This window comes from Haloarcula ordinaria (assembly GCF_029338275.1).
Taxonomy (GTDB): domain Archaea; phylum Halobacteriota; class Halobacteria; order Halobacteriales; family Haloarculaceae; genus Haloarcula; species Haloarcula ordinaria.
Genome location: NZ_CP119789.1, coordinates 1,227,020 through 1,449,209, shown reverse-complemented (window position 1 = coordinate 1,449,209; position 222,190 = coordinate 1,227,020). Strand labels below are relative to the sequence as shown.

The following is a 222,190-nucleotide window of genomic DNA, read 5'->3' as shown; positions in this document are numbered from 1 at the left end:
CGTGGTCGAGACGGAGACCGGCGCGGCCGAGCGCTGGACGGCCGCCTCGACGGCCGGCATCCCACAGGAGACGTTCGTCGAACCCGAGGTGGTCCGCTTCGAGTCGTTCGACGGCCGCGAGATTCCCGCGCTGTTCTCGCTCCCGAGCGACGTCCCCGAGGACGGGGACACGCCGGTCATCGTCGACATCCACGGCGGTCCCGAGAGCCAGCGCCGGCCCTCCTTCGCGGGACTGACTCAGTACTTCCTCTCGCGTGGCTACGCCGTCTTCGAGCCGAACGTCCGCGGGTCGACCGGCTACGGGAAGGCCTACACCCACCTGGACGACGTCGAGAAGCGGATGGACTCGGTGAAGGACCTCCGGGCCGGCGTCGACTGGTTGCACGCTCACCCGGCGGTCGACGACGACCGAATCGTCGCAATGGGCGGGTCCTACGGCGGGTTCATGGTCCTCGCGGCGCTCACCGAGTACCCGGACCTGTGGGCGGCCGGCGTCGACGTCGTCGGCATCGCGAACTTCGTCACCTTCCTCGAGAACACCGGCGAGTGGCGCCGGGAACTCCGCGAGGCCGAGTACGGGTCGCTCGACGAGGACCGCGAGTTCCTCGAGTCCATCTCGCCGCTCAACAACGCCGACCGCATCACGGCACCCCTATTCGTCCTCCACGGCGCGAACGACCCCCGCGTTCCGGTCGGCGAAGCCGAACAGATCGCCGCGGAAGCCGAGTCGCACGGCGTCCCGGTCGAGAGACTCATCTTCGAGAACGAGGGACACGGTATCAGCAAGCGCGAGAACCGCATCGAAGCCTACTCGCGCGTCGTGGCGTTCCTGGACGAGCACGTCTGAGCGGTGGCCGTAACCAGCGGGAGTTATACGGAGTACCCGACCCGGCCGTGTAAACCGCACGACACAATCGGGATGATGACTACGTAACGCGCAGTCGACGGGTGTCTCCGAGTAACAGATATGAAAATAATGAACGACTTTATACAAGCGGCCGCCGACCACTGTGTATGACAAGCGTTGGGGGGACGCGAGAGGACATCCAGGACCGGTTGGCACGCCTGGAACAGGACTACGGCTCTGTCACGGTGAACCAGACCACCTACGAGGTCGAGGACGACCGCTATCGGCGCGTGGCCGGTGGAACGGATGGTGAGGACGCAGCCGTCCACGTCCTGGTCAGCAACGAGGCCGACGACGTGCTCGTCCGCGAGGGACAGCGCGGGTGGACGATTCCACAGGGTCTGATCGAGAGCACCGAGACGCCGGAGGCCGCGGCGGAACGAATCGTCCAGGAGAACGCCGGCGTCGACTGTACCATCGAGGACGTCGACAGCGCGACCATCACTGGGTACCGCAACAGCGACGACCCGTCGGCGGAGACGGTCTACCAGCTGCGTATCGTGTTCACCGCAGATATCGACGACCCATCGCCCGCCGACACCGAGCAGGTCCGGTGGGACGACGAACCGTCGCTGGCCGAGATCGAGTCGGTCAGATAACGCCGGTCACCGTCGCCGCCTCCATCGCCGCCTCCTCGCTCATCCCGTCGCCGAGAATCGTGTAGCGGTCCCGAATCTCGTGGGCCGTCGTCAGTGCCTCGATGACGGTCTCGTCGTCGATACCCAGCTCTGACGCCGTCGTCGGGGCGCCGATTGCGGCGAGCGCGTCGCGGACGTCGCGCCACCGGCCACGTGGTCCGGTGTGGAGGTACTCGGTCATGACAGCGCCGACGCCGACCTGGTGGCCGTGCAGGGCAGACCCCGGCGCGATGCGGTCCAGCTGGTGTGAGAAGAGGTGTTCGGCTCCGCTCGCGGGCCGGGACGAGCCCGCGATGGACATCGCGACGCCGGAGGAGACCAGCGCCTTCACCACGATCCAGGACGACTCTTCGAGGCCTTTCTTGATGGAGTCCGCGCTCTCGACGAGCATCTCGGCGGTCATCTGTGCGAGCGCGCCGGCGTACTCGGAGTAGGGGACGTTCTTCAGCCGGTGGGCCAGCTCGTAGTCCCGGACGGCGGTGAAGTTCGAGATGATGTCGGCACACCCCGCCGTCGTGAGGCGCCACGGGGCCTGCGAGAGAATCTCCGTATCCGCGACCACGGCGAGCGGGGGTTCGGCGGCGACGCTGTGGCGGGTATCGCCCTCCGGGACCGACCCCCGGCCGGAGACGATACCGTCGTGGCTGGCCGCCGTCGGCACCGAGACGAAGCCCAGGCCCAGGTCGTCGGCGGCCATCTTCGTGATGTCGATGGCCTTCCCGCCGCCGACACCGATCATGAAGCCCGCATCGACCGCCTCGGCGTGGCTGATGACCTGCTGGACGGCGGCGAACGTGGCTTCGTCGATAACCATCTCGGCGGGGTCGTAGCCCGCGTCGCGGAACTGTGCGACGACCCGCTCGCCGGCCACCTCGTAGGGAGTGGGCGAGGAGACGACCAGCGGCGTTCCGCTGAGGTGGAGTTCGGTGACGGCGTCGATGGTCTGGTCCAGGACGCCGTGGCCCACCACGACGTTTCGCGGCAGGCGAATCCAGGTGGTCTTGTCGAACATACACCCTCTCGTCCCTGGGGGTGCAAAATGGTTTGTCCTGGCCGCGTGCTGGGGTAGCAGGTATTGATTCAGAGAGCCAGAAAGCCCCACTATGCCGGCTGACCGTTCGGCTTCAGGTGGGACTGAAAGGGGCCGGTCTCTCAGCGAGCCGCGGGAGCTGAGAGGCTGGGGGCATTCTGGCTCTGCATGGTACCCGTTGCTAAAGGAAACACGGCCGCCCTCGCATGCCTCACTCGGCGAGGGCGTCCAGCACGTCGCGCTCGATGGCTCGGTCCGGGCCGTACTCCCGTCCGGTACGGTCGTTCTCGCGATGTTCCGCGACGGTGCGGTCGAGCGCCGTCTCGTGGTCGGTGGAAGACCATCCCAGGTCGCGCAGTTTCGCGACCGACAGCAGGTGGGGCGGGTCGCGGTAGACGGGGAAGTCCTCGGGGGCGAGTCCAGCGCGGGCGAGGTCGCGTTCGCTGGCGCCGACGGTCTCGACGCTCGTCCCGCAGGTCGCCGCGAGCAGGTCGACCCACTGGCCGAGCGTCGGGGCGTGCTCGTCGCCCACGTTGTACGCCTCGCCGGCCGTCCCCGACTCGGCGACGACGCGCAGGGCGCTGGCGACGTCCTCGACGTAGGCCATCTGCCAGAGGCTCAGGCCGTCGCCGGGGACGACGACGCGGTCGAACGACTGCACCCGGTCGACCCAGTAGGCGAAGCGCTCGGTGTAGTCGTACGGCCCGTAGACGACGGTCGGACGGACGCTCATCGCCCGCACGCCGTCGGCCGCGGCCGCAAAGACCGCCCTGTCGCCCTCGGCTTTGCGGGGACCGTAGGTCTCGCGGCTGTCGGTCGTCGCCTGCTCGTCGGTACAGGACGCGAGCGCCGTGTCGCCCTCGCGTTTAGGTACCCGTTCTGCGCCGTACGCTGCGCCACTGGAGACATAGACGTAGGCGTCGACGTCGGCGAAGACGTCGGTGGCGACCCGCACGTCCTTCGGAAAGTACGCCACGCAGTCGACGACGACGTCGGGGTCGACTCGACGACGGGCGGCTTCGAGCGTCTCACGGTCGCGACGGTCGCCCTCCACGTGGTCGACAGCGGGGTCGTCAGCGAACGGGTTCTCGTGGCGGCCGCGATTGAGTATCGTCACGTCGTAGTCTGCGTCCAGGAACTCCGCGACGGTGTGCCGGCCGATGAACCGGGTCCCGCCGACGACGAGGGCACGCTCCATACCCGTATCTGGGACGGGGCGGACAAAACGGTCGGGGACCTCAGTCGAGGTACTCGCGGCTGCCGAGTCGCCACCGGACCTGTCGGAGGGCGATACCGAGGAGCTTGCCCGGCCCCTTCGGGAAGTTGTCGAGCTGTTCGACGATACCGAGCGCGTCGGCGAGTATCCACGCCTCGGCGATGCGGCCGTCCTCGATGCGGTAGTGGCCGAACTGGGGAACCTCGAAGGGCCGCCCGGTCGGGGCAATCTCGCGGCCTTTCATCCGAACCGGGCCGACGTTCCGCCCGCTGGCCGTGACGTACGCCGCGATTTCGCCGTCGGCGCTCACCGACCGTTCGACCCGGATGTCGAGGTCGGTGAACGTCCCCTCGTTGTCTCCGGTCGCGTCGACGATTGCCGACCGGCCCGTCCGCGTTATTGGCCACCGTGGCTCGTGGAGGACACAGTCCTCGGTCACGAGGTCGGCGACCGCTTCGGCGTCACCGCCGACGAACGCCGTCAGGAACGCCTCGACGAGCGCTTCGTCGGACTGTCCGGTCGCTGACCCACTGTCTACTGCTGCCATGAGTCGTCACCAACGAGAAACTACGGTGTGTGTTAGCATAACACTTACTCAGGAGTGGACACTGAAGCGGGCCGAACCCACACGACGTCGCTGCCGTCAAAAAACGGGGTCCGCGCCTCAGTCGTCGCTCGAAGCGGCGAACTCCGCCTCAGTCGCCTCGGCGACCTTCGAGGCGGCCTTGGGCGGTTCGTTGCGGACGTCGTCGCGCTCGCGGTCGGAGATGACCTCGGCGTAGGCGTCGGGCATCACCTTCGTGAAGTTCTCGAGCTCGGCGTCCCAGTTCTCGAGCATCCCGGCGGCCAGCGCCGAGTCGGTGTAGGCCGCGTGGTTCTCGACGAGTCGGGTGACCATCTGCCGGTCCTTGCCCTCGAGGGATGCTTCCAGTGAGACCATCCCAGTGTTGCACTTCTCGGCGAAGGTGCCGTCGGGGTCGTAGACGTAGGCGACGCCGCCGGACATCCCGGCCGCGAAGTTCTTGCCCGTGTCCCCGAGGACGACGATAGCCCCGCCGGTCATGTACTCACAGCCGTGGTCGCCGACGCCCTCGACGACGCCCTTGACGCCGGAGTTGCGCACCGCGAAGCGCTCGCCGGCCATCCCGTTGACGTAGATCTCGCCCTGGGTCGCGCCGTAGAGCGCGACGTTGCCGATGACGATGTTCTCGCTGGGGTCGTAGGGGGCGGCTTTGGGCGTCTTCAACAGGAGCTTCCCGCCGGAGAGGCCCTTGCCGACGTAGTCGTTGGCGGTGCCGGTGAGGTCCATCGTCACGCCGCTGGCGAGGAACGCGCCGAACGACTGGCCGGCCGTCCCGTCGAAGTCGATGTGGACGGTGTCGTCGGGCAGTCCCTGGCCGCCGAATTTTCGGCTGATGCGGTTCGAGAGGGTGGCACCCACCGCACGGTCGACGCTGTTGATGTCGGCGTCGACGACGACCGGTTCCTTGTTCTCCATGGCCGGTTGTGCGGCCTCGAGCAGGTCCCAGTCGAGCTGTTCGTCGACGTCGTGGTCCTGTTCCTGTTGCTTGTAGCGGCCGTCGTTGTCGGCCGGTTCGGCGATGACCGCCGAGAGGTCGAGCTTCTTCGCCTTCGGCTGGGTGACGTCGTCGCGCTGTTCGAGCACGCCGACGCGGCCGATCATCTCCTCAACCGTCTCGAAGCCGAGTTCGGCCATTATCTCGCGCAGTTCCTGGGCGACGAACGTCATGTAGTTGATGACGTGCTGCGGTTCGCCCGGGAAGCGGCTGCGGAGGTTCTCGTTCTGGGTCGCGACGCCGACCGGACAGGTGTTCTCGTGGCACTGTCGGGCCATCACACAGCCGGAGGTGACCATCGAGGCGGTCCCGAAGGTGTAGCCCTCGGCGCCGAACAGCGCGGCGACGGCCACGTCGCGGCCGGTCTTCATCCCGCCGTCGGTGGTAATCTTGATGCGCGAGCGCAGGCCCGTCGCGCGGAGCATCTGGTTGGCTTCCGCGACGCCCAGCTCCCACGGGAGGCCCGCGTTCTTGATGGATGTCTTGGGCGAGGCTCCGGTACCGCCGTCGTGGCCCGAGATGTGGACCACGTCGGCGTTGGCCTTCGCGACGCCGGCCGCGATGGTGCCGATGCCGTCCTCGGCGACCAGTTTGACGTTGATGTCGGCCTCCGGATTACTGGCCTTGAGGTCGTGGATGAGCTGTTTCAGGTCCTCGATGGAGTAGATGTCGTGCAGTGGTGGCGGGGAGATGAGACCGACGCCGGGCGTCGCGTAGCGGACGTGGGCGATCATCTCGTTGACCTTCTTGCCGGGGAGGTGGCCGCCTTCGCCGGGCTTGGAGCCCTGGGCCATCTTGATCTGGAGCTCGTCGGCGGCCGCGAGGTAATCGGAGGTGACCCCGAACCGACCGGAGGCGACCTGCTTGGTCGTACACTCCTTCTCGGTGTGGAACCGCTCGGGCGGTTCGCCGCCCTCGCCGGTGTTGGCGTTGCCGCCCAGCCGGTTCATCGCGATGGCGTTGTTCTCGTGCATCTCCGGCGACAGCGAGCCGAGCGACATCGCCGCCGTCTCGAAGCGTTGGACGATATCCTCGACCGGCTCGACGTCCTCGATCGGAATCGACTCGCGGTCGGAGTCGAGTTCGAGCAGGCCACGCAGGGTCTGGAGCTGCTCGTTCTGGTCGTTGACCAGCTCGGCGAACTCCTTGTAGATGTCGTAGTCGCCCATGCGGACGGCCTGCTGTATCTTGCCGACCGTGTTGGGGTTCCACTGGTGGTGGATGCCGTTCGAGCGGAACTCGTACTCGCCCTGGCGGGGGATGTCGGGTTCCTCCTCGCTCCAGGCGATCTCGTGGCGCTGCAGCAGGTCCTCCTCGATGTCCTCGATACCGATACCCTCCGTTCGGCAGGTCGTGCCCTCGAAGTACTCGGCGATGAAATCGGAGGAGAGGCCGACGGCCTCGAAGATCTGTGCGCCCTGGTAGGATTCGACGGTCGAGATGCCCATCTTGGCCATCGTCTTCAGCAGGCCGTCCTCGACGGCCGTGATGTAGGCGTCGATGGCGTCGGGCAGGTCCGCGCCGTCCGGGCCGGCGACGAGGTCCTCGATGGTCTGGTAGGAGAGGTAGGGGTTGACCGCACCGGCGCCGTAGCCGATGAGCGTCGCGAAGTGGTGGACTGCACGCGGGTCCGCGGACTCGATCACGAGGCCGACGTGGTTTCGAAGGCCGTTGCGGACGAGGTGGTGGTGGATGCCACCGACCGCGAGCAGCGACGGGATGGGGACGCGGTCGTCGCCGGCAGCGCGGTCCGAGAGGACGATGATGTCGTGTTCTTTGGCGGCCGCGTCGGCCTCGGCACGGGCGTCCTCGACGGCTTCGCGCAGGTCACCGCCCTTCTCGTAGGTGATGTCGACGACCTTCGTCGACATGCCGTTCTCGTCGATGCCCTTGATGGCGTCCAGTTCCTCGTCGGTGAGGATGGGCGAGTCGAGCACGAGCTGTCGAGCGTGGGCCTGACTCTCGTCGAGCAGGTTGCGCTGGTAGCCCAGTCGGGACTCCAGCGAGGTGACCAGTTCCTCACGGATGTAGTCCAGCGGCGGGTTCGTGACCTGGGCGAACAGCTGCTTGAAGTAGGTAAAGAGCGGCCGGTTGAACTGCGAGAGCACCGACAGCGGCGTGTCGTCGCCCATCGACCCGACGGGGTCTTTCCCCTTCTCGGCCATGGGCTCAATGAGGTGGTCGACCTCGTCGTAGGTGTAGCCGTACATCGCCTGGTAGCTGCGCAGGCGGTCGACGGAGTGCTGTGGGGAGTTGTCCTTCCGGTCCGTGATGTCGGCGATGTCGACCTGCTCCTGGGCGACCCACTCGCCGTACTTCTCGTCGGAAATGTCCTCGAACACTTCGGCGTCCGGAATGACGCGGCCCTCCTCGGGGTCGGCCAGGAAACACTGACCGGGCTGGAGGCGGCCGCGTTCGGTGATCTCGCTGGCGTCGTGGTCCAGCGCGCCGGCCTCGGAGGACATCACGAGCGTGTTGTCTTCGAGGATGTCGTAGCGACACGGGCGCAGGCCGTTACGGTCCAGCACGGCGCCGATGCGTTCGCCGTCCGTCGCCGCGACGAGCGCGGGGCCGTCCCACGGTTCGACGAGCGAGGCGTGGTAGTCGTAGAAGTCCTGGCGGTCGCCCGTGACCTCGTTCATCTCACCGCGCCACGCCTCGGGGATGAGCATCCGGAGCGCGTGCGGGAGGTCACGACCGCCCTGCAGGAGGAGTTCGAGCGCGTTGTCGACGCTCGCAGTGTCTGACTGTTCGGGGTCGTCGATGATGGGTTTGACCGCGTCGATGTCACCCTCGAAGGTATCGCTCGCGATGTCCGTCTCGCGGGCGCGCATCCAGTTGATGTTCCCTTGGATGGTGTTGAACTCGCCGTTGTGGATGATGCGACGGTAGGGGTGTGCGAGGTGCCACGCGCCGAGCGTGTTCGTCGAGAAGCGGGCGTGGACCATCGCGAACGAGGACTGCATCCGCTCGTCGTTCAGCTCGGGGTAGTACTCCGGGAGCTGCTCGGCCAGCAGCAGACCCTTGTAGACGACGATGTCGGTGGCCAGCGAGACGACGTAGAACCGCTCGTGGCCCTCAGGCTGCTCGGCTTCGACTGTGTTCTCAAGGACACGACGGCCGACGTAGAGCTGGTTCTCGAAGGCGTCGCCGGTCTTGCCGGTCGCAGAGGTGACGAAACACTGGACGACGGCGGGCTCCGAATCGAGCGCTGTCTGTCCGAGGTCCGAGTTGTCAGTCGGGACGTCGCGCCAGGCGACGACCTCGAGGCCCTCGGCGGCGAGTTCCGACTCCACGAGGTCCCGGAGGTCCGCTGCCGCGTCCGCATCCTGTGGCAGAAAGAGCGTCCCGACGGCGTAGTCGCCCCGAGCGGGCAGGTCGGCGTCGACTTCGTCGACGAAGAAATCGTGGGGCATCTGCAGCATGATTCCGGCCCCGTCGCCGGTGTTCTTCTCTGCACCGGTCGTCCCTCTGTGTTCCAGGTTCTCGAGCAGCTCGAGCCCGTCCGATACTACCCAGTGGTCGCTGTCGCCGTCGAGGTCCATTACCACCCCGACACCGCAGTTCGACCGCGCGTCAGTTGGGTCCGCGAGCCCGGCCTCACTCGCAGACTCGCCAGTATATCGCTCAACCATGTAGCGATTTCTTTCGACTACTGGTATAAGAGACTGTCCCTCAAAGGCTAAGGGCCTGTTTATGCCAAACTAGGATGTTTAAGGTGTATTGAGAGATATATAATGTCTATGATGATTGTTCCTGAAGAGTATCGCCGACCGGATAACAGTCCCTCGTGGGAATCTGAACGATTGTCGAGACAACATGAAACCGCCTACAGTCTGCCGGTTGTATGACCGGAGTCTGACGGCCATTTATATACACCGGTGTCCGAGTCCATCACGGGGGCACGGAGAAAACGTCACACGCTCCCTCCCCAAAGCTTTTCAGACCGTTCGATACCGCCGGGGGCCGTAACATCTAACATCGGGACGGCGGTGGGATACCGTATGCTCGCGGACCGAACGACCGTCGCACGGTTCAGCCTTCCAACGGAGGCGTTTCCACCCGGTGCGGTGTTCGAGACGTGGCCCGACGCACGGATCGAGCTCGACCGGTTCGTACCGAGCAGCGGGTCGACGATGCCGTACTTCTGGGTGTACGGGGTTGACGCGGCGTCGGTCCAGTCGCTCCTGGCGGCGCGGCCGGAGTTCGAGTCGGTCACGGTGGCCGACGACCTCGACGACAGGGCGCTGTTCCGGGCCGAGTGGAGCCCGCGGTCGCTCGGACTGTTCCACTCTATCCTGGAATCCAACGTCACGATAATCTCGGGCGTGGGGACGGCCGACGGCTGGACGTTCGAACTCCGTGGGACCGGTCGAGCGGCGATTGCCGGGTTCATGGAGCGCTGCCACGAGTACGACGTCCCCGCCTCGCTGACCCGTATCGGCGACATCTCCGAGGAACCGACCAGTCCCGACGGGGTCCTGACCGAGGAACAGCAGGAAGCGCTCCTGTTGGCGTTCGCCGAGGGGTACTACGAGGAGCCGCGTGAGACCGACCTGAAGTCGCTCTCCGCCGCCGTCGGTATCTCCCGGCAGGCGTTCTCGTCCCGCCTCAGACGGGCCTACAGGAACTTCATCGAGGCCACGCTCGTCGAGAGTAGCGACACGAGTATATAAACGACTTACACAGGTAAGAGCGAGTCTGAACAGGGATAGCGGCGTAGAGTACTCTGACGATGGAACGATTTTCGAGGGATGAAACGGCAGCAACGTGGTACGAGCTCACTGACGGCCAGACGCGCAGCGACGGTGTCGTCAGGGCAGTCTCTGCCGTCACGGGACTCCTTCCAGCCGTCCCGCTAGACGGCGACGCTGGGAGCGACGACGTCATGGACCCGCTGGCGAGCGTCATCGACCCCGACGCACTCGACAATCTCTTCGAGCGCAGTGACGACGGAGCGGTCACGAGCATCACGTTCAGCTATCACGGCCTGTCCGTGACAGTCGACGCTTCGGGCATAATCCGGGTCTCACCGGACGAGGCGACCGCGGAGTCGCCGACCCGGACCCGGGTTCCCGCGCCCGAGTGCCTGCGAGAGACAGCCGGTCAGTAGCTCTTCGCGAAGTACGCCGTCTCTTCTGCGTCCTCGCCACAGATGGCACACTCGTCGTGGATGGGCTCTTCGTCACGGTCCAGCGGAACCATCACGATTTCGGCAGCGATGGCCTCCTTGATGGGGTCCTCACAGGCCTCGTCGCCGCACCAGCCGGCTTTCACGTAGCCGCCGTGCTGGCCGATGGTGCCCAGAATCTCCTCGCGGGACTCCGCCTCTCGAATCTCTCCTTCGAGGGTATCTTCCGCACTCGCGTACAGTTTGGCGTGGACGGTGTCGAGGTGGTCGGCGACGGTGTCGGCGATAGCCTCGCGGTCGACGGTGGCGTTCTCGCCGTCGGGTCGGTGGACCAGTGTGGCCTCCCCATCCTCGACCTCGTGGGGGCCGACCTCGATGCGCAGCGGAATCCCGTTGAGCTCGTGTTCGTTGTACTTGAAGCCGGGATTGCGGTGCTCGCGGTCGTCGAGTTCGACGCGGATACCGGCTTCCTCCAGTTCCGCAGCGAGGTCCGCCGAGTACTCGAGAATCTCGTCTTTGGTGTCCTCCTGCCAGATGGGGACGACGACGACCTGCGTCTCGGCGAGCGCCGGGGGTAAGACGAGCCCCTGGTCGTCGGAGTGGGTCATGATGAGCGCACCCATCGCCCGCCAGGAGAGCCCCCAGGAGGTCGTGTGCGCGACCGTCTCGTCCTCGTCCTCGTCGACGTAGGTGATGTCGAACGCCTCGGCGAAGGAGGTCCCCAGGTAGTGCGACGTCGCCCCCTGGACGGTCTTGCCGTCGGGCATCAGCGCCTCGACGGTCGTCGTCGTGTGTGCGCCGGGGAACTTGTCGTGGGGGGGCTTGCGACCCTCCATAACCGGCATCGCCAGGACGTCCTCGTAGAGTCGCCGGTACTGGCCCAGGCGGGTCATCGTCTCGTCCCACGCCCCGTCCATGTCCGCGTGGGCGGTGTGGCCCTCCTGCCAGAGGAACTCCTTCGTGCGGAAGAACGGCTTGGTCTCTGTGGCCTCCCACCGGACGACCGAACACCACTGGTTCAGTCGCAGCGGCAGGTCGCGGTGCGAACGGGTCCACTGCGCCATGAACGGTGCGATGATGGACTCGCTGGTGGGGCGGACCGCCAGCCGCTCTTCGAGTTCCTCGTGGCCGCCGTGAGTGACCCACGCCACCTCGGGGTCGAACCCCTCGACGATGTCCTTCTCCCGTTCGAGGTACGACTCGGGGATGAACATCGGGAAGTAGGCGTTCGTGACGCCGGTGTCCTTGAACCAGCCGTCGAGGTGGTCCTGCAGCCGCTCCCAGATGGCGTAGCCCCGAGGGCGCGTGACGATGAACCCGCCCATGGGGGCGTAGTCCGCCAGGCCGGCCTTCTGGACGACCTCGGCGTACCACTCGCCGGGTGAATGCTCCTTGCTCTCCGTGATACCGAGTTCCTGCTCGCCGCTCATTGTCGGAGTCTGGCCGGTGCCGGTAATAAACTCCCCGGAGGGACGTCAGGCGCCGATGGTCGTCAGCGACGCCACGGCGTCGGCGACGTGCTGGTCCATGTGGGCCCCGAGGAACGCCGGGGTCGGGTCGACGTCCACGGCGTAGCAGTCGTCCCCGTCGGCGACGAAGTCGACAGCGAGCGCCCGCGCGCCGACACGGTCGAGCAGCTCGCGGACCCGCGTCGCCAACCCGACGTCGACGTCGGCGTCGGCGACCACGTCGTCGAACCCCGTGAGCGCCGAGCGGACGGTCACGGTCCGGACGTGCGTCTCGCGGCCGTCGTCGACCGCGTAGTATCGGTGGCAGACCGGGTCGGCGTCGACCCGACGCTGGAAGAAGGTCTCGGCAGTGTCCCACCGGTATCGCGCCCGCTTGATGTACGCTGCGGGCCGGGACGGCGCGTCGGTCCGGACCTCCGGCACCGGACAGCCGACGCGTTCGAGGGCGCCGAGCGCGACCAGCCGACAGGCGAGGGCCGTCGTCGGGACGAAGCCGTTCAGCGTCTCGACGCCGACCCGGTCTGCGTACCGCAGCGCGTCGAACGCCGTCCGCCCGAGACGGGCCCCGGCCAGGGCTGCACAGGCGTCGATGGCGTCGCGTGGAATCGGGTCCGTGGGGTCGAGGAACCGGACCTCGAAGCCGCGCGCTGCGAGCCGTTCGGCGACGGGCCAGAACACGGGGTGAGTCGGCTCACAGACGAACCCGATGCGGTCCATAGCTGGGGGACGAAGGGCATCCTCAAAAAGGCCAGCCAGAACCGAACGAGTGAGGTGTGTCGAGCCCCGAACGTCGGTATGGATTGGCCGCTTCACCTCGGCGTCCACGTCGGCGGCCTGCACGCGGACTTCGCCGTCGTGCTCGCCCTGTCGGCCGTGGCGACGGTGACGCTGTGCGCCCTGGGCGTGGCTGCCTACCGGCGGCGGCAGTCGCGGGCGTATCTGCTCGTCGTCCTCGCGCTCGCTGCGCTCGTGGCGCGACCGTTGGTCGGGGTTCTGTCGGCGGCCGCCGTCGTCTCGCCCGAGACGCATCACCTGCTCGAACACGCCATCGACGCCGTCGTCGTCGTCCTCGTGCTCGGCGCCGTCTACTACGCTCGCAGCGTCGAGCGGCGCCTGGAGGGGGACGCGTGACCCGCACTCGCGCCCGCATCGACCGGTACATCGAGGCGAACCCCGGCGTCCACTTCCGGGAGCTGACTCGGGCGCTCGACCTCGCGACCGGGCAGGTCCAGTACCACCTGAAGCGGCTCGACTCGGTCACCGAACAGCGGTGCAACGGCCGCACCCACTACTATCCGGCGGGATACGGCCCGTGGGAGCGGCGGGCGCTAGCGTATCTCAGACGCGAGACGGCACGGGACGTCGTCGTCCACCTGCTCGCGGCGGAGACGGCGTCGCCGGCCGCGGTGGCCGACGAGCTGGGCATCGCCCGGAGCACGCTCGAACATCACCTCGACGGGCTCGTGGCGGCCGGCGTCGTCGCGAAGCGACGGGACGGCAACCGGGTCCGACTCTCGCTGCGTCGGCCGGCGGCGACGGCGGCGTTGCTCCGGACCGTCGAGCCGTCGCTCCCCGAGCGGCTCACCGACCGCTTCGAGCGCCTGCTCGACCACTTCCTCGAGGGCCCCTGACGCACGGATTTCGAGGGGTGTACCACAACCACCATGGAGGGCCAGTCCCTAGCGACGGCGATGACTGGACGCGGGATCTCTCGACGCGAGTTCGCGAAGAGCGCCGTCGCCATCGGCGGTGTGTCGGCGCTCGCCGCCTGTCTCGACCGGAGCAGCGGCGGGACGGTGCCAGCGGGCATCGACGACCCGGCGAACCTCCCCGACCGACAGCACGCCTGGGACGACGCGCTTGCGACCGACGACGCCGGCAACCCCCAGATGCCGAACCACCACGTGTTGCTCCTGCTCGACTACACGGGCGACGGAGCGCCGACCGAGGCCCACCGGACGCAGGTCGAAGCGGCCCTGCGCTCGCTCGAACGCGCCTACGAGTGGAGCAACGAGGGGCTGCTGTTCACCCTGGCGTACGGCCCGGCGTACTTCGACCGCTTCGACAGTGGCCCGGCCGGCGTCGACCTTCCCACCCCCGAAGCGCTGGCTCCGTTCGAGGACCCCGAGCCGGACACACCCGACGCGCTGCTCCACCTCGCGAGCGACGACGAACGCGTCGTCCTCGAGGCCGAGGAGGCGCTGAAGGGGACCACCGACACCGCGAACGACCACGAGATGGACGGGTCGTTCGACGGCGTCTTCGAGACGGCGGCGCGCCGGACGGGCTTCATCGGTGCGGGACTCCCGGCCGAGAACCAGGACGTCGACGGCATCCCGGACTCCGAACCGGTGCCGGAGGACGCTCCGCTGTTCATGGGCTTCAAATCCGGGTTCAAGCGGAACCAGGCCTCGGAGGACCGCGTGACCATCGAAGCGGGTCCCTTCGCGGGCGGGTCGACCGCACACCTCTCGTTCATCCGGTTGCAGCTCCAGCAGTGGTACGAACAGGACTCACGCGACCAGCGCGTCTCGAAGATGTTCTGTCCGGCCCACGCCGCCGAGGGGAAGGTCGAGGGCGTCGGCGAGAACCTCGGCACCGACAGCGGTATCGACGAGTGCCCCGAGGACGTCGTCGAGAGCAGCCGCCGCGAGGGCGTCGTCGGTCACGCACAGAAGCTCTCCGGCGCAAGAGAGGAGAACAGCCCTCGCATCCTCCGTCGGGACTTCGACTCGACCGACGGCGGCGAGGCGGGCGTACACTTCCTCTCGCTCCAGCAGTCCATCGCCGACTTCGTCGAGACGCGCCGGGCGATGAACGGCACCGACGTCTCGGAGAACTCCGCGGTCGGCCAGCGCGTCAACAACGGCATCCTCCAGTACATGCGCGTCGAGCGCCGCGGGAACTACCTGCTGCCGCCCCGGTCGCTGCGGGCGCTGCCACCGGCTGACCCGACGCAGTGACCGACGCCGGAACCCGCTACAGTCGGCCGTTTTCGCCCGCTGTACCAGAACCGTCTTTCACGGGAGACTGTTAGGGACGCGCATGAACCGACGACAGTTCCTCGCCGGTGCCGGCGTCACCGGCGCGTCGCTGCTGGCGGGCTGTGGGGCACTGAGCACGCAGTCGACACGGGCCCCGCCGCTCGTCGAAGACCGCCCCGACGCCACCTACCGCCCCACGCACAGAGAAGGGATGGGGATGGCCGGAATGGCCCAGGCCGGCGACTACATGGTCGGCCTGACCTACTCGTACCCACACCGCTTCTGGACGGTGACCGGCACCACCGCCGAGCAGGTCGACATCCGCGAGGCGGACAGCCTCCACCTGATGGCGAGCGTCTGGGACCCCGAGAGCGGGATGGTGCTGCCCGTCTCAGCCGGCGTCTCCATCGCGGTCGAACGGGACGGCGAGACGGTCGCCGACAAGCAGCCGTGGCCGATGGTCTCGCAGAACATGGGCTTTCACTACGGCGACAACTACGCGCTGGACGGCGAGGGCGTCTACCAGATCTCGGTCCGTGTCGAGGGCATGAACGAACGTCGCCTGGGGGCGTTCGAGGGCCGCTTCGGGGACGCCGGCGAGGCGACCGTCGAGTTCGACTTCGCGGAGTCGGCGCTGCAGAGCCTCGCCTACGAAGAGTTCCCCGAGACCCAGGGTGAGCGGGCCGCGCTCGACCTGATGCAGATGGACATGATACCGACCTCGCGGGCCCCGGAGGCGTCGGCGCTGCCCGGAACGCTGCTCGGAACCAGCGCGGGCGCCGACGAGACTTACGCCGCGAGTTGGCTGCGGGACGCCCCATTCCTCGGCGACGGCGAGTCCTACCTCGCCGTATCGGTCCGCACGCCCTACAATCGCGTGCCGCTCCCGATGATGTCGCTCGGCGGCGCCGTCGAGGCGGACGGCGAGACGGTCTTCGATGACGCGCTGACCGCGGCGATTCACCCCGACATCGGCTATCACTACGGTGCCGTGGTGGCCTCGACGGCGGCCGAGCCGTCGGTCACCGTCGACGTCATCGCCCCGCCGCAGGTCTCCAGACACGAGGGCTACGAGACGGCGTTCCTCGGGACGCCCTCACTCTCCTTCTAGACGGAAGGGACTCTCCTGCTCCTGCCACGGCCAGCCTGGGAGTCTGGTCTGGGCGCCCGCCGCCAGCGCCGCGTCGAGGTCGTCGGCGCCGGCCGCGTCGTCGGCATCGCCGTGCGTTCGGACGTCTGCGACGTGGAAGGTGGCCTCCGCCAGCAGCCGTAGCGGTTGGTCGCCGGCGACCATCCCGGCGAGTTCCCGGCCAAGCAGCTCGTCGACGACGAACCCCGGATAGTCGCCCTCGACATCCAGGTCGCGGAGCAATCGCGAGAGCGTGGCGACGTTGACCGCCCGGTCGCCGTCCGCGAACACCGCCGCGACGGTCTCGTCGTACTGGGTGTCTGAGATGTGAGCGACGTCCACGTCGAACTGCTCGCCCAGGTGGTCGCGGGTGTCGTTGACCAGCGGAACGACGACCGAGCGCCGCTCGCGAATCCACTCGTACTCCTCGCGGACGACGGCGGGTGTGACGCGCATGACGGGAACTCCGTAGTGCGAAGTCTTTTATATTGTGAAGGGAATACCTGGATTAGAGGCCGGTTTTCCGGACGTGTTTCCCTGTCCGGAGACAACTCGATATACAACTGTATGACATCCGTAGACAGCGTTCATCCCGCAGGTTTCGGGCCCAGCGACGGCGACGGTGGGGCCCGCCTGTCGACGACAGCGACCCGTTCTGACTCATGAGTACGGTAGACCAGCAGCTCGAAGAGGTGAAGGCAACGATAGACGACGTCGTCCCACGGCGAATCTCCGTGTCGGACGTGACCTACGAGGGGCCCGAACTCGTCATCTACACACAGGACCCCAAGGAGTTCGCCGCGGACGCCGAGCTCGTCCGCCAGCTCGCGTCGAAGCTCCGGAAGCGCATCACGGTCCGCCCGGACCCCGGCGTCCTGACACCGCCGGAGACCGCCGAGGCGGCCATCCGGGACATCGTCTCGGACGACGCCGGCGTGACCGACATCGACTTCGACAGGGAGACCGGCGAGGTCCGCATCGAGGCCCGGAACCCGGGCGTCGTCATCGGCCGCGGCGGCGAGACGCGCCGGGAGATTACCGCCGAGGTCGGGTGGACGCCGGACGTCGTCCGGAGCGCCCCCATCGAGTCGGCGACGGTCGACAACGTCCGGAGCTTCCTCGGGCAGGAACGCGAGGAACGCCGGACCATCCTGGAGCGCGTCGGCCGCCAGATCCACCGCGAGCCGATGTCCGACGACGAGTGGGTCCGCATCACCTCGCTTGGCTGCTGTCGCGAGGTCGGCCGCGCCGCCTTCGTCATCTCGACGCCCAACACGCGAATCCTGGTCGATTGCGGCGAGAAACCGGGCGCGAGCGGCGAGACGCCGTACCTCGACGTGCCCGAAGCGCTCGGGTCCGGCGCGTCGACCATCGACGCCGTCGTCCTGACCCACGCTCACTTAGACCACTCCGCGCTGGTGCCTCTGCTGTACGAACGGGGGTACGACGGCCCCATCTACTGTACCGAACCGACCCGTGACCTGCTGGGGCTGTTGACGCTGGAGTACATCGACAGCGCGAACGCGGACGGGCGGACGCCGCCGTACGGGTCGGAGATGGTCCGCGAGGCCATCAAGCACACCATCACGCTGGACTACGGCGACGTGACCGACATCGCGCCGGACGTCAAGCTGACGCTGCACAACGCGGGCCACGTCCTGGGCAGCTCCGTCGTCCACTTCCACGTCGGCGAGGGGCTGTACAACGTCGCGTTCTCCGGCGACATCCACTACAGCGACACCCGACTGCTCGACGGGGCGGTCAACCAGTTCCCGCGCGTCGAGACGCTCGTCCTGGAGTCGACGTACGGCGGCCGCAACGACTACCAGACCGACCAGGGCGACTCGGAGCGGAAATTCAAACAGGTCGTGCGCGACACCGCCGAGCGCGGCGGGACCGTCCTCGTGCCGACGAACCCCGTGGGCCGGGCACAGGAGGTCATGCTGGTCCTGGCGGAGGCGATGCGGGAGGGCGACATCCCCGAGCTCCCCATCTACCTCGACGGGATGGTGTGGGAGGCGACGGCCGTCCACACGACCTATCCCGACTTCCTTCGCGACAACCTGGAGGACCGTATCTTCGACGTGGAGTCGAACCCCTTCCTGGCCGACCAGTTCCAGCCGTTCGACGGCGACGACGACGAACGGAAATCGATAGCGGACGGCGAGGCAGCTGTCGTCATCGCCCCGTCGGGGATGCTCGACCGCGGCCCGGTGCTGTCGTGGCTCGAACACGTCGGCCCGGACCCGGACTCGGCGTTGACCTTCCTCGACTACCAGGCGAAGGGGACGGCCGGGCGCCGCGTCCAGAACGGGCAGTCGGAGGTCCCGACGCGCGACGGGAGCCGCGAGCGCATCGACGTCCAGCTGCGCGTCGAGACCATCGACGGGTTCTCGGGCCACGCCGACCGGCAGGGCCTCGAGAACTTCGTCAACACGATGAGCCCGCAGCCGGAGAAGGTGCTCTGCGTCCACGGCGACGAGTCCGCGATTCAGGACCTCTCGTCGGGACTGTACCACGAGTACAACCTGCGGACCTTCGCGCCGGAGAACCTAGAGACGTTCCGCTTCCGGTAGTCGACGGCAGACTTTTGCTGTCGTCGGTAGTGGAGAGACCATGCGCCTCTCGACCGGTATCGACACCATCGACCGGACACTGGGTGGCGGCCTCCAGCCCGGGAGCATCGTCGCGCTCCTCGCACCGCCGGAGGCCCAGTCCCTGCCCGTCCTCTGTGCCCACACGGGACTGCGACCGACACACTACTTCACGACGCTTCGGACCGTCGACAGCGTCCAGCGCCAGCTCGCCCAGCAGGACCTCGACCCGAAGCTCAGGCGGGTCGAGCACGTCGACCTGGACGACGCGCTCGCGACCATCGACGCCGGGCTCGAACAGCTCGAGGACGGTGACGACGTCGTCGTCGACGTAGTCGACCCGCTCGAACGGACGGCGTCGATGGCGGCGTACCTCGACCTGCTCAACGCGCTCTCGCGCCGACTGGCGGAGACGGGTGGCGTCGGGATGCTCCACTGTCTGGAGTCCGGTCGTGAAGCCGAGTCGCCGAACCGCGAGCTCACGCTGTCCGTGGCCGACCACGTCTGGCGCCTCGAACCGCGACGGGAGGGGGCGCGGTCGCTGACGTACTACCTGGAGATTCCGAAAGCCAACGGACTCCCGCTGGACGAGAACGACCGGGTGCAGGAACTGGACGTCGGCTCGTCGGTCCAGGTCGACCGGACGCGGGACTACTGACCATCGCCAGCGGGGTCGTGCCATAGAGGTTTTCACGCGGCCGCCCGTGCGCGCCGGTATGGAGTACACACGACTCGGCAACACGGGGACGCGCGTCTCGCAACTCTGTTTCGGCACGTGGCGGTTCGGCCGCGAAGCCGGCGACATCGTCGAGACGGACCGGCAAGAGGCCCACGAACTGCTGGACGCCGCCTGGGAGCGGGGCATCAACTTCATCGACACGGCCAACGTCTACGGGACGCCCAACGGCACCAGCGAGGCGTACATCGGCGAGTGGCTCGAAGAGTACGACCGCGAGGACTTCGTCCTCGCCTCGAAGGTGTACTTCCCCTTCGACGGCCGGGGCGAACCCGGCCCGAACGACCACGGCCTCGGGCGCAAGCACATCCGCGCCCAGATCGAGGGGACGCTGGAACGCCTCGGTACCGACTACCTCGACCTCTACTACATCCACCGCTGGGACGACGAGAGCGACATCGTCGAGACGATGCGGACGCTGAACGACCTGGTCCGGGAGGGGAAAGTCCACTATCTGGGCGCGTCGACGATGGCCGCCTGGCAACTCACGAAGGCGCTCTGGACGAGCGACGTCGAGGGCCTCGAGCGCTTCGACGTGACACAGCCCCTGTTCCACGCGGGCTATCGCGACGACGTCAAGGACTACCTCGACGTCTGTGCCGACCAGGACATCGCGGTCTGTCCCTACTCGCCGCTTGCCGGCGGGTTCCTCACCGGGAAGTACGAGCGCGCAGACCCCGACGACCCCAAGGCCTTCGAGGGGCCGGAGGGGGCCCGTGGCGACATCTACGACTCCTTCCAGGACTACTACCTCTCGGAGCGCGGGTGGCACGTACTGGCGGAGATCGAGGCCATCGCCGAGGACCTCGACGCGACGCCGGCACAGGTGGCGCTGCGCTGGCTCATCGAGCAACCGGACCTCACCTGCGTGCCCATCGTCGGCGCCCGGACCGTCGACCAGCTGGACGAGAACGTCGGGGCCGTCGACCTCTCGCTGTCGGACGACCAGTTCAACCGCATCGTCAGTGCCCGGTACGCCGACGACGGCGAGCGATGGGGCCACCGGCAGTAAGCCGACCGTACCGGGTATACAGTCAGTGACCTTTTACCAATAGCCGAGGGACTACGGACAATGGCGACGCTCGCGGAGTTCACCATCGACTACGGGGCGTTCCCATTCGACGCCGTCTTCGAGTCGTTCCAGGACGCGACCATCGAGATAGAGCGGCTGATTCCAACGGGGGACGCTATCTTGCCGTACATCTGGGTCAGCGGACCGGAGGGCGAGCAGGCCCGCGAGAGCCTCACGGCGGCGGCCGCCCTGGCGGACGTCGACGTCATCGACCAGGTCGGCGACCGCTCGCTGCTCCGGTGTGAGTACGTCACGACCTACGAGGGCGTCCTGGGGGCCATCATCGAGACGGGCGTCTCCTTGCTCTCGGCGAACGGGACGATTCAGGGCTGGACGGTCCAGGTCCGCGGCATCGAACCGGGCGCCATCGCCAAGTTCGACAGGGCGTGTCGGGACCTGGGTATCGACCTCACGCTGACGGAACTGCACGAGCTGTCCGCCAGCGGCGACTACGAACCAGCCGAACTGACCGCGGCCCAGCGAGAGGCCCTGCTGCTGGCCTACGAGCTGGGGTTCTTCGACGAGCCGCGGACCGCAACGCTGGAGGACGTCGCGGCCGAACTCGGCATCTCGCGACAGGCCGTCGCGAACCGACTGCGGCGTGGCCACCGGGCTCTCATCCGCGAGATGTTGTCCGAAACCGGATGACTCGCCCGGGTTCCGTATTTAAACGAGTTACATAGTCAACCGCATCTGGCATTCTCGTAGACATATTCCGTACGTGCATGGACGAGTTATCTGAACGAGAGACAGGTCCGGGAGCGTTAGTCAGCGACGGGATGTTCCCGTTCACGAGCCTCACGACGGACGAGGCCACCGGCACGACGGCCGCGGCGTTCGACCCCGCAGACAGCGTGCCGAGCATGGCGGTCACGGCGCTGGTCGCCGACCGGAAGGGCGTTGACCCGCGCGACCTGTCGGTGGTCTACGACATCATCGACCCCGACGCGCTGGACATGCTCTTTAGCGACCACCGGGCCGACCTGGCGAACGCCTCCGTCTCCTTCCAGTACGAGGGGTTCGACGTCCGCATCGACCACGGCACCATCTCCATCACCGAGAGCGACTGAGAACGGATTTTAGTCTCCCTCGCTCGGGTCGACCACCTCGCCCGAGGCCGGGTAGACCCCCACCTGGTCACAGAGCCCCGCCAGCGGACACGCGTCAGGGTCGTCCAGACACGCCGGCTGTCTCGCGGTACAGTACTCGCGTCCGAACTGAATCATCGCCGTGTGGCCGAAACCGCACTTCTCTCCCGGCACTGCTCGTTCCAGGTGCTCGCGAACCGTCTCGTGGTCGGCGTCAGCGGGTGCCAGCCCCATCCGGCGCGCGATGCGGTGGACGTGCGTATCGACGGGAAAGACGCCGTCGCGGCCGCCCGAGAAGAGGAGGACACAGTCGGCCGTCTTCGGCCCGACACCGTTCATCGCCAGCAGTCGGTCCCGGACCTCCCCGGGGTCGCCGGTCGTGACGAACGCGTCGAAGCCGTCCGCGCCGCCGTACTCGTCACACACCAGTTGGGCCAGGGCGACGATGCGTTCGGACTTCTGGTTGTACAGGCCGGCCGACGAGATGGTCTCGGCCAGCGTCCCCTGGTCTGCGTCGGCGAGCGAGGCGGCCAGGTCCGCCCCGCCGTAGGCGTCCATCAGGGCCTCGTGCGCCGGCTGACTGGCTTTGTCCGAGGTGTTCTGGCTGAGAATCGTCCGGACCAGGCACTCGAAGGCCGCCTGGCCGCCGTAGGTCTTCTGCCAGTACAGGTCGCCCAGGCGGTCGACGACGGCTTCGGCGCGCGTCTCGCCGGTCCCCGGGTCGAACGCCGTCGGCTCGCCACCGCCCGCCTCGCCGCCGCTGATGTTCCGGTCGGGTTCGGGGTCGTCCATGGCTCGACGGTGGGTCGCGAGCCCCAAAGAGCCGTCTATCGTGCCGACGCCGGCTCAGTCGACAGTGACTCGCAGAGTCATGGTCACGTCGGCCCCATCGGCCAGTGCGGCGACCAGGTCGCGGTCGACGTCGCCGGCGGCGGCGTCGGCCTCGACCATCACCGTCCGGTCGTCGACGTAGTCACTCGTCCGCAGGACGTGGCTCCGGTCGCTCTCGAAGGTCAGGTCCGGGTGGCCTGACCCCGTGACCGTGGCGGTGTGGCCGGCCGCTCGGATGGTCGCTGAGATGGTCGCGTCGGCGTCCCGGCAGGCCGCGACGAATTCCTCGTCGAACTCACAGGGGACCGGATAGGCATCGATACCGAGGATGCAGTCCCCGGCCGGCGTCAGGAAGTCGTCGCTCGTCAGTTCCAGCGTGCTCGCGTGTTCGGCGCTGACGTGTTCGTGCCCCGTCGCGTGGACGGTCGCCTCGAGGTTCATACGCCCCCTCGACGGTCGGGGTACTTCAGCGAGACGACTCGGGGCGACAGACGGTCACCGTCACCGCACCGCACGCACACTCGTAGGCCGCGCGGCGGCCGGCGTCCGTCTCGAACACCAGCGCCGGCTCCGCGAGCGACCGGTCGCAGTCGTGGCCGTCACAGGTCAGCGCCGCGTCGTCGAGTAGCTCCTCGAACATACTCGACCCAAGCGGCCCATGGAATGTGAACCCGAGCCATCCCCGGAGTGAAAGTGAAAGTGGAAAGCGACAGCGGAGTAACTGATATGTCGCCAGCGGACGCCCCACCGAGTATGTCGCTTTCGTGGCGCGCCGCGGCGGTCACCCCCGACGGAGGCCGACCCACGCCCGACGAGTGGGAACCGGTGACGGTCCCAGGTCGGCCGACGCAGTTCGAGGGGGCCGACGCGGTCGCCTACGAGACGACGTTCGACGACCCACGAGGCCCCGACGAGGAGCACGTCCGGCTCGTCCTCCAGGGCACCTACGCACACGCACGCGTCTGGTGTAACGGGGACCAAATCGCGACCCACGACACCTACTTCGCACCACTTCAGATCAGACTCCCCGACGCCGAGCGGTACCGAATCGTCGTCGAGTGTCGCGCCCCCGAGGACCGCTTTGGCGGGTTGCACGCCACCGGCGCGCTCCCGGCGGCGCGCTGTGTCCCCGGTATCTGGTGGCGCGCCGCCGTCGAGACTCGACCGGACCCGTACGTCGCGGACCTGCGCGTCGAGCCACATCTGACCGACGACGGCGCGACGGTCGACGTCGCCGCCGACGTGGTGACGACCGACGCCGTCGACGACCGCATGACGATATCCCTGCGGCCGGAGGGCGCGAGTCGCGGCGGCGGAACGATGTCCCGGTCGCGCGTCACCGCCGAGGGCGGCCGGACGACCGTCTCGCACGCCATCGACCTCCGCGACCCGGCGCTGTGGTGGCCACACGACCGGGGCGAGCAGGCCCGCTACGTGGTCCGGGCCAAGATAGGCGACGACGCACAGTCGGTGACCACGGGCCTGCGGACCGTCGAAGCGGCCGACGGAGGCCTCCGGGTCAACGGCGACCCGGTCCCAGCCCGCGGGGTGACGCTACTGGACCCGACGCCCGAGGACGTCGAGCGCGCCGCGGCGGCGAACGCGAACCTGGTCCGCGTCCGGGCGCAGGGAACGCCGCCGGCGGTCGCGGCGGCCTGTGACCGCCACGGTGTCCTCCTCTGGCAGGACCTCCCGCTGACCGGTCCGGGCTCGTTCGACGCCGAGCGCGGGGCAGACCTCGCGACGTCGCTCGTCGACACCTACGACCACCACCCGTGTCTCGCCGCCGTCGCCGTCCACGACTCGCCCGTCGACCCGTACGCAGCGGGGCTGGGCTCGGGCTTCCTCGACCGACTGCGCTTTCGCTGGCGCGCCTGGCGGGCGGCCTACGACGCGACGGCGGCGACCCGGGTTGCAGCGGCCGTGGAGAGCGTGCCCACGTATCCGGTCGTCGGCCCACCTGGTATCGACCCGGACGCCGTAACCCTGTTCCCCGGCTGGACGTACGGGCAGGCCGGGGACCTCTCGCGGCTCTGTGACCGCTACGGCGTCGGCGACGTCGTCGGCGGGTTCGGGGCCGGGTCGCTCGGTGTTGCGGACCCGGCCGACGAGACGGGGTTCGACCGCGCCGCACACGACCGGCACGTCGACGACGGCCTCGACGCCTCGCAGGCGTACCAGGCCCACGTCGTCCGGGCCGTCGCCGACGGGCTTCGTCGCCGGGGGTCGGATGTCGTCGTCCTCGAAGCGCTGCGTGACGTGGCCGACGCCGGAATGGGCGTCCTGGCCGCCGACGGGACGGCGAAACCGGCGTACGACGCACTCGCCGACGCCTACGAGCCGACGCGGGTCGTCCTCACGGCCCCGACGCCCGGCCCGAGCGACGTGGTCCTCGTCCACGACGGGGCGGCGACCGAGACGGTCACCGTCGAGTGGGACCACGAGGGGAGGCGCGAACAGGCCGAACACACCGTCGGGCCGGGCGGGCGCGTGACCGTCGGGTCGCTCGACCTGTCGGCGGGCGACGAGGTGACGGTGGCCGTCGCTGTCGGGGACGGCGTGGTGAAAGCGGAGTATCAGATACCGAGTGGTATATAGGCGACCACAGTTCTGTGGTAACCCTTCACGCGGTCGCACAGCGGCATGAGAGCCGTTGTCGCGGTATCCTGTGTACCGCAATATTTAAACACAATCCCCCGATAGTATTAGTTACCAGAACGCTTCCGCGTTCAGGCAGTATCGCCTTCCGCCCAACATGAGAGGGAATCCTTATTATTGGCGTCAGCCCCTCATTAGCGGATTCGCTGTCTGTGCAGAAGCGGTGATGGCATAGAGGTTTCAACAATGGCAGACTCGATAGACGAATCAAAGAACGTTGCAGTAACAGAAGAGGACCTTGAGAACAAATCCAAAGGCGAGCTCATCAAGCTCGCCGGCCAGCTCCGCGACCGGCGCAACGAGCTGAACCAGATGGCGTCCGAGCGGGCGTCCGGCCGCGACGACCTGAACGCGAAGACGCGCGAGAAGGTCGACGAGGCCCAGGAACACCGCGAGAAGCGCGACGAGCTCAACGAGCAGGTCCAGGAGCACAAGGACAAGCGAAACGAGCTCAACGCCAAGGCCAACGAGCTGTTCGACAAGGTCGACAAGCTCAAGAACGACCTCGAACTCGACGAGGGCACGTCCGTCGAGGAACTCAAAGAGGAGATCGAGGACCTCGAGTTCAAACAGCAGACCGAGGTGCTCTCCTCCGAGGACGAAAAAGAGCTCATCGAGAAGATCGAGGACAAGCGCGAGAAACTCGCCGAGAAGACGGAGAAGCTCGACCAGAGCGGTGACTTAGAGGAGCTCAAGGCCGAGGCCGAGGAGGTCCGTTCCGAGGCGTCCAAGCACCACAAGAAGGTCACGGAGCTCGCAGACGAGGCACAGAAGCACCACAACCAGATGATCGAGGCCTACCGCGAGGCCGACGAGATCCGCGACGACGCCGACGAGAAACACGAGGAGTTCGTCGAGGCCCAGGAAGCGGCCGACCAGCACCACGAAGACTTCGTCCGCGTCCAGAAGCGCCTGCGCGAACTCGACAAGAAAGAGGAGCAGGAAGAGCGCTCCCAGCGCGAGGAAAAGCAGGAGGCCGCTCGCGAGGAGGCCGAGGAGATCTACCAGAAGTTCAAGGAAGGCGAGACCCTCGACACCGAGGACCTGATGAAGCTGCAGAAGGCCGGCAAGCTGTAACGCCGACGTTTTCTTCTCCCCGTTCTCCACTCCGATAGATGCTTCACTGGCTCTCGCAGTCCGGCCCGCTCGCCCTCCTCCCGACGGCTGTCGGTGGTGTCGTCTTCGGGCTCGCACTCGCGGCGCCCCCGGGGCCGATGAACGCCGTCATCGCCGAGGAGAGCGCGCTCCGTGGGTGGCGCTCGGGGTTCGCCGCCGGCCTCGGCGCGATGGTGGCCGACGCCTGTTTCTTCGTGCTGGCGCTGGCGGGCGTGGCGACGGTGGTCCGGTCGACGCCGGGACTGCAGCGCGCGATGGTCGCCGTCGGCGGCCTCCTGATGCTTTGGTTCGCCTACGGCGCGGTCCGGGACGCGAACGCGCTCTCGTCGGTCGAACCGGCCGACGGCGAGAGTCGCGGGTTCCGGAAGGCGTTCGTGCTGGCGCTGACGAACCCCTATCAGGTCGTCTTCTGGCTCACCGTCGGGGTCGGCCTGCTCGAACCTGGGCAGGTGGACGTCCTTGCCTATCTGCCGGTGGTCGGCGCGGACCTCGCGAACGCACTGGTGGTCCAGACCGGGCACCCGCTGCTGGTCGCTGGGCTGTTCGGGGGAATCGTCCTCTGGATAACGGGGTTCCCGGCGACTATCGTTGCCGCACGGAGACGCGTCGAACGACTCGCGCCGGTCGTGGCGTGGGCGAGCGCGGCCGTGCTGGCCGGCACCGGCGTCCTCTTTCTGGCCCGGGCGCTGGGCCTATGACTCGCCCATGCCGGTCGCGACGTCGTCCAGCGGGTCCTCCTCGGCGGCCATCTCCGCGACCTCGATCTCGAGCCACTCCTGGAACCAGCGGGTGCGCTTCAGCCGCTGGTGGATGAGCGAGTCGGCCGTGTCGCTGACGACGCGCTCGCGGGCGTCCTCCCCGCGTTCGATGACGCGCTCGACCATCTCGGCGGTGTCCATGTGCGTGCGGGCCTCGTAGCCCATCCGCAACAGCATGAGCGCGGTGCCGTTGGCACCGACCTTGTCGAGGATGTCGGCCTCGATGAGACAGCGCGTCTCCAGCGAGAGGTCGTCGAGGTCACCCTGGTAGGAGTGGTCCTCGACGGCGGCACACACCTGGTCGACGAACGAGTCGGGGTAGTCTCCGTGGGCGACGAGGTACTCGCGCGCGATGCGCGCCCCGGCCTCCGCGTGGAGGTCCTGTTCGGCCTCCAGTTTCGCGATGTCGTGGAAGAGGGCCGCGACTCGCGTGACGTCCTCGTTGGCGCCCTCGCGGCGCGCGATCTTCGTCGCGATGTCTACCACGTTGAGGATGTGGTTGAACCGATATTCGGCCGAGTGCCACGGGTACCAGCGCATCCGTCCACCCTCGCCCTCGTTCTCGACGCTCGCGGCGAGGTAGTCGTGGACGAACTCCTGCATCGCCTCGAACTCCTCGTCGGAGATGGGCGACTCTTTAATCTCGATACCCACAACACCACCTCCGTAGAGCGGGTCCAGTAATCATCTTACAGGTAGAAAGGTACGTTCGACTCTTTAGCGTTACGACAATGCGAGTCGGTGACAGACGGGGAGACTCCTCGTCGACCCGTACCCGCGGCGACGAACGGTGGTCTCGGCGGCGGTGAAAAACGGCACTGGGGAAGGCCCCACGAACGCTGGTTGAGCGAGTGAACCGGTATGGTACATACTTGATCACAGACGTGGGAACCACACATGCTCAGACTGACGTCGGCTCGAGACGTCGTACACAGGCGGTCGGAAACTGGCCCTTATTTTTCTTAATTGTCCACCTCCAATCTCGATTACCACTCAAGCGACCACCAATATAAACTTTTTTCTGCAATTCCTGGAAGAGTATCGAGTGTCACCGAGTGTATTAACAGATATAAGGCACCAAGGTTCGACGGGGTGACAGGACTGTACGTTTATGACGGTTGGCGTACAGGAGGGGAATATGAACATCCGAACGGCCGAGCCGGCAGACAGGCCTGCCATCAGAGACGTCGCGCGGCGGTCGCTGCAGGCCTCGTACTCGCTGGGACCACAGGCCATCACCAGCGCCATCGAGGAGTGGTACGACGAGGACCGCCTGGACGAAATCATGGCCGACGAAGACCACACGGTACTGGTCGCCGATCGGGACGGCCAGGTCGTCGCCTTCTCCGAGAGCGTCGTCCCGGGGGACGACACGGGAACGCTGCTGTGGCTGCACGTCGACCCCGCCCACCGCGGGGAGGGTATCGCCTCGGAGCTGTTCGAGGAGACTCGCGACCACCTCACGGACCTCGGTGCCGCGCACCTCGACGGGCGCGTCCTCGCGGACAACGTCGAGGGGAACGCCTTCTACACCGACCGCGGGTTCGACCAGGTCGGGACCGACGAGGTCGAGATCGACGGCCGGACCTACGTCGAGAACATCTACGCGGAGGCCGAACAGTGGGGCCGGGAGCCCATCGAGGCGGACGACGGCCGGACCGTCTACATCGACCACGACAACTCCGAACGCGGGTCTATCGCGCCGTTCAACGTGGTCTTCGTCGACGAGGAGGGGCAGGACCGCTACGGCTACTTCTGTAGCAACTGCAACACCCTCGCCAACTCCATGGACTCGATGGGGCGCATCGAGTGTGACAGCTGCGGGAACGTCCGCAAACCCCTGCGCTGGGACGCTGCCTACCTCTAGTTCCCCGTATCGCGTCTGGACGTCCCTCCGTCGTTGCTGGCGTCACGTGAGCGACCGCGCTTCGCCCGGAGCAGGACCAGCTTGTAGTAGAGGGCGAAGAGGCCCACCGCGACGAGGATGCCGACGACGATGTCCGTGGTGAGGGTTGCCGGTGCTGAGTCGCCGATGACCGATGGGAGCGGTGTCGCATGGAGCATATCTAAAGGTAAGATATCAGTCACTATAACAGACCCCGTGGTTTCTCGCGGACTGGGAATGGGACCCGTTACCATGCGGGTGTGGCGCCCTTACTCGTCGACGGTCGTCGCGGGACCCCCGGCGCCGCCGAAGGCGTCGGCCAGTGAGGCCCGGAACTCGCTGAGTCCCTCGACGTCGGCGCGGAGCGTCTCGACCTCCGCTCGCAGCGTGTCGACGTCGTCGGCGACGTCCGAGACCGACGTCTCGACGGCGTCGATGGTCTCGGCGTTCCCCTCGATCTCCGCCTCGATATCGCTGACGCGGGCCTCGAGCGCCTCGTAATCGGCGCGAAGCGAATCGAGGTCGTCGCCCTGATCGTCGAGACTCGAGTCGAGTCGCGCCACGTCGTCGTCGAGCTGTGTCCGGACGGCGTCGAGGTCGTCCTCGACGGATTGTTGGGCGTCGTCGATGCGGTCCTCGAGTTCGTCGGTCCGGTGCCGGAGCTCCTCACCGAGGTCCTGGTTCGTCTCCCGAATCGTATCGACCTCCTCGGAGACCTCCTCGAGCGCGGTCGCGAGGTCCGCCACCTCCCCGTCGACCCGGTCGATGAACTCCTGGGCCGTGCCTTCCTCGTCCAAGAACGACTCCAGCGCGGTGGTGTACGCCGCGAACTCGTCGACGCGCGCCGAGAGGTAGTCGAGCCGTGTCTCGACACTGCGCGGCGGGGAGTGGGTCTGCCTGGCCTCGCCCGCGCCGTCCGCCGCTCCGGCGTTCCCGGTCCCCTCCTCGTCGGTCTGCCGGATGACGTCTTTCACGGACCCCGACGAGGCGTAGACCCCCTGCTGTCCCGCGCCCGAGGCCCCAGTCGTCGGACCGTCGGCCTGGTCCGGACCGTCGGTGCTGGCAGTGGTCCCGGCTCCGTCCACCTCGGACGGAGGGGCGGTGGCCGTGTCGTCGTCGCCCTCTGTGGCGGGGTTTTCGCCGCCGTCGGTCTGGGCGACCGAGGGCGACGGCGCTGCTGTCTCGACCCGCTCGATTTCCGGCTCGTCGAACGCTACGTCGTCGACGGTATCGGCCAGTTCGATGCCGAAGTCGACGCTGACGGCGTCGTCCTCGACGGGCAGGGCCACCGACACGCGCTGGGGCGTTATCTCCCCGTCGCTCGGCGGGTCGTCCCGCTTGAAGCCGACGCTCTCGACCGGCAGGTCGTCGGGCAACTCCTCGGTGACGTAGACCACGTCCGGCCGCTGACTGATTGACTCGACCTGAATGGTGCCGACGACCCACCCATCCTCTATGGAGAGGGTCCGTTCGACGAGGATTCCGTTCGCAGAGGCGGTTGCCGTTTTGTTGTCAGATATCATAGTTTCGTTGCCAGGTGTATGACACATGTCGCACTATAGTGTTATAAAACTGACTGGAATTATCTATCGCAGGAACGGAGGTCGACACGACCGCGGAACGGGGTAGCAGCGCCGAGAACCAATTATCACCATATACCGGCAGTAGAATGTCTCTGTCCACTATTTTCAAACGGTGAATATGGCCGATTCGATCGATACATATCTGTTTTCGAAAGTGATATTCGCTGGTCTTGACTTGTTTTCTACTTATTTATTACGGATTTTTCTAGAGCGATTCGAACCGGAGAAAGACGGGTCCATTACGCTGCGCGCGACTTCCAGGGTTCGAATCCACCGCCGAGGTGTTTGCCACTCGCGAATTGCTCGGAGCAAAAGTAGTCCCGGGCGGATTCGAACCGCCGTCATAGGCTCCAAAGGCCCATATGATTGGCCACTACACCACGGGACTTCGCTTCGCTCGTCCCGCGTTCACACTGCGGGACAGTATCGAACCCAACCGCCGGAACGCACTTGAACGCTTCGAGACCCGTCAGTCGCTGGTGACCTCGGCCGCGACGTCGAGCAGCCCGCAGACGTCGTCTTCGGCGTCGAAACAGTCCGGACACTGAGGCTCTCGGTCGATGATAGTGTCGAGGCGCTCGGCCACCGTCTCGTCGATGACGCCTTCGAGTTGCTTTGCCTCCATACGGAACTCCTCGACCTCCAGGACTTCGACGAGGAACCGCTCGATGATGCAGTAGTTCTGGAGGGCCTCCCGGGCCTGCTGGATGCCCTCGTCGGTGAGGTCGACCCCCTTGTACTTCTCGTGTTCCAGGAGGCCGCGTGACTCCAGTTTGCCGATCATCTCGTTCGCGCTCGCTGGACTCACGTCGAGGAAGTCGGCGACGGCACCCGTCGAAGCGGGGCCGTCGGCCTGTTGCTGCGCGAGATAGATCGCCTTGAGGTACTGGGCCTGTGTGTTCATCGATAGTCCTCCATGAGTTCGGTGACCGCTTCGACGCCCTCGGCCTCCTCGGCGCGGATGGTCTCGAGGACCGACAGCAGGTGGTCCCGGTCGACGCCGAAGTCGGCGTCGGAGGCCTCGATGGCCCCGATGAGGTCGTCGTAGAACTTGTAGGCGGTCTCCTCGTTGCACAGCTGGTCGTAGAGGATGCCGTCGAAGTCCTGGTCGCTCTCGTACTGGGCCTCGACGAGCGTCTGTATCTCGTCGAACGGGACCGTCTCCGCGTCGAGCTCGTCGATGACGGTCTCCAGCCGTTCGCGGTGCTCGGCGGACTCCGCGACGGCGGCCTCGAGCATCTCGACCACCTCCGCCTCGGCAGTCGCCTCGGCGTGCTTCTCGGCGCGGGCCTCGACGACCTCTTCGAGGACCACGCCGATCTGCAGGAGACGGGCCAGCTGGTGGTCCGACGCGATGGGGGCTCGGAGACTCATCGCGACCACTCCGGCTGGCAGTTACGGGGCGAGACAGTCATGTTCGCTCATCGGGGAGGCGGCGACTTAAGCCGTTCCCTGTCTCTATCGTGACGGATTGTGGCGGCGCGTAGCACACCAGTGCTGGCAGTGGACGCCGGAGAGACGACTGGCCCCGGCTGGGGACACAATCGAAGACAGACCTCGGAGAAATCGCGCCGAGCGACGTTACGCCGTCAGCCGCTCGACGATGAGGTCGTCGAGGTCGTCGCGGAGTTCGTCGACCGCGACCTCCTCTAAGACGGGTACGAAGAAGCCCTCGACGAGCATGTTCTTCGCGCGCTCGGGGTTGACACCGCGAGAGGTCATGTAGAACATGTCCTCCTCGTCGACCTGCCCGACCGTCGCGGAGTGGGAGGCCTCGGTGTCGTGGTTGTTGATGATGAGCTTCGGCGACGCGTCGGCCTCGGACTCCTCGGAGAGCATCAGCGTATTCTCACGCTGATAGGAGGAGGTATCCCAGGCCTCGCGGCCGACGTCCTGGACACCCTCGTACACCGAGCGGGCCTGGTCGTCGAGCACGCCGCGGGTGACGAGGTCGGCGACGGTGTGTTCGGCCTCGTGCCACACTCGGGACGCGATGTCGAAGTGCTGGTCGTTGTGGCCGAAGAACGCGCCGACGATCTGGGACTCTGAGGAGTCACCGAGCAGGCGCGTCTCGACGTTACTCTTCGTCAGGCGCGAGCCGATATTGCCCTCGATCCAGTCGACCGTGGCGTAGGTGCCGGCGTGGCCGCGCTTGACCTGGTAGTTGTAGCTCTCTTCCGAGAGGTTCTGGAGCGTGCCGTACTGGACGTAGGCGTTCTCGCCCGCGACGGCCTCGACGACGCCGGAGTAGTAGCGCGCGCCCTCGACCTCGTCACCGGTGGTCTGGCGTTCCAGGATGGTAACCGAGGAAGACTCCTCGGCGATGACCAGCGTGTAGTTGAACAGCGACTTGCTGTTCATCGTCGTGCGGATCTTCACGTCCTCGGCGTCGACGCCCTCGGGGACGTAGACGACGGTGCCGGCGGAGAACAGCGCGGTCGACAGCGCAGTGAGGTAATCCCGCTGCGGGTCGACGACGCTGCCGAAGTGCTCCTCGATGCGGTCGCCGTGCTCGGCAAGCGCCTCGCTCCACGAGAGCACGTCGACGCCCTCGGCGTCGATGCGGTCTTTCTCCTGGGCGTAGTCGAGCGGGTCGACCAGCGTCTCGTAGTCGAGCGCGTCGAGGTTCGTCCACGTGCGGCCCGGCGTCCGGATGACGTCGGGCATGTCGAGGTCCTCGAGCGCCGCGAGGGCCTCCTTCCGTGTCTCGAGCAGCCAGTCGGGCTCGCCCAAGTCTTCGGAGATCTGTTCGACCTGGCTCTCTGTGAGATTTGCGTGTACCTGCGTACTCATTGTTATCCGAGCGACCCCTCCATCTCCAGTTCGATGAGGCGGTTCAGTTCGACGGCGTACTCGATTGGCAGTTCCTCCGTGATGGGCTCGATGAAGCCGGCGACGATCATCTGCTTGGCGTCGTCGTCGTCCAGGCCGCGGCTCTGGAGGTAGAAGACGTCCTCGTCGCCGATCTTGCCGACGGTCGCCTCGTGGGCGACGTCGACCTTGTTCTCCTGGATCTCCATGTACGGCATCGTGTCCGAGGTTGACTTGTTGTCGAACATCAGCGCGTCACACTCGACGGACGTCGAGGAGTTCTCGGCACCGTCCGAGATGTGGACGAGGCCACGGTAGTTCGTGCGGCCGCCGTCCTTGCTGATGGACTTGGACTCGATGGTGGATTTGGTGTTGGGCGCGTTGTGGTACACCTTCGCGCCGGTGTCGATGTCCTGGCCCTCGCCCGCGAAGGCGATGGTGATGTGGTTGTCCGTCGCGCCCGGCCCCTTGAGGATGGTCGCGGGGTAGAGCATCGTGGCCTTCGAGCCCATGGACCCGGAGACCCACTCCATCGTCCCGTCGGCCTCGACGATAGCGCGCTTGGTGTTGAGGTTGTAGGTGTTCTTCGACCAGTTCTGCACGGTCGAGTACTGGACGTGGGCGTTCTCGCCGACGAACACCTCGACGCCGCCGGAGTGGAGGTTGAACGCGGAGTACTTCGGGGCGGAACAGCCCTCGATGTAGTGGACCTCCGAGTTCTCTTCGGCGATGATGAGCGTGTGCTCGAACTGGCCCATGCCTTCGCTGTTCATGCGGAAGTACGCCTGGACCGGCATCTCGACGGTGGTGTCCTCGGGGATGTAGACAAAGGACCCGCCGGACCACACGGCACCGTGGAGTGCGGCGAACTTGTTGTCGCTCGGGGGGACACACTTCGTCATGAAGTGCTCGCGGACGATATCTTCGTGTTCCTGGACGGCCTTGTCCATGTCACAGAAGATGACGCCCTTCTCCTCCCAGCGCTCCTGCATGTTCTGGTAGACGATCTCCGACTCGTACTGGGCGCCGACGCCCGAAAGGGCGTTCTTCTCGGCTTCCGGGATGCCCAGTTTGTCGAAGGTGTCTTTGATCTCGTCCGGGAGGTCTTCCCAGGACTCCGCGCCGCCACGCGTCTCGATGTCCGGGCGGATGTACGGGACGATCTGTTCGATGTCGACCTCCGAGAGGTCGGGCGCGCCCGGCCAGCCCTCCGGCATCGGCATCTGCTGGAACTGTTCGAGGGCGCGCAGGCGGCGCTCGAGCATCCACTCGGGTTCGTCCTTGTCTTCCGAGATGACCCGGATGGTCTCCTCGGTCAGGCCCTTCTCGGTCTGGAAGGCGGACTTCTCCTCCTTCTTGAATTCGAATCGGGCTTCGGTGTCGGTCTCTTTGAGGTGGTCTTGGTCTGAGCTCATGATTGTGTTTGGTGGTGTGGACTGATGGGCGTTACGCGGCCTCGTAGACTTCGTCGCGGACCCAGTCGTACCCTTCGTCCTCGAGTTGCTCGGCCAGTTCGGCGCCGCCGGACTTGGCGATCTTGCCGTCGAGCATCACGTGGACGTGGTCGGGTTCGACGTAGTCGAGGATGCGCTGGTAGTGGGTGATCTGGAGGATGCCGGCGCCCTGCTCGTCGCGGAGCGCGTTGATGCCGTCGGAGACGTCCTGCAGGCGGTCGATGTCCAGCCCGGAGTCGATCTCGTCGAGCACGGCGATAGAGGGCTCGAGAATGGCGGCCTGGAGGACCTCGTTCTGTTTCTTCTCGCCGCCGGAGAAGCCGGCGTTCAGATAGCGGGAGGCGAACTTCTCGTCCATGTCCAGCTGCTCCATCTTCTCCTGGAGTATCTGCTGGAACTCGGCGACGCCGACCTCGCCCTCTTCGACGTTCCCTTCCATCGGCGAGGTGTCGTAGCCGGCGGCGTCCTCGTTGGTGTCTTCGGCCTCGGCTTCCTCCTCGTCGTCCTCCTCGAAGAGCTCTTCTCGCTCTTCGAGCTTGGCGTTGAGCGCCGTCCGGAGGAAGTTCACCATCGTGACGCCCTCGATTTCCGCGGGGTACTGGAAGCCCAGGAAGACGCCCAGGGCGGCGCGCTCGTTGGGTTCGAGCTCGAGGAGATTCCAGGTCCGCATGTCCTCGGGAATCTCGAAGTCCTCACCGAACTCGTCGTCCTCGAGGTGGATGAGGACCTCACCGTCTGTGACCCGATAGGCGGGGTGCCCGGCGATGACCTTCGCTGTGGTCGACTTACCCGACCCGTTCGGGCCCATCAGGGCGTGGATTTCGCCCGACTGCACTTCGAGGTCGACACCGCGAAGGATCTGCTCACCGTCCTCTTCGGCAACTTCGGCGTGGAGATTGTTGATTTCGAGTACTGCCATGGTTGTCTCTTAGGTCAACCGAAAACAGGGTAGAGACGCTGATAATAGTTTCGGGTTTCACTGGCCTCGTTGCCGATTCGCAAAGAGAATTTTCCGTTTCGGGAATGATAGCCGCGTCCGGCGGTCTCGACCGGTCACATGAACTGCCCGAGACCGGTCTGTTCCTGGCCGCTCTTGACCTCGTCCCAGGAGATGTCCAGCGCCTCCAGGATGCGGGCGATGGGCCCTTTCAGCGTCTTCTCCAGCATCTTGTCCCAGTCGACCTCGAACTCCGGAGGAATCTGGTCGGCGTACTCGAAGCAGATGACGTCGGGGTCCCGGCGGAACTCGCCGTACAGTGGGTCCTGCGCCGGGTCGAGCCCCTCCTCTGCTTCGATACGCTCAAAGAAGTCCGAGTGCACGCGGTCGAGATACAGCCGCTTTGGCTTCGACCCGCGCTGGAAGTTCGTCCCCAGCAGGAGGTTGGCGTACTTCGCGCCCCGGACCTGTGCGGTGTCGGTGTCGTAGTTGTCCAGTTGCTTCCCGATACCGCCCGGGATGCCCACGTCGTCGAAGTCGACGTTCCCGGCCTGGTAGTCCTCGATGACCTCGCCGACGTACGTCTTGATGCTCTCCGCGTCCTCACCGTGGACGATACGGTCGATGACTTCCTTCTGGACGCGCTTGGTGATGGGCGCGATGTCAGAGCGCTGGTACTCGAAGCCCGTGATGTCTATGTCGTCGACGTGCTTGCCCTCCTTCCAGACGATGTGGCCGGCGTACCGTTTCTTCTTGCCCGCCTGAAAGAACCGTCGGTAGAGTTTCTCGAACTCGATCTGGAAGCGGTGGTCGCTCGCGTTCAGCCGTTCGGTCGCGAACTCGTCGTACGAGGCGTTGATGACGTCCTCCAGTTCAAATCCCTTCCCGATGGTCGCCGCGAGCGTCGTCAGTTCCGCGTCGTCCATCTCGGGATGCTTCTCGCGCATCTCGTCGGTGACTGAGACGTCGCCCTCGACGTCCTCTGGCCCGATGTCGCCGAGTTGGAGCATGACGGAGTCAGTATCACCGTAGACGACCTCGTACCCTTCGTTCTCGACGACTTCGTCGGTGTAGTCGATGACCTCCCGGCCAGTCGCGGTGACCGCCGCCCCCATCTCCTTGTCGTAGAGGCGGAAGCGGTCCCATCCCAGGACCCCGTAGAGCGAATTCATTATCACCTTAACTGCCGCTTGCTGGCGGTCTAAGCGCTCATACTCCGGATTCTCTGGGTCGAAACTATTCCGGCGTTCTTTCTTCTCCTCGCGCTCGGTCAACAGTTCGTCGACCATCTCCCGGATGACGCCGTCCGGCTCCTTCCGGAAGTGGGTCCCGTTGGGCGCGACGTAGGTGTCGCCGTCGTAGGCCTCCGGGTCAACTTTCGTCTCGGGACTCGCGTTCGTCGTCACCATGCACATGGGGTAGAGCGACTTCAGGTCCAGCACCGTCACGTTCTCCCGGACCCCGGTAATCGGGTCGAAGACGGCCCCGCCCTCGTAGTCCTCGCTCGCCTGTTGGCCCTTCGAGGGGAGCGCGAACTCGCCGTAGAGTTTGTGCAGGACGTACATGTCGACGGCGTCGCCGGGCGTCGTGGCGTCCTCGAGTTTGCAGCCGACGAACGTCCGGACCTCGTCCCAGAAGTCGATGATGTCCTGTTCGCGGTCGAGTTCGACACACAGCTCGACGTCCCGGAGGTTGTACTCCAGCAGGCGCTCGGGGTCCTGTTCCCAGAGGTCGCCGATGTCGCCCGAGTAGCGTTCCTTCCCCACGCCGAGTTCCTGTTCGCCGACGGCGTCGAGGCGGTAGGACTCGAGTTCGGTGAACTGGGTGCGCTTGTAGGCGTAGAGCAGGTCGAAGACGACCCGGCCCTTGATGTCCGGGCCGCGCCAGTCGCTGCGCCAGACCTCGTCGACCCGGGAGAGGCGGTCAACGTCGAGGTCGTAGTCGTGGTTGTAGTCCTGGAGGGCCTCGAGGCGATCGAGGAAGTACGGCGCGTCGAAGTCGTCGAAGTTCCAGCCCGTCAGGACGTCCGGGTCGGTCTCGACGATATAGTCGACGAACGCTTCGAGCATCGCCTCTTCTTCCTCGAAGATTCGCACGTCGGCATCGAAGTCAACGTCCTCGCGGATGGGCTCGTAGCCCGCCAGCGCCTCGGGACCGTCGATGCCGTCGGGCGACTGGTAGAGCCAGACGACGTACTCGTCGTCGTAGGAGTCGTGAGAGGTGAGACAGAGGACGGGTTCCTCGCCCTCCTCGGGGAAGCCCGAACGGTCGTCGACCTCGATGTCGAACGTGTTGACCCGCGGGTCGGCGCTGGCCTCGACCGGGGTAATCTCGCGGTGATGGACCTTCAGGCTCCCGTCGTCGAGTTCCCGGGCTGGCACGCGGACGCCGCTCGTGATGTCCTTGTCGATGAGCAGGCGGTTGGGAAAGAGGATGTCGGCCTCGTAGTGGTCGAAGTCGTCACGCATCTGGCCGACGTCGCGTGGCGTCTGGCCGAATATCTTGACCAGGCGCTCGCCACGAATCGACTCGTAGGGCTCGCCGTCGGCGTCGGCCTCCTCCCACCCCGTGATACGGTCGTACTGCCGGAGGCGGTCCGGGGTAGCGCTCTCGACGGGTGCGTAGAAGTACGGCTTGAAATCGTAGACGCGGGCGTGGACGGCCTCCCGGTCCTCGGTCCGACCGAAGACGTGGACGACCGGGAACTCGTCGTCGCCGCTGCCCTCGACGGTGTAGTCGACCTGGGTGACGACGAACTCCGTCGTCTCCTCGACGTCCGGGAACTGCTGGTCGTCGATGTCGACGACGTCGGCCCCACCGTCGCCGTTGCCGGCGATGGCCGCCGCCTCGTCGGCGACGGGCCGGTCGTCCCCGTCCGCAGTGCCCCCGGCCCCGAAATCCCCGAGGGCGCGCTGGGTCTCGTCAGTCATTCGTGTGCGCCCTTCGAGATGCCGGATAAAAACACCGGCGGTCGGCGGTGTGTCCCGGTCCGGCCACCGAGCGCGTGCCGGAACACCGCGATTGACAACATCTGACACGGGCAGAAAGTATTTGTGAAGGTGTGCCATACCCATAGGCGACGACCCAATGTCGCACCACGCATCCCCCGACGGCGAGGCGGACAGGTCTGAAGCGCTCCGGTCGGAGCCGGCACTCCCCGAGGCGGTACAGACGACCGAAACCTACGAGACCGACGAGGGGACAGTATTCTACGACGCGGAGAACCCGCTCGCGTGGCTGCAGACCGATACTGCGGTCACGTTGCAAGACGCAGTCTGACAACAAACGCTTTTTCGCCGGCGATACCGTATCCGCTATCAGTGGATATCCCCGGCGACGACGACCCGGACGTGAGCGGGAACGTCTTCACAGAGAAGAGCAAGCACGAACCCGAGGAGTTCGACCCCGACAGCCTCGGCCCGCCGACGCCGACACCGAGTGAGGCCGACTACCAGAGCGACGTCGCCGGCCTGTTCGTCAAGCTCGTCGTCGTGTTCAACGTCGCCCTGCTCGCGCTTGCACTCGGCCCCATGCTGGCGTACTTCCGTGGCCAGGTCGACCTCGGAGCCCGGGTCTTCCTGGTCGGCGTCGTCGCCTTCTCCTATGGCACCTACGAGTACGTCAAGTTCAAGCGACGAGAGACAGACGACGAGCGCGAGGGAGAGAGTCGGGACGACGCCGAGACCGAGAGCGGGAGCGCGGAAGACGACCCGGAGTGTTCCGGCGCCAACAAGGACGGTGCGGACGTCGACGCGAGGGACCAGCGCGACGGGACAGGCGGCCCGCACCACAACGGCTAACCACGCCGGACGGCTAGCCGGGAGCATGCGAACGGTCCGAGACGAGTCCGGGCACCACTATCTCCTGGTGAAGGAGTCGAGCGACGCCAGCCTCGTCCGCGACCCGGAGACAGGAGCCCAGCGACACCTTCCGAACGACGAACTCGAACCGGTAGACGGGGAGTCACCCCTCGTGACCGCGGCGGGGGCCGTGCCCGCGGCGGTCCGGCGCGTGCTGTCGGCGGTCCACGACGACCGGTCGCTGGGGCTGCTCGTCGAACTCGACGCGCGCGGGCCGCTGTCGGTCCACGAGCTGCTCGACGCCTACGACCTCTGTGAGAGCGACCTGCACGGCCTCCTCGCGGAGTTCCGTGCGGCGGGCCTCATCGAGGAAGCCGACGCGGCCGGCCGGCGGGGGTACGACGCGACGGAGACGACCAGCGAAGCACTGGCCGTCCTCGCGCCGTAGTCAGACCAGCTCCGCCACCGACGCCTCGACCCGGTCGACCTGTGAGCGGTTCGAGGTTGCGTCCTTCTCGACGCGGACGAGGTCGTCGGCCGCCCCCACGAGCTCCTCGTCGTGGCTGACGACGAGAATCTGCTCGACGCCCACCTCGTCGCGCATGTACGCCACGAGGTCGAGCAACTGGGTGACGTGGCCCGAGTCGAGGAACACCGTCGGTTCGTCGAGGATGAGCGGCGGCATCGGGGCCGCCCCTTCGATACCCTCCGCGAGCAACCGGTAGATGGCACACCGGAGGCTCAGGTTGAACAGCGCCCGTTCACCGCCCGACAGCTGCCCGGGTTCGAGCGGGTCGCCGTCCTTCTGGTACACCGTCAGCTCGTACTCGCCGTCGAGTTCGATGTGCGAGTAGGAGTCGTTCTGGTAGATGAGCCGGAACGTCTCGTTGAGCATCCGCTCTAAGGTCTCGACGTTCCGCTGGCGCAGTTCCGCGCGCAGGCGACCGTACATCTCCTGGAGGTCCTGTGTCTCGGCGTAGAGGGCCTGGAGGTTCTCGAGCGTCGTCTCCAGTTCGTCCCGGCGGCCTCGGAGCGCCTCGAGTTCCTCGAGTTCGTTTTTCACACCGCCGACGGCGTTCTGCAGGTCGTCGCGTGTCGCTCGCAACTCGTCGAGTTTCTCGTCGGCCTTCTCGATGTACGCCTCGGCGTTCTGCTTCTGCGAGCGGGCCTGTTCGATCCGGTCGTCGTCGAAGTCGGCCTCGAGTTCCTCCTTTCGCGCCCGTTTGTCGGCCAGCCGCTCGCGGCGCTGGTCGTTCAGTTCGGCCTGCTGGTCGCGCTTCTCGCGCAACCGTTCGATCTCGTCCGCGGTGGCCTGGATCTCTTCTAGCAGGTCCTCGACGCGCTCCAGCCGCTGGATGGCCGTCTTGACCGTCTGGCGCTCCTGGTTGCACTCGGCGATGACAGCCCGGCACGCCTCGGCCTGTTCGCGCGTCTCGGCGGCGGCGTCACGCTTGGCTTCGGCCTTCGATTCGAGGTCGTCGGCCTCCGCCTGGAGCGTCTCGATTCGGGCCTGGTCGTCCTCGAGGCCCGTTTCTTTCTCGGCGATGAGCTGGGCGACGTTCTCGCGGTTGGCCTCGAGCGTGGCCAGCTCGTCGGCGGCCTCGACGAGCGCGTCGGCCGCCTCGAGCTTCGATTCGAGCTGCTCGACGGTCTCCCGTGCGTCCGCGAGGTCACCGTCGAGGCGGTCGACGCGCTCCCGGTCCGACTCGATGGAGTCGACGTGGGGCGACCCGTCGACGTCCTGGCCACACTCGGGGCACTTGCCGGCCTCGAGCAGCACCTCGGCCTCGGCGAGCGACTCGCGCTCGTTCTCGAGCGTCGTCTCCAGCTCGGTCACTCGCTGGCGGGCCGTCCGCAGGTTCTCGGCGACCGCCTCACGGTGGTCGTCGGCACCGTCTCTGTCGACCGGTGCGTCCTCGAAGCGCGCCTGGAGGCGGTCACTCTCGTCGTCGATGTCGTCGAGCTTCTCCCGCCGCTGGGCGATGGTCTCGCGTGCGTCCTCGATGTCGGTCGCGAGCGACTCCGCCTCCGACCGCTTGGACTCGGCCCGCGACGCGAGGTCGGCGGCAGTCTCGGCCAGCGAGTCAGCCTCGCCGCTGTGTTTCTGGGCCTCGACGCGCTCGTCCTCGATTCTGGTCCGGAGTTCCTCGTCCCGTTCCTCGAGCGTCTCCAGGCGGGCGGCGACGGCGTCGGGGTCGGCCTCGTCCAGGTCGGTCTCCGCGAGCGTCTCCTCGAGGTCCGTCTGGAGCGACTCGCGGTCCGCTCGTCGCTCGGTGATGCGTTCTTTGAGTTCCCGTCGGTCCGTCTCGGTCTGGGTGATGGTCTCGCGCAGCGACTCGACCTCGCTCTCGAGCTCGTCGAGTTCCGCGCGTCTCTCCTCGTACTCTGCGAGGACGGTGGTCGCCTGGTCCAGAGTCTCGCGGGCCGTCTCTCGCTGCTCGGAGAACTGCTCTATCTTCGAGGCGACCTCGCTCCGGCGCGTCTCCAGCGAGTTCAGGCGCTCGTGGAGGTCCTTGTCCTCCTTCTCGGCAATCTGGTCCTCGAGCTGCGAGAGTGCTCCCTGTTTGTCGTCGCGGACGCGCCCGACGCCCAGGCGAGCATCGCTGGCCCGCTCCCGGTAGGTCTCGAGCTTCCCGAGTTGCAGCAGGTCGTCGAGCATGTCCTGGCGGTCGCTCGGCGACGCGTTGATGAGCTTGTTCACCTCGCCCTGGCGGACGTACGCGCAGTTGACGAACGCCTCGTCGTCCATCCGCAGGAGTTCGGTGATGCGGCCCCGGACGTCGCGGGCCCCCTCGAACGTGCCGTCGGGCGTCTCCAGGACGCACTTGGCGGTCTGAGCCTGCTCGCCCGTGTTCCTGACGCGGCGAGTGAGGTGGTACTCGGCACCCCCGTGCGCGAACCACAGTTCGATGGTACACTCGTCGGCGCCGATGGTGACGACCTCTTCCAGCGTCTCGTCGATGGCCTTCGAGCCGTAGAGCGCGAAGAAACAGGCCTCCAGCAGTGACGACTTGCCGCTCCCGTTGAGGCCGTGGATGACCGTCACGCCCCGGTCGAGTCGCAGGTCGGCGTCGTCGTAGCACTTGAAGTTCTCGAGGCGGACGCGCTGGAACCTCATCGGCGTCGCCCCCTCATAGGAACTCCCCCATGTTGGCTTGCCCGTCCGATTGGGCAGTCGGTTCGTCGTCCGTCGTCGCCGACTCTGCCGCGGACGATGCCGCTGACTCGCCACCGTCGGCCTCGGCCGTGCCCTCTGTCGCGTCCTCGTCGGCCGTACTCTCCGTCGTCTCCTCCGTCTGTTCGGCGCTCGCGGTCAGCGCGTCGGGGTCCGATTCGACCACCTCGCGGACCCGCCGTTCGACGGTGTCGGCGACGTTCGAATCGGCGACCTTCGACGCTCGCACCGTCTCGTCGATGTCCCGTGCTGCACCGCTCAGGCCGAGTTCGCGGACCCGCTCGGTGACGGCGTCGTCCGGGTCGGCGAAGCTCACGCTGGTCTCGCGGTCCTCGGCCGCAAGCTCGCGGTGGTCGGTGACGCGAGCGACGAGCGCGCCCGCGTCGAGCGCGTACTCCTCGATGCTGGCGGGCGCGATGGGGTCGCCGTCGCCGTCGATGCTCACGACCACGACGGCGTCCTCGAGGTCGTGTTGCCCGACGCGGCTGCGGACGCGTTCGGCTCCCTCCTCGCTGTCGAGTTCGACGTCGACGAAGACGAACTCGCGGGTCTCGAGGCCGCGACGCGTGATGCGGACCTCGTCGTCGAAGGCGACGATGTTGTACCCGCGGTCGTCCCGCTCGCTCGCGCTCGCACGCTCGGTGGACCCGCAGTAGGTGACCCACGCCCCCTCGACCTGCTGTTTGCCCGGGGCGTGGTTGTCGCCGAGCAACATGGCGTCGAAAGCGACGGAGGACTCCTGGAGCACCTCACCGGCGTCCCAGTCGCCGTAGTCGAACGGCTGGAACAAGCCGTGCGTGACGAGCGCCGCGTTCGCGGCGTCGGTCGGTTCGAACTCGTACTCCAGGTCGTCGCGCTGCGAGCGCGGAACGAAGTCCAGGCCGTAGAACGCCGTGTCGCCGACGACGGTCGGCTCGGCACTCAGGCGTGTCGCCAACCCCAGCGACGCGTAGAGGTCGAGCCACTGCGCGTCCCGCTTCGCCTCGTGGTTACCCACGACGGCGAGAAACGGGATGCCGGCATCGTCGAGCGTCTCCAGTACCTCGAGCGTCCCCAGGATGTCCGTGAGCGTGGGCCGGCGATCGTGAAACAGGTCGCCTGCGTGTACCACCGCGTCGACGTCGTCCTCGATTGCGTCGTCGACGACCTGCCGGAACGCCGCGAGGAAGTCCCGACGGCGTTCGGGCACGTGGTACTGCTGGTACCCGATGTGGGTGTCGCCGGTGTGTATCACCCGTGTCATTCGTCGTGGCGTACGCCAGCCCCGCCTAAAGAGGTGTCGCGAGCGTGGTGGAAGTGGTCGGCGGCGGCCGCTTCGCGGTATCGCTCGAACGCCGCACGGGCCTCGCGCCCAGCAGCGGCACGGTGGCGGAGTTCGCGCTCCGCGTGTTCGACTGCGCGGTCGAGTCGCGACAGGCCGACTTCTTCCAGGAATATCGCGGCTGCCTCGATGTCGTCTCGCGACGCCACAGCCCGGTCGATGACGCGCTGGGCCACCTCGCTCTGTTGCTCGGAGTCGCCGTCGGTTGCGGTCTCGTCGTCGGCGAGCGCTGCGAGCGCCGTCTTCGCTTGTTCGGTCCCGGACATGGACGGTCTTCGCGCCTCGATTCGATATAAACCCTCGTCGCGGCCTCCGCCCGAGGGTTCAAGTAGGGGAACGGGAGCAGCCCCTGCTATGGCCGACGTCGAAACACTGGCCGAGCGCGTCCGGACCGTCGAACGAGCCGTGACCGACGGCGCGACCGAGCTCCCCGAAGCGACGACGCTCGCCGACGTAGAGACACGAATCGAGTCACTGGAAGATCGGGTCGCCGACCTCGACGACCGGACGACCGAACTCGAAGCGGCGACACAGGCGCTCCGCGGGTACGTCGGGAACGTACGATCAGTCAACGAGGAGGTCGAGCAGCGGGCCGACGCGGCGCTAGCGGCGACCGACCGTCTCGAGCGGCGGCTCGACGAGGAACTGCCAGCCTCGGAGCCGCCCATCCCTGGCCCGACTGGTGCGTCTACGACGAGCGACAGTCCGTCTTCGGGCGGTCGGGCCCGTCGGGAGCCCGACACCACTGGACCGAGAGACGAGTCTCGAAGCCGCGCCGAGCAGTTTCAACTCGAGCGTGACGAGTTCGGTGACCCACCGATGGAAGGCGAGTCGATGCAGGGTGCAGGCGGGAACGCATCGGCCGACGGCGCGGTGTCGAGCAGCGACTCGGACGAGACCAGCGAGCTCGGGCTTCTCGCCCGGATACGGGCCCACCTGTGATTATCCGGCTCCTGCTCGCGGCCGTCGTGACCGCTGCTCTGCTCGCAGTGAGCACCCCCGCAATCTCCGCGGCGGCCGTCGAGCGAAGCGACGCGACGCTCGAACGGCAGGCCGAGGAACTATCGGACCGGCTCGAACGGATGGTCGCCGCTGACGACCCGACCGAGCATGCGAGCGCGCGACTGGTCGCGACACTCCGCCTGCCGGGCCGGTCACTGACCAGTGCCGGCGTCAGCCAGGTGAGATTCCGGCACCGGAGTGGTGTGGGTCTCGTGACCTGGCAGGTCGGTGCCACTCACCGTGGCAGTCGCGTCCTGGTCGACGCCGCGCTCCGCGCCGTCGGCAATCCGCTCGTCCTGCGCCGGGCTGGCCCTCACCGACTTTCGTTCGAACTCGAAGGGTCGGAGCACCACCCCGTCGTGACCGTACAGCGATTGGGCGGACCACAGCCCACGGAGGCGGCTAATGGGTGAGTGGCGACCGGCGTCCGAGACTCGAACCGAGTGTGCCTGTCGCACCGACCGCGACCGGCGCACACTGACCGTCGACGCGGTGGACTGTCCAGAATCTGGAACGCTGGCCACGGCACCGGCGTGCCGCGCCACTGTCGTCGACGCGCTCGGAGCGACTCCCGCCGACAGTGTCGTCGTCGAAGCCCACGGCAGAGCGCGTGCGTACCTGGACGACGCTGCAGCGCTCCTGGTCGCTGCCGGCCAGTTCTCGACCCGCGTCGCACCGGTCGACGAGCGGTTGTCCGGACGAGCGAAACGCGACCCGCTGGCGGCGGCCACCGAGGCGAGCGGCCGGGCGGGGACTGTCGCCGACCTGGCCGCCGAGACCGGACTCGCGCTCCTGTCCGACCGTGCAACAGACTACGAGACGGCTCTGGAGTGCTACACCGGCCCGACGGTGAGCGACGCTCGCGTCGGGACCACCCCACCGGCGGACGCCACACTCGAGGACCGACGAACTATCGAGACGAACGCAGTGGTCAGGCGATACGCGACGCCCTCTGACCGTCTGGACGTCTATCACGTCGAACCACGCGAACAGGGGTTCGACGCGTCGACCACGGCGGCACTCCGACGAGCGCACGAACGGCTCGTCGCCGCCATCGAAGCGGAGCAGACGACGCCCCGGCGCGCGGCCGAGGCAGTCTGTGAGGACGGGACGACGGCGACAGCGGTCGGGTCGGTACTGGCGAAACACACCACCGGTCTCGGCATCCTCGAGGACCTCTTTGCCGACCCGCGCGTCTCGGACGTGTTCGCCACAGCACCCGTCGCGGAGAACGCCCTGCGGGTTCGCGTCGACGGCGAGACGCGACGGACGAACGTCCGACTCACGGAGGACGGCGCGCGAGCGCTGGCCTCCACCTTCCGACGGACGAGCGGCCGGTCGTTCTCACGGGCCAGTCCGACGCTCGACGCGACGGTGACCGTCGCCGACCGGCAGGTCAGGGTCGCCGGTGTCACCGGCCCCGTCAGCGACGGCCTCGCCTTCGCCTTCCGGGCACAGGACGACGATTCGTGGGATCTGCAGGACCTGGTGGAAGTCGGGTCGGTACCGCCCGCCGTCGCCGGGTTGCTCTCTGTCGCCGTCGAACGTGGGAGCGCGTGTCTCGTCGCGGGCCCACGGGGTGCCGGGAAGACGACACTCCTCGGTGCGCTGCTGTGGGAGCTCCCGAAAACGCTTCGGACGCTCGTCATCGAAGACACCCCGGAGCTGCCGATCGACGACCTGCAGGCGGCGGGGTGCGACGTCCAGGCACTCCGAACGACGACCGACAACGGTCCGTCGGTGGCCCCCAGCGAGGCACTCCGGACGGCGCTCCGACTCGGGGAGGGGGCGCTCGTCGTCGGCGAAGTCCGCGGCGAAGAGGCGAGCGTGCTCTACGAGGCGATGCGCGTCGGCGGTGGTGACGGCGCCGTCCTGGGGACCATCCACGGGGACGGGGCCGAGACCGTCCGTGAACGACTCGTCTCCGACCTCGACGTCGCCCCCAGTTCGTTCGCGGCGACCGACCTCGTGGTGACGCTCGCACCGCCGTCGTGTCCCGCCGGCCGAGGTATCGAACGCGTCGAGGAGGTCGTCGGAACCGAGACCGGTGCCCGGTTCGAACCGCTGTACGAGCGTGACGGCGAGACAGCGACAGCGACGGGCCGGCTCTCACGGGGCACGAGCCATCTGGTCGACTCCCTTCGGACAGCGGGAGAGTCCTACGAAGCAGTCCTGGAAGCAATCGCCGAACGGAGCGACACGTTCGAGCAGTGTCGCGCCACCGGTCCCGATACCAGTCCATCCGCGGAGGAGCCGACGACATGACGCCGGGGGTCGTCGAGACGTGTGCGAGGGTCTGGCCGAAACCCGTCGAAGTTCCGGAACCGTACCGACAGGCCTCCCGCCTCCTCGGCCTGTCGAACCGTCCACGAATCGTTCTGGCGGCCGGGTACGCCGCCGGGACGGCCGGCTCGCTGGTCGGCATGGGCGTCGTGGCACTCGCACGGGGGCCGTCGGTGGCCGTCGCTGGACTCGCGATACTGCTGTTTTCGTCGAGCATCGCGCTGGCGGTTCGGTACGGCGTTCCCTTCGTGGCCCGTGCACGACGGCTTCGGATACTAGGTGCAGCCCCGTCGCTGGTGACGATGCTTACGCTTGGCGCGACGCTCTGGGGGAGCACCGAGCGGGCGGTGGAGTTCGCCACGGCCGCCAGTGAGCAGTCGCTCGCGGATTATCTGGGCAGACACGCGCGGCGCTCTGCGGGGACGCCACGGAGCGGACTGAGTACGTTCGTCCAGCAGTGGGGCGACGAGTTCCCTGCACTGGCGACGGCCGTCGAGCGAATCGAGCGGGCGACCATCGCACCGCCAGGCGAACGGCCCTCGATACTCGCGTCCGCCCGCCAGTGCGTTCTCGAGGGGACGCGAGCGGAGATGAGCGAGTTCGCCGCCGACCTCCGGGCACCGGCCACTGGGCTCTACGCCTTCGGCGTTCTGCTCCCACTGGCACTGGTTTCGCTGCTCCCGGCCGCAAACGCAGCGGGTGTCCCGGTACCGACGACGCTGCTGGTCGCGGTGTACGGGGTCGTACTCCCGGCGGCGCTCTGTGTCGCAAGCGGGTGGCTGCTGGGGCAACGCCCCGTCGCGTTTCCACCCGAACCGGTCCCTCGGAGTCACCCCGACGTTCCGGAGGGGCGGTGGAGAGCGGTGGCAGCAGGGCTCGGCGTCGGTGGAGCGGCCGGAGCACTCAGTCACAGTCTCGGACTCGGGTGGGGTATGCCGATAGCCGCGCTCGGGACCGGTGTCGGAGCGGCGCTGGTCGTCCACTTCCGTCCGGCCGTTCAGGTCCGCGAGAACGTGACTGCCGTCGAATCAGGGCTGCCCGACGCGCTGTCGGCGATCGGTACCCGGGTCGAACGCGGCCAGTCGGTCGAGGCGGCACTCGACGACGTCGCCGAGGAGCAGTCGGGGCCGCTGGCGGCGCTCCTGCACCGCGGTGTGCGACGGCAAGCGATACTCGGCGTCGACGTCGAACGGGCGTTTCGAGGCCAGCACGGCGCGCTTGCGGCGGTCCCCAGCCCCCGCACGCGGCAGGCGGCCACGTTGCTCGGTGCGGCAGCCGAAATCGGTCCGCCAGCAGCCGAGTCGGTCTCGGCGATGGGGAAGCACCTCTCGGACCTCCAGCGTATCGAGCAGGAACTGCGTCGCGACCTCGCACAGGTCACCGGGACGCTGTCGAACACGGCCGCCCTGTTCGGTCCGCTCGTCGGCGGCGCGACAGTGGCCCTGGGGGAAACGATGGGGACCGCAGGCCCCCTCGGCGGCCCGGCGCCCGAGCGCGTCGGGCTCGTCGTCGGCTGGTACGTGCTCGTCCTCGCGGTGGTCCTGACGGCCCTCTCGGCGGGACTGCGCGGTGGATTCGACAGGGTTCGCGTCGGCCATCGCGTCGGCGTGGCGCTCATGTCGGCCACTGCGACGTTCTTCACGGCGGTGTTCGCGACCCGGCTGGTCGTCTGAGGGTTTATATCCGAACACGGGACCAGGGCCGCTATGTTCGAAACGCCGATCGATACGTTGTTCCTCTGGGTCGCGCTCGGCGGCGTCGCCGTCGCCGTGCTCGGCGTCGTCGCTGGCCTCCCAACGACAGCGCCGCCGAACGCGGCGGGGACCGCGGCGACCATCGACGAAGTGACCACGAGTCCAGCCGGGTCGGTCAGGCGCAGGTCGACGACCGGAGACGAGTGGCGGCTGGACGGGCGCCGACTCGGGCTCCGGAACGACGGCGGGACGACGCACGCGACGCTCAGTTATCCTGCCGTCCCGGCCCACGGAACAGGGGTCAGGCGCGTGCTCGCTGGACAGAAGCCAGCGCGCGTGTACGCCTCGCCGGCCGGATTTAGGGACGCGATACGACACGCACGAACTGACGGGGATACCTGGCGCTCGACCCCGGACCGACTGACGGTCAGACACGTCGCCTGGGAGGGTGTCGATGTCACGCTCGTCGGATAGAGGAGCAATCGAGCCGACGGCCGCCCTCGTCACAGTCTTCGCCATCTGCGTAGGCGTGACACTGTACGCTGGCGTCCTGGAATCGGCGGTCGCAAGCGCGACGCCCGCACAGAACCGGGCCGCGTCGTCGGCAGACGCCGTCGAGCGACAGCTCTCGACGGCCGGTATCGTCCACCCGAACCGCATCGTGACCGTCCAGAGCGCGCTGCCCCGCGGATACGAGGGTAACGTGACGATAGCGACGGACGACCGGTGGACCAGTGGACCGACGCCACCGCCCGCCGCCGACGGTGAGACGCGACTCGTGAGCGTCCGCGTGGGACCGGGGACCATCCGACGTGGGCGCCTGTCGGTGCGGGTGTGGCGATGACGCGAGCGACGAGCACCGTCGTCGACGTGACGCTGTTCCTCCTGCTGGTGGGTGGGGCGGCCGCGGCACTCGTCGGTGGCGCGGCCGTCGACTCACCACCGGCAGGCAATCCGGCGTCGGAGCGGGCGGAGCTGCTCGCAACGAATACCGCGAGCGTCGAGTACGAACTGGTCGTTCCGGGAACGGAGCCGGACTGGCTCGCGAACGGGTCGGCCAGACGCCAGCGAACCGCTCACGGGACGCTCGCGGAGTTGCTGGGCGGGGCGACGATGAGCCGGGTCCGAATCGACGGGCAGCGAATCTCGCCGGCCGGTCGGGCGTTCGAATCAGCTGTTACGGCGACTACTAAACGGCGTCTCAGGGACCGGCGGCGACAGACCAGCGTCCGCGTAGAGTGGGAACCGTATCCCGGGGCACCGGTGTCGAGTACCCTCACGCTCGGCACGGCACCGCCAGCGTCGGCAGACGTTCGAGCGGCGACGATATCTGTCGCCAGCGGCGTCGAGGATACGACGAACAGCGCGCGCCCGGCCGCCCAATCGCGAGGATACCGTGGCGTCGCGAGCGTCGTCGCACGGGCAATCGTCGACGGTCTGTTCCCGCCGGACAGAACCCGGGTCACGCTGCACGGGGACTACCCAGGTGACGCGATAGTGGCTCAGCGATATCAGCGGACGGGCACGCTCAGCGGTGCCGGTGACTTCGCGGTCGAATCGACACCGGTCACGGAGATGAACCGGGAGTTGACAGTCGCACTGCGGGCGAAACTGACCGACGACATGCGGTCGCAGTTCGCGTCACCGGGGGCCGCTGCAGCGGCCGTCGACACCCAGACGGTCCACATCACTGTCCGGACGTGGTCACCGTGAGAGCCGACACCCGCGGGCGGGTTCCGTTCGCACTGCTCGGCGTGTTACTGCTCGTGAGCAGCCTCTCGCTCGCGCCGACGCTGGTACCGACCACGGCCCCGACCGAAACGGCCGTCGAGCGTGTCCTCGACAGGACGACGGCCGAGACGCAGACAGCAATCCGGGACGGTGCTGCGACGGCTGCGCACCGCGCCGCGACAGACCCGGTGATTACGCCCGCGAACACGACCGTCGGTCGGTCGCTGAACGAGTCAGCCCCGTTCCGCGACGCGCTCCGGTTACGGGTGTACCTGCAAGTCCGGAAGCGACTGACAGAGGTGTCGGAGACGAGCGAGGGCGTCACCGCGACCGCCAGCCTGCCAGCAGTCACAGACGCGAACGACGTCGACCGGGCGATAGACCGCGTCCGTGTCGAGCGGGGCGGCCCGAACCGGACCGCGATGCGCGCGACCGTCGAGAACGTCACGCTCACCGTTCGCCGCGGGAACCGAACCGTCACCACCCGCACCCTCTCACCGACCGTGGTGGTCACGGCGCCCGCTCTCTTGCTCCACGACCGGGTTACGGCCTACGAACAGCGGCTGAACAACGGCCTCGGGAAGCCGGGACTGAGCCAACGGCTGACAGCCCGGCTCTACCCTATCGCGTGGGCTCGCGGCTACGCGCAGTTCGGTGGGGCGCCTATCGAGAACGTCGTCGCCAATCGCCACGTCGCGCTCGCGGCCAACGGAGCAGCACTGGGTGTCCAGCGGTCGACGTTCGGCCGAAGCGACCCCGACGGCCGGCGGGCACTCACCGAGGCCACGGCGGTAACAGGAGTCGAAGACGTCGTCAGAGGATCCGATGGAGGCGCGTTCGCCGGTCGGGTGCTCGACCAGGCCGACTACCGACCGGCAGCGGCGGATATCAGTACGGTCGAGCAGCGGTCGGATTACCCGCGGCCAGGGGATGCAATTCGAATCGGCGTCAACGAGACGGCGACGCGAGCCTTTCGCGAGGTGGCAGCCCCGACGCAGCTCAATCGAACGCTCCGGGCGGCCTACAGCGTCGAAGTCCGACTGACGACGACGAGCGAGCGGTTGCGCGGCGGTCCGCCCGGACAGCCACAGTCGCCGGGACCCGACTGGACACTCGTAGACGGAGACACGACCCGGCAGACGACGGTGGCCGGTGGGGCGAGCGCCGACGCCCCCGCACGGGACGGCTGGCACACACTGGACACGTACGGACGGATCGTCGTGCGTGAGTACACCCGGACGGCGCTCTGGAAGAACGACAACGAGACCCGGACGACTGTGGCGACGAGCACGGAACGCTGGCGGGTCTCGGTCGCCGTCCTCGGTCGCCACGAGGGCGGGTCGTCCGCACCGACCCGCGGCATCCGGACGGCCCACGAGCGCGGGGCGGGACCGCTCTCCGGGCCGAACCTCGCCGACATCGAACCCAGAGCCGAGCGCCACCTGATACGCAAGGCAGGTGGTCGCAACGCCGTCGCGCAGCGCGCGCTACGAGGCGAGGTCGATACAGAGCCCGTCACCGTACGTGGCGCACGACCAGCGGGGCTCCGAAGGTGGGTGTACCGCGACGTCGCCGCGCTCCGCGAGCGACTCCAGTCGATCTCCGTCGCTGTCGAGCGTGAGTCCGTCGGGGCCTTCGAACGGAACCCTGCCCGGAAACTCCGGACGCGAGTTGCCGACCGTCGCCAGGAACTGGCTGCGGTGCCAGCCACGTACGGGAGCACAGCAGAGAAAGCCCGCGTGGCGGCCCGCATCGCGTATCTGGACGCGGTCGAACGACGGCTCGACGAGCGAGTACGCCGGCGAACGGGAGCTCGCGACAGGTTCGCGGACGTGCTCCAGGGGCGAACGGAGGGCTCGCTGACCGACCTCCGACGGGGCTTGACAGCACGAGAGGCGCGGAAGCCGCCGTCGCGGCCCGCGCCGACCGGCCCCGCTGGCCCCGTCAGGTTCCACGTCGACGCCAGCCCACAGTACCTCACGCGCGCCGCCCTCGGCGAAGCGAACTATCCGGCGATGAACGGGAGTGAACACCCGCTGGCCGTTCGCAACGTCAACGTCTTCACCGTGCCGTACGGCGACGCCGCCGCGACCGTGACCGACGGACTCTCGCCGTCGGACGGACACGTGCGACTCGCCACGGCGGCCGCGACGCTCTCGTCGGCCAACCGAACCGCGAGCGTCGCGGCGAACGGGACGGTCACCAACAGACGAGACCGGTTACGACGGGCAGTCGCCAAAAGCAACGACGAGGTTGCGCGCGCCATGGCAGCGACAGTCAGTGAGACGACCGGGGTGGACACTAAGCGTAGTCGAGCCATCGTCGCCGCGTCGATGAGGGACTGGAACAGCACGGCCTCGCGAGCACTCGCCCTCTCGAACGGCTCGGCGTCGACGCGGGTCGCAGCCGTCGCCGCGACGAGACTGGATCTCTCGAAAGTGGAGCGAGACTGGCTTGAAGTCCGTCTCCGCGCAATGGTCGCCGACAGGCTCGAAGAACCCGGAGCCCGACCGCGAGCGTCCCTGGTGAACCGGACCGCAGCGGCGGTACGGTCGGTCGCACACGAAGAAGCGACCAGGGCGCTCGGCGACGCGGGTCGAAAGCGGGTCGAACAACTCGTCGCGCGCCGCACCGGAACCAGTAGACTTCCGGCGGGCATCCCACTCGCGCCGCCGCTGTCGCCGTGGTACGCGACGGCGAACGTCTGGTGGGTGACCGTCGAGGGGGAGTACGCGCGGTTCGAGGTGTCGGCACGGCACGGGTCGCCGACGGTGGCTGACGCCAGCACGTCCTACGTCCGCGACGGCGAGCCAGTGCACCTCGACGTCGACAGTGACGGGGCGGCCGAGCGACTGGGGACCTCGGACCGCGTGACGTTCCGCGCCGAGACCGGTGTCGTAGTCGTCGTCCCGCCGCGGCCACGGGGCGTCGGTGACAAGGACGGCGAGGCCGTCGAGACGTCGGCCGGGTGGCCCGACGCCGGCACGTGACCGGGAGTCAAAGTCACAAATACCCCCCGACCCTACCCCGTGTATGCTCAGAGCCGAGTTCCCGGACGCGGGCGACCAGTCGCCCGAGGCGTTGCTCGCGGCCTACGAAGGAGTGCTAGCCGAGACAGTCGAGACGGTCGGCGTCGAGCAGGTGGTCGAGTCGACCGACCTGGACGCGGCTACAGTCGAGGCAATCCTCGCTGGCGACGCGGGCGACCTCTCGCTGTCTGACGCCGCCGCCGTACTCTCGACGGCCCCCGACCGCCCCGACGCCGACGCCATCCAGGCGGAGGCACAGGACATCCTCCTGATGGGGATGACGACGGCCGTCCTGGACGTCGAATCGCTGGGGTCCGGTATCGACGACGAGATGGAGCCGAAAGAGATTCAACAGAAGATAGAGGGGCGCTATCCGATGACTCTCTCCGAGTACGCCCGCCTCCATCAGTACATCGAGAGCAGGCAGCGGTGACGATGCGGGTCGCGATACTGGGCTGTGGCTACGTCGGGCTCGAACTGGGTCGACAGCTGCAGGCGGCCCACGACGTCGCCGGCGTCCGGCGTTCGGCCGCGGGTGTGCAAGCCGTCGAAGACGCTGGTCTGGAGGGCGTGCAGGCGGACGTGACGGACGACGCGGCGCTGGGCGCGGTGCCCGATGCTGACTGGGTCGTGTTCGCCGCGAGTTCGGGCGGTCGAGGTGCCGAGGCGGCGCGGGACGTGTACGTCGACGGGTTGCGGACGGCAATCGACCACTTCTGGGCACGTGACGACCCGCCCGAGCGACTGGTGTACACGTCGAGTACCGGCGTCTACGGCGACCACGGCGGCGACTGGGTCGACGAGACGACGCCGCTCGACCCACAGACGGAGAAGACAGAGGTGCTCACCGAGGCCGAGCGAATCGCCCGCGAGCGACCGGCTGAGTACGGCGGCCACGGGACCGTCGCCCGGTTCGCAGGGCTCTACGGCCCCGACCGCTACCGCCTCGAACGCTATCTGCAGGGGCCGGTGACGGCAGGCTATCTCAATATGGTCCACCGCGACGACGCCGCGGGCGCCGTCCGGTTCCTCCTCGAGGGTGACCATCGCGACGAGGTGGTGCTGGTGGTCGACGACGAACCGGTCGAGAAGTGGGCCTTCGCCGACTGGCTGGCCGAACAGTGTGGCGTCGACCACCCGCCGAAGCAGACGAAAGCGGAGCGGCTGGCCGACGAGACGCTGTCGTCGACCGCACGCCGTCGGATCCAGACGAGCAAGCGCTGTTCGAACGACCGCCTCCGCGAGCTCGGCTACGAGTTCGCGTATCCGACGTTTCGAGCGGGGTACCGCACCGCAGTCGAGGCCTATCGTGCGGATTGACAGGTCGGGGGAACATTCTTGTCTGTGCCCGGAGCATCCTGAGGTATGGTACTGGTGGCCATGGGACTCCCCGGTTCGATAGTCGGGGCTGTGCTCGGGTTCACCACGTCGGAACCGCTCCTGGTCGCCGGCATCGTCGTCGGGGCGCTGGTCCTCGGCGGCGGGGCCGCGTGGCTGTATCGGTATCTCACACGACCGGCGGTCAAGCGACTGCAGTCCGTGCTCGCAGGGTACGACGAGGTCGCGGTGCTGATGCATCCGAACCCCGACCCGGACGCGATGTCGTGTGCGCTGGCCGTCGACCGGCTGGCCCGGGCCGTCGACACGTCCGCGTCGCTGCTGTACGCGGGCGAGATACGACGCCCGGAGAACCGTGCGTTCGAGACCGTCCTCAACCTGAACTTCGAGTGCATAGAGGCACGGGACGAGATCGACTCGGACGCCGTCGTACTGGTCGATCACAACGAGCCGCGGGGCTTCGCGGGGGCGGGCGACGTCGACCCCGTCGCCGTCGTCGACCACCACCCCGGCAACGGGACGGGCAAGCAGTTCACCGACATCAGAGACGAGAGCGGTGCCTGTGCGACCATCTTCGCCGACTACTTCAGCGACCTCGGCTGGGAGTTCCACGAAGTCGACGTCGGCCCGACCAACGGCGGCCCCAATATGGACGACATCCCGAACGACTGCGTCCCAAGCCACGTCGCGACGGGACTCGTTTACGGCATCCAGTCGGACACACGGTCGCTGACCAACGGCTGTGCGCCCGAGGACTTCTCGGCGGCGGCGTACCTCTACGACGGGATGGACGGCGACCTGCTGAACCGCATCGCGAACCCCCAGATAGACGCCGAAGTACTGGAGATCAAGGCCCGAGCGATAACGAAGCGGGACGTCCGCGCTCCCTACGCCGTCAGCGACGTAGGGTCGGTGTCGAACTCGGACGCGATTCCACAGGCCGCCGACGAGCTGGAGACCCTCGAGGGCGTCTCGGCGGTCGTCGTCGTCGGCGACAAGGACGGCACGATACGCCTGGCGGGGCGGTCACGGGACGACCGAGTCCACATCGGCCGCGCCATCGAGGCGGTCACCGACGACATCCCGATGGCGGAAGGGGGCGGCCACGCGCGGATGGGCGGCGGGAAGATCCCCGTCGAGTACCTGAACGGCCTCGGCCCCAGTGATGGCGTCTCCCGCGACGAGCTGGCAGAGCGGTTGTTCGAGGCGATGGGCGGCGAGCGCTGACGGCCCGGAATCTCGCTCCTTTTGTCCCGTGGGCACGAACCCGAGCGCATGGTGACACGGGAGGCGACCTGGGCGTACCGGGACGACCACGACGAGTTCGCACGCACGTTCTTCCGGCGATTCGGAGCGGGCGTCGTCTCCAGCATCGGCGTCGGCACGTACCTCGGCGACCCCACCGACGAGCGCGACGCGGCGTACCGCGAGGCCATCACGCGCGCACTCGAGTCGGGGGTCAACGTCGTCGATACGGCCATCAACTACCGCCACCAGCGCTCCGAACGGGTGGTGGGTGACGCCGTGGCAGACGCGGCCGTCGACCGGGACGCCGTCCTCGTCGCGACGAAGGGCGGGTTCGTCCCCTTCGACGGCGACCGACCGGAGAATCCGGGGGCGTTCGTCCGTGACGAGTACGTCGACACGGGACTCGTCGACCGGGCCGACCTCGTCGGCGGCCAGCACTGCATCGCGCCGGCGTTCGTCGACGACCAGGTCGACCGCTCGCTGTCGAACCTCGGGCTCGAAACCATCGACCTCTACTACGTCCACAACCCCGAGACGCAGCTGGCCGAGCGCTCCCGCGAGGCTGTCTACGACCAGCTCGAGGCGACCTTCGAGCGCCTCGAACACCGGGCGAGCGACGGGGACATCGCGCACTACGGCGTCGCGACGTGGGACGCCTTCCGCGTCCCGGCCGACCACGAGCGGTATCTCTCGCTGCCGGAGGTCGTCGAGCGCGCTCGGTCGGCCGCGGCGTCGGCGGGCAATTCGGCGACGCACCTGCGAGCGATTCAGTGTCCGTTCAACGTGTTCATGGCCGACGCGTTCACCGTGGCGTCCCACCAGGGTCCCGACGGGCCCCAGTCGGCGCTGTGGTTCGCCCACGAGGCGGGCCTCGACGTGTTCACGAGCGCCTCCATCATGCAGGGACGACTGGCGAGAGAGATGCCGGAGGCCGTCGAGGCGAAACTCGACGGGGAGACGAGGGCGCAGCGAGCCATCAACTTCGCCCGGAGCGCACCCGGGGTGACCTCGTCGCTGGTGGGGATGGGGACGCCGGACCACGTCGCCGAGAACGTCGACGCGGGACGGTACGAACCACTCGGCGCGAACGCGTTCGACGCCGTCTTCGAGTGACTACCCGATCTCCTTCCACTCGGAGCCACACTCGGGACAGACGCGGACCTTCCAGACCTCGTCGGGGCGGCTGTCCGTCGAGAGGTTCTCGCCACACGCCGTACACGAGAGTCGTCCGTAGCTGTCCTTCTCGACATCCCCGGCGCGGAGCGCCTTCCTGACCGAATCCATACTCCGTGCTCCGTCACCATCGGACAAAAAGCCCGCGGCCTTCCGGAAGCCTTCCTACGGTCCCCGGATCAGGGACGGGCGTGTCTCGACGGACGGTCTTTGGCTCGCTGCTCGGGTTGGTGTTCCGCATCAACCTCGCCCGCGTGGTCTTCGCCCCCTCATCGAGCCCATCCGGGCCGCGACGGGCGCGAGCGACGCTACGCTCGGCCTTCTGGCGACGCTTGTCTGGGCCGGGAGCGCGCTCTCACGGCTCCCGACGAGCGCGGAAGGTGAGACGCCACCGCCAACAGTATGAAGCCGCTCGGCCACGGGGAGGCAGGTATGGACCCGACACCCGACGAACTCGCCGGAGTGGTCGACCTCTTCGGGGCGCTGACGCGTGCCGAACTCGGACGGGCCTGTTCGGAACTCGCCTTCAAGCGCGGCGAGCGGGTCGACGCCGACGCGTTCGCGGCCGACATCGAGGACGCTGTCGCCTCCTACCACCTCGTCACTGTCGCGGACCACGGAACCGACGCCGACGACGACCTGCTCGTGGCCGGCCCGACGGCGTTCGCGACGCTCCCCGAGGGGGCCGGCGACCTCCCGCACATCCTGGACGTTCCCGCGCGGGACGTAGACCAGGACGACGTCGCGGCCGCGGTCGAAGCGCGGTTCCGGGAAGACGCGGCGCGGGCACTCGGTGCCGGCGACGAGGTGCGGGTCGCCGAGCTGCTCGACGTCAGTTACGACCTCGACGCGTGGGGCCCCATCTCCCTCGACGGCGTCCGCGAGCGGCTGGACGACGGCTGAGCGGGGTCGAACGACGTACACGAACGATTGTTTACGAACGGAATTAAGAGCATCCGTCTCGTCCTCGCTAGCATGGATTACGACCGGGTGGCCGCGTACGACCCCATCGTCGTCGAAGACGAACAGCGGGAGGCCGCCGTCATCGTACCGGTCGTCGAGCGCACGGAGGGCGAGGCGATTCTGTTCACGAAACGGGCCGAGCACCTGACCGACCACCCCGGGCAGATGTCGTTCCCCGGTGGTGGGCGCGAACCGGAGGACGACGACCTGCTGGCGACGGCGCTGCGCGAGGGCAACGAGGAGATCGGCCTCGACCCGATGGCGGTCAACGTCGTCGGCCGACTCGACGATATCCGGACGATAACGCACTACTCGGTCAGGCCGTTCGTCTCGCGCATCCCCGACCGCGAGTACCGCCCGAACGACGAGGAGGTCGCGGAGGTCGTCACTCTCCCCGTCGCGGCCCTCACCGACCTCGGGAACTACGAGTCGGAACAGCGCGACCACCCCTACTACGGCGAGATTCGCCTCCACTTCTTCTACGTCGACGGCTACACCGTCTGGGGGGCGACCGCGCGGATGCTCGTCCAGTTGCTCGAACTCGCGACCGACTGGCGGATGCCGCCGGAACCCGACCGCTACACCGGACCGGACGACGACCTGCCGCCGAGCGTCCGCGACCAGGTGTGATGCGCGTCGCCGTCGTCGGCGGTGGCGTCGTGGGTCTCGTCGTCGCCGGCGACCTGGCGAAGCGCGACGCGGACGTGGTCTGTTACGACCGCGGCGAGCTCGGGGGCGGGTCGACGGGGCGAGCCGCCGGTATCTGTTACGACGCCTTCGCCGACCCTGTCGACGCCGCCGTCGCCGACCGGGCGCTGGCCCGCTACCGCGAGTGGGGTCTGCTCTCGACGTGTCCGTACGTCTGGGTCGCCCGCGACGACGCCGACGCGCGGGCGGTCCGGGCACAGGTCGACCGGATGCAGGACCTGGACCGTGCCGTGGCCCACGCCGACGGCGAGGCGCTGACCGACCGCTACCCTGCGCTCGAGACCGAGACGATTACAGCGGCGGGTATCGCCCACGACGCCGGCCTCCTCGACCCCGAACGGGTCGTCGAGTTGCTCGCCCGACGCGCACGCGATGCCGGCGCAACGCTCCGGCCCGAGACGCCGGTTTCGCTCGCAACAGGGGAGACACCGACCGTCCGGATCCCTGCCGGACCGGAGCGATTCGACGCCGTCGTCGTCGCCGCCGGCCCGGCGACGAAGCCGCTCCTTGCGGCCGCCGACGTCGACCTGGCGCTGAAGACCTACCGGGCACAGGCACTCGTGACGACTCCGGTCGAGGCCACGCTTCCGTCGCTGTACGACGCCACCCGGGAGTTCTACTGGCGGCCACACGGGGATTCGCTGCTCGTCGGCGACGGCGCCCACGAGGTGTCCCCCGACGAGTGGACCCGCGACGCGGACCCTGCGTTCGTCGAGTCGGCGCTGGAGCGGCTCGGGGATGCGACGACGCTCGCACCGACGACTGCCCGGTCCTGGGCTGGCCTGTGCACGGCGACGCCCGACCGGGACCCGCTGGTCGGCCAGGTCGCCGACGGCCTCTGGGTCGCGACCGGATGGCAGGGCCACGGACTCATGCACGCGCCGGCGATGGGCGAGTACCTGACGTGTGCGCTACTGGGCCTCGACTACCCGGTCGACGCGCCCGTCGAGGCCCGTCTCGACCCGACCCGGTTCGACGGCACCGAGACGTTCGACGCGCTCGGCGACCCCACTCGCGACTGGGAGTAAGTCCCGGAACCCGCGAAGAATAGCGACGCTCAGACGTCGTCTTCGTCCGCCGCGTCGTCGTGGTCGGTGTCGGCGTCGTACTCGTCGGGCGCCGCGTCGTCGGCCTTGGGGATGCGGACCTGCAGCGTCCCGTTGTCCTTCAGCGTGGCCGTCGCCGTCTCGGGGTCCACGACCGCGTCCTCGGGGAGCGTGACCGAGCCGTCCAGCGCCAGTCCGCGGCCCGGATAGCGCATCTCGAACCCCTCGTGGAAGTCGCGGAACCGGTCGATTCGGACCTCGACACGGTCGTCGACGTAGCGCACCTGGACGTCACTCGACACCGCGCCCGGCGCATCGAACACGACGAGGTAGGCGTCGTCGGCCTCCAGCAGGTCGGCCGGCAACGGCTTGTTCTCCTGGACGCGACTCGAGGCGCGGCCGATGTTGTCGAAGATGGCGTTACCGATGGATTCACCGAGGTCCCGGATCATAACTCGATTGCCTCCAGCGAGTCGGTGCCGCCACAGTACGGACACGAGAAGTCCGAGACGTCCACGTCGTCGGGCATGTCGTAGGTGTAGTGCAGTTCGAACATGTCGAGCGTGCAGTCCGCGTCGTTGCAGACGACTTCCAAGGTGGCGGGCATACGATTCTGTTGGTCCGTCCCGGACAAACCGCTTTCGGACCCACACAGGTGCCACTCGAGGCGAATATTCCAAACATTGATAATAGCAGCCAGTAACATCCGGGGTATGGGTTCCGGTGTTCTGGGTGTGGATTTCAGCGGTGCGAGACGGGCCGGCGACGCGCTCTGGGTGACCGTAGCCAGAGAGACGTCGACCGGGCTCGTCGTCGAGGACTGCTATCGAGCGACAGCGAAGTGGGGGCGTGACCGCGAGTCGGCCCACGCGGGCCTGGTCGACCGAATCACCGACGAGGACGTCGCCACGGCGGGCCTGGACTTCCCCTTCAGCCTCCCGCAGAGGCTCCTCGAAGACGTCGGGGACGGGGAGTGGCGGGGGTTCCTGGAGTGGGTCGCCGGGGGCGACGGGCCGACCGACTCGGCGTCGTTCTCGACGGCGTGTCGGGACCGTGCCGAGGGGCTGACCGGGTCGCGCGACGTCCGTCGCGAGACCGACCTCCAGCGGGCGGCCCTCTGCCCGTACACGAACCGCGTCCGGAGCATGACCTACCACGGCGCGCGGAACGTCCTCGGCCGGCTCGCGCCCCGGGAGGACACCGCCGTCGTGCCGATGCAAGCCGACGACGCCGAGACCGTGGTCTGTGAGGTGTACCCGGCCGCGACGTTCGGCTGGCTCGGCTGTTACCGCGAGGGCTACAAGGGCGACGACGGCGCTCGCGACCGCCGTGCGAAGAACATAGAGACCATCGCAGCCTGCAGCGTCGACGTCGGCGAACACCGCGAGACGTACCTCGGGAACCACGACGCGCTGGACTCGCTGGCCGCGGCCGTCTCCGCTGCCCGCGTCTGTGACGGGTCCCGGCCGGAGCCGATGGGGCCCGCTGCCGAGGGACACATCTACGTCTGAGACGACGGCACAGGCTGGCGAGTACCTCCCCCGAACACCGTTCTATCACCCGATGCCTACCAGTCGATGACCGCTCGGTCACGCCAGAACCGCCCGCTGGTGCTCCCCGGTTCGAAGGTCGCCAGCCAGACCGGGGTGTCCGCGCCCTCGGCGGGGCTCCGCGGGGCCGCCAGCGACCCGAGGTCCGTCCTGACCCACCCGGGACACGCCGCGTTCGCAATCAGCCCCTGGGCGTGATACTCGCCGTGGAGATAGGTCGTCAGGCCGTTGAGCCCCGCTTTCGAGACGCGGTACGGCGGCCAGCCGCCGCTCATCCCTTCGCCGAGCGCACCCATCCCCGACGAGACGTTGACGACGCGGCTGCCGTCCCCTTCGAGCAGGAGCGGCAGGGCGAGCTTCGTCAGGACGACCGGTCCGCGCAGGTTCACCTCGAGGGTCGAATCGAGGTCCTCGACGGCAGCTTCGCCGAGCGGTACCTTCGGACCGCCGACGCCGGCGTTGTTGACGAGGACGTCCAGCCGGCCCGTCTCGGCTTCGATTCGGTCGACGGCCGCTCGCATCGTCCCGTCGTCGGTCACGTCGAGTTCGACGGGGCGCTGGTCGGATGCGCCCACGTCGGCTGTGTCTCTGGCACCTGCGTAAACTGTCGCACCGTGCTCGGCCAGCTGTATCGCTATCTGTTCGCCGATACCGCGTGTCGCGCCCGTGACGAGAGCGACCTGGCCCTCCAGGGAGTCGTACCGCTCGACGGAGACCATCGTACCCGCATAGTGGTCCTGCAGTGACATAGTGGTTTCACGGGTCGGCGGCGCCCCCGACCAGACACCGTTTTAGGCGTCGAGCGTCAATCCGCGACCATGACCGACCCCGAGACGCTCGACGTGACCATCGTCGACGGCTACGTCGACGAGCCCGCGCACTTCGGGGTCCCGCCCTACATCTCGACCTACCCGCGCTACGCCGCCGGCGCGTTGGTCGACGCCGGCGTCCCCCGCGAACGCATCACCTACCACACCATCGACGAACTCCGCGACGACCGCCACCTCTGGCGCGACGTCGAGGAGGCCGACCTCATGGTGTACGTCGGCGGCATGACCGTCCCCGGGAAGTACGTCGGCGGGACGCCCGCGGAACCCGACGAGGTGCGCGAACTCGCCTGGACCGCCGACGGCACCTCCATCATCGGCGGCCCCGTCCGCTTCGGCGTCGGCGAGGCCAACGAGGGAGCCAGCGAGACGGCCCGTGACGACCTCGACTTCGACTTCCTGGCGATGGCCGACATCGAGGCGGCCGTCTTCGACCTCGTCGAATCGGGTCTCGAGGGGTTCAACAATCGGTACCGCGACGTCGAGGAGGAGACCCGCTGGGCCCGGGCCGGCGCGTTCGTCGTCGAACAGCACCCCAACCACCCCGAGTACCTCATCTGCGAGATGGAGACCTCCCGGGGCTGTCCGTACCGCTGTTCGTTCTGTACGGAGCCGATGTACGGGAACCCCGACTTCCGCCCGCCCGAGAGCGTCGTCGACGAGGTCGACGCCCTCTCGGACCGCGGCGTGAGGCACTTCCGCCTGGGCCGACAGGCCGACATCCTGGCCTACGGCGGCGACGGCGAGGCCCCCAATCCGGACGCACTCCGTCGGCTCTACGGCGGCATCCGCGAGGTGGCTCCGGACCTGGAGACGCTCCACCTGGACAACATGAACCCCATCACCATCGTGAAGTGGCCCGAGAAAGCGAGGGAGGGGATAGAGATTATCGCCGAGCACAACACGCCCGGCGACACCGCCGCCTTCGGCCTCGAGTCGGCCGACCCGAACGTGATGAGCGACAACAACCTCAACGTCACCGCCGACGAGTGTTTCGAGGCGGTGAAGGTCGTCAACGAGGTGGCCGGGTTCAGGCCGGGCGGCGACCAGGACTCTGCTCCCAACCACGGTGAGGACGCGGCCCCACGTCTGCCAAAACTCCTGCCCGGCATCAACCTCGTCCACGGGCTGAAAGGGGAGACGAAAGAGACCTTCGAACACAACAAGCGCTTCCTCCAGCGGGTCTACGACGAGGGCCTGATGCTCCGCCGAGTGAACATCCGCCAGGTGATGGCCTTCGAGGGGACCGACATGGCCGAGACGGGCGCCGAAATCGCCCACGACCACAAGAAGCTGTTCAAGCAGTACAAGCGCGAGGTCCGCGAGACCATCGACAACCCGATGCTCAAGCGCGTCGCGCCGCCGGGCACCGTCCTGCCGGACGTCCACCTGGAGTACCACCAGGACGGCAAGACGTTCGGTCGACAACTCGGCACCTATCCGCTGCTGGTGGGCATCCCCGGCGAACGCGAACTGGGGACGACGCTGGACATCGCCGTCACCGGCCACGGCTACCGCTCGGTGACCGGCGTGCCCCACCCGCTGGACCTGAACTCGGCGACGATGGGCGAACTCGCGACCATCCCAGGCGTCGGTAAGAGCCGCGCCGGCGACATCGTCGTCGGCCGCCCCTACGAGTCGGTCGCGGAAGTCGGCGAGGACCTCGCGAAGTTCGTCACCGCCGAGACGCTCCCGAAAGCAGAGTGACCAGCCGGCCCGCGTGAGCCAGAGGGCGATTCGGCTCGCAGTTCGCGACCATCGCTGCGACTGCAGTCGAACCGAACAGAAGGTACTTTTGCGCCGCTCGCACATCCCGAGGTAATGAGCGACGGAGTCGAGGTGAGCGTCGTCCTCCCCGCCTACAACGAGGCCGACAGCATCGAGCGGACCGTCAGCGTCACGCTCGAGACGCTCGACTCCTTCCTGCCCGCGGGGACCTACGAGGTCATCGTCGCCGAAGACGGCTGCGACGACGAGACGCCCGCCATCGCGACGCGACTCGCCGACGAGGACACGCGAGTCAGGCACATCCACAGCGACCGGCGCCTGGGCCGTGGCGGCGCGCTGGAGTACGCCTTCGAGCGCGCCGCCGGCGAGACGCTGGTGTACTTCGATACGGACCTCGCGACGGACATGCGACATCTGGAGGAACTGGTCGAGTCGGTCAGGACAGAGGACTACGACGTGGCGACGGGGTCGCGCTGGATGCCCGAGAACCGTGCGGACCGCCCGCCGAAGCGCGGCATCCCGAGTTTCGGGTACAACACGCTTGTCCGACTGGTACTGCGCTCGGAGTTGCGGGACCACCAGTGTGGCTTCAAGGCGTTCGACCGGACGGCCCTGGAGGCGCTGCTGCCCGACGTCGGCGACGAACACTGGTTCTGGGACACCGAGGTCCTGGTGAAAGCCCAGCGCCAGGGCTTCCGGGTCAAGGAGTTCCCCGTCGACTGGACGCCGAAGGGCGACTCGAAAGTCGACATCGTCCGGGACGTGTTCGGGATGGGGAGCCAGATCCTCCGGACGTTCTGGGAACTCTCTGTCAGCCCGCGCATCACCCGACGGGTGTCGCTGGGCGCGGGGACCGCGCTCGTCGTCGTCGCCCTGCTGTTGATGACCCAGTATCTCGACCCACAGGACGTTCTCGAACGGATGGCCGGGGCCGACCCCGCGATCGTGCTGGCGAGCGCGCTCGTCTACGTGCTCTCCTGGCCACTCCGGGGGCTTCGCTACCGGGACATCCTCTCCTCGATGGGCTATCGCGAGCGCTGGGGCTTCCTGACCGGCGCGGTCTTCATCAGCCAGACCGGGAACCTCGTCTTCCCCGCGCGGGCCGGTGACGCGGTCCGCGCCTACGTCGTGAAGGCACGGCGCTCGATTCCGTACCCCACGGGCTTCGCCTCACTGGCCGTCGAGCGCGTCTTCGATCTGCTGACCATCACGCTGCTCGCCGGCGTCGTCCTGATGGGGCTGGCGGCCACCGGGTCGGCCGGCCAGTTGCTCACGGCCCTGACCGGCGGCGCAGTCGGCGGCGAGACGGCCAGCAGCGGACAGACCGCGATCGTCGTTGCGGCCGGCGTGGGACTGGCCGCCATCGCGGCCGTGACGGCCATCGTCGCCAGCGCCCGGACCGACCGGAACTACGTCCGCCGGATCGTCGGCCGCCTGAGCGAGGACTCATACGCCGACTACGTCGCCGGCGTCGTCGAGCAGTTCGTCGGCGACGTCCAGACGGTGGCCGCGGATTCCTCGGCCTTCGGCCGCGTCGGCGTCGGGAGCCTCCTCATCTGGTCGCTCGACGTGGTGACGGCGCTGGTCGTCTTCGCCGCCTTCGAGGTCGAGCTGACCCCGGCACTGGTCGCGGTGGGTTTCTTCGCGGTCAGCGTCGGTAACCTGGCGAAGGTGCTCCCGCTCACGCCCGGCGGGGTCGGGCTCTACGAGGGCGCGTTCACCCTCATCGTCGCCGCACTGACCCCCGTCGGCGTCACCGCCGCGCTCTCGATCGCCATCGTCGACCACGCGGTGAAGAACCTCGTCACCATCGCCGGCGGCGTCACCTCGATGGCGTGGCTCAACGTCTCGCTGACGAAGGCCGTCGAGGAGTCACGGGGTGCCGGAGATGTCGAGGTCGAAGCAGATGATTGACTTCGTCGACCCGACGCGCGTGACCAGCAGCTGACAAAGGCGGGTTTTTTGTCGATTCACAGCCCACTGCGTGGTGTGACCGAGTGGCTGTTCCCGGAACGCGACGTCGACCCGGACGACATCGGCCCGGATGACGTCGACATCCGCCGATTCGACACGCGCGACATCGCCCCCGGGACGAGTATCCTCGTCGCCGGCCCCGTGATGACGGGGAAGCGGCGCTTCGGCGTCGACGTCCTCAGCGGGTCGTCCTCCCGGACAGCCTGCATCGTGACCACGAAGAAGTCGGCCAACCGCGTCAACGACTCGTTCCGGGCGGCCGTCCAGGACGGCGACGGGTGGGACCTCTCCATCATCGACTGCAACGGGGGCATCAACCGGGCGCGCGAAACAGCCGACTACACGTTAGAGCAGGTGTCGTCACCGAGCGACCTGACCGGCATCGGCATCAAGCTGAGCGGCATCCTGCAGCAGTGGCACCACCGGGGGGTCGAAGACCCGCGTGTCCAGCTCCATTCGCTGTCGACACTGTTGATGTACACCGACCTGAAGCGGGTCTACCGGTTCGTCCACGTCGTGCTGTCCCGCCTCCAGCGAGTCGGGGCCGTGAACGTCTTCACGCTGGACACGAGCAAGCGCGACCGACACCAGTTCAACAAGTTCGCCCAGCTGTTCGACGCGGTCATAGAGGTCAGAGAGACCGACGACGGTCGCGAGTTCCGGGTTCGCGGCGAGTCGTTCGGCCCGAAGTCCTGGACGGGGTACTGAGTCAGACCCCGAAGTGCTCGTCTGCCAGGTCGAGCAGCGAGTCGGTGACGCGGTCGAACGTGAACACGAGCCCCGACCACTCTCGAACTGGGAAAGACGCGACCACCACCGAGTCGTACCAGCGGACGGTCGCATCGAGGTGGCCGAAGTCGAACAGCGCGCTCTCCTCGACGGGGTCGCCCAGGCCCTTGAACATCAGCGTCTTGACGCGCTCTGCCATCTCCGCCTCGGAGAACTGCGCTTCGACGTCCTCACGGACGAACAGGAGGTCGTACTCGTCGCCGCTGTACTGGATTGCCATCCGGACCGTGTCGCCCGAACCGTCGAGGATTGCGTCGACCAACTCCTTCGCCTCGTCGTCGAGGTCTTCCGCGTCGCCGGAGACGTCATCAGAGACCTCCTCGAGCGCTTCCTCCGTGGGGTCTGGCATGCGTAGGCGAAGAACCCCCGGAAAGATAAATCCACACAGTGAGCGATTCCGCGACGACCCAAGCGGGCGTCGTCGGAAGTATTTGAATGATAGTGTATGAACAACGCAGACACGTGTTTCGACCGGTGAGACGCCGCTCCACGTCCCGATACCAGAGCGTTTAAATGGCTTTCGAACACAGGGAAGTTTACCGACAGCCGCCGGGTTTCTACGGGAGATTCCAGCCCGGTGAGCACCCGCCCTCGCAACCAATGAGTGACCATACACGAACGCGACAGCGAACCGGTGAACGAACGACGGAGTCGACCGAGTCGACCGAGTCGACAACGACGGCCTGTCCCGAATGCAGCGGCTCACTCGTCATGGACGACGAGCACGGCGAGACGGTCTGTGAGGACTGTGGCCTCGTCGTCGAGTCCGACGAGATCGACCGCGGGCCCGAGTGGCGCGCCTTCGACTCCAGCGAGAAAGACGAGAAGTCCCGCGTCGGCGCCCCGACGACGAACATGATGCACGACAAGGGGCTCTCGACGAACATCGACTGGCGCGACAAGGACGCCTACGGCAACTCCCTGTCGAACAAGCAGCGCCAGAAGATGCAGCGCCTGCGCAAGTGGAACGAGCGGTTCCGGACCCGCGACTCCAAGGAGCGTAACCTCAAGCAGGCCCTGGGCGAGATCGACCGGATGGCCTCCGCACTGGGCCTCCCGGAGAACGTCCGCGAGACGGCCAGCGTCATCTACCGCCGCGCGCTCGACGAGAACCTCCTGCCTGGCCGGTCCATCGAGGGCGTCTCGACGTCCTCGGTGTACGCCGCCGCCCGACAGGCCGGTGTCCCGCGCTCGCTCGACGAGATCACCGAGGTCTCGCGCGTCGAGAAGAGCGAGATCGCGCGCACCTACCGCTACGTCGTCCGCGAGCTCGGCCTGGAGGTCGCGCCGGCCGACCCCGAGAGCTACGTCCCGCGCTTCGCCTCCTCGCTGGAACTGTCCGACGAGGCCGAGCACCGCGCCCGCCAGCTGCTCCAGAACGCGAAGGAACAGGGCGTCCACTCCGGCAAGTCACCGGTCGGCCTCGCCGCCGCGGCCGTCTACGCCGCCGCCCTGCTGACCAACGAGAAGACCACCCAGGCCGCGGTCAGCGAGGTCGCCGACATCTCCGAAGTGACCATCCGCAACCGGTACCACGAACTGCTCGAAGCCGAGCAGGACCTTCCGGTCGCGTGAAGCAGGAAGGAGGTTGCCGCTCGAGGTAGTGTTTAGTCAGTCGATTTCGGTGGTGAACAGCCAGGCAGGCCCGCCGGTAGCCGGCTGACCACCCGGCATGGGTGGGACTGAAAGGGGCCGCGCTCTCAACGAACCCCGGCGTTCGCAAGAGCAGGGCTCTTGCGCAGCCCATCAGAAATCGAAGATTTCTGAGGACGACGTAAGCACCGCAGTGAGTGCAACGAACGAGGAGCGCAACGAGTCGCGGGAGTTGAGAGTGCGGGGGCTTTCTGGCTCTCTGACCCACTAGCTTAACGTAAACACTGCCACGCGCGACAACCGCAAGAACCGAGTCCCGTCCCCGTCTCGGCCGTTGATATGGAGACCACACATCGGATTGTGACGGGGGACGCCCGCGAGATTCCCCTGCCGGACGACAGCGTCGAACTCGTCGTCACGTCCCCGCCGTATCCGATGATCGAGATGTGGGACGACATCTTCGGTGCCCTCGACCCGGCCATCGCCGACGCGCTCGCGGCCGGCGACGGCGACCGGGCCTTCTCGCTGATGCACGACGTCCTCGATGGCGTCTGGGCCGAACTGGAACGCGTCCTCGCCCCCGGCGGCATCGCCTGCATCAACGTCGGCGACGCGACCCGTTCGCTTTCCGACGGCTTTCGCTCGTACCCGAACCACGCCGAGATAACGAACCGGCTGACCGCGCGCGGTCTGCGGGCGCTTCCGGACATCCTCTGGCGGAAACCCACGAACAGCGGCGCGAAGTTCATGGGCTCGGGCATGGTGCCGCCCAACGCCTATCCCACGCTGGAACACGAGCACGTCCTCATCTTCCGCAACGGCGAGCGGCGACGGCTCGAACCGGGGGCCGACCGGCGCTACGAGAGCGCCTACTTCTGGGAGGAGCGCAACGAGTGGTTCTCGGACCTCTGGCAGTTCCCCGGCGAAGTGCAGGACATAGGCGAGGGGTTGCGCGACCGCTCGGGGGCGTTCCCGCTGACGGTTCCCTACCGGCTCGTCTCGATGTTCTCGGTGTACGGCGACACGGTCCTCGACCCGTTCCTGGGGACGGGGACGACGACGCTCGCGGCGATGGTCGCCGGCCGGAACTCCGTCGGTATCGAGCGCGACCCCGAACTGGTGGCCGCGCTCGACGACCGAGTCGCGGGGGTCCCCGAGCGCTCGGCCTCGAAGGGGCGCGAGCGCCTGGCCGCCCACCGCGAGTGGGTCGCGTCCCGCCGCGAAGCCGGGAACGAGCCGGGCTACGAGGCGGAACACTACGACTTCTCGGTCAACACCAAACAGGAGCGACGCATCCGCCTCTACGCCGTCGACGAAGTGGAGTCGACCGACGAGGGGTACCGCGCGCGCCACACACCCATCGAGGCAGGGACGTTTTAGGGCGGCGCGGTGAACGCCGCGTATGGACTTCAACTCGTTCACGCTGCTCGCGGCCGGCGACGACCTGGGCATCGAACCGGCCGCCCGCGAGGACGCCGACGGCGTCGAGCTCCGGATGGACCTGACCGACGACCCGCTGGCCCAGCTCGACGCCTACGACGGCGACCTGCCGGTACTGGTGACCAACCGCGTCGAGTGGGAGGGCGGCGCGACAGCGGACACGGCCGACCGGCTCGACGCGCTGGAGACGGCCGTCGAGTTCGACGCCGTCGAGGCCGTCGACCTGGAACTGGCGTCACTCGAAGGTGACGGTGACCACGACGCAGCCCGGGTGGCTGACCATGCCCGCGAACACGACGCCTCGGTCGTCGTCTCGACGCACGACTTCGAGGCGACGCCCGATCGGGAGACCCTCGTCGGCCGACTGGAGCGCGCCTGTGCAGTCGGTGACGTCGGGAAGGTGGCGACGACGGCTCACACGCCCGACGACGTGCTGGCCATGCTCGTCGCGACGCGCGTGTTGACCACCGCCGGCGAGCGCGTCGCGACGATGTGTATGGGCGAGGCCGGCCGCCACTCGCGGGCGGTCGCACCGCTCTACGGGTCGAAGATCGGGTATGCGCCGGTCGACCCCGGCGCGGCGACGGCGCCGGGCCAGTACGACCTGGCGACGCTCCGGCACTTGGTCGAGCAACTGGAGAGCGAGGCGTAGCGAGAACAGACCCCGTCGTTCGTCCCCTACTCTGCGCTGTAGGCCGGCACGAACCCGCAGTTCTGACACCCGCTGTGTTTCGTCGTCGCGTAGCTCATCGGTTCGCCGCAGTCGGGACAGTCGTAGGCTCGCACTGACATACGTCACTCTATTATTCGACGGTTACTAAAGATTTATACGACAATCGACGAAAGAGCCGTGGCCGAGTACCGGCCTCGTCGAACGGGAACGGGCAGTGACGAGACCAGCGGGGAGCGAGAAAACAGAACCGGGAGCGACGGGCGTCGAAACTACCCGTCGGTGACGCCGCCCGGAGTTACATGTAGCCGAGGTCGCGCAGGCGCTCCATCAGGTCCTCTTTGTCCTGGGCGCGGCCGGCGCGCTCGGTCGTGTTCTCCATGTCCTGCAGCCAGGCGGGTTCGTTGTCGGACTTCTTCGTCGAGACCTCACTACCCAGCGAGCGGAAGCCCTCGAAGTACTTCGGGGAGACGGGGATGTCTTCCTGCTCGATGCCCTCCGGCAGGTCGCCGAAGCCCTGCGGGACGTAGCCCTCCTCCGGGTAGCCCTCGACGGTGTCGGGGACGACGAAGTGCCAGAAGGCCTCCCAGACGTCGGCCTCGGCGAACTGGAGTATCGGCTGAATGCGGTCGTGGGGCGGGTAAATGTCGGGGTTGTGCCGCGGCGAGAAGAACGTCTCGTCGGCGCGGGACTCCTGTTCGTCCCAGCGGATGCCGGAAAGGATACCGTCGACGTCGTACTCCTCGATGGTATCGTTGAGCGCGACGGTCTTCAGCAGGTGGTTGCCGACGTAGGTGTCGAGCAGGAACGGGAACGACTCCTCCTCGTACTCGAGGATGTTGCGCACGTGGTGCTGGTTGTGCTCGGAGAGGGCGTCGATGGGGATGTCGTCGCCCGGCTCCAGCCCGTTCTCGTCGACGTAGTTACCGACGTCCGTGTTGCGGGCCCAGATGACCTCCAGGTCCCACTCGTCGGCCCAGTGCTTGACGAACTCGATGAGCTCGTCGAAGTGCTGGTAGTGGTCGATGAAGACGGCCGGCGGGACTTCGAGGTCGAAGCGCTCGGCGACTTCCTTGACGAAGTACAGCGTCAGGGTCGAGTCCTTGCCGCCGGTCCACATGATGACCGGGTTTCGGTACTGTTCGAGGCCGCGCTTCGTGACCTCGATGGCTTTCTCGATCTTGTGGCTGACTGTCGGATAGTCCTCGGGCAGCTCGTTCTCGCCGTCGGTGTAGTCGACGTCGAGGTAGTCGGGGAATTCGTCGGACATCGTGTAATGAGATATAATTAGGACCTTGTAAGTATTTTATGGGTTCTCGACAGGTGTGAGACGAAAGGCCACGCCTACCAGGTCCCGCCGTTCCCGCCGAACGGCCGTAGTCACCTACTAATCCCCCGTTCTTTTACTCGCCGCCGCCCTTGAGCAGACAGGATGAGCGACCGTCTCTCGTCGGCCGCCGGTATCTATCAGGACTGGGTAGCGCTCTACGTCCCCGTCGCGGCGATGCTGCTGGGGGTGAGCACCGCCGTCGGGTTCGCCCTGGGGAGCGCCGTCCCCGTCGAGACGCTGCCCACGGCCACCGACGGCGGCGCGAACCCCTTCTTCCCGGCCGAGCTGACGACCACGTCCATCGCGCTGAACAACCTCACGGCGATGTTCGTCATGCTCCTGGGCGCCGTCTCGCTGGGCATCGTCTCCGTGTTCGGACTCGTGCTCAACGGCCTGCTCATCGGTGCCGTGGTCGGCATCGCTCTCCAGGAGGTCCCTGCCGTCGTGATTCTCGCCTTGCTCGTCCCGCACGGCGTCCTAGAGATTCCGGCCCTCCTCCTGGTCGCGGCCGTCGGACTACGGTTCGGCCGGTTGACCGTTCGCTACCTGCGCGGCCTGGAAGCCGAACTCGTGACCGAACGGCTCCTCCGGGAGGCCGGGGTGCTCGTCGCCGTCGCGACCGTCCTGATTCTCGTCGCAGCGTACATCGAGGCGAACGTCACGCTGCAGGTGGCCGAGCGGGTGGCCGGCGGACCCATCGGCGTCGAGCCCTGACGCGCTGCCCAGCGCGCAGGCCTGCCAGCGACGGGGGAGCCGGTTCGCGAGAGACCTGTCGGTCTCGTCTCGGATACAGACGGCTGCAGAACGGGCCGGGCGCGATCAGCTGATGAACTCGTTGTCCCGCCAGTTGACACCCTCGTTCTCGTCCTCGTCGGACGGGTCTTCGACGACGTTGATCGAGGCGGGCAGCTCCTCGCCGTCGACGATTCGGACCGCCGTCAGCTCGCCGTCGACGGCGGCGATGGCGGTCAGTGCCCCTTTCTCCGCGATCTTCGCAATCGCACACAGCACTTCGAACATCTCGTACTGGAGGGCGGTGTTCTGGAGGACCGTCTCGCGGTCGCCCTTGAAACAGGCGTACTCGACGAGTTCGGACTCGATCTCCTCCTCTTCCTCCTCCAATGCACCCCACTGTGGGCCGCCACCACTCCCCGTGCTGGCCGCGCCGGGCGGGCCCATCTCGTCGGGGTCCTCCTCGTAGACGCGGTTCTCGGTGACGCTGGCCTTGAGCTGTGCGGTCGGGGTGTACTTGCTCATCGTCTCGTCTTCGGCGACGGCGCTGACGATGAGCGTGTTGTTCCGGCGGGTGATGTCGATGTCCGCGATTTCGGGTGGGAGTTCGGGATCTTCGAAAAAGTCGTAGGCGTCTTCCAGTGGCAGTTCGAGTGTCGAATGAAGTCTGTATACGCGACTGGTCATGGTTGGGGAAGGTGTCAATCGTCGCCGGCCGTCCGCTCGCACTGCGGTCATGTTCAGATAGGAACCACACGCTTATATCATCTGCCCTTTACTCGCCGGATTCGTGTCACCGTAAAATCATCCCGCCGTCGGGCGGGTTCGCCAGCCGTCGACGGTGGACCGAGCGGCCGAACGGCGGTATCGGGTCCGTCAGTCGTCGGCCGTGACTGCGTCACCGGCGTCGGCTTCGATGCTCGGCGGGTAGACGCCGCGGTCGAGTTTCAGGTCCGACTGGGGACGGGCCATGCAGGTCAGCGCGTAGTTCTCGCGCTCCGTCTCCGTGAGCCCGCGCGCGGCCGGCTGGGTCACCTCGCCCTCGACGATGCGGGCCGAACAGGCCAGACACATCCCCACGCGACAGGAGTACTCCTGTGCGATGCCCGCCTCGATGCACCGCGAGAGGATGGTCTGCGTGTCGGCGACCGTGATGGTTTCGTCGGTCCCGACGAATTCGACGGTGTACTCGGTCATATCCCGCCGTTCGGAACCACCGGTCAAAACTCTTGTCTCCGAGGCTGTTCCGGCGAGCGGGACAGTCGGAACGGTTTTCTCTCTCCGGCTAGCAGGCACCACCATGAGCAGTCACGAGTACGACGTCGTCGTCGTCGGGGCCGGCACGTCCGGGTGTTACGCCGCCGCGACGCTCGCCGACGGGGGGTACGACGTCGTCGTCGTCGAACGAAAGGACGCCGAGGAGGCGGGCCACATCGCCTGCGGGGACGCGCTGAAAGGGGCCAGCGACTTCCCGGAGGCCATCCCGAAGTCGCAGCTGGAACCCGCGTTCACCAACACCGACGTGGACCACGGCCGCTTCGAGATTCCCCAGGAAGACGCGGTGCTCGAGATTCCGGTCCCGGGCGAGCTCGCGGTCATCGACCGCTGGGAGTACGGGCGGCGCGTCATCGACGGGGCCGAGTCGAAGGGGACGGACTTCCACTACGACACCGTCGTCCAGGACGTCGAGCAGGACGACGACGGCCAGGTGACCGGTATCACCGCGATGCGGAAGGGACGCGAGGCGACCTACGAGGCCGACCTAGTCGTCGACGCCGCCGGGGCGCTCTCCCTGCTGCAGGACAAGACGGACTTCGAGGGGAGCACCTTCGACACCAACGTCCGGTACTCGCAGTTCTGCTCGGCCTACCGCGAGATAATCGAGGTCGAGGAACCCGTCGAGTGGGACGACGCGCTCGTGTTCAAGCCGACGGAGCGCTCGGCGGGCTACCTCTGGTACTTCCCGCGCACGTCGACGGAGATCAACGCCGGCCTGGGCTTCCAGATGAACGAGGAGCCGATGGAACTCGTCGACGACCTCAAGGCCGACCTGGAGGACAGACCGGAGTTCCGTGGGGCCGAAGTCACCGACAAGCTCGGCGCGGCACTCCCCACGCGGCGACCCTACGACTCGGCGGTCGCGCCGGGGTACATCGCCGTCGGCGACGCGGCGGGCCACGTCAACCCGACGACCGGCGGCGGCATCGCGGGGGCGGCCTACGCCGGGAAGTACGCCGCCGAGCAGGCCATCGAGGCCATCGAGGACGACGCCACCGGCGACGAGGCGGCGCTCTGGGAATACAACGTGAACGTGATGGACCACTTCGGCGCGCGCTACGCCGCGCTGGACGTCTACAACATCTTCACGACCGCCTATGACGTCGACGACCTGATGGCTCTCATGGCCGCGCTCCCCGGCGAGAAGCTCGCCGAGGCGCTGTACGGCGGGTCGACGAATCTGAGCCTGGGCCTGAAACTGAAGACGGCCTTCAAGAGCATCGGGCACTGGGGGACCATCTACGACCTCTACCAGACCAAGCGACTGGCCGACCGGTTGCTCGACCACTACGAGTCGTACCCGAGCGACCCGTCGGGCTTCGACGCCTGGCAGCGCGAGCGCGACGCCATCATGGACGACATCTACGAGCTCACCGGCGCCGACGCGAAGTACTGAGCGGGCAGTACCGTAGTGGGTCGTCAGAACGTCCCGGGCGCGAACACGTAGACGAACAGCAGCGCCAGGATGCCCGTCATCGTGGCGTAGTACACGAGCGGGATGAGCTCGAGCCGGATGACCCGCCCCTCCTCGCCGACGAGGCCGACGACGGCCAGCGCGGCGACGACGTTGTGGACCGCGATGAGGTTCCCGATAGCGCCGCCGACAGCCTGTGCGCCCACGAGGATGGTCCTGGAGACGCCGAGGTCGCTCGCGACGTTGTACTGGAAGGTGCCAAAAAGGATGTCACTGACCGTGTTCGACCCGGCCAGGAACGCCCCGAAGGCCCCGACCAGCGCGGCGAAGAACGGGTAGACGACACCAGCGGTGTCGGCCGTCGCCTCCGAGAGGACCACCAGCATGCTGTCGACGTTGGCCGTCTCACCGGACTGGATCATGATCTGGACCGTCGCGACGGCGAACACCAGCGCGAGTACCGCGGGCGTCACCTTCACCACCGTCTCGCTCCAGGCATCCCGGACCTGCTGGGTGTCCATCCCGTGCAGCGGGATAGTCAGCAGGTGGACCGCGACGAAGATAGCGCCGGGCAGGTACAGCAGCGCGAAGCTGTTGTCCATGCCCGTGCCGAGGATGTTCGCCCACTCGAAGACGAGCGTCGAGGTGAGGAAGTTCGTCACGGGGTCGACGACCCGCGTGAGGACGAGCAGCGCGGCGAGCACGGCGTAGGGCGTCCAGGCACGGACGAGCGACATGGACGAGGCAGCGGTGACCTGCCCGCCGTCGGCGGCGACCCTCGTGTCGCCGCTGGCCGACTCGCCCGGCTGGATGTCGCCGACCCAGTGCTCGGGCCACTGTGCCTCGGGCGCAAACTCCCACTCCTCGTCGGGGTGGAGGAAGCCGGCCTTGAGCGCCCCGACCGTGAGGAGCATCCCGCCCATCGCCCCGAACAGGCCGGGGAACGTCGGGCCCAGGAAGTACGCGGTAAGCCAGTAGGGCACCGAGAAGGAGGCCCACGCGAACAGCGTCAGGGGCAGGACGTTCAGTGCCGGACGGATGGACCGCTCGGGCCCGAAGAACCGGGTCATCATGGCCACGCCGATGAAGGGCAGGAGCACGCCGACGACGACGTGGAAGGTGGCCGCCCAGACGGCGATCTGGGCGACCCACTCGGGGATGGTCAGCCCCTGTTCGGCGACCGTCGACTGGATGGGCTCGGTCGAGGCGAAGATGTCCTCGAGCCCGATGATGAGCGGCGTCCCGACGGCGCCGAACGTGATGGCCATCAGGTTCCCGGTCAGGGCGACGACGACGGCCGCCAGCGGTGGGAAGCCGAGGCCCACCAAGAGCGGGCCGACGACGGCGGCCGGCGTCCCGAACCCGGCGGCGGCCTCGATGAACGACCCCATCAGGAACACGAGCAGGACGACCTGGACGCGCCGGTCGTCGCTGATGGAGGTGAAGCCCTCGTTGATGACGTCGAACGCGCCGGTCTCCTTGAGCGTGTACAGCACGAGGATGGCGCCGAAGACGATGTAGAGGATGTTCACCGCCGTTATCGCCCCGTTGATGGACGCCGCGGCGAGCCACCGCAGGGACATGTTCCACCCGAACAGCCCGACGACGGCGGCGACGAGCCACGCCACCGGCATGGCCTTCGTCGCCGGCCAGTACCGGCCGATCATCAGGAACGCGATGGTCGCCAGCGGCAGTACCGCCAGCCCGATCTGTGCTGCAGTCGCCATCTCAGCAAACCTCCCCGGCGAGCGCGCGGCTCACCGGTCTGTGAGGTCGCGAGCTGTGCACATTGAGCTGTGTTACCACCAGTGAGGACATAGTCGAACCGTCTACCGTCCAACCATTTATAGCTAACAATCGTTCAACACGTGCATCCTGATATGGCAGGTCGCCCCGGGTCATCGGACCGGCGCACCGAGTCGCGTCACTCGAGACACACCCGTCGTGGTGACATCACTCAAGTGGGGCGTCGTTGTGGCGCAGGCCGCCAGCTGCCACCCGTACTATCATCGCTGGTAACCCGCCCCGAACGATTATGTGCACCTCAGTGTTGAGTTTGGGTCATGTCTGCTGCGGTCGGCCGCCCCATCCGAATACTCCACGTAGACGACGACCCCGAGCTCGCGGACCTGGCCGGTACGTTGCTCGAGCGGGAGGACGACCAGTTCCGGGTCGATACCGCCGGGTCCGCCAGCGAGGGGCTCGAACACCTCGAACAGCACCCGGTCGACTGTGTCGTCAGCGACTACGACATGCCCGGTCGCAACGGTATCGACTTCCTCGATGCGGTCAGGGAGCTGGACGCCGATTTACCGTTCATCCTGTTCACCGGGAAGGGAAGCGAAGAGGTGGCGAGCGAAGCTATCTCTGCCGGCGTGACCGACTACCTGCAGAAGGAAAGCGGGACGAGCCAGTACGCCGTTCTCGCGAACAGAATCGGGAACGCGGTCGAACAGTAACGGTCGCAGAACGAACTCGAGTCGAGCAGGGAGCGACTGTCCATGCTCATCGACGAGTCCCCCCTGGGAATCGTCGAGTGGAACGAGGACATGCGGGCGGTCCAGCTGAACGACGCCGCCGAGGAGATTCTGGGGTACAGCGAGGCCGAGTTGCGCGGCGAGCCGTGGACGACCATCGTCCCGGCGTCCGACAGGGAGCATGTCGGCGAGACGATCTCGGCGACCCTCGCGGACGCGACCAGCCGCTACAACGTCAACGAGAACGTCCGCGCCGACGGCGAGCGGATCACCTGCGAGTGGCACAACCGGGTCGTCACCGACGACTCGGGATCGGTCGTCGCGCTGTTCTCCCTGTTTCAGGACATCACTGACCGGGTCCGTCGGGAGGAGGCGGTCGAACAGCTCCACGAGACGGCGCGCTCGCTGATGAGGGCCGAGACGCCCGAGGATGTCGCGACTATCGTCGTAGAGGCCGTCCGCGACATCCTCGACATCCCGGTCAACTCAGTCCACCTCCGGACGTCGTCGGCCGACCGTCTCGAACCGGTCGCATGGACCGACGAAGCCAGGGAGCTCGTCGGCCCGCTCCCGTCGTTCGAACCCGGACGCGGACTGGCCTGGCGGGTCTACGAATCGGGGACCATCGAGACGTTCGACGACGTCTCGACCATCGAGGACCGGTACAACCCCGAGACGAACGTCCAGAGCGAGATAATACTCCCGCTCAGAGAGCACGGCGTCTTGCTCGCCGGGTCAACGGCGGCCGCGGCGTTCGACGAGTCGGACGTCTCGCTGGCGAAGACGCTCACCGCCACGGCGACGGCGGCGCTGGAGCGCATCGAGCGCACGGAGGCGCTCGGACTCGAACGCCACCGGCTGCAGACGCTCTTCGAGATGGTGCCCGAACCGATCGTCCGGATCAGGCTCGAAGACGGGCACCCGGTGTTGGAAGACGGTAACCAGGCGTTCGAGGAGACCTTCGGACACTCGGTCGACGAGGCCGCCGGCGAGTCGATAAACGACCTCATCGTCCCGCCCGACCGACGGAGCGCCGCCGAGCACATCGACGACCAGGTGACGAAAGACCAGCGGATACGGAAGGAAGTGCAGCGCCAGACCGCGGACGGGCTGGGGGACTTCCTCTTCCGGTCGGTCCCGGTCGAGGGGTTCGAGGAGCGCGACGAGTACTTCGGCATCTACATCGACATCAGCGAGCTGAAGACCTACGAGCGGCGGCTCGAGCAGCAAAACGAACGCTTAGAGATGTTCGCCGGCGTCGTGAGCCACGACCTCCGGAACCCGCTGATGGTGGCCCAGTCGGGCCTCGAGATGGTCCGACAGCGACTCGACGACGGCCAGGCCATCGACAGTAGTGCTCTCGACATCGTCGTTCGATCCCACGAACGGATGGACCAGCTCGTCGACGACCTGCTGACGCTCGCTCGCAACAACGAACAGACGCTCGACCCGGAACCCGTCTCGCTCGCCGAGATGAGCCGAGCCTGCTGGGAGACCGTCGCGACGGACGGTGCGACGGTGGAGGTCGAGACGACGGAGCGGATCCGGGCCGACGAGAGCCAGCTCAAACACGCCCTGGAGAACCTCATCCGCAACGCGGTAGAACACGGTGGCGACGACGTGACCGTGACTATCGGCGACACGCCCGACGGATTCTACGTCGAGGACGACGGGGTGGGGATTCCACCCGACGAACGCGAGCAGGTGTTCGAGAAGGGGTACTCGACGACCGAGGGTGGGACGGGGTTCGGACTGGTGATAATCCAGCAGGTCGCCGACGCGCACGGCTGGGAGGTCGAGGTGACCGACACCGCGGACGACGGTGTGCGGTTCGAGTTCTCCGGGGCCGAGACCGGCGACTGAGACTGGGGCTGAAATATGCCCACAATATTGCGATTAAATCAGTCTAAATAGATACTAAAATTTAAGTCCGGTCGGGCGACCAACTGCCCGACATGAGCCGTCGAGCGGACACGACCCAGCGGCCAGTGGTTCCGACACCGGTACCGCCGGACGACCCCACAGCATGGTACAGCCCGGACGTCCGGGAACAGGACGAAGTGTACCCCGGCGTCGTCGTCACCGTCCGTCGGACGGGAACCGAGTTCAGGTACGAGGTCCGCGAGCCGCGACTCTCGGCGCCGGGGTCGGCAGCACTCGCGACCGTCGAATCGCACTTCGAGGGGGCGAACATCCAGCGCCCGCGCACGCGCGAGGGCGCAGTAGAGCGCATGACCGGTGGCTTCGACCCGAAACACCGCCGGGTCATCGACCGGCTCGTCGACTGCTCGCCGGCCGTGCGACGACGCGTGGAGTACCACGCGCTGTGCTCCCTCTCCTGTCTGGGCGACCTGACGCCGTACGCGCTCGACCACCGCATCGACGTCGCGGACGTCACCGACGACGGCGTCGTCGTCCACACCGAGGACTACGCCCCGGCCGAGACGGCCCTCGAAACGGACCCGGCGTACATCGACCGGTTCGCCAGCGAACGCGTCGAGCGCCACACGGTCTCCTTCGAGGGGTTCGAGGTGCCGGTCGTAATCTACCGCGAGCATCTGCTCGGGTCGGACCCCTTCACCACCAAGTACGCCGTCCAGGAACCCGACCTGTTGCCCGGCGACGAGCGACTCATCGAGGCCTGCAAGGAGCGGATCTGGGAGACGAGCGTCGACGGCCTCGTCGAGGACCGCACCGCGTTCGTCCGCGAGCGGGCGCGGGCCCATCTCGCCCGGCAGCTCACCGTCCGCAACACCACCGAGTGGCTCGACGCCGTGCGCTACCGCGTTCGCTCGGCGCTAGCCGAACTCGACCTGGCGGTGCCACCGGTGGACCACCGCTTTGCCGACGACCGACTGGCGGACCTGCTGTACTACGTGATGCGCGACCTGGTCGGCTACGGCAAGCTCACGGTCCCGATTCGCGACCACACGCTGGAGGACATCGAGGCCAACCGGGTGGGCGAACGGGTGAAGGTCCTCCCGCGGGCCGACCTCGGCCACGACGGGCGGGTCCCGACGAACCTCGCCTTCGAGTCCGAGAGCGCCTTCGTCAACGTGGTGATGCAGCTGGCGGCCGACGACGGCACCGAGCTCAACGCCTCGAACCCGAGCGCGAAGGTCAACATCGACCCCGATGGCGACGACGCCCACGACGCCGACGAGACCATCCGGTGTGCGGTGGCGCTGCCGACCATCAGCGAGGACGGCCCGCACATCTCCATCCGCAAGCAGTCGACCGACGCGATGACGCCGATAGACCTCGTCGAGCGGGACTCGCTGCCGACGGAACTGGTCGCGCTGCTGTGGCTGTGCTACGAGTCACACGGCGTCGTGCTGTTCTCGGGGCCGACCGGCGCGGGGAAGACGACGCTGATGAACGCCCACATGCCGTTCGTCCCCTACCGCGACCGCCCCATCAGCATGGACGAGGGGTCACGCGAGGTGCGCATCCCACACGAGACGGGGGTGTCGCTGACCACCCGCGAACACGAGCGCGACCACCGGCGCGTGACGATGGCCGACCTGATGACCCAGTGTAACTACCTGAATCCCGACGTGGAGGTAATCGCCGAGATAAACACGCCCGAATCGTTCGAGACGTTCGCGGAAGTCCTGAACACGGGCCATGGCGTCATCGGGACCACCCACGCCGACGACATCGAGACGCTGGTCAACCGCATCATCGAGAAGGGCGTCCCGACCTACCTGCTCGCGGAGATCGACCTCGTCGTCTTCCCGCGCCACGTCGACGGCGAGCGGTACGTCGGCGAGGTCGTGGAGTTCGTCGACGAACCGCGCCACCGGGGCGACCGCTCGGGGACCGTCGAGAAGGGCGGGACGACCGTCCACTGGAACAGCGTCTGCCGGCGGCGACCGGACGGGCGGTACGACTTCGCCTACGAGCACCCGCAGCTCGGTGACGACGAGAGGAGCGTCGAAACGGGTATCCTCGACCGGCTCGCGACGCTCCGCGACGAACCCGTCGAGGACGTCGAGGCGGCGCTCCACCGCCGCCACCGGTACGTCCAGTACCTGGTTCGCGAAGGCATCACGGACTTCGAGTCGCTGTTCGAGGTGCTCGCGGACCTGGAGACCAACGAGGCCGCGACAGTCGAGCGGCTTCGGCGACGGGCCGGCGAGTCGGGCCCCGACCACCTGGAGGTCCGGAGCGATGACGACTGACGGCGGGACCCTGAGCCTCTTAGACCGGGGGCTGTACGCCCTCTTTGCCCACCACGCGGACGACGACCGACACACCGCGACGCGGAGCCGGTATCGGGCGGCCGACCCCGACACCGGGTTCGGGCTCTACGTCGCGCGGCTCTACGGCCTCTCGTGGCTGGCGCTGGTCGCCGGCATCTCGGTGACGGCGACGCTCGTCGCGCTCGCCCCGCAGAGCGCCGTCGACGGGGTCGTCTCGGTGGCCCGTCGGAGCCTCCCGATTCTCAACCGCGTCTCGCTCCCGGCCGTACCCAGGCTCGGGCTCGTGCTCACCGGCAGCTCGGTGGCCGGGCTCGGGTGCCGAGCGGCGGTGTTCCGCCTCGGCGACCGGTACCTGGGGTGGGTCGCCGCCGGTCGACGGGCCGACATCGCCGCGACGTTACCCGGCGCGGTCCGGTACCTCCGGGTGCTCGCCTCGGGGACACAGGACAGGGAGGCGATACTCCGTGCGGTCGCCCAGCAGGAGGCCTACGGCGAGACGGCGCGCGCGTTCCGACGGGCGCTCAACCGGGGCGCACTGACCGGGAGCCTGGACGAGGGGCTCGAACGGGTGGCGAGCGAGACGCCATCACGGGACCTCCTCGCGCCGTTCCTCCTGAAGTTCAAGGAGCACGCCAACCAGAGCAGCGAGGCGCTTGCGGGCTACCTCGAGATGGAGGGGCGACTCCTCGCACACCAGCAGAGCCGGCGCCACGAGCGGGCGACCGGCTACCTCGAACTCCTCGCGGAGCTGTTCGTCGTCCTGCTGGTGGTGCCGGCGCTGGTCGTGCTCATCGTCACCGTCATGAGCGTCCTCGCGCCGGGGCTGTCGGCGTCGGTGTCGACCCCGGTCGGCGAGACGACGGTCAGGGCGGCCGTCGTCTACGGGAGCGCGGGGTTCGTGCTCGTGACGGGGCTGCTCGCGTCCTGGCTCGTCCACTCGCTGCGACCCACTAACACCGCGGCGCCAAGTTACCGCCGCCCCGAGGGTCCGCTTCCGACGCTCGCGACAGCGCTGTCGAACCCGGCGAGCGCGCTCCTCGTCGTCGCCCCGGTGGGGGTCGTCGCCGCGGTCGCCCTCTGGTCGCTCGGCTACCGGCCGCTGAACGTCGGCTTGCTGTCCTACGTTGCCGTCGGCCTCCCAGTGGGCGCCGTCGCTGTCCGCCGGGCCCGCCGCGACGACGCGAAAGACCGGGAGATACAGGATTTCGTCCACGCGGTCGCGGGCCACGTCGCCCTCGGCCGCCCGTTCCCGGACGCGGTCCGGCGGGTGGCGGCGGAGGTGGAACTCGGGGCGCTGTCCGACGACGTCGACGCACTCGCCTTCGCACTGGGACTGGGCGACACCCCGAGCGGCGACACGGCCAACCGGCGGTCGGCGGCGCTCGAACAGTTCGTCGACCGGGTCGGGACGCCGCTGGCCGAACAGACCATCGGGCTGGTCGTCGGCGCGCTCGACGCCGGGAGCGACAGCGAGGACGTCTTCGAGACGTTACAGACCGAGATCGGGACGCTCTATCACCAGCGCAAGTCGCTGCGTTCGGCCCTGCTGGTGTACGTCGCCGTCGGCTGGACGACGGCGCTGTTGGTGCTGGGCATCACCGTCGCGGTCAACGTCTACGTCTTAGCGGAGTTCGCCCAGCTGTCGGCCGTCGCCGACGGGTCGAGCGTCGCGTTCGACCCGTCCGCGGTCGACCCGCAGCGCGCGCGCTACCGCTTCTACGTCGTCACGCAGGCGACCATGCTCGCCTGTGGCTGGTTCGCCGGGACAGCCAGTCGCGGGGTCTACGAGGCGCTGCTGCACTCGGGCGGGCAGGTACTCATCGCCTACGTCGTCTTCGCGGGGGTGGGCCTGTTGTGAACCGCGCTGGTCGGCGTCGCGGACAGTCCCACGTGGTCGGCGTCGTCCTGCTGCTCGGCATCACGACGCTCGCGCTGGGCGGTCTGACGGCGACGGTCGGGACCATCGTCGACGGACAGACCGCGGCGGCAGACGAGGCGCGGGTCGAGCGCGCGTTCGGGACCCAGCTCCGGCCGGTGGAACACACCGGCCCGAACGAAGCGCGGGTCCGGTTCAGCGAGGGCCGCCTGACGACCGTCGAGCGAGAGGTCAGAATCACGACGCCGACCGGGGTGGTTCGAACCGTCGACGTCGGCGGCCTGGTCTACGACTCCGGCGAGGGCCGCGTCGCGTTCCTGGCTGGAAGCGTCGTCCGCGGCACGGCGGGGAACGCCTGGCTCGAGCACGACCCGCCCGTGACAGTCACGCGGGACGAGACTGCAGTTGTCGTCGGCGCGCCACGAGTCGGAGCGCAGGGACAGAGCGTCGCTGGCGGCGGGACGTCGGTGCGACTCCGCACGAACGTCAGTCACGAGCGGACGACGCTGGGCGAAGCCGAGTACGGTGTCGCTCTGGAGACGGCCACGCCGGCACCGCTGGCCCGGTACTTCCGGGGGCAGAACGCGACGACGCGCACGCGGGACTTCGACGGCGACGGCGTCCCGAGCGTGGTCGCCACCTACCCCGGGGACCGGACGCTGTACCTCGTGGTCCACGACATGCGCCTGGAGGTGGCCCATGGATAGCCGCGCGGTCAGCCCGGTCGTCGAGAAGCTGCTCGCGCTGGGCATCATCGTGCTGTACGTCGGCCTCCTGACGACGACGCTGTACGGGGGTACCCTCCCGGCGTACCGAGCGGCGGTCGGCACCGAGCTCGGTGAACGGACGCTGGCCGAGGCGACGGCGCGCGTCGAACAGGCCGTCCCGCCAGAGGCCAGGGCCGGGTCGGCACGGTATCGAGTCGACTTGCCGTCGACCATCGGCGGGGCGGCCTACGAGATTCGGACGGACGGGCGGACGCTGGTACTGGTGCATCCCGACCCCGCCGTGGGTGGCCGGACCCGGCCGGTGCTGCCCGACCGAGTCGACGCACTCACCGGAACCTGGGAGAGCGGGGCGGAGACGGTAGTGACGGTGACCGGGCCGCCGGGTGAGTTGACCGTCGAACTGGAGGAACGATGAGCGCCGGCGTCCGCCGACCGCCCGTCGTTCGACGAGTGCGGGGACAGACGACCCTGCCGGCGCTGGCGTTGGCCCTCGTCGTCCTGACGGTGGTGACGGGGCTGAGCCTTGGGATGGCCGACGCCGCGATTACCGGGGCGGACCGCTCGCCGGACGAGCGCAGGGCGGCCGTCGGGCTCGCAGCCCACCTGGTCGCTCCGGACGGCCCGCTCGCCGTCCGAGAGAACGTCCTCGGGAAGGGGCGTGTCGATTCGTTCGACGGCGACGACCTCAACCGGGTAGCACCGCCAACCGACGACTATGCCTTGCGCGTGAGGCTCGGCGGACGGACGATAGCCCGCCGAGGGACTCTCGATGGCGGAACGACCGCCCGCCGAATCGTCCTGGTCGAGCGACGGGTCCGCGAGACGGTGACCGCCGACCTGCGCGACACACCGGAACTGACGCTCCCCCGACGGACCGGCGAGGCGACGGTGACACTCACGCCGCCCAATGGGACCACCGTCTGGACGGTCCGGGCCACCGACAGGGTCGTCCTCCACAACAAGAGCGGGCTCGAAGGCCGCTTCGAGCTGTCGCTCGTCCCCTACGAGACGACCACGCTCCGGGTCCGGTTCGCCGGCCCGCTCGACCGGGGCGACGTGACCGTCGCCTACGATGCCCCCCGGACGACCAAGGCCACGCTGGCGGTGACCGTCGATGCGTAGGGCGCAACTCCCCCTCTCGCTCGTCGAGGTGGCGCTCGGGGCCGTGCTGATACTCGGGGTCGCGCTGGGGTTCGCACTCGGGACGCCCGCACCGGACACGCGGACGCCCCAGTTGACGGCGTACGCCGAGGACACGGCGACAGTGCTGGCAAGCGAGTCGCCGCGTCACGGCGGGACGACCCGGCTTCGAGAGGTGGTCCGAAGCGAGTCGGCCTTCGAGCGGGAGCGGGCGGCACTCGACCGTCGCGTCGACCGAATCCTTCCGGAGAACGTGATGTATCGGATGACGACACCCTACGGAACCGTCGGGTTCCCGAAGCCGGGCGGCGTGGCGACCGGGACGGCGACAGTACCGACTGGGTACGGCCGTGTCCACATCGAGGTGTGGTACGCGTGAGACGCGGCCAGCTCGTCCTCGTGGCGGCGGCGCTCGTCGCGGTCGCACTGGCGCCCGTCGTCCTCTCGTATCTCCAGCTGGGCTACCACGGTGACGTCCGAGCGACGGCCGACTACGACGACCCGACGACGGACGCACGGCGCGTGCTCGACCGGGCGGTCGCGACCGCACAGTCTGGGGTGGCCGGGGAGTATTCCTGGTCACGCCGGGCGGACGCTGTGGCCCGCGTCCGCTCGGAACTCGAACCCAGGCTCGACCGACTGCGGACCTCCCGGGTCGTGTCCGGGACGGTACACGCTGTCACCTACAACGGAACCGTCGCCGAGGCGTGGCGTACTGTGCACTGTCCAGGCGGGCCGGACCGGCAGTTCGGCGCCTGTGTCGTCGACCGTGGGGTCGTCGTCCAGGCACGAACGGGGCGGACACACGTCGTCGGCGTCGGCTTCGACCTCACGACGACGACGCCACGGGGCGAGACGAACGTGACCGTTTTCGTCCGTCCGGTCGGTGACCGACACGAACGCTCCTAATCGTGACACTAAACACGGTGGAACGTCCACTTAGTGCCGATGGACCCCGACAAAAACGTGTTTGGGGACGTCCAGTTTCTCACTGGGTCCTCACAGCGGTTCGCCGTGCTGTCCGCACTGTGTGCGTCGCCGGCGCGACCCTGCGAGCTGTGCGAGCAGGTGGACGCGACGCGGACGACGGTCCAGCGCATCCTCGCCGGATTCAGAGAGCGCCAGTGGGTCTACAAACGCGACGGCGAGTACCACCCGACGGTGACGGGCCGCCGGATACTGACGCAGTATCGATCGCTGCTGACGGAGGCCGACCGAGCGCGGGAACTCGCCCCCATCGCGTCGTATCTGAACCCGATAGCCGACCAGTTCCCGGCCGCCCTGTTCACCGAGAGCACGATTACGCGAGGGTCCGAGCAGGACCCCCTCGCGGCGGTGACCCGACTCATCGATCGGTTCCGGTCGGCAGAGGGGCCCGTGAGCGCGCTCTCCCCCATCGTCTCACAGGCGTTCAACGACGTCGGGGCCGACCTGCTCGATTCGGACGTGGAGATGACGCTCGTTATCGACAGAGGCGTCGTCGAACGCTCGGCGTCGAGTTTCCCGACGGCGCTGGAACGAGGGGTCGAAGACGGCGGTATCGACGTTTTCGTCCACGAGACGCCACTCTCCTTTGGCCTGTTACTGGACGATGTGGGGTGTTGTCTGGCCGTCTACGACGACGAGAACAACCTCCGGGCGACGATAGAGACGGCGGACGAGACAGTCTGTGACTGGGCGCGAGAGCAGTTCGAACGACGCCGTGAGCGGGCGAAACCGCTCCCGGTGCTGCTGACGAACTCGGACGACTGAGACGCGGCGTCAGAAGGGGGACCGGGCGACCGGAACGGGGTGTAGAGGGTGGAAGGCCGAGTCGAGTCAGCCCGGGGGACGTTGTCCGTCCACGTCGCCTGTGGGGTGGGGGCGTCCCATCTGTACACGGAAGTGGTGGCCCCCTATACTTACTCGCCGACATTCGTTACATACCCTGCAACCTGTTACAGCACCTGTAACAGCCATGTCGGGGAACGGACCGGAACACGGCCGGAGCGGCCCGCGTTCGGGGCGACCGACAGTATAAATACCAGGCCTCCGTGGAATCTCACATGTCACCCCCCGGACGGGAAGTCAAGTACACTGAATCGGACGTCATCGAGGTGTTCAAAGACCGGGACGACTACGCAGAACCCCTGACGGCGTCGGAAGTTGCCGACCGGCTCGGCTGTTCGCGCCGGACCGCGCTGAACAAGCTCCACAGCCTGGCCGCGGAGACCGACGTCACCAGTAAGAAGGTCGGCGGTCGCTCGCGCGTCTGGTGGATTCCGGTCCGGACGAGCTAGAGGTCCCACGCGTCCGCGCGTTCGCGGGCCTCGGCCCGCGCCTGCTCTTGGATCGCCGTTATCTTCTCCGTGTCGTCGAGGAACGCCTCGACGGCACTCACTCCGTCGGGGTCGCTGTCGTCGGTCTCGCTGTCCGATGCCTGCTCGGGACACGCTGACCGGTCGGGCCCGGCCCGACGTGTGCTCTCGGCGAGCGCCGGGTCGCCGGCCAATCGCTCGGCCGGCATCCCGGGTGGCACGTGGAGCTCGGTCGCGTCGTGCACGTCGGCGAGGTCCGCCGCCGACAGCTCGTAGAGCGAGACGTGATAGGGGCCGGGGATGGCCAGGTCCGCGAGCGCCGGCGGGCCGCCACGGTCCGTGCCGGTGTGGTACGCGACAACCGGGACCCCGTCCTCGAAGGTGATGACGCCGCGACCCTCGGCGTCCAGCAGGAGCGTCTCCTGGGACTCGAAGACCGCGTAGCCCGTCAGTTCGCGGTCCAGCACGTCGGCCAGCGGTTCCCGTGGATCGGCGACGACCCGGGACTTACAGAGACGGCCGGTGGGAACTCTCATGGCGGGTCGGGGATAACCGCGCTCCGGAAGCGGTCGGCGACCGTCTCCGGCTGGCCCCTGTCTATCGACAGCGCGTCGGCCGCGTCGTGGTAGGCGGCCGCCGCTGTCGAGTCCGGTGCGTGTGCGAGTAACGGACGCCCCGCTCGACGCGCCTCGCGTGCGGCCTCGGACTCCGGGACCGCCGCGAGCGTCGGGCCGTCGAAGTACCGCTCGGTCTTCTCGGCGACCTGGTCGATCCGCGCGTCGTCTCTGACCTTGTTGAACAGAAGCCCGGCGACGTCGGTGTCGTAGGAGGCGGCGTACTCCTGTACCTTGAGTCCGTCCGAGATAGCCGGAATCGTCGGTTGGAGGACGACGACGGTCCGGTCGGCCATCACCACCGGGAGGACGGCTGCCCTGCTGTCTAAGGCCGGCGGCGAGTCCAGCAAGATGACCTCCGTGTCGGCCGCGAGCGTCGCTACGACCTCCCTGAGCCGGCCCGGGTCGGCGTCGCGGAACCCGTCGAGGCTCGTGCCACAGGGGACGACGGTCATCCCGAACCGGTCGTAGGCGGCGTCGGCCACGGGGACGTCGTCGGCCAGCACGTCGTGGAGCGTCGTCTCCACGTCCGAGAGCCCGGCGTGAAAGAGCAGGTTCGCCATCCCGGTGTCGGCGTCGACGACGGTCACGTTGTAGCGGTCCGACAGCGCCATCCCCAGGGCGACGGTACTCGTCGTCTTGCCCGTCCCGCCCTTCCCGCTGGCGACGGCGAAGACTTCGACCATGTTCGAGGGGGCGCGCCCGCTCGAACATAAAGTTCGCGGAATTTCGTCGCGAAAAAACCTTATTCGAGCCCCAGCGGGCCGAGGTCCACGTGATCTGCGACCAGCGCCGCCGCGTGCTCGTACGGGTCCGACGCCGTGGCGACGGACTGCGCTGGCGGCTCGATACCGCCAGCATCGAACGCATTTTTCACGAAGGAAACTCTCGCGCAATCGTTCTCGAAGAGGTCGTGGAGGTACGTCCCGAGTACGCGGTCCGTCGCGGTACCGTCCGACGCGAACGGGCGCATCGCATCGGCAGTCTGAGACGTGTCACCGGTGTGTATCTCGTACCCCTCGACGACCCCCTCGGCGCCGTCGAGCGGGCCGACGCCGCGAATCGTCCGGGTGACGTGCTCGACCGTCTTCGACTCAGAGAACGTCGTCTCGACGGGGAGCAAGCCGAGCCCTTCGACCACATTCTCGTTTTCAGTTCCTTCGAGGGCTGCATTCTGCAACCGTTCCCCGAGCATCTGGTAGCCACCACAGAGGCCGATTATCGGACCCTCGAAGGCAGCAATTCGTTCCGCGAACCCGGCATCACGGAGCGCTCTGAGGTCGTCGACCGTGTTCTTGCTCCCCGGCAGGACGACGGCGTCGGCAGCCGCGAGCGAGTCGTCGGGCGGGACGTAGGCGACCCGGACGCCAGGTTCCCTAGCGAGCGGTTCGAGGTCGGTGAAGTTCGAGATGTGAGGGAGGCGCGGCACGGCGACGGTGATGCTCCGGGCCTCGGGAACCCCGTCGTCTGCGCCGAGGACCGCCCGCTGGCCGACCGGTGGGAGCGAGACGCTGTCCTCCTCGGGGAGCCCCGGATCGTCGTACGGGACGACACCCAGCACCGGCACGCCAGTTCGCTCCTCGACGGCTTCGATGCCGGGTTCGAGCAGCGAGCGGTCGCCGCGGAACTTCGTGACGACGACGCCGGCGATGCGGTCGCGGACGTCCTCGGGGACGAGTTCGAGCGTCCCGACGATGGACGCGAAGACGCCGCCGCGTTCAATATCGGCGACGAGCAGGATATCCGCGTCGGCGAAGCGCGCCGTCTCGACGTTCGCGAGGTCACGGTCGTGGAGGTTTATCTCGGCGATGGAGCCGGCACCCTCCGCGACGACGACGTCGTGTTCGTCCGTCAGTCGCCCGTGAGCGGCCTCGGCCGCGGTCAGCGCCGTCTTCCAGTAGTCCTCGTAGTACGCGCCCGCCGGGACGTTGGCGACGGCTTCGCCGTCCACGACCAGCTGTGACTCACCGTCGCCGCGGGGCTTGAGCAGCACGGGGTTGTGGTCGGTCGTCGGCGAGACGCGGGCCGCGCGGGCCTGGACGTACTGCGAGACACCGATTTCTCCGCCCGCCGTGGCCCGAGCGTTGTTGCTCATGTTCTGGGCCTTGAACGGGGCGACGTCGCGGCCGCGGTTCGAGAGGTGGCGACAGAGCCCGGCCGCTATCGTGCTCTTTCCCACGTGGGACGCTGTTCCGGCGACGAGAATCGTCGTCATTCGAGTTGCCTCGCCTTCGTGTCCGGGGCGCTTGAGACTCCCGGTCGAGAGGGAGAACCGAACCGCCTACGTGGCCGAGGGACCAACCACGGATAATGACCGGGGACCGACTCGACAGGCTGGCAGCGCACCTCCGAGCGACCGGCGAGCGACCCGTCGAGCGGTCGGCCGCCCGCTGGCTGGGCGAGGCCGAAGCCATCGCGACGGACCTCGCCGAGAGCGACCTCGAATCCGACGCGCGAGCGAAGCGCCTCGACCAGCTCGACCACTTGCTGTCGAACGTCGAGACGACGGGCGACGAGGACGCCGACGACCACCTCGAATCTGCCCGCGACCTGCTGACCTCGCTCCGCGAGACGTAGTCAGTACTCGGTGCCCTTCCGGGCCGGGTAGCCCGCGTCGAGCGGGTGTTTCTGCTTGCGGACCTCCGTGACGAGGTCGGCGTGGTCGACGACGTAGCCGGGTTCCTCGTGACCGCCCGTGAGGACGAGTTCCAGGTCCTCGGGTTTCGACTCGACGAGTTCGACCACGTCCCCGGGGTCGACCAGGCCGCGGTTGGCGGCGTAGAGAATCTCGTCGACGACGAGCATGTTCACGCCGTCCTCCGGCGGACCGTCGGCCGCAAGCGGTTCCGAGAGGTCGGCCGCGGCGCTGCCCGCGAGTATCTCGTGGGCCCGCTCGAGTGCGCCTTCCGCGCGGGCCTGGTGTTCGTCGTCGTCGCTTCCGTCCATGAACCCGTGCCAGCCGTAGTGGCCGGCATTCTCGTAGGAGAAGCCCGGGAGCGCCGCGATGGCGTTGTACTCCCCGCGGACGTCCTCGACGGTCCCCGTCCCGCCCTTCATGAACTGGAGCAGGTGGACGCGGTAGCCGTGGCCGACAGCGCGGGTCGCCATCCCCAGCGCCGCGGTGGTCTTTCCCTTCCCGTTCCCCCACCACACCTGCACCAGTCCGAACGACTCCGGTGCGCTGGGCGTTATCGGTTCGGCGGTCGGGCCGGCCGCGTTGCGCGCGGGCCCGGTCTCGTCGTCGCTCATGCACCGACGTTCACGGCTGGAACACATCGGTCTGCCGGTCGGTGACGACGCCGTAGGGTGCCTCCTCGACGGTCGGTGGCCCGTCGTCGTAGCGGGCGGCCAGGCTCGCGCGGACCGTGTCGCGCACGCAGGCACGCGTCGCCGCGCCGACATCGGTCGCGCTTCCGGCGAACTCGGCCGGTCGGGTACCCGGAACGCACCCCACGAGCGCGGCATCGGAGGTCGTCCCCGGGACGCCGGCCACGTCCAGCAGCGTCGCGGCCTTCGCCTCGACGGCTGTCGCCAGGAGCGTCGCGAGCGCGCCGTCGTCCAGGGCACGGCACACGCCGACGAGCAGGTTGACCGTCCCGGGCCGCCAGTCGTCACTGGCCGGTCGCTCGCCAGTGGCGTCGCGGTCCCCCATCGGGAGCGCCGCCGGGTTCGACACCCCAGCTGTCACGAGGACGGTCACGGGGCCACTCCGGGCACACCGGGCGTGGGCCATCTCGACGCCGGTCAGGAGCGCGGGGCCGCTCGCGAAGCCGGCCTCGGCGAGTCGCTGCTCGCGATACGCGTCGAGGTCCGTCCGCTCGAACCCCTCCGGGACGGTGACGTTGTACACCGCGTCGGCGCGCCGGTAGCCGCCGTCCCAGGACGTCGAGAGCCAGCGCGCCCCGTCGTGGGCCAGCCGCGCGACGCCGTCGCGCCGGTCGACCTCAAACATCCAGCGCCTCCAGCAAGCGGTCGTTCTCTTCGGCGGTCCTGACGGCGACGCGGACGTGGCTGTCGAGGCCCCGGAACGTCCGCGCGTCGCGCACCGCGACACCCTGCTCGCGGGCGCTCGCCAGTAACCAGTCGACGCTCGTGTCGGTCACCTCGAAGAGGACGAACGGGGCGTCCGACGGATATATCTCGAACCGAGATGTCAGGCGTTCGGCCATCCGCTCGCGCTCGCGGGCGACGCGCTCCCGCGTCTCGGCGACGAAGGCGTTCTGCTGGTAGCAGTGGGCGCCGACGGCGGCCGCGGGGCCGCTCATCGACCACGCGCGCCGCGCAGTGGAAAGTCGGTCGAGCGCGTCGCCCGTCGCGACGGCGTAGCCCATCCTGACGCCCGGCAGGCCGAACAGTTTCGTCAGCGAGCGCGCGACCACCACCCCGTCGCGGCCGGCCAGCGACGGGTCGTCGGTGAAGCCCAGGAACGCCTCGTCGACCAGCAGCGTCGTCCCCGCGTCGCGACAGCGGTCGGCGAACGCCCGGAGCGATGCCGGGTCGTACGTCTCCCCGGTCGGGTTGTTCGGGTTGCAGACGATAGCCAGCGCGTGGGGTTCGGGGTCGGCGTCCAGCACGGCATCGTGCGAGACAAAGGAGGAGTCCGCGCCCTGGAGGCCGACCTCGCGGGCGTACTCCCCGAAACTCGGTCTCGGGACGAGCACCGACTCGCCCGCCCTGACCGTCGTCTGGATGGCGAGTCGAATCGCCTCCAGCCCGCCGGCTGTCGGCACGACCTGTTCGGGGGCACAGCCGACGAAGTCGGCGGCCGCTCCGCAGAACCCCGGGTAGTCGTCGGCGGGGTACGACCGGGCGGCGTCGAACGCCTCGCGGTAGACGGCTTCGACGCCGGACGGGAGTCGCGGGTTCGTGTTCGCGCTGAAGTCGAGCACCTGCGGGTCGTCGTCGCTCCCGTGGGGCACGCGCCCGTCGGGACCGATGGCGTCGTCCCCACTCGCCCGCAGTCGCTCGACCGTGTCGGGGTCCATTTCCGAGTCGTACGGCGAGGGGCCTAGAGAAAGTTTCGCGATTCGAGGAGGCGTTCGGCCACCCTCGCGTCGCCACGGGTGTTGACGTTGACCGCCAGTCGGACGTCGTCGGTGAGCCAGGCGTCGTCGCCCGCGTCGCCGACGACGTTCACGCCCGTCGGCGCGACTGTCTGCCCCTCGCGGTCGAACGTCGTGTCGTCGCTCACCCCCAGGTCGCGTTTCAGGTCCGCAGGGACGAGGACACTCAGCGAGTCGTCGTCGTCGTGGACAGCCAGGACACGGTCGAGCACCTCGCCGTCGAGCAGCGGCAGGTCGGCGGCGACGGTCAGCACCGGCGTCGAGAGTCGGTCGTCGGACAGCGCCGTCTGCAGGTCCGCGACGTACCCCTCGCCGGGCGTCGACACTGTCGGGACGTCGACGTGGGCGCGCGTCTCGGGTGCATCTGGAGACGTCGCGGCGTACACACGCGCGACCTCACTGTCGGCGAGCGCCCCGAGCACCCGGTCGACCATCGGGACGCCGTCGATTTCGAACAGCGGTTTCTCGACAGGGACGTCCAACCGGGTCCCGCGGCCGCCACACATCACGAGAGCGTCCACGCGACCACCCCCCAGTCCGCCAGGGTCCAGACGGCCACCGCTGCGTGGAGCGCGACGACGCGCGCGAGTTCGTTGGCCGCCCCGAAGACGTCCCCGCCGACGCCGCCCAGGGTGCGGTCGGCCCAGCGGGTCAGGCCAACCCCGACGACGAGCCCGGCCACGACGGCGACGGCCGTCGCGGGCACGACCAGGACGGCCGCAGGGAGCGAGACGGCGACGGGGGCCACGAGGTCACGCGGTCGGTTGCCCGCGAGCACCGTCGCGCCGAACCCGTCGTGACTCGGCGACCCGAGGCAGGCGAGGGTGGCCATCGCGAGTTTCGCGCCCACTTCACTGGAGAGCACGAGGACCGCCGCGACCAGCGGCGGAAGCGCGGCCACCGCCAGCGCGCCGAGTGCGAGCGCGACCAGGACCACGCCGAGCGCGAGGACGGCCCCGACGCCGACGGTCGTATCGCGCAGCACCTCGCGGCGCTCCGCTGGGCTCCCGTGGACCACGGCGGCGTCGCCGAGGTCGGCGAGGCCGTCGAAGTGGTTGACGCCGGTGACGAGGACGACAGCCGCGAGGTAACCAGCGGCGACGACGGGCGCGGGAAGGAGTTCAGAGACGAGTAGTGGGAGCGCGACGAGCCCGCCGACGACGTACCCCGCGAGGGGGAAGGCAGCGGGCGTCTCGGTGAAGGCCGCCCACGCCGACTCGCTGTGGCCGACGGGGAGCCGCGAGAGGAAGCCAAGGGCCCCGCGGAGGGCGGTCAGAACCACCCGACCACCCCCGCGACGACGTACGACAACAGGCCGGCGAGGCCGACCCGGCGGATGGCTCGGCGGGCGTCGTCGACCTCGGGGAGGTCGGCCCCGTCGTTCAGCACGTACACGTCGGGCTTCTCCAGCCGAACGTCGAGGGCGGCGGCGACCACGCCCATCGGCCATCCGGAGTTCGGCGACGGGACCCGGTCGAGCCACGCTCGGGCACGGAGGAGCGAGCGCGGGTCACCGAAGGCCACCGCGAGTGCGACCGCACTCACGCGGGCCGGCAGCCACATCACGGCATCGTCGAGCCGCGCCGCAGGCGTCCCGACGCGCTTCTCGCGGTAGCCCAGCATCGAGTCCATCGTGTTGACCGTCTTCACCCACGCGGCCGCACCGGCGGCGACGGGCAGCGCCGGGAGCCCGGCGAACGGGGCGAGGACGCCCCCGAGGACGAACGCCCCCAGCGACGCGACCAGTCCGTCGGCGAGGTTCTCGGCTGCGCTCTCGACGGCCGCACTCCGGAGGTGTCCCGGAGAGAGCGAGTCGGCGTCGCGGCCCGCGAGCGCGAGCAGGCCTTCGCGGGCCGACTCGACGTCGCGCTCGGAATCGGCGACGACCCGCCAGGAGACAGAGACGAGCATCCGGAGACTCGTCGTCAGGAAGAGGATGAGACCCGAAAGCAGCACGCTCCCGAGGAGGGAGACGGTCCCGATGCCCACGACGAGCAGGGCGACCACGACAGCGACTGCGAGCGGCAGGACGAGTGCAGCAATGCCACCGGCGAGGAGCGGATATCTCCACTGCCGGTCGACGGGGGCGACCAGCGACCCGAGCCAGGCGACCGGGTGGAACCGTGTGGGCGGTTCGCCCACGACCACCTCGAGCGTCGCCGCGACGAGTACCGCGAGCGCCGTCAGCACAGCGTCCCCTCCCGGAGTCGCCGGGCAACCGCCGGGAGCCGCACGTCCGAGAGAAGCACGGAGCGTGCGCCGACCCGGCCGGCACCGCCGTCGGTGCGTGCGTCGTCGCCGACGTGCACCAGGTCTTCGAGACTGGCGTCCAGCGCGCGGGCCGTCACGACGAATATCTCCCGGTGGGGTTTGCGCCACCCGCAGTCGACGCTGGTGACGATGGCATCGGGTCCGTCCGGTGCGCCCGGACCCAGTCCAGCGCGTTCGAGCGTCCGCTCGACGAGGGCCGGGACGCTGCAGTTCGAGCAGACAGCGACGGGCCCCCGGTCGGCTGCGGCACGGAGTGCAGCGCGGGCGCCGTCGCGGACGGCCACGGGCGCGTCGAACGCCGCGAGGACTGCCTCGCGCGCCATCGCCTCGCTGACCGCGACGTCACGACTGGCGAGCGCGAGGCTGACGTGCTCGTCGAGCGGTGCCTCCCAGCCGCGGTCGTACTCGCGGTGGGCAGTGCGATAGGCAGCCTCCCAGTCGTCGGGGACGCGGACGTCGCGCTCGGCGAGCGCGTCGGCGACGGCGGTCCAGGGTTCTTCGGGCCGGTCGGCGCCGACGAGGGTCCCGAAGAGGTCGAAGGAGACAGCCACGTCCGTGTGATTCCGGCAAGCACACTTGAACGGTGTGGTCGTTCCCATAGCGATTTACACCGGGCCGGCATCGGTGTGTCCATGACCGACCCATTCCGCTACGGGGGCGAGGTGGCGCCGGGGGAACAGCGACACGTCCGCTACGAGGTGGGCGAGACGTACCTCGGGGACCCGATCGAGATCCCTGTGACGATAATCAACGGCGAGCGCGACGGTCCGACCGTCGGACTCACCGCAGCGCTCCACGGGGACGAGCTCAACGGCGTGAAGGTCATCCAGGAGGTGGCCGACCGCTACGACCCCGCAGACGTCCACGGGACCCTGCTCTGTCTGCACGTCCTCAACGTCCCCGGCTACCTCGCACAGACTCGGGACATCCCCATCTACGACCAGGACCTCAACCGCGCGTTCCCGGGCAAGCCCCGGAGCAACACCGCCGAGCGGATGGCCAACCGAATCTACGAGACGTTCGTCTCCCAGTGTGACCTGGTGCTCGACTTCCACACCTCGACCCGCAACCGGACGACGATGTATCACACGCGAGCGAACATGACCAACCCGGCCGTCGAACGTCTCGCTCGCGCGTTCGGTGCGAACGTCGTCATCTCCGGTGCTGGGGACGTCGGGTCGCTGCGGCGGACCGCGACGGAGAACGACATCCCCGCGGTCACCGTCGAGATGGGCAAGGCCCACCGCTTCCAGCCCACGCTCATCGAGCGCGCGCTCGCTGGCGTCGAGAGCGTCTTCGCCGAATACGGAATCGACCCGACGAAGACGGTCGACTGGCCGGGCTGGTTCCGTGCCGTCCCCGCAGACCAGGGGGACAAAATGTGGCTCCGAGCCGACACCGGCGGCCTCGTCGAGATGAAGTGGGGGCCCTACCCCCTGGTCCGCGAGGGCGAGACCATCTGCACCATCACCGACCACTTCAAGCATCAGGAACGGGTCGTCGAAGCACCGTTCACCGGCATCCTCGTCGGCGTGCTGGAGAACCCCGTCGCCCAGCCGGGTCACCCGCTCTGTCACCTCGTCCGCATCGACGACACGACGCGCGACGAGATAGAGGCCGAGATAGAACGCGGTGAGTTCGACGGCTACCGGCAGCGCGGTCTCCGCTGGCGGGGCGAGCGTGAGGAGCTCGACTGACCGGACACTAGCAAAGATAGTTGATACAAACGGCAGACAGACATACCATATTTCTGATAGTGGTTCGAGCGTATACAGTAAGATTTCTTACCTAAATCAGCAGACTACGTAGTTCAGAACCGTCAGTCAATATATTCGGATGACATGATTCGAGAAGAAATCAGAGTGCTGCTTATCGGTCAGTAAACGAATACTTCTCCATGAATCTCACCAACGATAGTGGACGTCGCCGTAGACGTCCGCAGTGTCGATGGAGTCGATGCCGGCGTCGAGGGCCGCTCGGACCGCGTCGCGCCCTTCGTCGTCGTCGACCTCGCCCCAGTCGCCGCCGATGTTCCAGGTGCCCAAGCCGACTTCTGTCACGTCGAATCCAGTCGAACCGAGTGCACGTCGCTCCAGACGGCCACAATCGACACGAACCACTCGTGTCTACCCGAAACAGTCCGCAGGCGGCGTAAAAATGAGGCGAACGCCCGATAGCAACCGGAGGTGGACGTGCCGGTGGACGTCGAGGGGGCTATTCCACCCACTTGGCCCGGCGGACGTCGTACGCGTCACAGACCGGACAGGAGTGATACAGCACTTCGAACGACTCCTCGCATTCCAGACAGATATACGGCCCCCGCTCTTCGGCCCCGAGGTGGGATACAGTTTTTGCCTTGTCAAATACTCCCATCGACGACCACGTCATACGTACGGCAGACACCGATAAAAAGCGGGCAGATAGTTCACGCCATTTTACCCACCGCAGTCGTGCGGTTTCCCGTATCGGCACTTCGGGCGTCGCCAGCGAGGGCTGCCTGGTAGTCAATGGTCGTGGCCGAGCGTCGGTAGGGCCCGAGCGCGTCGCGGCTGTTCCAGACAGCGTCGTCATACAGGCAAGGTGCGTGTGCACGAGATAGAGCGGACCCGCGTGTCGACGACAACCGATACGCGTCTTCCGGGCCCTCGTTCGCTCGACAGTCGGCGCCGAACCGACTGCAAACAACGTCCACCCTCCCCGATTTGAACAGATGAGAGACGGTCGGCTTCCCTCCGTTCAGCCGCTTCGACTTCCAAGCTCAAATCGTGTCGCGGTTGAGTCGTCACTGCTCACTGTCGTTCGCAGGAAGAGTCCGCCCTCCCCGATTTGAACGGGGGACAAGTCGATCTACAGTCGACTGCTCTACCAGTCTGAGCTAAGGGCGGTCTGCACCCGAACGTAGCCCGCCGTCCGGACTTAAGGATTGTTATTCGGCAGACGTGCGACGGTCGGTACCACGACCGGAGTTGTCGGTCCGGGACAGCCACGAGAGCGCGTTGGCCACACCCAGACTAGTCAAGCATCCAAGGTCTCCGGCAGACGGCTGTCTGACATCGCGGGAAGATTAAAATAGTCGGAAGACATCGTGTCTGACGAGCCGAATGAGTAAGATCACGTTCCGGGCAGACGACGCCCTCATCTCGCAACTCGAGGAGTACGACGCCTCGAAGAGCGAAGTCATGCGTGAGGCGCTCCGTGCGTACCTCGGGGAGCGCGAGGACTCGCGCGCGGAACGTGACGAACCCGTCGCGTCGGTGACGGACACCGAGTCCATCGACGACCTCATCGCCGATCGCGTCGACCGCATCATCGCCGACCGGCTGGACGACGCAGTGCCGCGCCGCGAGGCCCAGGACGTAAACGTAAACATCACCATAGACGGTGATTCGACGGCGGAGACGGCGAATGCGTCTGACGAAGAGGTCGAGGTGTCTAACGGACCCGAGGCGAGCGTATCACACGAGAACGAGGTGCGTAAGACAGACCCTGCAGCGCGCGACCGGGCCGAGCCGACGGAGCGGAAGACGTGTGCGCAGTGCGGCGAGGAAGTCGCGTCGTCGCACGTCTACTGCCCGAATTGCGGGGAGAAGGCATCCCGCCGCGTGTTCTGTGACTGCGGCGACGAACTCCGGTCGGACTGGGGCTTCTGTCCGAGCTGCGGGCGACGAACCCCGGCTGCCGACGTGCTCGACCAAACCTGATTACGCCGTTTACGCGACTGAGAGGGCGTAAGACTGCGTTCCCGGGTGTGTGTATGACACCCACCGTAAGTTTTAATACATAATGGTCTGTTGTATCGTCTGCGTAAGACGGTTGTCTTACACAGCGGGCGTCGCGGGGGTGTGACCCCCGCAGTGGGGCGGTTTCGCTGTGTAAACGAACGGGCGGGGCGAAAATCGGCCCGGTCGACCCGTCTTACCCAAAGGGAACAAAAACTATGGAGCGTGTGACACTACGGATTCCGAAGCAGCAGATCGAAGAGGTCGAACAGATGGTCGAGACTGGGGAGTACCCCAACCGGAGTGAGGCCATCCGTTCGGCGGTTCGGGAGATGCTCGCGGAGCAAGAGGGCTCCGAGCGTGCCTCCGAGAAACGAAAGCGGACCTGGGCGAGGGTGTAACGATGCAGGACATCGTCAACGAGGCCCTCGAACGCGACGAACAGGAACAGAAACAGCTGTCTGACGAGGACGTCGACGGGTTCGGTGACCCGCGAATCGTCATCGTCGGGTGTGGTGGGGCCGGCAACAACACGGTCAACCGGCTGTACAACATCGGCGTCGAAGGCGCCGACACCGTGGCCATCAACACGGACAAGCAGCACCTCAAGATGATCGAAGCCGACACGAAGATTCTGGTCGGCAAGTCCCTCACCAACGGCCTCGGTGCCGGCGGCGACCCCTCGATGGGCGAGCGCGCCACCGAGATGGCCCAGGGGACCATCAAGGAAGTGCTGGGCGACGCCGACCTGGTGTTCGTCACCGCTGGCATGGGTGGCGGGACCGGGACCGGCGCGGCCCCCGTGGTCTCGAAGATCGCCAAGGAACAGGGCGCAATCGTCGTCGGCATGGTGTCGACGCCGTTCAACGTCGAGCGCGCACGGACGGTCAAGGCCGAGGAGGGGCTGGAGAAACTGCGCAACGAGGCAGACTCCATCATCGTCCTCGACAACAACCGCCTGCTCGACTACGTCCCGAACCTGCCCATCGGCAAGGCCTTCTCCGTGATGGACCAGATAATCGCCGAGACGGTCAAGGGCATCTCGGAGACCATCACCCAGCCGAGCCTCATCAACCTCGACTACGCCGACATGACCTCCATCATGAACCAGGGCGGCGTCGCGGTGATGCTGGTCGGCGAGACACAGGACAAAAACAAGACCCAGGAAGTGGTGAAGGACGCGATGAACCACCCGCTGCTGGACGTCGACTACCGCGGCGCGTCGGGTGGCCTCGTCCACATCACCGGCGGCCCCGACCTCACGCTGAAGGAGGCCGAGGGCATCGCCCAGAACATCACCGAGCGCTTAGAGGCCTCGGCGAACGTCATCTGGGGCGCGCGCATCCAGGAGGAGTACAAGGGCAAGGTCCGCGTCATGGCCATCATGACCGGTGTCCAGTCCGCGCAGGTGCTGGGCCCGACGACCCAGAAACAGGCCAACAAGTCCCGTGAGGCGATCCAGGAGGTCGACAGTGACGCCTCCTTCGACGCCTCCGAGAACTTCAACAGCGGCACCGCCGGCGGTTCGAGCGGTGGGCGCAACACCGGCTACGGCGAGACCGACGGCGGGCAGGATCCCGTCGAACAGAACAACGGCCTCGACGTCATCCGGACGAACAAGTAACGACCCCCCCGCTGACGGGAGTCGTCCGCCGTCTTCTGCGTTCGATTCACCGCCGAGCGGTCGCTGTGTGACGGTGTCGACAGTCTGTCGGACAGCGACTCACGCCGCTTCGAGCGCCTCGAGCAGGTTGCACTTCCGACACAGGTCGCGGGCGGTCGGCGCGCCACAGCGGTCACAGTCGCCGAACTCGACGTCGGCGTCGTCGCCGCCGTATGCGTCCGCCGCGAGGGCCGCGAGTTTCTCGTAGCCGGCCATGATGGAGTGGCGCGTCCCGGGGTGGTTCTGTTCGAGGTCGAGCATCAGCGACTGGATCTCGCCGCGATACGCCTCGTCGGCGTGGGGACACTCGGTGATATGCGCCGGCAGGTTCCGGAAGCGCGCGTAGAGGGCGACCTCCTTCTCGGGGACGTCCCGCAGGGGTTTGACCCGCGGGATGTGGTGGTCCTGGTCCTCGCGGGCGCGCTCGGTGGGAGCGTCGCCGCTGGCCTCGAACGGACCGAGCGAGGCGTCGAAGTGCTGAGCCATCTGGGTGACGTCGCCCTCGAGGAAGTTCATCAGTGCTGTCTCGGCCTCGTCGTCGAGATTGTGGCCGGTCAGCAGCTTGTCGGCGTCGAGTTCCTCGGCGTACCGCGACAGCAGGTCCCGGCGGAAGACCCCACAGTACGCGCAAGCGGCCATGTTCTCGGGGTCGTCCTCGACGACGTCGTCCATCTCGACGCCGAACTCCTCGCTGTAGGAGACGACCTCGTGGCGGATGCCCAGGTCGGCGGTCAGTTCCTCGCAGGCCTCGAGACTCTTGTCGCGGTAGCCCTCGATGCCCTCGTGGATCGAGAGCGCGACGAGTTCGATGCGGGGGTCCTGCTCGAAGACGTCGTGGAGAATCTCGGTGAGGACGACGCTGTCCTTGCCCCCCGAGAGCCCGATGACCCACGTCTCGGGGTCCTCGGGCGTCGCGTCGTCGGGGACGAGGCCGTCCTCGCGGATGCGCCGACGCACTCGCTTCTCGACGGCGCGACAGAGGTGGTCCTCACAGAGGTGCAGTCCCGAGTAGGCGGCGTGCATCACCGCGTTCCCGCCGCACTTGTCACAGTCCATTGCCGGGAGATTGCGCGTCGAGGGGGGTGAGCGTTTCGTCTCGAAACGGCCGGTGGGTTGGAAGCCGAGGGAAAGTCGGATGCTCCCGGAACCCGGTCGGGAGGTATATGGGCGAATCGCTGCGGACGCGGCTCTACCGACTCGCGTTCAACCTGTATCCCTCCTACCGGCGCAGCGGCGGGTGGATCACCCACATCGAGGACGACTGGTCGGAACTGCGGCTCAGGCTGCCGCTGAACTGGCGCACCCGGAACGTCGTCGGGACCATCTTCGGCGGGAGCCTCTATGCCGCGGTCGACCCGATGTACATGATGCAGTTGCTGAAGCGACTCCCGGATGACTACGTCGTCTGGGACAAGGCCGCCGAGATTCAGTTCAAGCAGCCCGCGACCGAGACGGTGTACGCCACGTTCGAGATGCCCGACGAGGAGGTCGCGGCGGTGCAGTCGGCGCTCGAATCGACCGACTCGGTCGACCGCGAGTACACCGTCGACCTCGTCGACGACGACGGCGAGGTGTACGCCACCGTCGAGAAGACGGTCCACGTCAGTACCGACGAGGCCAAACGAGTCTGAGCGTCAGACGGCGTCGGGTCCGGATTCGAGCGCCGCGAGCACCGTGTCGATGTGAGCCTCGCGCGCGCTGGAGGAGAACAGTTCGTGGCCGCCGTCGTACAGTCGGACGCGGTCGGCGGGCAGGCGCTCGCCGATAGCCCGCGGGTCGACTATCTTGTCTGTGAGCGTACAGAACGCGACTTCCGCTTCGCGGGCCGGCGGGAGCGTCTCGTGGGCCTGCGCGATGGTCCGGACGAACGCGGGCGAGTACGCGCTCGGGCCGTCCTGCAACTGCGCCTCGGTCGCGAGGTCACCGATGTAGTCTGGCGAACCGAGGTCACCGACCGGGATGACCGGTCGGTCGATCGGCAGGCGCGCGATGGCCAGGAGGACCGGTTCGGGGAGCGGCGGGTCGGTCCCCCACCAGGGGCTCAGATAGACGCGGTTCGTGACGGCCTCGCTCTCGAGGTGGGCAGTGGTCAACCCGCCGGCGCTGTGTGCCAGGACCGAGACCCCGTCCAGTCCGGCGTCCGCGAGGTACCGCTCTACGGGAGCGACCCACTCGCGACGGAAGTCAGTGATGTGGGTCGGCAACTCGACGGCGTGGACGCGGTAGCGCTCGGCGACCCGGTCGACGAGCCACTGGACGTTCTCGTGCCGACAGCGATTGCCCCAGCCCAGCACCAGCAGGCAGTCCTCGTCGGCGCCGTCGTCGAAGATTCGAACCTGCATACCGGAGGGTTGCGGGCCAGCCCGAAAAACACACGGCGCCGGAGAGTCAGCGTTTTGCCCGCGGCGCTACTACGAAGCGGCGATGAGCATGGACCGCGCGGCGGCCGTCGAGCGCGTCGAGGAGATCGTCCGGACCGTCGAGTCGGAGACGATGCCGGTCCCGGTGCGCGAGGTGTGGGTGTACGGCGACGTGGCGCTGGGGCTGGACCCGGTCGAGCGCCTGGACGTCTACGTGACCAAGGACATCCTGTTCCGGGACGCCCCCGAGCGCGCCGAGGAGTTCGAGGCGAGTCACGGCGTCGCCGGCGTCGGCAAGACGGTCCGGGCCGAGTGGGCCGACGAGTTCCCAGAGTACCTGCGGGCGAACGCGAACGGCCACGCTGCACCCGAGAAGTGTCTGGCGGCCCACCTGCTCCCCGACGACGAGCCGATTCACCTGGAGGTGTGTAACGCCTCGTTCGACGACAACGTCACCCAGCGGCTGAAGGGTGCGATGGCCCGTGAGGACTACGAGCAGATTCTGGACCCGCGCGGTGCCTGCCTGTGGGTGGACGGCGAGCGCTCGGCCGACGCCTTCCAGAAGTTGCGCGACGGTGAGTTCGTCCTGCCGACGCTCTCTGGGGCGCTGGAGATGCTGGGGATGGACGCCGAGGAAGCCAGCACGGCCGCCGACGCGGTGCGGGCCTATCGCGAGCGCCAGGAGGGCGCGACGGTGCGTGGCGACGTCGTGTAGGCTGACACTTTTGGGCCGGCGCACGTAGTGGCGAGCGATGGCCCCCCTGTCCCTCGCGATTCGAACCCTCCACGTCCTCACGATGGCGGTGCTGGTCGGCGGGACGCTCGCGGTGTGGTACGGCTACCGGAGCGGAGCGCTCTCTGACCTGACCCTCGCTCGACGGTACGAGTGGGGGTTCTGGGCGGCCCTCGGCGTCGTCGTCGTCACCGGTGTCGGGAACCTCGGCGCGCTCGGCGCGCCCGGGCCGGCGACGGCCTGGGGCCAGACCTTCCTCGTGAAACTGCTGGTCGTCCTCGCCGTCGTCGTCGGGTCGGCCGTGCGAACGCTCGCGGTCGTCCGCGCCGACGACGGCGGTCGCCGTCGGACCGCACAGCTGCAGTCCGTCGGCCGGCTGTACGGCGTGACGACCGTCTCGCTGCTCGCCCTCGTCGTCCTCGCGGAGGTGCTGGCGCATGGCTGACTGGCTGGCCGACGACGGCTGGACGCTGACCGCGTGGGCGCTGGGGACGGTCGACGTGACGCTGTTCGTCCTGGTCGCCGTACTCGCCGCCCACGCGAGCGGTGCCCTCGGTGACCTGCTCGGGGGGCTGAACACGGCCCTCGGCCTCGCCGTCTTCGGCTACCTCTGGCTCCTCGTGAGCCTCGCCGTCCGGTGGGTGCTCTCGGGGGCGACGCTCGCCGAGACGCGACTGCGGACGCTCGCACTCCGGGGGCTCGCTTCGGGGGCCGCCACAGGCATCACGTTCCTGCTCGGCGTCGTGGCCCTCGCGGTGGTCCCACGCGTGTTCACCACCTCCCTCGAACCGCTGTCGGCCGCACTGATAACGGTCTTCGGCATCGTCGTCGCCGCGCCGGTCGGCGCGCTCCTGGGGCTCGCGTTCGGCCTCCTCGACGTGGCGCTCTACCGGCTGGCCGGCTACGCCGTACCGTCGACGGGTCGGGAGGCGACGAAGCGCGCTACACCCGACCGACCGTGACGAAGAAGGGCGTGGTTTCGCGGCGCTCGTACTCGCCGGCCTGCATCTGCGTGACGACGTCGCGCCCCATCTCGCGCCACTGTTCGCGAAGCGCGTCGTATTCAGCGGGCGTCGTCTCGCCTTCGAGGATGGTCTCGCGGTCGGCCGCCAGCCCCTCGCCGGTCGCCTTGCGCTGTGCCGCCCGCACCGACGGTTCGTCGTAGGGCGGTTCGACGATACGGCGCTGGTCGTAGCGGCGCGTCGAGACCACCGCCAGACCGGCGGCTTCGAAGACGTCGGCCGTCGCCGCGCCCAGCGTCACGTCGGTCCGGACGCCGTCGAGGAAGTACTCCCGGGCGCGTCGGGCCAGAATCGGCTCGCTGTCGACGGTCGACTCGACGGTGACGGCTGCGTTGTTCGGCTCGATGGCCGCGACCCGGTCGCTCGCGACGCGGGCGAACTCCCGGACGGCCGCCTCTGGGTCGGGCAGGTTGATGAGCAGCGCCTGGCAGACGACCAGGTCGAACGCGTCGTCGGCGAAAGGCAGACGCGTGGCGTCGCCGCGGACGGTCGGCCCGGGAACCTCGGCCAGGAGCCCCGCGTCGGCGTCGAGTCCGACGACGGTCCCGCCGGTCTCCTCGCGGAGGACGCGCGTGAGTTCGCCGGTTCCACAGCCGACGTCGAGCACCCGCTGACAGTCGGCTAACCGGAGGTCGGACAGCGCCTCGCGGGAGTCGGCCCACATCCCCGTTCGGGTGGTCTCCAGGTAGTCGGCGGAGAATCGGCGCACACTCCCAGGCAGTCGGGTCGAGGGCAAAAGGACAGTGGTCGGCGGCGGGGGCTACTCCCCGCGCAGTTCGCGGACCCGCTCGATGTTCCACTGGAAGCTCTTCCCGTCCTCCGTGGGCGTCTCGAGCACCAGCGGAACGTTGGCGACGGCGTCGTGGTTGACGAACGCACGCATTCCGTCCTCGCCGATCTCGCCCTCGCCCACGTGGGCGTGTTCGTCCTTGTTGGTCCCGCAGGCGTGTTTCGAGTCGTTGAGGTGGACGCAGGCCAGCTGGTCGAGCCCGACCACCTCGTCGAACGCCGCGAGCGTCTCCTCGACACCCTCGGGCGTCGAGAGGTCGTAGCCCGCCGCGAACGCGTGGGCCGTGTCGAGGCAGAACTCGATGTCCTGGTCGGTCCGCGCCTGGACCGTCGCGAGGTGTTCGAAGTCGCCGCCGAGTTTCGTCCCGCTGCCGGCGTCGGACTCGACCAGGACGGTGACGCCGTCCGGCACGTCGAGTTCGTCGAGCGCGCTGGCGGCGTTCGAGAGGCCGCCGTCGACGCCCGCGCCGGTGTGGGCGCCGAGGTGGACGTTGACGTAGTCGATGTCGAGTTTGTCGGCCGCATCGACCTCCTTCTGCATGGAGTCGACGGACTTCTCGCGGAGGTCGTCTTTCGGCGTACAGAGGTTCACGAGGTACGACGAGTGGATGACCCACGGGCCGACGCCGTGTTCCTCGGAGAGCGACCGGAACCGCTCTGCTTCCTCGTCCTCGATGTTGGGGTCCTGCCAGACCTGCGGCGAGTGGGAGAATATCTGCCCGCAGTTGCCGCCGTACTCGACCTGCTCTTCGACGGCGTTGAACGCGCCGCCCGCGATGGAGGTGTGTGCGCCGACTCGTACCATGGTCCGGGGTCAGATTCCGGGCGGCAAAGAGGTTCCGGAGTCGGCGGGCCGGGTCACGGCGAGCGACGGACCCAGTCGTCGGACCGGTACTTCTCGTCGGCAATCTCACGAGCCCGGTCGAGCTCTGCGTCCGTCCAGCCGCCCTCGCTGGCACCGGCCCACTCGGCGAGCGTCGACCGGAGCGTTTCGACGGCCGTAGCCCGTGAGATGTCGGCGTACTCGTCTATCGCGCCGACGCGCTCGCGGAACCGGGCGGGGTCGGGGTCGCCCACGAAACAGCCGCAGTGGCGCTCGGGCCGCAGCGAAAAGGAGAGCGACCCGTGCTGGATGACGGCGTCGCGCTGGCGGTACTGGGCGTTGCCGCTCACCTTCCGGTCGTCGGGGCCGACGATGTCGTGGGCGGGGTGGAGCGCCCGCAGGTAGCACGCCGGATGGTAGATGGCCTCGCGCTCGGCGTCGACGAAGTCGGCGTCGACGCCCATCCCGGCGAACGCCGTCAGGACCGGTTCGCAGAACAGTTCGTAACACTCCATGAGGTCGCTCGGGACCGCCTCGGCGGGGGCGACGATACCGTAGGAGATGTCGCCGACCGCGTCGTGGTAGATTGCGCCCCCGCCCGTCGGCCGCCGGGTGACCTCGATACCCTCGCGGTCGCAGTAGTCCCAGTCGATGGTCTCGGGGTCCTGGTTGTAGCCAAGCGAGAGCGTATCCGGCCACTGGTACACTCTGACAGTGGCCGGGCCGCCGTCGGCCGCGGTCTCGGCGGCGACTTCCTCGAGGGCCATCGTCAGTGGCCCCGGGCGGCGCTCCTCGCCGACGACGCGCCACTCGAGGGCCGAAAGGTCGGTCATCGCCGGTGGTAGGTCGGGCGAGCGGATATGGATTGCGGGCTACGGCTGTCGAGTGTCGGTGTCGACGAGTCGCGCCATGACGCGGGCCTCTGCTTTCCGGAGGTGTTCGGCGGCGGTACTGGGTGTACAGTCCAGTCGGGCAGCCACCGCCTCCGTGGTCCCCTGTCGGGGGTCGTCGTAGTACCCACACTCGACCGCTGCCGAGACGGCTGCGAACTGCCGGTCGGTCAGCGTCGCGGCCGTATCCAGTCGGCGGCTCGCGTACGCGCCGACCTCCCTGACGTCGGCCGTGACCTCGTCGGGCAGCGCGTCCAGCGCGCGCTGGACCGTCCCGCCGGGCCCCACCAGCGTGAGTTCGACCGTCCCGTCGGCCCGGTAGGCGACGGGCGAGACGAGGACGAGGCCGACCTGCAGGAGCGAGTCGACGAGGTCGCGGTCCGTCTCTGAGGGGCGGTCTCTGACGTAGAGGAAGAACGTCTCGTCCGGACACGTCGAGATGGCGTACTCCACGACCGACTCCGCGCGCTCCAGGGCCGCCCGGTAGGGGTCGGGCGGGTAGCCGTCGACGTGAAAGAGCAGCGTCTGGACGTCCGCGCCGACCTCGTTCCCGCGTACGAGGTAGCTCGCCTCGTAGCCGTCGTGCTCCACGACGAACTGATGCATCGGATGGCGGTGGTCGGCGTCCATCGTGAGCGAGAGGCTGACGTACTTCACAGCGGGCGTTCGATCCCCCTCATAAAGAAGCCTCGCCGATGGGGCACCAGACCGAGGGGGTGGGGACGCGAAACGGGAGCAACCGAGATGTCACAGACAGCCCTCTCCGACGCTGCCGAGCCGACGTCGCTGATCGACCCCGTCCGCGAACACGTCGCCCGGGCCGACGACCACGAGAACGCCCCCGCAATCGTCGTTCGGGCCGACGAGGTCCAGGCAGTGCTGTCGACGCTCAAGACCGAGTCCGGCCTCGACCACTGCGCCTCCGTCACAGCACAGGAGTACGACGACCGCTACGAGTCCATCTACCACCTGCGCAAGTATGACGAACCCACGACGGAACTGTCGGTGGTCGTCCCGACCACGAAGGACGACCCGGGAAGCGAGTCCGCCGCGCCCGTCTATCCCACGGCGGCGTGGCACGAACGCGAGGCCTACGACCTCGTCGGTATCGAGTACGAGGGGCATCCGGACCTCCGGCGTATCCTGCTGCCCGAGACCTGGCAGGGCCACCCGCTCTCGCAGGACTACAACCAGGACCAGCCACAGATCGTCACCTACCGCGAGCACGAGCGTATCCTCGAAGACCGGCGGGCGGGACCGGACACCCTACACCTGAACGTTGGGCCCCACCACCCGTCGACCCACGGCGTCCTCCATCTGGAGGTGTCGCTGGACGGGGAACAGGTCGCCGACGTCGAGCCCGACATCGGCTTCATCCACCGCTGCGAGGAGCAGATGTGCCAGTCCAAGACCTACCGCCACCAGATTATGCCCTACCCCGACCGCTGGGACTGGAGCGGGGCCGGCCTCCTGAACGAGTGGGCCTACGCCCGCACCGCGGAATCGCTCGTCGACATCGACGTCCCCGAGTACGCACAGGTCATCCGGACGATGTGCGGGGAGTTCTCGCGCATCCTCGGCCACCTGCTCGCTGCCGCGACCTACGCGCTGGACGTCGTCGGCGAGTTCACACCTGTCTTCCAGTGGGGTGTCCGCGACCGGGAACTGGTCCAGGATATCCTCGAGGACCTCACCGGCCAGCGCCTGATGTTCAACTACTTCCGGCTTGGTGGGGTCGCGTGGGACCTGCCCGAGCCCCGCGAGGAGTTCTTCGAGAACATCCGGACGTTCCTCGATGGCCTCCCCGAGAAACTCCAGGAGTACCACACGATGCTCACCGGGAACGAGGTCCTGCAGGTTCGCACGGTCGACACCGGCCACCTCCCCGCGGAGACGGCCAGGGCCTACGGCTGTACCGGGCCCGTCGCTCGCGGGTCTGGCGTCGACTACGACCTGCGGCGCGACGACCCCTACGGCTACTACGACGAGCTCGACTGGTCGGTGGTCACCGAGGACGAGGGCGACAACTTCGCCCGCCTGCTCGTCCGACTCAGGGAGGTCGAGGAGTCCGCGAAGATAATCGACCAGTGCGTCGACCTGCTGGAAGACTGGCCCGAGGCCGACCGCGAAATCCAGGCGAACGTCCCCCGGACAATCCGCCCGGAGTCCGACCGGGAGATCTACCGCGCCGTCGAGGCTGCGAAAGGCGAACTGGGTATCTACATCCGGACCGACGGCACCGAGACACCCGCCCGCTTCAAGATTCGCGGCCCGTCGTTCTCGCACGTCCAGGTGCTCCCCGAGATGGTCCGCGGGGAGTACGTCCCCGACCTCGTGGCCACGCTCGGCAGCCTCGACCCCATCATGGGCGACGTGGACCGGTGACCACGACAGGGGCCGCCGAGGTTGTTTTCTGTCTCGCGCGCCTATTCACGTCAGATGACCGAACAAGCAACGTTCGCCGGCGGCTGCTTCTGGTGTACGGAATCCGTCTTCAAGCAGGTCAAGGGCGTCACGGACGTCGTCTCGGGCTACAGCGGCGGCCACGTCGCCGACCCGAGCTACGAGGCCGTCTGTCGCGAGGAGACCGGCCACGCCGAGTGCGTCCAGATCACCTACGACCCCGACGTGGTGGGCTACGAGGAACTACTGGCGGTCTTTTTCACCACCCACAACCCGACCACGCTGAACCGGCAGGGCAACGACGTCGGGACACAGTACCGGTCGGCCGTCTTCTACCACGACGACGACCAGCGCGAGACCGTCGAGGCGTTCATCGACGACATCCAGCCGGGCTACGACGACGACATCGTCACCCAGGTCGAGCCCATGGAGACGTTCTACCCCGCCGAGGCGTACCACCAGGACTACTTCGAGAAGAACCCCAATCAGGCGTACTGCCGGATGACGATTCCGCCGAAACTCGAGAAACTCGAGGAGAAACACGCGGAGCTGCTGGCGTGACCTTCGAGTTCACCACCGAGGTGGCGGTGCGGTACAAGGACATCGACAGCTACGGCCACGTCAACAACGTCACCTACGGCACGTACCTCGAAGAGGCCCGTATCGACTACTTAGAGGCCGTCGTCGGTCGGGAGAACAGTTCGAGTCTCCTGTCGACCGGTGCGGACGGTGGCACCGGTATCGTCATCGCCAACCTCGAAATCGACTTCGAGCGGCCGGTGACGATGACCGACAGCGTCACCGTCGGTGTCAGGGTGGCCGGGATGGGCGAGAAGAGCTTCGTCCTCGAGTACGAACTCCGGGACGACGGCGCCGTGGCCGCGACCGGCGAGACGACGGTCGTCACGTACGACCGCGACGAGGAGGCCCCACGGCCGATTCCCGCGAGCTGGCGGGAGGCGATAGCCGAGTTCGAGGCGCTGTAGCCGAATTTTCGTCCGTTTCGAGTGTTCGCACCGTCGCCCACAAGTGACGAGGCCGTCCTGCGAGCGGGCGTTTTGATATAGCAGATGTCGATTTATCGGCCGAATCCCGGCGAACGCGTCGCCCTTTTACGAGTTGGGCGTTAAGAGCCCGCTAATGGTCCAGAACGTCGCTTCCGTGATGGCCGAACTGGAGGCCGAGGACTTCCACCTGCTGTCTGGCGTTGAACAGGGGATGCGGTTCTCCGAGTTCGTCGACCGGGGGAAGCTCACCGACTTCTCCGGCCTGACCGCGGAGAACGTCGACTACCGACTGGACCGCTGTGAGGACCGGGGCCTGATCGAACGCAAGACCATCCAGTACGAGGGGTTCAAACTCACCTTCGAGGGTTACGACGCGCTCGCGTTACACACGTTCGTCGAGCGCGATACCATCGAAGGCATGGGCGCACCCCTGGGAGTGGGCAAGGAGAGCGACGTCTACGAGGTTACCTCGTACAAACCCCTGGCGCTGAAGTTCCACAGGGAGGGCTACACGAACTTCCGGGAGGTGATGCGCGAGCGGGACTACACCTCGGACCGCGACCACGTCTCCTGGCAGTACACCGCCCGAAAAGCCGCCGAACGGGAGTACGAGGCCCTGGAGACGCTGTATCCCGACGTCTCGGTCCCCCAGCCCATCGACGCGAACCGGCACGCCATCGTGATGGAGAAGGTCGACGGCGTGGAGCTCTCCCGGACGGGACTCACCGACGAGCAGGTCGTCCCCATCTTGGAGCTCGTGCTCGAAGAGATGCAGTCGGCCTACCACGAGGGGTTCGTCCACGCGGACATGAGCGAGTACAACGTCTTCGTCACGACCCAGGGCGTCGTCGTCTTCGATTGGCCCCAGGCGGTCCCGACCGACCACGAGAACGCTCGCGAACTACTAACGCGTGACGTGGACAACATCGTGAGCTACTTCGGCCGGAAGTACCCCGCCATCGTGGGCGGTGTCGACGTCGAGGGCGTCGCCGACGCGCTCGCCACAGAGACCTTCGAGGCGCTGGCTCCGTTCCTCGATTGAGCGCAGATTTCGGTGTTTCCTGGGACGACGGTACCTGAGTGACGACTTCAGCGCCGCTCGAGTCGACACTGATAAATCCTATATCGCGATATCAAATCTGATTCGTGAACGAATGCACGCACACAGCAACCCGGCAGTCTGTGGGCGCTTCGCGGTCGAAATCGACGAGAACGGATTACACCGGCCGGTCATAGGCAGGAGCCACTCGCTCGACCGTGCAGTCCGATAGCGGGCAGGGACGACCGGCGGTCCCCACTGCGAAGTCCAGATTGCGTTTCAGTGCCAGACGCTGGGATGGAAAACAGAAATCGTCTGGCCTATCGAAATCGCGCTACCCCTGACTCTGTGCGCGGGCCGCGTCGAGCCAGTCGGGGTCCTCGACCGACGTCGTACCGACGTCCGTCACTGTGTAGCGCCAGCCGGCCGAGACGGTCTCTCCGGCTTCGGTTTCGCCGTTCACCGTCCACTCGGTGGAGCGGGCCAGTCCGTTCTGGTCGACGAGGACGACGACGGTGAAGTCGGTGACGGTGACGTTCTGCTCCGTGCCGAACGTCCCGGTGCCGTACTGCTGCCAGACCGCCGGGTCGGAGTAGACGAAGCGATCGACCGTGTCGCCGTCGAACGACTCGGTGCCGGTGAACTGGGCGTCGTCGAACTCGTCGTAGCCGGTGATTGCCCTGGCGAGTGCGTTCTCGACCAGGTCGGTGTCGTCCGGTCGAACCTGGAAGAACGACTGCTCCCCGTCTCCGAGCTTCGTGTAGGCCATCCCGTCGGCGTAGAACGTCTCGAACTCGACGGCTTCGGCCTCGCCGTCGATGGAGAACGACTCGTGGGAGCGCTCGGTGTCCAGGTCGACGACGTAGGCGCTCGACATCGTGGCCTCCGTTCCGTTGGCGTCGGTCATCGTGAACGTCCAGGTCGCGGTGAAACTGCCGGCATCGCGGAGCGCTTGCTCCGAGTCAGTCACGGCGAACGACTGGTCGGCGCTGTCGTCCCCGCTCCCGCTCGACCCGGCGTCACCGCCCGAGCCGCTCGCGCTGTCGCCGTCTGAGCCGTCACTGCCCCCGGCCGCGCCGTCGCCACCGTCTTCGGAGACAGCAGCGCCGCCACAGCCCGCGAGCAGCACGACCAGTGCCACCAGAACTGTCAGAACGGTACTGGAATTCATCACGCTAGAGACGGGCCCACACCTGATAAGATAGTACGGTTGATACGAAAGGGAAGCGTCCGGCTACGAACTCAGATTTCGGTGTCGATGTCGACGCGCGACCCGCTGTCGGCGGCCTCGTGGACAGCCTCGATGGCACGCATGTCCATCAGACCGTGTTCGCCGTCGAGGGAAACAGGCGTTCCGTGGGCGAAACTGTGGCCGGCGTAGTCGAATATCTCGGTCATCTGGTTCACCTGTGGCGTGTCGAACGCGACCGTCTCCTCGCCGACGGTGACCGAGAGACCGGTCTCCAGATGGAAGGCCGGGTCGAGGCGGAGACTGCCCTCGGTCCCTGTGATCTCGAGGTGGCTGCCTTTGTGGGCGTTTTGACTCGTCGTACAGGCGGCCATGACGTCGTTGTCGAAGGTGAGCGTGAACGACGCGTGCTCGTCGGGGACGTCGTCGAAAGCGGGATGGGTCGAGCGCATCGTGGCCTGAGCGCTGACCGGGTCGGCATCGAGCAGGAACCGGGCGGTGTTGAGCGGGTAGATGCCCAGGTCCATCACCGAGGTGCCGTAGCCGGTCAACGCGCTGTCGAGCCGCCACTGGTCCTCGTTCGGGTTCATCTCGAGGAGTCGCTGGTAGTTCGCCCCGTGAACGTACCGGGGTTCGCCGATGACACCGTCGCGGATGAGTTCTCGCGCGCGTCGGACGGCGGGTTCGGTCTGCATCCGATAGCCAATGGCCAGGTCGACGCCGTGGTCCGCACACGCAGCGACGAGGTCGGCGGCTCGTTCCGTCGTCGCCTCCATCGGCTTCTCACAGAGGACGGCTTTCCCGTATTCGGCGGCGCTGCGGGCGTACTCGAGGTGGAAGGCGTTCGGCGTCGCGATGTACACCGCGTCGTAGGCGTCCGTGGCGGCGCCGTCGTGGAAGTCGTCGTAGGAGATCCCGTGGCTCGCAGTCGGGACGTCGGCGGCGACGCGCTGGGCCTTCTCGGTGGTGCTGCTGACCAGCACCGTCACCTCGCAGTGGTCGCTCGACTCGATGGCGGGGATAGCCTCGTCGATAGTCCACCAGCCGAGCCCGACGAGGGCGAATCTGACCGTGCCCTCGGTGGTCGTCTGCCAGTCACGGTCGTCGAAATCAGCGAGATACGATTCGAGAGACATGCTCCGAGGTTCGCTGACGCCGCGTAAAAGCACCGCGAAAGGCGCTTCGCAACCGGCGGCTCCCTCCAGCTCTAGAGCCAGTCGGTGTCGGGGTCGATGCGGTCCGGCGGCGTCTCGCCGGCCAGCGCGGCGCGGACGTTCTCGGCGACGGTGTCGTTCAGCGCCTCGCGCGCCTCGACCGAGTACCAGCCGGCGTGGGGCGTGATAATGCAGTTGTCCAGCGCGACCAGTGGGTCGTCGTCGGCCGGCGGCTCCTCGCGAAGCACGTCGAGTCCGGCGGCCGCGATATCGCGGCGTTCGAGGGCCGACGCCAGTGCGTCCTCGTCGACGAGGCCGCCGCGGCCGGTGTTGACGAGGACGGCGTGGTCCTGCATCGCCGCGAGCGCGTCGGCGTCGACCATCCCGCGCGTGCCGTCGGTCAGCGGCGCGTGGAGGGAGACGTAGTCTGCCCGCGTGTAGAGGGCCGCGAGGGCCACCTTCTCGACGCCGTCGTCGGCCATCGTCTCGGCGTCGACGTACGGGTCGTACGCGACGACGTCGAGGTCGAAGCCCCGGAGCCGGTCCCGGACCCGCCGTGCGATGGGGCCATACGAGACCAGTCCCAGGGTGCGGCCGGCAACCCGGTGGAGCGGGCGACTGCGTTCCCAGCCCCAGTGTCCGGCTTTCACGTCGCGGTCGTATCCGGTGACGTTTCGGATGCAGTCGAAGAACAGCGCGACGGTGTGGGTCGCGACCTCGTCCGTACAGTAGTCGGGCACGTTCGTGACAGTGACCCCGTTCTCGGCGGCGGCTTTCACGTCGACGTTGTCGACGCCGACGCCAGCCCGCGCCACGACCTCGAGGGCGTCGAGTTCGTCGAGGACCCGGGCGGTGACCGGCGTGTTCACGTCGACCACGAGCCCGGTCGCGCCGCTGGCCGCCGCTACGAGCTCGTCCTCGTCGCGCATCTCCGCGGCGACGACTGCCGCTTCCAGTGCCTCGTCGAGTCGTGCGACGTCTATCATCGGGTCGTCGCTGGCGACCACTCGCGTCATGTGACGTCCCTCGTGTCGCCGTCATATAACGGCTCGGCGGCGTTCTCAGCCGGCTGGAATATTCACGATTGACCGTGAGTGGCCGTCGTCGCCAGAAGTCGATGCGTTCGCCCCGACCCAGAAGCCGTGACGTGGTCTTACCGGCTCGGAGTGTTCAGGATGACAGTCGGCCCATCAGTATAAACCGTATACCGGGATAGGAAATCGCACGTTGTGGGCCCCGAGTGTGAGAGGGCCACATCCCCGGAGCCAGTTCGAACCGTTTAAGCCGCCGAACCCAGAACAATCGGTAACTCGCTGGACGACGGGCACCAGCGGGCACCTGCGTGTGCAGGTCGGGATGTGAGGCCGCGCGGGCGGCCTTGAACCACGCAACGCCCGTGGTGATAGACATGGCACGAAGTGCATACTCGTACATCCGAGACGCCTGGAAGAACCCGGGCGACGGCAAGCTCGCAGAGCTCCAGTGGCAGCGACAGCAGGAATGGCGCAAAGAGGGTGCCGTCGAGCGCATCGAGCGCCCGACCCGCCTCGACAAGGCCCGCTCGCAGGGATACAAGGCCAAGCAGGGTATCGTCGTGGCGCGCGTCTCCGTCCGGAAGGGCGGTGCGCGCAAGCGCCGACACAAGGCCGGCCGGCGCTCGAAGCGACAGGGCGTCACCCGCATCACGCGCCGGAAGGACATCCAGCGCGTCGCCGAGGAACGCGCCGCGCGCGTGTTCACCAACCTCCGGGTCCTCAACAGCTACTCCGTCGGCCAGGACGGCCGACAGAAGTGGCACGAGGTCATCCTCGTGGACCCCGAGCACCCGGCCATCCAGAGCGACGACGACCTCAACTGGATCTGTGAAGACCACCAGGCCGACCGCGTCTTCCGCGGTCTGACCGGTGCCGGCCGCCGCAACCGCGGCCTCGGCAAGAAGGGCAAGGGCGCAGAGAAGACCCGGCCATCCCTGCGCAGCCAGGGCGGCAAGGGCAAGTAACGCCGACCACGCGGTCGTCGATTTTTGCGGAATAGTACGGGACGGAGCGAGCGACGCTAGCGCTGGGAGAGCGGGATATCCGGCTTCAGGTGGTACTCGAACGGGACAGGGGCAATTCGAGTGGTGTTTCGCTACATTCAGGCAGTCGAATTCGAACGTTCACCACCAGTCAGGGGACGTTTCGCAGAATCTGTCTCTCGATTCTGAGCGGAAATAGACCGAAGACTAGTATCGGACAGTATATCTACAGATACGCCACCAGATACGACCACCCGCGGCGAGTGGCGACTTAGTCGAGCGATATCATCCCTTTCACGACGTCGGGTTCCATCGCCCGCTGGAAGGCGTCGTCGATGTCCGCCAGCGGCGACTCGAAGTCGACGATGCCCTCGACGTCGACGACGCCGTCGGCGAGCAGGTCGACGGCCGCGTCGTAGGTGTTCTTGTAGCGGAACGATCCGTGGACGTCGAGCTCGTTGTCGATGATGTCGAGGACGTCGAGGGGAATCGTCGCCTCGGAGGCGAGGCCGACGAGGACGACGGTGCCGCCCCGGCGGACCACGTCGAGCGTGCTCTTGATCGACGGCTCGGCGCCCGAGGCTTCGATGACAACGTCCGCTCCGGCGCCGTCGGTGTAGTCGTCGACGGCCGCCTCGAGGTCCGTCTCGGTGACGTCGACGGTCAGGTCGGCACCGCGTTCCTCGGCGAACGCCAGCTTCTCCGCGACCACGTCGGTGAGGATGACGTCGGTCGCGCCCGCGGCGCGGACGGCCTCCATCACCAGCAGCCCGATGGGGCCCGCACCGGTGACGACGACCGTATCGCCGGTCCCGACGTCGCCGCGCCGGGCGGCGTGGATACCGACCGACAGCGGTTCGCAGAGCGCCCCCTCGGTGGTGGAGACCTCGTCCGGCAGCTTGTATGCGTAGTCGGCCGGCCACGAGACGTACTCGGTGAAGGCGCCGTCGTGTGGCGGCGTCGCCATGAACGTGACCGCCTCACAGAGGTGGTAGTCTCCGCGCTTGCAGTGGCCACAACGGCGACAGGGGACGCCGGGTTCGAGTGCGACGCGGTCACCGGCCGTCAGGTCGGTGACGTCCTCGCCGACGGCGACGACCTCGCCGGCACTCTCGTGGCCGAGGACAAGCGGGTTCTCGACGACGTAGTCACCGATGCGACCGTGCTGGTAGTAGTGGACGTCCGACCCGCAGATGCCGACGTCGCGAACGGCGACGAGGACCTCGTCGGGGTCGGGCGTCGGTCTGGGACGGTCTTCGAGTTGGAACTCCGTGGGTTGGACTAGCACTGCGGTTTGCATATCGAAACGGAGGGTGCAATCCTACTAAAAATCAGGGGTCACCACTCGGCGACGCTCCCGTCGGCGTGGTGCCAGACGGGGTTGTACCAGTTGACCTCCGCCTGGGCCTGCTCCCGGACGGTGTCCTCGTCGACCTCGATGCCCAGGCCCGGGCCGGTCGGGCGCTCGACGTAGCCGTCCTCGAACTCGAAGGTCGCGGGGTCCTCGAGGAGGCCCAAGCGCTTGCTGGTCTCCGGGTCGTGCACGCCGAGGTCCTGTTCCTGCATCACGATTCCCTGGGCGCTGAAGCCGACCTGGAGGTTGGCCGCAAAGGCGATGGGGCCGAGCGGGCAGTGCGGGACGACCGCAACGTCGAAGGCTTCGGCCATGGAAGCGACCTTCTTCAGTTCGCTGATGCCGCCGACGTGCGTGACGCTGGGTTCGATGACCGAGACGGCGTCCTCGACGAACAGCCGCTTGAAGTCGTACCGGGAGTAGAACCGCTCGCCGGTCGCGATGGGGACGGTAGTCTGTTCGCTGAGGCTCGCGAGCAGCTCCGAGTGCTCCGGGAGGACGGGCTGGTCGACGAACATCGGGTTGTAGGGTTCGAGCCGGCAGACGAGTTCGCGGGCCATCGACTTCGAGACGCGGCCATGGAAGTCGACGCCGATGAAGCAGTCGTCGCCAACCGCATCCCGGATAGCGCTGATGCGTTCGAGCGCGTGGTCGACCCCGTCGGCGGTCTCGAGCGGGCGGAACTTCCTGGCGATGTTGAACTTGAACGCGCGGTACCCCCGGTCGTACCCCTGTCGCGCCGACGCGGCGATATCCTCCGGGTCGTCGCCGCCGATCCACTGATAGACGAACATCCGGTCGCGGACGTGTCCACCCAGCAACTCGTGGACCGGGGTGTCGTGGTGTCGCCCCTTGATGTCCCAGAGCGCCTGGTCGATACCCGACAGCGCGCTCATCAGGACCGGGCCGCCGCGGTGGTAGCCCCCCTGGTAGAGCTTGCGCCAGTGGTACTCGGTCCGACGTGGGTCGCGACCGAGGAGGTGGCCCTCGACGAGTTCGACTACCGCCGCCCGCACGGTCTCGAGTCGCCCCGGGAGAATCGGCTCTCCCCACCCGACCAGGCCGGTGTCGGTCTCGAGTTTCAGCAGTAACCACCGGGGCGGGACGGCGAACAGCTCGTAGTCGGTGATTTGCATGCCCCTACTTACGCGAGAGACTACTTGAAAGGACAGGCCCGGTGACGGCGAAGCGAAGAGCGGTCCGACGGCGGAAGACGGACGTCAGTCCGCCGAGAGCGTCCGAAGCCGGGCTTTCGCCTCGGCCCAGTCGTCGCCGGCCGTCGGCTCGTAGGTCGTCGTGGCGAACGTCGATTCGACCAGCTCGCGGCCCGCCGACACGTCGTCGAGCGTGCCGGCGGCGACGCCCTGCACCAGGAGGTTGCCGATGGCCGTCGCCTCCACCGGTCCGGCGACGACCGGGCGGTCGACGGCGTCGGCGAGGAGTTGGCAGAACAGGTCGTTCCGGACGCCGCCACCACCGAGGTTGATGCGCGACGGCGGGTCGTCGATGACCGAGACCAGTTCGTCGAACGCGAGCGCCGTCTTCGCCACCAGGCTGTCGACGAGACAGCGGACAACCGCCCCTGGACTCTCCGGGACGGGCTGGTCGGTGCGGCGGCAGTACGCACGGATCTGGTCGGGCATCGGCTCGTCGATGCTGAACGCGTCGGCGTCGGGGTCGACGAGGGCAGCGCGGGCCGGGGCGTCCTGGGCCGCCGAGAGGAGGGAGTCGTAGTCGGTCGGTTCGCCGGCGTCTGCCCAGGCGTCCCGGCACGCTTCGAGCAGGAAGAACCCGTTGACGTTCTTGAGGAGGCGGACCGTCTCGTCGACACCGAGTTCGTTCGAGAGCTCGGCCTCGAAGGCCGCGTCGGTCCGCAGCGGCTCGGTCCGTTCGACGCCCAGAATGAACCACGACCCCGTGTTCAGGAACGCGCTGTCGTCGTCGAGCGGGAGGCCGGCCACGGCCGCCGCCGTGTCGTGACTCGCCGTCGACACCAGTTCCGGCGTCGCGGACAGCGACGCGGCCACGTCGTCGGCGACGGGGCCGAGCGACTGTCCCGGCTCTTCGAGGTCGGGGAGGAGGGCCGTCGGGAGCGAGAGCGCTTCGAGCAGGTCCGTCGCCCACGCGCGTCGCTCGGGGTCGACCATCTGCGTCGTCGACGCGACGGTCACCTCGCCCGTCTCGCGCCCGCCGAGGAGCGAGGAGAGCAGTTGCGGCATCGGGAGGAGCACCTCGGCCCGTTCGAGCAGGTCCGGCTCCCGGGCCGCGAGCGTGTACAGTTGCCAGAGCGTGTTCGGCGTCGCCCAGTTGGTGATGCCGGTCTCGTCGAACAGGCGGCGCTTGCCGACGGCCTCGAACACCTCGTCGCGCTCCGCCGTCGCCTCCGGGTCGCGGTACGACGTCGGGAGGCGGAGGACCTCGCCGTCCGCGACGAGGCCGAAGTCGAGGCCCCAGGTGTCGATGGCGACCGTGTCGACGCCGCCGGCCTCCCTATCCGCCGCCCGGATACCCTCGACGATGCGGTCCCGGAGCGCGTCGAGGTCCCAGACGTACCGCCCGTCGCGCTCGACGGGGTAGTTGTCGAACGAGTGGACCTCGGCCACGTCGAAGTCGGTGGGTGTCAGGTCGCCGAGGTACACCGTCCCGCCGCTCGCCCCGATGTCGATAGCAACGTGTTTCATGGCCTGATGTTACTGCCCGTAGCCGTCGAGTTTGCCCGCGAGGTGCTCGATCTCGTCGTCCGGGAGAATCTCCGGGTCGCCGATGGCCCGCGCCTGGTGGTGGATGCGCGCGCAGTACTCGACCATCAGCGCGACGGTGTAGGCGTCGTCCAGGGAGTCGTCGGCGGTCAGGACGCCGTGGTTGCGAAGGAGCGTCGCGTTGAACGAGTCACCCAGTGCCTCGACGGCCACCTCGCCGAGCTCCTGGGTCGCGTGAGTCCGGTACTCTGCGACGGGCACCTCCGTCCCGGTAAACGAGATGAGGTAGTGGGAGGCCGGGATGGGCTCGCCGAGCGAGGCGAACGTCGTCGCGTAGGGCGAATGCGTGTGGACGACACCGCCGACCTCCGGGCGTTCCTCGTAGACAGCCAGATGCATCGGGAGCTCCGTCGAGGGGTCGAACTCGCCCTCGACGACGGTGCCGTCGGTCCGGACGATGGGGACGTCCGCCGGGGTGATCTCCTCGTAGGGAATCCCCGAGGGGCTGATTGCGACGTGGTTCTCGTCGATGCGAGCACTCAGGTTCCCGCCCGTGCCCGTCGTCAGGCCGTCTTCGAGCAACTGACGGCCGTAGTCACAGATCGCTTGCTTGACGTCGCTGTCGGATTGCGCCGAATCAGTCATGGTGCGAACCTCTCACGCACCGAGTAAATGTACTTCGGTCTGGAAGCGTTCGGCGGGAGAGACACCCGAGAGCGGTGAGACGAGGCTGCACTAAACTTAAGGTCGACCCATCACCTCATTGAGACAGATGCTATGAGCGTACTCGAGAACCTCTCCCTCGACGGGAAGACTGCTATCGTCACCGGCGCGGCACAGGGCCTCGGCAAGCAGATGGCGACCGGCCTCGCCGAGATGGGCGCCGACGTCGCTATCGCGGACATCAACCACGAGAAAGCGACCGAGACCGCGGCGGAGCTGGACGGCGAGACGGACGTCGTCGCGGTCCAGGTCGACGTGACCGACGAGGCGTCGGTCGAAGCGATGGTCGAATCGGTGACTGACGAGCTGGGACCGATAGACGTGCTCGTCAACAACGCCGGCGTCCCCGGCAACGCCCCGGCCGAAGAGATGAGCTACGAGCTGTGGCGGAAGGTCATCTCGGTGAACTTAGACGGCGTGTTCCTCTGCTCGAAACACGTCGGCCAGCAGATGCTCGACCGAGGCGAGGGGCGAATCGTCAACATCTCGTCGATGTCGGCCATCGACGTCAACGTTCCGCAACCCCAGGCGGGCTACAACGCCTCGAAAGCCGGCGTCTCGCAGTTGACGAAGTCAATGGCCGTCGAGTGGGCCGACCGGGGTGTCCGTGTCAACGCCATCGCGCCGGGGTACATGCGGACGGACCTCGTCGACGAGGTGCTCGCAGAGAACCCGGCGATGGAGGAGACCTGGCTGGAGAACACGCCGATGAGACGGCTCGGCCGTCCCGAAGAACTGCGCGACCTGGTCGTGTATCTGGCCTCGGACGCCTCGTCGTTCATGACCGGGTCGGTCGTGACGATGGACGGCGGCTACACCAGCCGTTGAGACGCGAGGCGCTTCTTCGGCCGTCACTCAATCGGGCAGTCGCGACACCCGTCGCGCCGCCCGGTCGACAGACCGCTGTTACTCTCGAGTCCGAACGGCGTCTGAAGCTGTCTGAGGCCCGGCGTCGAGAAGCCCGCTCGGTCACGGGCAGTCGATGCGGGAGGCTCGGTGGGCAGCAGCCAAGACGGTAGTGAGAAAGGCGAGGGCGCTCAGCTGTTGACGGTCTGCATCCGCTCTTCGAGGGCGACCTCCGCCTGCTCGTCGAGCTGGCGCTGGTGGATGGTCTCGCCGGTCTCCGCGTCGAACAGGTGGACGTCTTCGGACGGGATGTCGACGTAGACCGACTGTTCCTCGGAGATGGGGCGCTGCCCGTCCGTCTCGACGATGAACGTCTGGTCGTGGTCCTGGTTGGTCGGTTGCAGGTAGACGTAGGAGATGCTCCCCATCGGTTCGACGACGTCGACGACGGCCTCGAACTCGGTGCCGACGGTCGGTTCGTCGTGCAGGGTGATGTCCTCCGGCCGGACGCCGAGGACGAGTTCGCTCCGGTCGCCGACGGACGTCTGCATCCGGTCGGTCAGGTCGAAGTCGAACCCGTCGGTACGGAACGTGCCGCCCTCGACGTGCCCGTCGAAGAAGTTCATCGACGGCGAGCCGAGGAAGCCGGCGACGAACTGGTTGGACGGCCGGTAGAAACACTCCAGAGGCGTCCCGACCTGCTGGATCTCCCCGTAGTTGAGGATGACCAGTCGGTCGCCCATCGTCATCGCCTCCGTCTGGTCGTGCGTGACGTAGAGCGTCGTGACGTCGAGGTCGTTCTGGAGCCGGTTGATCTCCGTGCGCATCTCCGCCCGGAGCTTCGCGTCCAGGTTACTGAGCGGTTCGTCCATCAGGAACACGTTCGGGTCCCTGACGATGGCGCGACCGAGCGCCACCCGCTGTTGCTGGCCGCCCGACAGCTCGCCGGGTCGGTTGTCCAGCAGCGGGCCGATGCCCATCATCTCGGCGGCTTCCGTCACCTGTCGCTCGATCTCGTCGTCGGAGAGGTCCGTCGACATCTTCAGCCCGAAGGACATGTTCTCCTCGACGGTCATGTTCGGGTACAGCGCGTAGTTCTGGAACACCATCGCGATGTCCCGGGCGCGCGGTCCCAGCTGATTGACGACGGTGTCACCGATCATGATGTCGCCCTCGGACTGGGACTCGAGCCCAGCGACGATGCGCATGAGCGTCGACTTCCCACTGCCCGACGGGCCGACGAAGACGATGAACTCGCCGTCTTTCATGTTGAGCGAGACGTCGTCGACCGCGACGACCGAGTCCTCGCCCTCTCCGAACCGTTTCGTTACGTCGTCTATCGTGATACGAGCCATTATCGTGCCTCCGTTGTGCAGCTACCTGAATGTACCCCTGCTGCGAGGGTGTGGTTTGCGAGCGAGACCTGCCGTCCGTCTGGAATCGTGCTCATTCTTTGATCACCACACCGAAGCTGAGACCCGCAGCGAGATACTTGTTGACCGCGACCAGGAAGATTGCCACGGGGATAATCATCGACATCGACGCGGCCGCCAGCATCGACCACTCGATGGATCGAGAGCCGATGAAGGAGTAGACGAACAGCGTCACCGGCACTGCCTCGAAACTCGTCAGCACGAGCCCGAACAGCAGCTCGATCCACGCGAAGATGAAGCTGATGATGGCGACCGAGAAGATCCCGGGCTTGGCGGCCGGTAAGACGACCTTGCGGAAGCCCTGGAACTGGGTCGCCCCGTCGACGCGTGCGGCCTCCTCCAGCGTCTCGGGGATGCCGTCGAAGAACGCCTTCATCACCCAGACGACCAGCGAGAGGTTGATGCTGATGTACATCAGCACCATCCCGATGCGCGTGTCGAAGAGGTTGAGCTCCCGGAAGATGATGAAGAAGGGGAGCACGACGGCGATCGGCGGGAGCATCCGCGAGGAGAGGATCCACACGAGCACGTCCCGCTCCATCGGGATGTCGTACCGCGAGAGGACGTACGCGGCGGGCACGCCGATGAGCAAGACGAGGATGACCGACGCCCCGACCATGAGCAGACTGTTGAGGAACGCCCCGACGAAGTCCGACTGCTGGACGAGCTCGAGGTAGTTGTACACCGTCGGCAGGAAGATCCAGTCCGGCGGGAGCGAGTTCGCTTGCCCCGGCGGTTTCAGCGACATGGACGCCAGCCAGTACAGCGGGAACAGCACGACGAACGACCACGTCAGGAGGACGGCGTGCCGAGCGACCTTCACGAGCGTCTCCCGCGTGTCCTTATCGAGTCGCTGTTCCGAGCCGGGTTCGACGTCTGACGTCGCCATCAGTCCCACACCCCCTCGAAGCCGACCTTCGCGATGACGATGTTCGCGATGGCGATGACGAAGACCAGGTAGACGACTGCGATGGCAGCCGCGACGTTAATCTGGTTGTTGATGAACATCTGTTCGTAGATGTTGATACTCACCAGCTGGGTCGCCGTCCCTGGACCGCCCTGGGTCAGGCCGTACACCACGCCGAACGTCCGGAACAGGTCGATCATCCGGATGAGGGTGGCGACGAACACCACCGGCTTGATGTACGGGATGATGACGTGGACGTAGCGCCGCCACAGCGGCGCACCGTCGACCCGCGACGCCTCGACGAGCGTGTCGGGCACCGACGAGAGGCCGGCGTAGAAGATGATGAACATGAACGGCGTCCAGTTCCACGTATCAAGCAGGATGACAGTCAGCAGCGGTAGGTCCGAGAGGAACGCCGGCGCGGCGAACGGCGTCGCCGCGTTGATGACGTACGGGATGATTCCGACCTCGGTGTTCAGCATGAGTCGTCCGATCGTCGCGAGCGAGACGGGCGCGACTGCCATCGGCAGGATGAACAGGACCCGGTAGAACGACTTCAGCCGGTTGGATTCGACGCCGGCGACGAACGCCGCCAGGAAGAATCCGAGGACGCTCTCGAGGAGCAGCGCGCTGATGACCACGGTGACCGTGATGACGAACGAGTGGAACGCGCCCCCGCGGGTGAACGCGGTCCGGAAGTTGTCGAGGCCGGCGAACTCGGCCGCGAAGATGTTCAGCGAGGGCTCCTCGATCAGCGAGAGGTACAGGTCGTAGGCACCGGGGAAGAAGGTGATGCTCACCATCACCAGCACCATCGGTGCGATGAACCAGTACGGGAGATACTCGTTCCACAGGTCGCTGAGTCTGGCGAGCCCTTTTGTGTTGCTTGTTTCTGTTTGTGTTGGTGTGCTCATGGGATTGTGGGAAAAATTGACCGAGCGGTCTGTCGCCTGGCCTTAGCCGCTGTAGATGTCTTCGGCGGCCGCCGCGGCGTCCATCATCGCAGTCTCGGCGTCTTTCTGGCCGGCGATGGCTCGCTGCAGTTCCTCGGAGTAGCGCTGCCCCCATTCGGGGTACTTGCGGTCGAATGGGTCAGGCGCTGAGACCCGGAGCGATTCGAGCGAGACCGTCGCGTAGTCCTCGCCGACCTTCGAGATGTAGTCCTCGTTCTCCCAGGTGGACTCACGCACCGAGAACACACCGCTGCTCTCCGTGTTGATCCAGAGGTCGGTCGGTGGCGAGGTCGCCCACTGCATGAACAGGAACGCCTGCTCGGAGTTGCTGGCGTTCGTCGACGTGGAGATCTGCCAGTTGAACGCGTTCGGTGCCAGCTCGCCGCCCTCCGGCTTAGGCACCTTCGCGATCCGGACGGTGTCCTGGACGGCGGACTCGTCGTTGGTGAGGCCGCCCCAGAACATGTTGGCGTCTGCGACGATGTGACCGGTCTGGCCTTCCGCCATCGCGGCCTGGACGTCGGACCAGGTCTGGGTCGACGCGCCGTCGGGTCCGTAGTCCTGCAGCAGGCTCGAATAGTACTCGGCCGCCTCGATGACGCCCTCGGTGTCGAGCCCGGAGTCGTTCGGGAAGTCGGTCCAGAGGCTGGTCCCCTTCTGGCGGAGGAGCGTGTTCAGGATGTAGATGTTCATCCCGTAGCCCTTCTGCCCACGACCGGACGTCCCGGCGACGTCTTCGTTCTCGTGGAGGACCTGCGCGTTCTGACGGTGCTGTTCCCACGTCTCGGCGACCTCCAGGTCGTGCTTGTCGTAGAGGTCCTGGCGGTAGAACTGGGTCTGGACCTCGACCGTGATGGGGAGGCCAGTCCAGTTGTCGCTGTAGCCACCACCGTGGGCCTGCCAGCGGGACGACTCGAAGAGGTCGTTGGGCTGGTAGAAGTTCTCGTCGTAGAGGCTCTCGTCCTCGAAGTAGGGGTCGAGCGGCTGGAGCCAGCCTTCCTCACGGAACTGGTTGACGACCTGGTCCATGAAGAACACGTCGAACTGTCCCGCACCGGTGCTCGCGTCGGTCTGTCGCTTGGTCCGGAACTGGTTCTCAGGCAGGATGTTCCACTGGACGTCGATGCCGGTCAGTTCCTCGAACACCGGGATGGCCGGCCGAATCGCCGACACCCACGGGTGCTGGACGGCACCGATGTTGATCGTGTCGCCCTCGAACTGGCGCCAGTCGATGTCGGCGCTGTCGTACTCGCTCAGTGGGATGACGAGTTCGTCCTCGGAGCTCCCGTCGCCCGAGCCACCGTCACCGGTCGAGCCACCGTCGCCCGAGCCACCGTCGCCCGAGCCACCGTCGCCCGAGCCGCCACCCGAGCCACCGTCACTGCCACCATCTGAGCCGCCTCGCGTACAGCCAGCGAGGCCGGCCGCGATTCCGACACCTGTCGCTTTCAGAAACTTCCGCCTGTTGGAATTGCTTGGCATGCTTCAGTTGCCTCAATCGTAGCACATTGTTCATAGATAATAAAGGTACTCCCTTCTATCTAGATAGTGGTCACGTTCGCGCCGAGTGCGCCCAAGCGTCGAAACGTACGGTAGAGGCAGTCTAGATGGCCAACACAGGGTGTAGAAGGTGGCGCTATCGGTGCTCCACGCCCGCGGGCAATCGAGTGTTCCAGCGCTTCGAGCCCCACCACTGCCGCCACGGCGGTGGAAAGTTTTTAATAGACCCTCATACAAATCCGGAACGAAGCAGGCCGAGAGACCAGTGGCCACAGACGCGCGGCGACCAGCGAGGAACGGTCACTGGTGGGCCTCCGGTCGCCTCCAGTCGGCCTACCACCAGTCAGAGACAATGACACGGAACGAACTTCAGCCAGACCAGTATCGCACAGCCACTACAATCGGGCGCGCCCGGGGGGGCGCCGACTGATGCGCGTCGCCGCGCTGACGGGCGTCGGGGAGATCGAGGTGCAGGAGCGCGACCGCCCCACGCCCGAGCCCGACGAGGTGCTCGTCGAGGTCGGTGCCTGCAGCGTCTGCATGACCGACTACCACATGTATCACGGCACCTTCCCTGTCGACCCGCCGGTGGTGCCGGGCCACGAGAGTGCGGGGACCGTCGCCGACGTCGGTGCCGACGTCGACAGCGTGGAGGTCGGCGACCGCGTCGCCGTCAACCCGACCGTCCCCTGTAACGTGTGTTCGTACTGCAAGCAGGGGGATACGAACCTCTGTGTGAGCAGTACGAGTATCGGCGGGGCAGCCGAGACGGTCCGCGACGGCGCCTTCGCCGAATACGTCCGGGTCCCGGAGATGTGTGTCGAGGACATCGGCGACCTCCCCTTCGAGCACGCCGCGCTGGCCGAGCCCCTGGCGTGCTGTGTCCACGGCGTCGAGGTGGCCGACCTCACACCGGGTGACAGCGTCGCCATCATCGGTGCGGGTCCCATCGGCCTCCTGCTCCTCCAGTCGTTCCGCAACGCGGGCGCGGGCCCCATCGTGGTCTCGGAACTGGACGACGAACGACGGGCGCTCGCAGCCGAGCTCGGCGCGGACGCGGTCGTCGACCCGAACGAGGTGGACCCGGAGACGGCGATCCCCGAGGCCGCCGGCGGGAAGGTCGACGTCGGCGCCGAGGCCATCGGTCTCGTGCCGACAATCGAGCAGGCAAACGCCGTCACTGCCAACGGGGGAACCACGCTCATCTTCGGCGTCCCCAGCCAGGACGCGACGCTGGAGGTCAGCCCCTTCGACATATTCTTCAACGAGGTCGACTACCGCGGCTCGTTCGCGCTGAACACCGACGACTTCCAGCGGGCCATCGACATGCTGCAGACCGGCCGAATCGACGCCGATAGCGTCATCACCGAGCACATCGACCTGGAGGACCTCCCCAACGCGTTCAAGCGCATGGGAGACGCCGAGGGACTGAAGAAGATCGTCGACCCGAGTCCGAGCTGACCCGAACATCCCGCCGTACGACGCTATCCGCACGGGACGACGCTCGAACGATCGCAACGGATTCTGCATGGTGGACGACGAGTGAGCGACGTGGCCACCCCGGACCCCAACCCAGCCGTTCTCCAGAGAAGAACGATATTATTTCAGTACAGTTCGGTGGGGGAACATACTGTATTGTGCCTGGTTATTAATGATATATGTGAACATGGCACGTGTACACACGGCCAGTTTGTTCTTCTCTAACGAACAGAGTTTTGAGGGTTCGAGCCGTACGTGCTGAAAGCATGCCCGACGACCCGGACTACACCATCGACGCGACGGAAACCTCGCTCGACCTGTTCGAGACGCTCGTCGAGTCACCCGAACCGATGGGCGTGACGGCACTCGCCGACAGCCTGGGTGTCTCGAAGAGCGTGGTCCACAACCATCTCTCGACGCTCCGGGCGCGGAACTACGTCAGCAAGCACGGGGCGAAGTACGCGCCGTCGCTGTGCACGCTGTACCCCGGGGCGAAGACACTCCAGGGGCTGCCCGTGTACACCGCGGCCAAGCGCCATCTCGACAACCTCGCGTCGGCGTCCGGAGAGACGGCGGTGTTGTTCGTCCTCGAAGAATCCGTCGGCGTGCCCGCGTACATCGCCGAGGCGTTGGGCGGGTGGTCACCTCGCTACGTGGCCGGCGAGCGGCTCCCGCTCCACGTGAACGCGCCCGGGAAGGCGATGCTCTCGGCACTCTCGGCGGACCGTCTCGACGAGGTCCTGGACGACCGCGACCTCGTCGCACCGACCAGCGCAACCATCACCGACCCTGCGGAACTGAAACGGACGCTCCGCGGTGTCCGCGACGAGGGAGTTGCGTTCTGCAGAGGAGAACAGTTCGAGAGCATCGTCGGCGTCGCTGCGCCGGTGACGGCCGACGAAGAGGGTCGGATGGCCGCACTGGGCGTCTGTGGTCCGGTAGACAGGCTTCACGGCCGGTATCTGGAGGAGGACATCACCGGACAGGTCCTGAGTACGGCGAAGGCGATACAGGTCGAGCTGACGGGCCAGAACAAATAACAAATGTACACAAGTTAGGATTGTGATTCGCCTGGGAACATAGATACTCGTATCGAAGTATAATTATGGAGGATGTATCAGCCAATCACCGGCAATCCATCCACGTTATAACTTTCTCTCATATATTAGGCATAGTTGGACTTGTTTATCCATTTTAATCTACGTTTTTCGTATTTTTGACTCTAATATTTCGCTATTGGGCCTATATTGCTCTTCACGTGGTTTTGTGGAGCTATTTCGATATGAAATTGGGGCTGAATCAACCACCTTCCGTCCAGATACCCTGTTCGACGTCCATCAGCGAGACCACCGCGACGTGAGGGAGCGTGACAACCGCGATGAACACGAGGTAGAGCCCGACCCACTCCGGGACCGTCTGCGGGGGAGTCGGGACGAGCACGGCGAGGCCGACGAGCAGCGCGAGCGACACGAGGGTGAGCGGGGTGGCGTCGCGGGCAAACGCTACGAGCGCGCGCGTCGGATTCCGGTTACGGAGCGCCGTCCCGGCGCGGTCGTCGACCAGTAACAGGCGCGCGACGTGACGGAGCGAGTGCCAGAGACAGAAGTAGACGCCGATAGCGAGCACCGGCGGCACGAGCGCGAAGTACGCGACGAGTCCCAGCGTCTCGCCCGCGTCGACCAGCCACGGCCCGCGGTCGTCGGCGCGAGCGTAGCCGACCGCCAGCGTCGCGACCAGTACTGTGCCGTACGCGGCGGCGAGGGCCACGCGAGCGTCAGTCCGGAAGGCGACGTCGAGCGCCGCCGTCGCGCCGGGGACGAACAGGCCGACGAGGTCGGTGGCCACCCGCCGGTACCACGCCGGGAAGGCGAGCAACGGGACCAGCATCGGGAGCCCGCCCCGGACGACGACGGTGCCGACGCGCTGCGCGGTCGACCGGATATGGTCGGCGTCGGCGAGCGCGACCAGCGAGAACAGGTCCCCCTGTCCCCAGTGTGCCCAGGTCAGGGCGATGAACAGCACGAAGGCGGCCGCCGGCGCGAGGAACCAGAGCACGGCGTACGCGCCACCCAACACGGCGTAGAGGGCGACGACGCGAGCGATGGCACGCCAGGTCGGGGTCTGTCCGCGGGCGCGCGCGACCGCGAGGTGGTCTACCGCCCCGTGGGGGAGGCCAAAGACGACGACGCTGAGGACGAGCGGGACGTACTGGAGCGACGGCGAGAGCGACGCGCCAGCCAGGAAGAGTCCCGCGAGCACCAGCGAGGCGACCCACGACGGGACCAGGACGACACGGCGAAGCGTCTCGCGGGCGGGCTGTGCGACGAGCGAGCGGTCGGTCATTGCCATCGGTCTAGCACCCAGACGTAGAGGACGAGCCCCTGGACGACGAACAGCGACGTCAAGAGGAAGAAGACGGCCTCTTCGATCGGGAGCCCCAGCAGCGGGATCTCGAGTCCGAGCGTGTGCTGCTTCGAGAGCACCCAGATACCCAGCCAGATGGCGACGGTGTCGGCGACCCAGAGGTATCCCACCGGGACGAGCGTCCCGACGGCGACGGTCCGCCAGTGCGCGACGAGGAAGGGCCACCCGAACGCCCACTGGATGGCGAGGACCGGGGCGCTCCAGGCCAACAGCAGGCCGAGATACAGCCCACCGGGACGGGTCAGGAGCGCGAGCCCCGAGAGTCCAACGAGAGCGGCGACCACCGCACCGACCAGCCGCGTTCGGATCGGGATGGCGAGTGGCCGCGAGGTGTCGACACTGAAGCGGCCGACCCACAGCCCCACGATGAGCGGCTGGAGGACGAAAAAGAGGTACTCGCCGAGCGGAATCGCGGCGAAACGGGTGAAGACGCGCCCCTCGCCGTACCACCAGGCCCCACGGAGGATGAGGTAGCGGTCCCAGGGCGTGGTGTACACTGCGGCCAGGAGCGCCAGGAGGAGGGTCCCTGAGATGACGGCACGGCGGCTCGCGAGCCGATAGCGAGCCGCGACCAACAGTCCCACGAGCACGGGGAGGATGAACACCGCGTGAAACTGGAGGTAGGTGAGTGGATACTGCATCGCCCGTGGGAGCGACGGCGGTCAGCCGCGCCAGGCGGGCTGGCCGTGACCAGTCACCTCGGCCGAGACGGTGCTCGGCCGGCGTTCGGAGACGGCGCTGACGGCGTAGAACGTCGCCTCGGGGTCACCGTTCCGCCGCCAGTGCCACCAGGTGCGGACCAGGAGCCAGAGGCGGCGCCGGCGGGTCAGCTCCGGCGTCTCGGTCAGGACGTCGTAGCCTCGCGAGCGGATGAGCCGGTGGTGTTCGGCGTAGAGCACGGCGGCCAACAGGACGCCGAACTGACAGTCCTCGGGGAGATAGCGGATGCCGACGACGCCCTCGCGGTAGAGGTCGTCGGTCCGGGCGAGCTCCTCCTGCATGACCGCGCGGAACGATTCGTCGACCTCCGCGTCGGCCAGCTGTTCCTCGGTCACGCCGTGGCGGTCCAGCGTCTCCTGAGGGAGGTAGACGCGGCCGTAGTCGTGGATGTCCTCGCGGACGTCGCGGAGGAAGTTCGAGAGCTGGAAGGCCTCGGCGAGTGCGGCGGCGTGCGGGCGCGCCTCCTCGGCCTGGTCCGGGTCCATCACCGTCGTCATCATGTTCCCGACGGCGACGGCCGACCCGCGCATGTACTCCCGGAGGTCCTCGAAAGAGTCGTAGCGGGCCTGGGCGATGTCCATCTCCATGGCGTCGATGAAGACGTTGATCTCGTCGTCGGAGATGTCGTGTTCGGCGGCGAGTTCCTGGAAGGCGGCCATGACCGCGCCGTCGTCCGAGTCCTCCGGTTCGCGGTTCCCGAGCGCCATCTCGCGGAACTCTTCGAGCCGGTCGTGCTGGACCGCCGGGGGCGGCCCGTCGGGCTGGTCGACGATCTCGTCGGCCACGCGGAAGAAGGCGTACATCACGTATGTCGGGTGGCGGATACGCTTCGGCAGGAGCCGCGTGGCGAGGTGGAACGTCCGACCGGTCTGTCGCTGAATCGATTTACTGGTCGTGATGTTGTCAGATTTCATTGAATGTGGGCGGCAAGTCAATCAGAGATGATGCGGGGTGAGTCTGAGTCATAGTCGTGGAGTGTCCCGTTGCAGTCGGGCGACGAGCGGGCCCACGAGCGACACGGCCGTCGTGCGGCGGACGGTCGCCCTTCCGAGGCCACTTGACTCCCGAATCACACGTCATTCGGTCGATACAAGGAGCCCTACGACTTTAACCTGTGTACCCAACCAAGTTAGGCACCGGCTCCGTCATCCCGTTTTTCCACGTACGCCGACCGCTGTGCCCAGTTGTCTGAAGACGGGCGACACCTACGGAAGCCCGGTCGTCTCGGGGGTGGAAAACCCTATAATCCACGCACTGTTACGACCGTATATGTTCGGTTCCCGGACCCGCCGGGAGACGGTGACCTGTATCGCCTGCGGGGATACCGTCTCGCGGTCCGACGCCCGCGAGTACGACAAGTACGGCGACCGGTGGGACCGGACCGACAAGGAGTTCGAGTACGTCTGCAAGGACTGTTTCGGCGACCTCTGTCGCCAGCCCCGGAAGGGACTGGAACGCACGCTCGACGAGGCCGGAGCCGGTGAAGCCGACCGGGAGACGTTTCTGGCGCGGTTCCGGGAACTGTCAGAGGACCGCCGCCTGGAGTGAGTTCGAGCCGCGCGGCCCGACAGTCCTAACTACACCCTGGTCGTAGCCCGCCCCATGACTACCGAGGACGCGCAGGCGGAGGCCGGGACCGCCGAAGGGCAGGGCCCCGTCGAGATCGACGAGGAGATGGCCCGCCACCTGGCCAACAAGCGCGACGAGCTGTTCGAGAAGTTCGGCATCCGCGACGAGTTCCCGCCCGAAGTGCTCGAAGAGGCCGAAGCACGGACCGACGGCGTCCACGCGGAGATTCAAGACGAGATCGACGAGCGGGCGGACCTCCGGGAGATGACCACCTGGACGACCGACCCGATCGACGCCCAGGACTTCGACGACGCCATCTCCGTCGAGGAGCGCGACGACGAGTACGTCCTCTGGGTCCACATCGCCGACGTCACCCACTACGTCAACCCGGACACCGCGATGTGGGCCGAGGCCGTCGAGCGTGGGAACACGGTGTACCTCCCGGCGTACACCATCCACATGCTCCCGCCCGTGCTGGCCGAGACGGTCTGTTCGCTGGTCCCCAACGAGGAGCGACTCGCCCACACCGTCGAGATGCACCTCGACAAGGAGAACCTGAGCTACGAGGAGATAGACATCTACAAGTCGGTCATCGAGAGCGACGCCCGCCTGACCTACTCCCAGGCCGAGACGCTGCTCGAAGACCCCGACAGCGCCGACGACCTGCTAGAGGACCAGAGCGTCGACCTGGCGGAGAAGACCGAGCTCGTCTGGGAGCTGGCCGACCGGATGCACGAACAACGAAAGGAAGACGGCTCGCTCGTCCTCAACCCGGCTCGCGACCGCGCCCACACCATCATCGAGGAGTGCATGCTCAAAGCGAACAAGGCCGTCACCCACGAGCTGATGTGGGACCGCGGGGTCGAGGCGATGTACCGCGTCCACCCGCAACCGAGCCCGGAGGAGTGGGACGAAGCGCTCGTCGAGATTCAGGAGCTCGACGGCGTCTCCATCCCGGGGTCGACCTGGGACGACCCGCGCAAGGCCGTCAACGCCACCCTCGAACAGGCGCCCCAGCGCCAGCTGAACAAGATCCAGTGGGCCGTGATGAAGGTGATGCCGCGCGCGAAGTACATGAACGACCCCTTCGGCGGTCACCACGCGCTGAACTTCGAGATATACGGTCACTTCACCTCACCCATCCGCCGCCTCTCGGACCTCATCAACCACTGGATCGTCTACACCAACGACGTCCCCGAGGACCTCGTGGCACTCTGTGACCGCGCGAGCGACCGGCAGAAAGACGCCGAGCAGTGCGAACGCGAGTACAAGCAGTTCTTAGAGGAGGTCGGCCTCGACCCGTCGGCGGTGAACAACCGCGGCCTCGAGGTCGTCGACGACGAGGAGTGAGCGAAGCTCAGGACCGATCCGGAAGGTCCTCGGAGAGGTGTTCGCGGCTCCACGCCCGGAGGTCCTCGATGACCGATTCGAGGTCCTCGCCGGCGGTCGTCAGCGAGTACTCGACGCGGACCGGCTTGTCGTCGATGACCTCCCGCGTGACCAGGCCGACCGACTGGAGGTCGTCGAGACAGTCCGAGAGCACCTTATCCGAGATACCGTCGAGGGCTCCCTTCAGGTCGTTGAATCCGCGCCGGCCGTCGGCCAACAGGGTGGATATGACGACCGGGTGCCACTTTTTCCCGACGATCTCCGTCGCACGGCGGAGGTCCCGCCGTTCGCCCGAAGCCTGCAACACGTCTGCCTCTGATGCCATATTTCGGTATCGAGAAGCGGGCACATAAGTATCGGTGTAAGATATTCTTCGAGTAATATGATGCTCAGCAGACAGGCCTGGGGTCCAGCCCCATCGACTCGAGCGTCGTGGCGTACTCGTCGTACGCTGCCTCGATAGCGGCGAGCGCGGCCTGACTGGCCTGCTCGCGTTCCTCGGTCGAGAGTGCAGCGAGGGCCTCCCGGGCGTAATCGAGACTCGAAGCGTCGGACCTGACCTCCCGGAAGACGTCGGCACTGGCTTCGTCCGGTTCGTTAACGAAGAAGTTCACCACTTGCAGGTAGAACCGGTCGGCGACCAGCGGGGTGGCGACGAGGCCAGCCCCGACCTGCTGGGCCGTCCCGTCGACGGAGTCGAAGTGGACAGTCAACGCATCCGACTCGCCAGCCGACACCTCGAACCGGTCGGCACGCTCGGCGGCGGCCGTCGCTGCCGCCGCGAACGCGTCGGCGACGGCCCCGTTGGATTCGTCCGCCGCCCACCGTTCGAGTGCACCTGCAACGCCGCTCTCGCGAGCGACCGCTGCACTGCGGACTGCGTCGGGTTCGAGCGTCGCTTCCGTGACGGCGATGAGGAGCTTGTCCGACCCGAGACGGTCGAGTTCAGTCGCAGCGGTCTGGCGTACCGTCTCGATCGTGTCGGCTGGATCCATACCGGATAGAGGGGTGGCACGGATTTCAACCCCGGTGACTCGGAGGGTGATCGCCGGCGAGGCGGGCCAGGCGATTCGAGTGTCGGGCACCGTCCTACCGAGACGCCGGTCACCGTCGATTTATCCAGACCGGGGCCCTACCCTCGATATGACCCAGACGGCACCCGACCCACCGACCGAACCGGCCTCGCTGTCGGCCGCGGAGCTGAAACGACGACTCGACGCCCGCGAGGCGGTCCGGTTGCTCGACGTGCGGAACCGCGACGAGTTCGAGCAGTGGCACATCGACGGTCCGTCGGTGACGGCGACCCAGGTCCCGTTCACGAAGGTGCTGCAGGCGAGCGTCACCGGTGACGTCGAGGGCCTCCTCGAGGCCGTCGACGGCGACGGCCCCATCGTGACGGTCTGTGCCGAGGGGGAGGCCAGCGCCTTCGCGGCCGGCCTGCTCTCTGACCACGGCGTCGACGCGCAGAACCTCAGCGACGGGATGGAGGGGTGGGCTCGACTGTACGAAGCCCACGAAGTCCCGTGCGACGAGGCGACGGTGCTCCAGTACCAGCGCCCGTCGTCAGGATGTCTGAGCTACCTCGTCGTCAGCGACGGCGCGGCCGCCGTCGTAGACCCGCTTCGGGCGTTTAGCGACCGGTACCTCGCCGACGCGGCCGACCACGACGCGACGCTCGAGTGCGCCATCGACACCCACGTCCACGCCGACCACGTCAGCGGGCTCCGACGACTCGCCGACGAGGGCGTCGAACCGGTCATGTCCGCGAGCGCCACCGAACGCGGGCTCACGTACGACGTGACCGAACTCGACGACGGCAAAGCGCTCACGGTGGGAGACGCCACGCTCACGACCGTCGCGCTCCCCGGCCACACCACGGGGATGGTCGGCGTCCGCGTCGGCGGCGTGTTGCTCGCCGGCGACAGTCTCTTCCTCGAGAGCGTCGCTCGCCCGGACCTCGAAGCGGGTGACGAGGGCGCGCAGGCCCTCGCCAGGGACCTCCACCGCACACTGACCGAACGACTCGCCCCGCTACCCGACGAGACGGTGGTCGCGCCTGGCCACTACAGCGAACAAGCCGAACGCGCGGCCGACGGAACGTACACCGCGCCCCTCGGCACCCTCCGGGACCGATTGCGCGCGTTCGAGATGGACACTGAGGCGTTCGTCGAGTACGTCACCGCGGACATCCCACCCCGTCCGGCCAACTTCGAGCGTATCGTCGCGATCAACCTCGGGACGGAGACGGCCGCGGAAGACGAGGCGTTCGAACTCGAACTCGGACCGAACAACTGCGCGGCGACACCACTCGAGAACACCTGACACAGGAGAGTCGAACACAGAACGATCGATAGCGAACGGAATCGTCAACGCCGCCGTCGGACCAGCAGCGTAGCCCCGAGCAGTGCGACCACGGTGACGACCGGGCCGAATCCGGGTTCGGACGCCCCAGCGAGCATCGTCCCTCCACTCAGATACTCGAACTAAAGTGTGTGATCGAGTCTGAACCGTGAGAGTCGAATCGCGTGCACCCGCTCACACCCCTCCGTATCTCTCAGAGGGAGAACCGCCTGCGGAGCTGGTCGAGCAGGGACTCGTCCTCGTCCGGTGGCTCCGTTCCGATGACGTCTTCCTGTGGCAGGATGACCGTCCGCTCACCGTTGTCTTCGACCTCGATGAGGTCGTCCGCTTTGAGAGCGGCCAGGGCGTCTTCGATCTGGTCGATACTCACGTCCGCGCGCGACCGGAGCTCGAACACCGTCATCCCCTCCTGGTGGCGGTCCGCGAGGGCGTCGAGCACCGCAACTTCGGTGTCGTCCCGGTCACGGTACTCCCGCTTCGCTCTCATACGTGCTACTATAGCCGGACGACTCTTGGCTTTGTCCCTCGTTTCGGGGATCAGCGGGAATGCGTCGGAACCCCAACCGGACCGCTCAGGGCGGTGCCCGTTCTGCGCTCCGGTTCATCTCGGGATAGGTCAACCTCGTGGTGGAGTTCTCGCCGCCTTCGACGTAGGACGGCGACGCCGGCCCCTCGACCTCCGTGCCGAGATACATGAACCAGTAGCCCACGATGTCGTCCTCCAGGTCGTACCTGTCGGCCCGCTCCTTGGTGATGTAGGTCGTCCGGTACAGCGTCCCGTTGGGCGTCACTGCGCGGTGATAGATGCGGTCGGGAACCCACGACTCGTCGACCTGTTCGTACTCGGTGCGGTAGTCGTCGAGCATGATAGTGTACGCAAGTAACAGGGCGATATCGATCGAACGGAGTTCTTCGGGACTTGGGTCGCTACTACTCAAGTGGTACGTGACTATAGCGTAGTCCTGCTTTGGATTGACAGCGTCGACTCCTCTCGTTGGGCGGATATCTATCCAGTCGCTGGTATTCGCATTCGACTGGTAATCCGCGACAAACTCACCGTATCGCTCACTCTCGTTCCATTTTGTCGGATCACCCGCGAACCACCCCCGGTCGTTGGGATGGACCCACTCTGAGACGGTCAGCCAGTACTCGAACGTCTCACGGTACTCCGCGGACATGGCTCGGATGGTGTACTGACCGGTCTCGGGGAGTGTGACATTCATCAGTGACGAGTCGTTGTGGCGCCAGTGGTCGTCGCTGGACGCGATGATCGTCCCGTTCGGAGCGACGAGCTCGGTGTACGGGTCGCCGGATTCAGACTTCATTCTGATGACGACTGTCATACCGGCCTCGCCGGAGAAGGTAACTGGTTCGTAGTGACCTCGGTCGGACCGTGGATCTCGCTGGTCAATTTCGCCGCGAGAGGGATGACCTCTCGGGTCTACGGTTTCGAGATCCACCCCGCCAACAGTAGAAGTGGCCGTCGGAGTCGCAGTCGCTGTCGGAGTTCCTGTTTGTTCTACGGTGGGCGTCGGATTAGGACCAGTAACAGGAGATGGGACGACTGCTGAACATCCAGCACTCATGATTAGCAATGCGAGAATTGCGGAAACGATGAATCGTGATTCAGATAGTTGTGTCATTTTTGACTTATAAAAGTACTACCCAGTCCAGTAGCCACCATACGAGACACCTCCACTAGTCCACGAATCATCTGACTCATCTGAGTCAGTCGAGTCATCAGAACTGTCGAAACTACTTGTCGAGGGGGACCCAGCATTACCCGCGTCTATGTTGTACCCGTCCTGTGCGCCGGTATCAACATATCCACTGCTCTCGTCCTCACTTGCGGTGGAATCGTCACTGCCTCCACTGCTATCTCCTTCGCTCATACTGTGGTCGTCACTGTGGTCGTCGTCCCCCGGACTCCCGTCTTGTTCGTTCTCTTGCTGTTCCGTCTTATCCAGCGTCGCCTTGTTGTCGACCACGTCTATCATGTCGGCTTCGAAGCGCGTCGGGCCGTTCTCACCCGTCGAGGTCCGGTACTTACTCACGTCGACGTACTCGTTCGCGTCGACCAGGCCGCGGGCGTCGGTCATCACCTGGATGCCCTGCTCGCCGTTGGCGTTGATGACGGTCTGCTGCCCGGTCTCGGCGTTGGTGAGGACAGCGTCGTTGAGGCAGTTGTTCGACCAGAAGTGGCAGTCGTCGGCTTCCGAACCACCGGCCCCGGAACCGCCGGTACGCGTGAGGACGGTGAGGTCGTGTGTCGCCGTCGCCCGGTGGCCAGCAGCGTCGTAGACGACGGCGCGGACAGACACCGAACCGTTGGTGGTGTAGGGGCGAGACAGCGTGGCCGTCGTGCTCGAACCGGCGAGTACGTCACGCTGGGCGACCGCTCCGTCGACGATCCAGGCCACCGACGAGAGCGACGGCTCGCCGGCAGCGACGTCGGCCGTGACGGTCGCCGACCGGTTCCAGACGACCGTGCTCGGTCCGGAGAGGGTGACCGACGGGCCGGCACCGGCCTCGACGTCGACGAACAGCGTGTCCGAACTGGTCGCCCCGTCGTCGTCGGTGACGGTCAGCGTGACCGCGTAGCGGCCGGTCGTCGTGGGCTGGAACCGCGTCTGCCGGCAGGTCGGACAGTCGGGGCGAGTGGCCGTCCCGGTTGGTGTCTCGACTGTCCAGCTGAAGCGGGCGACGGAACCATCGGGGTCCCGGGAGCCGCTGGCGTCCAGATGGACCGTCGCGTCGGCACCGACCGTCTGGTCGAGGCCCGCGTCTGCGAGCGGCGGTGCGTTGCTCGTGGCCGCCGCCGTGCCGGCGAGCAGGCCAAGCACACAGAGGGCGAGTACCGTACCGATGGCCAGAGACCGGGGCATCGGTCGAGTGTCGGCTCCCCCTCGGTTATAAAATTTCACATCTAGTTTTGTTAATTAAGGCAATTGGTTTTGAGATACGGACCGCCGTGGCAGCTCGGCCCGCTGAGACAGACAGGGTTTAAGTACGTCACGGTGAGAAGAACTGACAATGGGTCTCAAATGCTCCGTCCTCGGGCACAAGTACGGCGAGGCCAGCGTCGAACGCGACCGTGAAGAGCAAGGTAGCGAAGTCGTCATCACCATCCGCGAACAGGAGACGTGCGAGCGGTGTGGTAAGACGCGCATCGTCTCCGAGAACAAGGAGGTGACGTCGGTCGAGACGCCGTCCGACATCGCCGGCGACGTCGTGGAAGCACAGGCTGCAACGAACGACGAGGAATCGGACGCGTCCGACGCGGGCACAGAGCCCGCAACGGGCCAGGCAGACGACGCGGTGACGCCGGTGTTCGAATCGGAGAACGACAGCGCGGACGTCGGCCCGGTCGACCCGGAGACCGACGACGCAGAAATCATGAGCGGGAGCGACGACGACGTCTCGAGTGGTGACGCGGAACTCGACGAACCGACCACAGACGTCGCGGTCCCCGGCGCGGAGGAAGACGTGGTCGCCGAAGCGGAGCCCGAAGAAGACGACGGGGTCATCATCGACAGCGACGACGAGACGCCGGTCGAAGACGAGCGGGCGCCGGGCGAGTGGCCGGAAGAGCCGGGTGACGACGGCGACGACTGGAAGCCCGAGACGGTTCTGGGCGACGACACGGACGAAGCGTCCGAACAGCCGGAGGTCGAACCGGTCGCCGAGAGCACGGTGACGGTCCCCGACGGCGAGTTCTTCTGCGAGGAGTGTGGCTTCTCGACCCCCGTCGAGTCCTCGTCGCTGCGTGCGGGCGATTTCTGTCCGGAGTGTCACAAGGGGTCGCTGGTCCAGAACGCCGACGAGTGAACGCAAAGGGTAAGACGGGCGCTCGCAAAACGTGGCCCATGCGAGAGTACAAAATGCGTCGGGGCGAACATCTCGAAGACCGCGTCCCGGACATGAAGGCGTTCGTCGAGGAGTACTTCGGAGCAGTCACAGACACCGAAGACTACAACGGGAACGACCTCTACGTCGTCGACGAGCCCGAGAACCCTGTCTTCGACCGCGTGGTCGCCGGCACGGTGAGCTACGGGAGCAAGAAGGACAAACTCGCGCTACACATCGACGAGAAGCCCGCCGAAGAGGTCATCGCCGGCGGCCACGTCGACGCCGCCGAGGACGCCGTCGCAGCCAAGAACGACTTCCTCGAGGAAGCGACCGACCGCGACGCCAAGGCCCGCCGGGATTCGCTGAAACGGTCCGTCGAGGACGACCCGGACGCGCCCGACAACGTCTGAAGCCGCGGCATTATTTTCATCTGAGTGTCACGTGAAAGCCCATCAAGTGTAAATACTCCGCGTGGTATAGATTCACATACGCCTGGTCCGGAGGCGCTCAGAAATGTCCGGATCACGAGCACCGCTCGTGGGGACCCTGTCATAGTTTGTCCGCCCGCCGGAGCGGACCCATTCCGGCATTCGGCACGTCCGTCCGTTCTTCCGAACGCCGCTGTCAGTCTACCAGGCCGTAGCCGCGCCTGACCAGTTCGATGTCGATGGCGAGGACGACCACGGTGAGCCCGGTGAGGACGGCGAGCGAGACGTTCGGTTCGACGTCAGTCGTCTGGGGGATGACGCCGTAGCGGACGCCGTTGACCATGTACACCATCGGATTCAGCAGGGTGACCTGCCGCCAGATACCGTCCAGCGCGCTCAGCGGGTAGAACACCGCGCCGAAGAAGACGAGCGGCCGGATGATGAACTGGTTCATCACCGTCAGGTAGTCGAAGTCGTCGGCCCACAGACCACCGATGACGCCGAAGCCGGCGAAGAGCGTCGGAATGACGAGCATGAACGCCACGAGATAGAACGGGTTCGCGACGGTGACGGGCGTGAAAATGAGACCGACTCCCCAGATGATACAGCCGACGATAATTCCTCGAAGGGCCGACGCGCCGACGTACGCCAGCACCATCTCGGTGTGCGAGAGCGGCGAGGTAAGTACCTCGTGGATGTACTCGTTCCATCGCCCGTGGAAGATGGAGAAGGAGGCGTTCTCGAAGGCGTTGGAGATGATGCCCAGGACCACCAGTCCGGGGAGGATAAAGAGGATGTAGCCCGCGCCGCCGAACGCCTGCGGGTCGCTCCCGCTGATACGTTCGCCCAGCACGACGCCGAAGACGGTGAAGTAGAGGACGTTCGTGATCATCGGCGGCAGGAACGTGTTGCGCGGCCGGCGGACGTACCGGAGAATCTCGCGGTGCAGCAGGGTCCAGAGCCCGACCAACCGCGCACGGAGGCCGGTCGGCGCACCGGCGTCGGTCTCGCTGTCGGCGGCGAGCGTCGCAGTGCCCCCGTCGGTACCGACCGGTTCGTCGCCAGCGCGGCTCACGCCGACACCTCCGCATACTCGCGCTCGTCGCGGGTCATGTTGACGAACACCTCTTCCAGCGAGGCCCGGCGGATGTCCAGCGACGTGACGTCGTGGCCCTGGCGCTCGAGGGTCCGCATGAGCTCCGGCGCGGTCTGACTGCCGCCCATCGCCGTCACGCTGAGACCGTCGTCGGTGACGGTCACTTCGGTGACGCCCTCGACGTCGAGTCGCGGTGCTGTCCGAGGCGGGTCCGCCAGTCCGAGTTCGATGGTGTCGGTCCCTCGGGACATCAGTTCGTCGGGGGTGGAGACATCGACCTTCCGGCCGTCGTCGACGATGGCCACGCGGTCACAGAGCCGTTCGGCCTCCTCGATGTAATGGGTCGTCAGCAGGATGGTCGTCCCCGAGTCGTTCATCCGGTTGATGATGTCCCAGAGGTCGTGGCGTAACTGGACGTCGACCCCGGCGGTGGGCTCGTCGAGGATGAGCAGGTCGGGGTTCGAGACGAGCGCGCGGGCGAGGACGAACCGGCGTTTCATCCCGCCCGAGAGCCAGTCGAAACGGGTGTCGCGCTTCTCCCAGATCCCGACGGTCTTCAGCGCATCCTCCGCCCGCTCGCGGGCTTCCGAGCGGCCGATACCGTGGTAGCCCGCCTTGTGTTCGAGGACCTCGATGATGGGAAAGAACCGGTCGACGTTGAACTCCTGTGGGGCCAGGCCGATTCGGTCGCGGGCCTGGCGGTAGTCGTCCTCGACGTCGAAGCCGAAGACCTCGGCCGAACCGCCGTCGCTGTGGGCCAGGCCGACGAGGGTGTTGATGAACGTCGTCTTGCCGGCTCCGTTCGGACCCAGCAGGCCGAAGAACTCGCCTCGCTCGACGGTCAGGTCCAGGCCGTTGAGAGCCGTCACGTCACCGTAGCGTTTCACTAACTCCCGGGCACGGATGGCCGGCGCGGTCATTGTCAGTTGCAGTGGGCCGAGACCGAAAAACACGTTGAAACGGCATTGACGTCGCTAGCACAAGAGAAAGACCGACGACGCCTCTGGCCCCGAGCGTGACCGACCGACTACTGGCCGAGTCGGTCGCGGGCGATGGCGACGCCGGCGGGCGTGATGATGAGCTGGTCGTCGTCCTTCTGGACGATGTCACCGCCCACCTCGTTTGCGACCTGCTTGAGCTCGTCGCTGATGTGTTCCATCGTCCGGTCGGTCGTCGAGTGGCGGACGATGTCGGCGATGACGACGTCGCCGTCGTAGACGGCGTCCTTGATCTCGATGACGTCCTGTTTGTCGCTGATACGGGCGATACGGACCTGTCGCTCGGCCTCGGCGCTCGTGAGGTCGTAGGCGTCGGCGTTCAGTTCGACGTAGTCCTCGGTCTTCCGGGAGGATCCCGATCCGCCGAGGATCTTGCTCATCAGTCCCATGTCACCTACGGCGGCCGCAGGTGGTTTAGGTCTTACGTCAGACTAGGTGGCGAGTACCTGGGACGCAAGGGTCGACTGCGGGGTCACTCCCGGTCGGGCGCGTAGTAGTACTCGCCGGCGTTCTTCTGCTTGCGGTCGAGTTGCGAGCCCGGCTTGTTGATGCGTGGACGGGACGTCCGCTCGTCGCGGCGGAAGGTGATGTCCAGATTTTCGAGGAACTCGTTCATCCCCTCGCGCATCCCCTGTGGCGGGGTGGCCCGGCCGCGTTTCGCCGGTTCGCCCTCGAAGACCAGCAGACGGTCGGCCAGCAGGTCGATCATGTAGATGTCGTGGTCGATGACCAGCGCGGTGGCGTCGTGATTCTCGGCGTAGCGGCGAATCGCGGAGGTGGCGAGCACCCGCTGTTCGACGTCCAGGTGCGCCGAGGGCTCGTCCAGCAGGTAGAGGTCGGCGTCCTTCGACAGACAGGCCGCGATGGCGACGCGCTGGCGCTCCCCACCGGAGAGGTCCGTGAGGTTCTGCTCCATCACGGCGTCCAGCTGGAGCGGCTGGGCGATTTCGGTGTTCCAGTACGAGGAGCCGAAGTCGTCGGTGATGGTAGAGAGGAACGCGTCGACGCGCATCTGCTGGTCGATGTCGATGTACTGCGGTTTGTACGCGATGTCGAGTTCCGCGTCGACCGACCCCGAAGACGGTTCGAGGCGGCCCGCGAGCATCTTCGCGAACGTGGACTTCCCGATACCGTTCGGGCCGACGACGCCCAGCACCTCGCTCTCGCGGATGGTTCCGGCCTCGACGGACAGCGAGAACTCGCCCTCGCCGTAACTCTTCTCTAAGTCGGGGTACTCGATGACCACGTCGCCGGTCGAGGCGCTTCGGGGGGCGTGTTCCTCGAACTCGATCTCCGTCTGGCGGATGCGCATGTTCTCGTTCTCGAGGTATCCCGAGAGGTACTCGTTGATGCCGTTCTTCGTCGACTTGGGCGGGGTGATGATACCGAACGCGCCGGGGCGACCGTAGGCGACGTTGATGTTGTTCGCCAGCAGGTCGAGGATGGCGAGGTCGTGCTCGACGACGAGCATCGAGCGGTCGCCGTCCTCGGCGAGGTCCCGGATGAGGCGGGCGGCGGTCATCCGCTGGCCGATGTCCAGATAGGGGGTTATCTCGTCGAGGAAGTAGAAGTCGGCGTCCCGCGCCAGGGTCGCGACGAGCGCGACGCGCTGGAGTTCCCCGCCCGAGAGGTCGTCGATGTGGTTGTCGACGACCGGCGCGATACCCGTGCGTTCGATAAGGTCGTCGAGCGCGCCGCGTTCGTCGGTCCGTTCGAGCAGTTCGCTGGCCGTCCCGTCGAACTGGTCGGGGATGCGGTCGACGTACTGGGGCTTGCGGGCGACGGTCAGGTCGCCGTCGCGCATCTCCTCGAGGTAGTCCTGGAGTGCGGTCCCACGGTACTGGTCGAGTATCTCTCCCCAGTCGGGCGTCTCGCCGTAGCGCCCCAGGTTCGGGGCCATCTCGTCGGCGAGGATGTGGACGGCGGTGGTCTTCCCGATACCGTTCGGGCCGAGGATGCCCGTGACCTGGCCGTCGGTCGGGGACGGGAGGCCGTACAGCGCGAAGGCGTTCTCGCCGTAGCGGTGGACCGGGTCGTCCTCGAGTTCCTGGGGGAGGTTGATGATCTGAATCGCGTCGAACGGGCACTTGTTGACGCAGATACCGCAGGTCTCGCCCAGGCAGATGTCCTCCGAGATGCGGATCTGGTCGGGCTTCCCCTCGAACTCCTCGTCGTCCTCGTAGGCGTCGCCCCGCTCGACGATGCACTCTTTCCCGCTGCGGTTCGGCGGGCAGTAGTTCATGCACTCGTAGTTACAGCGGTCGGGCTGACACCGATCTAAGTCGACGACTGCGATGCTGTCGTCTGCCATGGTTACACCCCTGTGGTCAGCAGGATGCCCCACGTGACGAACCACAGGGAGAAGGTCATGAAGGCGATGTAGAGGATGTCCTTCGTCGAGAGGTCCTCCTGCCCGATGCCGATGAGTCGCAGAATCGGGAACTGAATCAGGATCGCCGCCGCGAGCACGAGCACCCCCGTCGTGTCGGTCGCACCGCTCGCGAAGGCGTTCGACCCGAACGCCGCGGCGATGCCCGCGACCGCCGTCAGCGTCGTGACAGTGAGCCCGCGCATGTGAGAGCTCATGCCGTCCGCCATGTCCGTAGCCATACTCCACTTTCGTCTACCCTCCACCAAAAGGGGCGCGGTTCGCCGAGACGGGCTCGCGGCCGTCTGTGCGCGGTCCAGCCGAGCCAACTCCTCAATCTTTAAGCATCCCGCGCCTCTGGGTCCACGTGATGACAGAGTCCGATGGGGAAGCGATAGCGGACCTTCCTCCGAGCGCGAAACTCGTGTACAAGGTACTGGAGTACGACGGGCCGCTCACCCAGAAGGGAATCGTCGAGGAGTCGATGCTCTCCGCGCGGACCGTCCGCTACGCGCTCGAACGCCTCGACGAGGTCGGTGTGGTCGAAGAGGACGTCTACTTCGCCGACGCGCGACAGAACCTCTACGAGATCACGGAACAGCCCGCCGAAGCGGACGCACCAGTCTCGGACTGACGCGGATTTTTCTCTCGACGGTCGTCGCGTGCCAGCGACGGCGTGAGCTGTATCGCTGTCCGAGAAAGAGTCCGTCGGCCTTCCCGTCCGAATCCGGGCACACAGTGACCCCGCGGCACGCGGAGGTTTTTGGTCGTCAGGTGCGAATCCCGGACAATGAGCGACGAGGGCCGGCGGACACACGGCTTCAGGCGTCGGACACCGCTCGAGGACGCACGAGAGACACTCCTCGATGCGGTGACACCGCACGAGCGGGCCGAGCGAATCGCGCTCCGTGACGCCGACGAGCGCGTGCTGGCGACGGTCGTCGACGCCGAGCGCGCGGTTCCGGAGTACCGACGAGCGGCGGCGGACGGGTTCGCGGTCCGGGCCGAGGACACCTTCGGCGCGAGTGGCCGCTCGCCTGCGGCGTTGCAGGTCGGCGAGGCGGTCGGTCCGGGGACGGCGACCCGCGTCGAAAGAGGGAGCGAACTCCCCGAAGCGGCCGACGCCGTCGTGACGGTCGACGCGACCGAGCGGCGGGGCGACTCGCTGACGGTGTTCGACGCGGTGGCCGGCGAAGAGAACGTCGCGGCGGTCGGCGAAGACGTCGCAGCCGGCCAGAAGTTGTACGAGACGGGCCACCGGCTCAGACCCTCGGACCTCGGACTGCTCAAGTCGGTCGGCAGAACGACGGTCGAGGTGTACGAACGCCCACGCGTGAGCGTGATTCCGACCGGCGAGGCGCTGGTTGAGTCCGACCCCGACCCGGGCGAGGCCGTCGAGACCGACGGCCAGACCGTCGCACAGTACGTCGAGCGCTGGGGTGGTGACGCGACACATCGCGACGTCGCCGACGACGAGGAGGCCATCCGCGAGGCAATCGAGCGTGACCTGGACCGCGACGTGGTGGTGACGACCGGCGGCACCTCTATGGGGGCGCGCGACCGCGTCCCGGAGGTCGTCGATTCGCTCGGCGAGGTGCTGGGCCACGGCGTCGCCCTCGAACCCGGCGGCTCGGTCGCCCTGGGCGTCGTCGAGGAGACGCCGGTTCTCCTGCTCCCCGGCCCTCCGGTGGCCTGTCTCGTAGCCGCGATGGCGTTCCTCCGCCCCGCACTCCGCGAGCGCGGCCACCTCCCACACGTCGACCCGCCGACGACCGAGGCGGCGCTGACCCGGAAGGTCGTCAGCGACCCCGGCACCCGGACGTTCGCCCGGGTGGAACTGGACGGAACGGGCGACGACGTGACCGCGACGCCGACGCGGGCGAGCGGGGCAGGTGTCCTCTCCAGCGTCGCGCTGGCCGACGGGTGGGTCGTCGTCCCCGAGCGGCTGGAGGGGCTGGACGCCGGACAGCCCGTCGCTGTCGAGGACTGGGAGTGGTCGGCATGACCGACCGCCGCGAGTTCCGCGACCTCGCCCCGCCGGAGGAGGTCCGAGACGTGCTCGCGAGCCTCGACGTGGCCCCGGGGATCGAGTGGGTCCCGTTCGGCGACGCCCGTGGCCGCATCCTCGCGGAGCGTATCGACGCCGAACTGGACGTCCCGGGCTTCGACCGCGCGAGCATGGACGGCTACGCGGTCCGCGCCGAGGACACCTTCGGGGCAGACGAGGCGAGCCCCGTGACGATGCCGCTCGTCGGGACGGTCCACGCGGGCGAGGAGCCGGCCGTGGAGGTCGAACCAGGGACCATCGTCGAAATATCCACCGGCGCGGTGCTGCCACCGGGGGCCGATGCCGTCGTGATGGTCGAGCGGACGACCGAGGTCGAGGACGGCATCGAGGTCCGGACCGCCGTCGCGCCTGGCGACCACGTGATGCCCGCCGGTGCCGACATCGCCGCGGGAGCGCGGGCGCTGGGCCCCGGGACGCGAATCACGCCCCGGGAGATGGGGCTGCTCTCGGCGCTCGGCGTGGACGAGGTCCCGGTCCGGGGCCGGCCCACGGTCGGTATCATCTCGACCGGCGAGGAGCTGGTCCGGCCCGGCGAGCCGCTGGACAGCGCCGCCGGCCAGATATACGACGTGAACAGTTACACGCTCGCGGCCGCCGTCGAGGAGGCCGGCGGCGAGGCCGTGCTCTACCCGCACGTGGGTGACGACTTCGAGGCGATGGAGCGCCTGCTCCACGAGGCCGCCGACGAGTGTGACCTCGTGCTCTCCTCCGGGTCGACCAGCGCCAGCGCCGTCGACGTCATCTACCGCGTCGTCGAGGAGCGCGGTGAACTGCTGTTACACGGCGTGGCGGTCAAGCCCGGCAAGCCGACGCTCGTGGGCACCGTCGGCGACTCGGCGTACGTCGGCCTGCCGGGCTACCCCATCTCGGCGCTGACCATCTTCCGCGAGTTCGTCGCGCCCGTCGTCCGCGACGCGGCGGGGCAGGCGGACCCGGCCACCGCGACGGTCACCGGGACGATGGCCGTCACCGAGCGCTACAGCGAGGGCCGCTATCGGTTGCTACCCGTCGGCCTCGTCAAGGACGGTGACGGCGACCTGCTGGTCTACCCTGTCGACAAGGGGAGCGGTGCGACGACCAGCCTGGTCGACGCGGACGGCACCGTCGCCGTCCCACCCGAGACGGACTACCTGGGCGCGGGCGAGACCGTCGACGTGTCGCTGTTCTCCCCGGACGTGCGACCCCCGACGCTGCTGGGCGTCGGCGAGGACGACCCCACGCTCTCGGAACTACTGGACGACGTCGACCGCCCGCGGTACCTCCCCGTAGGGACCGTCGACGGCCTCCGGCGACTCGAAGACGGGACGCCGGATCTGGCGGTGACAGCGGGACCGGTCGACCCGCCACAGGACGCCGTCGAACTCGGCGGCTGGGAGCGCGAGTGGGGACTGGTGGTCGCAGACGCAGACGCCGTGGACGGGCTGGCGGCGCTCGTCGACGGGTCGGCGCGGTTCGTCAACCGCGGGACCGGGTCCGGTCTCCGGCGAAGTCTCGACGCGGCACTCGACGCGCTCGCCGAGGAACGCGGCGTCGACCGCGGGGACCTCACAGCCGCCATCTCGGGCTACGGGCTGACGACGAACGCACACGAGAGTCCGGCCCGGAAGGTCCTCGCCGGACAGGCGGATGCGGGACTCGGGCTTCAGTCGACCGCCGAAAAACTCGGGCTCGGGTTCGTTTCGCTCGGGACCCAGCGTGTCGGCGTATACGCGGCCCCAGAGAGAGTAGAAAAACCGGGTGTCAGTGCTCTCGAACGGTCGATCGACAGCCTGGAGCCGTAGTCAGAGGGTTCATCGGAGCCGGGCAGACCGAACGAGTCGTTCGACCGGCAGCGGTGTTCGAATCTCTGTCGCTTGCAGACTCGAACTGCTGGAGAGAACACGATACTGACTCCCTGTTCACTGACCTTCACGAGGGTGGGGATGGTGACGCAGTATCGCAGTTCGGCATCGATATCGGTTGCTGTTAAATGGTACCGTCTGTTAGCCTACGGTATGGTCGATCCGATCTCGGCGACGCTCGGGGCACTGACGTTGGGGGTCAACGCCGCGAGTGCCTATCACCAGCGGAAATCCGTCGTCCTGGACGGAGGTGTCGACGAAATCGGCGGTGTCAAGGAGTTCTGGAACGCACACCGTCGGGACACGCTCGATACCGGGACCTACGTTACGGTCGAAGGGACGCTCTCTCTGTACGCTCCGATGATCTTCGGGGATCCGCGGCTCATCAAACAGCGGCACTTCGAGTTCAGAGACGCACTTTCGACGGAGGCTCCAGCCAGTATCGACGCGCTCGTCAGCATCGGCTCGGGACAACCGGTCGTCCGCCTGGAGCCGATGGAAGGCGTCTACTACGCCGGCCTGTACGAAGGGATCGGTCGAAATTCGATCCCCGTCTTCGTAGACGAGACCCGTCTCGACGCCTGGCGCGACGAGCACACGACCGCCAGTACACACGTGTGGGACGTCGCGTTGACCGGTCAGCTCGACGACTTGCCGACCGAGTGGGACGATTTCTTCTCGATCTTCGGTCTCGATCAGGAAGCGCCCGAGTACGCAATCTACGTCAAGGACGATGACGCCTCGAACATCGAATACCGGGGCGAGACGAGATTCTTCGAGGCGGATATATGGGCCGCGTACGAACACGATAACGACCGCGGGTGGATAACCCGGTGCCCCGACTTCGCCGAGCGGACCGAGATCCGGGGAGCGATCGACGCCGTCATCGACAACCTCGAAGCGGTCGAGGGGCCGGTCGAACTGATCTCGCAGTACGACCTCGTGGACCGACCGCTCGGAACGAGCCCGAGTATCGACCAGACGTCGACGCACGTCCAGGAGATGTCGAACCGACGAGTCCGCGAGAACTACATCGACGAGGTCTCGGCACTCGTCGATAGCTACACATAGGCGGCTTTCAGGGTTCAGTGCTGGTGGTTGGGTGGCGTCTCCCGAATTTGAACGGGAGGAGATCTCCTTGGGCACGGATTCCGTTTCGGTCGCTCGCGGATTTGCTCGCGACAGAAATTCCACCTCTCGGGAGCGACTCGCTGAACGACTCCGATACCCCCTCTCAGTCGTCCTTCGAGTACTCGTAGGGCGTCCGGTCGCCCTCGCTGTCCCGGTAGGCCTCGTTGAACGTCCACTCGCCGTCCTCTTCGATCATGTACTCGCCATAGTAGGGGACCCGCTCGGCGACGGTCGTCCGGAAGGCCTCGCGCATCGAGGCCTTCGTCTCGCCGATGGCGACGAGGTCGTCGTTGCGGTTCAGACACCCCTTGAGGTAGCCGTCGTGCGTGAGCCGGACCCGGTGGCAGTTCGCACAGAAGTCGGCGTTCCCGACAGGGTCGACAATCTCGACCATCCCCAGCCCGGCGGCATCGCCACCGCCGTCGGCGGCCGCCACGGTCCCGTTCTCGGCTCGCGCGGCCGCCTCGCTGCTGACGAAGTAGCGCTTCCGGTCGTGCATCGCGCGGGTCTCGACGTGGTCGGCCTGGGCCTCGAGCCAGTCGTGAACCCGCTGGATGTCGACGGCCCACTCCGGGTGGCCCGCGAGCTCCGGCATGTACTCGATGAGCTGCAGCTGGAGCCCGTCGTTCTCGGCGACGTGGTCGACCATCCCCGGGACGTAGCCCGCCGTCGGCTCGAAGACGACCATGTTGAGTTTCACCGGCGCGAGTCCCGCGTCGAGGGCCGCCTCGACGCCTTCGAGGACCCGGTCGTACGCGCCGCTCTGCGTGAGTTCGGCGAACGCCTCGGCGTCCAGCGCGTCCTGCGAGACGTTGACGCGGTCGAGCCCCGCATCGACGAGCCCCTCGGCCCGGCCCGGGAGGAAGGTGCCGTTGGTCGTCATCGACACCGCCATGTCGTCGGGCGTGCGCCGAACGATGGCTTCGAGGTCGTCTCTGAGCATCGGTTCGCCGCCGGTGAACTTCACCGCACCGACGCCAAAGTCGTGGGCGACTTCGAGAAACCGGACGACAGCGTCGGTCCCGAGTTCGTCGTCCTGTGGGTCCATCGGGCCGCGCGTGTCGCCCAGCCCCTCGTTGTGGCAGTAGACGCAGTCGAAGTTACACCGGTCGGTCAGCGAGACGCGGACGCCGGTGACCTCGCGACCGAACTCGTCTTCCAGCATCTGGTTGCTATCTCTAGGCGCCGAAGCAGGTTAAAGGATAGTCCCGGTTTCGTGCGGTGCGCTGGCTCGCGTCTACGACGGGACCACGGTGATGGTGTTCCCACGGTCGATGGCCCGTTCCAACTCCTCGGCGATGCCCGACCCGCGCGAGACCTGTATCTCGCCCCCACGGGAGACGGTCGCCGTAAAGAGGTACTCACCGTCGGCCTGTACCTCGACGGTGTCGCCCGAGTGGCCGTCCAGCGGGACGATGATGTGCCGGGACGTCACCTCGGGCTGGACGATTTCGCCCTGCTTGCCGCCGGCGTCGGTCTGCGGACCGCCCGAGGGGCCGCTGGGCCGTTCCTCGAAGGTCCGGACGTCGATGTCGATACCGAGGCGGTTCTCCACGTCGGTGATGCGGCCGCCGCCCTTGCCGATGACCTGCGAGATGTCGTCGTCCTCGACCCACACCACGGCGGTGTTCGGGCCGCGCAGTTCCACCTCGACGTGGCCGCGCGCGATGGAGCGAATCTCTCGTTCGACCTCCTGCTTGGCGAGGCGGTCGACGCCGGAGTCCTCGCCATCGTCGTCGTCGTCCAGCGGGACGGTGACGACCTGGTTGTTGAACGTGTAGATCTCGAAGGCTGGCGCGTCGGTCGCGAAGTCCTTGACCATGATGACCGGGCGGGCCAGGTCCTCCTCCATGAGGCCCGCGGGGACCTTGACCTCGGTCGTGACGTCGTAGACGGTGTGGACCTGCCCGGCCTCGATGTAGACGACAGTGTCGACGATCTGCGGGATGAGGCCGAGTTCGACCCGGCCGATGAGGCGCTGGAGTGCGTCGATAGCGCGGGTCGCGTGGACGACGCCGACCATCCCGACGCCCGCGAGACGCATGTCGGCGAAGACCTCGAAGTCGTCGGTCTTCCTGACCTCGTCGTAGATGGTGTAGTCGGGCCGGACCATCAACAGGGAGTCGGCGGTCTTCTCCATCGACCCGTCGAGGGCGGTGTACTGGGTGACGTTCGGGCCGACCTGGAGGTCCCGTGGCTTCTCCATCGTCTTGACCGAGTAGTCGGCGTCGACCAGGAACTCCGCGACGGCCTGGGCGAACGTCGACTTCCCCGCGCCGGGCGATCCGGAGATGAGGACGCCGCGCTGGTGTTCGGTGAACCGGTCACGCAGTTCGTCGGCGTACTCGTAGTCGTCGAGTTCGGTCTTGACGATGGGTCGGACGGCCGTGATTTCGAGTGCGTCCGAGAACGGCGGGCGGGCGATGGCGATACGGAGGTCGCGGAACTGGATGATGGTCATCCCCGGCTCGTCGAGTTCGACGAAGCCGTCGGGCGACCCGCGGGTGCTGTCTTCGATGTCGGCGGCGTACTCGCGAAGTTCGGCCTCCGTTGCCTTCTCGTCGCGAATCGGCTGGTAGTGCATGTCGCCGATGTCGCCCTTCTTCGCGAACGGGGCGACGCCCACTTTCAGGTGGACGCTCATCGTCGCCTCGTCGAAGAAGTTCTCGATCTGGAGGTGGTCGACCGAGCGACCCCGCGGTTCGATGTACTCGACCCGGATACCCTTCGCGCGAGCCACCTCGGCCTGGACGTCGTCGCTCGTGACCAGGACCGCGCCGCGGTCGTCGGCCACGTCGCGGATGAGCGCGTCGATTTCACCCTCGCCGGCGTCGCGTTTCTCCACGGCGTCGGGCCGCCGACCGACGTACTCGACCTCGATGAGTCCGTCCTCGGCGAGTTCGACCAGCCGCCGGAGCTCCTCGAGGCCCTCCCAGCCGGTCTGTCGGCCGTCGTTGGCCTGTGCTTCGAGTTCGCCGACGACGGCCTCCGGCATGACCACCGTCGCGCCGGCAAAGCCCTTGCCGCTCTCCGGTGAATCAGGGTCAGCGTCGGCTTCGACCTGTTCGGACACGCGGCCGTCGACGACCACGCTCGTGTCCGGTACGATTTCCATACCACTGATACGATACCGTCGATTGATAAGGGTCCTGATACGGGGGTTTCCGAAGGAATCTACACCGTCGGTGCAAGGTACGGCCTGAACTTCGTGGGCCCGCTTCCGAACGACGACTGACTGACTCGTTTTCGAGCAAGACACAAACCGATGGCCCGAGAGCGTCCGGTATGGACCTCACCGAACTCACGAGAGAACTGGTCGCGACGGGGAGTCACGAGGACGAGACCGCCGCTGGCGACTACGTCGAGGAGTGGCTCCGGACCCACACCGACGCCGCGGTGGCCCGCGACGACCACGGGAACGTCCTGGCGCGGCGCGGCGATGGCGAGACATCGCTCGCGCTGGTCGGCCACCACGACGTCGTCCCGCCGGACGACTCGCAGGTCGACGACGACGGCCACTACCTCGTCGAGGAGCGCGACGGACGCCTGTACGGTCGCGGTACCGCCGACATGAAGGGCTGCGTCGCTGCGGCGATGCTGGCGTTCCGCGACGCCGACCCCCTGGACGGGGCGGAACTGGTCTTCGCCTCCTTCGTCGGCGAGGAGCAGGGGGGCCTGGGTTGTCAGGCGGCCATCGAGGACGGCTTTTCGCCGGACTACGCCGTCGTCGGCGAGGGGTCGACGGGGTACTCCGCGCCGGGAGTCACAGACGTCGCCGTCGCCCACAAGGGCCGGCGCGGGTCGACCATCGTCGCGGAGGGGGCGGCCGCCCACGCCAGCGAGACCGAGGCCGGTGAGAACGCCATCTACCGCGCGACGGATGCCGTCGACGTCGTTCGCGACCTGGCGTTCCCGGAGACAGAGGTACTGGGCCACCACCTCTCCGGGAGCGTCGCAGTCACCGAAATCGACGGCGGGTCGGCGTGGAACGTCATCCCCGAGCGCTGCGAGGCGACGGTGGACGAGCGGACCGTTCCCGGCGAGCGTGCGCCGTTGGACCGAGTCGAAGACATAGCGGGGGTCACCTGGCAAGTCGACCAGGACCTCCCGCCGATGGCGTGCGAGGACACCAACTTCGCCGAGTTCGTGCTGGACGCGGCCACGGACAATCAGGCCGAGCTGCCCGAACACGTCGTCAAGCCTCACGCGACCGACGCGGGGTGGCTCTCGCAGGCCGGCACCCAGTGTGTGGTCCTGGGCGCGGCCGAACCGGGCGAGGCCCACACCGCCGACGAGAGCGTCTCGCTCGCTGTGCTGGAGCGCTGTCGGGCCATCTACGAGCAGGTCGCGAGAGAGTGGCCGGCCGACTGAGGGAATGCGCGCACGCCTTTCCGCCTGCGTCGGCCCTTTAGTGTCGCCGCACTAACGTGGGGGCATGGCAACAACCAGCGAGGACGTCGAATCGACGTACGAGGCGTTCATCGACCACGTCAAGCGGCTCCACTACGTCGGCGACGCCGGCGGCGTCCTGCAGTGGGACCAGCAGGTGATGATGCCGGACGCGGGGACGCCCGCCCGCGCGAAGCAGTCGTCGGCCATCTCGACGCTACACCACGAGCTGCTGACCGACGACCAGCTGGCCGGGTGGCTCGACGAGCTCGGGGACGCGGACCTCGACGCCGAACAGGAAGCCGTCGTCCGCGAGGTACGCCGGGACCACGAGCGCGCGGTTCGAGTCCCGTCGGACCTCGTCGAGCGTCTCTCGGAGGCGTCCTCGAACGCCCTGCCGGTCTGGAAGGAGGCCAAGGCCGACGACGACTTCGACGCCTTCGCCGACACCCTCCGGGAGATGGTCGACCTGCGCCGGGAGTACGCCGAAGCCATCGACCCCGACCGGGACCCCTACGAGGTGCTGTTCGAGGAGTACGAGCCGTATCTGGGCATCGACACCGCCGAGGCGGTGCTGACGACGCTCCGCGAGGAACTCGTCCCGCTTATCGACGACATCGCCGCCAGCGACGTGACCCTCGCAAGTCCCTTCGAGGGAACATACGACGACGACACGCAACACGCGCTTGTCGAAGCGGCCCTCGACACGCTGGGCTACGACTGGGACCGCGGCCGCCTCGACACCGCGCCCCATCCGTTCTCCACGGGGACCCAGTTCGACGCGCGCGTGACGACCCGGTTCACGCCCGACGACCCGCTGGACGCGCTGGGCTCGACCATCCACGAGTTCGGGCACGCGACCTACACGCAGGGCCTCCCCCGCGAGGAGTACGGCACGCCGCTGGGGGACAACCGCGACCTGTCGGTCCACGAGTCCCAGTCGCGCTTCTGGGAGAACCACGTCGGTCGCTCCCGGCCCTTCTGGGACCTCTTTGCCCCCACGGTCAACGACCACCTCGGGACCGACGCCACGCCCCGCGAGTTCTACGAGGCCGCAAACGAGGTGTACGATGACAACCTCATCCGCGTCGAAGCCGACGAACTGACCTACCACATGCACATCGTGCTTCGGTTCGAAATCGAGCGCGACCTCATCCGTGGCGACCTCGAAGTCGAGGAAGTCCCGCAGGTGTGGAACGACAAGATGGAACAGTACCTGGGCGTCCGCCCCGACACCGACGCCGAGGGCTGTCTCCAGGACATCCACTGGACGAACGGCGCCATCGGCTACTTCCCGACCTACTCGCTTGGGTCCGTGCTGGCCGCGCAACTGGCCCACCACGTCGATGCGGACGTCGACGACTTCGACGGAACTGTTCGCGCCGGCGAGTTCGGCCCCATCCACGAGTGGCTGACCGAACACATCCACCGCCACGGCGCTCGGTACACGACCGACGACCTCATCGAGGAAGCGACCGGCGAGGCGTTCAGCGCCGACTACTTCGTCGAGTACGCCGACGAGAAGTACCGCGACCTGTACGACTGCTGACGGGGCCAGTATCAGCGACGATAGCGTTTGGTACACCCTTTTTTAAGTCGCAACGGTCAGATCCGGGCACAATGAGCGATACTGGCCTGGGTACGACGGAGATCGCGACCGACGCAGATATCGACGACGACATCGACGCCGATATCCAGAGCGACGTCGCAGCAGACATCGACCGGCAGGCAGGCTACGACCACGATGCCGCGAGCGAGATACAGACCGGGCTGGCCGAGCTGGAGGACTCCTCGGTCGACATCGCCGAGGAGACCGACGACATCCGCCAGCAGGCGGCCGAACAGTACGAGGGGATGTCCGAGGTGGCGAGCGAGGTGTCGAACCTCTCTGCGTCCGTCGAAGAAATCGCCTCCTCCTCCGAGGAGGTCTCGGCGGCCGCCCGCGAGGCGAAGGAGCTCGCCGAGCGCGGCCAGGGCAACGCCGAGGACGTCCACGAGGCTATGGAGAGCATCCAGACGGCCGCCGACAGCGTCGCCGAGGACGTCAGGACCATCCAGGCGAGCGTCGAGGAGATCGACGCCATCGTCGACGTCATCAACGACATCGCCGACCAGACCAACATGCTCGCGCTGAACGCCTCCATCGAGGCCGCGCGGGCCGGCGAGGCCGGCGAAGGGTTCGCCGTCGTCGCCGACGAGGTCAAGAGCCTCGCCGAGGAGTCCCAGGAGCAGGCGACGACCATCGAGGGGATGATCGACGGCATCCAGGACGACACGAGGAACGCCGTCGAGAGCCTCGAGGCGAGCAACGAGGAGATAGAGGCGGGCATCGACACCGTCGAGGAGTCGACCGAGATTCTGACCGAGATCGGCGACACCGTCAAAGAGGTCAACCACGGTATCGAGGAGGTCGCGACGGCGACCGACCAGCAGGCGGCCTCCACCGAGGAGGTCGCGAGCATGGTCGACCAGGCCACCGACGCTGCCGAGGAGATCGCCGAGAGCACGGCAGAGATCGCCGACGACGCCGTCGCGCAGACCGACCGGGTCGCCGACATCAACCGGCGGATGGACGACATGGTCGCGGACCTCCAGCGCAACAACTGAACCGGCCGAACAGGCCCATCCCGCGATTTATCTTGCTCGACGGTCAACGGGCCGTATGCGCCCGAACCTCGACCCCGAACAGCTCGACCGCTACTCGCGGCACGTCATCATGGACGGGGTGGGGCCCGAGGGACAGGCGGCGCTGTTGGAGTCGTCGGTGCTCGTCGTCGGCGCCGGGGGCCTCGGGTCGCCGGTCCTGCAGTACCTCGCGGCCGCCGGCGTCGGGACGCTGGGTATCGTCGACGACGACGTGGTCGAGCGGTCGAACCTCCAGCGCCAGGTCATCCACGCCGATAGCGACGTGGGCCGGCCGAAAGTCGAGAGCGCCGCAGCGTTCGTCACCGACCTCAACCCGGACGTCACCGTCGAACAGCACCAGACGCGGTTCACGACCGGGAACGCGCCGGACCTCGTCGAGTCCTACGACATCGTCGTCGACGCCTCGGACAACTTCCCTACCAGATTTCTCGTCAACGACGCCTGCACGCTCGCGGGCGTCCCCTTCTCGCACGGCGCCGTCTTCCGCTTCGAGGGGCAGGTGACGACCTTCACCGGCGAGGGACCCTGTTACCGGTGTCTGTTCCCCGAAGCGCCGCCGGAGGGGACCGTCCCGGACTGCGCGACCGCCGGGGTACTGGGCGTCCTCCCGGGGACTATCGGCTGTATGCAGGCGACGGAGGTCATCAAACTCGCGATGGACTACGGCGAGTCGCTCGACGGCCGCCTGCTGGTCTACGACGCCGGCGAGATGCACGTCGACGAGGTGCCGGTAACGAAACGCTCGGAATGCCCGGTCTGCGGGGCGGACCCCGTCATCGAGACGGTCAGCGAGGCCAGCTACGACGGGCAGTGTTCGCTGACGGGCGACTGACAGACGGCCGTCGCCGGCGCGAAGACCGTAGAGAGTTATGCCAGTTCGGTCCGTAGCGGGGGTAGACAGTCCCGCCCCCATGTCACGCCCTCAAGCCGACGTCAGCCGTCCCGCAGCGCTCCTCTCGCGAGTGGTCCGACCGGGGTACGTAGAGCTCGTGTTCGCGGTGGTGCTCGTCTGGGGCTTCGGTGACGCCGTCTCGACGCTGCTGGCGGCCGAGGCCGTCGGCATCAGGCACGAGCAGAACCCGTGGCTCCGGCTCCTGTTCTCGATAGAACCGCTGTTGATTCCGCTGGTGAAGGGAGCCGTCGTCCTGTTCGTCGGCGTGGTCTTACTCGAGTGCCGCGACATCGTCGAGTCGGTGCCCCTGTGGCGGGCCTGGTTCGTCGCCGTCATCGCCGCGGGGACGCTCGTCATCGCGGGCAACGTCTACGTCGCGCTCTCGACGCTCTAGGCGCGCAGCGTCGCCAGGTCACGCACGGCGTCGCCCGGCGGCGCGTCGAACAGGTCCGGATGGAGGAGCGCGGCCAGGTACTCCAGGGTCTCGACCAGCCGTGGCCCCGAGCGGTTGACGAAGTGGTGGCCGTCCATCACGGCGGCGCGCCCCTCGCGGACGGCCCGGAGGTCGTCGAACCCCGGTCGCTCGGTCAAATCGTCGAGGTTCTCGCTGGTCTGGGCGACGTCGAACCCACAGGGCGCGGCGACCAGCACTTCGGGGTCGTACTCGCGAACCTCGGTCCACTCGCGGGGCCGGGAGTGAGCGCCGTGTTCGGCCATCTCGTAGCGACCGCCGGCCAGTTCGACCAGCTCGGGAATCCAGTGGCCGGCGACCATCACCGGGTCGAGCCAGTCGAGGACGGCGACGCTGGGCGTCTCGGTGGCACGGGCCGCGGTCTGTTCGACCGCTGCCACGCGTTCGCGGAGGTCGGCGACGAGGTCGACTGCCCGGTCGGGCCGGTCGATGGCCGCCCCGACGCGGTGGATGGACTCGAAGAGGTCGTCGAGGCTGTGGACGTCGAGCGTCAGCACCTCGCAGTCGAGGCCGAGGTCGGCGACGGCGTCGGCGACCTGGACGTGGTCGACGGCACAGACGTCACAGACGCCCTGGGTGACGACGAGGTCCGGGGCGAGGTCGGCCAGCGTCTCGCGGTCGACGGCATAGACCCCGTCGCCCGCCTCGGCGGCCGCGACCTGCTCGTTGATGTCACTGCTCGAGGCGTCGGGGTCGACCCGCGAGCGGTTGACCGCGGGTTGCTCTCTGGCGGCCGGCGGGTAGTCACACTCGTGGGAGACGCCGACGGGGGAAACACCCAGGGCGTAGACGATTTCTGTCGCCGAGGGCAGCAGGGTGACGACGCGCATACACGGGTTATGGCGCCGCCGAACAAAAGGCTCCGCGGGTTCGTTACGCTTACCCGCCGGCCCCGCACAGACACGGGTATGGAAGTCAAATCCCGCCACCATCTCCGTTCGGACGAGGTCGGCAGCATCACCGACGCGCTCTCGGCCAACCTCGGCGTCGAGCTGGACGCCGACAGTTTCGAGAAGGTCGAGTTCGCGGACAGCGACTGGGACGTCGTCCTCGTGGACGGGGACCCGCTCGTGCTCTACATAGATGAGGAGCCGTTCCTCACCGTCCAGGGCGCGAACGCCCATCCCCCACAGAAACACGTCGTGACCGTCGACGCCGGCGCCATCTCGTTCGTCTCCGACGGCGCGGACATCATGCGACCGGGAATCACCGAGGCCGACGCCGACATCAGCGAGGGCGACCTGGTCGCCATCAACGAGGAGACCCACGGGAAGTTCCTCGCCGTCGGCCGGGCGATGACCGACGGCGACGACATGGTCGGCGAGAGCGGCAAGGTCGTCCAGTCCATCCACCACGTCGGCGACGAACTCTTCGAGTTCAGCATCTGAGCGACACTGGCGGCGCTGGGTCGACGGAAAACAGTAAAACGGTGCCACAGTCCGGTTCTGGAGGGTTGGAGGGTGCGTCGACGGTGGCGCTATTCAGGCCGCAGGGTCGGACGTGTCACCCGTCTCGGCACCGGCAACGGCGTCGTCGAGGCCGTCGGCGACGTCCTCGTCGTCGAACTCGTCGTCCGGTCGCAGTTCGCGGTCGGAGGGCCCGTCGTTCTGCTGTTCGGTGACCGATTCGCCGCCAGTGACCGAGACGAAGATGTCGCCGAGTTCCTTCGCGCGGTCGCGGGATTGACTCTTACTCATCGCAATTACATGTAGCGGATGAGAGAACCTATCCGAGTTACCTAACACGTTAGGTGAATTCCGGCCGGCTCAGAGGACGTCACGCTGACAGGAACCACAGAGCGACGCCTCCTTGACGTCGACCTGTCTGACCGTCGGCGAGAAGTTCATCACGCAGCGCTTGTTGTCACAGTGCTCCAGTCCGATGGTGTGGCCGATCTCGTGGACGATCTCCTTCCGGACGCGGGCCGAGAAGATTTCGCTGGCCGAGCGGTTCGAGAACCCGCCGTCTGAGGAGGTCTGCAGCCGATAGGTCGAGATGACGCTGCCGGAGCCACCGAGGTAGGCGAGCCCGAAGACGTAGTTCCGGCGGCGGTAGAACAGGTCCATCGGCGTGATGCCGATGTTCTTGTCGCCGGCCCCGACCCGGCGGACGAGGTCGATGAGCTCCTCGGCTCGATACTGATCTCGGTCGGCGTCGTACGCACCCTTCGGGATGGGCTGTGGTTCGTGCATGGAGACCTCGCAGTCGTAGACGGACCGCAATCCATCGGAGGCCTCCCGCTTTACCTGGGCGGAGACCTCGCCCACGGGTACGATATCGACGTGCATGCGAACGTATATGCGACGCCGTCTCATAAATATCCCGACGTGAACGACCCCGAGACAGAACTGGTCAGCCGGCTGTTGTCTGTCGATTCTGTCGTCGAGGTCGGGGTGGGGAATCGGCCCGGTGTAGCCGGCAGGCTGGCCGCCGAGGGCGTCGCAGTGACCGCGACCGACATCGACCCGCGGCCGGTTCCCGACGGCGTGCGGTTCGTCGTCGACGACGTGACCGACCCGGACCGCTCCGTGTACGCCGGCGCGGACGTCGTCTTCGCACGGAACCTGCCGCCAGAACTGCACCGTCCCACACGTGCGGTCGCGCGGTCGGTCGACGCAGCCTGCTGGTTCACGACGCTCGGCGGGGACCCGCCAACGGTGCCGGTGGACACGGAGCAGCTCCCCGGTGGGGAGACGCTGTACCGGGCGACCGGCAGAGATGGGAAGGTGCTTGAATGAGCGGCGTGTTCGGCCAGCCATGCACGTAGACGCGGTCGTCCTCGACATCGACGGCGTGCTCGTGGACGTGGCCGACTCCTACCGGCGGGCTATCCTCGAGTCCGTCGACCGGGTGTACGGCGACACCATCGAGCGGGCCGACGTCCAGCAGTTCAAGGACGCGGGCGGGTTCAACAACGACTGGATGCTGACCGACGCGGCGGCGCTGTTCGTCCTCGCCGACCGGGAGGGTGATATCGGCACCATCGCCGAGTTCACCGACGCCATCGCCGAGCACGGTGGGGGACTGGACGCCGCGAAAGCGGTCGTCCGGGACCGACTCGACGACGCGAGCGCCCGAGCGGTGTTCGAGGCGTGGGACAGCGACCGGCTCCGGGACGTGTTCCAGGCCTTCTATCTCGGAGCGGACCTGTATCGGGAGATAGAGGGCGGTGAGCCACCGTTCGATGCGCCGGGCTACATACACGACGAACCGAAGCTGGTCTCGGCCGACACGCTCGAGGCGCTCCAGTCGCGCTACCACGTCGGTGTCGTGACGGGGCGACCGGCCGCCGAGGCCGATATCGCACTGGAACGGGTCGGGCTCGACGTCCCCGACGACCATAGGTTCACGATGGACGACTGGGCGGAGGGGAAACCCCATCCGTACGCCCTCCTGACCCTCGCGGAGCGCTTCGGCGCCGAGCGGGTGGGGTTCGCCGGCGACACGCTCGACGACATCGAGACGGCAGTCAACGCCGACGCCGAGGACGAGGAACGGGTGTACTACGGTATCGGCGTCCTGACCGGCGGCCTCACCGGCGAGGCGGGGCGGGAGAAGTACGCCAGCGCGGGCGCCAGCGCCGTCGTCGACTCCGTCGAGGACCTGCCGGACCTGCTGGAGTGAGCGAAACGGCAGGGATTTCTGCGCCGACGAACAGGTCGAGCTATGGGTCGGTTGTCGCTGGTCGGCTGGTCGCTCCTGGTGAGCGTCTGGGCCGGCATCGTCGGTGGGGTGGCCGTCTACATCCCGAGCCTCGACGTGGCCCAGCTGTACACCGTCGGCTTCCAGCTCGTCGCGTGGCCCGCCGCCTACTGGACGATGCGTGAACACCGGGACATCTTCGACGACGCCCACCGACCGGGTCGGTTGGCCATGTTCATTCTCGTGTTCTTCTTCGCGACGGTGAGCCTGGCGACGGTCGCGAATCTCGCGCTCGGGCACACGAGTCTCGCCGGGATACTCGTCCAGCTTGCCACGTTCGTCGCCGGACTGGCCACCGCCCTCTACGTCGCGTACGGCGGGGGGTTCGACTGGGCCTGGGAGACCTACACGTAATCGAGGTCGGTCGCACAACGCTTATTCGCCGGACACTCCACTCAGTCGACATGGACATCGCATTACTCGGCGGCACCGGCGACATCGGACAGGGCCTCGCGCTGCGCTGGGCGGCGGACTCCAACCACACGGTCATCATCGGGTCTCGGGAGGCCGAGAAGGCCGACCAGATGGCCGAGGAGTACGAGACGGAACTCGACAGCCGCGGCCGAGACGTCACGGTCGAGGGGCTCTCGAACCTCGATGCCACGGCCCGGGCGGACGTCGTCGTCGCGGCCGTCCCCGCGTACCACCTCACGGACACCGTCGAATCGGTCGCCGACGAGCTCGGTGACGCCGTCCTCGTCTCGCCCGCCGTGGGGATGAAACGCGACGAGGACGGGTTCCACTACAACCAGCCTGGCGTCGGCAGCGTCACCGAACTCGCGGCGAACGCCGCGCCCGACGACACCCCCGTCGTCGGCGCGTTCCACAACCTCGCGGCCGGTCGGCTGGCGAACCTCGACGCCGAGCCGACTGGGACACCGTCGTCGTCGGCGACGACGGCGACGCGAAAGACACGGTCAGCGAACTCGCAGAGGCCATCGAGGGCCTCAGGGCCCTCGACGGCGGCCCCCTCTCGAACGCCGCAGAGGTGGAGGCGGTCACGCCGCTGCTCATCAACGTCGCCCGCCACAACGAACGGATGCACGACCTGGGCGTGAAGTTCTGGTAGTCTCAGAGAGAAAGCGTTATTCCCGACGGTCGAAAACGACGTAGTGCGGGTCCGTGGTCTAGTTGGTTATGACGTGGCCTTTACAAGGCCGAGGTCGGTGGTTCGAATCCGCCCGGACCCATAGATTCTGCCACGAACGAGCCGTGAGTGGCGAATCTATCCGACGGGCGGTTCGAACCCTGCGGGACGAACGCAGTGAGTCTCGCTTCGGTTCGAATCCGCCGAGCGAACGGAGTTCGCTCGAGCCCTGTGTGCACGTTGCTCGCACAGGACGCCCGGACCTGCCGAGACGAACCGGACCATTTTTATTTTAGGTCTGCCTAATCGCTCGTAATGGCCGCTGGCACACAGTCCACCACCAGTGATGATGCGAAGGCAGAGACGCCGGAGACGCCCGAGATATCCTTCTGTACGAGCTGTCCGGGGAAATCGGTCTTTCTCGAAGCCGGGAACTCGGACGGGTGGATTTCGAGCGAACTGACCGTCGACGTACGGCGATAACAGAGACGACGGTGTGCCAGGGCGGACGGCGGGCGTGACTCTCCAGAGCAACCGGCGACTCGACGCGGGAAAACGGGTGGGCTGTCAGTCGGTGGTCGCTCAGTTCGTCGCCGAGTCGACGACGAGCGTGTCGTCTTCGAGGTAGTGGTCGATGACGTGGGCGTGTTCTTCGACCTCGATGAGCTGTTCACGGAGCATGTGGGCGGTTCCGTGGTCGCCCAGGCCCGCCGCGAGGTCGATGTGCTCCCGGTAGCTCTCGAGGATGTCGCCGTACATCTCGAGGTCGTTCTGCAGCGAGGTCCGGATGTCGTAGACGTCCTCGTCCTCCGGTTCGACGGTCGCTACGTCCGACAGCGTGGCCATGCTCGCGTGGGGCACCCCGCCGAGCGTCTGGACGCGCTCGGCGATCTCGTCCGCTGCTTCTTCGACTTCCTCGTAGGCCTCCTGGAGGAAGACGTGGATGTCCCGGTGCTCCGCACCTTCCACGTTCCAGTGGTGCTTGTGGAGCTGGTGGTAGAGGACGTACGCGTCGGCGAGGTCCGTGTTCAGCGCGTCGATGACCTGTTCGGCTTTCTCCTCGTCGATACGGAGCGGGTTCTCGCCGACCGTCTGTGCTGCTTTGCGAGCGCTTTTCTGGGAACTCATTGCAGTATATCCGTACGTGCGTCAGGCACTTATACCTACCAGTAGGACAACACTTTTAGGTCGACCAAACTTCGGGTCGGTCCCCATCCTATGATTCCCGGAACACCAGGCCCGGCCGTTTCGACCACGGTCGTCGCCGTCGGTAGTCGACCCCGTACTCGTCAGGGAAGCCACCACAGCAGCGAGAGGTGGCCGGACGAACGCGTCTCAGCCGCACCCCGAATCTCACGGGCCGAGAACCATCGGCGGGTATTTGCTGCCGTGCGACGAAGTCTCATCTGAGGGCAACGATAGTTGCCAACAGCGTCGTACAGCCGTCGACTACAGCGGAAACATGGAAATTCATGGATATCGCAGCAATCGTTTCGGAAGACTACACCGAGTTCAGCCCGGAGACGCGCGTCTCGAAGCTCGTCGGCGCCTTCGACGACCCCACGCTCAAGGGCGTCGTCGTCCACGGTGACGAGTTCGAGGGCATCGTCACCCGCCGGCAGCTGGCCGGGTCCCACCACCCGCCGGACGAGAAGGTCGGCTCGCTCGTCTGGCACGTGCCTCGACTGCGCGCGGACGAGGACATTCGCGCCGTCGCGCAGTTGATGATAGACAGCGACACGCAACTGCTCCCCGTGTTCGAGGGGGAGACGCTGACGGGCATCGTCACCGTCGACGGGATTCTCGAGGCGGTGATGCCGTTCCTCGACGCGGCGACGGTGCGCGAGGCCGCGACGTCGGACCTCGTCACCGTGGCACCGGAGACGACGCTCGGCGAAGCGCTCCACGACTTCCGGGAGCACCGTATCACGCACCTCCCGGTCGTCGAGGACGACGACCCCGTCGGCATCGTGAGCCTCTACGACGTGACCGAGCTCACCGTCCGGGAGGCCAGACAGAGTCAGGGCGGCGACGCGAGCGGGCAGGACTCCTTCGGCGGGTCGCTCGCGGCCAGCGCCAGTCGAAGCCGTGGCGGCGGCTTCGGTGCCCGGGAGGGTGAACTCCAGCGGGTGCTCGACCTGCCAGTCCGTGACGTGATGGTGGCGCCGGTCCGGACCATCGACCCCGACGAGACGCTCGACGTGGCCGTCGAGGCGATGTTCGACCTCGGTGGCTCGTCGCTCGTCGTCACCGACAACGGCCACCCGTACGGCATCGTCACCAAGACGGACGTCCTCGACGCGCTCACCTGGGAGGCCGGCGGCAACCGGAGCGTCCAGGTGTACGGCACCGACCTGCTCGACGACGTGCAGTACGAGGACATCGTCGAGATGGTCGACAAGTTCGACGGGCGCGACCGGGAGATGACGGTCCTCGACGCGAAGATACACCTCCACGAGCACGACGAGAAACTCCGCGGGACGCCGCTGTTGCTGGCTCGCATCCGTCTGCACACCGACCAGGGCCTCTACATGGCATCGGGCGAGGGATACGGCGCGAGTCACGCCCTCAACGAGGCCCGGGACGTCCTCGAACGACGGATTCGCGACCGGAAGACCCGCGGCAAGAGCAAGAAGCCACGGAGCGAGGAGTTCTGGGAGAAACGCTTCGGCTGGCTGCTGGAAGAAGCGGACTGACGGGGCGAGGGGTCAGTCGTCTCGCGTCCCCGGAATCGCGAGGACCGGGACGTCGGACAGTCGGATGACGCGACTGGTGACGCTGCCCAGCAGGTAGCGCTGGACGCCGGTCCGGCCGTGGGTCCCCATCGCGATGCAGTCGATGTCGTGGTCGTCGGCGTACGCTCTGATGGCCCGGTGGGGCGTGCCGGTCGTGACGGTCGTCTCCACCGACGAGAGGCCGGCGTCGCTCGCGACTTCCTCGAGGTCCTCGAGCAGTCCGGCCCCGGCCGCTTCGAGCGAGTCGAGGATTCGAGCCGTGTCGACGTCGCCGTAGATTGCCGCCGGGTTGACGACGTTGAGGAGGTGGAGCGTCGCACCGGTCAGGTCGGCCAGTTCGATAGCGTGGTCCACGGCGGTTCGGGCACAGCGACTGCCGTCCGTCGGGACCAGTATCGAGGAGAAGTCCGGGTCGAGGACCGTCTCGGCGTGGACGGTCAGCACGGGCACCGGGGACTCACGGACCGTCCGCTCGGCGACGCTCCCGAAGACGACTCGGTCGACCCCGCTCCGGCCGTGTGTGCCCATGACCAGGCAGTCGACGTCGTGGCGCTCGACGTAGGCGAGGAGCGCCCCGTGGACGGAACTGCCGGCCTCGACGATGGCCGTCGCCACTTCGAGCCCGGCATCGGCTGCGGCCTCCGCTATCTCGGTCACCGCGGCCTCGGCGCCGCTCGCGAGGGGGCTCGCGTCCGCGTCGTCCGTGCCCGGCGGCAGTTCGCCGAGTTCGCTGACGTGGACGACGTGCAGCGTGGCGTCGAAGCGGCCGGCGAGCGTGATCGCCACCTCGGCCGCGGTGTCGGCGACGTCACCGCCGTCGGTCGGAATCAGAATCTGGTCGTACATCGTCGTGGTCAGGGCTCTGCTGTCACGACGACCACGTCACGGTCGTACGTACTGGCCACCTTCTTGCCGACGCCAGAGAAGTGCTCCTCGTGGTCGCCGTGTTCGCCGACGACGATGACGTCCGCATCGACCTCGTCGGCGTACTCGAGAATCGTCTCGTGGGGGACGCCGTGTCTCGTCTCCCCCTCGACGACGATATCTCGACCGTCGGCCATCTGGGTCACCTCGTTGACAGAGACGACGGCGTGGTCCTCGGCGTAGATGGTCGCCAGTTCCGCGGAGCTGAGCGCCGGGTCGTCGAACTTCTGGCGGTCGACGACACAGATGACGTGCAACGGGCTCTCGTGCTCCTCGGCCAGGTCGATCGCCCTGTCGGCTGCTTTCCGCGCGTACTCGCTCCCGTCGGTGGCAAGGAGGATACTGCCCATACCAGTCGTACAACTCGAAGTGAATTAACTGTTCCCCGAAACGTTTCAGATAGAGAGAGGTCGGTATCCGTCTGCAGCCACTGCTAGCGTGCACCTACCGGTTATTTGTCCATGCGGCATCTATCTACCAGCACCGGGAACAGTGTTCCCGATTGCCATGACATACACGCTCGAAATCAGCGACGACCTGCGAGAACGGCTCGAGACCCACCTGGAGGACGACGAGACCTACGAGGAGTTCATCGTCGAGCTGGTGTCGATGTACGAGACGGAAGGCGCGTTTCTGCAGGAAGGGTACTCGGAGTGAGTCCGTGCCGGGCCGGGGCGGCCCGGTCCGGCCACGAGACAGACGGGCCCGGGGCGCTCAGACGATGGAATCCGGCCGGGTCATGAAGTAGTTGAACACGACGCCGAGGCCGATGCCGTAGACCACGTGGGCAACCAGCGTGAGCAGGGCGTACAGGACCAGCGAGAGGCCGCTCTGTCCCGTGTAGAAGGCGAGGACGAAGCCCGTCCACATCGCGGCCCCGAAGAAGGCCCCGCTGACGGGGTCGCTCCGTCCGGGGAGGTACGCCTTCAACGACGCGAAGAGGAGTGGCCAGGGTAACATCCCGCCGCCGAGGAAGATGAGGTACCCGAACAGCACCTCCGGGACGAGTCCGTCCAGGCCGACCAGCTCCGTCAGGATGGCGAACGCGGAGCGGTCGAAGGCACCGACGGACTCGGCGACCAGGAAGACGACGCTCATCATCGCCGTACCGACGAGCCCACCGGCGGCTCCGACGAGCCCGTCGCCGATGATACCGACCAGGCTGTCGAACTCGTTTTCGTCGGGCACGGCCGGCTCGTCGTTCATTGCCGGGTCGTCGACGCCCGGAGACGGGTCTGCCATGTCATGGTATTACATACCATCAGATAAAAAAGTTCGCTCGTGGAATAGGTTACGCGAGATTACTTATCCACTCGTTGTCCACAATGACTAATACATGGTACCTTGAACGTCACCTTGATGTCGAGTCACACGCTACCACACGTCACGGCGTTTCCGCTCCACGGAGGGGACGTCAGGGCGCCGGCGGACGTGTTCAACAGTATCTTCGAGGTCTTCCTCGTCCTCGGAGCGGTAGTGGGCATCGTCGTGGTCACCTACACGATGTACCACGCCGTCAAGTATCGGGAGTCCGCGAGCGAGGAGGACCCGTACACGGACAAGGTCGAGCGGCCGCAACTGGGCGAGAAACCCACCGGGGGGACCGGCGGACGGAAGGTGTTCTACTCCTTTGGCATCAGCGCCGTCATCGTCATCTCGCTCATCGCGTGGACGTACACGACGCTGCTGTACGTCGAGAACGGGCCGGACGACGACCGTGCGGACATCGACGCCATCGATATCGACGTCGAAGGGTTCCGCTTCGGGTGGGCATTTACCTACCCCAACGGGCACGAGACCAACACGCTGGTCGTGCCACAGGACCGGGTGATCAGATTACAGGTGACGTCCTCGGACGTCTTCCACAACTTCGGCATCCCCGAGCTGCGCGTCAAGACCGACGCTATCCCCGGGCAGACCACCACCGCGTGGTTCACCGCCCCCGAGACGGGCGAGTACGAGGCCAAGTGCTACGAGCTGTGTGGCAGCGGCCACTCCGTGATGGTCGCGCCGGTCGAGGTCGTCACCCAGTCCGAGTACGAGGAGTGGTACAGCGACACGCAGGCGAGTTCGAACGGGACGAGCGGTAACGAGACCGCCGCGCTCGCCCCGAGCGGGACCGCCACAGTCGGAGGTGCGCCGGCATGAGCTACGACCACGGCCTGCCGCCGAAGTCGTCGATCAGCCGGTGGTTCCTCACGACCAACCACAAGGACATCGGCATCCTCTATCTCATCACGTCGATCTTCTTTTTGGTCTTCGGCGGCGTCCTCGCACTCCTGTTCCGCCTGGAACTGCTGTCCCCGGGCGCGGACCTGCTGGGGTCGATGGGCTACAACCAGGCCGTCTCGACGCACGGCCTGCTGATGGTGTTCTGGTTCATCTCCCCCTTCGCCTTCGGCTTCGCCAACTACCTCGTCCCGCTCCAGATCGGGGCCGACGACCTCGCCTTTCCCCGGCTGAACGCGCTATCGTACTGGCTCTACCTGTTCTCGGGCATCCTGGTCGGCGTCTCCTTCTTCCAGGGTGCGACGTTCGCCGGCGGGTGGACGATGTACGCGCCGCTGAACACGCCCGCCTACATCCCCGGCGAGGGACTGGGCGCGACGTCGGTCGTCCTGGCGCTCATCATGTTCACCGCCGCGGTGACGATGGGGTCGGTCAACTTCCTGACCACGATGTACCGCATGCGGGCCGAGGGCCTGCGGATGCGCGACATCCCCATCTTCTCGCTGTCGATCAACCTCACCGTCTGGATGATGCTCTTTGCCTTCGCGGCGCTGCTGGCGGCCCTGATGATACTGGCCTCGGACCACGTCATCGGGACGACGTACTTCCAGTTCGCCAACGACGGGACAACGCTCGGGACGAGCGCGGAGAACCCCGGCGCGTCGCTGCTGTGGGCCCACCTCTTCTGGTTCTTCGGCCATCCGGAGGTGTACATCGTCTTCTTCCCGGCGCTGGGCGCGATGGCAGAGATCTTCCAGACGTTCACCGGCCGTCGCCTGGTCGGGCGCAAGTGGTTCATCATCTCGATGGTGCTGGTCGCCATCCAGTCCTTCATCGTCTGGATGCACCACATGTTCCTGACCGGCATCAACCTGCCAATCAAGACCATCTTCATGGCGACGACCATCGGCATCTCGCTGCCCTTCGACCTGATGGTGTTCTCGCTCATCTACACGATGGCGAAAGGTCGCGTGCGGTTCAAGACGCCGTTCCTCTTCGCGCTCGGGGCCCTGCTCCTGTTCATCCTCGGGGGCATCACCGGTGTCTTCCTCGGGGCCATCGTGCTGGACTACCAGTTCCGGGGGACCTACTGGGTGGTCGCACACTTCCACTACGTGATGTTCGGGGGCGCGACGGCGCTCATCGGGGCGCTGTACTACTGGTACCCGAAGATGACCGGGAAGATGTACAACGAGTTCCTCGGGAAGGTCCACTTCGCGGCGTTCTTCATCGGTTTCAACGTGCTGTACTTCCCGATGTTCATCGCCTGGGAGACCCCGCGGCGGGTCTTCGAGTACCCCGCTGACCTGACCATCTGGCACAACATCTCGACGATCGGCGGGTTCATCCTCGGGGCGAGCATGCTCGTCATGTTCTACAACCTCTTCGTCAGCATCTGGCGCGGCGAGGACGCCGGGGACAGCCCCTGGAAGTACGCCTCGACGGCGGAGTGGGCCGTCCCCTCGCCGCCCGACCTGGAGAACTTCCCCGGCCTGCCGTCGTACGCGAACGGGTCGCTGGAGTTCCTCGACGACGAGGACGTCGCCGAGCGGACCGGCACGTCCACCGGTGGCGCGGGCGTCGCGGCCGACGGGGGGCGGGCCACCGACGGCGGGACGGCCCGGAACATCCGGGCGGTGACCGCCACCGCGACGCCGACGGCAGCGGCCCACGAGACCGGCGGTGGGGAACACGCCAGTCACGCGAGTTTCTGGCCGTTCCTCGTCAGTCTCGGGGGCTTCATCGCGTTCCTGGGCCTCTCGGGCGTCCGGACCGGGAGCGTGGTCTACGTCGGCATGGCGGCGGTCGGCAGCCTGGCCACCTTCGGGTCGCTGGTGGGCATGACCCGCGAGCCGTTCCACGCCCCGGAGATGGCCATCGCAGAACGGTGGCCGTTCGACAGCGTCGAGAAGATGAAACTCGGGATGTGGACGTTCCTCGCGAGCGACGTCGTCCTCTTCGGCGGGTTCATCGGCTCCTATGCCTTCGTCCGGGTGGCCTACGGCTGGTCGGACTGGCACCACGACCTCATCCCCGCCGAGCACGTGACGATGCCGGGGCTCATCAACACCTACCTGTTGCTCACGTCGAGCTTCCTCGTCGTGCTGGCGATGGTCGCGGCCAAGCGCAACCGGCGGAAGTTGACGACCGGTCTTATGGCTGGCACCTTCGCGCTGGGCGTCGGCTTCCTCATCAACAAGGGTATCGAGTGGAACCACCTGTTCCACATCTCCACGGAGGCGTTCCCGAACGGATGGAACCTCTCGACGAACATCGGGTCGTCGACGTTCTACCTGACGACCGGGCTCCACGGGGCCCACGTCGTCATCGGGCTCATCATCTGTGGGTACATGACAATCCGCGCCTGGAACGGGGCGTACCAGGGTGACGACAAGCCCATCGAGTACTTCGGGCTCTACTGGCACTTCGTCGACATCGTCTGGCTGTTCCTGTTCCCGCTGTTCTACATCCTGTGACCATGGACTGGAAAGGCTACACCCTGATATACGTCGTACTGTTCGTCTTCGCGACCGTGCAAGCGGTCGTGGAGTTCGTGGGACTCGTGGACAGCGCCTACTGGCTGGCCTTCGGCGTCATCATGGTGCTGTCGGTCATCAAGGCCGTCGGGGTCGCCGCGTACTACCAGCACCTCATCTCCGAGCCACGCTCGGTCACGTACATGATACTGGCCGGGACGCTGGGCGCAGTGGCGCTGACCGCGGCGGCCGCCTACTCCATCGTCTGAGACGACGGCCCCGTTTTCGAACCGTCCGACGGCAGGTGCTTCGCCCCGTCAGACTTCCCCGGCGAGCGGCGAGTCGTCGAGTTCCGAGACGGCGATGAGCAGGCGGCCGTCGTCCAGTGCGGTCACGAGTTTCGACTCCGTGAACCGCGTGTTGTCCGAGCGAAGCCCCTCGCTCCGACCGGTCCACTTGCCGCCGCGCTCGACGACGGGCAGGACGTGCGTGCGGATGTGCTCTACCTCCTCGTCGGGGTGGAGCTCGGTCCAGTGTTTCCCCGTGAGTTCGTCCGCCGAGTAGCCGTACATCGAGGCGTAGGTGTCGTCGACGTCGTCGAAGTGTTCGTCCCGCCCGACGACGCCGACACCGTCGAGCTCCGTCTCCATCTCGGAGTCGAACGCCCCGTCCGACTCGACGGCGTGAGACACCCGCCGAATCAACATCGTGTACTGGTCGAGTCCGTACCCCTTCCGCAGGTAATCCGTGAGGCCGGCCTCGACTATCTCGGCGGCGATGTCGGCCGTCTCCTCGCCCGAGAAAAGGAGCACAGGGAGCTCGGGGTGTGAGTCGCGAACCGCCCGCAGGAACTCGATACCGTTCATCGCGGGCATGTTGTAGTCGCTGATGACGCAGTCGAACGCGGTCTCCGGATCACGTATCAGGTCGAGTGCCTGCTGCGGGCAGCCCTCGGTGCGGACCGTGCACTCGATGGCGTTCTCCTCCCGTTCGAGCTGGAGTTTGACGAGGTCCCGCAGGTCTGCGTCGTCGTCGACGTGGAGAATCGAGAGCCGACTGGTCCTGTTCATCCCTATCTAGAGGGACGACAGAGAGACATAAATCGACGATACCAACTCTGTTACCCGTTCGGCGTCGGCGGCTCAGGGCAGGACGAGCCTGACGGTTATCGCGACCAGGAAGAGCGTCCCGGCGACCGTCGCCGACTCGGCGGCCGCGAGGGCGCTCGGGTGGCCCCGGCGCTTCGCCGAGATGTAGACGCCGAAGAGGAGGTAGCCCACGAGGAGGAGTCCACCGCCGACGGCGACCGCTGGCCCGGCGAGCCCGCCGCTGCCGGCCGGTGCGGAGATGAACGCGACGACGCCGACGAGGAAGCCGACGACGAGCAGCGCGAACGCGACCAGCCACGCCGACGTGCTGCCAGTCAGTCGGTCGACGGTGCTCTTGGGCGGGACACCCGGCGACCAGCCCTCGCCCGAGGCTGCCGGGGAGTACTGATACCAGCCCCTGACCCGGCCGAGCCAGAGCAGGACACCGACGACGAGCAGGCCCATCAGAGCCGTACTCACCAGATATGCCGTTGCCATGTCATGTGCGTACATGCCACACCATAATAACGGTTTGTGCGACGGGACGGCCCCGGTCCTGAATCGACCGGCAGTTCCCGCTCGCTGCAAATCGTCCCCGGATTAAAAGTGGGAACCTACAGATATGCCGGTTGATGCGCTGGATTCCGACCGGCGGCTGGCGCGCCACGAGACAGCTCCGGGCCGGTCCGTGTCGGCCACAGCCGCGAGACCGAGATACCGCGGGTCACGCACGGAGGCCGGGCCAGTGAGCCAGCAGGACCGCTCGCCGGAGGCCGACCTGGGCCTGCTGGACGCGACGATGATCGGCATGGGCGCGATGATCGGCGCCGGTATCTTCGTCCTGACCGGGCTGGCCGCCGAAATCGCGGGTCCGGCGGCCATCCTGGTGTTCGCGCTCAACGGTGTCGTCACTGCCTTCACCGGCCTCTCGTACGCCGAACTGGCAGCCTCGATTCCCAAGAGCGGCGGCGGCTACGCCTTCGTCCGCGAGGTGTTCGCCGACCTCCCCTCGTATCTGATGGGCTGGATGCTCTGGTTCGCGTACATGATCGCCGGCGCGCTGTACGCGCTCGGGTTCGCGCCCAACTTCCTCGAGCTGCTGCACGTCTACGGTATCGTCCCGCCGCCCGAGGCGGTCGGCGCCATCTCGCTGCCGGTGGTGGACGCGGCCCTGCCGGCCACGTTCCTGCTGGCGTTCCTCGCCGTCCTGGGCCTCGTCTCGCTGAACGCCGTCTCGACGGCCGCGAGCGGGAGCCTGGAGACGGTGTTCACCATCGTGAAGGTGAGCATCCTCGTGGTGTTCGTCGCCTTCGGCGCGACGGCGCCGATGTTCTCGACGGCGGAGTTCCAGCCGCTGTTCCCGGCCGAGGGGGGCGCACTGGCCATCCTCCCCGCGATGGGGCTCACCTTCATCGCCTTCGAGGGGTACGACCTCATTACCACGGTCACCGAGGAGGTCGAGAATCCCCGCGAGAACATCCCGAAAGCCATCTTCGTGAGTCTCGCGGCGACGGTCGTGGTCTACCTCGCCGTGGTCACCGTCGCCGTCGGGACCCTGGGCGCACAGGGACTGGCGGAGGCCGGCGAGGCCGGCATCGCACAGGCGGCGACGTCGTTCATGCCGACGGGGCTACCCATCATCCAGAACGGCGGCGCCATCATCGTCTTCGGCGCGGTGTTCTCGACGTTGACGGCGCTCAACGCGGTGGTCATCGCCTCCTCGCGGGTCGCCTTCTCGATGGGGCGGGAGGGTCAGCTGCTCCCGTCGTTCGGCCAGATTCACCACCGCTACGGGACGCCGTTCGTCGCCATCGTCGCCTCGGCGGTGGTGATGCTCGGGTCGGTCGTCCTGCCCACGCAGAGCGCCGGCAACATGTCGAGCCTCTTCTTCCTGCTCTCCTTTATCGTCGTCAACGGCTCGGTCATCAAGCTGCGCCGGGAGCGACCCGACATGAACCGGCCCTACGAGATGCCGTTCTACCCGGCCCCACCGGTCATCGGCATCGTCCTGAACCTCGTATTGACGCTGGTGCTCGTGGAGTTCCTCGTGCGGACGGACCCGCTGGCGCTGGCGCTCAGCGCCGCCTGGATCGGCCTCGGCGTGGTCACCTACTTCGGACTGAATCGCCTACGAACGGAGCCGGACGCCGCCGAGGGGACGGCGGCCGGCGACGAACAGGTTCCCCTGGAGGACGATTGAATCATGGGAAGTAAACTGGACGTCATCATCGCGGGCGGCGGCCGTGTCGGCTTCGAAACAGCGACCATCTTAGACGACCGGGGCCACGACGTCACCGTCGTCGAGCGCGACCAGGCGAGAGCCGACGCCGTCTCCGACGAGTACGTCGCGACGGTCATCTCCGGCGACGCCTCGAACCCGTCGATACTGGAACAGGCCGGCGTCGAGGACGCCGACGCCATCGCCGGGCTCACCGGGCTGGCGGGACTGAACCTCGCCGTCTGTATGGAGGCAAAGGACATGGCGCCGGACATCCGGACGGTGGCACGCATCGACACCCGCGCCAAGGAGTCGTACACCCGGTTCGTCGACCAGGTCCTGTTCCCGGAACTCGCGGGGGCACGCACCGCCGCGAACGAGATCATCGGCAGCGACGTCGAGACGCTCGCGGACCTCACGGGCACGCTCGACATCATGCAGATCCGCGTCGCCGAGGGCGCGCCGGCCGCCGGCCGGCAGCTCTCCGAGATCCGGTTCCCGGCCGGCACGCTCGTCGTCTCCGACGACGATGGCGACCGAATCGCCCGGCCGGACACGACGCTCGACGCCGGCAAGCGCTACGTCGTCGCCGTCGAACCGGACGTCGCCGACGAGGTGATGAACCTCATGCGCGGGTGACCTCCCTCAGGCCTCGACCCGGCGGCGCTCGGACCGCTCTCGTTTCGACCCCGCCAGCCTGACCGCCTCCCGGAACGGCGTCGTCTCGACGGCGACGTACGAGTCGATGCTGTCGTCGGTGACGACCACGGGGTTCTGGAGGCCGTCGACCAGCGGCTTCGCGACGCTGGTCGGCACGTCCGTCACGAGGCCGAGCCAGCGGGCCGACAGTCCGGGGGAGAGGACCGGAACGGGGACGATGACCGGCCGCCGGCCGAACAGAATCTCGGCGGTCTGGGCCAGGATATCCTCGTAGGTCAGCACGTCCGGCCCACCGATTTCGAAGGTCTGCCCGGCCGTCTCCGGGTCTTCGAGCACCCCGACGAGATACGAAACGACGTCGTCGATGTAGATGGGCTGACAGTCCGTCCGGACCCAGCTCGGGGTGACCATCACCGGGAGGCGCTGTGCGAGCTGGCGGATGACCTGGAAGCTCGCGGACTCGTCGCCGATGATGATAGCCGCCCGGAGCACCGTCAGGTCGGCTTCGCCGGTCGCCAGCAGGCGTTCCACCTCGCGACGGGACCGCAGGTGGTCCGAAAGGTCGTCGTCGTCGCGGCCCAGCCCACCGAGGTAGACGATGCGGTCGATACCCGCCGCGTCGACCGCCTGGAGGAACGTCCGGGCCGCCCGCCGGTCGCGCTCCTCGAAGTTCTCCCCGGAACCCATCGAGTGGACGAGATAGCAGGCGACGTCGACCGACGGGAGCGTGAGGTCCGGGTCGAGCACGTCGCCCTTGACAACCTCGACGCCGCCCGGTGCGTCGTACGTCGCGGGGTCACGGACGAGTGCGACGACCTCGTGGCCCCGGTCGAGCAGCACCGGAACCAGATGACTACCGACGAACCCGGTCGCACCGGTGACGAGGACGCGCATACAGACGTGTACGACTGCAGACGCTTTAATCTCCACCCCGGTTCGGCGGGCGGATGGAAACCGGGCCTTGCGGCCGGTCAGTCGTCCGCGTCGGTCCGCGCGCGCCGTCGAATCGCCCGCTGGACGAAGTCCTCCGGCAGTTCGTCGATCTCGCCCGCCTGAACCGCCCAGAGGTTGGCATAGAGGCCGTGCTCGGAGAGCAGCGCCTCGTGGGTCCCCCGCTCGACGACCCGACCGTCCTCTAAGACGAGGATGACGTCGGCGTCCTTGATGGTCGAGAGGCGGTGGGCGATGGCGAAGGTGGTCCGGTCGGCGGTCAGCTGGTCGAGCGAGCGCTGGATGAGCATCTCCGTCTCGGTGTCGACGTCACTGGTCGCCTCGTCCAGGACGAGGATATCGGGGTCTTTCAGCATCGCGCGGGCGATGGCGATGCGCTGGCGCTGGCCGCCCGAGAGTTTCACGCCGCGCTCGCCGACCATCGTGTCGTAGCCCTCGGGGAGCGTCTCGATGAACTGGTGGGCCTCGGCGGCCTTCGCGGCCTCGCGAATATCGGCGTCGCTGGCGTCGAAAGTACCGTAAGCGATGTTCTCCCGGACCGAGCCGTAGAAGAGGAACGTCTCCTGGCTGACGTAGCCGATGGCCTGCCTGACGCTCGGAATCGTCACGTCCCGGACGTCCTGCCCGTCGATGCGGACGGCGCCGTCGTCGACGTCGTACATCCGCATCAGGAGCTTCAGCAGGGTCGACTTGCCCGCGCCGGTCGGCCCCACCAAGGCGACGGTCTCGCCGCCCTCGACGTCGAAGGAGACGTCCTCGACGACCGGGTCGTCGTCACCGTAGCCGAAGGTGACGTCGTCGTACGTGACGGCGCCGTCCGTGACAGCCAGGGGTTCGGCGTCGGTGGCCTCGTCGAGGCGTCCCGGCGTGTCCATCAGCCCGAAGACCCGCTCGGCCGAAGCGTAAGCCCGCTGGTACATATTGATTATCTGGCCGAACTGCGCCATCGGCCAGACGAACCGCTGGGTGTAGATGATGAACGCGACGAACTGCCCGGGGCTCAGGGTCGAGGTGATAGGGCCCGGTGGCTGGCCGATGACCATCAGCCCGCCGACCACGAAGGTGACGACGAAGCCCAGCCCCGAGACCAGTCGCAGCGCGGGGAAGAAGGTGATGCGCGTCTCGATGGCGTCCCAGTTGGCGTCGAGGTAGTCCTGCGAGCTGTCCTCGACGCGCTCGGACTCGTAGGACTCGGTGTTGGCGGTCTTGATTATCTGGATGCCGCTCAGGTTGTTCTCCAGGCGCGAGTTGAGTTGCCCCACAGAGGAGCGCACGTCGGCGTACTTGGGCTGGATGGTCTCGATGAACCGCTTGGTGAACACGGCGATGATGGGCACCGGCAGGAGCGCCACCAGCGCGAGTTGCCAGTTCATCACGAACAGGTAGGCGGCGATGCCGACCACCATGATGACGAGCCGCGAGGTGGAGTTCAGGCCGTCGTTGAGGAACTTCTCCAGGCGATTGACGTCGTTCGAGAGCACCGACATCATCTCGCCAGTCTGCTTGTCGGCGAAGAAGTCCATGTTCAGCCGCTGCATCGTCTCGTAGGTGTCGGTCCGGACCGCGTGCTGGACGTGCTGGGCGAACTTGTTCCAGCCCCAGTTGCGACTCCAGTGGAACAGCGCCCCGAAGCCGAACGTCGCGGCGATGATACCCGTCGTCAGGAACAGTTGGCCGGCGGGCTCGGTCGGCAGCCACGCGTCGGGGACCACCCACAGCGAGAACGCCGTCTCGTCCTGGATGACGGCGTCGATGGCGACCGCCAGGAGGAGCGGCGGCAGGAGGTCGAGCATCCGGGCGAAGATAGAACTGACGAGACCGACGACGAACGCGCCGCGCTGGCCCTCGCCGTACTGCGTGAACAACCGGAGCATCGGGCGGTCGGCGCGCTCGCGGGCGGCCTCGAACACGTCGTCCTCGGTGCCCGCATCGATATCCATTACCGTGGCGAAGGGCCCGCACGCGCAAAAGCGCGTCGGGGTCGGGGGCTCCCCGTCGCCCGTCTACGTCGCGGCGTCGGGCAGTTCGACCCGGTCACCGACGGTCACGCCGGTGCGGTTGGCCCACCCGCGGTTGACCTCCAGGACGTACAGTCCGCGGCCCTCGTAGCGTTCGAGTTCCTCGTTGCTCGTCCCCTCGGGCGGTAGGGAAGCGTGGTGAATCGTCGTGATGGTGCCGTTCGCGGCGATGAAGATGATGTCGAGCTCGAAGGACATGTTCCGCATGACGTAGGCGTGGCGCTCCTCGTCGTCGTGGACGAACAGCATCCCCTCGTCGGGACCCATCGACGCCGTCTCGCTGAGGCCGACGTAACGCTGCTGGAAGGTGTCGGCGATGCGGACCTCGACGCTCCCGAGCACCTCGCCGGTGGTCGCGTCGTCCTGCACCGAGACCGTGGTCGCGTCGGCATCGGGTGTGGCAGTCGCCGTTTGCGTCGTGGACGCGGTCTCGGTCGCGGTTCCCTCGCGGACGGTCACCGTTCCCTCCTCGTACTGGCCGACGCCGAGCACGGACACCCACAGGCCCGACTGGAGGACGACGACCGCGAGGACGAGCACGGCGACGACCGCGAGGACGGCCGCGAGCGCACGGCGTTCCATGGCCGTCGGAAGGGACGGGCCGTGCCTAACGCTGTCGGTCGAGTGGAAACCGCGGCCAGCGGGCGACCATCGGAGCGGTCACCGCCGGCGCTCTGGACGCGAAAGCCGTTCGAGAAGAACCGATTCAGGCGCTAGCCTGCTGCAGTGCCGCTTCGAGGTCGTCGGCCTGCGTGACCCCGACGAAGCGCTCGACGATGCCGTCGTCGTTCTCGATGATGAGCGTCGGCAGCGACCGGACCTGGTACTCGTTCGCGATATCTTGCTCCTTGTCGACGTCGATCTTCTCGAACTCGACCTCACTCCATTCGGCTTCGAGGTCCTCGAGAATCGGGTCCTGCGTCTTGCACGGACCACACCAGTCGGCGTAGAAGTCCATGAGTTTCACCGTCATTGTACTCTCTACGTCGTTGACCGTGAAATCAGATAAGGGTTATCAATGTGTGGTGGCCTCGCACAATCCCGAAGACCGGAGTGACACCCGACGAGAGGGCCGTACAGTCAGGTTTCGTCCGAGGGTCCGGGGACTATCCGTCTGGTCGTCGACCGCCGTCTTGACGTGGGCAACACACATGGCTGGCGTCGCGTGGCTCGCAGTGGACAGGGGCTGGCCCGAGAAAGGCGAAAGGCTTAGGCCGGGCGCGACGACAGGGTAGTGTATGAGCAGCAACAGCGGCGGACTGATGTCCAGTGCCGGACTCGTCCGGTACTTCGACGCCGAAGACACGAACACCATCCGGGTCGACCCGCGAACCATCGTCGCGTTCGGGCTCCTCTTCGGTATCCTGATGCTCGTGCTGAACGCGATGGCCTGATTCCGCGACGTTTTCCTGCCTCGCCGTCGAACGACGGCTATGCACTTCACACAGCGCGAACAGCAGGCGCTCCGTGAGGCCGGGGTGGCCCAGGAGACCATCGAGACGGCGTCCGCGGCCGTTGTCGAGTCGACCGGTGAGGCGGCCGCCGACCTGGAGGCGTTCTTCGACGGGCGGGAGACGGTCTACTCCGATATAGACCTCGCACACAGTGATAGCGATATCCAGGAACACACCGTCGAGTATCTGGACCTGTTCACGCACGCCGACGACATCCGGGGCTACCTCCGGTTCGACACCTGGGGCGTCCCCGTCGAGGGCGGCCGCGTCCTGAGTGATGGCGCCGTCGAGCTGTCGCTTGGGCCGACGGTCGATTCGCGCGTCCGCTTCGCCGGCCGAGAGGACGCGCTATGACGGTCAGGGTCAGGGGCATCTACGCGACGGCGCTGACCCACCTGCTGACCGAAGCAGACGTCGACGTGGTGCAAGCCTCCGGGCCGATACAGGACCGGTTCGACGCCGACTTCCCCACCGAACACGCGGCCGTCGCCGTCGAGACGACCAGCGACGAGCAGGGCGTGGGCGTCGTCGGTGACCCGGACCAGGTCGGGGCAGTCCTGGACCGCCTGACGGACCTCGGCCGGGACACGCTGTGGTGGGACGCCCCGCTTCCCGAGGGCGCGGTGTACGCGGGCGAAGTGACCGAGACGCTGGGGAGCGGTGCAGTCGTCGACTGCGGCGACGGCGAGGGATTCCTCCCCTACTCGAACGCCACCGACCGGGTCGACACCGGCGACCGCGTGCGCGTCCAGGTCGTCGACAGCAGCGCGCCGTGGACGGACGGGCGGCCGGTGCTTTCGACCACGCTCGCCGTCCGCGGCGAGTTGCTGACGCTCACGCGCGGCCGCTCGAACACGACCGCTGCTGGTGGGCCAGCGATGCTGGACGTCATCGACGCCGACCCCCGCGAAGGCTGGGGCATCTCCTGGGAACCGGCGAGCGACGACGCCGACTTCGGGGCGCTCGCCGACGCACTGACTGCGGCCAACGAACGGGCCGAGGCACTCGATGCGGCGCTGGACGACGCGGCACCGGCCGCGGAGGCGGCACCCACGAAATACGCCGGCGCCGGTCGGACGGTGTGGGTGTGGTTCGGCCGCGAGAGCCGGTTCGCGCTCGACGAGCAGCGCCGCGCGGTCACGGCGACGATGGCAGGCCACCACCGCGTCAAGGCAGGCGACCGGGCCGCCAGCGCGGCCGTCGACTACGTCGAGGCGCTGTGTTCAGACCCCGGGGCCGACGACGAGACGGACTTCCCCTTCGCCGTGACGGCCCGCCAGTTCGGGCCACGGGCGGGCGGGTCGCTGGCGCTGGGCCACGGCAAGCCCGACGGCCGACTCATCACGCTGGGCAAGGGCGACGTCGAGTCCGTCGACTCCGACGGGACGGTGACCATCGAGCGCGAGATGACGGGCGGCGGTACCTACGACGCGCTGGGCACGCCGAAGGAGTCCGGCGACGTCGCCCGGACGACGGTCAAGGAAGGCCGCTGGTGGTACCCGACGACCTACCGGGGCAGCGACGGGACATCGAAAGGCACCTACGTCAACGTCTGTACGCCCGTCGAGATATTCCCGGACGTCGCCCGCTACGTCGACCTGCACGTCGACGTCGTCAAGTACCCCGACGGCACGGTCGAACGCGTCGACGACGACGAACTGGCGGCTGCTGTCGAGGCCGGCGACGTCCCCGAGGACCTCGCCTCGCGAGCACGAGCTGTCGCAAAGGCCGTCGAGAGCGCACTGAACTAGAACTACTCCCCACGCCGTCGCCACGCCCACAACCCGACTGCCGAGAGCGCCGCCGCCACGCCGAACCCGGCACCGCCGGCGCCGGCCGCAGCCGCACCGTCGCCGTTCCGTGACTCGTCGGTCCCCGTCTGTGCGTCGGTCCCTGCCGAGCCCTCGTCGGACGGGTCGGCGAACGTGTAGAGTCCGGGCTGGACCTCGACCCCGCCGAGGGCGTTCGTGCTGGTGGCGACGAACGTCTCCCCCGCTCGCTGGGCGGTCCAGAACGACGCGCGCTGGCTGTCGCGCCAGCGGTACACCGCCCGTGGGTTCGACGGGTCAGTGATATCGTGGACCGTGACGCCGCCGAGGTACCACGACGCGTAACACCGTCCCTCGGTGAGTTCGAAGTTGTGTGCCGTCGTCAGGACGCCGTCCCGCGTCGGGTTCTCCGACGGCGGCGGCTCGATGGTCGCGAGTGACTGGGGCGCCGTCGGGTCGCTGACGTCGAACAGCTCGATACCGCTCGGCCCGCCGGTCCCGTCCTCGAGCGCGAACGTCTCGCTCCCGACGCCGAGCAGCATCGCGTCCTCGTCGACGGTGACGTAGTGGTCGTTGCCGGGCGGGAGACTGCTCTCTCGCCAGGGCTCCGCGACGGCAGCGAGCGTCGTGGGGTCCCGCCCGCGGACCTTCGAGACGAGTTCGGGCGCGGCGGGGTCGGCGACGTCCAGTATCCACGTGCCGGCGTCCCAGTGGGCCAGATATGCCCGGCCGTCCTGGACAGTGACGTCGTGCAGCGAGCGCAGGCCCGGTGAGACGTCCCGCCAGCGCCCGTCGACGTCGAACAGCGACCACGTGCCGACCTCGCGTTCGGTCTCGGTGTCGACGACGACCAGCGGGTTCGACTCGCGGCCGTTCGCGGTTAGAAAGGCGTAGCGGCCGTCGAAGTCGCAGTTGTGGACCGTCGAGTCGAACTCGAACGTGGCGACCTGCCGGGGGGTCTGGCGGTCGCTGACGTCGAACACCACGAGGCCGCGGGCCCCTTCGCTGGGGTGGGCCGGCCCGACGACGAGCAGGCGGGAGCCGTTGACGGCGAGGTCCTGGACGCGCTGCATCGGGCCGTCGGCGCTGTCGGCGAGCAGGTCCGTCCGGGTCGCGAGTAGTTGCGGGTCGGCCGGCGCGGTGATGTCGACCAGCGCGACGCCGTCGCCGACAGCCACGTACGCAGTGTGGCCGTCCGGGCTGACGACGGCTTCGTGGGCAGCGGGCAGGTCCAGCACGCCCAGCAGCCCGTTGCCGGTCGGCGTCCCGGTGGCCCGCCCGGCAGTGCTGTCGTCTGTCGGTGCCGGATGGCCAGCGACGGCCCCGGTCCCGAGACCGAGAGTGAGACCGCCGGCACCGAGGCGCTGGAGGAATCCACGGCGGCGCATACGACCCGTTCGGGTCGGACGCCAGAGAAGGCTTCGGTCGTCAGTCTGCCGGGTGTGAACCGCCGCGTCAGTTGCCCTGGATTGCGTCGATGACCATCGCGGCGGCGATGACCGACTCCTTCGGTACGTCGCTGGCGTCGTCGATGGTTATCTCGTACCGGTCCTTCAGTGAGAACTGGCCGTCGATACGGCCGACGTGGTCGCCCTCCGCGTCGGTAATCTCGTACTTGTGCGGAATCCACCCACCGAAGGGGAGGGTGTTCCGTGCGATGGTCACCAGCGCACCGCGGGAGTCGATGCGAGCGAGTTCCGAGCCCGTTTCGGGGTCACGGACCCGCCAGGTGTCCTGCAACAGGGAGAAGTCGTTGTCCAGCACGACGACCTCCTCGCCGGTCCGGGCGTCCGAGAGGACGTAGTTGCCCGCCACGTCGAGCATGCTCGCGGCCGTCACCGAGAAGACGTCGTCGCCGTTCCCATCGACGAAGGGGAACTCCTCCTTGAGTTTGAACATCTTCTGTTTGCCCCGGAGGACGACGTTCCCGGCGGCGTCCATCGCCTTGTACTTGTTCCGGACGAGGCTCTGTTCGACAGTGTAGGAGTCGTCGGTGAGTTCGATGCCGCTGATGTCGTACGTGGAGGGCGCGCTCATGGTTCGGAGTGCTCCGGTCAGGGCCTTGAACGTGTTGGCACCGCGTCGGGCGGTCGCAACCGACAGGGTTTCCCCGACCCACTCCTTGGGAACGCCATAGATGAGTAAGGACGTCATCGAGGTCACGGGCGCAGCGGAACACAACCTCAAGGACGTCGACGTGGAGATCCCCCGCGAGGAGCTCACCGTCGTCACCGGGCTGTCGGGGTCGGGGAAGTCGTCGCTCGCGTTCGAGACGGTGTACGCGGAGGGCCAGCGGCGCTACATCGAGTCGCTGTCGGCGTACGCCCGGAACTTCCTGGGCCAGATGGACAAGCCACAGGTCGAGAACGTCGAGGGGCTCTCGCCGGCCATCTCCATCGACCAGAAGAACGCCGCGAACAACCCCCGCTCGACGGTGGGGACCGTCACCGAACTGCACGACTACCTCCGCCTGTTGTACGCCCGCGTCGGCGTGCCCCACTGCCCGGAGTGTGGCCGCGAGGTGGGCGAGCAGTCGGCCCAGAACATGGTGTCTCGCATCCTCGAACTCCCCGAAGGAACGCGTGCGAAACTGTGTGCTCCCGTGGTCAGGGACCAGAAGGGTGCGTTCGAGGACCTGTTCGACGACCTGGTGAGCGACGGGTACTCGCGAGTGGAGGTCGACGGCGAGGAGTACGACCTCACGATGGACCGCCCCGAACTCGACGAGAACTACGACCACACGGTCGACGTGGTGGTCGACCGCATCAAGGTCTCGAAAGAGGCACGTTCGCGCATCACCGACTCCGTCGAGACGGCGCTGAGCGAGGCCGAGGGGACGCTGAAGGTCGTCCTCCCGGACCCGCCCGAGGGCGCGGCCGACACGCTCGGCGGGTCGACCAGCCGGCGGACGGGCGATCTGGCTCACGACGACGCCGAGGACGCGAACGAGGACCGACTAGTCGTCGAACTCTCCGAGGAACTCGCCTGTACGCACTGTGGCATCGACATCTCCGAGATAGAGACGCGCTCGTTCTCGTTCAACTCCCCGCACGGTGCCTGTCCAGCCTGTGAGGGGCTGGGCGAGACCAAGGAGGTCAGCGAGGACCTGGTCGTCCGCGACACCTCGAAGCCCCTGAAGCACGTCTTCGAGCCCTGGAGCTACGACCGGACCTACTACTCCCGGCAGATAGACAACGTCGCTGAGCACTTCGGCGTCGACGTCTCGACGCCCTTCGAGGAGCTGGACCCGGAGATTCGACGCCAGTTCCTCTACGGGACCGACGACCTCGTGCACTTCCAGTGGCGCACGAAGAACGGCACGCGCGAGAAGACCGAGCGCTTCGAGGGCGTCATCCCGAACCTGGAACGGCGTCACGTCGAGACGGACTCCGAGCGCGCCCGCGAGCACATCGAGGATTTCATGGCGACGACGACCTGTCCGGACTGCGAGGGGACCCGCCTGAAAGCCGAGTCGCGGGCTGTCCTCGTGGACGGGACCGCGCTCACCGAGGTCAGCCGGATGTCCATCGGCGACGCGCTGGCCCACTTCGAGGGGCTGGAGGCGAACCTCTCGGCGCGCGATACGACCATCGCCGAGGAGATCCTGAAAGAGATACGCGCCCGCCTCGGCTTCATGAAGGAGGTCGGGCTTGAGTACCTGACGCTGGACCGCGAGGCCGCGACGCTCTCCGGCGGCGAGAGTCAGCGCATCCGGCTGGCCACTCAGATCGGCTCCGGCCTCGTCGGCGTCCTCTACGTGCTCGACGAGCCCTCCATCGGCCTGCACCACCGGGACAACGACCGCCTGCTGAACACCTTGGCAGAACTGCGTGACCTGGGCAACACCCTGCTGGTCGTCGAGCACGACACCGAGACGATGCGCCGGGCCGACAACATCATCGACATGGGTCCCGGTCCCGGCCGGCGCGGCGGCGAGGTGGTCGTCAACGGCACCGTCGAGGAGGTCATGGCGAGCGACGAATCGGTGACCGGCGAGTACCTCTCGGGCGAACGGGTGATTCCAGTCCCCGAGGAACGCCGCGAGGGCGACGGGACGCTCACGGTGAAGGGCGCGCGCCAGCACAACCTGGCCGACCTCGACGTCGAGTTCCCACTGAGTACCTTCACCGCCATCACGGGCGTCTCCGGGTCCGGGAAGTCGACGCTGATGCACGACGTGCTCTACAAGGGACTGGTCCGCCGGATGAACGACACCGACGTCAACCCCGGCGAGCACGACGATATCGAGGGCATCGACAACATCGAGACGGTACGATTGATCGACCAGTCACCCATCGGCCGGACGCCCCGGTCGAACCCGGCGACCTACACCAACGTCTTCGACCACATCCGCGAACTGTTCGCCGAGACCAGCCTCTCGAAGCAGCGCGGGTACGAGAAGGGACGCTTCTCGTTCAACGTCAAGGGCGGCCGCTGTGAGGGCTGTGGCGGCCAGGGAACGGTCACCATCGACATGAACTTCCTCTCGGACGTCGACGTCCCCTGCGAGGAGTGTGGCGGAGCCCGGTACAACGACGAGACGCTGGACGTTACGTACAAGGGCGCGACCATCGCCGACGTGCTGCAGATGACCGTCGAGGAGGCCTACGACTTCTTCGAGAGCCACTCGGGCATCCGCCGCCGCCTCCAGCTCCTGAAGGACGTCGGGCTGGACTACATGAAACTGGGTCAACCCTCGACCACCCTCTCCGGCGGCGAGGCCCAGCGAATCAAACTCGCCGAGGAACTTGGCAAGAAGGACTCCGGCGAGACGCTGTATCTGCTGGACGAACCGACGACCGGCCTCCACCCGGAGGACGAGCGGAAGCTCATCGACGTGCTCCACCGCCTGACCGACGACGGCAACACCGTGGTCGTCATCGAGCACGAACTCGACCTGGTGAAGAACGCCGACCACATCCTCGACCTCGGCCCGGAGGGCGGGGAGAACGGCGGGACGCTCGTCGCAGCGGGGACGCCCGAGGAGGTGGCGCGGACCGACGAGTCCTACACCGGCCAGTACCTCCGTGACCTGCTTCCGAGCGTCGACCTCGAGGGCCCGCGAGCGGACCGCGACGTGGCCCAGCCGGCGGCCGACGACGACTAGTCGCCGACGTCGGCGAGTCAATCAGTAATCCTCGCACCGTCACGAACGCTTTTATTTCAGCCACAGCATGCGTTCGCATATGGCAGGTGCGACAGCGGACCAGGTGCAGCAGAAACGGGGCATCGGGGGGCTCGCGAAACAGGCGAATCCGGCGTTCGCGGTCGGGGCGGTGGCGGTACCGTTGCTGGCGCTCGCGGCGGCGCTCGTGACCGGGAACCTCCGGTCGCTCACCTACGTCCACGTGATGGCCGGGGTGCTCTGGACCGGTATCGACCTCTTCATGGGACTCGTGCTGGGGCCAGTACTGGGGAGCCAGGAACCGGAACAGCGGGCGGCCTTCTTCACCACGTTCACGCCGAAGATGACGTTCCTGATGCCGGCGCTGGCGACGGTGACCATCACCGGGGGTATCGTGCTGGCGCTCCGGCTCGGGAAGTTCCCCAACGCCGACCCGTGGCTGGCGCTCATGACGGCGGCGACGCTGATTCCGGTCGTGCTGCTCATCGGCTACCAGTTCGACGCGCTGACCGACCCGAAGACGCTGGTGGCGCTCGCGCTCGCCGTCGTCGGGTCGGGGGCCTATCTGGCGACGGCCCTGCCGAGCTTCGCGATGACCTCGCCGTGGGTCGTCGCGGCGCTCGCCATCGTCACGCTGCTGTCGGTGCAGGGCTTCGGCGTCATCCTCCCCGGCGAGATCCGTATCTACCGGCAGGTCGTCTCCGAGAATCCCGACGTCGACCTCATCTCCGATATCGGGATGCGAAACGCCAAGCTTGGCGGCATCCAGGGCGTGATGCAACTCGCTATCGTCTTCGTGATGGTCGGCCTCCGCTGGACGGGGTGACCGAGCAGTTACCCGCGTCCCCTCCGAAGCAGCACGCCAGCGAATCCCGGACCCGCCGTCGACTAGCACAGCCGACAGTATTCTGTCCCGTCGGGCCCAACGTCAGGTATGAACGTGTACGCCGGACTCACAGACCGGGTGCTGATCGGCGACGGTACGCAGTGGACCGAGCGGCTAGTGGGGCGGACTATCGAATGTGTCGCGGCGGACGCCTCGGTCCCGGACCGGGCGTTCGTCGGCACCGTCGACGCCGGCCTCCAGCGGACGACTGACGGCGGCGAGAGGTGGACCGAATCGCTCGCGACCGACGACCGGGTGACCAGCGTCACCGTCAGCCCACACGACCCCGACGTGGTGTGGGCGGGGACCGAACCGAGCGCCGTCTACCGCTCGACCGACGGCGGCGAGTCGTGGACCGAGCGCGGCGGGCTGACCGACCTCGAGTCGGCGTCGCGGTGGTCGTTCCCACCGCGGCCCTCAACGCACCACGTCCGCTGGCTTGCCGTCGCTCCGGACGACCCCGAACAGCTGTACGTCGCCATCGAGGCCGGCGCGTTCGTCCGGAGTCCCGACGGCGGCGAGACGTGGGTCGACCACCCCGAAGGCGCTCGGCGGGACAACCACACGCTCGCGACCCACCCCGACGCGCCCGACCGGGTGTACACCGCTGCTGGCGACGGCTACGCGCTCTCGGCGGACCGGGGAGCGACCTGGACCCACCCGCAGGCAGGGTTGGACCACCGCTACGTCTGGAGCGTCGCCGTCCATCCCGAGGACCCCGACCGCGTGGTCGTCTCCGCGGCGAGCGGGGCCTACGCGGCCCACAGCACGACCGGGACGAGCCACGTCTACCGCTGGACCGGCGACGAGTGGGCACACGCGATGGCGGGCCTCCCCGACCCGGACGGACTCGCCCGGCCGGTGCTGGCGACCGACGACACGGCGTTCTACGCGCTCAGCAATCACGGACTGTTCCGGTCGGCGGACGGTCGGGAGTGGACCCCTGTCGGCGAGTGGCACGACGACTACGACCAGGTCCCCCGTGGACTGGCGGTCGTCTAGAGGGCCCCACCGAGGAGCACGACGACGGCGGTCGTCGCCACGGTGAAGACGGTCGCAGCGACGAGTATCTGGGCCGCTCGCTTCCGGTCGGCTCGCACCGCCTCGCGCTCGGCGACCGACCCGCTCGACCCGCCGGAGCCCGAGAGGTCGTAACGGGCCAGCGCGCCGAAGGCGACGCAGAACTGGAAGTAATCCTGGAGGGTGCCAACCCACCCGCCGAAGACGAACGGGACGGTGAGCCAGAGCGCCCCGGACGGGAGCTGGGCGAGCGCCACGGCGAGGATGATGGCACCCGCGATACCGAACGAACCGATGCCTGACAGCCGTCGTGCGCGTCGCTGTGTCGCGCCGATGTTGCAGACGCCGGGCTGGTACTCGGACATATCCCTTCAGACCACCCCCGAGGATAAATCCGGTGTACCTAACCAACAGCGGACACCCTGTGACCGGGTCACAGCGAGCCGCCTAATCGAGAAGGTATTTGTCGCCTGACACCCACGTCCGAGTATGCACGACGTCGTCGTGGTCGGAGCCGGCCCGGCCGGGTCGCGGTACGCCCGCCGGGCCGCCGAGCGAGGGCTCGACGTGCTCGTCTTCGAGCAGGGGACGGTCGGGGAGCCACTGGCCTGCTCGGGCCACGTCAGCACGGACATCTGGGCGTACACCGGCGAGAGCGCCCGCGACGAGCTGTTCCAGAACGAGATTTCGGGCGCGCGGTTCCACACGGGCGGGCCTGGCAGTGCCGACCACCCCTTCTACAAGGACGAGGTCATCTCGAACGTCATCGACCGCGTGGGGCTGGACCGCCACCTCGCGGACCTGGCCCGCGAGGCTGGGGCCGACGTTCGGGAGGACCACACCGTGGTCGGGGTCAGCGAGGAGCGCGACGGCGTCACCGTCACGGTTCGCGGGCCGGACGGCGTCGAGACCCACCAGGCGAAACTGGTCGCCGGCTGTGACGGCCCCAAGAGCCGCGTCCGTCGCGAACTCGACCTGCCCGAACCCGACGAACTCCTCCACGGTGTCCTCGGGTTCACCGACGAGGTGGACCACGGGGACTTCGTCGACGTCCACCTCACCGTCCCGAAGTTCTTCGCCTGGCGCATCCCCCGGGGCGAGGCGGGCGTCGAGTACGGCCTCGCCGTGCCGCCGGGCGACGACGCCCGCGGCCGCTTCGAGGAATTCTGTGCCGGCTACGGCGTCGAGCCGGACCACCGCTGTTCGGGCCTCATTCCCATCGGGCCGTCCCGGCGGGTCACCGGCCACCGGTCGTTCCTCGTCGGCGACGCGGCGGCCCAGACCAAGCCCTTCACGGGCGGCGGCATCCTCTACGGCATGACCGCGGCCGACCACGCGGCCCGGGAGATCGCCCCCGACGACCCGGGGACGCTGGGCGACTACGAGCGGGCGTGGCGCGCGGACCTCCGCTCGGAGATTCGACTGGGCCACGCCGTCCGCGCGGGCTACTCGGTGCCGAAGCCGCTCCAGAAAATGGGGATGAGAGCGTTCGAGGGGGAAATCGGGGTCCACATGGACCGGCCGACCACGCTGTTCTCGCGAGAGCAGCTGAAGGCGCTGCTCTCGCGGTCGTGAGTCGGGACGAAAGGCGGACTGCTCAGCGAGCCGCCGCGTACGCGACGACGCGCTTGTACCCGAGCAGGTAGACGCCGGCGTACAGCGCGATGGCCCCCATCCACAGCTCCCACAGGCCGAGCATCGACTGGCCGGCGAGCAGGTTCGCGAGCCCAGCACTCTCGGTCAGCGCGCCGACGACGGTCAGCAGGCCGGCGGCGACGAGCGAGAGCAGCAGACCGGCGAACTCCGCGAGCGATTCGGTGACGATAGCGTTCATCGTCGGTGTCGAGGCGACAGACTCCTATAGCCTTTCTGAAAACGAAAAGTAGGTAACGGGGTAGGAGAAAGCCGGCGAGTATGGGACGCACTCGACGGTTGGACCACGCGACGCTCGCCAAACGCGGGTTCCTGCTCGGCGTCGGCCTCTTCGCGCTCGGCGTGCTCGGTGAAGTCATCGGCCCCGTACTCGTCGGCCCGCTCCCGGGGTGGGGCGACATGCTCTTCACTGACATGGAGGGACTCGGTATCCTAGTGGCGCTGTTCGCGCCGCTGATTTTCGGTATCATCCTGCCGCTGACCGAGTGAGTGGCGACCCGGAGGCTGGTACAACCTATTTACCCTGACCCGCCGACACCCACTGGTATGCAGGCATCTCGGTTCACCAGGGCGTCGGCAGTCGTCGCCCTGCTTGGCTGTCTCGTCGCGTTCGTCGGCCCGCTGGCGCTCGGCGCCAATCCGGGTATCCGTGGGAGCGTGACGCTCTCTGCGGTCGTCGGCGCAATCTTCGCCGGCAAGAACTTCCTGACGATTCGCGAACGCGGCCGGCCCCGACTCGCGGCCGGCGTCATGGCGACGGCCGTGGGGGTGTGGCTCATCATCGCGCCGCTCCAGTACCAGAACGTGCAGCCGGCGTTGACCGCGCTGACGCAGTTCGGCGGGATGTGTCTCGCGGCGTTCTCGGCGTACACCGCGCTGGTGGCCGTCGAATACTACATGGGCGAGTCAGACGGTGCCGACGACGCCGGCTACTCGTAGGTCGGCAGTCGCGCCGACGTCGCGGAGCCCTCGACGAAGGGGAGCGACACCCGCTGTGCGCCGACCGGGCTGTCGTCGATTCGGACCGTCAGCGAGTCCTCGGGCAGGTCCCAGTCGAGGGTCGCCAGTGCGATGGGCGCCGACCGCATCGGACTGTCGACGGCGCGGGTGACCTCGCCGACGTGTTCGTCGCCCGCGAAGACGGCCGCGCCCGATTCGGGCAGACCGTCGACGGCCAGGCCGGCGACCATCGTGCTCGGGTGGCCGCGGTTCTCGACGCGCGAGACGACCTCCTGCCCGACGTAACACCCCTTCTCGAAGTCCAGCGCGTTGCGCAGGCCCAGGTCGTTCGGCAGTTGCCCCTCGATTTCGGTGTCGAACAGCGGCGTTCCGGCCTCCAGGGTGAGCGTCTCCCAGGTCCGGTAGCCGAAGGGAACGGCGTTGAGCCCGCGGTTGACGAGCGTATCGAAGACGCGCTCGGCGTCGTCGGCGCCACAGACGACGTCGTAGCTCTCCTCGCCGGCGAGGTTATCGGTCCGGATGACGGTCACGCCAGCGTCGCCGAGTTCGCCACGGTCGAACGAGAGCAGCGCTTCGGGCGAGGACGCCTGGTGGAGGACGCTGGCGATCTTCTCCGTGGACTTCGGTCCGTGGACGCCGAAGGTCGCGAAGTCGTCGGTCGCCACCCGGAACTCGACGTCCTGGATGAACGTCTTCTCGGCCCACTCCTCGGCTAGCGGTTCGGCCTTCTGTGGCGGAGTGAAGACCAAGAGGCGCTCGCCCGCGTTGTAGACGTACATGTCGGTTTCGACCCGGCCCTGCGGGTCCAGCAAGAGCGCGTACGTCCCCTGCCCGTCGGCCTCGGGGACGCGGTTCGAGACGGCGTTGTCGACGTACTCGACGCGGTCCTCGCCGGTGACGACGAGGACGCCGTAGCCGAACTCACAGACACCGGCGACGTTGCGGACCGCCCGGTGGGTCCGCTCCGGGCGGCCGTAGTTGTCGACGACGCGCCGGCCGCCGACCTCGCGGAACGTCGCGTCGTGGGCTTCGTGGACAGCCTCGAGAACGGTCATTGTGCACTCGTGGGGCCCTGGCGGGGAAAAACGTCCCGCTAGCGGCGCCGGGCCAGGAACGCCGCTGCGAGTGCGAGCGCCACCAGCGTCGCGATAGCGGTGAATCCGGGGCCTGCGACGCCCGTCGACTCCGTCGCCGTCTCGGTCGTCGCCTGGGTCATCGCCTCGGTCGGCGTCCCGTCTTCGCTCCCGGGTTCGACGCCCTCGACGGTGACGTTAGCGCTCAGCGCACCGTTCTCCGCGATGAAGGTGACGTTCCCGGCCGTCGGGACGGTGGCAGTCGCCTGGCCCGAGGCGTCCGTCGTTGCGACGTCCGCCCCGTCGTAGCGAATCGTCGCGTTCGGAACCGGCTCCTCGTACTCGTCGGTGACCGTCAGGCTGACCGACTCGCCGACCACGACACGTTCGTTGGACGGCGTCACGTCGACGCGAGGCGTCCGCGCGATAGAGACGTTGACGGTCATCGCGGACTCCTGGACGCTGAGGCGCTCCTCGTACGCCTGGTAGCCGTCCTTGGTGACACGGACGTCGTACCGGTCGTTGACCGGCAGGGAGATGGTCGCCTCGCCGTCCGACAGTGTCTGGACGGAGCCGACGTCGCCGACGCGAATCGTCGCATCACGCATCGTCTCGTTTGGCTCGAAGTGGTCGTCGACGACGGAGAAGGTGACGAGCACCGACCCCTCTGTCAGCGTGATGGACGTCGAGTTCTCCCCGACGAACGTGGCGCGGGTCGTGTTGCGGAAGAATCCGGGCTTGGTGGCGATGACGGTGTACGTCCCCTCCTCGATGAGTGGCGTGGTGACGGTGCCGTCGCTCCCTGTCTGCTGGTCGGTCGCGTAGTTGCCGTCGGTGAACAGGCGGACACGGGCGTCCTCGACGGGGTCGCCACCGCTACCGACCACGGAAACGGTCGCGGTGGCACCGGGCGCGACTTCGACTTCGACGTTACGGGTCGAGGCGTCCTCGACGGTGAACGGGACGTTCCGAACGACCTCGTCGTCGTGGACGGTGATCTGGACGTCCGCGCCCGCCGGCACGTCGACGAGCGCCTGGCCGTTGGCACGGGTCGTCTCGTTGACGGGGCCGCCGGCGCCGTCGTCCCACGTCGCGGAGATGTCGATGTTGCTGAGCGGGTCACCGTCCTGGTCGACGACGGTGACCGTCAGCGTCACCTGCGATTGCGCCGTCGCTGCTCCGGAGAGCGCTACAGTACTACCGGCGACGACCAGGAGCAAGACGAGCAGTGTCGCGGCCCGGGTCCGTGTCTCAGACATACCTGTTCCTTCGGGCGGCAGCCTTTAACAGTATGGTCGGATTAACTCAGTGAAACGTCACCGGTCAGGGACGGCCGTCGGACTGCGCGTCGACGAGCCGCTCGACTTCGGCGCGTTCGAGCGGCGTCAGCGGCCCCGGCATCGTCCGCGTCAGCGCGGCGGCCGCGACACCGTAGGACAGCGCTTCGTCGAGCGGGGCGCCCCCGACGAGTCGTTCGAGGACGGCGCCGACGAGGGCGGCGTGCTGGCCGGTGACGTCGACCGTCTCCGTCTCGATAGCGTCGTGCTCGTGGATGACGTTGTCGTGGAAGGCGACGACGTCGTGATCGTCGCGCGTCAGGACCACCGTCTCGAAGCCGTGGTCGGCCGCGATGGCGTGGACCAGCTCGCGGGGGCGTGCGGTCGTGTCGAAGACGGCCTCTACCTGGCGCTCGCGTGCGAAGAGGACGTCGACGGCGTCGAACAGGTCCGAGAGCGTCTCGAAGGCGCGCTCCGCGGTCCACAGCCCCGGATAGAAGTCCAGGTCGAGAGCCGTCGTACCCGGCATCGCCCGGAGCACCGCCCCGGCCGTGTCGGCAGCCGTCTCGGACAGGGCAGCCATCGACCCGGCGACGAACAGCACGTCGGCGGCCTGGAGGCGGTCCATCGGCAGCTCGCCGGGGGTCAGCGTCGCCATCGCGGCGCCGGTTCGGTCCTGGAGGAGCCGGTCCTCGCGCGGGGCCGCGCCGGCCTCGTAGAACGACAGTCCCTGCCGTCCGTCGCCGGGGTCGGCCCAGACGACGTCGGTCTCAAGGCCGTGCTCGTGGAGTGCAGCGACGACGCGACGGCCGAGCGGCGTGTCGGGGAGTTTCGAGACCCAGACGGCGTCGCCCCCGAGTCGATGGGCCGTCGCGGCGGCGGTGCTCGAGATGCCGTCGGTCTGGAGCGTCACCTCGTCGGCGGTTTCGAACCTGTGCCCGGCCGGCGGCGAGAAGCGGAGGGCCGTCTCGCCGACCGTGACGAGTGTCATACTCCCTCATCGACGGACCGGGATTTAGTTCAACCGGCTAGACGGGGCTCACGAGCGTCGGCCACCGTGACCGGGATAGTCCCGCTCGAAGCGGTCCTCGAGCTCGGTCCGGTCGACCTCGATGACGGTCGGCCGGCCGTGTGGACAGGCGTAGGGGTTCTCGCAGTCGTCGAGCGCCGCGAGCAGGTCCCGCACGGAGCCCTCGGTGAGCGACGTGTTGCCGGTCACAGAGGGGTAACACGCCAGGTCGCCGAGCAGTTCGTCGGCCGCCTGTTCGACCGTCGCGGCCGCCTCGTCGTCGCCGGCGACGAACCCGCTCAGGACGTCACGCACCAGGTCGGGGCCGGCGGCGTCCGCGATGACGCCCGGCAGCGTCCGGACCTCGACGGTCCGCTCGCCGGTCCGGGCGGTGTGGAAGCCGAGGCTCGCCAGCGCGTCGGCCCGGCCCTCGAAGACGGCGGCCTCGCGGGCGGTGAGTTCCAGTTCCACCGGCTCCGCGAGTGCCTGTGTCGTCGTCTCGCCGGCGAACTCCCGTTGCAACCGCTCGTAGTTGACCCGCTCGTCGGCGGCGTGCTGGTCGACCAGCAGGAGGCCGTCGTCCGTCTCGGCGACGACGTAGGTGTCGTGCAGCTGGCCGAGGATGCGCATCGGCGGGAGCGTGTCGTGGGTCGTCTCAGGCGCGTCGCCGAGTCGTCGCTGGTCGTGGCCGCCGGAGAACTTCCGCGACGCGGACTGCTCGGGGTCGTCGGGCGATGGGGTGGACCGCGACTCCGTCTCGGAGGCGTCACTCGTCTCCGGAGTGGCGTCGCCGGTGGCGTCACTGGTGCCACTCGTCTCCGGAGTGGCATCACTCCCGTCGACAGTCGGACTCCCCCTGGTCGAACTGACTCCGGTACCGTCGTGGGAGGGGGCACTGGCGGCCTCGCTTTCGCCACTCACGGTCTCGCCACCGCCGGTGTTGTCCGGCTCGCCACCTGGGGCCGCGTCCGGCGACGTTCGACCCGAAGCGTCGGTGTCAGAGTCACCGTCGGCCGACCGGTCGGGACTGATTTCCGTCTGCTCGGGCGCCGACCGACCCCGCGGGGCCGACGAGCGAAGCAGTCCCTCCCGGAGCAGCGCGTCCTCGACGGCCGTGCGGACCTGGCGGCGCAGGCCCTCGTCGTCGGCGAACCGGACCTCCATCTTCCGGGGGTGGACGTTCACGTCGACGTCGCCGGCGGGCACGTCGAGGAAGACGACGGCGAAGGGGTACCGGTCGGGGGCCAGCTGGGTGCCGTAGGCGTCGACGACGGCGTCCCGGGCGGTGCCGGCACGGACGTACCGGCCGTTGACGTACGTCGAGAGGTACTCCCGGCCGGCGCGGTTCGTCTCGGGATGGGAGACGAGGCCGGTGACGCCGTCGAGCGGGCCGTCGGGGAGGTCCTCGGTTTCGATCGGAATCATGGCGGTAGCGACCTCCCGGCCGTACACCGACAGCACCGTCTCGCGCAGGTCACCCTGACCGGTCGTCCCGAACGTCTCGCGGCCGTCGTGGGACAGCGACACCGCGACGTCGGGGTTCGCCAGCGCGTAGCTCGTGACGACGGTGTTGACGTGGGCGAACTCCGTCGAGGCCTGCTTGAGGTACTTCCGGCGGGCGGGGACGTTGTAGAAGAGGTCGTCGACCTCGATGGTCGTCCCCTCGGGACAGCCGGCTGGGCCGACCGAGGTGACCTCACCGCCCTCCAGGACGAGTTCAGTGCCGACGTCCCCACCGCGCGGTCGGGTCGTGATAGTCACCCGCGAGACGGCGCCGATGGCGTGGAGCGCCTCGCCACGGAAGCCCAAGGTGCCGACGCCACCTTCCAGGTCCGCGATATCGCGTATCTTCGAGGTGGTGTGCTTCTCGACGGCGCGCTGGACGGCCTCGCGGTCCATCCCGACGCCGTCGTCGGTGATACGGATGCCCTCGGTTCCCCCCGCTTCGACGGCTACCGAGACGCGGTTCGCGTCGGCGTCGATGGCGTTCTCGACCAGTTCCTTCACGACCGAGGCCGGCCGCTCGACCACCTCGCCGGCGGCGATTCGCTCTACCGTCTGGTCGTCGAGCTGCCGGATGTCGGTCATGGCGTCCCCCGCATGTCGTCGGGGATAGCGGCCGGGGCGACTTGAGACTGTCCCGTAGACGTTGCAAACTGTTAACACGAGTCGCGACGTACCGTCCGACGGTGGACACCCATGTGCCACGACAGAGGACGGATGCCACCGTGGAACCGCGAGCGAGAGACAGATAGCGACGTCGAGGAGACGGAGGCAAAGGCGGACGACGATCTGCCGTCGTTCCTCAACGAAGCGACCGAGGACGACGAGGAGCTCGAAGCGTTGACCGACGGGGGCGACGAGGACGAGAGCTGAGACAGCGGGTCCAGGCTGTCGAAACGACCGGGTTTTCCCGTTCGGCGCGATGGCTGTACAGTGAAGTACATCGGCATCGACACACCGAACACCGAGAATGGAGAAATACGACCAGCTCTACCACCTCTACCAGACGACCGACACCGAGACGCTGCGGGCCTACCAGGAGTTCGTCGACCTCTTTCCCCCGCTGCGGTCGACGGTCGCCCTCGACCAGTGGGACGCCGTGCGGGCGGAGCTCGACGAGCGCAAGACCGCCATCAGCGAGGAGTTCCCGACGACGGGGGAGACCTACGCCGAGCTCGCCGCACGGCTGACCCGCGAGGAGGCATTCACCGCGCTCGACCTCTACTCGAAGTACGACCGGCGCGTCAACGTCCTCGTGCTGGACGTCGACGAGACGCTGCGGTCGGCCGGCGACACCGACAACGAGATCCCCCGGAGCACGCTCCACCTCCTGACCCAGTTCCACGAGCAGGGCGTCCCCATCGTCGTGGTGACGGGCCAGACCTTAGAGAACGTCAAGGGGTTCATGATTCAGGGGCTGGGCAACGAAGTCGTCTCCTCGGGGAACATGAGCATCGTCTTCGAGACGGGGAACGCCGTCTTCACGCCGGGTCACGGCTCCGACACGAAACGGTTGCTCTACGAGCGACTCGACCCCGAGATCGTCGCCGTCTTCGACGCGGTCCGCGGACGTGTGCTCTCCGACGCCCCCGAGTCCGTCGTCCACGGCTGTCACCTCCAGGGCAACGAGTTCAACGTCACGCTGAAGCCCAACGCCGAAGTGGGCAGCGAGGCCGCCGCCGAGGTTATCGACGAAGCCGTCTGTCACCTCTGTGCGCTCGTCGGCCGGGCCGTCGCCGACGCCGTCGGGGAGTCGATCGACGACCCCGCGGCCCTGGCCCGGACGTACTTCGCACGCGACCCGGAGCTGGCCCGCGTGTTCGCCGAGGCCGGCGTGTCAGCCGACGCCGACCTCGAAGCAGCACCCGAGGCCGTGCTCGATATCCTCGAACGCATCGACGTGGGCTACTACGAGGCCGATGCCGTCGAACTCGTCAGCCTGGAACTCGACAAGGCCACCGGCGTGCGGGAGGCGTTCGACGTGCTGGGCATCGACGACCCCTTCGGCATCGTGATGGGCGACAGCAAGAGCGACCTGCGCGTCATGGAGTGGGTGGCCGAGGCCGACGCCGGCATCTCGGCGGCGCCGGAACACGCCTCGCAGGCCGTCCTCGACCACGTCCGGGCGCACGACGACCTCGTCTACGAACCCGGCGAAGCGAGTTCTGTCCTCCACATCGTCTACGGCCTGAACCTGCTCGCCGAACTCGACGAACGGCGGTCCTGACACCCCCAGCCTCCGCTCGCGCCGGGCACAACAGTTAGACACCCCGCGGCCCAACGCGGAGCCATGTCACTCGAGACCGTGTTCGGGAAGGTCCCGGACCCGTCGTCGTACACCTTCCCGGAGTACTCGCTCCCGCAGGGCGACCCGGTGCGACCGGTCGCCGTCACCGCCGACGAGCTGACGGCGCTGCTCGACCTCTACGAGCAGTTCGCCCGCGTCGACCCGAGCGGGATGGACTCGAACCCGTTCGTCCGGGCGACCAGTGACTTCCTCGAACAGACCTTCGGGACCCCGCTCAAGCGGCCCGACGAGCGGCTCAACGACGACATCGCGACCATGCTCAACGACTTCTCCGAGGACCTCGGGGGCGCGTCGATGGGCGTCGTCGACGCCACACCGGCCCACCACCGGACCCTCTACTTCTTCCTGACCAGCTGCAAGGCCTACCACGTCGCCCCGCACGTCCGGTTCGAGCCCCCAGAATCGGCCGTCGAGACCCTCTACGCGGTGTACGAGCGCGTCACCGAACAGGAGTTCTACCTGAAGCGACCGAAATCCGTCCTCGAGTGACCGCGCGGGAATCGGTCGGTATTTGACGCCCCACACTGAGAGTGACGGGTATGGCCAGCGACGACGAACTGCCGGAGATTCCGGTCGTCTGCCCCGAGTGTGACACCCGGACCAGCGTCGCCTTCGACGAGGTCGAACGGGCCGTCGAACGGCACAACGAGCAGCTCCACGACGGCGAGGCCGTCGCCGAGGTGGACCCCGAGGTGCTTGAGGCGCTGACCGACCGGCTGGGGAAGGACCTGGGACTGTTCTGAGCGCGGGTGCAGTAGCCGAAAGACCAGTCCCGGACCGGAGCGTTCCGGTAGTATCATTACCCGTAGTGGGACCCTCACGCCACACATGAGCCTCCGCCTCGAGACGGTCTGCCCGCTGTGTGGCGACGACTGTGGCGCCCCTGGACAGCTCCGGTCGCACCTCCACGTCCACCATCGCAAGAGCGAACTCGTCGAGGTGTGTCTCGCCGCCAGTCGGTAGACAGAACAGGGTGTCGGTCACCGCTCGCGCATCGGGGTCGAACAGCGCAGACAGAGCGTGTGCTCCGTCGCCCAGTTGACGTCGGTCGACCGGCAGTTCGGACACCGGAAGTTCGCGTTGTCGTACTCCGTCGTCCCGCGATGGGCCGCGAGCGTCCCGGCGTCGACCGCCCGGGCGAGCAGACTGGGGAACCGCTGTCGCTTGAACGCCGCCCGGTGACCGAGGAAGCGCGCCGGGTCGGACGGGTCGGGGCCGTGCAGGTCGTCCCAGCCGACTGCGATTTCGCCGTCGGCGAGCCCCCGGGCGACCTGCTGGAGGGGCGCCGCGGCGGCCTCGAACAGCGGCGTCGTCGCCACGGCCTGGACCGACTCGACCGACCCGGCGGCGTCCGCGTAGGCGGTCTCGGCGTCGTCGTAGGCCGCCGCCGCCCCGTCGAGCGAGCCGACGGTGTGGAAGTCCGCGACGAACTCGTCGAGACAGGCCTGCTGAACCGGGTCGGCGAGTGCGTGCTGCAAGTCCCGAGCGACGGCCGCGCCCTCGACGGCGCGGTGGGTCGCGCGCTCGGGGAGCCCGGCGACGCGGTAGCTGACGCCAGCCAGCACGAGAAACCGGATCCCCTCGCCGACCCACCCCTTCTCGTCGGCGTCGAACGGCGACTGCCCTGGACGGGGGACAGCCAGTCGTTCCCAGGCGGCTCGCGTGTACGCGTCCCCAGCGGGCTCGTAGGCCCGGTCGGCCAGCGCGCCGACGGCGTCGGACCAGAGCTGCGTTGCCATACCGTCCGTCGGGACCGAACAGGAACAAACGTTCCGCTGGGGGATGCGTGGGCTGATGTGTCTCGCGGCCCACAGGACGGTATGGACCGAAACGAGATTCGGGCGGCCTGGGACGCCGTCGCGGAGACGTACGCTCAACGCCGCGACCCGAGCGGGTCCGACGCCGCGCTCATCGACGACCTGCTCGCCGAGCTCCCGCCGGCCCCGACGGTGCTGGACGTGGGCTGTGGCGACGGCGCGCGGACGCTCGCGAACCTCCCGGCCGGCAGCGTCGGCCTCGATTTCTCTCGGCGGAGCCTGGCGCTTGCAGCCGAGACGGTCCCCGACGCGCGGCTGGTGCAGGGCGAGATGACCGCGCTCCCAGTCGCGGACGACAGCGTCGATGCCGTCACCGCCTACCACGCCGTCTTCCACGTGCCCAGAGAGCGCCAGCCCGCAGTGTACCGCGAGTTCGCCCGCGTCCTCGGCCCCGACGGCCTCGTCCTGCTGACACTCCCCGGCGGCCGGTTCGAGACCGTCCGGCGGGGCTGGATGGGCGGCTCGATGTTCTTCTCCGCGCCGGGCCGGCAGGCGACGCTGGACCAGCTGCGCGACGCGGGATTCGACGAGGTGTGGACCGAGATGGCCGACGACCCGCTGGGGACGTCCACGGAGTTCGCGTTCGCGAGGCGGGGGTGACCGGCCGTCGGTGCCCACACCAGCGGTGCGTATTTCTATCTGAATGACGAATATCCAGATATGTCACTCGACGTGCCCGTCCCCGACCCGCCGTCGCTGCACGGCCCACAGCCCCGCAGCGAGTACAGCGCCATCGACGCACCGGCCGAGGAACCGGAGGACGACTACCGTCGGGAGGAGGTCGCCGAGATACTCGAGGCCGGCGCCTGGCACGACGCCTTCGAGGAGTGGACGACACAGACCGGGCTGTTGGTGGCCGATTTCGAGCTCGTGACCGAGCACGAGCTGGTCGACGAGTTCGACTTCTACTGGGACCCGACGACCGACGAGGTCGGCTATCAGGCGCCGACGCTCCCCGAGGCGGTCCGGCGCGACCTCGAGGTCGGCGACGTCGACGAGATCGAGCTCGAGCTGGACTCGCTTGGCCGGATGGTCTCGGAGATGCTGGAGAACGACTACCTCCTGCGGGACGACGAGAGATTCGGGTTCTTCGACGACGAGGTGCCCGAGTCCGAGTTCGACGCCGAGGTGCCCGAGTCCGAGTTCGACGCCGAGCGCGAGTCGGTCGACGAGGAGCTTCGGGACACGGAGTCGCGGGACGTGGAGTTCGGCCCGGGCGGAGAACGGTGAGCGACGGCCCGACCAGTCGCAAGTGAACGATGCCCGGGTCGAACCAGCGAGCCGGCGAGGACCGGGACTGGGGGTCGCTCGCGGTCGCGCTCGGCGTCGCAGTCATCGGGGCGAGCATCCTCGGCGGGCTGGCGTACGTCGAGGTGACGACGACGGTCACCCGGGCGGAATACGCGACGTTCCAGGCCGGCTGTGCCGACCTGGCGAACCAGTCGCGTCTCACCGACGCAGGCCTCGGCCAGGAACGGGTGGCACTGAACGAGACCCACGTCCGCCGGTGCGAGAACACGACCTTCGCAGAGTACCGTCGGGGCCGGCTCGACGCGATGGACGGCCCGCCGCTGAACGCCCGGCAGTGGCTCCTGTACGGCGGTGGCGGCCTCGTGTTCCTGGTCGGGGGGAGCGGCCTCCTGCGCCAGGAACTATCGCGGTCGTGACCGGCGGGCGCAGTCAGTCCTCCTCGAGGTCTGCCTGCCACTGCTGGACCGTCGCCATCAGCTCGACCGGCGGCGTCTCGTTGACGTCCAGGTCCGAGAGCGCGCGCAGGACGGCTTCGGCGTCGGGACCGAACCGGTCGGAAAGCGTCGGCTCCGTCCCCGCCGCCGACCCGCCGTCCGCGCTCGTCGGCGAGTCCCCGCCGCCGCCGAACGTCCCCGACGAGAGGTCGAAGACGGCCTGGGTGGTGCCGCCACCACCGCTGCCCCTGGCTTCTATCGCTTTCTCCTCGCGCAACCGGTCCAGTACCTCCTGTGAGCGCTCGACGACCGGGCCGGGGACACCCGCGAGGTCGGCGACGTGGATGCCATAGGAGCGGTCGGTGGGGCCGTCGCGTACGGTCCGGAGGAAGGTGACGTCCCCGTCCGTCTCGTCGGCCGCGACGTGGACGTTCTCGACGCGCTCCAGGTGGTCGGCGAGCGTCGTCAGTTCGTGGTAGTGCGTGGCGAAGAGCGTCTTCGCGCGCACCTCGTTGTGGAGATACTCCGTGGCCGCCCAGGCGATGGAGATACCGTCGAAGGTAGCAGTTCCTCGGCCGACCTCGTCTAAGATGACCAGCGAGTCCTCGGTCGCCGAATGGAGGATATTCGAGAGCTCCTGCATCTCGACCATGAACGTCGAGCGGCCCTGTGCGAGCTCGTCCAGCGCGCCGACGCGGGTGTAGATGCCGTCGACCACGCCGACGCGGGCCGACCGTGCCGGGACGAAACTCCCGACCTGGGCGAGCAGCGTGATGAGCGCCGTCTGGCGCATGTACGTCGACTTCCCGCTCATGTTCGGGCCCGTGACCACCAGGAACTGCCGCTGGTCGTCCATCGCGAGGTCGTTCGGGACGAACTCGGTGGTCTGCTCGACGACCGGGTGGCGGCCGGCCTCGATGGTGAGTTCTCGCCCCTCGACCACGTCGGGCCGAGTCCAGTCGTTCTCCACGGCGTGGACCGCGAGCGAGGCCAGCGCGTCCACCTCGGCGAGCGCGCGCCCGACATCCTGCAGGAGCGACGCCTGCGCTGCGACCCGGTCGCGTAACGCTTCGAAGAGGTCGTACTCCATGTCGTGCCGGCGCTCCTCTAAGCGGAGGACATCCCGTTCGCGCTCGTCAAGTTCCGGGATGGTGTACCGCTTCGAGTTCTTGAGCGTCTTTATCTCCTCGTACTCGTCGGGCACGTCTTCGGTCTCGCTCCGGCCGACCTGGATGTAGTAGCCGTCGGTCTTGTTCCGGTCGACCGAGAGGTGCGTGATGCCGGTCCGTGATTTCTCGCGCTCGGGGAGGGTGTCGAGCCACTCCAGGGCTGCCTCGTGTTCCTCGGCGAGTTCGTCGAGGTCGTCGTCGTAGCCCCGACGGAAGAGGCCGCCCTGGGTGACGGTTCCCGGCGGGTCCTCGACGAGCGCGGCGTCCAGTTCGTCGGCGAGAGACTCGGCGGCGTCGCGGTCCGCACCTGCGAGCGCGTCGGCGATAGGCGACTCCGCCAGCCGCTCGGTCTCGGCGACGGCGTCGGCCACCGCGGGAAGCAACGCCAGCGTCTCCTGCACCGCCCGGAGGTCGCGGGCGTCCGCGCTCCCCGAGATGGCGCGAGCGCCCAGTCGTTCGAGGTCGTAGGCGTCGGAGAGCGTCTCGCGGATGGCCTCGCGGGCCATCGCAGCCCGGGAGAACGCGGCGACCGAGGACTGCCGGCGACGAATCTCGCCGCGGTCGCGTCGCGGGCGCTGAATCCACTCCGTGAGGAGCCGGCGACCGGCCGCGGTGACCGTGTGGTCGATAGTGTCGAACAGCGACCCCGACGTGTCTCCCTGCATCGTCTCGGTGAGCTCGAGGTTCCGCTGGGTCGTCGCGTCCAGGTCGACGTGCTCGCGGGCGCCGTAGGCCTGCAGGCGTGTCACCGCGGCCAACGTGCCGACGCCGGTCTCCTCGACGTACGAGAGGACGGCCCCGGCAGCGGCGATAGCCGCGTCGTCGTCGGCGATGCCGACGCTCGAGAGCGTCTCGGCGCCGAACTGCTGGCGCACGCGGTGGCGTGCTCGCCCGGGGGCGAAGGACTCCGTGGCGTGCAGCGTCAGCGCCGCGTCGGTCCGCTCGCGAAGCTGGTCGAGGAAGTCGTCGTCGGCCCGCAGGTCCGGCCCCGGGAGTACCTCTGCGGGGTCGAACGTGTACAGCTCCGAGAGCACCTCACCGGCCGTGGCTCCGTCGAGTTGCGTGACCTGGAACTGTCCGGTCGTCACGTCGGCGACGGCCAGTCCGTAGGTGTCCGCCTCGCCCTCGCGGTGGCGGACGACCGCCGCGAGGTACTGGGCGGCGGCATCGCCCGTCTCCAGGTGCGTCCCGGGCGTGACGACCCGCGTTATCTCGCGGGCGTGCCCGTCGGCGGTCTCGTGCTGGTCGGCGACGGCAACGCGATACCCCCGCTCGACCAGCGCGGAGACGTACGGCGTGAGGTCGGCGACGGGGACGCCCGCCATCGGGTACGACGACCCGTGGGAGGACTTCTGGCTCACCTTCAGGTCGAGTTCGTCGGCGACCCGTTCGGCGTCCTCGCCGAAGAACTCGTAGAAGTCGCCACACTGCATCGCCAGCAGGTCGGCGTCGGTCCCCTCCTTGAGCGTGAGGAACTCCCCGACGATGCCCGTCGCCTCGGTCATACCCTCTTCTGTGAGTGTCCCCGGCGTAAGGGTTGCGGGAGCGGGTAGTCCCTGATGAGCCGGCCGGTTCGAGATGGGGTATTGAGCGCTCAATAGCAGTATAGAGACCGGAGCGCACCGAAATCACCATATGTCCGGTCCGACAACCGGGTTGTATCGTGGGGCCACCCGCACGAACAACTATGACCGACACATTCCGCGTCGCCTTCGTCTGCGTACAGAACGCCGGCCGCTCACAGATGTCGACCGCCTTCGCCGAGCGGGAGGTGGCCGAGCGCGGCCTCGAAGACAGCGTCGAGGTCGTCACCGGCGGTACCCACCCCGCAGACCACGTCCACCCGGAGGTCGTCGACATCATGGGGGAACTCGACATCGACCTCTCCGACCGCGTCCCGCGCGAGGTGACCGACGAGGAGCTCAACGAGTGTGACCTCGTCGCCACGATGGGCTGTTCGACCCTGGAACTCGACGCCGACGTCGAGGTCCGTGACTGGGCACTTGAGGACCCGGACGGACAGGACGCAGACGCGGTGCGCGAGATTCGCGAGGAGATTCGAGGGCTCGTCGCCGAGATATTCGACGACATCGAGGCGCGGCTCGACGCACCTGCGTAACCGGGCAGTTATTTGACTCGGGGCCGAATAAGCAGAGAATATGCACGGGGCCCGCCGGGGCGTGGTCGTCGCACTAGCGGTCGTCCTCCTCGTCGCCGCAATCACGCCGTTCGTCGGTGTGGCGAGCGGGTCGGTGAGCCAGCGAACGCAGTACGGGACGAGTGCGAGCGCCGCCCAGGTCACCAACGGCGACACCATCCGCCAGACCCAGGCCTACGCGCTGACGCCGGGCCAGCCCGGCGAGGTGCGAGTGACGCTGACCTACGCAATCCCCGACCGGGTGGTCAGCCTCGAGACGGAGGTTCCCGCGGGCGCGACGGTGGTCGGCACCGACGGGTTCGACCGGGTCAACGAGACCGCCTTCGAGTGGGACGAGACCAGCACCACGGCCACCATCGAATACCGGATCGACCCGGACGAGACACTCGAGACGACCGGGCCCGAGGCCGACAGCGGCCAGTACATCAGCGTCGACGCCGGCGACTGGGCCCTGTTTCAGCGCTCGCGGACGCCCACACGATGGCGGTACACCGGCAGCGAGCCGATGGGGTTCGAGCGCAACGTGACGACCCAGGGCCCCGGCGCGGCCGGTGACGACCTGGTCTACCTCGGCGAGCAAGAGACCGTCAACCGGACCGCCCACGGGCAGACCTTCCGCCTGGTCGTGCCCGCCGAATCGTCGCTGGCGGCGGAGCCGTCGGCCGTCCTCGACTCGATGGTCAACGCCTCCGACGCGCTCCGGGTCGGCGACCGGGACGAGTCGGTGTTCGCCGTCGCGGCCCCGACCGGCGACGTCGAGTGGGCCGTGCGCGGTCTCCAGGTCGGCGATTCGGACCTGTGGGTCCAGGACCGGGAGCGACTCGACACGGCCGAGAACGTCTGGGTCCACGAGTACGTCCACTCCAGACAGCGGTTCCGGGCGACCGCCGAGAGCCGCTGGTTCACCGAGGGGAGCGCGGTGTACTACGCCGCCTTCCTGACGCTCGAACAGGACCGGATCAACTTCTCGGCGTTCGAGAACCGGCTCGCAGAAGGCGAGCGAAGCGAGTACGATGACGTCGTCCTGTCCGACCCGACGACCTGGGAGCGCAACGCCAACTACTACCGGGGCCCGCTGGCCGCAGGGCGCATCGACGAGCGAATCCGCGTGGCGAGCGAGAGCGAGCGAACGCTGCAGGACACGTTCCGGCTGCTGAACGGCGTCGAGGGGACGGTGACCCAGGACGAGTTCCTCGCGGCCGTCGAGCGCGCCGGCAACGAGTCGGTCCGGTCGACGGCCGTCAGGCTGACCGAGGAGCGGACTGACCTGACGATGTGGAACCAGACCCGCCACGGCGTCGTCTTCGGGCAGCTCCCGGCCCGAATCGGCTACGGCCTCCCGTCGACAGAAGGGGTGGCAGGGTACGAGGTGAGCGGCCGGTACCGCGATACGGTCCTCGACGGGACGGAGCCCATTCGGCTGGCCACCGGGGAGACGCTCACGGTCGACGCCGTCGTCAGCAACGCCGGCGGGACGGAGGGGCGCTACAACGCGACGCTCGCGATAAACGGCACCGAGGTGTCGGTCGAACGCGGGCGCATCGAACCGAGCGAGGAGGTACTCGTCCCGCTCTCCCACCGCTTTGTCACCCCGGGCCGGTACCAGGTGAGCGTCGACGGTGACAACGTGACCGTCCTCGTCGAGCGCCCGGCGCGGGCCCGCGTCGAGCGCATCGACGTCAGTGCAGCGACGGCCGACCAGGGCGACGTCGTCGTCGTCACCGCCTCCGTCGTCAACGACGCCGAGATACCAGGGGAAGTGCTGGTGGTGTTCACCAGGGACTTCCAGTCGGTCGACGAACAGCGGGTCTACCTCCCGCCACAGAACAAGACGCAGGTCTCGACGGGCGTGCTGCTTCCGGAGTCCGGCGAAGTGTTGCTCTCGGCCGGCGAGGCCAGGGCGGTCCGGATTTCGGTCACGCCCGCCGCGACGCCGACCCGGACGGAAACGCCGACCGAACGCCCGACGACGGAGACGACCGAACAAACGACCGGCCTCAGCGGTCCCGGGTTCACCGTGGGGATAGCAGCGCTGGCCGTCCTCCTCGCCGCGCTCCTGGCACGCCGGCGTCGGTAGCCGGTCGGGACTGGTCGGCCAGCCCGGAGATAGCCACTGATTAGTACCACCGCGAAATACCACCGAGTATGGCAGACCTCGGCAAAGTCGACCGCGAGTTCTTCGACGAGTACATCTACCCGAACCTGGGCGCCGACCGGGACGACGTGACCCTCGGACCACAGCACGGCGTCGACTTCGGGGTCGTGGACGTCGGGGGGAAGGCCGTCGCGATGGCGACCGACCCCGTGTTCGTGATGCCCTCGGTCGGGTTCGAGCGGGCCGCCTGGTTCGCGTTCCACATCCTGATGAGCGACGTGGCCGTCTCCGGGCTGCCGCCGACGCATCTCTCCATCGACTTCAACCTCCCGCCGGAGATCACCGACGAGCAGTTCAGTACCGTCTGGGAGACGTTCGACGAGGAGGCCCGCGAGCTGGACGTCTCGGTCGTCACCGGCCACACCGCGCGGTACGCCGGGTGTAACTACCCGATGGTCGGCGGCGCGACAGCCGTCTCCGTCGGCGAGTACGACCGGCTCGTGCGCCCGGACGGCGCACAGGTCGGCGACCGCGTCGTCGTAACGAAGGGGCCGGCCATCGAGGCGACCGGCCTCCTCTCCATCCAGTTCGAATCCCTGATGGACGGGGCACTTGACCCGGGGACGATTCAGGACGCGAAGGACCGCTTCTACGACATGAGTCCGGTGCGCGACGCCCTGGTCGCGGCGGCCGCCGGGCCGGTGACCGCGATGCACGACGCCACCGAGTGCGGTATCTTCGGCGGCCTCTACGAGATGGCCCGCGCGGCGGGCGTCGGCATCGAGCTGGAGACCGACCGCGTGCCGATTCAGCCCGGCGTCCTGGACGCGTGTGACTTCTTCGACATCGACCCGTGGGTCTCCATCAGCGAGGGCACGCTCCTGCTGTCGGTGGCCCCCGACGGCGTCGACGACGTGCTGGACGCACTCGACGACGAGGGGATTCCGGCCGCGGACGTGGGCGAGGTCACCGAGGGCTCGGGACTCGTGGTGGACGGTGACCCGACTCCCCATCCCGGCGTCGACCCCTTCTGGGGGACCTTCGAGGAGTACATGGGGAAACTCGAGGCGGAGGACTGACCGCGACCGTCGCTCGGTCGACTATCGAGTCGGTTAGAAGCCGAACTGCTGAGGAGGAGCTACTTACGCGCTTGTTCGTCCCGACGAGGTGCCGACCTCTACCGCATAGTCGGACTGGAGCCACGCTTCGGGGTTGTCCGTGTCGTAGACGACGACGTCGCCGCCGCCGGTCGTGAAGCTACCGTACCGTTCGTCTGCCTCGTCGGAATGGTTCGATGCCGGTTCCATTGTCGTACATCGGTTTTGCGAGATTCACGCACATAAACTTTTCTCGAATGTAGTATCAAGTATTATTAGCATACTAGGACAGGCGTCTGTCTCCATATCCGTACGGAGACCATCATCGCTTTGAGGGCACCGACCCACCCACCCGGTATGCAGCGAGCAGACGCACCCGTCTCCCCGCCGGTCGTGCTGACCGTCGCCGGGAGCGACTCGGGCGGCGGTGCCGGCATCCAGGCCGACCTCAAGACCATCGAGGCCGGCGAGGGGTTCGGCACCAGTGCCATCACGAGCGTCACCGCACAGAACACCACCGGCGTGCAGGGCCAGCACCTGCTCCCTATCGAGGACATCGAGGCACAGATCCGGGCCGTCCGCGAGGACTTCGACCTCGCGGCGGTCAAGACGGGGATGCTCGCGACGAGCGAGGTAATCGACCTCGTCGTCAAGTACGCCGACGATCTCCCGAACCTCGTCGTCGACCCGGTGATGGTCGCTACCTCCGGGGACCGACTGCTCGAATCCGAAGCCGAGAACGCCTACGAGCGCCTCATCGCGAAATCGTCGGTGGTCACGCCCAACGCCGACGAGGCAGAGGTGCTCACCGGCCGCGACGTCGCCGACCCCGATGCGGCTGAGGCGGCGGGCCAGGACCTGGTCGAGATGGGGGCCGACGCCGCGCTGGTCAAGGGCGGGCACGTCCCCGGCGACGAAGTGGTCGACACGCTGGTCACCCCGGGGTCGGTGACGACGTTCCGGCACGACCGGGTCGACACCCAAGCGACCCACGGGTCAGGCTGTACGCTCTCGTCGGCCATCGCGACCCGACTGGCTCACGGCGACGACCGGTCAGACGCCGTCGCGTCGGGCATCGACCTGCTCTCGCGGGCCGTCCGGTACAACCTCGACGTGGGCGAGGGCCCCGGCGCGGTCCACCACCTCGTCGAGACGCGGAACGAGGCCGCCCGCTACGAGACGAGCGAGGCCGTCGAACACGCCGTCGAGACGCTCGTCGAGCGCGACGTCTCCCGCCTGGTCCCCGAGGTGGGGATGACCGTCGTCGGGGCGACGCCCTATGCCGAGACGCCCGACGAGACTGCCGCTGTCGAGGGCCGTATCACCCGCACGCTCTCGGGGGTGCGGCCGAACCGCGGCGTGCGCTTCGGGGCGTCGACCACCGTGGCACGCGTCCTGCTGGCCGCCCGCGAGCACGACCCGGCGCTGCGCTTCGCGGTCAACTGCCGGCTCGACGACACCGTCGAGGACGCGCTGACCGACCTGGCCGGGTCGGTGCCAGCCTTCGACCCCGGAGAGCGACCCGACGACGTCGACCCCGGCGAAACGACCGACTGGGGTGTCGGCGAGGCGTTCGACGCCAGCGAGAGGACGCCCATCGCCGTCGTCGGCCGGGGCGACTTCGGCGTCGAGGCGAGTGCGACGCTGCTCGCGACGGACGCCGGGACGCTGGTCGAGCGGGCGACGCGGCTACTGGAGTCGGTCGAGGACTAGCGCTCAGTCGAGCGCCGCTTCGAGGCGCTCGATGAGTTCGGCGTTGCCGACGTGCATCGGCGCGCGCTGATGCAGCGACTCGGCTTCGGTGTCGAGGATGGAGCCGTCGCCAGTCGAGGACGCCCCGCCCGCGGCCTCGAAGACGTGGGCGATGGGGTTGCCCTCGAACTGCAGGCGGAGTTTCCCCTCGGGTTTCTCCTTCAGCCCGGGGTACGCGAAGATGCCGCCGTAGGTGAGCAGCTGGTTGATGTCGGCGATCATCGCCCCGCCGTAGCGGAGTTTGAGCTCCTGTTCGATCTCGCGGGCAAAGTCGAGGAAGTCCTCGGGCCAGTTGGGGACGTCGCCGCCGAAGCCGAAGACGGTGGGGTCATCGGGGAGGGTCACGTCCTCGGCGAGCACCTGTGGGTTCTCTTTCTCGAGGAGGTAGTCCGTGACCTCGTCGTCGCGGGCGACGATCATCGTCGTGATGGGGCCATAGAGGACGAAGCCGGAGGCCACGAGGTCGCGCCCGGAGGCCGGCGGACGCTCCGTGTAGACGCCGAAGATGGTACCCATGGCGTTGTTCGACCGCAGGTTCGACGAGCCGTCGAGCGGGTCCATCGCGACGTGGTACGCCCCGTCGCCACCGTCGATCGGGTCCGCGCGTTCCTCGCTGGCGTACGTTCCCACGTCGTCGTTGGCGAGGACGGCGTCCTCGAACAGCTCGTCGGCGCGGATGTCGGCGGCCATCTGCGTCTCGCCGCTGGGGTTGGTCTCGGCGGAGACGGTGCGGTCCTCGACGAGGCCCTCGCGGACGTCCGAGGACGTGTCGGCGATGGTCGCGAGTATCTCGTCGATGGTGCTTCCCGAGTCGAACGGCGTCATGCCGCGGTCACCCGCCCGAGCGTGTCCGGCGGTGACAGGTTCTCCAGAGTCATTACTTCGGCTTCGCCCACCCCGCATATCAAAGTGTTCCCGGAGACGTCGCCGGCCGCCGGCTACCGGGACCGGAACGCACCCTTTACGCCCGAGCGGGTCCAGGTCGACGTATGAGCACAGAGGACACAGGAGAGTCCATCACGGTGTACTCGGACTACGTCTGTCCGTTCTGTTACCTGGGTCGCGAGTCGCTCCGGCAGTACCAGGAGCAGCGCGAGGAACCACTCGAGATCGACTGGCGGCCGTTCGACCTGCGCAGCCAGAAACGTAACCCGGACGGCACCATCGACCACTCCGTCGACGACGGCAAAGGCGAGGACTACTACGAGCAGGCCAAACAGAACGTCAGGCAGCTCCAGGAGAAGTACGGCGTGGAGATGACGCTGGACATCGCCACCGATATAGACTCGCTGCCCGCACAGGTGGCCTCCTACTACGTCGCCGAGCACTACGACTACGAGACGTGGCTCGCGTTCGACCGCGCCGTCTTCGACGCGCTGTGGCAGGACGGCGCAGACATCGGGGCGATGGACCTCCTCGTAGACCTCGCGACCGAGGCGGGCGTCGATGGCGACGAGATCCGGTCGGCGCTGGACGACGACGCGCTCCGGGCCGAGGTCCGCGAGCAGTTCAGCGCCGCCCAACAGCAGGGCGTCACCGGCGTCCCGACGTTCGCGTACGACGGGTACGCCGCCCGCGGCGCGGTCCCGCCAGAGCACCTCGAACGGCTCGTCGAGGGAACCTGACGATAGCGGACAGCGAGACGGGTCCCGTCAGTGGTCGGAAACGAGGGGTCGGTGACCGTGTGACGTCGTCGTCTCATCGTACAGACAGCGACCGCTACGGGTGGAAAACGCAGAGAACCGCGGCGACCCGTCTCAGTCCCGACGGCCGGTTCGTGCCTCGACGCGCATCTCGACGTAGCGGCCGGCCCAGTGCTCGACGTGGTCGCGAATCGCGCCGAAGAGTCCTCCGCGGGGGTCGTCCGTCGGGGCAGGGTCGATCGGGTCGTCGTCGTGCGCGGACTGCTCGACTGCCTCCGTGGGTCCCTCGGGAAAACTCATTACGACATATGGTACCACAGGTGTTACAATAAATATTAGGGATTCAATCGCACCGGGAATTGTTCTAGGGACCCCCCAGACACGCGAACACACGGTCGGCGAGAGACGTTCACGAACGTTGGGACGGGATACATTCAGACAACAATGCACTTATACTATTATTCCCAACACCTGGCTCAAGCCTCAATGACCAGTTCTGCTTCGTCCAGTAGCATCCAGAAGACCTTTCTGAAGTATCAGCACGTCTTCGTGTTCCTCGCGCCGCTCGCCTTCGTGGTCGGCGTGTACTTCTTCGCCCCGACCCCGGAGGGTGCGGGGACGGCGTACTGGGTCCGGTACTGGTGGCTGTTCCTGGCGTTCATCACCGGCGCGACCATCGTCAACACCGTCGGTATCAGCGGGTCGGCGCTGTTCGTGCCCTTCCTCATCTTCGTCTTCCCGGTCATCGCCGGGGAGACGCTGACGCCGGAGACGCTCGTGAAAGTCGGCCTCATCAGCGAGTCGTTCGGCCTCTCGAGTTCCGCGCTCGCGTTCATCCAGTACGGACTGGTCGACCGCCGACTGGCACTGAGTCTCGTCGCCGGCGCCGTCCCGTTCGTGGTCGCCGGGGCGCTGCTCTCCTTTATCATCCCGGCCCCGGTCTTCCACGCGATGCTGGGGATGGCGCTCATGGCCGCCTCCTACCTGCTGTTCAAGGCCGACCTCGGCCACGAGGACCCGGGCGCCGCCGGTGACGAGGCGGAGGCCGGCGCGGCGACCGACGGCGGCGACGCCGACCTCCCCGACGACGACGACAAACTCGGTCCGGCGGGCGTCGAGAAAGACGACGACGGGACGGTCACCCGCATCGACCGCGACGGCAACGACTACACCTACTCCCACGGCGGCTACCTCGAGCGGTTCGCCAACTACAGCATCGGTGGTGTCTTCCAGGGGCTGGCCGGCTTCGGCATCGGGGAACTCGGCATCATCTCGATGCTGCGGACGAACGTCCCCGTCCGGGTGGCCATCGGCAGCAACCACATCGTCGTCGCGCTGACGGCCGTCCTCGCATCGCTGGTCCACGTCTTCGGCGGCGGCCTCGTCCCCGGCGCGCACAACATCGACCTCGCCTCGACCCCGTGGAACATGGTCGTCTGGACGGTTCCGGCGACGGTCACCGGCGGACAGATTGCCCCGTACGTCTCGGCGAACCTGGACACCTCGCTCATCAAGAAAGGCGTCGGCGTCCTCTTTGCAGTCATCTCGGTCGCGCTGTTCCTGATGGCGTCGGGCGCAGTCTGAGATACACTCCCTATCGACAGTAAAAAATGCCGCCAGCAGCCGCTCAGTCCGCGCCCCGACGCGGGCTCCAGCAGCAGATATCGCACCGCTCCAGCCCGAGCTGCCCCGTCAGCCGGCCGCTACAGGCCGGACAGCGAGCCGACAGGCCACCCGGGCGTGCGGTATCAGTCATCGTCGCTCGTGATGATGTCCGCGGAGAGGCCCTGTGCCATCTGGATGTCCTTCGAGTTGTTGAGCGTCCAGGCCGTGCGGTCGGTGACCGCTTCGATGATTTCGCGGGCCGAGGGGTAGCCGTTCCCGGACTTCTTGACGCCGCCGAAGGGCAGCTGGACCTCCGCGCCGATGCAGGGGAGGTTGCCGTACGCGAGGCCGAGTTCGGCGTGGTCGCGGTAGTAGTTTATCTGGCGGTAGTCCTCGGAGACGATGGCGCCGGCCAGCCCGTAGTCCGTGTCGTTCTGTATCGCCACGGCGCGTTCGATGTCGCCGTCGTACTCCATGAGCGCGACGTGGGGCCCGAAGACCTCCTCGTGCGTACAGCGGAGCGGTTCGTCGGGGTCGGCCTCGTAGACGAACGGGCCGATCCAGTGGCCGGCCTCGTGGCCGTCGGGAACCTCCTCGGCGTCGAGCTCAGTGCGGTCGACGAGGACGTCGACGCCTTCGTCTCGGGCGAGTTCGTTGTACCGGGAGACCTTGTCCCGGTGCTCGTCCTCGATGAGCGGGCCCATGAAGGTGTCCTCGGAGAGCGGGTCGCCCACGGCGACCTTCGAGGCGATGTCGACGAACCGCTCCTTGAATTCCTCGTAGACGTCCGTGTGGACGATGAGGCGCTCGGAGGAGACACAGCGCTGGCCAGTGGTCTTGAACGAGGACATCACTGCCGAGTGGACGGCGGTGTCCATGTCCGCTTCCTCGGTGATGACGATGGCGTTCTTCCCGCCCATCTCACAGGCGGCGCGCTTGCCGGAGACGCCGCCCACGGCGTCGGCGATCTTGTGGCCGACCTCGGCGGAGCCGGTGAACAGGACCGTCTCGACCGGCTCGGACTCGACGATGGCGTTGCCGGCGTCCCCGAAGCCGTGGACCATGTTGAACACGCCGTCGGGGAGGCCCGCGTCGGCGAACAGCTGTGCGATGACGTCGGCGCACTTCGGCGTCTGCTCGGCGGGCTTGAACACGACGGTGTTGCCCTCGACCAGCGCGACGGCCATGTGCCAGTAGGGGATGGCGATGGGGAAGTTCCAGGGCGTGATGCAGCCGACGACGCCGCGGGGCTTGCGGCGCATGTAGGCGTCTTTCGACCCGATTTCGGAGGGGATGATGTCGCCGCTCGGGTGGCGAGCATCGCCGGCGGCCCACTCGACCATGTGCGCGGCCTCGACGACGTCGGCACGCCCCTCGCTGATCTCTTTGCCACACTCGCGGGTGACGATTTCGCCGTACTCGTCGACGTTCGACTTCAGTTCGTGATAGACGTCCCAGAGGTACTCGGCGCGGTCGATACGCGAGAGCTCGCGCCACTCCTCGTAGGCGTCCTCGGCCGCCGCGACCGCGCGGTCGACGTCCTCGGGGGTTCCCCGCTGGAACTCCCCGAGCGTCTCGCCCGTCGCGGGGTTCTCGCTCGTGAAGGTCTCTGTGCCCGAGCCGTCAGTCCATTCGCCGTCGATGTAGTGCTGATAGGTCGCTGCCATTGGCTACTCATACCAAACCAGAGAGCCAATAGCCCCGTCCGACCATGGACGGGTCGACCGAAAACGGGGTCGAGCGTCGAGAGGGTGCCCGGACCCGACCATGGTCGGTCGGGGTTTGTGAAACCGTCACGTACAAACACGTATAGGAGATACAATATCTATGAGTGTGGAAAACCCGGTGTCCGGGACGCGGCTCACGCTGGACCTCTGGCATCCGAACTGCTGGGCGATCGAAGCGACCGAGCAGGTACGCGGTGGCGTTCTGGCACACGCCGTCTATCACTCCCCTGCGACCAGCGACCAGGGGACATCGTCTGTAAACGGGTTGTTCACTGCCTTCGGGGACTCCGAGGCAGAGGTCGAACAGCTGCTGGGCACCATCAGCGAGTCCAGTCGGGCGGGGGAGCTCCAGGAACTCCAGGAGCGTTTCGGTCGGCAGCGCAACGCGCCCGGGAACGTCGTCCGCGAGTTCTTCCTCGAGTACGACCCGGCCGACATGGTCTGTCCCACCCTGCTCGAACACGGGTTCGTCCACAGCGCCCCGGTGCGCATCGAGGACGGCCGTGAGGAGTGGCAGGTCTGTTTCGCCGGCGAGCGCACGAACATCGAACCGGCGCTCGAAGACGTCGAGTCGGATTCGGGCGCCGACGTGAACGTCGCGTCGATAACCACCTCGGACTCGCCGTCGTCGGCCCGCGAGAACCGCCTCGACTCGCTCACCGCGGCCCAGCGGGACGTCTTCGAGCACGCCCGCGAGTCGGGCTACTACGAGTGGCCCCGCGAGACGTCGACGCGCGAGCTGGCGGCCGACCTCGACGTCTCGAAGACGACGCTGCTAGAGCACCTGCGGAAGGCGGAAGCGAAACTGCTGGACCCCTAGACACCGACGACAGCACGGAGCGCGAACAGCGCGTTGGACTTCTGCTCGCGGACGCGCCGGTAGAAGTACGAGAACCACTTCTCGCCGTACGGGATGTACTGGTAGACGTCGACGTCGGCCGCGAGCCGGGTCTGTTCGTCCTCTCGGACGCCCATCAGCATCTGTATCTCGTAGGGCGTGCCGTGCTCAGCGTGGAGGGCCTGGGCGTGGTCGATCATCTTCGGGTCGTGGCTGCCGACCGCGATGCCGCCCTCGAAGTGCTCGAACATGTACTCGAGGTACTCCTTGTACACCTCGTCGACCTTCGCCTTCTTCTTGTAGGCGATCTCCTTCGGTTCGTCGTAGGCCCCCTTGACGAGTCTGACCTTGCCGGGGAGGTCGGCCAGCCGCTCCAGGTCTTCCCGGGTGCGCTTGAGGTTCGCCTGGAGGCAGACGCCCACGTTGCCGTCCGTCGCGCGAGCGTGACGCTCGTAGGCGTCGAGCGTGACGTCGGTCGTCGTGTGGTCCTCCATGTCGATCCAGACCAGGCAGTCGGCCGCGTCGACGATGCGAGCCAGGTTCTCCTCGAAGACGTCGTCGCCGATGTCCAGACCGATCTGGCTCGGCTTGACCGAGATGCAAGAGTCGGTGTCGCGTTCGGCTAGCGCCTCGACGAGGTCGATGTACGCCTGTGTGTCCGCGTCTGCATCCGCACGGTCGTCGTAGTGCTCGCCGAGCAGGTTCAGGATACCCGCCACGCCACGCTGGTTCAACTCGTCGACGTGGGCCATCGCCGTCTCCGGCGTTTCCCCGGCCACGAAGTTGTTCGCGATAGGTGGTATCATATCATCCCTCTCGGCGTACCGCCCTATATAACGTCCCCCGACCATATATTCCAGATAGTTTAGTGTTGAACGGAACGGGTGTTTCGAGGGCCTGCTGGCCCTCGGCCGCGGTCGGACCGCCCATGGTCGGGGCACGGTTGATGGGTACCCTTGTGTCATGAGGAACATAGTCATGGAAGACGATTCAAAGCCGACTATCGATCGACGAACTGTACTTCGAGCAACGGGGCTGGCCGGGCTCGCCGGCCTGGCCGGCTGTATCGGCACCACCGACGACGGCGGCGACGGCGGCAGCGACGGCGGCGATGGGGGCGACGGCGGCGGGAGCGATGGGAGCGACGGTAGCGATGGCGGCAGTGACGGCGGCGACGGTGGTGACGGTGGGAGCAGCGGCCCCTACGAGATCGGTATGGTGAACTCCCTGACCGGGTCGCTGTCGGCGTTCGGGCAGCGCAACCAGCGCGGGAAGGAGCTGGCGCTCGAGGCCGTCAACGACGTCGGCATCAAGGACCGCGAGCTAGCCATCATCGAGGAGGACTCCGAGAGCGAGAGTCAGGGCGGCGTCTCGGCGGCCCAGAAGCTCGTCAACCAGGACGAGGTCCCGTTCCTCATCGGCGCGGTCGGTTCGGGCGTCTCGCTGGCCATCTACGAGAGCGTCGTCCAGGGCACCGACGTCGTCCAGCTCAGCCAGAACTCGACGGGGCTCGGCCTCACCGACTTCCCGGGCCTGCTCCGGATGTCGCCGACGGGTCGCGTCCAGTCCGTCGCGCTGTCGAACCTCATCGCTGACGACGGGTACGACTCGGTCGCGGTCACGTACGTCAACAACGACTACGGCCAGAGCCTCACCGACGCCTTCGTCAACGCGTGGGAGGGCGACATCGCCTACAACAGTCCCCACGACCAGGAACAGCAGTCCTACTCCAGCGTCATCTCCGAGATGAACGATTCGGGGGCCGACGCCTGGCTCTTCATCACCTACCAGGCGGAGTTCGCCACGATGGTCAACGAGGCGTTCTCCAGCGGGTACGAGGCGCAGTTCTACGGGGCCGACTCCGTCTCCGGGGACAACGTCATCTCGAACACGCCCGAGGGCAGCATCGACGGCATGAAGATCGTCGTCCCCTCCGCGCCCGTAGAGGAAGAGAACTACCAGCAGTTCGCCTCGGACTTCGAGGAGGCCTACGGCGAACAGCCCACGGCATGGTCGGCGTACGCCTACGACTGCGTGGTCGTCGCGGCGCTGTCCATCCAGGCCGCAGACGAGTTCACCGGCGCAGCGCTCCAGGAAGTCGTCCGCGACGTGACCCGTCCGGAGGGCGAAAAGGTCACCACCTTCGAGGCCGCGAGCCAGATTCTCGCCGACGGCGGCGGCCCCAGCGACGTCGACTACCAGGGCGTCAGCGGTCCCATCGACTTCGACGAGAACGGTGACCCCAAGGGCTTCCTGCAGATTCTGGAAGTGCAGGACCACGAATACGTCGGCACCGGCTTCATCGAATCCTAAGCCGGCAATGGTCCTTGACTTACTCGCCAGTGGCCTCGTGTTCAGCAGTATCATCGTCCTGGGCAGCATCGGGCTGTCGCTGATATACAGCATCGCGGACTTCGCGAACTTCGCTCACGGGGACACCATGACCGTCGGCGCGTACGCCGCGTTCGTCACCTTCGGGGCCATCGGCGGGCTCGGCGGCGGCATCCTGAGCCTGCCGCTGGGATTCTTCGTCGCGCTCGTGGTCGGTATCGTCGCCGCGGCCGTCGTCGCCGTCCTCACGGAGAAGATCGTCTACGACGGGATGAACGCCAGCTCGATCCAGCTGCTCATCACCTCGATCGGTATCGCGTTCATCTATCGCGCGGTCATCCAGATGGGCTTCGGCGCGGACTTCACGCGGTTCGACGTCGAGCCCCTGCGTCCCATCGAGGCGCTGTTGCCCTACGGCATCCGCGTCACGGAACACGACGTGGCAATCGTCGTCTCGGCCGTCGTCCTGGTCGGGGGCCTGCACACGCTGCTCCAGTACACCGACCTTGGCCGGAAGATGCGGGCGATGGCGGACAACCCCGACCTCGCCCGCGTGAGCGGCATCCGGACCGACCGCATCAAGCTCTGGACGTGGATCATCGGCGCCGGCCTCGCCGGGTCCGGCGGCGTCTTCCTGGGGCTGTACAACCAGCTGTCGCCGCGGATGGGGTTCAACCTCCTCCTGCTCATCTTCGCCGCCGTCATCCTCGGCGGCATCGGCTCCGTCTACGGGGCGATGCTCGGGGGACTCCTCATCGGGGTCATCAACCAGCTGACGCCCGTCCTCTCGGACATCCGACTCCTCACCGATATGGGAGCGATACTGCCGCTGGTGCCCGACAGCTTCGGCATCGTCATCGGCATCGAGTACGCGAACGCCATCGCGTTCGTCATCATGGTGGCCGTGTTGCTCGTCAGACCGAACGGCATCGCCGGGGAGGCGGTCTGAGATGGGCGTCCTCTCCGACCCGAAGGGGTACTGGGCGGACCTCACGCGGGCCGAGCGCGGCGTCGTCGCCTCTATCGTGGGCTTTGCCGTCTTACTCTTCGCCGGACTCCTGACCGGGGCGCTCTCGCCGACGTACTTCCTCTTCCTCGTCGGCATCGCGGGGATGTACGCCCTGCTGTCGCTCGGGCTGAACTCCCAGTGGGGGTTCAGCGGCCTCATCAACTTCAGCGTGGCCGCGTTCTTCGGCATCGGTGCCTACGGAACGTCGCTGATGAGCGCCGACTCCTCGCCCATCGCGGGCGGGTATCTCCCGATCGTGGGCCTGTTCGTGGCGCTCGTCGTCGCAGCCATCATTGCGCTGGCGATCGGCATCCCGACGCTACGACTGCGCGCGGACTACCTCGCTATCGCGTCGCTCGGTCTCGCGGAGGTCGTCCGGCTGGTCGTCCTCAACGAGCGTCAGATCACCAACGGGAGCGCCGGCGTCCGGGGCATCCCGCCGTTCTTCGAGGGATGGCCCGTCCTGGCGACGCTCCCACAGCAGATGCCAGGGCTGGTGATACGGCCGTTCCCGGGGACCGAGCTCGTCTTGGAGACGCCGTTCTGGGGAGCGCTGTTGAACGTCGTGGTCGTCATGGCGTTCGTCGGCATCAGTTACGGCGTCCTCCGGCGGGCCCACCGCTCGCCGTGGGGACGGGTCCTCCGGACCATCCGGTCCGACGAGGACCTGGCACGGGCGCTCGGGAAGAACACCTACGGGTTCAAGATGCAGTCGTTCGTGCTGGGCAGCGTCATCATGGCGCTGGCCGGCGTGTTCTACGCGCACCTGAACCTGTTCGTGAGCCCGGGCGACCTGGATCCGGTAACGACCTTCTACGTCTGGGTGGCGGTCATCCTGGGCGGCAGCGGGTCGAACCGCGGAGCGCTGTTCGGTGGCGTCGTCATCGTCACCATCCGCGAGGGGACCCGGTTCCTCAGCGGCCTCTCGGGGTTCGTCCTCGACCTCGGCGTCGTCGCGCTCCAGTTCGACCTGAGCTTCATCTCGTCGAACGTCGCGCCGCTTCGCTTCCTACTCATCGGTGTGCTCATCGTGGTGCTGATGCGGTACCGGCCACAGGGCGTCCTCCCGCCACAGCGGGAGCTCATCTGGCCGAAGGTGGTCAACGACCCGCCCTCGAAGCTGAGATCCGGCGTCCGAGAGACCAAGGCAGGTGGTGACGATGAGTGACGCCGAGGTGGCGGAAGCCGACCGTGGCGCCACGGACCCGGAACTGAAAGAGGACGTCGTCCTCGAGGTCGAGGACCTCCAGAAGTCCTTCGGCGCGCTGACCGCGACCGACCACGCGACGTTCGCCGTCGAACGCGGCACCATCACGGGCCTCATCGGTCCGAACGGCGCGGGGAAGTCGACGCTGTTCAACCTCATCTCTGGCTTTTACGAGCCCGACGGCGGCCGCGTCAAGGTCAACGGCGTCGACGTGACGGGGATGGAACCGTACGAAGTGGCAGACCACGGCCTCATCCGGACGTTCCAGACCCCCCGGAAACTGGAGGGGATGACCGTCCGCGAGGCGATGCTCGTCGGTCCGCGCGAACAGCCCGGCGAGTCGTTCCTGAACCTGTTCTTCCGACCGGGTACGGTCGGCGAGCGCGAGGCGGCCAACCTGGAGAAGGCCGAGCGCATCTTAGAGGAGTTCGAGATCGACCACCTCGCGACCCAGCCGGCGACCCAGATCTCCGGCGG

Annotated in this window: 228 protein-coding genes, 3 tRNA genes and 5 pseudogenes (2 of these 236 cut by a window edge); 130 read left to right on the top strand and 106 right to left on the bottom strand. The window is 67.4% G+C overall.

Features of this window, described 5'->3' with window-relative positions; genetic code table 11:
* Positions 1–847, top strand: partial view of a S9 family peptidase gene (locus P1L41_RS07650; protein ID WP_276298268.1) — the 3' portion only. 953 nt of this gene lie to the left of the window's left edge; the window shows 847 of its 1,800 coding nt (coding positions 954–1,800); its start codon lies off the left edge, out of view; it ends in the stop codon at positions 845–847.
* Between the two features lie 167 nt (positions 848–1,014).
* Positions 1,015–1,506 carry an NUDIX hydrolase gene (locus P1L41_RS07645; RefSeq protein WP_276298267.1) on the top strand — a complete coding sequence of 164 codons (492 nt, stop codon included), beginning with the start codon at positions 1,015–1,017 and terminating at the stop codon, positions 1,504–1,506.
* On the opposite strand, the gene P1L41_RS07640 is transcribed toward P1L41_RS07645, so the two are convergent.
* The 4 genes from P1L41_RS07640 to gltB form a co-directional block, all read right to left on the bottom strand.
* Positions 1,499–2,557, bottom strand: a complete 1,059-nt coding sequence (locus tag P1L41_RS07640) for an NAD(P)-dependent glycerol-1-phosphate dehydrogenase (protein ID WP_276298266.1) — start codon at positions 2,555–2,557, stop codon at positions 1,499–1,501. The two genes, P1L41_RS07645 and P1L41_RS07640, sit on opposite strands and share 8 nt — an antisense overlap.
* Before the next feature lie 229 nt (positions 2,558–2,786).
* Complete coding sequence (locus P1L41_RS07635; RefSeq protein ID WP_276298265.1) at positions 2,787–3,773, bottom strand: NAD-dependent epimerase/dehydratase family protein; 987 nt, start codon at positions 3,771–3,773, stop codon at positions 2,787–2,789.
* A gap of 40 nt (positions 3,774–3,813) precedes the next feature.
* Positions 3,814–4,338, bottom strand: coding sequence for an ester cyclase (locus P1L41_RS07630; RefSeq protein WP_276298264.1), 525 nt, complete (start codon positions 4,336–4,338; stop codon positions 3,814–3,816).
* 117 nt (positions 4,339–4,455) lie between these two features.
* A complete protein-coding gene (gene gltB, locus P1L41_RS07625; protein WP_276298263.1) occupies positions 4,456–9,003 on the bottom strand; it encodes a glutamate synthase large subunit in 4,548 nt (1,515 codons plus the stop codon).
* A gap of 369 nt (positions 9,004–9,372) precedes the next feature.
* Between gltB and P1L41_RS07620 the strand changes: the two genes are divergently transcribed.
* Positions 9,373–10,044, top strand: coding sequence for a helix-turn-helix domain-containing protein (locus P1L41_RS07620; protein ID WP_276298262.1), 672 nt, complete (start codon positions 9,373–9,375; stop codon positions 10,042–10,044).
* Between the two features lie 59 nt (positions 10,045–10,103).
* Positions 10,104–10,481, top strand: coding sequence for a HalOD1 output domain-containing protein (locus P1L41_RS07615; RefSeq protein ID WP_276298261.1), 378 nt, complete (start codon positions 10,104–10,106; stop codon positions 10,479–10,481).
* On the opposite strand, the gene proS is transcribed toward P1L41_RS07615, so the two are convergent.
* Both proS and P1L41_RS07605 read right to left on the bottom strand, forming a co-directional pair.
* Positions 10,475–11,929 carry a proline--tRNA ligase gene (proS, locus tag P1L41_RS07610; RefSeq protein WP_276298260.1) on the bottom strand — a complete coding sequence of 485 codons (1,455 nt, stop codon included), beginning with the start codon at positions 11,927–11,929 and terminating at the stop codon, positions 10,475–10,477. The two genes, P1L41_RS07615 and proS, sit on opposite strands and share 7 nt — an antisense overlap.
* Before the next feature lie 45 nt (positions 11,930–11,974).
* Positions 11,975–12,685: a hypothetical protein gene (locus tag P1L41_RS07605; protein ID WP_276298259.1), complete on the bottom strand. Its 711-nt coding sequence runs from the start codon at positions 12,683–12,685 to the stop codon at positions 11,975–11,977.
* A 78-nt stretch (positions 12,686–12,763) separates the two neighbouring features.
* Between P1L41_RS07605 and P1L41_RS07600 the strand changes: the two genes are divergently transcribed.
* From P1L41_RS07600 to P1L41_RS07585, 4 genes are all read left to right on the top strand, one after another.
* Entirely contained in the window at positions 12,764–13,099 is a 336-nt protein-coding gene (locus P1L41_RS07600; RefSeq protein WP_276298258.1) for a DUF7471 family protein, read from the top strand.
* Complete coding sequence (locus P1L41_RS07595; RefSeq protein ID WP_276298257.1) at positions 13,096–13,599, top strand: winged helix-turn-helix transcriptional regulator; 504 nt, start codon at positions 13,096–13,098, stop codon at positions 13,597–13,599. Before P1L41_RS07600 ends, P1L41_RS07595 begins: the two co-directional genes overlap by 4 nt.
* A 60-nt stretch (positions 13,600–13,659) precedes the next feature.
* Positions 13,660–14,931 (top strand): DUF7405 family protein, encoded by a 1,272-nt coding sequence (locus P1L41_RS07590; protein ID WP_276298256.1) that lies wholly within the window; start codon positions 13,660–13,662, stop codon positions 14,929–14,931.
* 82 nt (positions 14,932–15,013) lie between these two features.
* Positions 15,014–16,063 (top strand): DUF7350 domain-containing protein, encoded by a 1,050-nt coding sequence (locus tag P1L41_RS07585; protein WP_276298255.1) that lies wholly within the window; start codon positions 15,014–15,016, stop codon positions 16,061–16,063.
* Here P1L41_RS07585 and P1L41_RS07580 read toward each other — a convergent pair.
* A complete protein-coding gene (locus tag P1L41_RS07580; protein WP_276298254.1) occupies positions 16,049–16,537 on the bottom strand; it encodes a DUF7984 family protein in 489 nt (162 codons plus the stop codon). The two genes, P1L41_RS07585 and P1L41_RS07580, sit on opposite strands and share 15 nt — an antisense overlap.
* 206 nt (positions 16,538–16,743) lie before the next feature.
* Here P1L41_RS07580 and P1L41_RS07575 point away from each other — a divergent pair, with 206 nt between their 5' ends.
* The 5 genes from P1L41_RS07575 to P1L41_RS07555 all read left to right on the top strand — a co-directional run bounded on the left by P1L41_RS07575 (position 16,744) and on the right by P1L41_RS07555 (position 21,553).
* Entirely contained in the window at positions 16,744–18,657 is a 1,914-nt protein-coding gene (locus P1L41_RS07575) for a beta-CASP ribonuclease aCPSF1 (protein ID WP_276298253.1), read from the top strand.
* A 40-nt stretch (positions 18,658–18,697) separates the two neighbouring features.
* Positions 18,698–19,333 (top strand): DUF7125 family protein, encoded by a 636-nt coding sequence (locus P1L41_RS07570; protein ID WP_276298252.1) that lies wholly within the window; start codon positions 18,698–18,700, stop codon positions 19,331–19,333.
* Between the two features lie 58 nt (positions 19,334–19,391).
* Complete coding sequence (locus tag P1L41_RS07565; RefSeq protein ID WP_276298251.1) at positions 19,392–20,423, top strand: aldo/keto reductase; 1,032 nt, start codon at positions 19,392–19,394, stop codon at positions 20,421–20,423.
* Positions 20,424–20,483: 60 nt separating this feature from the next.
* Positions 20,484–21,131, top strand: coding sequence for a helix-turn-helix domain-containing protein (locus P1L41_RS07560; protein WP_276298250.1), 648 nt, complete (start codon positions 20,484–20,486; stop codon positions 21,129–21,131).
* Between the two features lie 77 nt (positions 21,132–21,208).
* Positions 21,209–21,553, top strand: a complete 345-nt coding sequence (locus P1L41_RS07555; protein ID WP_276298249.1) for a HalOD1 output domain-containing protein — start codon at positions 21,209–21,211, stop codon at positions 21,551–21,553.
* A 9-nt stretch (positions 21,554–21,562) separates the two neighbouring features.
* Here the strand turns inward: P1L41_RS07555 and P1L41_RS07550 are convergent, their stop codons facing one another.
* The 3 genes from P1L41_RS07550 to P1L41_RS07540 are packed head-to-tail and all read right to left on the bottom strand — an operon-like array spanning position 21,563 to position 23,042.
* Positions 21,563–22,363 carry an endonuclease III domain-containing protein gene (locus tag P1L41_RS07550; RefSeq protein ID WP_276298248.1) on the bottom strand — a complete coding sequence of 267 codons (801 nt, stop codon included), beginning with the start codon at positions 22,361–22,363 and terminating at the stop codon, positions 21,563–21,565.
* A gap of 54 nt (positions 22,364–22,417) precedes the next feature.
* Positions 22,418–22,843, bottom strand: a complete 426-nt coding sequence (locus P1L41_RS07545) for a DUF371 domain-containing protein (RefSeq protein WP_276298247.1) — start codon at positions 22,841–22,843, stop codon at positions 22,418–22,420.
* A 25-nt stretch (positions 22,844–22,868) separates the two neighbouring features.
* The gene (locus P1L41_RS07540) at positions 22,869–23,042 is read right to left on the bottom strand and encodes a hypothetical protein (protein ID WP_276298246.1); all 174 of its coding nucleotides are present in this window, start codon (positions 23,040–23,042) and stop codon (positions 22,869–22,871) included.
* Between the two features lie 113 nt (positions 23,043–23,155).
* Here P1L41_RS07540 and P1L41_RS07535 point away from each other — a divergent pair, with 113 nt between their 5' ends.
* The 3 genes from P1L41_RS07535 (at position 23,156) to P1L41_RS07525 (ending at position 26,874) form a co-directional block, all read left to right on the top strand.
* A complete protein-coding gene (locus P1L41_RS07535) occupies positions 23,156–25,000 on the top strand; it encodes a glycoside hydrolase family 2 protein (protein WP_276298245.1) in 1,845 nt (614 codons plus the stop codon).
* A 246-nt stretch (positions 25,001–25,246) separates the two neighbouring features.
* Positions 25,247–26,137, top strand: coding sequence for a coiled-coil protein (locus tag P1L41_RS07530; protein ID WP_276298244.1), 891 nt, complete (start codon positions 25,247–25,249; stop codon positions 26,135–26,137).
* A gap of 38 nt (positions 26,138–26,175) precedes the next feature.
* On the top strand, positions 26,176–26,874 hold the full coding sequence (locus P1L41_RS07525) for a LysE family translocator (RefSeq protein WP_276298243.1): 699 nt from the start codon (positions 26,176–26,178) through the stop codon (positions 26,872–26,874).
* Here P1L41_RS07525 and P1L41_RS07520 read toward each other — a convergent pair.
* Entirely contained in the window at positions 26,869–27,588 is a 720-nt protein-coding gene (locus tag P1L41_RS07520) for an HD domain-containing protein (protein WP_276298242.1), read from the bottom strand. The genes P1L41_RS07525 and P1L41_RS07520 overlap by 6 nt on opposite strands.
* A gap of 484 nt (positions 27,589–28,072) precedes the next feature.
* On the opposite strand from P1L41_RS07520, the gene P1L41_RS07515 reads away from it, so the two are divergent.
* Positions 28,073–28,801: a GNAT family N-acetyltransferase gene (locus P1L41_RS07515; RefSeq protein WP_276298241.1), complete on the top strand. Its 729-nt coding sequence runs from the start codon at positions 28,073–28,075 to the stop codon at positions 28,799–28,801.
* On the opposite strand, the gene P1L41_RS07510 is transcribed toward P1L41_RS07515, so the two are convergent.
* From P1L41_RS07510 to P1L41_RS07470, 9 genes are all read right to left on the bottom strand, one after another.
* The gene (locus P1L41_RS07510) at positions 28,798–28,998 is read right to left on the bottom strand and encodes a hypothetical protein (protein WP_276298240.1); all 201 of its coding nucleotides are present in this window, start codon (positions 28,996–28,998) and stop codon (positions 28,798–28,800) included. The genes P1L41_RS07515 and P1L41_RS07510 overlap by 4 nt on opposite strands.
* A gap of 90 nt (positions 28,999–29,088) precedes the next feature.
* Entirely contained in the window at positions 29,089–30,342 is a 1,254-nt protein-coding gene (locus tag P1L41_RS07505) for a coiled-coil domain-containing protein (protein ID WP_276298239.1), read from the bottom strand.
* A 375-nt stretch (positions 30,343–30,717) separates the two neighbouring features.
* Positions 30,718–30,790: transfer RNA gene (locus tag P1L41_RS07500), tRNA-Gln, on the bottom strand.
* A gap of 81 nt (positions 30,791–30,871) precedes the next feature.
* On the bottom strand, positions 30,872–31,306 hold the full coding sequence (locus P1L41_RS07495) for a metal-dependent transcriptional regulator (protein WP_276298238.1): 435 nt from the start codon (positions 31,304–31,306) through the stop codon (positions 30,872–30,874).
* Entirely contained in the window at positions 31,303–31,776 is a 474-nt protein-coding gene (locus P1L41_RS07490; RefSeq protein ID WP_276298237.1) for a ferritin-like domain-containing protein, read from the bottom strand. The genes P1L41_RS07495 and P1L41_RS07490 overlap by 4 nt, the downstream gene beginning before the upstream one ends.
* Before the next feature lie 207 nt (positions 31,777–31,983).
* Positions 31,984–33,195 carry a Fe-S cluster assembly protein SufD gene (gene sufD, locus P1L41_RS07485; protein ID WP_276298236.1) on the bottom strand — a complete coding sequence of 404 codons (1,212 nt, stop codon included), beginning with the start codon at positions 33,193–33,195 and terminating at the stop codon, positions 31,984–31,986.
* A gap of 2 nt (positions 33,196–33,197) precedes the next feature.
* The gene (sufB, locus tag P1L41_RS07480) at positions 33,198–34,628 is read right to left on the bottom strand and encodes a Fe-S cluster assembly protein SufB (protein ID WP_276298235.1); all 1,431 of its coding nucleotides are present in this window, start codon (positions 34,626–34,628) and stop codon (positions 33,198–33,200) included.
* A 31-nt stretch (positions 34,629–34,659) separates the two neighbouring features.
* Positions 34,660–35,586, bottom strand: coding sequence for an ABC transporter ATP-binding protein (locus P1L41_RS07475; protein WP_276298234.1), 927 nt, complete (start codon positions 35,584–35,586; stop codon positions 34,660–34,662).
* 134 nt (positions 35,587–35,720) lie between these two features.
* Positions 35,721–38,534, bottom strand: a complete 2,814-nt coding sequence (locus P1L41_RS07470) for a DNA-directed DNA polymerase (RefSeq protein ID WP_276298233.1) — start codon at positions 38,532–38,534, stop codon at positions 35,721–35,723.
* Between the two features lie 157 nt (positions 38,535–38,691).
* On the opposite strand from P1L41_RS07470, the gene P1L41_RS07465 reads away from it, so the two are divergent.
* From P1L41_RS07465 to P1L41_RS07455, 3 genes are read left to right on the top strand one after another with little or no spacing between them, the layout of a single operon-like run.
* Positions 38,692–38,883, top strand: a complete 192-nt coding sequence (locus P1L41_RS07465; RefSeq protein ID WP_276298232.1) for a DUF7331 family protein — start codon at positions 38,692–38,694, stop codon at positions 38,881–38,883.
* 41 nt (positions 38,884–38,924) lie between these two features.
* Positions 38,925–39,404, top strand: coding sequence for a DUF7322 domain-containing protein (locus tag P1L41_RS07460; RefSeq protein WP_276298231.1), 480 nt, complete (start codon positions 38,925–38,927; stop codon positions 39,402–39,404).
* 25 nt (positions 39,405–39,429) lie between these two features.
* A complete protein-coding gene (locus P1L41_RS07455) occupies positions 39,430–39,852 on the top strand; it encodes a DUF7346 family protein (protein WP_276298230.1) in 423 nt (140 codons plus the stop codon).
* Here P1L41_RS07455 and rad50 read toward each other — a convergent pair whose 3' ends face one another.
* From rad50 to P1L41_RS07440, 3 genes are read right to left on the bottom strand one after another with little or no spacing between them, the layout of a single operon-like run.
* On the bottom strand, positions 39,853–42,522 hold the full coding sequence (gene rad50, locus P1L41_RS07450; RefSeq protein WP_276298229.1) for a DNA double-strand break repair ATPase Rad50: 2,670 nt from the start codon (positions 42,520–42,522) through the stop codon (positions 39,853–39,855).
* Between the two features lie 13 nt (positions 42,523–42,535).
* On the bottom strand, positions 42,536–43,822 hold the full coding sequence (gene mre11 / locus P1L41_RS07445) for a DNA double-strand break repair protein Mre11 (RefSeq protein ID WP_276298228.1): 1,287 nt from the start codon (positions 43,820–43,822) through the stop codon (positions 42,536–42,538).
* Positions 43,819–44,166 carry a DUF7966 family protein gene (locus P1L41_RS07440; protein ID WP_276298227.1) on the bottom strand — a complete coding sequence of 116 codons (348 nt, stop codon included), beginning with the start codon at positions 44,164–44,166 and terminating at the stop codon, positions 43,819–43,821. The genes mre11 and P1L41_RS07440 overlap by 4 nt, the downstream gene beginning before the upstream one ends.
* Before the next feature lie 88 nt (positions 44,167–44,254).
* Between P1L41_RS07440 and P1L41_RS07435 the strand changes: the two genes are divergently transcribed.
* Genes P1L41_RS07435 through P1L41_RS07380 form a run of 12 tightly spaced genes read left to right on the top strand, consistent with a single transcriptional unit; the run spans position 44,255 to position 57,338 of the window.
* Entirely contained in the window at positions 44,255–44,842 is a 588-nt protein-coding gene (locus P1L41_RS07435; RefSeq protein WP_276298226.1) for a DUF7310 family coiled-coil domain-containing protein, read from the top strand.
* On the top strand, positions 44,839–45,315 hold the full coding sequence (locus tag P1L41_RS07430; RefSeq protein WP_276298225.1) for a DUF7311 family protein: 477 nt from the start codon (positions 44,839–44,841) through the stop codon (positions 45,313–45,315). Before P1L41_RS07435 ends, P1L41_RS07430 begins: the two co-directional genes overlap by 4 nt.
* Positions 45,308–47,167: an ATPase, T2SS/T4P/T4SS family gene (locus P1L41_RS07425; RefSeq protein ID WP_276298224.1), complete on the top strand. Its 1,860-nt coding sequence runs from the start codon at positions 45,308–45,310 to the stop codon at positions 47,165–47,167. The genes P1L41_RS07430 and P1L41_RS07425 overlap by 8 nt, the downstream gene beginning before the upstream one ends.
* Positions 47,164–48,858, top strand: coding sequence for a type II secretion system F family protein (locus P1L41_RS07420; RefSeq protein ID WP_276298223.1), 1,695 nt, complete (start codon positions 47,164–47,166; stop codon positions 48,856–48,858). The genes P1L41_RS07425 and P1L41_RS07420 overlap by 4 nt, the downstream gene beginning before the upstream one ends.
* A gap of 33 nt (positions 48,859–48,891) precedes the next feature.
* The gene (locus tag P1L41_RS07415; RefSeq protein ID WP_276298222.1) at positions 48,892–49,353 is read left to right on the top strand and encodes a DUF7283 family protein; all 462 of its coding nucleotides are present in this window, start codon (positions 48,892–48,894) and stop codon (positions 49,351–49,353) included.
* Positions 49,334–49,723 carry a DUF7285 family protein gene (locus P1L41_RS07410; protein WP_276298221.1) on the top strand — a complete coding sequence of 130 codons (390 nt, stop codon included), beginning with the start codon at positions 49,334–49,336 and terminating at the stop codon, positions 49,721–49,723. Before P1L41_RS07415 ends, P1L41_RS07410 begins: the two co-directional genes overlap by 20 nt.
* Positions 49,720–50,592: a DUF7284 family protein gene (locus P1L41_RS07405; protein WP_276298220.1), complete on the top strand. Its 873-nt coding sequence runs from the start codon at positions 49,720–49,722 to the stop codon at positions 50,590–50,592. Before P1L41_RS07410 ends, P1L41_RS07405 begins: the two co-directional genes overlap by 4 nt.
* A complete protein-coding gene (locus tag P1L41_RS07400; RefSeq protein WP_276298219.1) occupies positions 50,589–53,600 on the top strand; it encodes a DUF7286 family protein in 3,012 nt (1,003 codons plus the stop codon). The genes P1L41_RS07405 and P1L41_RS07400 overlap by 4 nt, the downstream gene beginning before the upstream one ends.
* A 43-nt stretch (positions 53,601–53,643) precedes the next feature.
* A complete protein-coding gene (locus tag P1L41_RS07395; protein WP_276298218.1) occupies positions 53,644–54,072 on the top strand; it encodes a DUF5791 family protein in 429 nt (142 codons plus the stop codon).
* A 2-nt stretch (positions 54,073–54,074) separates the two neighbouring features.
* Positions 54,075–54,959, top strand: a complete 885-nt coding sequence (locus P1L41_RS07390; RefSeq protein ID WP_379789157.1) for an SDR family oxidoreductase — start codon at positions 54,075–54,077, stop codon at positions 54,957–54,959.
* A gap of 45 nt (positions 54,960–55,004) precedes the next feature.
* Complete coding sequence (locus P1L41_RS07385) at positions 55,005–56,204, top strand: DHH family phosphoesterase (RefSeq protein ID WP_276298216.1); 1,200 nt, start codon at positions 55,005–55,007, stop codon at positions 56,202–56,204.
* Positions 56,205–56,252: 48 nt separating this feature from the next.
* Positions 56,253–57,338: an aldo/keto reductase gene (locus P1L41_RS07380; protein WP_276298215.1), complete on the top strand. Its 1,086-nt coding sequence runs from the start codon at positions 56,253–56,255 to the stop codon at positions 57,336–57,338.
* Here P1L41_RS07380 and P1L41_RS07375 read toward each other — a convergent pair whose 3' ends face one another.
* A complete protein-coding gene (locus P1L41_RS07375; protein WP_276298214.1) occupies positions 57,339–57,509 on the bottom strand; it encodes an HVO_0758 family zinc finger protein in 171 nt (56 codons plus the stop codon).
* A gap of 116 nt (positions 57,510–57,625) precedes the next feature.
* On the opposite strand from P1L41_RS07375, the pseudogene P1L41_RS07370 reads away from it, so the two are divergent.
* The 4 genes and pseudogenes from P1L41_RS07370 to P1L41_RS07355 all read left to right on the top strand — a co-directional run.
* Positions 57,626–57,768: pseudogene (locus P1L41_RS07370) on the top strand (MFS transporter); the annotation flags it as partial.
* Positions 57,769–57,830: 62 nt separating this feature from the next.
* Positions 57,831–58,301, top strand: a complete 471-nt coding sequence (locus tag P1L41_RS07365) for a DUF7109 family protein (protein ID WP_276298213.1) — start codon at positions 57,831–57,833, stop codon at positions 58,299–58,301.
* Positions 58,302–58,373: 72 nt separating this feature from the next.
* Positions 58,374–58,991, top strand: a complete 618-nt coding sequence (locus P1L41_RS07360; RefSeq protein ID WP_276298212.1) for an NUDIX hydrolase — start codon at positions 58,374–58,376, stop codon at positions 58,989–58,991.
* The gene (locus P1L41_RS07355; RefSeq protein ID WP_276298211.1) at positions 58,991–60,097 is read left to right on the top strand and encodes an NAD(P)/FAD-dependent oxidoreductase; all 1,107 of its coding nucleotides are present in this window, start codon (positions 58,991–58,993) and stop codon (positions 60,095–60,097) included. Before P1L41_RS07360 ends, P1L41_RS07355 begins: the two co-directional genes overlap by 1 nt.
* Positions 60,098–60,126: 29 nt before the next feature.
* On the opposite strand, the gene P1L41_RS07350 is transcribed toward P1L41_RS07355, so the two are convergent.
* Entirely contained in the window at positions 60,127–60,567 is a 441-nt protein-coding gene (locus P1L41_RS07350; protein WP_276298210.1) for an Hsp20/alpha crystallin family protein, read from the bottom strand.
* On the bottom strand, positions 60,564–60,722 hold the full coding sequence (locus P1L41_RS07345; protein WP_276298209.1) for a DUF7559 family protein: 159 nt from the start codon (positions 60,720–60,722) through the stop codon (positions 60,564–60,566). Before P1L41_RS07345 ends, P1L41_RS07350 begins: the two co-directional genes overlap by 4 nt.
* 106 nt (positions 60,723–60,828) lie before the next feature.
* Between P1L41_RS07345 and P1L41_RS07340 the strand changes: the two genes are divergently transcribed.
* Positions 60,829–61,626 (top strand): DUF429 domain-containing protein, encoded by a 798-nt coding sequence (locus tag P1L41_RS07340; protein ID WP_276298208.1) that lies wholly within the window; start codon positions 60,829–60,831, stop codon positions 61,624–61,626.
* 56 nt (positions 61,627–61,682) lie between these two features.
* Here P1L41_RS07340 and P1L41_RS07335 read toward each other — a convergent pair whose 3' ends face one another.
* Positions 61,683–62,414: an SDR family NAD(P)-dependent oxidoreductase gene (locus tag P1L41_RS07335; protein WP_276298207.1), complete on the bottom strand. Its 732-nt coding sequence runs from the start codon at positions 62,412–62,414 to the stop codon at positions 61,683–61,685.
* Between the two features lie 69 nt (positions 62,415–62,483).
* Between P1L41_RS07335 and P1L41_RS07330 the strand changes: the two genes are divergently transcribed.
* The 3 genes from P1L41_RS07330 to P1L41_RS07320 all read left to right on the top strand — a co-directional run bounded on the left by P1L41_RS07330 (position 62,484) and on the right by P1L41_RS07320 (position 66,902).
* Positions 62,484–64,199, top strand: a complete 1,716-nt coding sequence (locus P1L41_RS07330) for a radical SAM protein (protein WP_276298206.1) — start codon at positions 62,484–62,486, stop codon at positions 64,197–64,199.
* A 114-nt stretch (positions 64,200–64,313) separates the two neighbouring features.
* Positions 64,314–66,134: a flippase-like domain-containing protein gene (locus P1L41_RS07325; RefSeq protein ID WP_276298205.1), complete on the top strand. Its 1,821-nt coding sequence runs from the start codon at positions 64,314–64,316 to the stop codon at positions 66,132–66,134.
* Between the two features lie 75 nt (positions 66,135–66,209).
* Positions 66,210–66,902 (top strand): DUF7504 family protein, encoded by a 693-nt coding sequence (locus P1L41_RS07320; protein WP_276298204.1) that lies wholly within the window; start codon positions 66,210–66,212, stop codon positions 66,900–66,902.
* A gap of 1 nt (position 66,903) precedes the next feature.
* Here the strand turns inward: P1L41_RS07320 and P1L41_RS07315 are convergent, their stop codons facing one another.
* Positions 66,904–67,332, bottom strand: coding sequence for a DUF7522 family protein (locus P1L41_RS07315; protein WP_276298203.1), 429 nt, complete (start codon positions 67,330–67,332; stop codon positions 66,904–66,906).
* Positions 67,333–67,583: 251 nt separating this feature from the next.
* On the opposite strand from P1L41_RS07315, the gene P1L41_RS07310 reads away from it, so the two are divergent.
* The 3 genes from P1L41_RS07310 to P1L41_RS07300 all read left to right on the top strand — a co-directional run bounded on the left by P1L41_RS07310 (position 67,584) and on the right by P1L41_RS07300 (position 70,668).
* On the top strand, positions 67,584–68,558 hold the full coding sequence (locus tag P1L41_RS07310; protein WP_276298202.1) for a transcription initiation factor IIB: 975 nt from the start codon (positions 67,584–67,586) through the stop codon (positions 68,556–68,558).
* Between the two features lie 357 nt (positions 68,559–68,915).
* Positions 68,916–69,956 (top strand): DNA-methyltransferase, encoded by a 1,041-nt coding sequence (locus tag P1L41_RS07305; RefSeq protein ID WP_276298201.1) that lies wholly within the window; start codon positions 68,916–68,918, stop codon positions 69,954–69,956.
* Positions 69,957–69,978: 22 nt separating this feature from the next.
* On the top strand, positions 69,979–70,668 hold the full coding sequence (locus P1L41_RS07300; protein ID WP_276298200.1) for a type I 3-dehydroquinate dehydratase: 690 nt from the start codon (positions 69,979–69,981) through the stop codon (positions 70,666–70,668).
* A 316-nt stretch (positions 70,669–70,984) separates the two neighbouring features.
* Here P1L41_RS07300 and P1L41_RS07295 read toward each other — a convergent pair whose 3' ends face one another.
* Positions 70,985–71,956, bottom strand: coding sequence for a phosphoadenosine phosphosulfate reductase family protein (locus P1L41_RS07295; RefSeq protein ID WP_276298199.1), 972 nt, complete (start codon positions 71,954–71,956; stop codon positions 70,985–70,987).
* 162 nt (positions 71,957–72,118) lie between these two features.
* On the opposite strand from P1L41_RS07295, the gene P1L41_RS07290 reads away from it, so the two are divergent.
* The gene (locus P1L41_RS07290; RefSeq protein WP_276298198.1) at positions 72,119–72,730 is read left to right on the top strand and encodes a stage II sporulation protein M; all 612 of its coding nucleotides are present in this window, start codon (positions 72,119–72,121) and stop codon (positions 72,728–72,730) included.
* 105 nt (positions 72,731–72,835) lie between these two features.
* On the opposite strand, the gene P1L41_RS07285 is transcribed toward P1L41_RS07290, so the two are convergent.
* Both P1L41_RS07285 and P1L41_RS07280 read right to left on the bottom strand, forming a co-directional pair.
* Positions 72,836–73,435: a DUF7110 family protein gene (locus P1L41_RS07285; RefSeq protein WP_276298197.1), complete on the bottom strand. Its 600-nt coding sequence runs from the start codon at positions 73,433–73,435 to the stop codon at positions 72,836–72,838.
* Between the two features lie 189 nt (positions 73,436–73,624).
* On the bottom strand, positions 73,625–73,945 hold the full coding sequence (locus P1L41_RS07280; RefSeq protein ID WP_276298196.1) for a 2Fe-2S iron-sulfur cluster-binding protein: 321 nt from the start codon (positions 73,943–73,945) through the stop codon (positions 73,625–73,627).
* A 103-nt stretch (positions 73,946–74,048) separates the two neighbouring features.
* On the opposite strand from P1L41_RS07280, the gene P1L41_RS07275 reads away from it, so the two are divergent.
* On the top strand, positions 74,049–75,422 hold the full coding sequence (locus P1L41_RS07275) for a geranylgeranyl reductase family protein (RefSeq protein ID WP_276298195.1): 1,374 nt from the start codon (positions 74,049–74,051) through the stop codon (positions 75,420–75,422).
* 23 nt (positions 75,423–75,445) lie between these two features.
* Here the strand turns inward: P1L41_RS07275 and P1L41_RS07270 are convergent, their stop codons facing one another.
* Positions 75,446–77,167 (bottom strand): L-lactate permease, encoded by a 1,722-nt coding sequence (locus tag P1L41_RS07270; protein ID WP_276298194.1) that lies wholly within the window; start codon positions 77,165–77,167, stop codon positions 75,446–75,448.
* A gap of 336 nt (positions 77,168–77,503) precedes the next feature.
* On the opposite strand from P1L41_RS07270, the gene P1L41_RS07265 reads away from it, so the two are divergent.
* The 12 genes and pseudogenes from P1L41_RS07265 to P1L41_RS07210 all read left to right on the top strand — a co-directional run bounded on the left by P1L41_RS07265 (position 77,504) and on the right by P1L41_RS07210 (position 88,145).
* The gene (locus tag P1L41_RS07265) at positions 77,504–77,899 is read left to right on the top strand and encodes a response regulator (protein ID WP_276298193.1); all 396 of its coding nucleotides are present in this window, start codon (positions 77,504–77,506) and stop codon (positions 77,897–77,899) included.
* Between the two features lie 33 nt (positions 77,900–77,932).
* Positions 77,933–78,280: pseudogene (locus P1L41_RS07260) on the top strand (PAS domain-containing protein); the annotation flags it as partial.
* Positions 78,281–78,325: 45 nt separating this feature from the next.
* Entirely contained in the window at positions 78,326–79,780 is a 1,455-nt protein-coding gene (locus tag P1L41_RS07255) for an ATP-binding protein (RefSeq protein WP_276298447.1), read from the top strand.
* Between the two features lie 92 nt (positions 79,781–79,872).
* The gene (locus tag P1L41_RS07250; protein WP_276298192.1) at positions 79,873–82,101 is read left to right on the top strand and encodes a type II/IV secretion system ATPase subunit; all 2,229 of its coding nucleotides are present in this window, start codon (positions 79,873–79,875) and stop codon (positions 82,099–82,101) included.
* Positions 82,091–83,980 (top strand): type II secretion system F family protein, encoded by a 1,890-nt coding sequence (locus P1L41_RS07245; protein ID WP_276298191.1) that lies wholly within the window; start codon positions 82,091–82,093, stop codon positions 83,978–83,980. Before P1L41_RS07250 ends, P1L41_RS07245 begins: the two co-directional genes overlap by 11 nt.
* On the top strand, positions 83,977–84,705 hold the full coding sequence (locus P1L41_RS07240; RefSeq protein ID WP_276298190.1) for a DUF7289 family protein: 729 nt from the start codon (positions 83,977–83,979) through the stop codon (positions 84,703–84,705). The genes P1L41_RS07245 and P1L41_RS07240 overlap by 4 nt, the downstream gene beginning before the upstream one ends.
* Complete coding sequence (locus P1L41_RS07235) at positions 84,698–85,141, top strand: DUF7266 family protein (RefSeq protein ID WP_276298189.1); 444 nt, start codon at positions 84,698–84,700, stop codon at positions 85,139–85,141. Before P1L41_RS07240 ends, P1L41_RS07235 begins: the two co-directional genes overlap by 8 nt.
* A complete protein-coding gene (locus P1L41_RS07230; RefSeq protein WP_276298188.1) occupies positions 85,138–85,848 on the top strand; it encodes a DUF7263 family protein in 711 nt (236 codons plus the stop codon). Before P1L41_RS07235 ends, P1L41_RS07230 begins: the two co-directional genes overlap by 4 nt.
* The gene (locus P1L41_RS07225) at positions 85,841–86,245 is read left to right on the top strand and encodes a DUF7262 family protein (RefSeq protein WP_276298187.1); all 405 of its coding nucleotides are present in this window, start codon (positions 85,841–85,843) and stop codon (positions 86,243–86,245) included. The genes P1L41_RS07230 and P1L41_RS07225 overlap by 8 nt, the downstream gene beginning before the upstream one ends.
* Positions 86,242–86,775 carry a DUF7261 family protein gene (locus P1L41_RS07220; protein WP_276298186.1) on the top strand — a complete coding sequence of 178 codons (534 nt, stop codon included), beginning with the start codon at positions 86,242–86,244 and terminating at the stop codon, positions 86,773–86,775. Before P1L41_RS07225 ends, P1L41_RS07220 begins: the two co-directional genes overlap by 4 nt.
* 39 nt (positions 86,776–86,814) lie before the next feature.
* Positions 86,815–87,618, top strand: coding sequence for a helix-turn-helix transcriptional regulator (locus P1L41_RS07215; protein WP_276298185.1), 804 nt, complete (start codon positions 86,815–86,817; stop codon positions 87,616–87,618).
* Positions 87,619–87,911: 293 nt separating this feature from the next.
* Positions 87,912–88,145: an HTH domain-containing protein gene (locus P1L41_RS07210; RefSeq protein WP_276298184.1), complete on the top strand. Its 234-nt coding sequence runs from the start codon at positions 87,912–87,914 to the stop codon at positions 88,143–88,145.
* On the opposite strand, the gene P1L41_RS07205 is transcribed toward P1L41_RS07210, so the two are convergent.
* Genes P1L41_RS07205 through P1L41_RS07195 form a run of 3 tightly spaced genes read right to left on the bottom strand, consistent with a single transcriptional unit; the run spans position 88,142 to position 90,992 of the window.
* Positions 88,142–88,699 carry a DUF8054 family protein gene (locus tag P1L41_RS07205; protein WP_276298183.1) on the bottom strand — a complete coding sequence of 186 codons (558 nt, stop codon included), beginning with the start codon at positions 88,697–88,699 and terminating at the stop codon, positions 88,142–88,144. The two genes, P1L41_RS07210 and P1L41_RS07205, sit on opposite strands and share 4 nt — an antisense overlap.
* The gene (locus P1L41_RS07200; protein WP_276298182.1) at positions 88,696–89,463 is read right to left on the bottom strand and encodes a nucleotide-binding protein; all 768 of its coding nucleotides are present in this window, start codon (positions 89,461–89,463) and stop codon (positions 88,696–88,698) included. The genes P1L41_RS07205 and P1L41_RS07200 overlap by 4 nt, the downstream gene beginning before the upstream one ends.
* A gap of 59 nt (positions 89,464–89,522) precedes the next feature.
* Positions 89,523–90,992, bottom strand: a complete 1,470-nt coding sequence (locus P1L41_RS07195; RefSeq protein ID WP_276298181.1) for a cobyric acid synthase — start codon at positions 90,990–90,992, stop codon at positions 89,523–89,525.
* A gap of 95 nt (positions 90,993–91,087) precedes the next feature.
* Here P1L41_RS07195 and P1L41_RS07190 point away from each other — a divergent pair, with 95 nt between their 5' ends.
* Positions 91,088–91,354, top strand: coding sequence for a DUF8152 family protein (locus P1L41_RS07190; RefSeq protein ID WP_276298180.1), 267 nt, complete (start codon positions 91,088–91,090; stop codon positions 91,352–91,354).
* On the opposite strand, the gene P1L41_RS07185 is transcribed toward P1L41_RS07190, so the two are convergent.
* From P1L41_RS07185 to P1L41_RS07155, 7 genes are read right to left on the bottom strand one after another with little or no spacing between them, the layout of a single operon-like run.
* Complete coding sequence (locus P1L41_RS07185) at positions 91,355–92,026, bottom strand: cob(I)yrinic acid a,c-diamide adenosyltransferase (protein ID WP_276298179.1); 672 nt, start codon at positions 92,024–92,026, stop codon at positions 91,355–91,357. It lies immediately after the preceding gene.
* Between the two features lie 10 nt (positions 92,027–92,036).
* The gene (locus P1L41_RS07180; RefSeq protein WP_276298178.1) at positions 92,037–92,729 is read right to left on the bottom strand and encodes an adenosylcobinamide amidohydrolase; all 693 of its coding nucleotides are present in this window, start codon (positions 92,727–92,729) and stop codon (positions 92,037–92,039) included.
* Positions 92,722–93,762 (bottom strand): threonine-phosphate decarboxylase CobD, encoded by a 1,041-nt coding sequence (cobD, locus tag P1L41_RS07175; RefSeq protein ID WP_276298177.1) that lies wholly within the window; start codon positions 93,760–93,762, stop codon positions 92,722–92,724. The genes P1L41_RS07180 and cobD overlap by 8 nt, the downstream gene beginning before the upstream one ends.
* A gap of 23 nt (positions 93,763–93,785) precedes the next feature.
* On the bottom strand, positions 93,786–94,346 hold the full coding sequence (locus tag P1L41_RS07170) for an NTP transferase domain-containing protein (RefSeq protein ID WP_276298446.1): 561 nt from the start codon (positions 94,344–94,346) through the stop codon (positions 93,786–93,788).
* Positions 94,346–95,122, bottom strand: coding sequence for an adenosylcobinamide-GDP ribazoletransferase (gene cobS, locus P1L41_RS07165; RefSeq protein ID WP_276298176.1), 777 nt, complete (start codon positions 95,120–95,122; stop codon positions 94,346–94,348). Before cobS ends, P1L41_RS07170 begins: the two co-directional genes overlap by 1 nt.
* Entirely contained in the window at positions 95,113–96,030 is a 918-nt protein-coding gene (gene cbiB, locus P1L41_RS07160) for an adenosylcobinamide-phosphate synthase CbiB (RefSeq protein WP_276298175.1), read from the bottom strand. Before cbiB ends, cobS begins: the two co-directional genes overlap by 10 nt.
* Positions 96,024–96,662 carry an HAD family hydrolase gene (locus P1L41_RS07155; RefSeq protein ID WP_276298445.1) on the bottom strand — a complete coding sequence of 213 codons (639 nt, stop codon included), beginning with the start codon at positions 96,660–96,662 and terminating at the stop codon, positions 96,024–96,026. The genes cbiB and P1L41_RS07155 overlap by 7 nt, the downstream gene beginning before the upstream one ends.
* An 81-nt stretch (positions 96,663–96,743) precedes the next feature.
* On the opposite strand from P1L41_RS07155, the gene P1L41_RS07150 reads away from it, so the two are divergent.
* Positions 96,744–97,808 carry a succinylglutamate desuccinylase/aspartoacylase family protein gene (locus P1L41_RS07150; RefSeq protein ID WP_276298174.1) on the top strand — a complete coding sequence of 355 codons (1,065 nt, stop codon included), beginning with the start codon at positions 96,744–96,746 and terminating at the stop codon, positions 97,806–97,808.
* Between the two features lie 225 nt (positions 97,809–98,033).
* Here P1L41_RS07150 and P1L41_RS07145 read toward each other — a convergent pair.
* The 3 genes and pseudogenes from P1L41_RS07145 to P1L41_RS07135 form a co-directional block, all read right to left on the bottom strand.
* Positions 98,034–98,207, bottom strand: a pseudogene (locus P1L41_RS07145) (aldo/keto reductase); the annotation flags it as partial.
* Positions 98,208–98,325: 118 nt separating this feature from the next.
* Complete coding sequence (locus P1L41_RS07140) at positions 98,326–98,484, bottom strand: hypothetical protein (protein WP_276298173.1); 159 nt, start codon at positions 98,482–98,484, stop codon at positions 98,326–98,328.
* Positions 98,485–98,922: 438 nt separating this feature from the next.
* Positions 98,923–98,996 (bottom strand) — tRNA-Tyr (locus P1L41_RS07135).
* Between the two features lie 216 nt (positions 98,997–99,212).
* On the opposite strand from P1L41_RS07135, the gene P1L41_RS07130 reads away from it, so the two are divergent.
* The 3 genes from P1L41_RS07130 (at position 99,213) to ftsZ (ending at position 101,454) form a co-directional block, all read left to right on the top strand.
* Complete coding sequence (locus P1L41_RS07130; protein WP_276298172.1) at positions 99,213–99,812, top strand: double zinc ribbon domain-containing protein; 600 nt, start codon at positions 99,213–99,215, stop codon at positions 99,810–99,812.
* A 236-nt stretch (positions 99,813–100,048) separates the two neighbouring features.
* Entirely contained in the window at positions 100,049–100,231 is a 183-nt protein-coding gene (locus P1L41_RS07125; RefSeq protein ID WP_276298171.1) for a ribbon-helix-helix domain-containing protein, read from the top strand.
* Between the two features lie 2 nt (positions 100,232–100,233).
* On the top strand, positions 100,234–101,454 hold the full coding sequence (ftsZ, locus tag P1L41_RS07120; protein WP_276298170.1) for a cell division protein FtsZ: 1,221 nt from the start codon (positions 100,234–100,236) through the stop codon (positions 101,452–101,454).
* Positions 101,455–101,553: 99 nt separating this feature from the next.
* Here the strand turns inward: ftsZ and ncsA are convergent, their stop codons facing one another.
* The gene (gene ncsA / locus P1L41_RS07115) at positions 101,554–102,549 is read right to left on the bottom strand and encodes a tRNA 2-thiolation protein NcsA (RefSeq protein ID WP_276298169.1); all 996 of its coding nucleotides are present in this window, start codon (positions 102,547–102,549) and stop codon (positions 101,554–101,556) included.
* A gap of 107 nt (positions 102,550–102,656) precedes the next feature.
* On the opposite strand from ncsA, the gene P1L41_RS07110 reads away from it, so the two are divergent.
* Positions 102,657–103,124, top strand: a complete 468-nt coding sequence (locus tag P1L41_RS07110; RefSeq protein ID WP_276298168.1) for a DUF4442 domain-containing protein — start codon at positions 102,657–102,659, stop codon at positions 103,122–103,124.
* Between the two features lie 3 nt (positions 103,125–103,127).
* Here the strand turns inward: P1L41_RS07110 and P1L41_RS07105 are convergent, their stop codons facing one another.
* Entirely contained in the window at positions 103,128–103,835 is a 708-nt protein-coding gene (locus P1L41_RS07105; protein WP_276298167.1) for an alpha/beta hydrolase, read from the bottom strand.
* An 88-nt stretch (positions 103,836–103,923) separates the two neighbouring features.
* Between P1L41_RS07105 and P1L41_RS07100 the strand changes: the two genes are divergently transcribed.
* The 3 genes from P1L41_RS07100 to P1L41_RS07090 are packed head-to-tail and all read left to right on the top strand — an operon-like array spanning position 103,924 to position 105,548.
* Positions 103,924–104,568: a DUF7095 family protein gene (locus P1L41_RS07100; protein WP_379789155.1), complete on the top strand. Its 645-nt coding sequence runs from the start codon at positions 103,924–103,926 to the stop codon at positions 104,566–104,568.
* Positions 104,569–104,605: 37 nt separating this feature from the next.
* Complete coding sequence (locus P1L41_RS07095; RefSeq protein WP_276298165.1) at positions 104,606–105,031, top strand: CopD family protein; 426 nt, start codon at positions 104,606–104,608, stop codon at positions 105,029–105,031.
* Positions 105,024–105,548 (top strand): DUF7965 family protein, encoded by a 525-nt coding sequence (locus tag P1L41_RS07090; RefSeq protein ID WP_276298164.1) that lies wholly within the window; start codon positions 105,024–105,026, stop codon positions 105,546–105,548. Before P1L41_RS07095 ends, P1L41_RS07090 begins: the two co-directional genes overlap by 8 nt.
* Here P1L41_RS07090 and P1L41_RS07085 read toward each other — a convergent pair.
* The 4 genes from P1L41_RS07085 to P1L41_RS07070 form a co-directional block, all read right to left on the bottom strand.
* On the bottom strand, positions 105,529–106,272 hold the full coding sequence (locus tag P1L41_RS07085) for a class I SAM-dependent methyltransferase (RefSeq protein ID WP_276298444.1): 744 nt from the start codon (positions 106,270–106,272) through the stop codon (positions 105,529–105,531). The genes P1L41_RS07090 and P1L41_RS07085 overlap by 20 nt on opposite strands.
* A gap of 96 nt (positions 106,273–106,368) precedes the next feature.
* Complete coding sequence (locus P1L41_RS07080) at positions 106,369–107,202, bottom strand: deoxyribonuclease IV (RefSeq protein WP_276298163.1); 834 nt, start codon at positions 107,200–107,202, stop codon at positions 106,369–106,371.
* Between the two features lie 53 nt (positions 107,203–107,255).
* Positions 107,256–108,053, bottom strand: coding sequence for a lipoate--protein ligase family protein (locus P1L41_RS07075; protein WP_276298162.1), 798 nt, complete (start codon positions 108,051–108,053; stop codon positions 107,256–107,258).
* A gap of 39 nt (positions 108,054–108,092) precedes the next feature.
* Positions 108,093–108,767: a helix-turn-helix domain-containing protein gene (locus tag P1L41_RS07070; RefSeq protein WP_276298161.1), complete on the bottom strand. Its 675-nt coding sequence runs from the start codon at positions 108,765–108,767 to the stop codon at positions 108,093–108,095.
* Between the two features lie 87 nt (positions 108,768–108,854).
* Here P1L41_RS07070 and P1L41_RS07065 point away from each other — a divergent pair, with 87 nt between their 5' ends.
* The 4 genes from P1L41_RS07065 (at position 108,855) to P1L41_RS07050 (ending at position 112,562) form a co-directional block, all read left to right on the top strand.
* A complete protein-coding gene (locus tag P1L41_RS07065; protein ID WP_276298160.1) occupies positions 108,855–110,495 on the top strand; it encodes an NADH-quinone oxidoreductase subunit D in 1,641 nt (546 codons plus the stop codon).
* A gap of 54 nt (positions 110,496–110,549) precedes the next feature.
* Positions 110,550–111,074 carry a peptide-methionine (S)-S-oxide reductase MsrA gene (gene msrA, locus P1L41_RS07060; protein ID WP_276298159.1) on the top strand — a complete coding sequence of 175 codons (525 nt, stop codon included), beginning with the start codon at positions 110,550–110,552 and terminating at the stop codon, positions 111,072–111,074.
* Positions 111,071–111,499 (top strand): acyl-CoA thioesterase, encoded by a 429-nt coding sequence (locus P1L41_RS07055; RefSeq protein ID WP_276298158.1) that lies wholly within the window; start codon positions 111,071–111,073, stop codon positions 111,497–111,499. The genes msrA and P1L41_RS07055 overlap by 4 nt, the downstream gene beginning before the upstream one ends.
* Before the next feature lie 154 nt (positions 111,500–111,653).
* Positions 111,654–112,562: a serine/threonine-protein kinase RIO2 gene (locus P1L41_RS07050; RefSeq protein WP_276298157.1), complete on the top strand. Its 909-nt coding sequence runs from the start codon at positions 111,654–111,656 to the stop codon at positions 112,560–112,562.
* Between the two features lie 331 nt (positions 112,563–112,893).
* On the opposite strand, the gene P1L41_RS07045 is transcribed toward P1L41_RS07050, so the two are convergent.
* The 3 genes from P1L41_RS07045 to P1L41_RS07035 all read right to left on the bottom strand — a co-directional run bounded on the left by P1L41_RS07045 (position 112,894) and on the right by P1L41_RS07035 (position 115,918).
* Positions 112,894–113,730: a DUF7537 family lipoprotein gene (locus P1L41_RS07045; RefSeq protein ID WP_276298156.1), complete on the bottom strand. Its 837-nt coding sequence runs from the start codon at positions 113,728–113,730 to the stop codon at positions 112,894–112,896.
* Between the two features lie 71 nt (positions 113,731–113,801).
* Positions 113,802–114,884 (bottom strand): D-xylose 1-dehydrogenase Gfo6, encoded by a 1,083-nt coding sequence (gfo6, locus tag P1L41_RS07040; protein WP_276298155.1) that lies wholly within the window; start codon positions 114,882–114,884, stop codon positions 113,802–113,804.
* A gap of 71 nt (positions 114,885–114,955) precedes the next feature.
* Positions 114,956–115,918: a C-terminal binding protein gene (locus tag P1L41_RS07035; protein ID WP_276298154.1), complete on the bottom strand. Its 963-nt coding sequence runs from the start codon at positions 115,916–115,918 to the stop codon at positions 114,956–114,958.
* Between the two features lie 392 nt (positions 115,919–116,310).
* Here P1L41_RS07035 and P1L41_RS07030 point away from each other — a divergent pair, with 392 nt between their 5' ends.
* Positions 116,311–116,901, top strand: a complete 591-nt coding sequence (locus P1L41_RS07030) for a 50S ribosomal protein L15e (RefSeq protein ID WP_276298153.1) — start codon at positions 116,311–116,313, stop codon at positions 116,899–116,901.
* A gap of 289 nt (positions 116,902–117,190) precedes the next feature.
* Here the strand turns inward: P1L41_RS07030 and P1L41_RS07025 are convergent, their stop codons facing one another.
* The 4 genes from P1L41_RS07025 to P1L41_RS07010 form a co-directional block, all read right to left on the bottom strand.
* On the bottom strand, positions 117,191–118,219 hold the full coding sequence (locus tag P1L41_RS07025) for an NAD(P)-dependent alcohol dehydrogenase (protein ID WP_276298152.1): 1,029 nt from the start codon (positions 118,217–118,219) through the stop codon (positions 117,191–117,193).
* 38 nt (positions 118,220–118,257) lie between these two features.
* Positions 118,258–119,409: a galactonate dehydratase gene (gene dgoD, locus P1L41_RS07020; RefSeq protein ID WP_276298151.1), complete on the bottom strand. Its 1,152-nt coding sequence runs from the start codon at positions 119,407–119,409 to the stop codon at positions 118,258–118,260.
* A gap of 84 nt (positions 119,410–119,493) precedes the next feature.
* Entirely contained in the window at positions 119,494–120,954 is a 1,461-nt protein-coding gene (locus P1L41_RS07015; protein ID WP_276298150.1) for a rhamnulokinase, read from the bottom strand.
* A 9-nt stretch (positions 120,955–120,963) separates the two neighbouring features.
* Positions 120,964–121,617: a class II aldolase/adducin family protein gene (locus tag P1L41_RS07010; protein ID WP_276298149.1), complete on the bottom strand. Its 654-nt coding sequence runs from the start codon at positions 121,615–121,617 to the stop codon at positions 120,964–120,966.
* A 132-nt stretch (positions 121,618–121,749) separates the two neighbouring features.
* Between P1L41_RS07010 and P1L41_RS07005 the strand changes: the two genes are divergently transcribed.
* Positions 121,750–122,523 carry an SDR family NAD(P)-dependent oxidoreductase gene (locus tag P1L41_RS07005; protein ID WP_276298148.1) on the top strand — a complete coding sequence of 258 codons (774 nt, stop codon included), beginning with the start codon at positions 121,750–121,752 and terminating at the stop codon, positions 122,521–122,523.
* 209 nt (positions 122,524–122,732) lie between these two features.
* Here P1L41_RS07005 and P1L41_RS07000 read toward each other — a convergent pair whose 3' ends face one another.
* From P1L41_RS07000 to P1L41_RS06985, 4 genes are all read right to left on the bottom strand, one after another.
* A complete protein-coding gene (locus P1L41_RS07000; protein WP_276298147.1) occupies positions 122,733–123,896 on the bottom strand; it encodes an ABC transporter ATP-binding protein in 1,164 nt (387 codons plus the stop codon).
* Between the two features lie 91 nt (positions 123,897–123,987).
* Positions 123,988–124,863: a carbohydrate ABC transporter permease gene (locus P1L41_RS06995; protein ID WP_276298146.1), complete on the bottom strand. Its 876-nt coding sequence runs from the start codon at positions 124,861–124,863 to the stop codon at positions 123,988–123,990.
* Complete coding sequence (locus tag P1L41_RS06990; RefSeq protein WP_276298145.1) at positions 124,863–125,795, bottom strand: carbohydrate ABC transporter permease; 933 nt, start codon at positions 125,793–125,795, stop codon at positions 124,863–124,865. The genes P1L41_RS06995 and P1L41_RS06990 overlap by 1 nt, the downstream gene beginning before the upstream one ends.
* Before the next feature lie 42 nt (positions 125,796–125,837).
* Positions 125,838–127,316 (bottom strand): extracellular solute-binding protein, encoded by a 1,479-nt coding sequence (locus P1L41_RS06985; protein WP_276298144.1) that lies wholly within the window; start codon positions 127,314–127,316, stop codon positions 125,838–125,840.
* 447 nt (positions 127,317–127,763) lie between these two features.
* On the opposite strand from P1L41_RS06985, the gene P1L41_RS06980 reads away from it, so the two are divergent.
* Complete coding sequence (locus P1L41_RS06980; RefSeq protein WP_276298143.1) at positions 127,764–128,795, top strand: zinc-dependent alcohol dehydrogenase family protein; 1,032 nt, start codon at positions 127,764–127,766, stop codon at positions 128,793–128,795.
* 284 nt (positions 128,796–129,079) lie between these two features.
* On the top strand, positions 129,080–129,853 hold the full coding sequence (locus P1L41_RS06975; protein ID WP_276298142.1) for an IclR family transcriptional regulator: 774 nt from the start codon (positions 129,080–129,082) through the stop codon (positions 129,851–129,853).
* A gap of 259 nt (positions 129,854–130,112) precedes the next feature.
* Here P1L41_RS06975 and P1L41_RS06970 read toward each other — a convergent pair whose 3' ends face one another.
* From P1L41_RS06970 to P1L41_RS06960, 3 genes are read right to left on the bottom strand one after another with little or no spacing between them, the layout of a single operon-like run.
* A complete protein-coding gene (locus P1L41_RS06970) occupies positions 130,113–131,156 on the bottom strand; it encodes a Brp/Blh family beta-carotene 15,15'-dioxygenase (protein WP_276298443.1) in 1,044 nt (347 codons plus the stop codon).
* A complete protein-coding gene (locus tag P1L41_RS06965; RefSeq protein ID WP_276298141.1) occupies positions 131,153–131,878 on the bottom strand; it encodes a lycopene cyclase domain-containing protein in 726 nt (241 codons plus the stop codon). The genes P1L41_RS06970 and P1L41_RS06965 overlap by 4 nt, the downstream gene beginning before the upstream one ends.
* Before the next feature lie 21 nt (positions 131,879–131,899).
* Positions 131,900–132,871 carry a phytoene/squalene synthase family protein gene (locus P1L41_RS06960; protein ID WP_276298140.1) on the bottom strand — a complete coding sequence of 324 codons (972 nt, stop codon included), beginning with the start codon at positions 132,869–132,871 and terminating at the stop codon, positions 131,900–131,902.
* Positions 132,872–133,226: 355 nt separating this feature from the next.
* Between P1L41_RS06960 and P1L41_RS06955 the strand changes: the two genes are divergently transcribed.
* Both P1L41_RS06955 and P1L41_RS06950 read left to right on the top strand, forming a co-directional pair.
* Entirely contained in the window at positions 133,227–133,505 is a 279-nt protein-coding gene (locus P1L41_RS06955) for a DUF7562 family protein (RefSeq protein ID WP_276298139.1), read from the top strand.
* A 54-nt stretch (positions 133,506–133,559) separates the two neighbouring features.
* On the top strand, positions 133,560–134,876 hold the full coding sequence (locus P1L41_RS06950; RefSeq protein WP_276298138.1) for an RNB domain-containing ribonuclease: 1,317 nt from the start codon (positions 133,560–133,562) through the stop codon (positions 134,874–134,876).
* Positions 134,877–134,883: 7 nt separating this feature from the next.
* On the opposite strand, the gene P1L41_RS06945 is transcribed toward P1L41_RS06950, so the two are convergent.
* Positions 134,884–135,240, bottom strand: a complete 357-nt coding sequence (locus P1L41_RS06945) for a winged helix-turn-helix transcriptional regulator (RefSeq protein WP_276298137.1) — start codon at positions 135,238–135,240, stop codon at positions 134,884–134,886.
* A 64-nt stretch (positions 135,241–135,304) separates the two neighbouring features.
* Entirely contained in the window at positions 135,305–135,910 is a 606-nt protein-coding gene (locus tag P1L41_RS06940; RefSeq protein WP_276298136.1) for a transcription antitermination protein, read from the bottom strand.
* A 148-nt stretch (positions 135,911–136,058) separates the two neighbouring features.
* Between P1L41_RS06940 and P1L41_RS06935 the strand changes: the two genes are divergently transcribed.
* The gene (locus P1L41_RS06935) at positions 136,059–137,237 is read left to right on the top strand and encodes an MBL fold metallo-hydrolase (protein ID WP_276298135.1); all 1,179 of its coding nucleotides are present in this window, start codon (positions 136,059–136,061) and stop codon (positions 137,235–137,237) included.
* A 44-nt stretch (positions 137,238–137,281) separates the two neighbouring features.
* Here the strand turns inward: P1L41_RS06935 and P1L41_RS06930 are convergent, their stop codons facing one another.
* The 4 genes from P1L41_RS06930 to P1L41_RS06915 all read right to left on the bottom strand — a co-directional run bounded on the left by P1L41_RS06930 (position 137,282) and on the right by P1L41_RS06915 (position 140,161).
* Entirely contained in the window at positions 137,282–137,374 is a 93-nt protein-coding gene (locus P1L41_RS06930) for a PGF-CTERM sorting domain-containing protein (RefSeq protein ID WP_276298134.1), read from the bottom strand.
* Between the two features lie 95 nt (positions 137,375–137,469).
* Positions 137,470–137,763 carry a DUF6432 family protein gene (locus tag P1L41_RS06925; protein WP_276298133.1) on the bottom strand — a complete coding sequence of 98 codons (294 nt, stop codon included), beginning with the start codon at positions 137,761–137,763 and terminating at the stop codon, positions 137,470–137,472.
* An 85-nt stretch (positions 137,764–137,848) separates the two neighbouring features.
* Complete coding sequence (locus P1L41_RS06920) at positions 137,849–138,619, bottom strand: hypothetical protein (protein WP_276298132.1); 771 nt, start codon at positions 138,617–138,619, stop codon at positions 137,849–137,851.
* A 318-nt stretch (positions 138,620–138,937) separates the two neighbouring features.
* The gene (locus tag P1L41_RS06915; protein ID WP_276298131.1) at positions 138,938–140,161 is read right to left on the bottom strand and encodes a PKD domain-containing protein; all 1,224 of its coding nucleotides are present in this window, start codon (positions 140,159–140,161) and stop codon (positions 138,938–138,940) included.
* Between the two features lie 148 nt (positions 140,162–140,309).
* On the opposite strand from P1L41_RS06915, the gene P1L41_RS06910 reads away from it, so the two are divergent.
* Entirely contained in the window at positions 140,310–141,104 is a 795-nt protein-coding gene (locus P1L41_RS06910) for a DUF7093 family protein (RefSeq protein WP_276298130.1), read from the top strand.
* Between the two features lie 38 nt (positions 141,105–141,142).
* The gene (locus tag P1L41_RS06905; RefSeq protein WP_276298129.1) at positions 141,143–141,535 is read left to right on the top strand and encodes a DUF5611 family protein; all 393 of its coding nucleotides are present in this window, start codon (positions 141,143–141,145) and stop codon (positions 141,533–141,535) included.
* A gap of 214 nt (positions 141,536–141,749) precedes the next feature.
* Here the strand turns inward: P1L41_RS06905 and P1L41_RS06900 are convergent, their stop codons facing one another.
* From P1L41_RS06900 to P1L41_RS06880, 5 genes are all read right to left on the bottom strand, one after another.
* Entirely contained in the window at positions 141,750–142,523 is a 774-nt protein-coding gene (locus P1L41_RS06900; protein ID WP_276298442.1) for an ABC transporter permease, read from the bottom strand.
* Between the two features lie 101 nt (positions 142,524–142,624).
* Positions 142,625–143,569: an ABC transporter ATP-binding protein gene (locus P1L41_RS06895; RefSeq protein WP_276298128.1), complete on the bottom strand. Its 945-nt coding sequence runs from the start codon at positions 143,567–143,569 to the stop codon at positions 142,625–142,627.
* Positions 143,570–143,676: 107 nt separating this feature from the next.
* Entirely contained in the window at positions 143,677–144,036 is a 360-nt protein-coding gene (locus P1L41_RS06890) for a cell division protein SepF (RefSeq protein ID WP_276298127.1), read from the bottom strand.
* Between the two features lie 83 nt (positions 144,037–144,119).
* Positions 144,120–145,958, bottom strand: coding sequence for a ribosome biogenesis/translation initiation ATPase RLI (locus P1L41_RS06885; RefSeq protein ID WP_276298126.1), 1,839 nt, complete (start codon positions 145,956–145,958; stop codon positions 144,120–144,122).
* A gap of 2 nt (positions 145,959–145,960) precedes the next feature.
* On the bottom strand, positions 145,961–146,257 hold the full coding sequence (locus P1L41_RS06880; protein ID WP_276298125.1) for an EMC6-like membrane protein: 297 nt from the start codon (positions 146,255–146,257) through the stop codon (positions 145,961–145,963).
* A 128-nt stretch (positions 146,258–146,385) separates the two neighbouring features.
* Between P1L41_RS06880 and P1L41_RS06875 the strand changes: the two genes are divergently transcribed.
* From P1L41_RS06875 to P1L41_RS06860, 4 genes are all read left to right on the top strand, one after another.
* Positions 146,386–146,649 carry a MarR family transcriptional regulator gene (locus tag P1L41_RS06875; protein WP_276276487.1) on the top strand — a complete coding sequence of 88 codons (264 nt, stop codon included), beginning with the start codon at positions 146,386–146,388 and terminating at the stop codon, positions 146,647–146,649.
* 156 nt (positions 146,650–146,805) lie between these two features.
* Complete coding sequence (locus tag P1L41_RS06870; RefSeq protein ID WP_276298124.1) at positions 146,806–148,020, top strand: molybdopterin molybdotransferase MoeA; 1,215 nt, start codon at positions 146,806–146,808, stop codon at positions 148,018–148,020.
* Positions 148,017–149,864 carry a molybdopterin biosynthesis protein gene (locus P1L41_RS06865; RefSeq protein ID WP_276298123.1) on the top strand — a complete coding sequence of 616 codons (1,848 nt, stop codon included), beginning with the start codon at positions 148,017–148,019 and terminating at the stop codon, positions 149,862–149,864. The genes P1L41_RS06870 and P1L41_RS06865 overlap by 4 nt, the downstream gene beginning before the upstream one ends.
* Positions 149,865–150,077: 213 nt before the next feature.
* On the top strand, positions 150,078–150,995 hold the full coding sequence (locus tag P1L41_RS06860) for a hypothetical protein (protein WP_276298122.1): 918 nt from the start codon (positions 150,078–150,080) through the stop codon (positions 150,993–150,995).
* Between the two features lie 163 nt (positions 150,996–151,158).
* On the opposite strand, the gene moaA is transcribed toward P1L41_RS06860, so the two are convergent.
* Entirely contained in the window at positions 151,159–152,220 is a 1,062-nt protein-coding gene (gene moaA, locus P1L41_RS06855; RefSeq protein WP_276298121.1) for a GTP 3',8-cyclase MoaA, read from the bottom strand.
* A 72-nt stretch (positions 152,221–152,292) separates the two neighbouring features.
* The gene (locus P1L41_RS06850) at positions 152,293–154,170 is read right to left on the bottom strand and encodes a PINc/VapC family ATPase (RefSeq protein ID WP_276298120.1); all 1,878 of its coding nucleotides are present in this window, start codon (positions 154,168–154,170) and stop codon (positions 152,293–152,295) included.
* A 170-nt stretch (positions 154,171–154,340) separates the two neighbouring features.
* Here P1L41_RS06850 and P1L41_RS06845 point away from each other — a divergent pair, with 170 nt between their 5' ends.
* The 5 genes from P1L41_RS06845 (at position 154,341) to P1L41_RS06825 (ending at position 159,376) form a co-directional block, all read left to right on the top strand.
* Positions 154,341–155,426 carry a M20 family metallopeptidase gene (locus P1L41_RS06845; protein WP_276298119.1) on the top strand — a complete coding sequence of 362 codons (1,086 nt, stop codon included), beginning with the start codon at positions 154,341–154,343 and terminating at the stop codon, positions 155,424–155,426.
* Positions 155,427–155,490: 64 nt separating this feature from the next.
* Positions 155,491–156,993 (top strand): carboxypeptidase M32, encoded by a 1,503-nt coding sequence (locus P1L41_RS06840; RefSeq protein ID WP_276298118.1) that lies wholly within the window; start codon positions 155,491–155,493, stop codon positions 156,991–156,993.
* Between the two features lie 71 nt (positions 156,994–157,064).
* Entirely contained in the window at positions 157,065–158,051 is a 987-nt protein-coding gene (locus P1L41_RS06835; protein WP_276298117.1) for a methyl-accepting chemotaxis protein, read from the top strand.
* Positions 158,052–158,106: 55 nt separating this feature from the next.
* Positions 158,107–158,922 carry an SAMP-activating enzyme E1 gene (ubaA, locus tag P1L41_RS06830; protein WP_276298116.1) on the top strand — a complete coding sequence of 272 codons (816 nt, stop codon included), beginning with the start codon at positions 158,107–158,109 and terminating at the stop codon, positions 158,920–158,922.
* Between the two features lie 79 nt (positions 158,923–159,001).
* Positions 159,002–159,376, top strand: a complete 375-nt coding sequence (locus P1L41_RS06825; RefSeq protein ID WP_276298115.1) for a DUF5658 family protein — start codon at positions 159,002–159,004, stop codon at positions 159,374–159,376.
* On the opposite strand, the gene P1L41_RS06820 is transcribed toward P1L41_RS06825, so the two are convergent.
* A complete protein-coding gene (locus P1L41_RS06820) occupies positions 159,373–160,284 on the bottom strand; it encodes a cobalamin-binding protein (RefSeq protein ID WP_276298114.1) in 912 nt (303 codons plus the stop codon). The genes P1L41_RS06825 and P1L41_RS06820 overlap by 4 nt on opposite strands.
* Before the next feature lie 78 nt (positions 160,285–160,362).
* Between P1L41_RS06820 and P1L41_RS06815 the strand changes: the two genes are divergently transcribed.
* Positions 160,363–160,842 (top strand): RNA-binding protein, encoded by a 480-nt coding sequence (locus P1L41_RS06815; protein WP_276298113.1) that lies wholly within the window; start codon positions 160,363–160,365, stop codon positions 160,840–160,842.
* Positions 160,843–160,935: 93 nt separating this feature from the next.
* On the opposite strand, the gene P1L41_RS06810 is transcribed toward P1L41_RS06815, so the two are convergent.
* Both P1L41_RS06810 and P1L41_RS06805 read right to left on the bottom strand, forming a co-directional pair.
* Complete coding sequence (locus tag P1L41_RS06810; protein ID WP_276298112.1) at positions 160,936–161,151, bottom strand: hypothetical protein; 216 nt, start codon at positions 161,149–161,151, stop codon at positions 160,936–160,938.
* A 69-nt stretch (positions 161,152–161,220) separates the two neighbouring features.
* A complete protein-coding gene (locus tag P1L41_RS06805) occupies positions 161,221–161,742 on the bottom strand; it encodes an archaemetzincin family Zn-dependent metalloprotease (RefSeq protein ID WP_276298111.1) in 522 nt (173 codons plus the stop codon).
* Positions 161,743–161,781: 39 nt separating this feature from the next.
* On the opposite strand from P1L41_RS06805, the gene P1L41_RS06800 reads away from it, so the two are divergent.
* The 6 genes and pseudogenes from P1L41_RS06800 (at position 161,782) to P1L41_RS06775 (ending at position 164,726) form a co-directional block, all read left to right on the top strand.
* Positions 161,782–162,192, top strand: a complete 411-nt coding sequence (locus P1L41_RS06800) for a UPF0146 family protein (RefSeq protein WP_276298110.1) — start codon at positions 161,782–161,784, stop codon at positions 162,190–162,192.
* A 19-nt stretch (positions 162,193–162,211) separates the two neighbouring features.
* Positions 162,212–163,078, top strand: coding sequence for a TIGR01548 family HAD-type hydrolase (locus P1L41_RS06795; RefSeq protein WP_276298109.1), 867 nt, complete (start codon positions 162,212–162,214; stop codon positions 163,076–163,078).
* A 42-nt stretch (positions 163,079–163,120) separates the two neighbouring features.
* Positions 163,121–163,510 (top strand): hypothetical protein, encoded by a 390-nt coding sequence (locus tag P1L41_RS06790; protein WP_276298108.1) that lies wholly within the window; start codon positions 163,121–163,123, stop codon positions 163,508–163,510.
* Between the two features lie 50 nt (positions 163,511–163,560).
* Positions 163,561–164,225, top strand: a pseudogene (gene npdG / locus P1L41_RS06785) (NADPH-dependent F420 reductase).
* A 47-nt stretch (positions 164,226–164,272) separates the two neighbouring features.
* A tRNA-Val gene (locus P1L41_RS06780) sits at positions 164,273–164,346 on the top strand.
* A gap of 212 nt (positions 164,347–164,558) precedes the next feature.
* Complete coding sequence (locus P1L41_RS06775; protein WP_276298107.1) at positions 164,559–164,726, top strand: hypothetical protein; 168 nt, start codon at positions 164,559–164,561, stop codon at positions 164,724–164,726.
* A 99-nt stretch (positions 164,727–164,825) separates the two neighbouring features.
* Here P1L41_RS06775 and dpsA read toward each other — a convergent pair whose 3' ends face one another.
* A complete protein-coding gene (gene dpsA / locus P1L41_RS06770) occupies positions 164,826–165,371 on the bottom strand; it encodes a DNA starvation/stationary phase protection protein DpsA (protein ID WP_276298106.1) in 546 nt (181 codons plus the stop codon).
* A 344-nt stretch (positions 165,372–165,715) separates the two neighbouring features.
* On the opposite strand from dpsA, the gene P1L41_RS06765 reads away from it, so the two are divergent.
* A complete protein-coding gene (locus P1L41_RS06765) occupies positions 165,716–166,939 on the top strand; it encodes a CBS domain-containing protein (RefSeq protein ID WP_276298105.1) in 1,224 nt (407 codons plus the stop codon).
* A 12-nt stretch (positions 166,940–166,951) separates the two neighbouring features.
* On the opposite strand, the gene P1L41_RS06760 is transcribed toward P1L41_RS06765, so the two are convergent.
* Together P1L41_RS06760 and P1L41_RS06755 are read right to left on the bottom strand one after the other, a co-directional pair.
* Positions 166,952–167,824 (bottom strand): universal stress protein, encoded by an 873-nt coding sequence (locus P1L41_RS06760; protein WP_276298104.1) that lies wholly within the window; start codon positions 167,822–167,824, stop codon positions 166,952–166,954.
* 8 nt (positions 167,825–167,832) lie between these two features.
* The gene (locus P1L41_RS06755; protein ID WP_276298103.1) at positions 167,833–168,252 is read right to left on the bottom strand and encodes a universal stress protein; all 420 of its coding nucleotides are present in this window, start codon (positions 168,250–168,252) and stop codon (positions 167,833–167,835) included.
* 157 nt (positions 168,253–168,409) lie between these two features.
* Between P1L41_RS06755 and P1L41_RS06750 the strand changes: the two genes are divergently transcribed.
* The gene (locus tag P1L41_RS06750; RefSeq protein ID WP_276298102.1) at positions 168,410–168,559 is read left to right on the top strand and encodes a DUF7557 family protein; all 150 of its coding nucleotides are present in this window, start codon (positions 168,410–168,412) and stop codon (positions 168,557–168,559) included.
* A 57-nt stretch (positions 168,560–168,616) separates the two neighbouring features.
* On the opposite strand, the gene P1L41_RS06745 is transcribed toward P1L41_RS06750, so the two are convergent.
* Positions 168,617–169,144 carry a DUF6789 family protein gene (locus P1L41_RS06745; protein ID WP_276298101.1) on the bottom strand — a complete coding sequence of 176 codons (528 nt, stop codon included), beginning with the start codon at positions 169,142–169,144 and terminating at the stop codon, positions 168,617–168,619.
* Between the two features lie 117 nt (positions 169,145–169,261).
* On the opposite strand from P1L41_RS06745, the gene coxB reads away from it, so the two are divergent.
* From coxB to P1L41_RS06730, 3 genes are read left to right on the top strand one after another with little or no spacing between them, the layout of a single operon-like run.
* The gene (gene coxB / locus P1L41_RS06740; protein WP_276298100.1) at positions 169,262–170,050 is read left to right on the top strand and encodes a cytochrome c oxidase subunit II; all 789 of its coding nucleotides are present in this window, start codon (positions 169,262–169,264) and stop codon (positions 170,048–170,050) included.
* Positions 170,047–172,608 (top strand): cbb3-type cytochrome c oxidase subunit I, encoded by a 2,562-nt coding sequence (locus P1L41_RS06735; RefSeq protein ID WP_276298099.1) that lies wholly within the window; start codon positions 170,047–170,049, stop codon positions 172,606–172,608. The genes coxB and P1L41_RS06735 overlap by 4 nt, the downstream gene beginning before the upstream one ends.
* A 2-nt stretch (positions 172,609–172,610) precedes the next feature.
* Complete coding sequence (locus tag P1L41_RS06730; RefSeq protein ID WP_276298098.1) at positions 172,611–172,877, top strand: cytochrome C oxidase subunit IV family protein; 267 nt, start codon at positions 172,611–172,613, stop codon at positions 172,875–172,877.
* Between the two features lie 48 nt (positions 172,878–172,925).
* Here P1L41_RS06730 and P1L41_RS06725 read toward each other — a convergent pair whose 3' ends face one another.
* Both P1L41_RS06725 and P1L41_RS06720 read right to left on the bottom strand, forming a co-directional pair.
* Positions 172,926–173,678, bottom strand: a complete 753-nt coding sequence (locus P1L41_RS06725; protein ID WP_276298097.1) for a response regulator — start codon at positions 173,676–173,678, stop codon at positions 172,926–172,928.
* Between the two features lie 72 nt (positions 173,679–173,750).
* A complete protein-coding gene (locus P1L41_RS06720; protein WP_276298096.1) occupies positions 173,751–174,194 on the bottom strand; it encodes a hypothetical protein in 444 nt (147 codons plus the stop codon).
* A 301-nt stretch (positions 174,195–174,495) separates the two neighbouring features.
* On the opposite strand from P1L41_RS06720, the gene P1L41_RS06715 reads away from it, so the two are divergent.
* Positions 174,496–175,896 (top strand): APC family permease, encoded by a 1,401-nt coding sequence (locus P1L41_RS06715; protein WP_379789152.1) that lies wholly within the window; start codon positions 174,496–174,498, stop codon positions 175,894–175,896.
* Positions 175,897–175,899: 3 nt separating this feature from the next.
* Positions 175,900–176,553 (top strand): potassium channel family protein, encoded by a 654-nt coding sequence (locus P1L41_RS06710; protein ID WP_276298094.1) that lies wholly within the window; start codon positions 175,900–175,902, stop codon positions 176,551–176,553.
* A 6-nt stretch (positions 176,554–176,559) separates the two neighbouring features.
* On the opposite strand, the gene P1L41_RS06705 is transcribed toward P1L41_RS06710, so the two are convergent.
* The 4 genes and pseudogenes from P1L41_RS06705 to P1L41_RS06690 form a co-directional block, all read right to left on the bottom strand.
* Entirely contained in the window at positions 176,560–177,468 is a 909-nt protein-coding gene (locus P1L41_RS06705; protein ID WP_276298093.1) for an NAD(P)H-binding protein, read from the bottom strand.
* Between the two features lie 77 nt (positions 177,469–177,545).
* Positions 177,546–179,465, bottom strand: coding sequence for an ABC transporter ATP-binding protein (locus P1L41_RS06700; protein WP_276298092.1), 1,920 nt, complete (start codon positions 179,463–179,465; stop codon positions 177,546–177,548).
* A gap of 63 nt (positions 179,466–179,528) precedes the next feature.
* A complete protein-coding gene (locus tag P1L41_RS06695; protein WP_276298091.1) occupies positions 179,529–180,125 on the bottom strand; it encodes a DUF192 domain-containing protein in 597 nt (198 codons plus the stop codon).
* A gap of 124 nt (positions 180,126–180,249) precedes the next feature.
* Positions 180,250–180,519: pseudogene (locus tag P1L41_RS06690) on the bottom strand (thioredoxin family protein); the annotation flags it as partial.
* A 262-nt stretch (positions 180,520–180,781) separates the two neighbouring features.
* Between P1L41_RS06690 and P1L41_RS06685 the strand changes: the two are divergent.
* From P1L41_RS06685 to P1L41_RS06675, 3 genes are read left to right on the top strand one after another with little or no spacing between them, the layout of a single operon-like run.
* Entirely contained in the window at positions 180,782–180,937 is a 156-nt protein-coding gene (locus tag P1L41_RS06685) for a preprotein translocase subunit Sec61beta (protein WP_276298089.1), read from the top strand.
* 39 nt (positions 180,938–180,976) lie between these two features.
* Positions 180,977–181,351 carry a DUF7532 family protein gene (locus P1L41_RS06680; protein ID WP_276298088.1) on the top strand — a complete coding sequence of 125 codons (375 nt, stop codon included), beginning with the start codon at positions 180,977–180,979 and terminating at the stop codon, positions 181,349–181,351.
* Positions 181,348–182,748, top strand: a complete 1,401-nt coding sequence (locus tag P1L41_RS06675) for a ribonuclease FAU-1 family protein (RefSeq protein WP_276298087.1) — start codon at positions 181,348–181,350, stop codon at positions 182,746–182,748. The genes P1L41_RS06680 and P1L41_RS06675 overlap by 4 nt, the downstream gene beginning before the upstream one ends.
* Positions 182,749–182,750: 2 nt before the next feature.
* Here P1L41_RS06675 and P1L41_RS06670 read toward each other — a convergent pair whose 3' ends face one another.
* Both P1L41_RS06670 and P1L41_RS06665 read right to left on the bottom strand, forming a co-directional pair.
* A complete protein-coding gene (locus P1L41_RS06670) occupies positions 182,751–184,154 on the bottom strand; it encodes an LVIVD repeat-containing protein (RefSeq protein WP_276298086.1) in 1,404 nt (467 codons plus the stop codon).
* A 67-nt stretch (positions 184,155–184,221) separates the two neighbouring features.
* Complete coding sequence (locus P1L41_RS06665; protein ID WP_276298085.1) at positions 184,222–184,803, bottom strand: LURP-one-related/scramblase family protein; 582 nt, start codon at positions 184,801–184,803, stop codon at positions 184,222–184,224.
* A gap of 100 nt (positions 184,804–184,903) precedes the next feature.
* Between P1L41_RS06665 and uvrA the strand changes: the two genes are divergently transcribed.
* From uvrA to P1L41_RS06650, 3 genes are all read left to right on the top strand, one after another.
* A complete protein-coding gene (gene uvrA, locus P1L41_RS06660) occupies positions 184,904–187,873 on the top strand; it encodes an excinuclease ABC subunit UvrA (RefSeq protein ID WP_276298084.1) in 2,970 nt (989 codons plus the stop codon).
* Positions 187,874–187,952: 79 nt separating this feature from the next.
* A complete protein-coding gene (locus tag P1L41_RS06655) occupies positions 187,953–188,717 on the top strand; it encodes a hypothetical protein (RefSeq protein WP_276298083.1) in 765 nt (254 codons plus the stop codon).
* Between the two features lie 108 nt (positions 188,718–188,825).
* A complete protein-coding gene (locus tag P1L41_RS06650) occupies positions 188,826–189,779 on the top strand; it encodes a WD40/YVTN/BNR-like repeat-containing protein (protein WP_276298082.1) in 954 nt (317 codons plus the stop codon).
* Here the strand turns inward: P1L41_RS06650 and P1L41_RS06645 are convergent.
* Entirely contained in the window at positions 189,776–190,162 is a 387-nt protein-coding gene (locus tag P1L41_RS06645) for a hypothetical protein (protein WP_276298081.1), read from the bottom strand. The two genes, P1L41_RS06650 and P1L41_RS06645, sit on opposite strands and share 4 nt — an antisense overlap.
* 124 nt (positions 190,163–190,286) lie before the next feature.
* On the opposite strand from P1L41_RS06645, the gene P1L41_RS06640 reads away from it, so the two are divergent.
* Entirely contained in the window at positions 190,287–191,372 is a 1,086-nt protein-coding gene (locus tag P1L41_RS06640) for a geranylgeranyl reductase family protein (RefSeq protein ID WP_276298080.1), read from the top strand.
* Between the two features lie 22 nt (positions 191,373–191,394).
* Here P1L41_RS06640 and P1L41_RS06635 read toward each other — a convergent pair whose 3' ends face one another.
* Positions 191,395–191,631, bottom strand: coding sequence for a DUF8151 family protein (locus P1L41_RS06635; protein ID WP_276298079.1), 237 nt, complete (start codon positions 191,629–191,631; stop codon positions 191,395–191,397).
* 80 nt (positions 191,632–191,711) lie between these two features.
* On the opposite strand from P1L41_RS06635, the gene P1L41_RS06630 reads away from it, so the two are divergent.
* A complete protein-coding gene (locus tag P1L41_RS06630) occupies positions 191,712–191,939 on the top strand; it encodes a DUF7860 family protein (RefSeq protein ID WP_276298078.1) in 228 nt (75 codons plus the stop codon).
* 57 nt (positions 191,940–191,996) lie between these two features.
* Positions 191,997–192,389: a hypothetical protein gene (locus P1L41_RS06625; RefSeq protein WP_276298077.1), complete on the top strand. Its 393-nt coding sequence runs from the start codon at positions 191,997–191,999 to the stop codon at positions 192,387–192,389.
* Here P1L41_RS06625 and ygfZ read toward each other — a convergent pair.
* From ygfZ to mutL, 4 genes are all read right to left on the bottom strand, one after another.
* A complete protein-coding gene (gene ygfZ / locus P1L41_RS06620; protein ID WP_276298076.1) occupies positions 192,380–193,465 on the bottom strand; it encodes a CAF17-like 4Fe-4S cluster assembly/insertion protein YgfZ in 1,086 nt (361 codons plus the stop codon). The genes P1L41_RS06625 and ygfZ overlap by 10 nt on opposite strands.
* Positions 193,466–193,503: 38 nt before the next feature.
* A complete protein-coding gene (locus P1L41_RS06615; RefSeq protein WP_276298075.1) occupies positions 193,504–194,742 on the bottom strand; it encodes a PGF-CTERM sorting domain-containing protein in 1,239 nt (412 codons plus the stop codon).
* A gap of 64 nt (positions 194,743–194,806) precedes the next feature.
* The gene (locus P1L41_RS06610) at positions 194,807–195,751 is read right to left on the bottom strand and encodes a PfkB family carbohydrate kinase (protein ID WP_276298074.1); all 945 of its coding nucleotides are present in this window, start codon (positions 195,749–195,751) and stop codon (positions 194,807–194,809) included.
* A 48-nt stretch (positions 195,752–195,799) separates the two neighbouring features.
* Positions 195,800–197,857 (bottom strand): DNA mismatch repair endonuclease MutL, encoded by a 2,058-nt coding sequence (mutL, locus tag P1L41_RS06605; protein WP_276298073.1) that lies wholly within the window; start codon positions 197,855–197,857, stop codon positions 195,800–195,802.
* Positions 197,858–197,968: 111 nt separating this feature from the next.
* Here mutL and P1L41_RS06600 point away from each other — a divergent pair, with 111 nt between their 5' ends.
* The 5 genes from P1L41_RS06600 to P1L41_RS06580 all read left to right on the top strand — a co-directional run bounded on the left by P1L41_RS06600 (position 197,969) and on the right by P1L41_RS06580 (position 200,543).
* Positions 197,969–198,145, top strand: coding sequence for a hypothetical protein (locus P1L41_RS06600; RefSeq protein ID WP_276298072.1), 177 nt, complete (start codon positions 197,969–197,971; stop codon positions 198,143–198,145).
* A gap of 97 nt (positions 198,146–198,242) precedes the next feature.
* A complete protein-coding gene (locus P1L41_RS06595) occupies positions 198,243–199,499 on the top strand; it encodes a Cof-type HAD-IIB family hydrolase (RefSeq protein WP_276298071.1) in 1,257 nt (418 codons plus the stop codon).
* A 63-nt stretch (positions 199,500–199,562) separates the two neighbouring features.
* The gene (locus P1L41_RS06590) at positions 199,563–200,069 is read left to right on the top strand and encodes a hypothetical protein (RefSeq protein WP_276298070.1); all 507 of its coding nucleotides are present in this window, start codon (positions 199,563–199,565) and stop codon (positions 200,067–200,069) included.
* Positions 200,070–200,119: 50 nt separating this feature from the next.
* The gene (locus P1L41_RS06585) at positions 200,120–200,323 is read left to right on the top strand and encodes a DUF8149 family protein (protein ID WP_276298069.1); all 204 of its coding nucleotides are present in this window, start codon (positions 200,120–200,122) and stop codon (positions 200,321–200,323) included.
* 85 nt (positions 200,324–200,408) lie between these two features.
* Positions 200,409–200,543, top strand: coding sequence for a hypothetical protein (locus P1L41_RS06580; RefSeq protein WP_276298068.1), 135 nt, complete (start codon positions 200,409–200,411; stop codon positions 200,541–200,543).
* Between the two features lie 17 nt (positions 200,544–200,560).
* On the opposite strand, the gene P1L41_RS06575 is transcribed toward P1L41_RS06580, so the two are convergent.
* Positions 200,561–201,319, bottom strand: coding sequence for a hypothetical protein (locus tag P1L41_RS06575; protein ID WP_276298067.1), 759 nt, complete (start codon positions 201,317–201,319; stop codon positions 200,561–200,563).
* 81 nt (positions 201,320–201,400) lie between these two features.
* On the opposite strand from P1L41_RS06575, the gene P1L41_RS06570 reads away from it, so the two are divergent.
* From P1L41_RS06570 to P1L41_RS06560, 3 genes are read left to right on the top strand one after another with little or no spacing between them, the layout of a single operon-like run.
* Positions 201,401–201,997 carry a class I SAM-dependent methyltransferase gene (locus P1L41_RS06570; protein WP_276298066.1) on the top strand — a complete coding sequence of 199 codons (597 nt, stop codon included), beginning with the start codon at positions 201,401–201,403 and terminating at the stop codon, positions 201,995–201,997.
* A gap of 60 nt (positions 201,998–202,057) precedes the next feature.
* Positions 202,058–202,627 carry a DUF7992 family protein gene (locus P1L41_RS06565; protein ID WP_276298065.1) on the top strand — a complete coding sequence of 190 codons (570 nt, stop codon included), beginning with the start codon at positions 202,058–202,060 and terminating at the stop codon, positions 202,625–202,627.
* A 29-nt stretch (positions 202,628–202,656) separates the two neighbouring features.
* The gene (locus P1L41_RS06560) at positions 202,657–203,064 is read left to right on the top strand and encodes a hypothetical protein (protein ID WP_276298064.1); all 408 of its coding nucleotides are present in this window, start codon (positions 202,657–202,659) and stop codon (positions 203,062–203,064) included.
* Between the two features lie 13 nt (positions 203,065–203,077).
* Here the strand turns inward: P1L41_RS06560 and mutS are convergent, their stop codons facing one another.
* Positions 203,078–205,756: a DNA mismatch repair protein MutS gene (gene mutS, locus P1L41_RS06555; protein ID WP_276298063.1), complete on the bottom strand. Its 2,679-nt coding sequence runs from the start codon at positions 205,754–205,756 to the stop codon at positions 203,078–203,080.
* 182 nt (positions 205,757–205,938) lie between these two features.
* Between mutS and P1L41_RS06550 the strand changes: the two genes are divergently transcribed.
* From P1L41_RS06550 to P1L41_RS06540, 3 genes are all read left to right on the top strand, one after another.
* On the top strand, positions 205,939–206,370 hold the full coding sequence (locus P1L41_RS06550) for an arsenate-mycothiol transferase ArsC (RefSeq protein ID WP_276298062.1): 432 nt from the start codon (positions 205,939–205,941) through the stop codon (positions 206,368–206,370).
* A gap of 40 nt (positions 206,371–206,410) precedes the next feature.
* Entirely contained in the window at positions 206,411–208,486 is a 2,076-nt protein-coding gene (locus P1L41_RS06545) for a peptidase (protein ID WP_276298061.1), read from the top strand.
* Between the two features lie 68 nt (positions 208,487–208,554).
* On the top strand, positions 208,555–209,583 hold the full coding sequence (locus tag P1L41_RS06540; protein ID WP_276298060.1) for an AIR synthase family protein: 1,029 nt from the start codon (positions 208,555–208,557) through the stop codon (positions 209,581–209,583).
* Between the two features lie 63 nt (positions 209,584–209,646).
* Here P1L41_RS06540 and P1L41_RS06535 read toward each other — a convergent pair whose 3' ends face one another.
* A complete protein-coding gene (locus P1L41_RS06535; RefSeq protein ID WP_276298059.1) occupies positions 209,647–209,811 on the bottom strand; it encodes a DUF7331 family protein in 165 nt (54 codons plus the stop codon).
* A gap of 147 nt (positions 209,812–209,958) precedes the next feature.
* Between P1L41_RS06535 and thiD the strand changes: the two genes are divergently transcribed.
* Positions 209,959–211,314, top strand: coding sequence for a bifunctional hydroxymethylpyrimidine kinase/phosphomethylpyrimidine kinase (gene thiD, locus P1L41_RS06530; protein WP_276298058.1), 1,356 nt, complete (start codon positions 209,959–209,961; stop codon positions 211,312–211,314).
* A 3-nt stretch (positions 211,315–211,317) separates the two neighbouring features.
* Here the strand turns inward: thiD and P1L41_RS06525 are convergent, their stop codons facing one another.
* Entirely contained in the window at positions 211,318–212,178 is an 861-nt protein-coding gene (locus P1L41_RS06525) for a class 1 fructose-bisphosphatase (protein ID WP_276298057.1), read from the bottom strand.
* A 164-nt stretch (positions 212,179–212,342) separates the two neighbouring features.
* Here P1L41_RS06525 and P1L41_RS06520 point away from each other — a divergent pair, with 164 nt between their 5' ends.
* Positions 212,343–212,978, top strand: a complete 636-nt coding sequence (locus P1L41_RS06520; RefSeq protein WP_276298056.1) for a DsbA family oxidoreductase — start codon at positions 212,343–212,345, stop codon at positions 212,976–212,978.
* A gap of 132 nt (positions 212,979–213,110) precedes the next feature.
* Here the strand turns inward: P1L41_RS06520 and P1L41_RS06515 are convergent, their stop codons facing one another.
* A complete protein-coding gene (locus P1L41_RS06515; protein WP_276298055.1) occupies positions 213,111–213,296 on the bottom strand; it encodes a hypothetical protein in 186 nt (61 codons plus the stop codon).
* A 186-nt stretch (positions 213,297–213,482) separates the two neighbouring features.
* On the opposite strand from P1L41_RS06515, the gene P1L41_RS06510 reads away from it, so the two are divergent.
* Entirely contained in the window at positions 213,483–214,580 is a 1,098-nt protein-coding gene (locus P1L41_RS06510) for a sulfite exporter TauE/SafE family protein (protein WP_276298054.1), read from the top strand.
* 164 nt (positions 214,581–214,744) lie between these two features.
* Here the strand turns inward: P1L41_RS06510 and P1L41_RS06505 are convergent, their stop codons facing one another.
* Positions 214,745–216,268 carry an aldehyde dehydrogenase family protein gene (locus P1L41_RS06505; protein WP_276298053.1) on the bottom strand — a complete coding sequence of 508 codons (1,524 nt, stop codon included), beginning with the start codon at positions 216,266–216,268 and terminating at the stop codon, positions 214,745–214,747.
* Between the two features lie 160 nt (positions 216,269–216,428).
* Between P1L41_RS06505 and P1L41_RS06500 the strand changes: the two genes are divergently transcribed.
* A complete protein-coding gene (locus tag P1L41_RS06500; protein ID WP_276298052.1) occupies positions 216,429–217,148 on the top strand; it encodes a helix-turn-helix domain-containing protein in 720 nt (239 codons plus the stop codon).
* Here the strand turns inward: P1L41_RS06500 and P1L41_RS06495 are convergent.
* Entirely contained in the window at positions 217,145–217,972 is an 828-nt protein-coding gene (locus P1L41_RS06495; protein WP_276298051.1) for a proline dehydrogenase family protein, read from the bottom strand. The two genes, P1L41_RS06500 and P1L41_RS06495, sit on opposite strands and share 4 nt — an antisense overlap.
* A 172-nt stretch (positions 217,973–218,144) precedes the next feature.
* Between P1L41_RS06495 and P1L41_RS06490 the strand changes: the two genes are divergently transcribed.
* The 4 genes in view from P1L41_RS06490 to P1L41_RS06475 are tightly spaced (at most 7 nt apart) and all read left to right on the top strand, a layout consistent with a single transcriptional unit that may run on beyond the window.
* Positions 218,145–219,479, top strand: a complete 1,335-nt coding sequence (locus P1L41_RS06490) for an ABC transporter substrate-binding protein (RefSeq protein ID WP_276298050.1) — start codon at positions 218,145–218,147, stop codon at positions 219,477–219,479.
* Between the two features lie 7 nt (positions 219,480–219,486).
* Positions 219,487–220,446 (top strand): branched-chain amino acid ABC transporter permease, encoded by a 960-nt coding sequence (locus P1L41_RS06485; RefSeq protein WP_276298049.1) that lies wholly within the window; start codon positions 219,487–219,489, stop codon positions 220,444–220,446.
* A gap of 1 nt (position 220,447) precedes the next feature.
* Positions 220,448–221,674 carry a branched-chain amino acid ABC transporter permease gene (locus tag P1L41_RS06480; RefSeq protein ID WP_276298048.1) on the top strand — a complete coding sequence of 409 codons (1,227 nt, stop codon included), beginning with the start codon at positions 220,448–220,450 and terminating at the stop codon, positions 221,672–221,674.
* Positions 221,667–222,190: the 5' portion of an ABC transporter ATP-binding protein gene (locus tag P1L41_RS06475; protein ID WP_276298047.1), read on the top strand. It continues 298 nt past the right edge of the window; only the first 524 of its 822 coding nucleotides appear in the window; its start codon is at positions 221,667–221,669; the stop codon falls past the right edge of the window. The genes P1L41_RS06480 and P1L41_RS06475 overlap by 8 nt, the downstream gene beginning before the upstream one ends.

Coding starts and splice junctions, on each gene's coding strand:
- P1L41_RS06880 (WP_276298125.1), bottom strand. CDS start 146,257: ATGGCTACGGACATGGCGGACGGCATGAGCTCTCACATGCGCGGGCTC.
- P1L41_RS06920 (WP_276298132.1), bottom strand. CDS start 138,619: ATGACAGTCGTCATCAGAATGAAGTCTGAATCCGGCGACCCGTACACC.
- P1L41_RS07335 (WP_276298207.1), bottom strand. CDS start 62,414: ATGTCACTGCAGGACCACTATGCGGGTACGATGGTCTCCGTCGAGCGG.
- proS (WP_276298260.1), bottom strand. CDS start 11,929: ATGAGCGGCGAGCAGGAACTCGGTATCACGGAGAGCAAGGAGCATTCA.
- P1L41_RS07110 (WP_276298168.1), top strand. CDS start 102,657: ATGGGCGAATCGCTGCGGACGCGGCTCTACCGACTCGCGTTCAACCTG.
- P1L41_RS06755 (WP_276298103.1), bottom strand. CDS start 168,252: ATGGGCAGTATCCTCCTTGCCACCGACGGGAGCGAGTACGCGCGGAAA.
- P1L41_RS06595 (WP_276298071.1), top strand. CDS start 198,243: ATGGAGAAATACGACCAGCTCTACCACCTCTACCAGACGACCGACACC.
- P1L41_RS06570 (WP_276298066.1), top strand. CDS start 201,401: ATGGACCGAAACGAGATTCGGGCGGCCTGGGACGCCGTCGCGGAGACG.
- msrA (WP_276298159.1), top strand. CDS start 110,550: ATGACCGAACAAGCAACGTTCGCCGGCGGCTGCTTCTGGTGTACGGAA.
- P1L41_RS07125 (WP_276298171.1), top strand. CDS start 100,049: ATGGAGCGTGTGACACTACGGATTCCGAAGCAGCAGATCGAAGAGGTC.
- P1L41_RS07210 (WP_276298184.1), top strand. CDS start 87,912: ATGTCACCCCCCGGACGGGAAGTCAAGTACACTGAATCGGACGTCATC.
- P1L41_RS07310 (WP_276298202.1), top strand. CDS start 67,584: ATGAGTGACCATACACGAACGCGACAGCGAACCGGTGAACGAACGACG.
- P1L41_RS07235 (WP_276298189.1), top strand. CDS start 84,698: ATGGATAGCCGCGCGGTCAGCCCGGTCGTCGAGAAGCTGCTCGCGCTG.
- P1L41_RS07300 (WP_276298200.1), top strand. CDS start 69,979: ATGGACTTCAACTCGTTCACGCTGCTCGCGGCCGGCGACGACCTGGGC.
- P1L41_RS06835 (WP_276298117.1), top strand. CDS start 157,065: ATGAGCGATACTGGCCTGGGTACGACGGAGATCGCGACCGACGCAGAT.
- P1L41_RS06930 (WP_276298134.1), bottom strand. CDS start 137,374: ATGCTCGCTGGGGCGTCCGAACCCGGATTCGGCCCGGTCGTCACCGTG.
- P1L41_RS07265 (WP_276298193.1), top strand. CDS start 77,504: ATGTCTGCTGCGGTCGGCCGCCCCATCCGAATACTCCACGTAGACGAC.
- P1L41_RS06815 (WP_276298113.1), top strand. CDS start 160,363: ATGGAAGTCAAATCCCGCCACCATCTCCGTTCGGACGAGGTCGGCAGC.
- P1L41_RS07050 (WP_276298157.1), top strand. CDS start 111,654: ATGGTCCAGAACGTCGCTTCCGTGATGGCCGAACTGGAGGCCGAGGAC.
- P1L41_RS07150 (WP_276298174.1), top strand. CDS start 96,744: ATGACCGACCCATTCCGCTACGGGGGCGAGGTGGCGCCGGGGGAACAG.
- coxB (WP_276298100.1), top strand. CDS start 169,262: ATGTCGAGTCACACGCTACCACACGTCACGGCGTTTCCGCTCCACGGA.
- P1L41_RS06575 (WP_276298067.1), bottom strand. CDS start 201,319: ATGGCAACGCAGCTCTGGTCCGACGCCGTCGGCGCGCTGGCCGACCGG.
- P1L41_RS07435 (WP_276298226.1), top strand. CDS start 44,255: ATGGCCGACGTCGAAACACTGGCCGAGCGCGTCCGGACCGTCGAACGA.
- P1L41_RS06650 (WP_276298082.1), top strand. CDS start 188,826: ATGAACGTGTACGCCGGACTCACAGACCGGGTGCTGATCGGCGACGGT.
- P1L41_RS07330 (WP_276298206.1), top strand. CDS start 62,484: ATGACCGACCCCGAGACGCTCGACGTGACCATCGTCGACGGCTACGTC.
- P1L41_RS06985 (WP_276298144.1), bottom strand. CDS start 127,316: ATGCCAAGCAATTCCAACAGGCGGAAGTTTCTGAAAGCGACAGGTGTC.
- P1L41_RS07180 (WP_276298178.1), bottom strand. CDS start 92,729: ATGTTTGAGGTCGACCGGCGCGACGGCGTCGCGCGGCTGGCCCACGAC.
- P1L41_RS07270 (WP_276298194.1), bottom strand. CDS start 77,167: ATGGCGACTGCAGCACAGATCGGGCTGGCGGTACTGCCGCTGGCGACC.
- P1L41_RS07095 (WP_276298165.1), top strand. CDS start 104,606: ATGGCCCCCCTGTCCCTCGCGATTCGAACCCTCCACGTCCTCACGATG.
- P1L41_RS06685 (WP_276298089.1), top strand. CDS start 180,782: ATGAGCAGCAACAGCGGCGGACTGATGTCCAGTGCCGGACTCGTCCGG.
- P1L41_RS06875 (WP_276276487.1), top strand. CDS start 146,386: ATGACAGAGTCCGATGGGGAAGCGATAGCGGACCTTCCTCCGAGCGCG.
- P1L41_RS07375 (WP_276298214.1), bottom strand. CDS start 57,509: ATGGATTCGGTCAGGAAGGCGCTCCGCGCCGGGGATGTCGAGAAGGAC.
- P1L41_RS06950 (WP_276298138.1), top strand. CDS start 133,560: ATGACTACCGAGGACGCGCAGGCGGAGGCCGGGACCGCCGAAGGGCAG.
- P1L41_RS06925 (WP_276298133.1), bottom strand. CDS start 137,763: ATGAGAGCGAAGCGGGAGTACCGTGACCGGGACGACACCGAAGTTGCG.
- P1L41_RS07080 (WP_276298163.1), bottom strand. CDS start 107,202: ATGGTACGAGTCGGCGCACACACCTCCATCGCGGGCGGCGCGTTCAAC.
- ncsA (WP_276298169.1), bottom strand. CDS start 102,549: ATGGACTGTGACAAGTGCGGCGGGAACGCGGTGATGCACGCCGCCTAC.
- P1L41_RS06965 (WP_276298141.1), bottom strand. CDS start 131,878: ATGCAGTATCCACTCACCTACCTCCAGTTTCACGCGGTGTTCATCCTC.
- P1L41_RS06635 (WP_276298079.1), bottom strand. CDS start 191,631: ATGAACGCTATCGTCACCGAATCGCTCGCGGAGTTCGCCGGTCTGCTG.
- P1L41_RS06625 (WP_276298077.1), top strand. CDS start 191,997: ATGCAGGCATCTCGGTTCACCAGGGCGTCGGCAGTCGTCGCCCTGCTT.
- P1L41_RS06640 (WP_276298080.1), top strand. CDS start 190,287: ATGCACGACGTCGTCGTGGTCGGAGCCGGCCCGGCCGGGTCGCGGTAC.
- P1L41_RS06545 (WP_276298061.1), top strand. CDS start 206,411: ATGCACGGGGCCCGCCGGGGCGTGGTCGTCGCACTAGCGGTCGTCCTC.
- dpsA (WP_276298106.1), bottom strand. CDS start 165,371: ATGAGTTCCCAGAAAAGCGCTCGCAAAGCAGCACAGACGGTCGGCGAG.
- P1L41_RS07015 (WP_276298150.1), bottom strand. CDS start 120,954: ATGAAACACGTTGCTATCGACATCGGGGCGAGCGGCGGGACGGTGTAC.
- P1L41_RS06850 (WP_276298120.1), bottom strand. CDS start 154,170: ATGGAAATCGTACCGGACACGAGCGTGGTCGTCGACGGCCGCGTGTCC.
- P1L41_RS06655 (WP_276298083.1), top strand. CDS start 187,953: ATGGCAGGTGCGACAGCGGACCAGGTGCAGCAGAAACGGGGCATCGGG.
- P1L41_RS06845 (WP_276298119.1), top strand. CDS start 154,341: ATGGACCTCACCGAACTCACGAGAGAACTGGTCGCGACGGGGAGTCAC.
- P1L41_RS07425 (WP_276298224.1), top strand. CDS start 45,308: ATGGGTGAGTGGCGACCGGCGTCCGAGACTCGAACCGAGTGTGCCTGT.
- P1L41_RS07250 (WP_276298192.1), top strand. CDS start 79,873: ATGAGCCGTCGAGCGGACACGACCCAGCGGCCAGTGGTTCCGACACCG.
- P1L41_RS06810 (WP_276298112.1), bottom strand. CDS start 161,151: ATGAGTAAGAGTCAATCCCGCGACCGCGCGAAGGAACTCGGCGACATC.
- P1L41_RS06840 (WP_276298118.1), top strand. CDS start 155,491: ATGGCAACAACCAGCGAGGACGTCGAATCGACGTACGAGGCGTTCATC.
- P1L41_RS06520 (WP_276298056.1), top strand. CDS start 212,343: ATGAGCACAGAGGACACAGGAGAGTCCATCACGGTGTACTCGGACTAC.
- P1L41_RS07315 (WP_276298203.1), bottom strand. CDS start 67,332: ATGCCAGACCCCACGGAGGAAGCGCTCGAGGAGGTCTCTGATGACGTC.
- P1L41_RS06615 (WP_276298075.1), bottom strand. CDS start 194,742: ATGTCTGAGACACGGACCCGGGCCGCGACACTGCTCGTCTTGCTCCTG.
- P1L41_RS06695 (WP_276298091.1), bottom strand. CDS start 180,125: ATGGAACGCCGTGCGCTCGCGGCCGTCCTCGCGGTCGTCGCCGTGCTC.
- P1L41_RS07470 (WP_276298233.1), bottom strand. CDS start 38,534: ATGACTGACGAGACCCAGCGCGCCCTCGGGGATTTCGGGGCCGGGGGC.
- P1L41_RS07275 (WP_276298195.1), top strand. CDS start 74,049: ATGAGCAGTCACGAGTACGACGTCGTCGTCGTCGGGGCCGGCACGTCC.
- P1L41_RS06610 (WP_276298074.1), bottom strand. CDS start 195,751: ATGACACTCGTCACGGTCGGCGAGACGGCCCTCCGCTTCTCGCCGCCG.
- P1L41_RS06750 (WP_276298102.1), top strand. CDS start 168,410: ATGACATACACGCTCGAAATCAGCGACGACCTGCGAGAACGGCTCGAG.
- P1L41_RS06540 (WP_276298060.1), top strand. CDS start 208,555: ATGGCAGACCTCGGCAAAGTCGACCGCGAGTTCTTCGACGAGTACATC.
- P1L41_RS07395 (WP_276298218.1), top strand. CDS start 53,644: ATGCTCAGAGCCGAGTTCCCGGACGCGGGCGACCAGTCGCCCGAGGCG.
- P1L41_RS06890 (WP_276298127.1), bottom strand. CDS start 144,036: ATGGGACTGATGAGCAAGATCCTCGGCGGATCGGGATCCTCCCGGAAG.
- P1L41_RS07530 (WP_276298244.1), top strand. CDS start 25,247: ATGGCAGACTCGATAGACGAATCAAAGAACGTTGCAGTAACAGAAGAG.
- P1L41_RS06975 (WP_276298142.1), top strand. CDS start 129,080: ATGCCCGACGACCCGGACTACACCATCGACGCGACGGAAACCTCGCTC.
- P1L41_RS07100 (WP_379789155.1), top strand. CDS start 103,924: ATGGACCGCGCGGCGGCCGTCGAGCGCGTCGAGGAGATCGTCCGGACC.
- P1L41_RS07280 (WP_276298196.1), bottom strand. CDS start 73,945: ATGACCGAGTACACCGTCGAATTCGTCGGGACCGACGAAACCATCACG.
- P1L41_RS06935 (WP_276298135.1), top strand. CDS start 136,059: ATGACCCAGACGGCACCCGACCCACCGACCGAACCGGCCTCGCTGTCG.
- P1L41_RS07535 (WP_276298245.1), top strand. CDS start 23,156: ATGTCGCTTTCGTGGCGCGCCGCGGCGGTCACCCCCGACGGAGGCCGA.
- P1L41_RS07350 (WP_276298210.1), bottom strand. CDS start 60,567: ATGATCCGGGACCTCGGTGAATCCATCGGTAACGCCATCTTCGACAAC.
- P1L41_RS07585 (WP_276298255.1), top strand. CDS start 15,014: ATGAACCGACGACAGTTCCTCGCCGGTGCCGGCGTCACCGGCGCGTCG.
- P1L41_RS07645 (WP_276298267.1), top strand. CDS start 1,015: ATGACAAGCGTTGGGGGGACGCGAGAGGACATCCAGGACCGGTTGGCA.
- P1L41_RS07345 (WP_276298209.1), bottom strand. CDS start 60,722: ATGCCCGCCACCTTGGAAGTCGTCTGCAACGACGCGGACTGCACGCTC.
- P1L41_RS07440 (WP_276298227.1), bottom strand. CDS start 44,166: ATGTCCGGGACCGAACAAGCGAAGACGGCGCTCGCAGCGCTCGCCGAC.
- P1L41_RS06990 (WP_276298145.1), bottom strand. CDS start 125,795: ATGAGCACACCAACACAAACAGAAACAAGCAACACAAAAGGGCTCGCC.
- P1L41_RS07000 (WP_276298147.1), bottom strand. CDS start 123,896: ATGGCTCGTATCACGATAGACGACGTAACGAAACGGTTCGGAGAGGGC.
- P1L41_RS07570 (WP_276298252.1), top strand. CDS start 18,698: ATGCGCCTCTCGACCGGTATCGACACCATCGACCGGACACTGGGTGGC.
- P1L41_RS06490 (WP_276298050.1), top strand. CDS start 218,145: ATGGAAGACGATTCAAAGCCGACTATCGATCGACGAACTGTACTTCGA.
- P1L41_RS07580 (WP_276298254.1), bottom strand. CDS start 16,537: ATGCGCGTCACACCCGCCGTCGTCCGCGAGGAGTACGAGTGGATTCGC.
- P1L41_RS06885 (WP_276298126.1), bottom strand. CDS start 145,958: ATGGCAGACGACAGCATCGCAGTCGTCGACTTAGATCGGTGTCAGCCC.
- P1L41_RS07640 (WP_276298266.1), bottom strand. CDS start 2,557: ATGTTCGACAAGACCACCTGGATTCGCCTGCCGCGAAACGTCGTGGTG.
- P1L41_RS06630 (WP_276298078.1), top strand. CDS start 191,712: ATGGGACGCACTCGACGGTTGGACCACGCGACGCTCGCCAAACGCGGG.
- P1L41_RS06955 (WP_276298139.1), top strand. CDS start 133,227: ATGTTCGGTTCCCGGACCCGCCGGGAGACGGTGACCTGTATCGCCTGC.
- P1L41_RS07405 (WP_276298220.1), top strand. CDS start 49,720: ATGACGCGAGCGACGAGCACCGTCGTCGACGTGACGCTGTTCCTCCTG.
- P1L41_RS07225 (WP_276298187.1), top strand. CDS start 85,841: ATGCGTAGGGCGCAACTCCCCCTCTCGCTCGTCGAGGTGGCGCTCGGG.
- P1L41_RS07385 (WP_276298216.1), top strand. CDS start 55,005: ATGGTACTGGTGGCCATGGGACTCCCCGGTTCGATAGTCGGGGCTGTG.
- P1L41_RS07185 (WP_276298179.1), bottom strand. CDS start 92,026: ATGAGCGACGACGAGACCGGGCCCGCGCGCAACGCGGCCGGCCCGACC.
- P1L41_RS07590 (WP_276298256.1), top strand. CDS start 13,660: ATGACTGGACGCGGGATCTCTCGACGCGAGTTCGCGAAGAGCGCCGTC.
- P1L41_RS07615 (WP_276298261.1), top strand. CDS start 10,104: ATGGAACGATTTTCGAGGGATGAAACGGCAGCAACGTGGTACGAGCTC.
- P1L41_RS07620 (WP_276298262.1), top strand. CDS start 9,373: ATGCTCGCGGACCGAACGACCGTCGCACGGTTCAGCCTTCCAACGGAG.
- P1L41_RS07085 (WP_276298444.1), bottom strand. CDS start 106,272: ATGTGGGCCGACTCCCGCGAGGCGCTGTCCGACCTCCGGTTAGCCGAC.
- P1L41_RS06580 (WP_276298068.1), top strand. CDS start 200,409: ATGAGCCTCCGCCTCGAGACGGTCTGCCCGCTGTGTGGCGACGACTGT.
- P1L41_RS06795 (WP_276298109.1), top strand. CDS start 162,212: ATGCACGTAGACGCGGTCGTCCTCGACATCGACGGCGTGCTCGTGGAC.
- P1L41_RS07105 (WP_276298167.1), bottom strand. CDS start 103,835: ATGCAGGTTCGAATCTTCGACGACGGCGCCGACGAGGACTGCCTGCTG.
- P1L41_RS06585 (WP_276298069.1), top strand. CDS start 200,120: ATGGCCAGCGACGACGAACTGCCGGAGATTCCGGTCGTCTGCCCCGAG.
- P1L41_RS07245 (WP_276298191.1), top strand. CDS start 82,091: ATGACGACTGACGGCGGGACCCTGAGCCTCTTAGACCGGGGGCTGTAC.
- mre11 (WP_276298228.1), bottom strand. CDS start 43,822: ATGACACGGGTGATACACACCGGCGACACCCACATCGGGTACCAGCAG.
- P1L41_RS07025 (WP_276298152.1), bottom strand. CDS start 118,219: ATGCAAACCGCAGTGCTAGTCCAACCCACGGAGTTCCAACTCGAAGAC.
- P1L41_RS07200 (WP_276298182.1), bottom strand. CDS start 89,463: ATGGTCGAAGTCTTCGCCGTCGCCAGCGGGAAGGGCGGGACGGGCAAG.
- dgoD (WP_276298151.1), bottom strand. CDS start 119,409: ATGCAAATCACCGACTACGAGCTGTTCGCCGTCCCGCCCCGGTGGTTA.
- P1L41_RS06645 (WP_276298081.1), bottom strand. CDS start 190,162: ATGTCCGAGTACCAGCCCGGCGTCTGCAACATCGGCGCGACACAGCGA.
- P1L41_RS06705 (WP_276298093.1), bottom strand. CDS start 177,468: ATGCGCGTCCTCGTCACCGGTGCGACCGGGTTCGTCGGTAGTCATCTG.
- P1L41_RS06715 (WP_379789152.1), top strand. CDS start 174,496: ATGATCGGCATGGGCGCGATGATCGGCGCCGGTATCTTCGTCCTGACC.
- P1L41_RS06970 (WP_276298443.1), bottom strand. CDS start 131,156: ATGACCGACCGCTCGCTCGTCGCACAGCCCGCCCGCGAGACGCTTCGC.
- P1L41_RS07355 (WP_276298211.1), top strand. CDS start 58,991: ATGCGCGTCGCCGTCGTCGGCGGTGGCGTCGTGGGTCTCGTCGTCGCC.
- rad50 (WP_276298229.1), bottom strand. CDS start 42,522: ATGAGGTTCCAGCGCGTCCGCCTCGAGAACTTCAAGTGCTACGACGAC.
- P1L41_RS07005 (WP_276298148.1), top strand. CDS start 121,750: ATGAGCGTACTCGAGAACCTCTCCCTCGACGGGAAGACTGCTATCGTC.
- P1L41_RS06865 (WP_276298123.1), top strand. CDS start 148,017: ATGACCGACCGCCGCGAGTTCCGCGACCTCGCCCCGCCGGAGGAGGTC.
- gltB (WP_276298263.1), bottom strand. CDS start 9,003: ATGGTTGAGCGATATACTGGCGAGTCTGCGAGTGAGGCCGGGCTCGCG.
- P1L41_RS07565 (WP_276298251.1), top strand. CDS start 19,392: ATGGAGTACACACGACTCGGCAACACGGGGACGCGCGTCTCGCAACTC.
- P1L41_RS06805 (WP_276298111.1), bottom strand. CDS start 161,742: ATGCACGTCGATATCGTACCCGTGGGCGAGGTCTCCGCCCAGGTAAAG.
- P1L41_RS07455 (WP_276298230.1), top strand. CDS start 39,430: ATGCGAACGGTCCGAGACGAGTCCGGGCACCACTATCTCCTGGTGAAG.
- P1L41_RS06480 (WP_276298048.1), top strand. CDS start 220,448: ATGGGCGTCCTCTCCGACCCGAAGGGGTACTGGGCGGACCTCACGCGG.
- P1L41_RS06495 (WP_276298051.1), bottom strand. CDS start 217,972: ATGATACCACCTATCGCGAACAACTTCGTGGCCGGGGAAACGCCGGAG.
- P1L41_RS06590 (WP_276298070.1), top strand. CDS start 199,563: ATGTCACTCGAGACCGTGTTCGGGAAGGTCCCGGACCCGTCGTCGTAC.
- uvrA (WP_276298084.1), top strand. CDS start 184,904: ATGAGTAAGGACGTCATCGAGGTCACGGGCGCAGCGGAACACAACCTC.
- P1L41_RS07045 (WP_276298156.1), bottom strand. CDS start 113,730: ATGAATTCCAGTACCGTTCTGACAGTTCTGGTGGCACTGGTCGTGCTG.
- P1L41_RS06700 (WP_276298092.1), bottom strand. CDS start 179,465: ATGGATATCGATGCGGGCACCGAGGACGACGTGTTCGAGGCCGCCCGC.
- P1L41_RS06895 (WP_276298128.1), bottom strand. CDS start 143,569: ATGACCGCGCCGGCCATCCGTGCCCGGGAGTTAGTGAAACGCTACGGT.
- P1L41_RS07545 (WP_276298247.1), bottom strand. CDS start 22,843: ATGAACCTCGAGGCGACCGTCCACGCGACGGGGCACGAACACGTCAGC.
- P1L41_RS07575 (WP_276298253.1), top strand. CDS start 16,744: ATGAGTACGGTAGACCAGCAGCTCGAAGAGGTGAAGGCAACGATAGAC.
- P1L41_RS07540 (WP_276298246.1), bottom strand. CDS start 23,042: ATGTTCGAGGAGCTACTCGACGACGCGGCGCTGACCTGTGACGGCCAC.
- P1L41_RS06720 (WP_276298096.1), bottom strand. CDS start 174,194: ATGGCAACGGCATATCTGGTGAGTACGGCTCTGATGGGCCTGCTCGTC.
- P1L41_RS07090 (WP_276298164.1), top strand. CDS start 105,024: ATGGCTGACTGGCTGGCCGACGACGGCTGGACGCTGACCGCGTGGGCG.
- P1L41_RS07410 (WP_276298221.1), top strand. CDS start 49,334: ATGTCACGCTCGTCGGATAGAGGAGCAATCGAGCCGACGGCCGCCCTC.
- P1L41_RS07525 (WP_276298243.1), top strand. CDS start 26,176: ATGCTTCACTGGCTCTCGCAGTCCGGCCCGCTCGCCCTCCTCCCGACG.
- P1L41_RS06765 (WP_276298105.1), top strand. CDS start 165,716: ATGGATATCGCAGCAATCGTTTCGGAAGACTACACCGAGTTCAGCCCG.
- P1L41_RS06820 (WP_276298114.1), bottom strand. CDS start 160,284: ATGCGCGTCGTCACCCTGCTGCCCTCGGCGACAGAAATCGTCTACGCC.
- P1L41_RS06665 (WP_276298085.1), bottom strand. CDS start 184,803: ATGAGCGCGCCCTCCACGTACGACATCAGCGGCATCGAACTCACCGAC.
- P1L41_RS07075 (WP_276298162.1), bottom strand. CDS start 108,053: ATGACCGACCTTTCGGCCCTCGAGTGGCGCGTCGTCGGCGAGGAGCGC.
- P1L41_RS07255 (WP_276298447.1), top strand. CDS start 78,326: ATGAGGGCCGAGACGCCCGAGGATGTCGCGACTATCGTCGTAGAGGCC.
- P1L41_RS07290 (WP_276298198.1), top strand. CDS start 72,119: ATGAGCGACCGTCTCTCGTCGGCCGCCGGTATCTATCAGGACTGGGTA.
- moaA (WP_276298121.1), bottom strand. CDS start 152,220: ATGCTGGAAGACGAGTTCGGTCGCGAGGTCACCGGCGTCCGCGTCTCG.
- P1L41_RS07190 (WP_276298180.1), top strand. CDS start 91,088: ATGACCGGGGACCGACTCGACAGGCTGGCAGCGCACCTCCGAGCGACC.
- P1L41_RS06485 (WP_276298049.1), top strand. CDS start 219,487: ATGGTCCTTGACTTACTCGCCAGTGGCCTCGTGTTCAGCAGTATCATC.
- sufD (WP_276298236.1), bottom strand. CDS start 33,195: ATGAGTACGCAGGTACACGCAAATCTCACAGAGAGCCAGGTCGAACAG.
- P1L41_RS07630 (WP_276298264.1), bottom strand. CDS start 4,338: ATGGCAGCAGTAGACAGTGGGTCAGCGACCGGACAGTCCGACGAAGCG.
- P1L41_RS06735 (WP_276298099.1), top strand. CDS start 170,047: ATGAGCTACGACCACGGCCTGCCGCCGAAGTCGTCGATCAGCCGGTGG.
- P1L41_RS06680 (WP_276298088.1), top strand. CDS start 180,977: ATGCACTTCACACAGCGCGAACAGCAGGCGCTCCGTGAGGCCGGGGTG.
- P1L41_RS07555 (WP_276298249.1), top strand. CDS start 21,209: ATGGACGAGTTATCTGAACGAGAGACAGGTCCGGGAGCGTTAGTCAGC.
- P1L41_RS06980 (WP_276298143.1), top strand. CDS start 127,764: ATGCGCGTCGCCGCGCTGACGGGCGTCGGGGAGATCGAGGTGCAGGAG.
- P1L41_RS06915 (WP_276298131.1), bottom strand. CDS start 140,161: ATGCCCCGGTCTCTGGCCATCGGTACGGTACTCGCCCTCTGTGTGCTT.
- P1L41_RS07065 (WP_276298160.1), top strand. CDS start 108,855: ATGTCACAGACAGCCCTCTCCGACGCTGCCGAGCCGACGTCGCTGATC.
- P1L41_RS06550 (WP_276298062.1), top strand. CDS start 205,939: ATGACCGACACATTCCGCGTCGCCTTCGTCTGCGTACAGAACGCCGGC.
- P1L41_RS07420 (WP_276298223.1), top strand. CDS start 47,164: ATGACGCCGGGGGTCGTCGAGACGTGTGCGAGGGTCTGGCCGAAACCC.
- P1L41_RS07415 (WP_276298222.1), top strand. CDS start 48,892: ATGTTCGAAACGCCGATCGATACGTTGTTCCTCTGGGTCGCGCTCGGC.
- P1L41_RS07035 (WP_276298154.1), bottom strand. CDS start 115,918: ATGACGCGAGTGGTCGCCAGCGACGACCCGATGATAGACGTCGCACGA.
- P1L41_RS07170 (WP_276298446.1), bottom strand. CDS start 94,346: ATGTGTGGCGGCCGCGGGACCCGGTTGGACGTCCCTGTCGAGAAACCG.
- P1L41_RS06505 (WP_276298053.1), bottom strand. CDS start 216,268: ATGGCAGCGACCTATCAGCACTACATCGACGGCGAATGGACTGACGGC.
- P1L41_RS07510 (WP_276298240.1), bottom strand. CDS start 28,998: ATGCTCCATGCGACACCGCTCCCATCGGTCATCGGCGACTCAGCACCG.
- P1L41_RS06745 (WP_276298101.1), bottom strand. CDS start 169,144: ATGGCAGACCCGTCTCCGGGCGTCGACGACCCGGCAATGAACGACGAG.
- P1L41_RS07475 (WP_276298234.1), bottom strand. CDS start 35,586: ATGGCAGTACTCGAAATCAACAATCTCCACGCCGAAGTTGCCGAAGAG.
- P1L41_RS06710 (WP_276298094.1), top strand. CDS start 175,900: ATGGGAAGTAAACTGGACGTCATCATCGCGGGCGGCGGCCGTGTCGGC.
- ftsZ (WP_276298170.1), top strand. CDS start 100,234: ATGCAGGACATCGTCAACGAGGCCCTCGAACGCGACGAACAGGAACAG.
- P1L41_RS06725 (WP_276298097.1), bottom strand. CDS start 173,678: ATGAACAGGACCAGTCGGCTCTCGATTCTCCACGTCGACGACGACGCA.
- P1L41_RS06600 (WP_276298072.1), top strand. CDS start 197,969: ATGTGCCACGACAGAGGACGGATGCCACCGTGGAACCGCGAGCGAGAG.
- P1L41_RS06960 (WP_276298140.1), bottom strand. CDS start 132,871: ATGAAATCTGACAACATCACGACCAGTAAATCGATTCAGCGACAGACC.
- mutS (WP_276298063.1), bottom strand. CDS start 205,756: ATGACCGAGGCGACGGGCATCGTCGGGGAGTTCCTCACGCTCAAGGAG.
- P1L41_RS07490 (WP_276298237.1), bottom strand. CDS start 31,776: ATGAGTCTCCGAGCCCCCATCGCGTCGGACCACCAGCTGGCCCGTCTC.
- P1L41_RS07495 (WP_276298238.1), bottom strand. CDS start 31,306: ATGAACACACAGGCCCAGTACCTCAAGGCGATCTATCTCGCGCAGCAA.
- ygfZ (WP_276298076.1), bottom strand. CDS start 193,465: ATGACCGTTCTCGAGGCTGTCCACGAAGCCCACGACGCGACGTTCCGC.
- P1L41_RS07325 (WP_276298205.1), top strand. CDS start 64,314: ATGAGCGACGGAGTCGAGGTGAGCGTCGTCCTCCCCGCCTACAACGAG.
- P1L41_RS06870 (WP_276298124.1), top strand. CDS start 146,806: ATGAGCGACGAGGGCCGGCGGACACACGGCTTCAGGCGTCGGACACCG.
- P1L41_RS07635 (WP_276298265.1), bottom strand. CDS start 3,773: ATGGAGCGTGCCCTCGTCGTCGGCGGGACCCGGTTCATCGGCCGGCAC.
- P1L41_RS07360 (WP_276298212.1), top strand. CDS start 58,374: ATGGATTACGACCGGGTGGCCGCGTACGACCCCATCGTCGTCGAAGAC.
- P1L41_RS06730 (WP_276298098.1), top strand. CDS start 172,611: ATGGACTGGAAAGGCTACACCCTGATATACGTCGTACTGTTCGTCTTC.
- P1L41_RS07515 (WP_276298241.1), top strand. CDS start 28,073: ATGAACATCCGAACGGCCGAGCCGGCAGACAGGCCTGCCATCAGAGAC.
- P1L41_RS07230 (WP_276298188.1), top strand. CDS start 85,138: ATGAGCGCCGGCGTCCGCCGACCGCCCGTCGTTCGACGAGTGCGGGGA.
- P1L41_RS07215 (WP_276298185.1), top strand. CDS start 86,815: ATGGACCCCGACAAAAACGTGTTTGGGGACGTCCAGTTTCTCACTGGG.
- P1L41_RS06670 (WP_276298086.1), bottom strand. CDS start 184,154: ATGCGCCGCCGTGGATTCCTCCAGCGCCTCGGTGCCGGCGGTCTCACT.
- P1L41_RS07550 (WP_276298248.1), bottom strand. CDS start 22,363: ATGGACGACCCCGAACCCGACCGGAACATCAGCGGCGGCGAGGCGGGC.
- P1L41_RS07140 (WP_276298173.1), bottom strand. CDS start 98,484: ATGGGAGTATTTGACAAGGCAAAAACTGTATCCCACCTCGGGGCCGAA.
- P1L41_RS06825 (WP_276298115.1), top strand. CDS start 159,002: ATGTCACGCCCTCAAGCCGACGTCAGCCGTCCCGCAGCGCTCCTCTCG.
- mutL (WP_276298073.1), bottom strand. CDS start 197,857: ATGACCGACATCCGGCAGCTCGACGACCAGACGGTAGAGCGAATCGCC.
- P1L41_RS06775 (WP_276298107.1), top strand. CDS start 164,559: ATGGCCGCTGGCACACAGTCCACCACCAGTGATGATGCGAAGGCAGAG.
- P1L41_RS06675 (WP_276298087.1), top strand. CDS start 181,348: ATGACGGTCAGGGTCAGGGGCATCTACGCGACGGCGCTGACCCACCTG.
- cobD (WP_276298177.1), bottom strand. CDS start 93,762: ATGGACCCCGACACGGTCGAGCGACTGCGGGCGAGTGGGGACGACGCC.
- P1L41_RS07365 (WP_276298213.1), top strand. CDS start 57,831: ATGGACCCGACACCCGACGAACTCGCCGGAGTGGTCGACCTCTTCGGG.
- P1L41_RS07285 (WP_276298197.1), bottom strand. CDS start 73,435: ATGACCAGTCGCGTATACAGACTTCATTCGACACTCGAACTGCCACTG.
- P1L41_RS06905 (WP_276298129.1), top strand. CDS start 141,143: ATGCGAGAGTACAAAATGCGTCGGGGCGAACATCTCGAAGACCGCGTC.
- P1L41_RS06945 (WP_276298137.1), bottom strand. CDS start 135,240: ATGGCATCAGAGGCAGACGTGTTGCAGGCTTCGGGCGAACGGCGGGAC.
- P1L41_RS06510 (WP_276298054.1), top strand. CDS start 213,483: ATGACCAGTTCTGCTTCGTCCAGTAGCATCCAGAAGACCTTTCTGAAG.
- P1L41_RS06560 (WP_276298064.1), top strand. CDS start 202,657: ATGCCCGGGTCGAACCAGCGAGCCGGCGAGGACCGGGACTGGGGGTCG.
- P1L41_RS07560 (WP_276298250.1), top strand. CDS start 20,484: ATGGCGACGCTCGCGGAGTTCACCATCGACTACGGGGCGTTCCCATTC.
- P1L41_RS07305 (WP_276298201.1), top strand. CDS start 68,916: ATGGAGACCACACATCGGATTGTGACGGGGGACGCCCGCGAGATTCCC.
- P1L41_RS06790 (WP_276298108.1), top strand. CDS start 163,121: ATGGGTCGGTTGTCGCTGGTCGGCTGGTCGCTCCTGGTGAGCGTCTGG.
- ubaA (WP_276298116.1), top strand. CDS start 158,107: ATGCGCCCGAACCTCGACCCCGAACAGCTCGACCGCTACTCGCGGCAC.
- P1L41_RS06535 (WP_276298059.1), bottom strand. CDS start 209,811: ATGGAACCGGCATCGAACCATTCCGACGAGGCAGACGAACGGTACGGT.
- P1L41_RS06910 (WP_276298130.1), top strand. CDS start 140,310: ATGGGTCTCAAATGCTCCGTCCTCGGGCACAAGTACGGCGAGGCCAGC.
- sufB (WP_276298235.1), bottom strand. CDS start 34,628: ATGAGCTCAGACCAAGACCACCTCAAAGAGACCGACACCGAAGCCCGA.
- P1L41_RS06760 (WP_276298104.1), bottom strand. CDS start 167,824: ATGTACGACCAGATTCTGATTCCGACCGACGGCGGTGACGTCGCCGAC.
- P1L41_RS07600 (WP_276298258.1), top strand. CDS start 12,764: ATGGATTGGCCGCTTCACCTCGGCGTCCACGTCGGCGGCCTGCACGCG.
- thiD (WP_276298058.1), top strand. CDS start 209,959: ATGCAGCGAGCAGACGCACCCGTCTCCCCGCCGGTCGTGCTGACCGTC.
- P1L41_RS07295 (WP_276298199.1), bottom strand. CDS start 71,956: ATGTCCGACGAATTCCCCGACTACCTCGACGTCGACTACACCGACGGC.
- P1L41_RS06500 (WP_276298052.1), top strand. CDS start 216,429: ATGAGTGTGGAAAACCCGGTGTCCGGGACGCGGCTCACGCTGGACCTC.
- P1L41_RS07505 (WP_276298239.1), bottom strand. CDS start 30,342: ATGATATCTGACAACAAAACGGCAACCGCCTCTGCGAACGGAATCCTC.
- P1L41_RS06515 (WP_276298055.1), bottom strand. CDS start 213,296: ATGAGTTTTCCCGAGGGACCCACGGAGGCAGTCGAGCAGTCCGCGCAC.
- P1L41_RS07340 (WP_276298208.1), top strand. CDS start 60,829: ATGGGTTCCGGTGTTCTGGGTGTGGATTTCAGCGGTGCGAGACGGGCC.
- gfo6 (WP_276298155.1), bottom strand. CDS start 114,884: ATGTCTCTCGAATCGTATCTCGCTGATTTCGACGACCGTGACTGGCAG.
- P1L41_RS07465 (WP_276298232.1), top strand. CDS start 38,692: ATGTCGCACCACGCATCCCCCGACGGCGAGGCGGACAGGTCTGAAGCG.
- P1L41_RS07195 (WP_276298181.1), bottom strand. CDS start 90,992: ATGACGACGATTCTCGTCGCCGGAACAGCGTCCCACGTGGGAAAGAGC.
- P1L41_RS07010 (WP_276298149.1), bottom strand. CDS start 121,617: ATGACTGATTCGGCGCAATCCGACAGCGACGTCAAGCAAGCGATCTGT.
- P1L41_RS06565 (WP_276298065.1), top strand. CDS start 202,058: ATGTCACTCGACGTGCCCGTCCCCGACCCGCCGTCGCTGCACGGCCCA.
- P1L41_RS06995 (WP_276298146.1), bottom strand. CDS start 124,863: ATGGCGACGTCAGACGTCGAACCCGGCTCGGAACAGCGACTCGATAAG.
- P1L41_RS07605 (WP_276298259.1), bottom strand. CDS start 12,685: ATGGACCGCATCGGGTTCGTCTGTGAGCCGACTCACCCCGTGTTCTGG.
- P1L41_RS06525 (WP_276298057.1), bottom strand. CDS start 212,178: ATGACGCCGTTCGACTCGGGAAGCACCATCGACGAGATACTCGCGACC.
- P1L41_RS07390 (WP_379789157.1), top strand. CDS start 54,075: ATGCGGGTCGCGATACTGGGCTGTGGCTACGTCGGGCTCGAACTGGGT.
- P1L41_RS07205 (WP_276298183.1), bottom strand. CDS start 88,699: ATGAGAGTTCCCACCGGCCGTCTCTGTAAGTCCCGGGTCGTCGCCGAT.
- P1L41_RS07380 (WP_276298215.1), top strand. CDS start 56,253: ATGGTGACACGGGAGGCGACCTGGGCGTACCGGGACGACCACGACGAG.
- P1L41_RS07030 (WP_276298153.1), top strand. CDS start 116,311: ATGGCACGAAGTGCATACTCGTACATCCGAGACGCCTGGAAGAACCCG.
- P1L41_RS07130 (WP_276298172.1), top strand. CDS start 99,213: ATGAGTAAGATCACGTTCCGGGCAGACGACGCCCTCATCTCGCAACTC.
- P1L41_RS06940 (WP_276298136.1), bottom strand. CDS start 135,910: ATGGATCCAGCCGACACGATCGAGACGGTACGCCAGACCGCTGCGACT.
- P1L41_RS06860 (WP_276298122.1), top strand. CDS start 150,078: ATGGTCGATCCGATCTCGGCGACGCTCGGGGCACTGACGTTGGGGGTC.